The organism is Archangium sp. Cb G35 (assembly GCF_001896145.1).
Classification (GTDB): Bacteria; Myxococcota; Myxococcia; order Myxococcales; family Myxococcaceae; genus Archangium; species Archangium violaceum.
The window spans coordinates 519,044-749,729 of the sequence record NZ_MPOI01000001.1 but is presented as its reverse complement, the minus strand read 5'-3'; the positions used below and the strand labels follow the sequence as shown (position 1 = coordinate 749,729).

At 69.2% G+C, this 230,686-nt stretch carries 189 protein-coding genes, 1 tRNA gene and 1 pseudogene (2 of these 191 cut by a window edge); 102 read left to right on the top strand and 89 right to left on the bottom strand.

Features of this window, described 5'->3' with window-relative positions; genetic code table 11:
* A protein-coding gene (locus BO221_RS03095) for an ISAs1 family transposase (protein ID WP_083680695.1) crosses the window boundary here: on the top strand, window positions 1-196 show its 3' portion. The gene continues 983 nt to the left of window position 1, outside the view; the window shows 196 of its 1,179 coding nt (coding positions 984-1,179); its start codon lies off the left edge, out of view; the stop codon is at window positions 194-196.
* Window positions 197-304: 108 nt separating this feature from the next.
* Here BO221_RS03095 and BO221_RS03090 read toward each other — a convergent pair whose 3' ends face one another.
* From BO221_RS03090 to fabI, 8 genes are all read right to left on the bottom strand, one after another.
* The gene (locus BO221_RS03090; protein WP_073558798.1) at window positions 305-1,903 is read right to left on the bottom strand and encodes a methyl-accepting chemotaxis protein; all 1,599 of its coding nucleotides are present in this window, start codon (window positions 1,901-1,903) and stop codon (window positions 305-307) included.
* A gap of 58 nt (window positions 1,904-1,961) precedes the next feature.
* A complete protein-coding gene (locus BO221_RS03085; protein ID WP_073558797.1) occupies window positions 1,962-3,029 on the bottom strand; it encodes a chemotaxis protein CheB in 1,068 nt (355 codons plus the stop codon).
* On the bottom strand, window positions 3,026-5,212 hold the full coding sequence (locus tag BO221_RS03080) for a hybrid sensor histidine kinase/response regulator (protein WP_073558796.1): 2,187 nt from the start codon (window positions 5,210-5,212) through the stop codon (window positions 3,026-3,028). The genes BO221_RS03085 and BO221_RS03080 overlap by 4 nt, the downstream gene beginning before the upstream one ends.
* Window positions 5,202-5,756 (bottom strand): chemotaxis protein CheW, encoded by a 555-nt coding sequence (locus BO221_RS03075; protein WP_073558795.1) that lies wholly within the window; start codon window positions 5,754-5,756, stop codon window positions 5,202-5,204. The genes BO221_RS03080 and BO221_RS03075 overlap by 11 nt, the downstream gene beginning before the upstream one ends.
* Window positions 5,753-6,988 carry a protein-glutamate O-methyltransferase CheR gene (locus tag BO221_RS03070; RefSeq protein ID WP_073558794.1) on the bottom strand — a complete coding sequence of 412 codons (1,236 nt, stop codon included), beginning with the start codon at window positions 6,986-6,988 and terminating at the stop codon, window positions 5,753-5,755. The genes BO221_RS03075 and BO221_RS03070 overlap by 4 nt, the downstream gene beginning before the upstream one ends.
* Complete coding sequence (locus tag BO221_RS03065; RefSeq protein ID WP_073558793.1) at window positions 6,985-7,851, bottom strand: response regulator; 867 nt, start codon at window positions 7,849-7,851, stop codon at window positions 6,985-6,987. Before BO221_RS03065 ends, BO221_RS03070 begins: the two co-directional genes overlap by 4 nt.
* A gap of 10 nt (window positions 7,852-7,861) precedes the next feature.
* Window positions 7,862-8,239, bottom strand: coding sequence for a response regulator (locus tag BO221_RS03060; RefSeq protein WP_043405934.1), 378 nt, complete (start codon window positions 8,237-8,239; stop codon window positions 7,862-7,864).
* A 147-nt stretch (window positions 8,240-8,386) separates the two neighbouring features.
* Window positions 8,387-9,220, bottom strand: coding sequence for an enoyl-ACP reductase FabI (gene fabI / locus BO221_RS03055; RefSeq protein ID WP_073558792.1), 834 nt, complete (start codon window positions 9,218-9,220; stop codon window positions 8,387-8,389).
* Window positions 9,221-9,471: 251 nt separating this feature from the next.
* On the opposite strand from fabI, the gene BO221_RS03050 reads away from it, so the two are divergent.
* The 3 genes from BO221_RS03050 (at window position 9,472) to BO221_RS03040 (ending at window position 13,917) form a co-directional block, all read left to right on the top strand.
* Window positions 9,472-12,372: a 2-oxoglutarate dehydrogenase E1 component gene (locus BO221_RS03050; RefSeq protein WP_073558791.1), complete on the top strand. Its 2,901-nt coding sequence runs from the start codon at window positions 9,472-9,474 to the stop codon at window positions 12,370-12,372.
* Entirely contained in the window at window positions 12,362-13,567 is a 1,206-nt protein-coding gene (gene odhB / locus BO221_RS03045) for a 2-oxoglutarate dehydrogenase complex dihydrolipoyllysine-residue succinyltransferase (protein ID WP_073558790.1), read from the top strand. The genes BO221_RS03050 and odhB overlap by 11 nt, the downstream gene beginning before the upstream one ends.
* A 146-nt stretch (window positions 13,568-13,713) precedes the next feature.
* The gene (locus tag BO221_RS03040; protein ID WP_073558789.1) at window positions 13,714-13,917 is read left to right on the top strand and encodes a cold-shock protein; all 204 of its coding nucleotides are present in this window, start codon (window positions 13,714-13,716) and stop codon (window positions 13,915-13,917) included.
* A gap of 98 nt (window positions 13,918-14,015) precedes the next feature.
* On the opposite strand, the gene BO221_RS03035 is transcribed toward BO221_RS03040, so the two are convergent.
* On the bottom strand, window positions 14,016-16,229 hold the full coding sequence (locus BO221_RS03035) for a S9 family peptidase (protein ID WP_073558788.1): 2,214 nt from the start codon (window positions 16,227-16,229) through the stop codon (window positions 14,016-14,018).
* 118 nt (window positions 16,230-16,347) lie between these two features.
* Between BO221_RS03035 and BO221_RS03030 the strand changes: the two genes are divergently transcribed.
* From BO221_RS03030 to BO221_RS03020, 3 genes are all read left to right on the top strand, one after another.
* Window positions 16,348-17,115, top strand: a complete 768-nt coding sequence (locus BO221_RS03030; protein WP_073558787.1) for a UPF0489 family protein — start codon at window positions 16,348-16,350, stop codon at window positions 17,113-17,115.
* Window positions 17,116-17,268: 153 nt separating this feature from the next.
* Window positions 17,269-19,086, top strand: a complete 1,818-nt coding sequence (locus tag BO221_RS03025) for a methyl-accepting chemotaxis protein (RefSeq protein WP_073558786.1) — start codon at window positions 17,269-17,271, stop codon at window positions 19,084-19,086.
* 8 nt (window positions 19,087-19,094) lie between these two features.
* Complete coding sequence (locus tag BO221_RS03020; protein WP_073558785.1) at window positions 19,095-19,469, top strand: hypothetical protein; 375 nt, start codon at window positions 19,095-19,097, stop codon at window positions 19,467-19,469.
* A 42-nt stretch (window positions 19,470-19,511) separates the two neighbouring features.
* Here the strand turns inward: BO221_RS03020 and BO221_RS03015 are convergent, their stop codons facing one another.
* On the bottom strand, window positions 19,512-19,880 hold the full coding sequence (locus BO221_RS03015; protein WP_073558784.1) for a DUF6184 family natural product biosynthesis lipoprotein: 369 nt from the start codon (window positions 19,878-19,880) through the stop codon (window positions 19,512-19,514).
* 318 nt (window positions 19,881-20,198) lie between these two features.
* On the opposite strand from BO221_RS03015, the gene BO221_RS03010 reads away from it, so the two are divergent.
* Together BO221_RS03010 and BO221_RS03005 are read left to right on the top strand one after the other, a co-directional pair.
* Window positions 20,199-20,648 carry a DUF2147 domain-containing protein gene (locus tag BO221_RS03010; protein WP_073558783.1) on the top strand — a complete coding sequence of 150 codons (450 nt, stop codon included), beginning with the start codon at window positions 20,199-20,201 and terminating at the stop codon, window positions 20,646-20,648.
* Between the two features lie 75 nt (window positions 20,649-20,723).
* Window positions 20,724-21,539 carry an alpha/beta hydrolase gene (locus BO221_RS03005; RefSeq protein WP_073558782.1) on the top strand — a complete coding sequence of 272 codons (816 nt, stop codon included), beginning with the start codon at window positions 20,724-20,726 and terminating at the stop codon, window positions 21,537-21,539.
* 85 nt (window positions 21,540-21,624) lie between these two features.
* Here BO221_RS03005 and BO221_RS03000 read toward each other — a convergent pair whose 3' ends face one another.
* Entirely contained in the window at window positions 21,625-22,344 is a 720-nt protein-coding gene (locus tag BO221_RS03000; RefSeq protein WP_073558781.1) for a siderophore-interacting protein, read from the bottom strand.
* A gap of 230 nt (window positions 22,345-22,574) precedes the next feature.
* Here BO221_RS03000 and BO221_RS02995 point away from each other — a divergent pair, with 230 nt between their 5' ends.
* Entirely contained in the window at window positions 22,575-23,645 is a 1,071-nt protein-coding gene (locus BO221_RS02995) for an SMP-30/gluconolactonase/LRE family protein (RefSeq protein WP_073558780.1), read from the top strand.
* A 374-nt stretch (window positions 23,646-24,019) separates the two neighbouring features.
* The gene (locus BO221_RS02990) at window positions 24,020-25,288 is read left to right on the top strand and encodes a family 16 glycosylhydrolase (protein ID WP_073558779.1); all 1,269 of its coding nucleotides are present in this window, start codon (window positions 24,020-24,022) and stop codon (window positions 25,286-25,288) included.
* A gap of 45 nt (window positions 25,289-25,333) precedes the next feature.
* Here BO221_RS02990 and BO221_RS02985 read toward each other — a convergent pair whose 3' ends face one another.
* Both BO221_RS02985 and BO221_RS02980 read right to left on the bottom strand, forming a co-directional pair.
* A complete protein-coding gene (locus tag BO221_RS02985) occupies window positions 25,334-26,320 on the bottom strand; it encodes an alpha/beta hydrolase (RefSeq protein ID WP_073558778.1) in 987 nt (328 codons plus the stop codon).
* 68 nt (window positions 26,321-26,388) lie between these two features.
* The gene (locus BO221_RS02980; protein ID WP_073558777.1) at window positions 26,389-28,131 is read right to left on the bottom strand and encodes a BamA/TamA family outer membrane protein; all 1,743 of its coding nucleotides are present in this window, start codon (window positions 28,129-28,131) and stop codon (window positions 26,389-26,391) included.
* Window positions 28,132-28,278: 147 nt separating this feature from the next.
* Between BO221_RS02980 and BO221_RS02975 the strand changes: the two genes are divergently transcribed.
* Window positions 28,279-28,641: a response regulator gene (locus BO221_RS02975; protein WP_233165597.1), complete on the top strand. Its 363-nt coding sequence runs from the start codon at window positions 28,279-28,281 to the stop codon at window positions 28,639-28,641.
* On the opposite strand, the gene BO221_RS02970 is transcribed toward BO221_RS02975, so the two are convergent.
* A complete protein-coding gene (locus BO221_RS02970) occupies window positions 28,621-29,505 on the bottom strand; it encodes a cobalamin-binding protein (protein WP_073558776.1) in 885 nt (294 codons plus the stop codon). The two genes, BO221_RS02975 and BO221_RS02970, sit on opposite strands and share 21 nt — an antisense overlap.
* 121 nt (window positions 29,506-29,626) lie before the next feature.
* Here BO221_RS02970 and BO221_RS02965 point away from each other — a divergent pair, with 121 nt between their 5' ends.
* From BO221_RS02965 to BO221_RS02945, 5 genes are all read left to right on the top strand, one after another.
* Window positions 29,627-30,664, top strand: a complete 1,038-nt coding sequence (locus BO221_RS02965; RefSeq protein ID WP_143195232.1) for a hypothetical protein — start codon at window positions 29,627-29,629, stop codon at window positions 30,662-30,664.
* 286 nt (window positions 30,665-30,950) lie between these two features.
* On the top strand, window positions 30,951-32,603 hold the full coding sequence (locus BO221_RS02960) for a serine/threonine-protein kinase (protein ID WP_073558774.1): 1,653 nt from the start codon (window positions 30,951-30,953) through the stop codon (window positions 32,601-32,603).
* A 7-nt stretch (window positions 32,604-32,610) separates the two neighbouring features.
* Complete coding sequence (locus BO221_RS02955) at window positions 32,611-35,148, top strand: TonB-dependent receptor domain-containing protein (protein WP_073558773.1); 2,538 nt, start codon at window positions 32,611-32,613, stop codon at window positions 35,146-35,148.
* A complete protein-coding gene (locus BO221_RS02950) occupies window positions 35,145-36,371 on the top strand; it encodes a hypothetical protein (RefSeq protein WP_073558772.1) in 1,227 nt (408 codons plus the stop codon). The genes BO221_RS02955 and BO221_RS02950 overlap by 4 nt, the downstream gene beginning before the upstream one ends.
* 259 nt (window positions 36,372-36,630) lie before the next feature.
* Window positions 36,631-37,137 (top strand): response regulator, encoded by a 507-nt coding sequence (locus BO221_RS02945; RefSeq protein ID WP_233165595.1) that lies wholly within the window; start codon window positions 36,631-36,633, stop codon window positions 37,135-37,137.
* A gap of 4 nt (window positions 37,138-37,141) precedes the next feature.
* On the opposite strand, the gene BO221_RS02940 is transcribed toward BO221_RS02945, so the two are convergent.
* The 7 genes from BO221_RS02940 to BO221_RS02905 all read right to left on the bottom strand — a co-directional run bounded on the left by BO221_RS02940 (window position 37,142) and on the right by BO221_RS02905 (window position 47,381).
* The gene (locus tag BO221_RS02940) at window positions 37,142-37,771 is read right to left on the bottom strand and encodes a sulfite oxidase heme-binding subunit YedZ (protein WP_073558771.1); all 630 of its coding nucleotides are present in this window, start codon (window positions 37,769-37,771) and stop codon (window positions 37,142-37,144) included.
* A 5-nt stretch (window positions 37,772-37,776) separates the two neighbouring features.
* Window positions 37,777-38,763 (bottom strand): protein-methionine-sulfoxide reductase catalytic subunit MsrP, encoded by a 987-nt coding sequence (gene msrP / locus BO221_RS02935; RefSeq protein ID WP_073558770.1) that lies wholly within the window; start codon window positions 38,761-38,763, stop codon window positions 37,777-37,779.
* Window positions 38,764-38,796: 33 nt separating this feature from the next.
* Complete coding sequence (locus tag BO221_RS02930; protein WP_083680690.1) at window positions 38,797-39,510, bottom strand: fatty acid desaturase; 714 nt, start codon at window positions 39,508-39,510, stop codon at window positions 38,797-38,799.
* Between the two features lie 74 nt (window positions 39,511-39,584).
* Window positions 39,585-41,297 carry a hypothetical protein gene (locus tag BO221_RS02925; RefSeq protein ID WP_073558768.1) on the bottom strand — a complete coding sequence of 571 codons (1,713 nt, stop codon included), beginning with the start codon at window positions 41,295-41,297 and terminating at the stop codon, window positions 39,585-39,587.
* A 341-nt stretch (window positions 41,298-41,638) separates the two neighbouring features.
* Window positions 41,639-45,343 carry an NACHT domain-containing protein gene (locus tag BO221_RS52225; protein WP_143195231.1) on the bottom strand — a complete coding sequence of 1,235 codons (3,705 nt, stop codon included), beginning with the start codon at window positions 45,341-45,343 and terminating at the stop codon, window positions 41,639-41,641.
* A gap of 129 nt (window positions 45,344-45,472) precedes the next feature.
* On the bottom strand, window positions 45,473-46,066 hold the full coding sequence (locus BO221_RS02910; protein WP_233165593.1) for a CPBP family intramembrane glutamic endopeptidase: 594 nt from the start codon (window positions 46,064-46,066) through the stop codon (window positions 45,473-45,475).
* A 64-nt stretch (window positions 46,067-46,130) separates the two neighbouring features.
* Window positions 46,131-47,381 (bottom strand): NAD(P)/FAD-dependent oxidoreductase, encoded by a 1,251-nt coding sequence (locus BO221_RS02905; RefSeq protein ID WP_073558767.1) that lies wholly within the window; start codon window positions 47,379-47,381, stop codon window positions 46,131-46,133.
* A gap of 179 nt (window positions 47,382-47,560) precedes the next feature.
* On the opposite strand from BO221_RS02905, the gene trpD reads away from it, so the two are divergent.
* Genes trpD through trpA form a run of 5 tightly spaced genes read left to right on the top strand, consistent with a single transcriptional unit; the run spans window position 47,561 to window position 51,996 of the window.
* Window positions 47,561-48,577, top strand: coding sequence for an anthranilate phosphoribosyltransferase (trpD, locus tag BO221_RS02900; protein ID WP_073558766.1), 1,017 nt, complete (start codon window positions 47,561-47,563; stop codon window positions 48,575-48,577).
* Entirely contained in the window at window positions 48,574-49,362 is a 789-nt protein-coding gene (locus tag BO221_RS02895; RefSeq protein ID WP_073558765.1) for an indole-3-glycerol phosphate synthase TrpC, read from the top strand. Before trpD ends, BO221_RS02895 begins: the two co-directional genes overlap by 4 nt.
* Window positions 49,359-49,994: a phosphoribosylanthranilate isomerase gene (locus BO221_RS02890; RefSeq protein ID WP_073558764.1), complete on the top strand. Its 636-nt coding sequence runs from the start codon at window positions 49,359-49,361 to the stop codon at window positions 49,992-49,994. Before BO221_RS02895 ends, BO221_RS02890 begins: the two co-directional genes overlap by 4 nt.
* Window positions 49,995-50,002: 8 nt before the next feature.
* Window positions 50,003-51,208: a tryptophan synthase subunit beta gene (trpB, locus tag BO221_RS02885; RefSeq protein ID WP_073559438.1), complete on the top strand. Its 1,206-nt coding sequence runs from the start codon at window positions 50,003-50,005 to the stop codon at window positions 51,206-51,208.
* Entirely contained in the window at window positions 51,205-51,996 is a 792-nt protein-coding gene (gene trpA, locus BO221_RS02880; RefSeq protein WP_073558763.1) for a tryptophan synthase subunit alpha, read from the top strand. The genes trpB and trpA overlap by 4 nt, the downstream gene beginning before the upstream one ends.
* 48 nt (window positions 51,997-52,044) lie before the next feature.
* On the opposite strand, the gene BO221_RS02875 is transcribed toward trpA, so the two are convergent.
* Entirely contained in the window at window positions 52,045-52,761 is a 717-nt protein-coding gene (locus BO221_RS02875; protein WP_143195230.1) for a hypothetical protein, read from the bottom strand.
* Between the two features lie 251 nt (window positions 52,762-53,012).
* On the opposite strand from BO221_RS02875, the gene BO221_RS02870 reads away from it, so the two are divergent.
* Both BO221_RS02870 and BO221_RS02865 read left to right on the top strand, forming a co-directional pair.
* Window positions 53,013-53,462: a hypothetical protein gene (locus BO221_RS02870; RefSeq protein WP_073558761.1), complete on the top strand. Its 450-nt coding sequence runs from the start codon at window positions 53,013-53,015 to the stop codon at window positions 53,460-53,462.
* A 190-nt stretch (window positions 53,463-53,652) separates the two neighbouring features.
* Complete coding sequence (locus tag BO221_RS02865; RefSeq protein ID WP_073558760.1) at window positions 53,653-54,252, top strand: carboxymuconolactone decarboxylase family protein; 600 nt, start codon at window positions 53,653-53,655, stop codon at window positions 54,250-54,252.
* Window positions 54,253-54,268: 16 nt separating this feature from the next.
* On the opposite strand, the gene BO221_RS02860 is transcribed toward BO221_RS02865, so the two are convergent.
* Together BO221_RS02860 and BO221_RS02855 are read right to left on the bottom strand one after the other, a co-directional pair.
* Window positions 54,269-54,718 (bottom strand): TPM domain-containing protein, encoded by a 450-nt coding sequence (locus BO221_RS02860; protein ID WP_158079780.1) that lies wholly within the window; start codon window positions 54,716-54,718, stop codon window positions 54,269-54,271.
* 43 nt (window positions 54,719-54,761) lie between these two features.
* The gene (locus BO221_RS02855; RefSeq protein WP_233165591.1) at window positions 54,762-55,625 is read right to left on the bottom strand and encodes an N-acetyltransferase; all 864 of its coding nucleotides are present in this window, start codon (window positions 55,623-55,625) and stop codon (window positions 54,762-54,764) included.
* A gap of 161 nt (window positions 55,626-55,786) precedes the next feature.
* Here BO221_RS02855 and BO221_RS02850 point away from each other — a divergent pair, with 161 nt between their 5' ends.
* Both BO221_RS02850 and BO221_RS02845 read left to right on the top strand, forming a co-directional pair.
* Window positions 55,787-56,383, top strand: a complete 597-nt coding sequence (locus tag BO221_RS02850; RefSeq protein ID WP_073558757.1) for a histidine phosphatase family protein — start codon at window positions 55,787-55,789, stop codon at window positions 56,381-56,383.
* Window positions 56,384-56,406: 23 nt separating this feature from the next.
* Entirely contained in the window at window positions 56,407-57,603 is a 1,197-nt protein-coding gene (locus BO221_RS02845) for a cytochrome P450 (protein ID WP_073558756.1), read from the top strand.
* 33 nt (window positions 57,604-57,636) lie between these two features.
* On the opposite strand, the gene BO221_RS02840 is transcribed toward BO221_RS02845, so the two are convergent.
* On the bottom strand, window positions 57,637-60,027 hold the full coding sequence (locus BO221_RS02840) for a S8 family serine peptidase (RefSeq protein ID WP_158079779.1): 2,391 nt from the start codon (window positions 60,025-60,027) through the stop codon (window positions 57,637-57,639).
* 215 nt (window positions 60,028-60,242) lie between these two features.
* On the opposite strand from BO221_RS02840, the gene BO221_RS02835 reads away from it, so the two are divergent.
* The 4 genes from BO221_RS02835 to BO221_RS02820 are packed head-to-tail and all read left to right on the top strand — an operon-like array spanning window position 60,243 to window position 65,240.
* Window positions 60,243-61,376: an imelysin family protein gene (locus BO221_RS02835; protein WP_073558754.1), complete on the top strand. Its 1,134-nt coding sequence runs from the start codon at window positions 60,243-60,245 to the stop codon at window positions 61,374-61,376.
* A gap of 9 nt (window positions 61,377-61,385) precedes the next feature.
* Window positions 61,386-62,756: a di-heme oxidoredictase family protein gene (locus BO221_RS02830; RefSeq protein ID WP_073558753.1), complete on the top strand. Its 1,371-nt coding sequence runs from the start codon at window positions 61,386-61,388 to the stop codon at window positions 62,754-62,756.
* Window positions 62,753-63,829: an imelysin family protein gene (locus BO221_RS02825; protein ID WP_073558752.1), complete on the top strand. Its 1,077-nt coding sequence runs from the start codon at window positions 62,753-62,755 to the stop codon at window positions 63,827-63,829. The genes BO221_RS02830 and BO221_RS02825 overlap by 4 nt, the downstream gene beginning before the upstream one ends.
* Window positions 63,819-65,240: an HTTM domain-containing protein gene (locus tag BO221_RS02820; RefSeq protein WP_083680686.1), complete on the top strand. Its 1,422-nt coding sequence runs from the start codon at window positions 63,819-63,821 to the stop codon at window positions 65,238-65,240. The genes BO221_RS02825 and BO221_RS02820 overlap by 11 nt, the downstream gene beginning before the upstream one ends.
* 18 nt (window positions 65,241-65,258) lie before the next feature.
* Here the strand turns inward: BO221_RS02820 and BO221_RS02815 are convergent, their stop codons facing one another.
* Entirely contained in the window at window positions 65,259-66,149 is an 891-nt protein-coding gene (locus BO221_RS02815; protein ID WP_233165589.1) for a LysR substrate-binding domain-containing protein, read from the bottom strand.
* A gap of 103 nt (window positions 66,150-66,252) precedes the next feature.
* On the opposite strand from BO221_RS02815, the gene BO221_RS02810 reads away from it, so the two are divergent.
* Window positions 66,253-66,996: a sulfite exporter TauE/SafE family protein gene (locus tag BO221_RS02810; protein WP_073558751.1), complete on the top strand. Its 744-nt coding sequence runs from the start codon at window positions 66,253-66,255 to the stop codon at window positions 66,994-66,996.
* Window positions 66,997-67,127: 131 nt separating this feature from the next.
* Here BO221_RS02810 and BO221_RS02805 read toward each other — a convergent pair whose 3' ends face one another.
* The 5 genes from BO221_RS02805 to BO221_RS02785 form a co-directional block, all read right to left on the bottom strand.
* Window positions 67,128-67,691 carry an aminodeoxychorismate/anthranilate synthase component II gene (locus BO221_RS02805; protein ID WP_073558750.1) on the bottom strand — a complete coding sequence of 188 codons (564 nt, stop codon included), beginning with the start codon at window positions 67,689-67,691 and terminating at the stop codon, window positions 67,128-67,130.
* Entirely contained in the window at window positions 67,688-69,178 is a 1,491-nt protein-coding gene (locus BO221_RS02800) for an anthranilate synthase component I family protein (protein ID WP_073558749.1), read from the bottom strand. The genes BO221_RS02805 and BO221_RS02800 overlap by 4 nt, the downstream gene beginning before the upstream one ends.
* 190 nt (window positions 69,179-69,368) lie before the next feature.
* A complete protein-coding gene (locus BO221_RS02795) occupies window positions 69,369-70,430 on the bottom strand; it encodes an alpha/beta hydrolase-fold protein (RefSeq protein WP_073558748.1) in 1,062 nt (353 codons plus the stop codon).
* Between the two features lie 55 nt (window positions 70,431-70,485).
* Window positions 70,486-71,139, bottom strand: a complete 654-nt coding sequence (locus BO221_RS02790; protein WP_073558747.1) for a type 1 glutamine amidotransferase domain-containing protein — start codon at window positions 71,137-71,139, stop codon at window positions 70,486-70,488.
* A 109-nt stretch (window positions 71,140-71,248) separates the two neighbouring features.
* Window positions 71,249-71,695, bottom strand: coding sequence for an RsbRD N-terminal domain-containing protein (locus BO221_RS02785; protein WP_158079778.1), 447 nt, complete (start codon window positions 71,693-71,695; stop codon window positions 71,249-71,251).
* Window positions 71,696-71,801: 106 nt separating this feature from the next.
* On the opposite strand from BO221_RS02785, the gene BO221_RS02780 reads away from it, so the two are divergent.
* Entirely contained in the window at window positions 71,802-72,284 is a 483-nt protein-coding gene (locus tag BO221_RS02780) for a GreA/GreB family elongation factor (protein ID WP_073558745.1), read from the top strand.
* Window positions 72,285-72,366: 82 nt separating this feature from the next.
* Window positions 72,367-72,867 (top strand): NADAR family protein, encoded by a 501-nt coding sequence (locus BO221_RS02775; protein ID WP_073558744.1) that lies wholly within the window; start codon window positions 72,367-72,369, stop codon window positions 72,865-72,867.
* On the opposite strand, the gene BO221_RS02770 is transcribed toward BO221_RS02775, so the two are convergent.
* Complete coding sequence (locus BO221_RS02770; RefSeq protein WP_073559435.1) at window positions 72,857-73,660, bottom strand: SDR family oxidoreductase; 804 nt, start codon at window positions 73,658-73,660, stop codon at window positions 72,857-72,859. The genes BO221_RS02775 and BO221_RS02770 overlap by 11 nt on opposite strands.
* A 68-nt stretch (window positions 73,661-73,728) precedes the next feature.
* On the opposite strand from BO221_RS02770, the gene BO221_RS02765 reads away from it, so the two are divergent.
* From BO221_RS02765 to BO221_RS02680, 18 genes are all read left to right on the top strand, one after another.
* Window positions 73,729-74,085, top strand: coding sequence for an HNH endonuclease (locus tag BO221_RS02765; protein ID WP_073558743.1), 357 nt, complete (start codon window positions 73,729-73,731; stop codon window positions 74,083-74,085).
* 385 nt (window positions 74,086-74,470) lie between these two features.
* Window positions 74,471-75,133, top strand: coding sequence for a cytochrome c3 family protein (locus BO221_RS02760; protein WP_073558742.1), 663 nt, complete (start codon window positions 74,471-74,473; stop codon window positions 75,131-75,133).
* The gene (locus BO221_RS02755) at window positions 75,130-78,321 is read left to right on the top strand and encodes a TAT-variant-translocated molybdopterin oxidoreductase (RefSeq protein WP_073559434.1); all 3,192 of its coding nucleotides are present in this window, start codon (window positions 75,130-75,132) and stop codon (window positions 78,319-78,321) included. Before BO221_RS02760 ends, BO221_RS02755 begins: the two co-directional genes overlap by 4 nt.
* Window positions 78,322-78,324: 3 nt before the next feature.
* The gene (gene nrfD, locus BO221_RS02750) at window positions 78,325-79,770 is read left to right on the top strand and encodes an NrfD/PsrC family molybdoenzyme membrane anchor subunit (protein ID WP_043407322.1); all 1,446 of its coding nucleotides are present in this window, start codon (window positions 78,325-78,327) and stop codon (window positions 79,768-79,770) included.
* A 3-nt stretch (window positions 79,771-79,773) separates the two neighbouring features.
* On the top strand, window positions 79,774-80,328 hold the full coding sequence (locus BO221_RS02745; protein ID WP_073558741.1) for a DUF3341 domain-containing protein: 555 nt from the start codon (window positions 79,774-79,776) through the stop codon (window positions 80,326-80,328).
* On the top strand, window positions 80,325-80,885 hold the full coding sequence (locus tag BO221_RS02740) for a cytochrome c (RefSeq protein WP_073558740.1): 561 nt from the start codon (window positions 80,325-80,327) through the stop codon (window positions 80,883-80,885). Before BO221_RS02745 ends, BO221_RS02740 begins: the two co-directional genes overlap by 4 nt.
* The gene (locus tag BO221_RS02735) at window positions 80,885-82,099 is read left to right on the top strand and encodes a hypothetical protein (protein WP_083680681.1); all 1,215 of its coding nucleotides are present in this window, start codon (window positions 80,885-80,887) and stop codon (window positions 82,097-82,099) included. The genes BO221_RS02740 and BO221_RS02735 overlap by 1 nt, the downstream gene beginning before the upstream one ends.
* Window positions 82,096-82,569 carry a hypothetical protein gene (locus tag BO221_RS02730; protein ID WP_073558739.1) on the top strand — a complete coding sequence of 158 codons (474 nt, stop codon included), beginning with the start codon at window positions 82,096-82,098 and terminating at the stop codon, window positions 82,567-82,569. The genes BO221_RS02735 and BO221_RS02730 overlap by 4 nt, the downstream gene beginning before the upstream one ends.
* A gap of 24 nt (window positions 82,570-82,593) precedes the next feature.
* Entirely contained in the window at window positions 82,594-83,463 is an 870-nt protein-coding gene (locus BO221_RS02725) for an SCO family protein (RefSeq protein WP_073558738.1), read from the top strand.
* Window positions 83,460-84,506 carry a cytochrome c oxidase subunit II gene (gene coxB, locus BO221_RS02720; protein ID WP_073558737.1) on the top strand — a complete coding sequence of 349 codons (1,047 nt, stop codon included), beginning with the start codon at window positions 83,460-83,462 and terminating at the stop codon, window positions 84,504-84,506. The genes BO221_RS02725 and coxB overlap by 4 nt, the downstream gene beginning before the upstream one ends.
* Window positions 84,490-86,163 carry a cbb3-type cytochrome c oxidase subunit I gene (locus BO221_RS02715; RefSeq protein ID WP_073558736.1) on the top strand — a complete coding sequence of 558 codons (1,674 nt, stop codon included), beginning with the start codon at window positions 84,490-84,492 and terminating at the stop codon, window positions 86,161-86,163. The genes coxB and BO221_RS02715 overlap by 17 nt, the downstream gene beginning before the upstream one ends.
* Window positions 86,153-86,821, top strand: coding sequence for a cytochrome c oxidase subunit 3 family protein (locus BO221_RS02710; RefSeq protein ID WP_073558735.1), 669 nt, complete (start codon window positions 86,153-86,155; stop codon window positions 86,819-86,821). Before BO221_RS02715 ends, BO221_RS02710 begins: the two co-directional genes overlap by 11 nt.
* Before the next feature lie 15 nt (window positions 86,822-86,836).
* Entirely contained in the window at window positions 86,837-87,268 is a 432-nt protein-coding gene (locus BO221_RS02705) for a cytochrome C oxidase subunit IV family protein (RefSeq protein WP_083680679.1), read from the top strand.
* A 126-nt stretch (window positions 87,269-87,394) separates the two neighbouring features.
* On the top strand, window positions 87,395-88,354 hold the full coding sequence (locus BO221_RS02700; RefSeq protein ID WP_073558734.1) for a GNAT family N-acetyltransferase: 960 nt from the start codon (window positions 87,395-87,397) through the stop codon (window positions 88,352-88,354).
* 20 nt (window positions 88,355-88,374) lie between these two features.
* On the top strand, window positions 88,375-89,541 hold the full coding sequence (locus BO221_RS02695) for a hypothetical protein (protein ID WP_073558733.1): 1,167 nt from the start codon (window positions 88,375-88,377) through the stop codon (window positions 89,539-89,541).
* Between the two features lie 15 nt (window positions 89,542-89,556).
* Window positions 89,557-89,847, top strand: a complete 291-nt coding sequence (locus BO221_RS02690; protein WP_073559431.1) for a YkgJ family cysteine cluster protein — start codon at window positions 89,557-89,559, stop codon at window positions 89,845-89,847.
* Window positions 89,848-89,860: 13 nt separating this feature from the next.
* Window positions 89,861-90,847 (top strand): YheT family hydrolase, encoded by a 987-nt coding sequence (locus BO221_RS02685; protein ID WP_073558732.1) that lies wholly within the window; start codon window positions 89,861-89,863, stop codon window positions 90,845-90,847.
* A gap of 342 nt (window positions 90,848-91,189) precedes the next feature.
* Complete coding sequence (locus tag BO221_RS02680; RefSeq protein WP_073558731.1) at window positions 91,190-91,660, top strand: hypothetical protein; 471 nt, start codon at window positions 91,190-91,192, stop codon at window positions 91,658-91,660.
* Window positions 91,661-91,684: 24 nt separating this feature from the next.
* On the opposite strand, the gene BO221_RS02675 is transcribed toward BO221_RS02680, so the two are convergent.
* Window positions 91,685-92,092: a response regulator gene (locus BO221_RS02675; RefSeq protein WP_073558730.1), complete on the bottom strand. Its 408-nt coding sequence runs from the start codon at window positions 92,090-92,092 to the stop codon at window positions 91,685-91,687.
* Between the two features lie 300 nt (window positions 92,093-92,392).
* Here BO221_RS02675 and BO221_RS02670 point away from each other — a divergent pair, with 300 nt between their 5' ends.
* Both BO221_RS02670 and BO221_RS02665 read left to right on the top strand, forming a co-directional pair.
* Window positions 92,393-93,778: a DEAD/DEAH box helicase gene (locus tag BO221_RS02670; protein WP_073559430.1), complete on the top strand. Its 1,386-nt coding sequence runs from the start codon at window positions 92,393-92,395 to the stop codon at window positions 93,776-93,778.
* Window positions 93,772-94,956 (top strand): DUF790 family protein, encoded by a 1,185-nt coding sequence (locus BO221_RS02665; protein WP_073558729.1) that lies wholly within the window; start codon window positions 93,772-93,774, stop codon window positions 94,954-94,956. Before BO221_RS02670 ends, BO221_RS02665 begins: the two co-directional genes overlap by 7 nt.
* A gap of 14 nt (window positions 94,957-94,970) precedes the next feature.
* On the opposite strand, the gene BO221_RS02660 is transcribed toward BO221_RS02665, so the two are convergent.
* A complete protein-coding gene (locus BO221_RS02660) occupies window positions 94,971-95,342 on the bottom strand; it encodes a helix-turn-helix transcriptional regulator (protein ID WP_073558728.1) in 372 nt (123 codons plus the stop codon).
* A gap of 125 nt (window positions 95,343-95,467) precedes the next feature.
* Between BO221_RS02660 and BO221_RS02655 the strand changes: the two genes are divergently transcribed.
* Window positions 95,468-95,836: a two-component system response regulator gene (locus BO221_RS02655; RefSeq protein ID WP_083680678.1), complete on the top strand. Its 369-nt coding sequence runs from the start codon at window positions 95,468-95,470 to the stop codon at window positions 95,834-95,836.
* 15 nt (window positions 95,837-95,851) lie between these two features.
* Here BO221_RS02655 and BO221_RS02650 read toward each other — a convergent pair whose 3' ends face one another.
* Window positions 95,852-96,067 carry an MbtH family protein gene (locus BO221_RS02650; RefSeq protein ID WP_043407274.1) on the bottom strand — a complete coding sequence of 72 codons (216 nt, stop codon included), beginning with the start codon at window positions 96,065-96,067 and terminating at the stop codon, window positions 95,852-95,854.
* Between the two features lie 355 nt (window positions 96,068-96,422).
* On the opposite strand from BO221_RS02650, the gene BO221_RS02645 reads away from it, so the two are divergent.
* Entirely contained in the window at window positions 96,423-97,187 is a 765-nt protein-coding gene (locus BO221_RS02645; protein WP_073558727.1) for a phospholipase D-like domain-containing protein, read from the top strand.
* A gap of 31 nt (window positions 97,188-97,218) precedes the next feature.
* Here the strand turns inward: BO221_RS02645 and BO221_RS02640 are convergent, their stop codons facing one another.
* From BO221_RS02640 to BO221_RS02630, 3 genes and pseudogenes are all read right to left on the bottom strand, one after another.
* Window positions 97,219-97,815: a hypothetical protein gene (locus BO221_RS02640; protein ID WP_073558726.1), complete on the bottom strand. Its 597-nt coding sequence runs from the start codon at window positions 97,813-97,815 to the stop codon at window positions 97,219-97,221.
* 158 nt (window positions 97,816-97,973) lie between these two features.
* Window positions 97,974-98,660 (bottom strand): annotated as a pseudogene (locus BO221_RS02635) (PD-(D/E)XK nuclease family protein); the annotation flags it as partial.
* Window positions 98,661-98,716: 56 nt separating this feature from the next.
* Window positions 98,717-101,932 (bottom strand): AAA domain-containing protein, encoded by a 3,216-nt coding sequence (locus tag BO221_RS02630; protein WP_073558724.1) that lies wholly within the window; start codon window positions 101,930-101,932, stop codon window positions 98,717-98,719.
* Between the two features lie 116 nt (window positions 101,933-102,048).
* On the opposite strand from BO221_RS02630, the gene BO221_RS02625 reads away from it, so the two are divergent.
* Both BO221_RS02625 and BO221_RS02620 read left to right on the top strand, forming a co-directional pair.
* Window positions 102,049-102,876, top strand: a complete 828-nt coding sequence (locus BO221_RS02625; protein ID WP_073558723.1) for a metallophosphoesterase — start codon at window positions 102,049-102,051, stop codon at window positions 102,874-102,876.
* Window positions 102,873-103,256 (top strand): hypothetical protein, encoded by a 384-nt coding sequence (locus BO221_RS02620; RefSeq protein WP_073558722.1) that lies wholly within the window; start codon window positions 102,873-102,875, stop codon window positions 103,254-103,256. Before BO221_RS02625 ends, BO221_RS02620 begins: the two co-directional genes overlap by 4 nt.
* Window positions 103,257-103,327: 71 nt before the next feature.
* Here the strand turns inward: BO221_RS02620 and BO221_RS02615 are convergent, their stop codons facing one another.
* Both BO221_RS02615 and BO221_RS02610 read right to left on the bottom strand, forming a co-directional pair.
* Complete coding sequence (locus BO221_RS02615; protein ID WP_073558721.1) at window positions 103,328-108,649, bottom strand: Ig-like domain-containing protein; 5,322 nt, start codon at window positions 108,647-108,649, stop codon at window positions 103,328-103,330.
* Between the two features lie 67 nt (window positions 108,650-108,716).
* Entirely contained in the window at window positions 108,717-110,096 is a 1,380-nt protein-coding gene (locus BO221_RS02610) for a hypothetical protein (protein WP_073558720.1), read from the bottom strand.
* A gap of 153 nt (window positions 110,097-110,249) precedes the next feature.
* Here BO221_RS02610 and BO221_RS02605 point away from each other — a divergent pair, with 153 nt between their 5' ends.
* From BO221_RS02605 to BO221_RS02590, 4 genes are all read left to right on the top strand, one after another.
* Window positions 110,250-111,188: a TraB/GumN family protein gene (locus BO221_RS02605; RefSeq protein WP_073558719.1), complete on the top strand. Its 939-nt coding sequence runs from the start codon at window positions 110,250-110,252 to the stop codon at window positions 111,186-111,188.
* Window positions 111,189-111,254: 66 nt separating this feature from the next.
* Complete coding sequence (locus tag BO221_RS02600; protein ID WP_073558718.1) at window positions 111,255-112,961, top strand: serine/threonine-protein kinase; 1,707 nt, start codon at window positions 111,255-111,257, stop codon at window positions 112,959-112,961.
* Between the two features lie 78 nt (window positions 112,962-113,039).
* Entirely contained in the window at window positions 113,040-114,152 is a 1,113-nt protein-coding gene (locus BO221_RS02595) for a sensor histidine kinase (protein ID WP_073558717.1), read from the top strand.
* Between the two features lie 89 nt (window positions 114,153-114,241).
* Entirely contained in the window at window positions 114,242-115,252 is a 1,011-nt protein-coding gene (locus tag BO221_RS02590) for an NAD(P)-dependent alcohol dehydrogenase (protein WP_073558716.1), read from the top strand.
* A gap of 64 nt (window positions 115,253-115,316) precedes the next feature.
* Here BO221_RS02590 and BO221_RS02585 read toward each other — a convergent pair whose 3' ends face one another.
* Together BO221_RS02585 and BO221_RS02580 are read right to left on the bottom strand one after the other, a co-directional pair.
* Window positions 115,317-115,751 (bottom strand): organic hydroperoxide resistance protein, encoded by a 435-nt coding sequence (locus BO221_RS02585; protein ID WP_073558715.1) that lies wholly within the window; start codon window positions 115,749-115,751, stop codon window positions 115,317-115,319.
* 138 nt (window positions 115,752-115,889) lie between these two features.
* Window positions 115,890-116,900 (bottom strand): LLM class flavin-dependent oxidoreductase, encoded by a 1,011-nt coding sequence (locus BO221_RS02580; RefSeq protein WP_073558714.1) that lies wholly within the window; start codon window positions 116,898-116,900, stop codon window positions 115,890-115,892.
* 109 nt (window positions 116,901-117,009) lie between these two features.
* Here BO221_RS02580 and BO221_RS02575 point away from each other — a divergent pair, with 109 nt between their 5' ends.
* The 4 genes from BO221_RS02575 to BO221_RS02560 all read left to right on the top strand — a co-directional run bounded on the left by BO221_RS02575 (window position 117,010) and on the right by BO221_RS02560 (window position 120,474).
* Window positions 117,010-117,501, top strand: a complete 492-nt coding sequence (locus tag BO221_RS02575) for a MarR family winged helix-turn-helix transcriptional regulator (RefSeq protein ID WP_073558713.1) — start codon at window positions 117,010-117,012, stop codon at window positions 117,499-117,501.
* Window positions 117,498-118,682: a metallophosphoesterase gene (locus BO221_RS02570; protein ID WP_073558712.1), complete on the top strand. Its 1,185-nt coding sequence runs from the start codon at window positions 117,498-117,500 to the stop codon at window positions 118,680-118,682. Before BO221_RS02575 ends, BO221_RS02570 begins: the two co-directional genes overlap by 4 nt.
* A 28-nt stretch (window positions 118,683-118,710) precedes the next feature.
* Complete coding sequence (locus BO221_RS02565) at window positions 118,711-119,733, top strand: pirin family protein (RefSeq protein ID WP_073558711.1); 1,023 nt, start codon at window positions 118,711-118,713, stop codon at window positions 119,731-119,733.
* A gap of 81 nt (window positions 119,734-119,814) precedes the next feature.
* The gene (locus tag BO221_RS02560) at window positions 119,815-120,474 is read left to right on the top strand and encodes a hypothetical protein (RefSeq protein WP_073558710.1); all 660 of its coding nucleotides are present in this window, start codon (window positions 119,815-119,817) and stop codon (window positions 120,472-120,474) included.
* A 6-nt stretch (window positions 120,475-120,480) separates the two neighbouring features.
* On the opposite strand, the gene BO221_RS02555 is transcribed toward BO221_RS02560, so the two are convergent.
* The 3 genes from BO221_RS02555 to BO221_RS02545 form a co-directional block, all read right to left on the bottom strand.
* Window positions 120,481-122,592 (bottom strand): prolyl oligopeptidase family protein, encoded by a 2,112-nt coding sequence (locus BO221_RS02555; RefSeq protein WP_073558709.1) that lies wholly within the window; start codon window positions 122,590-122,592, stop codon window positions 120,481-120,483.
* Between the two features lie 98 nt (window positions 122,593-122,690).
* On the bottom strand, window positions 122,691-126,419 hold the full coding sequence (locus tag BO221_RS02550; protein WP_083680676.1) for a right-handed parallel beta-helix repeat-containing protein: 3,729 nt from the start codon (window positions 126,417-126,419) through the stop codon (window positions 122,691-122,693).
* 91 nt (window positions 126,420-126,510) lie between these two features.
* Entirely contained in the window at window positions 126,511-127,107 is a 597-nt protein-coding gene (locus BO221_RS02545; protein ID WP_073558707.1) for a hypothetical protein, read from the bottom strand.
* A gap of 100 nt (window positions 127,108-127,207) precedes the next feature.
* On the opposite strand from BO221_RS02545, the gene BO221_RS02540 reads away from it, so the two are divergent.
* Together BO221_RS02540 and BO221_RS02535 are read left to right on the top strand one after the other, a co-directional pair.
* Window positions 127,208-127,675 (top strand): M48 family metallopeptidase, encoded by a 468-nt coding sequence (locus tag BO221_RS02540; protein ID WP_198956049.1) that lies wholly within the window; start codon window positions 127,208-127,210, stop codon window positions 127,673-127,675.
* 62 nt (window positions 127,676-127,737) lie between these two features.
* Complete coding sequence (locus BO221_RS02535; RefSeq protein WP_073558706.1) at window positions 127,738-128,970, top strand: cytochrome P450; 1,233 nt, start codon at window positions 127,738-127,740, stop codon at window positions 128,968-128,970.
* Here the strand turns inward: BO221_RS02535 and BO221_RS02530 are convergent.
* On the bottom strand, window positions 128,947-129,930 hold the full coding sequence (locus tag BO221_RS02530) for a GlxA family transcriptional regulator (RefSeq protein ID WP_073558705.1): 984 nt from the start codon (window positions 129,928-129,930) through the stop codon (window positions 128,947-128,949). The two genes, BO221_RS02535 and BO221_RS02530, sit on opposite strands and share 24 nt — an antisense overlap.
* Before the next feature lie 86 nt (window positions 129,931-130,016).
* Here BO221_RS02530 and BO221_RS02525 point away from each other — a divergent pair, with 86 nt between their 5' ends.
* Window positions 130,017-130,721: a DJ-1/PfpI family protein gene (locus BO221_RS02525; RefSeq protein ID WP_073558704.1), complete on the top strand. Its 705-nt coding sequence runs from the start codon at window positions 130,017-130,019 to the stop codon at window positions 130,719-130,721.
* A gap of 81 nt (window positions 130,722-130,802) precedes the next feature.
* Here BO221_RS02525 and BO221_RS02520 read toward each other — a convergent pair whose 3' ends face one another.
* Together BO221_RS02520 and BO221_RS02515 are read right to left on the bottom strand one after the other, a co-directional pair.
* Entirely contained in the window at window positions 130,803-131,348 is a 546-nt protein-coding gene (locus BO221_RS02520) for a hypothetical protein (protein WP_073558703.1), read from the bottom strand.
* Between the two features lie 369 nt (window positions 131,349-131,717).
* Window positions 131,718-131,794 (bottom strand) — tRNA-Pro (locus BO221_RS02515).
* A gap of 251 nt (window positions 131,795-132,045) precedes the next feature.
* Between BO221_RS02515 and BO221_RS02510 the strand changes: the two genes are divergently transcribed.
* The gene (locus BO221_RS02510; protein WP_073558702.1) at window positions 132,046-132,426 is read left to right on the top strand and encodes a two-component system response regulator; all 381 of its coding nucleotides are present in this window, start codon (window positions 132,046-132,048) and stop codon (window positions 132,424-132,426) included.
* A gap of 15 nt (window positions 132,427-132,441) precedes the next feature.
* On the opposite strand, the gene rpe is transcribed toward BO221_RS02510, so the two are convergent.
* Window positions 132,442-133,095 carry a ribulose-phosphate 3-epimerase gene (gene rpe / locus BO221_RS02505; RefSeq protein ID WP_073558701.1) on the bottom strand — a complete coding sequence of 218 codons (654 nt, stop codon included), beginning with the start codon at window positions 133,093-133,095 and terminating at the stop codon, window positions 132,442-132,444.
* Window positions 133,096-133,238: 143 nt separating this feature from the next.
* Between rpe and BO221_RS02500 the strand changes: the two genes are divergently transcribed.
* A complete protein-coding gene (locus BO221_RS02500; RefSeq protein ID WP_073559427.1) occupies window positions 133,239-134,753 on the top strand; it encodes an HD family phosphohydrolase in 1,515 nt (504 codons plus the stop codon).
* Between the two features lie 59 nt (window positions 134,754-134,812).
* Here BO221_RS02500 and pyk read toward each other — a convergent pair whose 3' ends face one another.
* From pyk to dusB, 6 genes are all read right to left on the bottom strand, one after another.
* A complete protein-coding gene (gene pyk, locus BO221_RS02495) occupies window positions 134,813-136,243 on the bottom strand; it encodes a pyruvate kinase (RefSeq protein WP_073558700.1) in 1,431 nt (476 codons plus the stop codon).
* A gap of 101 nt (window positions 136,244-136,344) precedes the next feature.
* Entirely contained in the window at window positions 136,345-137,238 is an 894-nt protein-coding gene (locus BO221_RS02490; RefSeq protein ID WP_143195228.1) for a SprT family zinc-dependent metalloprotease, read from the bottom strand.
* A gap of 75 nt (window positions 137,239-137,313) precedes the next feature.
* The gene (locus BO221_RS02485; protein ID WP_073558699.1) at window positions 137,314-137,877 is read right to left on the bottom strand and encodes a YkgJ family cysteine cluster protein; all 564 of its coding nucleotides are present in this window, start codon (window positions 137,875-137,877) and stop codon (window positions 137,314-137,316) included.
* Window positions 137,874-139,334 carry an NFACT RNA binding domain-containing protein gene (locus tag BO221_RS02480; protein ID WP_073558698.1) on the bottom strand — a complete coding sequence of 487 codons (1,461 nt, stop codon included), beginning with the start codon at window positions 139,332-139,334 and terminating at the stop codon, window positions 137,874-137,876. The genes BO221_RS02485 and BO221_RS02480 overlap by 4 nt, the downstream gene beginning before the upstream one ends.
* A gap of 85 nt (window positions 139,335-139,419) precedes the next feature.
* Entirely contained in the window at window positions 139,420-139,620 is a 201-nt protein-coding gene (locus tag BO221_RS02475; RefSeq protein ID WP_198956048.1) for a hypothetical protein, read from the bottom strand.
* A 438-nt stretch (window positions 139,621-140,058) separates the two neighbouring features.
* Window positions 140,059-141,072, bottom strand: a complete 1,014-nt coding sequence (gene dusB / locus BO221_RS02470; RefSeq protein WP_073558697.1) for a tRNA dihydrouridine synthase DusB — start codon at window positions 141,070-141,072, stop codon at window positions 140,059-140,061.
* Window positions 141,073-141,163: 91 nt separating this feature from the next.
* Here dusB and BO221_RS02465 point away from each other — a divergent pair, with 91 nt between their 5' ends.
* From BO221_RS02465 to BO221_RS02445, 5 genes are all read left to right on the top strand, one after another.
* Entirely contained in the window at window positions 141,164-142,621 is a 1,458-nt protein-coding gene (locus BO221_RS02465) for a metalloprotease (protein WP_073558696.1), read from the top strand.
* 81 nt (window positions 142,622-142,702) lie between these two features.
* Entirely contained in the window at window positions 142,703-143,728 is a 1,026-nt protein-coding gene (locus BO221_RS02460) for a fatty acid desaturase (RefSeq protein ID WP_073559425.1), read from the top strand.
* A gap of 160 nt (window positions 143,729-143,888) precedes the next feature.
* On the top strand, window positions 143,889-144,413 hold the full coding sequence (locus BO221_RS02455; RefSeq protein WP_043407191.1) for an RNA polymerase sigma factor: 525 nt from the start codon (window positions 143,889-143,891) through the stop codon (window positions 144,411-144,413).
* Window positions 144,410-145,165 (top strand): DUF1109 family protein, encoded by a 756-nt coding sequence (locus BO221_RS02450; protein WP_073558695.1) that lies wholly within the window; start codon window positions 144,410-144,412, stop codon window positions 145,163-145,165. The genes BO221_RS02455 and BO221_RS02450 overlap by 4 nt, the downstream gene beginning before the upstream one ends.
* Window positions 145,166-145,259: 94 nt before the next feature.
* Window positions 145,260-147,353 (top strand): chloride channel protein, encoded by a 2,094-nt coding sequence (locus BO221_RS02445; RefSeq protein ID WP_073558694.1) that lies wholly within the window; start codon window positions 145,260-145,262, stop codon window positions 147,351-147,353.
* A gap of 24 nt (window positions 147,354-147,377) precedes the next feature.
* On the opposite strand, the gene BO221_RS53365 is transcribed toward BO221_RS02445, so the two are convergent.
* The 4 genes from BO221_RS53365 to BO221_RS55810 all read right to left on the bottom strand — a co-directional run bounded on the left by BO221_RS53365 (window position 147,378) and on the right by BO221_RS55810 (window position 153,028).
* Window positions 147,378-149,567 (bottom strand): ATP-binding protein, encoded by a 2,190-nt coding sequence (locus BO221_RS53365; RefSeq protein WP_143195227.1) that lies wholly within the window; start codon window positions 149,565-149,567, stop codon window positions 147,378-147,380.
* A gap of 121 nt (window positions 149,568-149,688) precedes the next feature.
* A complete protein-coding gene (locus BO221_RS02430; protein WP_073558693.1) occupies window positions 149,689-150,774 on the bottom strand; it encodes a glycosyltransferase in 1,086 nt (361 codons plus the stop codon).
* 66 nt (window positions 150,775-150,840) lie between these two features.
* Window positions 150,841-152,019, bottom strand: a complete 1,179-nt coding sequence (locus BO221_RS02425) for a glycosyltransferase family 4 protein (protein WP_233165584.1) — start codon at window positions 152,017-152,019, stop codon at window positions 150,841-150,843.
* Window positions 152,020-152,218: 199 nt separating this feature from the next.
* Window positions 152,219-153,028 carry a peptidoglycan-binding protein gene (locus BO221_RS55810; RefSeq protein WP_158079777.1) on the bottom strand — a complete coding sequence of 270 codons (810 nt, stop codon included), beginning with the start codon at window positions 153,026-153,028 and terminating at the stop codon, window positions 152,219-152,221.
* A 557-nt stretch (window positions 153,029-153,585) separates the two neighbouring features.
* Between BO221_RS55810 and BO221_RS02410 the strand changes: the two genes are divergently transcribed.
* The 3 genes from BO221_RS02410 (at window position 153,586) to BO221_RS02400 (ending at window position 156,835) form a co-directional block, all read left to right on the top strand.
* A complete protein-coding gene (locus tag BO221_RS02410) occupies window positions 153,586-154,083 on the top strand; it encodes a hypothetical protein (protein WP_233165583.1) in 498 nt (165 codons plus the stop codon).
* 92 nt (window positions 154,084-154,175) lie between these two features.
* Window positions 154,176-154,919, top strand: coding sequence for a DUF2381 family protein (locus tag BO221_RS02405; protein ID WP_073558691.1), 744 nt, complete (start codon window positions 154,176-154,178; stop codon window positions 154,917-154,919).
* Between the two features lie 17 nt (window positions 154,920-154,936).
* The gene (locus BO221_RS02400) at window positions 154,937-156,835 is read left to right on the top strand and encodes a serine/threonine-protein kinase (RefSeq protein WP_073558690.1); all 1,899 of its coding nucleotides are present in this window, start codon (window positions 154,937-154,939) and stop codon (window positions 156,833-156,835) included.
* Window positions 156,836-156,850: 15 nt separating this feature from the next.
* Here the strand turns inward: BO221_RS02400 and BO221_RS02395 are convergent, their stop codons facing one another.
* Entirely contained in the window at window positions 156,851-158,041 is a 1,191-nt protein-coding gene (locus BO221_RS02395; protein WP_073558689.1) for a hypothetical protein, read from the bottom strand.
* Window positions 158,042-158,192: 151 nt separating this feature from the next.
* On the opposite strand from BO221_RS02395, the gene BO221_RS02390 reads away from it, so the two are divergent.
* The gene (locus BO221_RS02390; RefSeq protein WP_073558688.1) at window positions 158,193-158,444 is read left to right on the top strand and encodes a hypothetical protein; all 252 of its coding nucleotides are present in this window, start codon (window positions 158,193-158,195) and stop codon (window positions 158,442-158,444) included.
* Between the two features lie 990 nt (window positions 158,445-159,434).
* Here the strand turns inward: BO221_RS02390 and BO221_RS02380 are convergent.
* The 4 genes from BO221_RS02380 to BO221_RS02365 all read right to left on the bottom strand — a co-directional run bounded on the left by BO221_RS02380 (window position 159,435) and on the right by BO221_RS02365 (window position 163,264).
* Window positions 159,435-160,001 (bottom strand): peroxiredoxin, encoded by a 567-nt coding sequence (locus BO221_RS02380; RefSeq protein ID WP_083680668.1) that lies wholly within the window; start codon window positions 159,999-160,001, stop codon window positions 159,435-159,437.
* Between the two features lie 46 nt (window positions 160,002-160,047).
* Window positions 160,048-161,328, bottom strand: a complete 1,281-nt coding sequence (locus BO221_RS02375) for an amidohydrolase family protein (protein ID WP_073558687.1) — start codon at window positions 161,326-161,328, stop codon at window positions 160,048-160,050.
* Between the two features lie 317 nt (window positions 161,329-161,645).
* Window positions 161,646-162,449 (bottom strand): hypothetical protein, encoded by an 804-nt coding sequence (locus tag BO221_RS02370; RefSeq protein WP_073558686.1) that lies wholly within the window; start codon window positions 162,447-162,449, stop codon window positions 161,646-161,648.
* A gap of 26 nt (window positions 162,450-162,475) precedes the next feature.
* Window positions 162,476-163,264, bottom strand: coding sequence for a hypothetical protein (locus tag BO221_RS02365; protein WP_073558685.1), 789 nt, complete (start codon window positions 163,262-163,264; stop codon window positions 162,476-162,478).
* A gap of 490 nt (window positions 163,265-163,754) precedes the next feature.
* Here BO221_RS02365 and BO221_RS02360 point away from each other — a divergent pair, with 490 nt between their 5' ends.
* The 3 genes from BO221_RS02360 (at window position 163,755) to BO221_RS02350 (ending at window position 166,893) form a co-directional block, all read left to right on the top strand.
* Window positions 163,755-164,819, top strand: coding sequence for a PHB depolymerase family esterase (locus BO221_RS02360; RefSeq protein WP_073558684.1), 1,065 nt, complete (start codon window positions 163,755-163,757; stop codon window positions 164,817-164,819).
* A 125-nt stretch (window positions 164,820-164,944) separates the two neighbouring features.
* Entirely contained in the window at window positions 164,945-166,111 is a 1,167-nt protein-coding gene (locus BO221_RS02355) for a polymer-forming cytoskeletal protein (protein ID WP_143195226.1), read from the top strand.
* Window positions 166,108-166,893 (top strand): carbohydrate deacetylase, encoded by a 786-nt coding sequence (locus tag BO221_RS02350; RefSeq protein ID WP_073558682.1) that lies wholly within the window; start codon window positions 166,108-166,110, stop codon window positions 166,891-166,893. Before BO221_RS02355 ends, BO221_RS02350 begins: the two co-directional genes overlap by 4 nt.
* On the opposite strand, the gene BO221_RS02345 is transcribed toward BO221_RS02350, so the two are convergent.
* Both BO221_RS02345 and BO221_RS02340 read right to left on the bottom strand, forming a co-directional pair.
* On the bottom strand, window positions 166,882-170,859 hold the full coding sequence (locus tag BO221_RS02345) for a DEAD/DEAH box helicase (RefSeq protein ID WP_073558681.1): 3,978 nt from the start codon (window positions 170,857-170,859) through the stop codon (window positions 166,882-166,884). The two genes, BO221_RS02350 and BO221_RS02345, sit on opposite strands and share 12 nt — an antisense overlap.
* Before the next feature lie 223 nt (window positions 170,860-171,082).
* Window positions 171,083-171,703, bottom strand: coding sequence for a glutathione S-transferase family protein (locus tag BO221_RS02340; RefSeq protein WP_073558680.1), 621 nt, complete (start codon window positions 171,701-171,703; stop codon window positions 171,083-171,085).
* A gap of 74 nt (window positions 171,704-171,777) precedes the next feature.
* Here BO221_RS02340 and BO221_RS02335 point away from each other — a divergent pair, with 74 nt between their 5' ends.
* From BO221_RS02335 to BO221_RS02320, 4 genes are all read left to right on the top strand, one after another.
* Window positions 171,778-173,733 (top strand): carboxypeptidase regulatory-like domain-containing protein, encoded by a 1,956-nt coding sequence (locus BO221_RS02335; protein WP_073558679.1) that lies wholly within the window; start codon window positions 171,778-171,780, stop codon window positions 173,731-173,733.
* 24 nt (window positions 173,734-173,757) lie between these two features.
* The gene (locus BO221_RS02330; protein ID WP_073558678.1) at window positions 173,758-175,842 is read left to right on the top strand and encodes a neutral/alkaline non-lysosomal ceramidase N-terminal domain-containing protein; all 2,085 of its coding nucleotides are present in this window, start codon (window positions 173,758-173,760) and stop codon (window positions 175,840-175,842) included.
* 2 nt (window positions 175,843-175,844) lie between these two features.
* The gene (locus tag BO221_RS02325) at window positions 175,845-177,401 is read left to right on the top strand and encodes an McrB family protein (RefSeq protein WP_073558677.1); all 1,557 of its coding nucleotides are present in this window, start codon (window positions 175,845-175,847) and stop codon (window positions 177,399-177,401) included.
* Window positions 177,402-177,526: 125 nt separating this feature from the next.
* Window positions 177,527-178,591: an McrC family protein gene (locus BO221_RS02320; protein ID WP_073558676.1), complete on the top strand. Its 1,065-nt coding sequence runs from the start codon at window positions 177,527-177,529 to the stop codon at window positions 178,589-178,591.
* A gap of 44 nt (window positions 178,592-178,635) precedes the next feature.
* On the opposite strand, the gene BO221_RS02315 is transcribed toward BO221_RS02320, so the two are convergent.
* The 3 genes from BO221_RS02315 to BO221_RS02305 form a co-directional block, all read right to left on the bottom strand.
* A complete protein-coding gene (locus BO221_RS02315; protein ID WP_073558675.1) occupies window positions 178,636-180,099 on the bottom strand; it encodes a glutamate synthase subunit beta in 1,464 nt (487 codons plus the stop codon).
* Between the two features lie 3 nt (window positions 180,100-180,102).
* Window positions 180,103-184,659: a glutamate synthase large subunit gene (gene gltB / locus BO221_RS02310; protein ID WP_073558674.1), complete on the bottom strand. Its 4,557-nt coding sequence runs from the start codon at window positions 184,657-184,659 to the stop codon at window positions 180,103-180,105.
* Between the two features lie 141 nt (window positions 184,660-184,800).
* On the bottom strand, window positions 184,801-186,708 hold the full coding sequence (locus BO221_RS02305; RefSeq protein WP_073558673.1) for an ATP-binding protein: 1,908 nt from the start codon (window positions 186,706-186,708) through the stop codon (window positions 184,801-184,803).
* Between the two features lie 182 nt (window positions 186,709-186,890).
* On the opposite strand from BO221_RS02305, the gene queF reads away from it, so the two are divergent.
* Window positions 186,891-187,298 carry a preQ(1) synthase gene (gene queF / locus BO221_RS02300; protein WP_073558672.1) on the top strand — a complete coding sequence of 136 codons (408 nt, stop codon included), beginning with the start codon at window positions 186,891-186,893 and terminating at the stop codon, window positions 187,296-187,298.
* A gap of 110 nt (window positions 187,299-187,408) precedes the next feature.
* Window positions 187,409-189,058, top strand: a complete 1,650-nt coding sequence (locus BO221_RS02295) for an endo alpha-1,4 polygalactosaminidase (RefSeq protein WP_073558671.1) — start codon at window positions 187,409-187,411, stop codon at window positions 189,056-189,058.
* 27 nt (window positions 189,059-189,085) lie between these two features.
* On the opposite strand, the gene BO221_RS02290 is transcribed toward BO221_RS02295, so the two are convergent.
* Window positions 189,086-189,301: a hypothetical protein gene (locus BO221_RS02290; protein ID WP_073558670.1), complete on the bottom strand. Its 216-nt coding sequence runs from the start codon at window positions 189,299-189,301 to the stop codon at window positions 189,086-189,088.
* Window positions 189,302-189,327: 26 nt separating this feature from the next.
* The gene (locus BO221_RS02285) at window positions 189,328-190,344 is read right to left on the bottom strand and encodes a serine/threonine-protein kinase (RefSeq protein WP_369864390.1); all 1,017 of its coding nucleotides are present in this window, start codon (window positions 190,342-190,344) and stop codon (window positions 189,328-189,330) included.
* Window positions 190,345-190,554: 210 nt separating this feature from the next.
* On the opposite strand from BO221_RS02285, the gene BO221_RS02280 reads away from it, so the two are divergent.
* Both BO221_RS02280 and BO221_RS02275 read left to right on the top strand, forming a co-directional pair.
* Window positions 190,555-190,755, top strand: a complete 201-nt coding sequence (locus BO221_RS02280; RefSeq protein WP_073558668.1) for a hypothetical protein — start codon at window positions 190,555-190,557, stop codon at window positions 190,753-190,755.
* A 105-nt stretch (window positions 190,756-190,860) separates the two neighbouring features.
* Window positions 190,861-191,955 (top strand): phosphatidylserine/phosphatidylglycerophosphate/cardiolipin synthase family protein, encoded by a 1,095-nt coding sequence (locus tag BO221_RS02275; protein ID WP_073558667.1) that lies wholly within the window; start codon window positions 190,861-190,863, stop codon window positions 191,953-191,955.
* A gap of 3 nt (window positions 191,956-191,958) precedes the next feature.
* Here the strand turns inward: BO221_RS02275 and BO221_RS02270 are convergent, their stop codons facing one another.
* From BO221_RS02270 to BO221_RS02250, 5 genes are all read right to left on the bottom strand, one after another.
* Window positions 191,959-192,324, bottom strand: a complete 366-nt coding sequence (locus BO221_RS02270; RefSeq protein WP_073558666.1) for a response regulator — start codon at window positions 192,322-192,324, stop codon at window positions 191,959-191,961.
* Window positions 192,321-193,898, bottom strand: coding sequence for an ATPase domain-containing protein (locus BO221_RS02265; protein WP_073558665.1), 1,578 nt, complete (start codon window positions 193,896-193,898; stop codon window positions 192,321-192,323). Before BO221_RS02265 ends, BO221_RS02270 begins: the two co-directional genes overlap by 4 nt.
* Window positions 193,891-194,970: a sensor histidine kinase KdpD gene (locus BO221_RS02260; RefSeq protein ID WP_158079776.1), complete on the bottom strand. Its 1,080-nt coding sequence runs from the start codon at window positions 194,968-194,970 to the stop codon at window positions 193,891-193,893. The genes BO221_RS02265 and BO221_RS02260 overlap by 8 nt, the downstream gene beginning before the upstream one ends.
* Before the next feature lie 176 nt (window positions 194,971-195,146).
* Window positions 195,147-195,872 (bottom strand): immunity 52 family protein, encoded by a 726-nt coding sequence (locus BO221_RS02255; RefSeq protein ID WP_073558663.1) that lies wholly within the window; start codon window positions 195,870-195,872, stop codon window positions 195,147-195,149.
* A 12-nt stretch (window positions 195,873-195,884) separates the two neighbouring features.
* A complete protein-coding gene (locus tag BO221_RS02250) occupies window positions 195,885-197,651 on the bottom strand; it encodes a Tox-REase-5 domain-containing protein (RefSeq protein WP_143195225.1) in 1,767 nt (588 codons plus the stop codon).
* Between the two features lie 379 nt (window positions 197,652-198,030).
* Between BO221_RS02250 and BO221_RS02245 the strand changes: the two genes are divergently transcribed.
* Window positions 198,031-200,205: a serine/threonine-protein kinase gene (locus BO221_RS02245; protein ID WP_073558661.1), complete on the top strand. Its 2,175-nt coding sequence runs from the start codon at window positions 198,031-198,033 to the stop codon at window positions 200,203-200,205.
* A 67-nt stretch (window positions 200,206-200,272) separates the two neighbouring features.
* Window positions 200,273-201,205: a DUF2381 family protein gene (locus tag BO221_RS02240; RefSeq protein ID WP_073558660.1), complete on the top strand. Its 933-nt coding sequence runs from the start codon at window positions 200,273-200,275 to the stop codon at window positions 201,203-201,205.
* Between the two features lie 128 nt (window positions 201,206-201,333).
* On the opposite strand, the gene BO221_RS02235 is transcribed toward BO221_RS02240, so the two are convergent.
* The 4 genes from BO221_RS02235 to ppk1 all read right to left on the bottom strand — a co-directional run bounded on the left by BO221_RS02235 (window position 201,334) and on the right by ppk1 (window position 206,466).
* Window positions 201,334-201,804 (bottom strand): NUDIX hydrolase, encoded by a 471-nt coding sequence (locus BO221_RS02235; RefSeq protein WP_073558659.1) that lies wholly within the window; start codon window positions 201,802-201,804, stop codon window positions 201,334-201,336.
* The gene (locus BO221_RS02230) at window positions 201,801-203,237 is read right to left on the bottom strand and encodes a DUF2380 domain-containing protein (RefSeq protein WP_233165582.1); all 1,437 of its coding nucleotides are present in this window, start codon (window positions 203,235-203,237) and stop codon (window positions 201,801-201,803) included. Before BO221_RS02230 ends, BO221_RS02235 begins: the two co-directional genes overlap by 4 nt.
* Before the next feature lie 275 nt (window positions 203,238-203,512).
* The gene (locus BO221_RS02225; protein ID WP_073558657.1) at window positions 203,513-204,223 is read right to left on the bottom strand and encodes an Imm52 family immunity protein; all 711 of its coding nucleotides are present in this window, start codon (window positions 204,221-204,223) and stop codon (window positions 203,513-203,515) included.
* Between the two features lie 77 nt (window positions 204,224-204,300).
* Window positions 204,301-206,466: a polyphosphate kinase 1 gene (gene ppk1, locus BO221_RS02220; RefSeq protein WP_073558656.1), complete on the bottom strand. Its 2,166-nt coding sequence runs from the start codon at window positions 206,464-206,466 to the stop codon at window positions 204,301-204,303.
* A 149-nt stretch (window positions 206,467-206,615) separates the two neighbouring features.
* Between ppk1 and BO221_RS02215 the strand changes: the two genes are divergently transcribed.
* Together BO221_RS02215 and BO221_RS02210 are read left to right on the top strand one after the other, a co-directional pair.
* Window positions 206,616-208,118 (top strand): Ppx/GppA phosphatase family protein, encoded by a 1,503-nt coding sequence (locus BO221_RS02215; protein ID WP_073558655.1) that lies wholly within the window; start codon window positions 206,616-206,618, stop codon window positions 208,116-208,118.
* Window positions 208,119-208,250: 132 nt separating this feature from the next.
* Window positions 208,251-209,471 (top strand): zinc-dependent alcohol dehydrogenase, encoded by a 1,221-nt coding sequence (locus BO221_RS02210; protein WP_073558654.1) that lies wholly within the window; start codon window positions 208,251-208,253, stop codon window positions 209,469-209,471.
* A gap of 12 nt (window positions 209,472-209,483) precedes the next feature.
* Here the strand turns inward: BO221_RS02210 and BO221_RS02205 are convergent, their stop codons facing one another.
* The 4 genes from BO221_RS02205 to BO221_RS02190 all read right to left on the bottom strand — a co-directional run bounded on the left by BO221_RS02205 (window position 209,484) and on the right by BO221_RS02190 (window position 214,936).
* Window positions 209,484-210,824 carry a hypothetical protein gene (locus BO221_RS02205; RefSeq protein WP_073558653.1) on the bottom strand — a complete coding sequence of 447 codons (1,341 nt, stop codon included), beginning with the start codon at window positions 210,822-210,824 and terminating at the stop codon, window positions 209,484-209,486.
* A complete protein-coding gene (locus BO221_RS02200) occupies window positions 210,821-212,860 on the bottom strand; it encodes a hypothetical protein (protein WP_198956047.1) in 2,040 nt (679 codons plus the stop codon). Before BO221_RS02200 ends, BO221_RS02205 begins: the two co-directional genes overlap by 4 nt.
* Before the next feature lie 313 nt (window positions 212,861-213,173).
* A complete protein-coding gene (locus tag BO221_RS02195; protein ID WP_083680659.1) occupies window positions 213,174-214,199 on the bottom strand; it encodes an S-adenosylmethionine:tRNA ribosyltransferase-isomerase in 1,026 nt (341 codons plus the stop codon).
* Complete coding sequence (locus tag BO221_RS02190) at window positions 214,196-214,936, bottom strand: SDR family oxidoreductase (RefSeq protein WP_073558651.1); 741 nt, start codon at window positions 214,934-214,936, stop codon at window positions 214,196-214,198. Before BO221_RS02190 ends, BO221_RS02195 begins: the two co-directional genes overlap by 4 nt.
* Before the next feature lie 84 nt (window positions 214,937-215,020).
* Here BO221_RS02190 and BO221_RS02185 point away from each other — a divergent pair, with 84 nt between their 5' ends.
* The 7 genes from BO221_RS02185 (at window position 215,021) to BO221_RS02155 (ending at window position 226,412) form a co-directional block, all read left to right on the top strand.
* Window positions 215,021-215,581 carry a helix-turn-helix domain-containing protein gene (locus BO221_RS02185; protein ID WP_073558650.1) on the top strand — a complete coding sequence of 187 codons (561 nt, stop codon included), beginning with the start codon at window positions 215,021-215,023 and terminating at the stop codon, window positions 215,579-215,581.
* A gap of 90 nt (window positions 215,582-215,671) precedes the next feature.
* Window positions 215,672-217,273: a hypothetical protein gene (locus BO221_RS02180; protein ID WP_143195224.1), complete on the top strand. Its 1,602-nt coding sequence runs from the start codon at window positions 215,672-215,674 to the stop codon at window positions 217,271-217,273.
* Between the two features lie 12 nt (window positions 217,274-217,285).
* Window positions 217,286-218,317, top strand: coding sequence for a DUF1175 domain-containing protein (locus BO221_RS02175; RefSeq protein WP_083680658.1), 1,032 nt, complete (start codon window positions 217,286-217,288; stop codon window positions 218,315-218,317).
* The gene (locus BO221_RS02170) at window positions 218,299-223,005 is read left to right on the top strand and encodes an alpha-2-macroglobulin (protein ID WP_143195223.1); all 4,707 of its coding nucleotides are present in this window, start codon (window positions 218,299-218,301) and stop codon (window positions 223,003-223,005) included. Before BO221_RS02175 ends, BO221_RS02170 begins: the two co-directional genes overlap by 19 nt.
* Entirely contained in the window at window positions 223,002-223,709 is a 708-nt protein-coding gene (locus tag BO221_RS02165; RefSeq protein ID WP_073558647.1) for a hypothetical protein, read from the top strand. The genes BO221_RS02170 and BO221_RS02165 overlap by 4 nt, the downstream gene beginning before the upstream one ends.
* Before the next feature lie 5 nt (window positions 223,710-223,714).
* Window positions 223,715-225,715, top strand: a complete 2,001-nt coding sequence (locus BO221_RS02160; protein WP_073558646.1) for a SpoIID/LytB domain-containing protein — start codon at window positions 223,715-223,717, stop codon at window positions 225,713-225,715.
* Window positions 225,696-226,412 (top strand): hypothetical protein, encoded by a 717-nt coding sequence (locus BO221_RS02155; RefSeq protein WP_143195222.1) that lies wholly within the window; start codon window positions 225,696-225,698, stop codon window positions 226,410-226,412. Before BO221_RS02160 ends, BO221_RS02155 begins: the two co-directional genes overlap by 20 nt.
* Before the next feature lie 18 nt (window positions 226,413-226,430).
* On the opposite strand, the gene BO221_RS02150 is transcribed toward BO221_RS02155, so the two are convergent.
* Window positions 226,431-227,042: a 2OG-Fe(II) oxygenase gene (locus BO221_RS02150; RefSeq protein ID WP_198956046.1), complete on the bottom strand. Its 612-nt coding sequence runs from the start codon at window positions 227,040-227,042 to the stop codon at window positions 226,431-226,433.
* 41 nt (window positions 227,043-227,083) lie between these two features.
* Between BO221_RS02150 and BO221_RS02145 the strand changes: the two genes are divergently transcribed.
* The gene (locus BO221_RS02145; protein ID WP_083680656.1) at window positions 227,084-227,704 is read left to right on the top strand and encodes a DUF4230 domain-containing protein; all 621 of its coding nucleotides are present in this window, start codon (window positions 227,084-227,086) and stop codon (window positions 227,702-227,704) included.
* Between the two features lie 5 nt (window positions 227,705-227,709).
* Here BO221_RS02145 and BO221_RS02140 read toward each other — a convergent pair whose 3' ends face one another.
* The 4 genes in view from BO221_RS02140 to BO221_RS02125 are tightly spaced (at most 33 nt apart) and all read right to left on the bottom strand, a layout consistent with a single transcriptional unit that may run on beyond the window.
* Entirely contained in the window at window positions 227,710-228,957 is a 1,248-nt protein-coding gene (locus BO221_RS02140; RefSeq protein ID WP_233165581.1) for a tetratricopeptide repeat protein, read from the bottom strand.
* Between the two features lie 33 nt (window positions 228,958-228,990).
* A complete protein-coding gene (locus BO221_RS02135) occupies window positions 228,991-229,668 on the bottom strand; it encodes a DUF2378 family protein (protein ID WP_143195221.1) in 678 nt (225 codons plus the stop codon).
* 13 nt (window positions 229,669-229,681) lie between these two features.
* On the bottom strand, window positions 229,682-230,296 hold the full coding sequence (locus BO221_RS02130) for a TIGR02265 family protein (RefSeq protein ID WP_083680653.1): 615 nt from the start codon (window positions 230,294-230,296) through the stop codon (window positions 229,682-229,684).
* Between the two features lie 19 nt (window positions 230,297-230,315).
* A protein-coding gene (locus BO221_RS02125; protein ID WP_158079774.1) for a TIGR02265 family protein crosses the window boundary here: on the bottom strand, window positions 230,316-230,686 show its 3' portion. 181 nt of this gene lie beyond the right edge of the window; 371 of the gene's 552 nt are visible here — the last part of the coding sequence; its start codon lies beyond the right edge, outside the window — the gene reads right to left on this strand; the stop codon is at window positions 230,316-230,318.

The following is a 230,686-nucleotide window of genomic DNA, read 5'->3' as shown; positions in this document are numbered from 1 at the left end:
GTGCTTGGGCGAGGACTCGCGCCGCATCCGCGACCACAACGGTGCTCAGAACTTCGCGCTGCTCAGCCGCATGGCTCTGACCGCGCTGCGGCGCGAGTCGACGGAAAAACCGGGCGTGCCCAGCCGACGCAAGCTCGCCGGCTGGGACAACGATTATCTGCTACGCGTCTTGATGGCCGTATTTACTGGCCTTTAGATGCGTTCGCCCTGCCCAAAGGGAGAGGGAGCCGGGAAACGACAAGGGCCAGGTCGGAGGGTCTCCCCCTCCCCTGGCCCTTGGCCTTTTCAACCCACCCGGGCGGGACTACTGAACCCGGTAGGTCTTCACCGCGCTGCTGAGCTGGTCGGCGATGATCTGCAGGGTGGTGGCGGCCTCACCGGTGGCGCCGATACGCGACACGGTCTCGTCCATCATCTTGGACAGGTCGCTCACGGCGGTGGTGATCTGGTTGATGCCCACGTTCTGCTGACCCACGGCGGCGGCGATCTGCCGGACGGCGGCGGCGTTGTCCTGGATGATGGAGGACAGCTCGCGCAGGTTCTTGCCGTAGGTGCGCACCTGCTCGAGGCCCGCCTCCATGCGCTGCGAGCCGCGCTCGGTGATGCGCACGGCCATGGCCACCGAGTTGCCGATATCGTCCAGCAGCTCGCGCACGCGGTCCGTGGACTCGATGGACTGGTCGGCCAGGGCGCGGATTTCGCGGGCCACCACGCCGAAGCCCTTGCCGTGCTCGCCGGAGCGGACGGCCTCGATGGCGGCGTTGAGCGCCAGCATGTTGGACTGGTCGGCCAGGTCCTTCACCGTCTGGGTGATGCTGCCGATCTGCACCGTGCGCTCGCCCAGCTCCAGAATCTTCTGGGCGATCTCCTGCACCTGGGTGCGGATGTCGTTGAGGCCCACGAGCGTCTGCTCCAGGGCGGCCTCGCCCGCGCGGCTCAGCTCGTCGGCGCGCTCGGCCACGGAGAGCACCGAGTCGGCCTTCTGGGCGGCCAGGAGACTCGTCTGGCGGATTTCCTGGGCGGTGACCTGCGTCTCCTGGAGGGCGGAGGCCTGACGGGAGACCGTCTGCGACTGCTCGGAGGCGGAGGTGTTGAGCTGCTCGGTGGAGGCCTTGAGGGCCTCGGCGGCCTGCTGGAGGTTCTGCGTCACCGTGCGCAGGCGGTCCACCATCTGCGCGAAGGAGCGGGCGAGCACGCCCACCTCGCTCGAGGCGGCCACCGGGATGGGCCGGGTGAGGTCCCCGGACTCGACGATGTGGGAGGCCACATCGGCCAGCTCACGCAGCGGGGCCACGATGGAGCGGCTCAGCATGGACACCGCCGCGATGCCACCCAGGACGATGAGCAGGCCCAGCCCCATCATGGTGAACCACAGCCGGCCCACCTGCTTGCCGACGTTGTCGTGCTTCATGCCCACGTGCACCACGCCGCGCATGCCGCCGGCCAGCGGGGCGGCCACGTCGGCGATGGCCACGGTCCTGCCGTCGATGGGCACCTCCACCAGCTCCTTCACCTTCACGCGCTGGCCGTTGGTGAGCTCGCCGAGCTGCAGGCTGTTGGCGCCCAGCAGCGTCTGGGGGAACTCGCTGGAGAAGGTGCTGGCCAGGACGTTGTTGGCGCTGTCCACCACGTAGAGGTAGCCCACGCCCTCGACATCACGGAACGTGTCCAGCAGGGGCTGCAGCGAGGTGGCGCCGTCGGCCGACGCCCGCTCGGCGGCGGCGGACAGGCCGATGGCGATCGCCTTGCCCTCGCTGACGGTGCTGTCCACGAGGTTGCCGCGCAGCCGGGTGGCGGCGACCACGGTGAGCAGGATGGCGATGGCGGCACCGACCCCCGCTGTGATGAAGACGATCTTGGGGCCAATGCCGAGCGATTTATTGGAGGTGGCGTGGGGGCTCACGGAAGCTCCTCAGCGGAGAAGGACGGGGCCGGACGGAGGGACCGGCACGAATAGGGACTCAAGCCACACCTTCCGGACCGGAAGGGCGGCTGTTGGGCATGGGGCTGCGGCGGCAGCTCATGCGGATGATGTCGGGAATGGCGGACAGGGGCACGCCCCGGTCCGTCGCCCTCAGCTCGATGGCCACCCGGGGCATGCCGAAAACGACCGACGAGGTCTCGTCCTGGGCGAACGTGACGCCGCCGACCTTCTTGATGTCCAGCAGGCCGCGCGCCCCGTCCTCGCCCATGCCGGTGAGGACACCACCGCCCGCGCGGCTGCCATAGGTGCGCGCCAGCGAGGACAGCAGCAGGTCTCCCGAGGGGCACGGTCCGCCGCGCGTGCGCGTCAGCCGCACCACTCCGTTGCCCTCCACCGTCAGGTCGTGCCCGTCGAGCGGGAAGTACACCCGGCCCGGCTCCAGCCGCTCCCCCTCCTTGCCGATGACGACCTTGAGGGACGTCACCTGGGAGAGCCAGCGCACCATGCCGGGGGTGAAGCCCTCGGTGATGTGCTGGGCGATGACGATGGGCACGGGAAGATCCGCCGGCAGGCGCGAGAGCACCTCCGACAGCGCGGGAGGACCACCGGTGGAAGCCGCCAGGCCGAAGATGTCCACGCGCGCCCCGGTGACGGGAGGCGGAGGCGAGGGCGGGCGCAGGCGCCGGGAGATGACCGGCACCTCCGCCATGAGGCACACCGACTCGGCCAGCTGCCGGCCCCAGCGGCGCAGCTCCTCGCCACTGGTGACGGCCGGCTTGCCGATGAGCTCCAGCGCGCCCGCGCTCATCGCCTGGAAGCACACGTCCAGGTTGCGCTGGTCCGCCACGGCGCTCACCACCAGGATGCGCGCCGGCGCCTCGGCCATGATGGCCGCGATGGCCGCCGGTCCATCCAGGTCCGGCATCAACAGGTCCATGGTGATGACGTCCGGGCGCAGCAGCCGCGCCAGCGTCACCGCCCGGCTTCCCGTATTGGCCCGCCCCACCACCTCGATGCGCGGATCGTCCGTCAGCAGCGCGCTGACGGCGTCGGCCATCGTGGGAGAATCATCCACTACCAATACGCGAATGGGCTCCTTGCTCATGCGCGTGCCCCCCTGCGGCTCATCACGTCCAGCACCTCTGTCAACAGGCGGCCCGCGGCGCACTCACGCTTGCTGAGATAGCCATCCGCGCCCGCCGCCAGCCCGCGCGAACGTGCGGCCCCGCTGTCGTTGGCGGAGACGAGGATGACGGGAATCTCCTTGGTGTCCGGCTGCGAGCGCAGCTTGGCGATCACCTCGGTCCCGTTCATCTCCTCCATCTCGAGATCGCAAATGATCACGTCGTAGGTCTCCGTCTGCAGCCGCTCCATGGCGCGGGCGCCGCTGGCGGCCAGGTGCACGGTGAAACCACCGGCCTCCAGCATGGCCCGGTGCAGGGCGCGTGCGGTGAGCGAGTCGTCCACCACGAGGGCCCGGCGGCTCTGCGGCATGGACACCGTCTGCGGGGTGGAATCGGTCACCACCCAGCCGGGGCGCAGGATGAGCAGCAGCTCGCCGCGGCTGAGGATGGCCGCGCCCTGGTAGGCGGGCACATCGCGCACCTCGGCGGGCAGCGGGCGGATGACGAGGTCGCGGTCACCCACCACCGCGTCCACCGCGAGCGCCATGCGCTTGCCGCCGCTCTGGACGATGATGAGCGGCTGGCCCTCGGACGGGGGCGCCGAGGCGCGCAGGCCCATGCGGGCGCCCAGGTCCATCACCGGCACCAGCTGGCCGTTGTAGTCCAGCTGCGTCTTCATGCGGCCGATGCGCAGGTTCTCCGGGCTGGCCAGCTGGGTGGACTCCACCGCCAGCATGGGCAGGCCCACCTGCGAGTCGATGGTCCGCACCGTGAGCACCGGCGAGCTGCCCAGCTCCATGGGCAGGGTGAGCATGAAGCGCGTGCCGGAGCCCTTGGTGCTCACCACCTCGATGCGGCCCTGCATGGCCTCCACCGCGGAGCGCACCGCGTCCAGGCCCACGCCGCGGCCCGAGGTGTCGGTGACGTCCACGCGGGTGCTGAAACCCGGGCGGAAGATGAGGTCGCGGATCTGCGCCTCGTGCATCCGCGCGCCTTCCTCCGCGGTGATGAGCCCCTTGCGCTCGGCCGACGCGCGCACGTGCAGCACGTCGATGCCGCGCCCGTCGTCGCTCAGCTCCAGCACGAGGATGTTGCCCTGCTGCTCCACGCGCAGGGTGAGGGCGCCCTCGTGGTGCTTGCCCACGCGCTCGCGCTCGTCCGGCATCTCGATGCCGTGGTCCACCGCGTTGCGCAGCAGGTGCACCATGGCGCCCTTGAGCTTCTCCAGCAGCCGGCGGTCCAGCGACACCTCGGCGCCCACCACCGAGAGCCGGGCCTGCTTGCCCAGCTGGCGCGACAGGTCGCGCACCATGCGCTGCAGCGGCTCGAGGATGGTGCGCACCGGACGCGTGGTGATGGACTTGAGGCCCTCCTCCAGGCTGTCCACGATGTCCGTGGCCTCGTGGCCGTCCGAGCGCACGCCGGCCGTCACGGCCGAGAGCATCGCGCGGGCGCGGGCCGTGGGCGCCAGCAGCTCGCGCGCCGACAGCAGATCCACCGCCTTGGAGATGTCGCGCAGACGATCCTCCAGGCGCATGCGGAACTCACGCAGCCGCTCCACCTCGCGCATCAGCGCCGTCACCTGGTGCGAGGCCACGCGCCAGCTGGCGTCCACCGCCGAGTCGTCGTCCGCCGCGGACAGGGCGGCGGCCGGCTGGGACGGAGCGGCCTGCACCGGAGCGGGCATGGCGGGCGCGGCATGGGCCGGAGCGGCGGCGGCCATGGCCATCATCGCCATGGCCTCGTCGGCATCCTCCGGGGGCGGCGCGTCCGACACGAGCTGCGCCAGGGCCGCCGTGGGATCCGGCAGCGCGTCCCCACGGCCTTCCGCGTGGGCCTGCGCACGGAGCAGGAACAGATCCAACCCGTGCAGCAGCATGTCCACCATCGGCCGCGGCATGGGCTTGATGTCCTTGCGCAGCGGCGCGAGGGCATCCTCCAGCTTGTGGGCGATGGCGCTCAGGTCCTGCAGTCCGAGGCTGGCGGCACTGCCCTTGAGGGTGTGCAGGTGCCGCGCCAGGCGCGTGTACACCTTGGCCAGCGCCTCGTTGTCGATGCCCTCCCGCTCCAGATCGAGCAGGTCCAGGGTGACCTTCTGACAGACTTCCTGCGCCTCGGTGGAGAAGCCCGCCACCAGGCTCTGCAGCATGGGATCAACTGCCATTGCGAGCCCCCCCGCTGCCGGTGCCACGCGCGAAGAGGCGCGGCAGGTCGATGAGGTGGATGATCTGTCGGTTGCTGGCCAAGAGGACCTCGGTCACGGGACCTTCGGAGTGCGTGCGCGCCGCCTCCACCGCGGCGGTGGGCATGCTGAGGGGGCGCGGAATGGCCTCGCAGTCCAGGGCGCACAGCTCGCCGTCACCGCGATCCACCACGAGAAGCACGGCCGGGTCCTGCCGCCAACCATGGCCGCCCAGCATCGCGGCGAGGCTGAGCGCGGCGAGCACCGAGCCCTGGTAGCGCAGCACGCCGATGACGTGCGGCGAGGACAGGGGCACCGGCGTCACCAGGCGCAGCGGCAGGGCCGCGCGCAGCGACTCCAGGGGAATGGCGTAGCGCTCCTCGCCCAGGGGGAACTCGGCCACCATGAGCACGGTCTCGTCGGCGTTGCCATCGGCGCGGCCGCGCAGGCGCGAGGCACGCTCGTCCAGCAGCGTGCGGACCTCTCCGTCCTGGACCTCCTCGGGGCCTCGGTTGCTGGTTGTCATTCGATGGCTCCCAACGTGAGGAAGGCGTCAGCGGACGCCCTGTAGAAGCGGGCCGGAAGAGGCTCGGGCCCCTCGATGATCAGATCCGGCGGAAGCCGGGCGGCGTTGTCGCGCACGGTGTGCATGAGGGCGAAGGCAGCCTCGCGGGACCCCGCGCGCTCGCGCAGCAGGGCCAGCTCCAGCATGCCGGGAAGGTAGTCACGGAACTGTTGCAACAGTTTCTCCAGAAGGGTGGCCGCGCCGCTCTCGTCCCCGCTCTCGATGCGCTGGAGCGCCTCGGTGTGCAGACCCACGGCGGTGGGCGCGGGAGGAGGAGGCGGCGGCGGGGGCGTCGTGGCGCGCAGGGAGGCCGCGGCCCTGTAGGGCTCGGGCTCGCGGGCCACGGAAACGGGTTTGGGCGCGGGCGTCGGCGTCTGCTCCCGGGGCAGCGGGCGGCGGAAGGCCTGCAGCTCCGGAGCACCCACGCGCACCAGCCCCGCGGGCGGATGATCCACCTCCACGGTGCCCAGCAGCAGGAAGCCACCCGGGACGAGCGCCTTGGCCAGGTGGCCCAGGGCCACCTGCACCGCGTCCTGGGAGAAGTACGTCAGCACGTTGCGGCAGAAGATGACGTCGAAGAGGCCGTACATCTCGTGCAGCGGCTCCAGGAGGTTGCCCTGGACGAAGCGGACCACGGCGCGCACCGGGTCGAGGATGCTCACCCGGCCCTCGCCGACCTCCTGGTAGAGGGGATGGAGCAGCGGCCCGGCCTCGCGGCGGGACCAGTTGCCGTACACGCCCCGGCGCGCCGCTTCCAGGCGGCCCTCGTGCAGGTCGGAGCCGAGCACCTCCACGCGCACGCCCGGCGGCGCCATGTTCAACAAGCACGCGGCGATGGAGTACGTCTCCTCGCCCGAGGCGCACCCGGCGCTCCACCCGCGCAGGGTGAGATTGCCGCGGGCCAACGCCGCGGGCACCGCCTCGTAGGCCAGGAAGCGGAACTGCTCCGGGTGGCGGAAGAAGTAGGTCTCCCCCACCAGCACGGCATCGAGCAGCGCCCGCGCCAGCGGCGCACCAGGACGCTGCAACTCCGCCAGCAGCTCCGACGGAGAGCGTCCCCGCGCCAGCTCCGCGCGCACCACACGGTCCACCGCCGTGGGCGAGATGGCCGTGTCACGGAAACCCGTGCACGACGCGACGACCTCTCGCGCCCGCGCGAGTACCTGCTGAGACTCCACCACCCCCGAGCTCATGCGCTGCGCTCCACCCCCGCCGGCCGCAGCACTCCCACGGCCTCGCGCAACAACTCCTGGGTGGCGAAGGCCTTCGGATCGAAGATGGGCACCGGGCGATCACCCGCCCGCAGCATGCCCACCAGCGTATCGCGCAGCTGACCATGCTCGGAGCCGCCCACGCGCTCGCGCCGATCGATGTCCGAGGACTGGTACTCCTCGGGGTCCTGCACCGAGTCCACGCTCAGCGCCAGCAGCACGCCGTCGATCTCGAGGATGACCAGCTTGCGCTCCTCGATCGCCTCCCGGTGCTGCACCTCCAGCCGGCGTGCCAGGTCCAGCACGCACACGGGCTGGCCACGCAGCTCGAAGAACTCGGAGATGTAGCCCGGCCCCATCGGCAACGGGCGCGTGGAGGGCTGGAGGATGACCTGGCGCACGCAGTCCAGGGGGATGGCGAACTCCAGGCCCCCCACCGTCAGCCGCAACAGGGCCAGGGAGCCCTGCCGGGCCCGGCGCCGTGCGTTGGCCAGCGCGTTCTCCACCGCGCTCAGCAGCTCGTCCGCCCGGAAGGGCTTGGCCAGGAACAGCTCCGCGCCCAGCGACAGGCACGCCTCGGCGCGCGCCACCTCCGAGGAAATGATGATGACGGGGATGGGCTCGGTGGTGGGATCCGCCTTGAGCCGCTTGAGCACCTCGTCGCCGTCCATCTCCGGCATGGAGAGGTCCAGCAGGATGGCGGCGGGCTGCACACGGGCCACCTTCTCGAGCGCCTCCTTGCCATTGCTCGCCGTGTTCAGCGCGTAATGGCCCGAGAGGATCGCGCGCTCGAGCGCGAGGATGGCATCACTGTCATCAACGAGGAGCAGGGACGGAAGGCTCACGGCTCGGCTCTCAATTCTGCGCGAGGAACTTGCGAACGGTCTCTGTCAGATCGTGATGCGAGACCGGCTTGTTGATGAAGGCATTGGCACCGGCTTCGACGCCCCGCTGACGCAGGTCGCCGCCCCGCTCACCCGTCAGCAGGATGACCGGAACGTCGCGCACCTGAGCCAAGGGGCTCTGGCGCACCTGCTTGACGAAGGTGATGCCGTCCATACCAGGCATGTTGATGTCCGCGATGACCAGCTTCACCGGCACCAGCCGGAGCAGCTGCAATGCCCGCGTCGCATCCTCTGCCTCGACGAACCCCATCTTCAGGTTCATGAGATAGATCTTGAGGATGTTGCGTACGGTCGGGCTGTCATCCACGAGGAGGATGTTGGCGCTCAAACCCAGGCTCCTGCCGGAGGCCCGAAGATCGGGACCCGGCTGAAGGAAACGGTGAGACTGTAGCGTGACCTCGCCCTCCTGCAAAAGCGGGGGCGAGAGAATCTCGGACTTCAGAGGGACGGGCGAGCCCGTCCCGCCGTACAGCGATCAGCCAGCCGAGGGGGGAATCCCGCCCTCACCGCCCCCCTGCTCGCCCTCCTCGGGCGGCACCGGAGGGGCTCCAATGGCGTGGTAGCCACCGTCCACGTGCACCATTTCGCCCGTGGTGGAAGGCAGCCAGTCCGAGAGGAGCGCACAGGCCGTGCGAGCCACCATGTCGTGGCTGTTCCGGGCATCCCACCCCAGGGGGGCCTGAGAGCCCCAGGCCTTCTCCAGGGTCTTGAAACCGGGGATGCCCTTGGCGGCCACGGTGGCCAGCGGGCCGGCGGCCAGGGAGTTGACCCGGATCTTCTTGGGGCCCAGGTCCCGGGCGAGGTAGCGCACGGTGGCCTCCAGGGCGGCCTTGCACACCCCCATCCAGTCATAGATGGGCCAGGCCACCCGGTTGTCGAAGTCCAGGGTGACGATGGAGCCGCCCTCCGTCATCAGCGGCATCACCGCCACGGACAGCTCCTTGAGGGAGAAGGCGGAGATCCGGAACGCGGTCTGGACACTCTCCCAGGGGGTGTTGAGGAAGTTGCCACCCAGCGCGTCCTCGGGGGCGTAGGCGATGGAGTGCAGCACCCCGTCCACCCGGCCCCACCGCTGGCGCAGCGCCTCGGTGAGGGCGGGGAAGTGGGCGGGGTTGGTGACGTCCAGCTCCAGCACGTCGATACCCGCCTTGAGGCGCTTCGCACTGCGCTCCGTGAGCGACTTCGCCCGGCCGAAACCGGTGAGGACGATGTCCGCCCCCTGCTCCAGCGCGTGCTCGGCCACGCCGTAGGCGAGCGACTGGGGGGTGAGCACTCCGGTGATGAGGAGCTTCTTGCCCTGCAGCAGCATGCACAGGCCTTTCTGGCTAAAGAGAAGGAAGTCCGGGGGGTTTATCACTCCCGGCGGCCCGGGTAAGCCAGGAAGAAGCCCGGGGGCCCCACCCTACCCGGTAGGAAACAGCGGATGAAGTTGCGCTCACGTGGCGCATGAATCCTGCTGCTCCCCCGGGACGGAAGGACTGGGAGACGGGGCACAGCTGCTCAACAAATCGTGCCGAAAACCCCCCAACGGGGCGGCCTTCCAGTAAAAGACAGCACGCCATGGCGAATTTCCAGGACTCGTACCTCTCCGGCGGAAACATCGACTTCATCGAGGGGCTCTACGCGCGCTACCTCGAGGATCCGTCCAGCGTGGACCCGAGCTGGCGCGAGTTGTTCGAGCGCAACGACGGCGCCGGCCGGCCCATCTTCAACAAGACCCTGATCGAGCCGCCCGCTCCGGTGGTCCCGGGCAAGGAAGGCAAGGAAGGCAAGGAGGGCAAGGGCGAGAAGGGAAACAAGGCCGCCGCCGCGGTGGCCCTGGCCTCGCAGACGGCCCCCACGGTCGCCTTCGAGCAGGACATGAAGCTGCAGGCCCGGGTGGACCAGGCCATCTCGGCCTTCCGCCTGCGCGGCCACCTGCGCGCCCAGTTGGATCCGCTCCGCCGGCCCCGCCCGAGCCTGGACCACGTGGCGGACGTGGGCATGGTGGACGACAAGCACTTCTCCGCCACCGAGCAGGAGCAGCTGGTGGAGAGCTTCAGCGTCTTCCCCGAGGCCCGGGTGAAGCTCAAGGAGCTGCTGGGCCGGCTGCGCCGCACGTACACCGGCGCCATCGGCGTCGAGTTCATGCAGATGCTCGACAGCGAGCGGCGGCGCTGGCTGATGAAGCGCATGGAGTTCACCGAGAACCGCACGGCCTTCTCGGTGGACGAGCAGCGCCACATCCTCACCCGGCTGTCCTACGCCGAGGGCTTCGAGAACTTCCTGCACACCAAGTTCATCGGCGCCAAGCGCTTCGCGCTGGATGGCGGTGAGGCCCTGGTGCCCATGCTGGACGCCATGCTCGAGGTGGGCGGCGGCCTGGGCCTCAAGGAGGTCGTCATCGGCATGGCCCACCGCGGCCGCCTCAACGTGCTGACGAACATCCTGGGCAAGAAGCCGGATCAGATCTTCAGCGAGTTCGAGGGCCCGCAGGACCCCAAGCAGCACATGGGCCGCGGCGACGTGAAGTACCACATGGGCTTCAGCTCGGACCACGCCACGCGCGGCGGCAAGAGCATCCACCTGTCGCTGGCCTTCAACCCCAGCCACCTGGAGGCGGTGGACCCGGTGGTGGAGGGCCGCGTGCGCGCCAAGCAGGACCGCAGCGGGGACACCGAGCGCACCAAGGTGATGCCGCTGCTCATCCACGGCGACGCGGCCTTCATCGGCCAGGGCGTGATAGCCGAGACGCTCAACATGGCGGGGCTCGAGGGCTACAAGACGGGCGGCACCCTGCACGTCGTCATCAACAACCAGGTGGGCTTCACCACCGACCCGTCCGACTCGCGCAGCTCCATCTACTCCACGGCCCTGGCGCAGATGCTGGACGTGCCCGTCTTCCACGTGAACGGCGACGACCCCGAGGCGTGCGTCCACGTGGCCCGGCTGGCGGCCGAGTACCGACAGACATTCAAGAGCGACGTCGTCATCGACCTCGTCTGCTACCGCCGCTACGGCCACAACGAGGGCGATGACCCCTCGTTCACCCAGCCGGCGATGTACGAGATCATCCGCAAGCACCCGACCGTGCGCACGCTCTACGCGCAGCAGCTGGCGCAGCAGGCGCGCATCTCCGCGGAGGACTCCGAGGCCATCAAGCAGCACTGCATGCAGGAGTTCGACGCGGCGCTGCTCCGTGCCCGCGCGGAGAGCCAGTTCAAGGAGCCCAACGCGCTGGAAGGCCTGTGGCAGCCGTACAAGGGCGGCGCGCACAAGAGCGCTCCGCCGACCACCACGGCGGTGGACAAGGAGACGCTGCGCTCGGCCCTGAAGAAGCTGGCCGAGGTGCCCGAGGGCTTCAACGTCCACCGCGACGTGGAGCGCACGGTGCTCAAGAAGCGCCAGGGCATGCTGCAGAGCGAGGAGCTGCAGTGGAGCGAGGGTGAGTCGCTCGCCTACGCCACGCTGCTCTCCGAGGGCTACGGCATCCGCATCAGCGGCCAGGACAGCGAGCGCGGCACCTTCAGCCACCGCCACGCCGTGCTGCACGACGTGAAGACGGGTGACAACTTCGTCCCCCTGCGCCAGTTCCCCACCGGCAAGGCCCGCTTCGACGTCTTCAACAGCCCCCTGTCCGAGATGGGCGTGCTGGGCTTCGAGTACGGCTACAGCCTCGACGTGCCGGACGGCCTCACCATCTGGGAGGCCCAGTTCGGTGACTTCGCCAACGGCGCGCAAATCATCATCGACCAGTTCATCGCGGCCGGTGAGAGCAAGTGGCGGCGCCTGAGCGGCCTCACCCTGCTGCTGCCCCACGGCTACGAGGGCCAGGGCCCCGAACACTCCAGCGCCCGTCTGGAGCGCTTCCTGAGCCTGAGCGCCGAGGACAACATCCAGGTGGCCTACCCCACCACGCCCGCGCAGATCTTCCACCTGCTGCGCCGCCAGGTGCTGCGCCCGCTGCGCAAGCCGCTCGTCATCATGTCGCCCAAGAGCCTGCTGCGCCGCCCCGAGGCGACGAGCAAGCTGGACGAGCTGGCCACCGGCACCTTCCAGGAAATCATCCTGGACAAGGTGAACCCGGCCGGCGTCACGCGCCTGCTCCTGTGCTCCGGCAAGGTCTACTACGACCTGGTCAAGGCCAGGGACGAGCGCAAGGACGAGTCCATCGCCATCGTCCGCGTGGAGCAGCTCTACCCCTTCCCCTTCGACGAGCTGGCAGGCCTCGTCGCGAAGATGCCGAAGCTCACCGAGCTCCTCTGGGTGCAGGAAGAGCCCCGGAACTCGGGTGGCTGGCACTTCATGTTCCCCCGTCTGCACGACCTGGCCTCCGCCCGGGGCCAGAACCCGCTGAAGGTGGGCTACATCGGGCGCGCGGAAGCCGCCAGCCCCGCCACCGGCTTCCCCCAGACGCACAACCTGGAGCAGCAGCTCATCGTCGAGGAAGCCATCCTCCGAGGAACCAAGAATGGCCGTTGAACTGAAAGTCCCGCCCCTGGGCGAGTCCATCACTGAAGCCGTCGTCGGGAAGTGGAACAAGAAGAAGGGCGAGGCGGTCTCCGCCGACGAGCCCCTCGTCGTCCTGGAGACCGACAAGGTCACCATCGACGTGCCCGCTCCCGCCACCGGCGCCATCGCCACCATCGCCTTCAACGAGGGTGACAAGGTGCGCGTGGGCGACGTGCTGGGCACCATCGAGGCCGGCGCTGGCGCCTCCGCTCCCGCGCCCCAGGCCGCCGCTCCGGCCGCCGCGCCCGCTCCCGCGGCCGCCGCCGCTTCCGCCGGTACCGACGTCCGCATGACGCCCACCGCCCGGAAGATCGTCGAGGAGAACAAGCTCGACGTGGCCCAGCTCAAGGGCAGCGGCACCGGTGGCCGCATCACCAAGGAGGACGCGCTCGGCCAGCTCAACCGCCCCGCCGAGGCTCCCGCCCAGCGCGCCCCGGCCGCCCCCTCCGGCCCGCGCCCGCGCGCCGACCGCGAGGAGCGCGTGAAGATGACGCCGCTGCGCCGCCGCGTCGCCGAGCGCCTCGTCCAGGCCCAGTCCACCGCCGCCATCCTCACCACCTTCAACGAGGTGGACATGGGCGCGGTGATGGAGCTGCGCAAGCAGCACCAGGAGAAGTTCCTCGCCCGCCACGGCGTGAAGCTCGGCTTCATGAGCTTCTTCATCCGCGCCGCCGTCGAGGCCCTCAAGGCCTTCCCCCAGGTGAACGCGGAGATCGACGGCGACGACGTCGTCTTCAAGCACTACTACGACATCGGCGTGGCCGTGAGCGGCAGCCGCGGCCTCGTCGTCCCCGTGGTGCGTGACGCCGACACCCAGTCCATGGCCGAGCTGGAGAAGAAGGTCGGCGACTACGGCACCCGCGCGCGCAACGACAAGCTCACGCTCGCCGAGCTGCAGGGTGGCACCTTCACCATCACCAACGGCGGCATCTTCGGCTCGATGCTCTCCACCCCCATCATCAACCCGCCCCAGACGGGCATCCTGGGGATGCACAACATCGTGGAGCGCCCGGTGGCCCGCAACGGCCAGGTCGTCATCCGGCCCATCATGTACCTGGCCCTCTCCTACGATCACCGCCTCATCGACGGCCGCGAGGCCGTGCAGTTCCTCGTCCGCATCAAGGACTGCATCGAGGACCCCACTCGGTTGCTGCTGGAAATTTGAAAACCCGCTAAACGGCACCAAGCAGGAAAACAGGGCAGCCGACTAGACAGGCGCTCGGCTGCCCGCCTAGCCTTCACTTGTCACCCGACGGACGGGGGACGGGAGAACGAGTCGGCCTTGGAGTCGGCTCCTGACAAGGAAGCACAATGGCAACTGGTACCGTGAAGTGGTTCAACGACGCGAAGGGCTTCGGATTCATCGTGCAGGACGGCGGCGGCGAGGACGTGTTCTGCCACCACACCGCCATCAACATGGATGGGTTCCGCACCCTCGCCGAGGGGCAGAAGGTGGAGTTCGAGCTGGCCAAGGGCCCCAAGGGCCTGCAGGCGCAGAACGTTCGCGCGGTCTGATTCCGCCCCGAGCCACTGAGTACCGATAGTGGCCTCGGAAAAAGGCCCGGTCCCCCAAGAGGAGCCGGGCCTTTCTCTTTGCGGGCTCTCCCCCGCGGCTACTTCGCCAGGTGCCGCTTGAAGTGGTTCATCACCCACTCGTGCTGGCGCTGGGTGACGAGCGGATCCGGCACCATGTGCGTGAGGCCGCTCAGGGGCAGCAGCTCATGGTGCTTGCCGGCGCGGAAGAGCGCGTCGGACAGCTTGAGCGTGTGGAAGAAGTACACGTTGTCGTCCGCGGTGCCGTGGATGAGCAGCAGCGGGGAGATGGGCTTGCTGGTGTCACGCGCGTAGGTGAGCAGCGAGCTCTTCTCGTAGGCCTCGGGGTGCTGCTGGGGCAGGCCGAGGTAACGCTCGGTGTAGTGGGTGTCGTAGTCGAGCCAGTCCACCACCGGAGCACCGGCCACGGCGGCCTTGAAGACGTCCGGACGCTTGAGGGCGGCGAGCGCGCCCATGTAGCCACCGAAGCTCCAGCCCTCGATTCCCACGCGCTGCAGGTCCACCTCGGGCACCACGGCGCCGAGCGCCTGGACGGCGGCGGCCTGGTCCTCCAACGTCACGCCGGAGAAGTCCAGGTGCACGGCGCGCTGCCACTTGGAGCCGCGCATCGGGGTGCCCCGGCCATCGAAGCGGGCGATGAGGAAGCCCTGGTCCGCCATCCACTGCGACAGCAGGTGCGCGGCCATGGACTTGTGGACGACGGTGACGGTGGGGCCGGCGTACACCTCGACGATGGTGGGCAGCTTCTGGCCGGGCTTCGCGTTGCGCGGGCGCACCAGCGAGGAGTGGAACTTCAGCGGACCCACCTCGCGGTATTCCACGACGGGGACGAAGCCGGGTTCCACGGCCACCGAGGGCAGCTCGCCCACGCGGGTGCCATCGCCCCGCACCACGTAGGTGCGCGGCATGGACGTGGGGCTCGAGTGGGTGATGACGGCCAGGTTGCCGGAGCGGGCCACGCTGCCACCCTCGACGGCCTCACCCTTGGTGCCGGGACGCACCTGCTCCGGAGCGCCGCCGTCCTTCACGCGCCACAGGTAGCTCTCCGTGGGGTTGGGGCCGCCCACGAAGTACAGGGTGCGCTCCTTCTCGATGTAGCGCGCGAGGTTGCGGAAGCCCGCCTCCGGCTTCACCAGCGAGCGCTCGAGGCTCCCGTCCGCCTTGCGCAGCTCCACCTCGGGGCCGCCGTTGCGCTCGGTGTACCAGAGGAAGCCGCTGCCATCCTCGAGCCACAGCGGGAAGGTCTGCTCCAGCTCGAGCCACGCGTCATCCTTCTCGGTGAGCAGCTCCTTCGTCTTGCCGCTGGCAGCGTCCACCGCGAGCAGCTTCTCCTCCGTCTGCGTGCGGTTCTGCACCAGCACCGTCAGGGGGCCCTTCTTCGGCCACACCACGGTGGCCAGGTACGGGTACTTCTCCGCGTCCCACTGCACCCACACCGTCTTGCCGCCCGTGACGGGAGTGATGCCCAGGCGCACCTTCGCGTTGTTCTTGCCCGGCCGCGGATAGGAGTAGTCCTCCGAGCCCTTCTCCGGGTGCATCACGTCGATGATGGAGAGCTTCTCCACCTGCGCCGTGTCCGACTCGGTGTAGGCGATGAACTTCGCGTCCGGGCTCCACCACCAGCCGGAGAAGCGGCTCATCTCCTCCTGCGCCACGAACTCGGCCAGGCCGTGCGTCTTCGCCGGAGTGCCTCCCGTGGTGACCCGGTGCTCCTTGTTGCTGGCCACCTCGAGGCGGAACACGTCGTTGTCCCGCACGTACGCCACCTGCTGGCCGTCCGCGGAGAAGCGTGGGTCGATGACGCCCGGGCCCGTCTTCAGCTCGGTGGACTTCCCGGTGGCGCGCTCGACCAGGTAGAGCTTGCCGGAGAGCGGCACGAGAATCCGCGTGCCGTCCTCGGACAGCTGGTACGAGGTGAAGCCCCTGGCGCTCACGCGCATGCGCTCGCGGCGGGCCTTCTCCTCGGGGGTGAGTGTCTCCTCGGAGCCCTTGAGGATGGCCTCGGGGGTGAGCACCTCCTTCGCCTCGCCGGTGGCCACGTCGAAGGCGAAGAGGGTCTGGATGGGCGCTCGGGGCTGACCCCGCAGGAAGAGGACGGTCTTCTCGTCGGGGGTGATGCGGGGATTGACGGGACGCCCGCTCATGAAGCGGCGCGTCTCCGAGAAGTCCCGCAGGAAGGCGTCTTGGGCGGCGGTCATGGTCTTGGCGGGGGGCTGCTGGGCAACGACGGGGGCGCTCGTCAAAAGGAGCGCTGCTGCGAGCAGGATGCGCATGCGGGGCTGGCGCCCGGGAAGCGGGCGTTCCCTCCTTTGAGGTAGGAAGCGCGCGCAGCCTACACTCCCGGCGGCGCGCGGCCCGCCAAATGCCCTGCATGGACGGTTATTCCCAGTGATGGACGAATCCCACAAGCACCTGCGTCTGGCGGGCGTCATCCGGCTGTCACTCGGCGGCGGGCGGGGGCCCTCGGACGCGTACGTGTTCGACCCCCACCGGCTCGCGCTCCCCTCCTGGGCCTGCGCGCTCGGGGACGACGGGCCGCCGGCGCTGCTGGTGACGCTGGACCGGCACCTGGACCTGGTGGTGCCCCAGGCGCCCGCGGCGGTACCGGACCGCTCGGCGGGGCTGCGCGCCCTGGACGAGCACGCGCGGTGGGCACTGGACGTGCGCAACTACGACCACGTGCTCGCGGCCATGGAGGCGGGGCTGGTGGGCGACGCGCTGGTGATCGCCCGGGGACGGCCCCGGGGGACGTTCTCCGGAGACGTGTACGTGGACACGCGGGGACGCCCGCACCGGCTGGTGGTGGTGCCCACCGTGGACCGGGCCGCCGAGGCCTTCCACTCCCCCGCCCCGGGCGACGCGGTGCGCGAGGTGCTCCAGGCCGCCGGGCGCGTCCTGCTGGACGTGGACCTGGACTGCTTCACCAGCCTCAGCGACGCGGACCCCACGACCGTGCTCCCCTGGCCCCGAGGTGTCATCCGGGACTACCTCCTGCCACCGGACTCGGAGTCATTCTGGGACGCAGTGCTGGAGAAGTGCGTGGCGCTGACGCTCGCCCGCGAGCCCCACCACTGCGGGGGCCTGCTGGCCTCGGGGGAACTCTTCCGCGACGTGGCCGAGGTGCTCTTCCGGGAGCTGCTGCGCACCCAGCCCCCCTGATTTTCCTTTTCCCCGGTTTTCCTCTATTTGAAGACGTACCGGGTGGCACCGGATTACCATCCGGCCGATAGGGAAGCATCCAGGCAGGCGCCGGGATTTCTTCTCGCGCCTCTCCTTCCGCCCCCCCTCCCTCTGGGAGAATGGCCACGCCTCATGAACGGCTCGCCCCCGCAGACGGTCATTCCTCCGCAGCTCGCCCGACGGATCCATCTCGTCGTGTTGGCGTGGCTCACGCCCTCCGCGCCCATCGCGGGCTACCTCCTCGCGTTGTCGTTGGGGCTGTCCTCCCAGGACCACGTCTGGGCGCTGCTGCATGTGCTCCCCGTCGTCTTCGGGGTGGCGGCGCTGCTGATGCCCTGGGCGGGCATCTCCTGGCTGCTGCGGAACAACCTCCCCGCCCGGCCCGACGAGCCCCCCCATGAGCGGCTCGCCCGGCTGCAGATGCTGCCCTGGAAGCTCGCCATCTCGGGCACCCAGGTCCCCGCGCTCGTGGGCGGCCTCATCTACGTCGTCCCGCTGGTGATCCGCACCGGCAAGCACCCCTTGATGACCGGGCTCGGGTTCCTGGTTGCCGCCACCATCGGCCAGGTGCTGGCGCTCCCCGTGGGCATCAAGCTCGAGCAGATGTTGATGCCGCTCATCGTCGAGGAGCGCAACCGCCTGCGGACGCACGCCACCGGCCGGGGAATCTTCTGGCCGAGGCAGAGCTGGTTCCTGCCCTACGTGTTCGCCGCCACCCTGACGAGCACCCTGGTGCTCTCGGCGCTGGTGTTCATCCTGCAGACGCTCGAGCTGCGCGATGCGCAGATGAAGGCCGTGCTCGAGGATCCGTCCATCCCCCAGGCCCAGGGCGAGCTGATCGCCGCGAGGCTGCACGGCTTCAGCGACAGTCTGCTGTCGACGATGGGCCCGCCCCTGCTGGCGCTGGCGGCGTTCGTGCTCATCGTCCTGTCGCTCGCCGCCTGGATGCTGGCGCGCCGGCAGGTGCGCGCGACGGCGGCCGTGCTGGAGGCCATCGAGGCCCTGGCCCAGGGCGCCCCCTTCGCACCCCGCTGGGCCTCCACCGACGAGATGGGAGACCTCGCGGCGGGCATGGTCACGGTGCTCGAGCGGCTTCAGGAGATTCCCACCCGCCTGCAGGCCTCGGCCACCATGCTGCTGTCGGCGAGCACGGCCCTGGGCTCCGCGAGCAACCAGCAGCGCCAGCGTCTGACCGAGCAGGCCGCCATGCTCCAGCAGGCCCAGCTCACCTCCGAGGAGATCCGCACCACCTCCGAGCTGGCCTCCCACAAGGCCGAGACGGTGCTGAGCGTGGCCGGCCACGCGGGGCAGCTCGGCCAGTACGGCGAGGAGTCGCTGGAGCGGACCCTCACGGGCCTCAACACCATCCGGGACTTCGTGGACGGCATCCGCGGCAAGGTGCTGCGGCTGCAGGAGAGCGCCACGCAGATCGCCCACATCGCCGTCACGGTGAAGGACCTGGCGGACCAGTCCCACCTGCTGGCGCTCAACGCCTCCATCGAGGCCGCGCGCGCGGGAGACCAGGGCGCCGGCTTCGCCGTGGTGGCCAGTGAGATTCGCAAGCTGGCGGATCAGACCATCCGGGAGAACGCCCTCATCCGCAAGAGCCTGCTGGACATCGGCACCGCCATCCGCGACGTGGTCTCCATGAGCGAGCAGGGCGCGCTGCAGGTGGAGGGCGGCCTGGAGATGGTGAAGTCCTCGGGCAACAACCTGCGCGAGATGTCCTTCATCATCCAGGAGAACGCCGCGGCCGTGCGGCAGATCGCCGTCGCGGTGAACCAGCAGAACACGGGCATTTCCCACATCTTCAACGCCATCGCCCACATCTCCGCCGGCATGGACGAGACGATGAAGCGGCTGGACACCACGCTGCAGGCCACCGAGACGCTCCAGGCCGTCACGCGCGAGGTGACGGAGATCGCCCGCCGCTACCAGCTCAACCGCTGAGGCACGGGATGAAACGGCGAGCCCTGCACCGCGCGGTGTTCACCCTGGCGGCCGTGTACAACCTGATGTGGGGCCTCTACGCGGCGGTGGATCCGCAGTGGCTCTTCCGCTTCGCGGGCATGCCGCCGATGAACCAGCCCGCCCTCTTCGCCTGCCTGGGCATGGTCATCGGCGTCTACGGCCTGCTCTACGCGGAGGTGGCGCGGCGGCCCGAGCACGGCTTCGCGCTGGCGGCGGTGGGGCTGCTGGGAAAGGTGCTGGGACCCATCGGGCTCGCGCTCCTCATCCTCCGGGGCGAGTGGCCCGCGGCGACGCTGGTGCTCTGCCTCACCAATGACTTCATCTGGTGGGTGCCCTTCGGCCTGTACCTGTGGGACGCGTAGCCCCACTACCGCCGCACCTTCAGCCCCGCGTGAGGGCCGCGCTCAGTCCTCGGTCTCTTCCTGGCAGACCGAGCCCGAGCCACACACGAGGAACGCGGTGTTGAGGAAGTCCGTCGTGCTCGAGCAGGAGGTGGAGCGGATGCGCTCCAGGCACGTGTCGAGCCCCTTCTCGTTGATGGCGGGGCAGTTGTTCGCCGTCCACGCGCCCTGGAAGAAGTCGCGCATATCCACCTCACACTCCTTCCGGTCCTCGAACTCCTTGCCGTCGCCAGAGCCGATTTTCTCGCATCCGGCGTAGTAGTCGCAGGCAGCCCAGGTGGCCTGGCCTTGCGCATCCTCGCGGGAAGTCGGGCCACACGCGGGGAGAAGGGCGATCAGGGACAGCAGGGAGAGGGAGGAAGAAATACGCATACGGATGACTCGCGATACCAGGTGAGAGGTGGACACGACGACGTGTGCCCCATGAGCAAGGGGCGGACCAACGCCAACCCCGCGAAACGACGAGGCGGCGGCGTGGCGGTTGTAGGCCCGAGACGACAAGGGAGCAACGGACTTGTAGGCCGCGGCCAACACCCCCCGGCCAGCGGCACTCGCTGACAGAACTGGACTTTGGGTGCATCTGCTCTGGGGGTAGGCTCGGACGCTGAGTGCGGACGGAACGCAGAGGGGACGTTACCGCGGCGCGCGGCCCCTCGCGGCATGTGACTCCCAGCGCCCGAGGATCTCCGAATGACTGCAACCCGTTGGTTGGGACTGGCCACGCTGACCGTGCTGTTCGCCACGAGCGCCCTCGCCCAGGAGGCGAGCGTGTTGGGGCGCTGGACCACCATTGATGACGAGACGAAGAAGCCGAAGTCCATCGTCGTCCTCTACGAAGAGGGCGGCAAGGTGTACGGGAAGATCGAGAAGCTCTTCCGCGCGCCCACCGAGGAGCAGAATCCGCTCTGCGACAAGTGCGAGGGGGCGCTGAAGAACCAGCCCATCATCGGCATGGTCATCCTGCGCGACCTCAAGAAGGACGGCAATGAGTGGACGGGTGGCACCATCCTCGACCCGGCCAATGGCAAGACCTACAAGAGCAAGATCGCCGTCGAGGACGGTGGCAAGAAGCTGAAGGTCCGCGGCTTCATCGGCATCGCACTCATCGGGCGCACCCAGTACTGGATGCGCGCCGAGTAGCTGGAGCCCGAGCATCAGGGCCGCCCTCCCGGGAGTTCCCCGGGGGGCACGCCCGCCACGAGGAGGACACGACAGATGGCGAAGTCACGCGAGTGGGAGTACCCCGGACTGCGCGGCAAGCTCGTGGCGCGGACGTGGAGCGGGTCCCAGGCACCGACGCACCTGGTGGTGATCGCGCACGGCTACGGCGAGCACATCGGCCGGTACGAGACGGTGGCCGGCGCGCTCGTCCGCAACGGCGCCGCGGTGTACGCGGTCGACCACCTCGGCCACGGCAAGAGCGAGGGGGAGCGGGTCCTCGTCGAGGACTTCGAGGACATCGTCACCGACCTGCACACCCTGGACGAGGCCGCACGCAAGGAGCACCCGAACCTGCCGGTGGTGCTGCTGGGCCACTCCATGGGCGGGCTCATCGCCTCGCGATACGCGCAGCGTTACGGCGGCACCCTCGCCATGCTGGTGCTCTCGAGCCCGGTGATCGGCAGATGGGGCGCGGGCAGCGTCCTGCTGGCGATGGAGGAGATTCCGAACGTGCCGCTGGACGTGACCACGTTGTCCCGTGACCCCTCCGTGGGCGAGCGGTACGCGGCGGATCCGCTGGTCTGGCACGGGCCGTTCAAGCGGACCACGATCGCGTCGATGCAGCGCGCGATCGAGGAGATCAACAAGGGGCCGGGTCTCGGCGGCATGCCGCTGCTGTGGATCCACGGCGAGGACGACCAGTTGGTGCCCATCGAGGGCACCCGGCCCGGCATCGAGCACCTTCGCGGCCACCGCTACATGGAGCGCATCTATCCGGGCGGCCGGCACGAGCTCTTCAATGAAACGAACGCCGGCCAGGTGATCGCCGACGTCACGGAGTTCATCCGGACACAGCTCACCGCCCGCTGAGGGGCCGGGTGGGTCTGACACCTGCGAGGCATGAGCGGCACAGCTCGCCGCCATGCGCGCCGGCATCGGACCTCCCTGCTCTTCCTCAGTCGAGCCCGCGCTTTCCCACGGACCAGTACGCCTTCACCTTCTGCGGCGCGCCCACGCCGTCCGCCCGGAGCCGCGCGCGCAGCGCCTGGATGGCCTGCGCCCGGCCCGTCATGACGAGGTGCGCGCCCGGCCGCCGCTTCAGTGCGTCGCCCAGACGCTCCGCCACGGCGGGCAGGTGTCCATCGCCAGGCGCGCGCTCCACCAAGGCGCCATCCGGCAGGTGGAACTCCCGCAGCACCGTCTCGGACTCTTCCCGGGAGGAGACCTCGAACACCTGCTCGACGCCCTCCGCGCCGGCCCGCAGGTTCCGCAGCGTGTGGGCCACGGCGAAGGACGTCTCGTCTCCGAACAGCACCACGGGTCCCTGAAGGGACGTGAGCGCCAGGGAGCCGCGTGGCCCCATGAACTGGCAGCCGTCCCCCACCCGCATGTTTCGGCCCCACTCCGCGCCGGGGCTGTTGCCATGGAGGTAGACGAGCAACTGCGTCGCCCCGCGAGCCGCGTCCCACGCCAGGGGCGTGTACGTCCGCATCCCCATGCCCGGAAGGAACACCTGCACCTTGTCCCCCGCGCTCCAGGAGACGCCGCGCAGCGCCTCGCCTTCCAACTCCACCCAGCGGAAGTGAGGCGAGACGTCCCGCACTCGCGCCACCCGCGCGTCGCGGAACAGGAACCGCCCCAGCATGCTTCCGAGAATCGCTTTCCCTGATGCCATTGCGTGTCACTCCCGGGGCCACCTGCCCCTTCTGCGCACCATCCTCGCACCGGCCTGTCAGAGCGGGAATGAACTCGTGTCACGGGAAAATGAAGAAGCGTGAAGTAACGGCCCCACCTCTTTCCTATGCTTCATACGAGAAGGAGATTCCGGTGACAGACATGCCGACATCTGGCGGGGATACGACACGGGCACCCGCCGCCCCCCGTCCCTTTTTCACCAGGAGGGGCGTGCGCATCACGGCATTCGGCCTCCTCGCTTTTCTGGTGTTCGCCGCCGCATCCGCCCTCTACTGGAAGCTCTGGCCAGCCGGGCGAGGAACAGGCAGGGAGTGCGAGCTCACCAGCGGCGTCCACGCCGTGTGTGGACTCAACAAGCCAGAGGACCTGCTGCGCCTCGGGGACAGTGACTGGGTCCTCACGGGGAACATGGGCAACGGCGACTGGGCCGAGGGCGGCATGTATGCCCTCAAGATCGGCGACGAAACCTTCCGCGCCATCACCCCCGATCTCTCGCGCCCGGCCGCGCCGGCCTACCGCGACTGCCCCGGTGCACCCGACCCGAAGCTCCTCTCCGCGCACGGGCTCGCGCTCCGTCCCCGCGCTTCGGATGAGTACACGCTCTACGCCATCAATCACGGCGGCCGCGAGTCAGTCGAGGTGTTCGACGTCCGGGTTTCCGCCGAGGGGCCAGCGCTGACCTGGACCGGCTGTATCGTGCTACCCGAGAAGCATCAAGCCAACTCCGTCGCGCCCCTCCCGGACGACGGCATCGTCGTCACCATTCCGCACCTTCCCTCCTCGTCTCAAGGTGCGGTGCTGCGGTGGGTCCCCGGCGACGGTTGGACCGAGGTTCCGGGTACCCGCTTCCAAGGAGACAACGGCATCCTCGTGTCGCCGGACGGCTCGCGCCTGTACGTGAACGAGTACTTCAAAAGCAGGGTGCACGAGGTCCCCCTCGTTGCCACCACCACGAGCCCCCGGTCCGTCGACCTCGGCTTCCATCCAGACAACCTCCGGTTCGCCCCCGACGGCTCCATTCTCGCGACAGGGCACCCGAACGCCCTCGCCATCGTGGGCCTGTGTGGGTTCCTCCTCGGGTGCGGAATCGATACGGAGGTGGCCCGCATCGATCCGGCCACCTTTCAGGCGGCCACGCTCTTCGCGCGAGGCGCGAACGAGACCTTCAGTGCGGGCACGAGCGCCATCGTCGTCGGTGACGAGCTGTGGATCGGTTCCTTCATCTCTCGCGCGCTCCTGGTCGTGCCGCTCAGCGAGTTGAGACAGCCGCACGGGTCATAGCCGCCTCCAAGCCTTCGTGAAGGAGTGCCCCTGGGAACAAGCGCTGACAACGCGGCCATATCCCCTCGCCCTCCGGGAGAGGGAATGTTCGGTCACTTCCCTGAAAAGGATTAGCGCCAGTCCAAGGCAGCGCGGCTCAACACGCCCCCACCCGAGACACTTTTGGGACCTTCGAGCAGTTGGCGAAGGAAGCCGAGGTCCGCGCCGTCCCAAGAGAGATGTCCACCTACGGACGGCCGCGCCACTGCCCCGAGGACTTCCTCCAGAAAAAGAACAAAGTCTTCCCAATCCGGACTTTCCCTGTGTTAACGGAGTTCCATGCTCACGCGCCCGGCCAGCAGCTGACCTGCGCCGCGGGCGCACGGGAGGAACACATGGCCTGGAAATTGGGGAGTGCGGCGACGAGCGGCTGGATGATGGCGCTCGCCGTTGGAAGCCTGCTGGCGGGTGTGGACGCGGACGCGGCGCCTGTCGGTCAGACCATCTGGCTGAAGGCGTGCGCGACGCAGCAGTACGTGTCGGCGGACCAGAACCTGGGAGCCACCGCGCCCCTGGTGGCGAACCGCACGACGGTGCAGGGCTGGGAGCAGTACCAGGTCATCGACGCGGGCGGCGGCCTCATCGCCCTGCGCGCCAGTGAATCCGGCCTGTTCGTGTCCGCGGACACCAACCTGGGCGGGCAGCTCGTCGCCAACCGGACCACGTTCCAGGACTGGGAGAAGTTCGAGTGGGTGGAGCTCGGCAACGGCTCCATCGCATTGAAGGCCCGGAGCAACGGCCTGTTCGTGACCACGGACCTGAACCAGGGAGCGGCCGCGCCGCTGTACGCCACCCGCGCGTCCGTGGGCGGGTGCTGGGAGTCTTTCACCTGGGGTGCCCTCGGCGGTGGGAGCGGCGGCTGGGTGCAGATCTGGAGTGACGAGTTCGACGGCACCAGCGTCAACCCGTCCAACTGGTTCGCCAATACCGGCGTGCACGTGAACAGCGAGCAGCAGCAGTACACGAACTCGCCCAACAACATCCAGGTGAGCAACGGCACGCTGAAGCTCATCGCGCGGCGGGAGTGGAACAACAACTATCCGTTCACCTCGGGGCGGCTGGAGAGCGCGGGCCTGCGGGAGTTCGGCCATGGCCGCGTCGAGGCGCGCATCAAGATGCCCGTGGGCCCGGGGCTGTGGCCCGCGTTCTGGATGCTCGGCAACAACATCAACCAGGCCGGTTGGCCCGCCTGCGGCGAGCTCGACATCCTGGAGAACGTCGGCTACTCGAACTGGACGTCCGGCGCGCTGCATGGCCCGGGCTACTCGGGCAACACGCCCATCTTCCAGCAGTTCTACCCGAGCTCCCCCGTCAGCGACTGGCACGTGTACCGCACCGAGTTCTCCAGCTCGGACATCAAGTGGTTCATCGACGGCGTCCTGATGAAGACGGTGACGCGCGCGGAGGTCGAGCGGTACGGTCCTTGGGTGTACGACAGGCCCTTCTTCATCATCCTGAACCTGGCCGTCGGCGGCGTGATGCCGCACGGATACAACGGCGCGACGACGCCCCACTACGGCGTGCCGCAGTCCACGGCCGATCTCATCGGCAGGACGCCGCAGCAGATGGAAGTGGACTGGGTGCGCGTCTACCAGTGGCGGTGACGGCGTCCGGGGGAACCGCTCGATTCCTGGAGCGGCTCCCCCCTCTCAGCCCGCCTTCGCGTGCTCCGCGTCGCCAGGCGCAGGGAACAGGGCCCGGCGGAGCGCGGCCGTGTAGACCCCACGGAACTCGCGCGCCACCCCGGTATCCCGGGTGATGACGTCGAAGCCGTGGAAGGCGCCTGGCACCACGGTGACGTCGCACGGCACGCCAGCGGCCTCCAGGCGCCCGGCGTACGCGAGGTCCTCGTCGTGGAAGAGGTCGCAGGTGCCCACGCCCACCCACGCCGGAGGGAGTCCCGAGAGGTCCTCGCGCCGCGCGGGCACGGCATGCGCCGGCACCTCCGCGCCACCCGGCTCGCGTCCCAGGTAGGACCTCCAGCCGAACACGTTGCTGCCCTGGCTCCAGACGCGCAGGCGCGTGCTGTCGATGTCCGTGCGCGTCGTCGTGCGGTCATCCAGCATCGGGTAGACGAGCAGCTGGAAGGCAGGCCGGACCTCCTTGCGATCGTGCGCCAGTTGAGCCAGCGCCGCCGTGAGCCCACCGCCAGCGCTCGCCCCACCGATGGCGATGCGCTCGGGGAGGACGCCGAGCGCCCCTGCCTGGGCGAAGAGCCACCGCAGCCCCGCGTAGCAGTCCTCCAGCGGTGCCGGGAAGGGGTGCTCGGGTGCCAGCCGGTAGTCCACGGAGACGACGACAATCCCCAGCTCGCGCGCGAAGTCGAGGCAAAGCGCATCGTCCTGCTCCGGCTGGCCGATGATGTATCCGCCACCGTGAATCCACAGGAGCGCCGGTGCCGGTCCCTGGGCCTTCCGAGGCCGATAGGTCCGCACGCGCACCGGCGGCGCCCCCGCGGGCCCGGGCACCTTCACGTCTTCCACGGCCACGGCCACGTCCTGGGGAACGCGGGGTGCCGAACGGAAGCGGGTGAGGAACCGCACCACGGCGAGCAGCTGCCGGTTCGCCGTGAAGTTCGGGAAGAAGCGCGCGGCGCGTTGCAGGTCGGGGTGGAACGGGTTCGCGGTCTGCGTCATGTCTCTGCTCCTTGCACTCCCGCCAGCGTAGCACCGCGAGCGCGACGGCGAGGTGCTCGCCCCAGAGCTCAGAGCGGCGCGTCCAGGAAGCCGGGCCGGAACTCCGTCACCTGCCCGCCGCTGAAGGAGAAGCGGCCGCCGAACTCGGGGCGCTCGTCGTTGATGACGTACCCGAAGTCGAGGCGGAACGGGTACGTGTTGAACTGGGGGAAGAGCAGCCGCAGCCCCACGCCCACCGAGTGCACGATGCCAGGGCGCTCATCGAACGCCGAGCCCCCGTCGTAGAAGAGCACGCCCCCCAGGTGCACCGTGTAGAGGATGAGCGGCCGGGTACGGTACTCCACGTTGAGCAACGCCATGCGCTTGCCCGAGTAGGCCTCCGGCCGCGCGCCCCGCAGTCCGTTGCCGCCACCGAGCAACAGCACGCGCTCGTTCAGGTCGTCGATGTTCACGTCCAGCAGGCCCCGCACCACGAAGCGCCCGCCGAGTACCTTCGGGGAGACCTGCTGTAGCTCCACGGCCCAGCGGCGGTTGCTCCACGTCCCCACCCCCTGCCCGCCAAGAATCCTGCGCACGGAGGCGGCGGTGGCCAGCGAGGAGAGCGCGTCTCCCAGCCGTACCCGGTAGCGCCCCGTGAGGCCCACCTCCGCGAAGTTCCCCGCCCCGGCCAGCAGCGGGGGGGCGTAGCGCGCCGTGGCGGTGAGGTAGGGCCCCACCTGGAAGTCCTCGGAGAGGGCGTAGGAGTCCACGTCACGCATGACCTCGTAACGCGTCTCCCAGAAGCGCGCGTAGCCGAGCACGTACGTGGCGTCCTCGGCGCGAGGCAGATAGGTGTCCCGCAGCCAGGCGCGCTGGGCCTCGTCCAACCCGGAGTCCGCGGGAGCCCCATAGCGCCGGTGGTACACGCCCACGCCTCCGCCCGCGTCCACCTTGTAGCGCGAGCCCCAGGAGCGCAGGTACAGCATGCTCCCGCTGAGCTCGCGCGCATCGTAGATGTAGGGCACCGTGCCGCCCTCGGGGTACGGAAGCGCCCATACGTCGGCCCCGCGGAAGACGCGGACGGGTTGCACGCGCCACACCGCCTGCACCTGGTAGCTCCACGGCGTGTCCAGCGCGTAGAAGGGCCGCGTCACCAGCACGCTGCCGCGGGAGCCCTCGAGCTGGCCGTTCTCCCGCCCGAAGATGAGCGAGGCCGTCTCACTGAGGTACCAGCGGCTGCCGCCCAGGCGCGGATCCACGTACGTCTGCCCGAGGCTCACCGAGTCCCGGCGCAGCAGGAAGTCCAGCGCCACCTTCTTGTTCAGCCCGAGGAAGTTCTGCTCCGTGCCTTGCAGCCGCAGCGACTGGATCAGCGTGCCCACCACCTGGAAGTCCTGGTTGAGCCGCAGCGACCACAGATCCTTGGTGATGACGAGCAGCGACACCGTGTCCGGCGTGGAGCCGCGCACCGGCACCACCCGCACCACCGCGAAGATGCCCAGCTTGCGCAGGTTGCGCGCCGTCTCGTACGCCAGCGCCGCCGAGTAGGGCTTCCCGGGCTCCAGCAGCACCTCGCGCCGGATGACCGCCTCGCGGGTGCGTGCGTGGAACACGTTGAGCAGCAGCGGATAGGGGTCACTCGGGGCGACGACGTCCTCGGAGGCCACGAGCACGGCCTCCAGGCGCTTGCCCTCGGGCTCCGGCTCGAGGCTCCGGCCTTCCTCGAGGGACAGGCCCCACTTCACGAGCGCGTCCTCGTAGCCCTCGGCGGGTGGAGGAGGGTCCGCCGCCAGCAGGGGCGCGAGCAGGAGGGGCAGCCAGGCGAGCGACACGCTCACATCCTGACACGCCGCCAGGGCCCGGGAATACGCTAGTGAACAGCTTCTGCCCCCGCCGGGCTGGAGGGGATTCCCGGTCATGGCCGGAAGCGCGAGACTTCAGCCTATCAAGAGATGCACCCCGTAAGGTCCGGACGCAACGTGAAGATTCTCCTGGTAGAGGACAACGAGGACATCCGCGAAGGGCTGACCGATCTCCTCGAGAGCGAGGGCTATTCGGTCTGCGGCAGCGGCACCGCGGAGGAAGGGCTGGCCCGTTTGAGGTCGGATTCGTTCCATCTGGTCATCACCGACTACATGCTGCCGGGACAGAACGGCGATTGGATGCTGGAGCAGGCGGAGCGGGAGCACCGGCTGCGCGGCACGGGTGCGCTGATGATCACCGCCCACCCCCGGGTCCAGCCTCCCGCGGGCGTGCGCCTGATGCACAAGCCGCTCGACATCGACGACTTCCTGCGCGTGGTCTACGAGTCCATCACCCCATTACGGGCGGTCGGCGGGTAGCGGCGCGGCACGCAGATCTCCCGGACGGGGCGAGGGCAGCTTCTCGCCCCGGGCGATGGCCGCCACGATGGCCGCGAGCTGCTCCACCCCATCCGACAGCGCCGCCGGGCCCGGCTGGAGGATGAACGAGCTCTTCACCTCGTAGAGCTGATCCTCCACCACCGCCGTCACCCGCTCCCAGCCCGGCCGCGAGGCGATCTTCTCGCGCTTCGCCTTGCGGCCACACCAACTGGCGATGACGCCTTCCGGGTCTCTCCGGGCCACCTCCGCCGGCTCGAAGATGCGGCCCTTCGCGGCCTGGGACTCGCGCGACTCGCGGCACACGTCCTCGCCGCCCACCAGCTCCACCAGCTCCGAGCACCAGCGGATGCCGGAGATGAGCGGCTCGTGCCACTCCTCGAAGAAGATGCGGGGCCGGCGGGGGAGACGCTCCGCCGCCTCCGCGTGCCGCACGAGGTTGGCCTCCAGCTCGTCCGCCAGCTTCTCCGCGGCCTCGGCCCGTCCCACCAGCGCCCCCACCACGCGCACCGTCTGGAGGATCTCCGCGAGCGAGCGCTGGTTGAAGAGGTACACGGGCACCCCGCGCTTGCACAGCTCGCGGCCGATGTCCGCCTGCAGGTCCGAGAAGCCCAGCACCAGGTCCGGCTTCAGCTCGAGGATCCGCTCGAAGTTGGCGTCCAGGAAGGAGCTGACGCGCGGCTTCTTGCGTGCCTCGGGCGGACGCACGGTGAAACCGGAGACACCCACCACGAGGTCTCCAGCACCAATGCGGTACAGCGTCTCGGTCGTCTCCTCGGTCATGCAGACGATGCGCTGGGGGTAGCGCGGCGCGGAGGAGAGCAGGGCCTTCAGCCGGTCGGTCATGGGACCCACTGTAAGGCTTCAACGGCTCTGGATCAGCGTCCCGTGTGGCCCCCCGGGCTTCCTCCCACCCACCCTTCCGGACCATGCTCTGCCCTACCCCGAGCCGGGGATGGCGATCGACATGACACCCGTACGCACGACCTCCCGCACCTGGCTGCTCCTCGTCCTCCTGGCGGTGGCCTCGAGCGCCTGTGGCCCCAAAACCAAGCAGCAGCGCCAGGCCTACGGCGAGAAGCGGACCGACGAGGCCACCCTGCTGCTCAACGAGGCGTCGAACCACCTGCGGGAGCTGAACGCGGACCGGGCCGAGCCCCTGCTCACCAAGGCGCAGGAGGTGCTGGCCCACCCGGACGTGAACCTATCGCCCGAGGGGGAGATGCTGCGCTCGGAGCTGGCGGAGCTCCAGGCGCGAGTCCCCCGGGTGCGTGAGGAGAAGGTCCGGCGGGAGAAGCAGGCCGTCGTGGAGCGCGAGCGCAAGGAGCTCGAGGCCGCGGTGGAGAAGCAGCGGGACGCGGTGATGGAGGCGCTGTTCGCGGCCAACGAGGCGCTGGATGCACTGGAGAGCAAGGACGCGGGAAGCGCGCAGGTGACGGCGGCGAGCGACGCCCTCCAGCGCACCCGCGAGCGGATGAAGGCGGGCAAGGAGCTGGAGGCGAAGAGCGCGGACTACGCGGCCTCGGCACGGAGCACCGAGCGGAAGCTGGAGCAGGCGGAGGCCCGGCTGAAGCAGGGGCGGAGGGTGATCGACTTCGTGTCCGGGCCACTCGGGGGCAGCCAGGAGGCGCCGGAGCTGGAGAAGAAGGCGAGGAAGGAGAAGGACATCGCGGCGAGGCTCTCGCTCTACACGGAGGTGCGGGACCGCTACCGCACGTGTGGAAGCGAGGCGGAGAAGCTGCTGTCCGAGATGCCCGAGCTCGCGCGCAGCCCGCTGCCGGTGAAGGGCCGCCCGATGGTGCTCAAGGCCGTGGCCACGGGGTGCAAGAAGAAGGCGGGCCTCACCCAGCGCGCGGTGGTGAAGCTGGAGAAGGCCAAGGTGAAGTGGGAGAAGGCCCAGGCGAAGCGCGAGAAGGCCCGGGAGAAGATGGAGAAGCTCAAGGCCGCCAAGCAGAAGGCCCGGGAAGCCGCGAAGCAGAAGGCGCTCGCGCGCAAGCGCAAGTAGGCCTCACACCCAGGGAGCAATCACCCTGGACGGGCAGACCGTGTTGACGCGGTGCGCAAGTCCAACGCATCCTCCAGGGGTGCCCGCTTGAACGCAGCGCGTCAGGGAAGGACTCCCCAGGTGAACCGTCCGGGACGTGACGGATGGGCGCCGGAGCCGTATTCTCGGCCCTCCATAAACGCGGGAATCCAGCCGCTCCCGGCTTTTCGGTATCAGCGTGTCTGGTGGTAGCATACGGGACAGGTCACATTTCGCCCCACCCACTTGGCGGGCGGCGGGGGAGCTCATGGTACAAAGCGGCGCGCAACCCCAGAGCGCACCGGCCGACGTCGGAGATCCCCTCATCGGCAGGGTCCTCAACGACAAGTTCCGCATCGTCGAGGCGCTCGGCTCGGGTGGCATGGGCCGCGTGTACAAGGCCATGCAGTCCCCCTTGGAGCGCCTGGTGGCGCTCAAGGTGCTCAACCCCCAGTACAGCGAGGGCAAGGACCCCGGCTTCCAGAAGCGCTTCTTCATGGAGGCGGCCGTCACCGCCAGGCTGCGCCACCCCAACACCGTCACCGTCATCGACTACGGCCGCACGGACGATGGCGTGCTGTACATCGCCATGGAGTACCTGGAGGGGCAGACGCTGGCACAGCTCCTCACCCAGCACGGGCCGCTGCCGTGGATGCGGGTGATGAACATCGCCCAGCAGGTGGCGCGTTCGCTGCGCGAGGCGCACCGGGTGGGCCTCATCCACCGCGACCTCAAGCCCGCCAACATCATGGTCCTCAACCAGGAGGACGACCATGACGTGGTGAAGGTGCTGGACTTCGGGCTGGTGAAGTCCTTCCTGCCGGACCGGGGCGGCGCCAACGAGACGGAAATCACCCAGGCCGGTGTCATCCTCGGCTCGCCGCAGTACATGGCGCCCGAGCAGGCGCGCAACGTGTCCGACCCGCGCAGCGACGTGTACTCGCTGGGCGTGGTGATGTTCCAGATGCTGATCGGGCGCCCGCCCTTCATGGCGGCGCAGAGCATCGACGTCATCTTCAAGCACCTCAACGAGGCCCCGCCCGTCTTCGCCGCCATCTGGCCCGGTCACACCGTGCCGCAGGAGGTGGAGGCGCTGGTGATGCGGTGCCTCTACAAGCGCCCCGAGGAGCGCTTCCAGTCCATGGACGAGGTGCTGGAGGCCATCCGCCGCGCCGCCTCGTCCGCGGGCTTCAGCGGGGCGTTCTCCAGCCCGCGCAACGCCATCACCAGCGGCTTCACGCCCCTGCCCGGTCACGGCAGCGGAGCGCATTCGGGCGCGCAGACCGGCCCCCTGCCCTCCCCGGGCTCCACCGGCGCGAGCACCGTGGCGCTCGACATCGCCGTGGAGGAGGCACCCGCGAAGCCGTCCGTCCGGCGCACGCTGCCCCTGGCCCTCTTCGCGGGCTCGCTGATGCTCGGGCTCATCGTGGCCGGGGTGGTGGCCATGCGCCCCCCCACGTCTCCGCCCGCTCCGCGGCCCGAGCCCATCCAGGCGGTGGCTCCGGCGGCGAAGACACCCGCCCCCGAGCAGCCCGCCGCCGAGCCGCCCGCCACGGCGGAGGCCGCGCCCGAGGCCACGGCGCAGCAGCCCGCCATCGAGCCCGACGTGCTGGCCGCGCCACTCGTCCCGGCCGAGCCCGTGGCCATCCGCTTCGTGATCGACAGCGAGCCCGGTGGGGCGAGGGTGATGTACGAGGGGCGCGTGCTGGGAGAGACGCCCCTGGAGTTGCCGGTGTCCCCGGACGCCGATGGCCGCGCGAGCGCCCGCATCACCTTCGCGCTGGACGGCTACCAGCGCGTCACCGCCATCGCCACGGGCGAGGGGCCGGTGGTGCGCCACACGCAGAAGCTGAAGAAGAAGTCCGGCTCCCGATCCTCCTCGGACAGGGGCTCCGCCGGCTACAAGGACGACCCCTACTGAGATTGTGATGAACCCGACCGCCTTGAAGCGAGCGGGCGCCCTCGCGTTGGTGCTGTACGCGGGGAGTGCCTTCGGCGACGCGCGCCTGGAGGCCCGCCGTCATTTCCGCACCGGGATGAGCCTCATCGGCCAGGGTCAGTACGACCAGGGCATCGCCGAGCTGCTGATCGCGTATTCCATCAAGCCGCACCCCAACGTCCTCTACAACATCGCCCGGGCCTACCAGGACGCGGGCCAGTTGACCGAGGCGGCTGACTACCTGCGGCGTTACATCGCCGCCAACCCGCCGGACGTGACCACGGCGCAGAGCACGCTGACGAAGCTCGAGGAGTCGCTGCGGGCCGCCGAGGCGGCGAAGCAGACCGAGCCGGCGGTGCCGGGGAAGAAGCCCGGAATGCCGCCCATGCCCCCGGCGCCCGGAGGTGCCGAGGCGGCCCGCTCGCTCGCGGTGCTGGTGGAGCGGTTGGAGAAGGCCATCGCCCGCGCCGAGTCCCTGCCCGCGGCGCCGGAATCCACCCCCACCGCGAAGTCCGCGCCGGCCGATGCCAACGCGCCCGGAACCGGGGACGTGGCCAGCTCCGTCGAGGACGAGGGGGAGGTGCCCTACGAGGAGCGCGTGGTGACGGCCAGCCGCCGGGCCCAGTCCTCGCTGGAGGCGCCCAACGCCACCACCGTCATCACCTCCGAGGACATCCGCCTGTCGGGTGCCACCAGCCTGCCGGAGCTGCTGCGCCGCGTGCCGGGCGCCGAGGTGATGATGCTGGGGCCGGGCAGCGCCAACCTGTCGCTGCGCGGCTTCAACCAGCGCATCGCCAACAAGGTGCTGGTGCTGGTGGACGGCCGCACCGAGTACCAGGACTTCCTGGGCATGACGCTCTGGTCGTCCATCCCCGTGGAGCTGGAGGACATCGAGCGGATTGAAGTCATCCGCGGTCCGGGCAGCGCGCTCTACGGCGCCAACGCGATGCTGGGCGTGGTCAACATCATCACCCGCGCACCGGGCACCGGCCCCGCCGCGCGCTTCCAGGCCCATGCCGGCAATGGCAACACCGCGGGTGGCAGCTTCGTGAGCCATGGCGGCACGGGCGGGCTGCGCTACCGCGCCTCGGCGGCGTACTCGCAGGCGGACAAGTGGAGCCGGGACTTCGCGGGAGACCGGCCGGACATGGCGGTGATGGACCCGCAGCCGAACCTCGGCCTGCGCAGCGCGCGCGGCAACATGGCCACCAGCTACCGGTTCGACTCGGGGGCCTCGCTGGGCCTGTCCGGCGGCGTCAACCGCTTCTACACGGAGGCCTACCCGCTCGGGGTACTGCGCAACTTCTACATGGACGGGGTGAGCGCCTTCGCCAAGGCGGACGCGGAACTGGGTCCGCTGCGGGTGAAGGCCTTCTGGAACCACCTCTCCGCGAACGCGGGGCCTCAGTACGAGGCCGTGGGCCAGCGCTCGCTGGCCACGAGCGTCGAGTCCAACCTCTTCAACGGCGAGGTGCTCTTCAGCAAGAGCTTCGAGTTGCTGGGTGAGCACCAGGTGAACGTGGGCGTGGAGGGCCGCCTCAAGCGCGTGGCGTGGAGCTACCTGGGCCCCCTGCGCGAGGAGTTCCACGCCGCGGCCTTCGTGCAGGACGAGTGGCGCCTGGCGGAGCCCTTCCGCGTGGTGGCCTCGTACCGCGTGGACCGGCACCCGCTGCTGGACAATGGCCAGCCGGGCCTGGCCCACTCGCCGCGCGTGTCCGCCCTCTTCATGCCCTTCGAGGGCCATGCCTTCCGCGCCAGCGCGGCCTCGGCCTTCCGCGTGCCCACGTTCCTGGAGAGCTACATGGGCGTGCACGTCCCCATCCCGGGCGTCAACGGTGCCAGCGCGCTGTCCAGCGGCAACCGGGCGCTCCAGGCGGAGCAGATGCTGGCGCTCGAGCTGGGCTACCGCGGTGAAGCCCCCAGCCTGGGCATGGACTGGGACGTGGCCCTGTACCAGAACCGGGTGAGCAACCTCATCCACCTGTCCGCCGTGAAGCCCCTGCCGGCGGGCGAGTCCTGGGACGCGGAGACGGGCACGTACCTGCTGGGCCGCTCCCTCTTCGAGAACGAGGCGGCCGTCTACACCGCGCGCGGCGCCGAGGCCGGCGTGACACTGGCCCCGGTGGACGGCCTCGGCATCAAGGCCAACGCCGCCTATCAGCTGGTGTCTTCCGAGGGCGAGCAGGGCCTGTGCGGCCCCTGCAGCCAGGCGCCCCAGTTCAAGCTCTTCGGCGGCGTCACCTACCGCACGCGCCAGGCGTTGGAGCTGGGCGTGGACGTGGCCTGGACGTCCGCCACCTCCTGGGTGGAGCGGGAGCCATCCTCCAAGGACCCCACCCTCATCGAGCCGCTGGCCAATGCCCTGCCCGCCTACGCCGTCATCAACGCCCGCGTGGGTTACACGCCGGTGAAGGACCGGGTGTCGGTGGCACTGGTGGGCTCCAACCTGGGCCCCACGCACGCCCAGCACCCCTTCGGCAACCGCATCGAGCGCCGCGTGCTCGCCCTCCTGACGGTGACCCCATGAGCTCCTCCTTCCCCAAGACGCTGGCGGGCGTGGCCCTCGCGTCCGTGCTCGCCACGGGCTGCGAGCCCCCGCCCGTGAAGCCCACCTCGGACCAGCGCCAGAACCAGGAGTTGTCCCGCATCGAGGGCCAGGTGGTGGTGCAGAGCCAGGCGCGCGGCAACGCCATCGTCCTGCTCTACGACGCCACCCATCCGCCTCCGCCCCAGGGCGCGGGCCGCCCGGTGAGCTTCACCGTCATCCCCGCGCAGAAGCTCTTCGGACCGGCGCAGCCGGGCTCCTCCGGCCCCTTCACCGCGTCCTTCTCCTTCAGCCTCGTGGCCCCGGGACGCTACCTGCTGCGCGGCTTCATCGACGCGGACACGTGCCTCACGGGTGCCTCGCCCTGCCACGGCCCGGACTTCATCCCCTGGTACGGCGTCACCGGCGAGCCCAACGCCGGAGACGTGGGCGGCGCCGCGGTGGACCCCGTTACCCGCGTGCCACGCGTGGTGGAGGTGGGCGAGGGCCCGGACGGAACCCTCCAGGCCACCACCGGCGTCATCGTGAGCTTCAGCGACACGAGCGCCATCCCCCTCGAGCGGCCCGCCTTCCGCGTGGAGGGCACCTCCCGGTTCGACCTCGTGATGGGCACCAAGCGGCTCGACCTCTGGCCCATTCAGGTGCGCGAGGGCGGGGTGACGGCGGGTGCTCCCGCCCTGGTCGTGCGCTACGTGGACGACAACGGCGACGGCGTGCCCGACGACGCCGACGCTGACGGCCAGCCGGACCTGTGGCCGCGCGTGCTGGTGCGCAAGCTGGCCGGCGCGGAGGGCTCGCTCGCCGACGAGAACGACCTGGACCGGGACGGCATCCTCGATGACACGGGCGCTGACTACCTCCGGAACGATGGCACCCTCGACGGGATGCCGGATCAGGTGGTGCTCGCCGCGGGGCTGGTGACGGATCCGGTGTATGCCGCGCTGCGCAAGCCCGATGGCACTCCGCGCATGGAAGCCGTGGCCGTCCCTTCACTGGGAGTCTTCATACAACCCTATGCGTATGACGTGAGCGACCCGACCAAACGGGTGCTGCTGAAGTCCGTGCCTTCCGGCCGCTACGCCCTCACGCTCGTCCAGTTCACCGGCCAGACGTGGCGCGTGCCCAACGAGCTCTCTCCTCCTCTCGCCAAAGAGGACGGACTGCCCGCGGTGGAGAGCCAGTCGTTCGTGCTCGAAGTGCCGTGAAAAACGCTCATCCCAGCGGCGCGAAAAACTCCGGCGCTGGACCACGGGCCACTTTGACTTCGCGTTGCCTGTCGGACAACATACAGTTAGGAATTCCCGGACAGGGATGTGTGGAGGGGGGACAGTGCAGGGAGACTCTCCAATGAAGCCGGCAACAGTTGTGCCCGAAGCAGCGGCGACCTCATCGCCACGTCCGACGTCGGCTCCCACCGAGCCGCCGCGGCCCGCTGCTGTTTCCACCGGGCCGGCGCTGACCCCAGTGCCCCACTCCGAGCCGTCGCGCCCCTTCGGTGTGCTCAACGCCGAGACGGCGAAGGCCTTCGCCGCCGCGGCTTCCACCGAGACGCGCGCCTTCGCCCGTCCGGAGCCCGGCGTTCAGCCGCAGCGCGTGTTGCTGGTGGATGACAGCCGCTCCATCCGGACGCTGCTGAAGATCTACCTGATGGCGCGCTCCTTCGAGTACATCGAGGCCGAGTCGGCCGAGGCGGGCCTGAAGGTGCTGGAGACGCAGCCGGTGGACCTCATCCTCACCGACTTCCACATGGACGGGATGAACGGCGCGGACTTCGCGGCGACGGTGCGGGCCAGCAAGGACGCGAAGATCGCCAAGATTCCCATCCTGATGATGACGGGAGACGCGAACGCCGCCGAGGTGCGCAACAAGGGCCAGAAGGCGGGCATCAACGCCTTCGTGCGCAAGCCGGTGAGCTGCGCCCAGCTGATGACGCTGGTGGACACCATCCTGCCGCCGGCCAAGAAGGCCTGAGCCGCTACACCGGGCGGGCCGGAACCTGGACCGAGGAGCGCGCCCGCCGTTTGCGCAGCGCCTCGGCCACGCGGATGGCGAAGAGCAGCGCCAGCACGCCCCCGTAGACGAGCGGCTCGGTGAGGTCCTTCTTCACACGCCAGACGAAGTGCACCACGCCCAGCGAGGCCGCCACGTAGGCCAGCCGGTGCAGCCGCTGCCATGCGGGAAATCCCATACGGCGCACCATGCGGTTCGTGCTGGTGACGGCCAGCGGCACCAACAGCACCAGGGCCAGGAAGCCCACGGTGATGAAGGGCCGCTTCGCGATGTCCTCGAGGATGACGTCGAAGGCCAGCCCCTGGTCCAGCACGGCGTAGGTGAGGAAGTGCGCCGAGGCGTAGGTGAAGCCCAGCAGGCCCAGCAGCTTGCGCAGGCGGATGGGCCACGTCCACCCGGACACCACCTTGAGCGGCGTGCACGCGAGCGACGCCACCAGGAGGATGAGGGCGAGCAGCCCCGTCTGGTTGAGCACGCGCTCGATGGGATTGGCGCCCAGCGCCCCCTGGGCGAACGCGAGCGCCATGGAGGCCAACGGATAGAGGCCACCCACGAGGACGGCCGGCTTGAGCCAGGGGTGCGGAGGGGAGGCCATGGGCGTCAGAAGTTACCGCGCAGGTCCATGCCCTTGTAGAGGCTGGCCACCTGCTCGGCGTAGCCGTTGAAGGGCAGCGTGGGGCGGCGGCGCAGCTCTCCGATGCGGCGCTCGGAGGCCTGGCTCCAGCGCGGGTGCGCCACCTCGGGATTCACGTTGGCGTAGAAGCCGTACTCGCGGGAGTTGGCCTTGTTCCAGGTGGTGGGCGGCTGCTTCTCGGTGAGCGAGATGCGGACGATGGATTTGATGCCCTTGAAGCCGTACTTCCACGGCACCACGAGCCGCAGCGGCGCGCCGTTCTGGTTGGGCAGGACGCGGCCGTACATACCCACCGCCATCATCGTGAGCGGATGCAGGGCCTCGTCCAGACGCAGGCCCTCGACATAGGGCCAGTCGAGCACGGGGTACTTCAGGCCGGGCATCTGCGCGGGGTCCTCGAGGGTGGTGAAGGCCACGTACTTCGCCTTGCTGGTGGGCTCCACGCGGCGCAGCAGGCCCGCCAGCGGGAAGCCGAGCCACGGAATCACCATGGACCAGGCCTCCACGCAGCGCATGCGGTAGACGCGCTCCTCGAGGGGGAACCAGGACTGGAGCGTGTCCATGTCCACGCGCTGCGGATTGTGCACCTCGCCGTCGATGACGACCGTCCAGGGACGGGGCTTGAGGGTGTGCGCTTTCTCGGCGGGCTCGCCCTTGTCGAGGCCGAACTCGTAGAAGTTGTTGTAGGTGGTGGCGTCCTCGTAGGACGTGGCGCGCTCGTCGGTGTCGTACGGGCCGCGGGGCCGCACCACCTTGGGGGCCTCGCCCGGCGTGGCGAGCAGCGAGGGACCATCACCCCCGGTGGGCCGGTTGCTGAGGAGCTGGAGACCGGTGCCCACGGCCGCGGCGGTGCCGGTGAAGAGGGCGGCGCTCTTGATGAATTCGCGCCGGCGCAGGTACAGCGACTCGGAGGTGATTTCGGACCCCTGGGGCTCGGGCAGCTTCAGGCGCATGGTTCCCTTGAGTACGCCCGAAGCGGAATCCGGTTACAACCGGGCCACGTCCCTCGACTTCCACAGGCGCCACCAGGGAGTGGAGGGCGACTGGTGGTGCTCCCAGTGGTAGCCGAAGAAGTAGCAGGAGAGCATGGCCCACAGGTGGTTGCGCGGCAGGGAGCGGGCGTGGTGGGGCGCCATGTCCGGGGTGTCCGGCCTCCGGTGGGGCAGATAGGTGCCGAAGTAGAAGAGCTGCACCGTGCCGAGCAGCGCGGGCACCACCCAGAAGGCGACGATCCGCCACTCCGCCACTCCGAGGTACAGCAGCAGGTTGAACTTGGCGGCCATGACGACGATTTGAAGCCAGGTGGTGTAGCGCACCATGAAGGTGGCGAACCACGGCCAGAAGGACTGGGTGCGGGTGGAGAAGTCCGGGTCGTCGGGGCCGGTGGGGTCGGCGTGGTGGGCGCGGTGATTGACCACCAGACGCCGGTAGGAGAGCCCGGCGAAGAGGAAGCAGGCAACCGTGCCCACGGCCTGATTCACCCACCGGAAGCGGCTCACCGTGCCGTGCATCGCGTCATGGCCGGTGATGAAGAGACCGGTGGACAGGTAGGCCTGCAGGGCGATGTGCAGCCAGGTGAGCGGCGAGGCGAGGGCCAGCCCGTCCGCCACCAGCAGCCAGACGAGATGGACCAGCCACGCGCCGAGCACGGTCAGCGCGATGAGCACACCCCAGGGATCTGAAGGACCGTGGTTCCGCATCCGGCTCATCTCTGCGAGCCACCCGGCCCGCCGCGCACGGGAAAACGCACGCGGCGGGCGAGCGGATGGGGGGATTACTTCCCGGCCGGGGCGGAGAAGCCCCCGAGCTCGGCGGCGAGCTTCTCGGCGGTGACGTAGCGCGGCTCGACGTCCACGGGCACGTTGCTCAGCTTGTCCAGGACGCGCTTCACCTCGGGACGCACCACGCCCATCTTCTCGAGCAGCGACTCGGCGTTGGCACGGTTGCCGCCGGCCTGCAGCTCCATGAGCTGCTTCGTCAGGGCGGTGACGGACTCCTTGATCTTCCCGGGGACCACCGTGAAGGTGCCGTCCTTGTTCACCACCACCGCGCCGTTATCGAGGAGGTAGTTGAGCTGCAGGGCGACGCCCTTGCCGTGCGCCTCGTTGATGCCGAAGCGGATGGAGCGGAACGCGGACGCCAGGAAGGTGGTGTACATGGTGCGCTCCAGGTCCTTGGAGAGCACGCCCTTGTCCACCAGTTGCTGCAGGGCCCACAGGCCGGAGATGTCCGCCTTGGCCTCCTCGATGGCGCTGGAGGACGCCTGGAGCGCCTGACGCACCGTGGTCTGCTTGCCCTCCACGGTGATGTTGTGGGGCCCCAGACCGTGCATCAGCTCGTGCATGAGGATGTGGGTGAAGAAGGCGTCGAAGGAGACGTCCTTGCGGTCCTTCGCGGGCAGCGCCACCTGGGCGATGGGCAGCAGCACGCGCTGGAACTTGGCCTCCTGGATGTTCTTGAGCATCACGCGCTTGGTGCCCTTCTCGGCCGCCACGCGCTCGTCATTGGGCAGGTTGTAGGCCGCGGTCTGCACGCCGCGGTTACCATCGCCGGAGGAGAAGATGCTGTTGACCACGCGGATGGGGGCGAGCGCACCCAGCTTCGGGTTGCGCAGCTTCGGGTCGATGGGGAGGTTGTTCTCCAGCCCCTGCAGCTCGCCGCTGAACTTCGCGAGCTTCTGCGTCTCCGCGTCGTCGCGCAGGGTGATGAAGGCCTCGAAGGCGGCCTTGTAGTTGAACCACTCGTCCTCGTAGACCTCGTAGGGCCCGATGGTGGGCTCGATGCTGGCGTCGAGCTCCATCCAGGCGACCTCGCTGGGGTAGTAGTCGTTGCTGAGGAAGGCGTCGGCGCGCTTCACGAGGAAGGCCTTGAGCGTGGGCTGGGTGGTGAGCTCGGCGGCCTCGCGCAGCAACTGCGCGGCCTGGGCGAGCTCGCCCTGGTACTCGACGCTGTAGGGGACGGTGACGAACTTGCCGTTCGTGTCACGGCGGATGGTGGTGAAGAAGCCGGTGGCCTCGCGCTGCTGGGCCTCGGGGAGGGACTTCACCCAGGCCTCGATGTCGGCCTTGGAGGCACCGGCCGGGTAGAAGTTGCCCTCGACGGGCTTGGCGGGGACGCCGGAGAGGAAGGGCGCGCTGTGGTCGAGCCGGGACCAGGGGCCCTTGTTGAGGAGGAAGGAGTGCAGCCGCTCGCGGCCGAGCGGGGAGGTGTCCTTGAGGAGATCGAGCAAGAGCGTCTCGTTGCCGGCCCAGACCTGGCGCAGGAAGAGCGAGTCCATGAGCTTCGCGGCCTGGATGGTCTTCGCGAGGGCACGGCGCTCGTTCTCGGGGAGCTTGGAGAGGTCGGCCTGGATGTCGACGGGGGCGAAGCGGGACGTCATGCGCTTGAGCTCGGCGGCGTTGGGCAGACGGGAGGGAGCCTCGGCGGCGGCGGCGGAGCCCGAGAAGAGCAGCGCGGCGGCGGCCAGGGAGAGGAGTCGTCGGGTCATGGCGGCCCTTTTAACCGGAGGACACCGGGCAGGACAGCACGCACCACTCCCCTCGCCCTCCGGGAGAGGGACGGGGTGAGGGTATCGAACATCCCGGGTTGAGCCACTACGCGCCACTGCGGTCGTCGTCCTCAATACGGAGTAGCGCGCGAGTTGCACGGGGACACCAATGACTGCTGCCTCGCGATAACCATTCCCTCGAAATGACGAGCCCTCCAGATAACCCTCCACAAGCGCAACGCACTCTGCAGATGAAGGTCAATGTCCCGCACATGGATTCGCCACGCGACATCAGCAGGAGTTCCTGCCAAGCCCAATACTCAACTTCATCGCCCCAAGCATCAATCAGGCCGGGAGCGGAATCCAATATCACACCAAAGCTGAAGAATTCTCTCCGCCCGGGGCATCATTTGACTCTTCTGCAAAACAGGCATCACAACCTGCTCCGCCAATTCCTTCGTCATGCGATTGGGAATATCCCTCAACAAAGCGCCCGCCATAAACAAATGATCCCGATCTTCAAGATCCGCTTTCGCCACAGCACTCGCCAGCGCCCTCAACAATTCGGCAGCATGAAATCCCCAAAAATTATCAATCACCACATCAAGCTTGGAACCAACAGCCATCCAGGCCAATCCAACTGGAAGCAAATCGCAGAAGACCTCCATTCGCCGAGGCGTCGATCCCAGTCCGGAGATAATTGCCAACAGGGCCGCACGTCTCAACTCATCCTTGGTTGCCGTGAGTTGCTGATCGATATCAGCATCATCCAACCGTCGAACCAATGAGCGGACTGTAGACATCTCGTCTTTGGACACAAAGGAGAGATCGAAGTTAAGAATGGACCGAATCAAGTCCGCAGAAAGCAACTCCACAACCAGGGGCATGACAGGAAGCACCCACAAGAGCCACCGCTCAATTTCATATTTAACATGCTCTGCTGGCAATTCCATCCAGGGAAGCACTACAGGCTCGCCGCGATCTATCTTGGCCTGAGCATCAGAGAGCACATTTAGGCGCCTAGCGAAGAGAGCAGCAACCATCTCCTTTTCGCCGTGCAAAGCCAAATACTCTCCAACTCTACTGAAGCACCAAGCATCGTCAAGCAAAGAAGCGTCGACCGCCAAGCGTTGCCTCAAAGAAGAAACAAACGCCTCTTCAGTAGACCTGCTCCATGCTCTTGCCTTAGCAAAACCTACAACAAACCCCAATTCTCCAACAGGCGAACTAGCACAAACACGTAGAGCCAATTCGTCGAAAGATTCGAACTGCTGAGCACCCGCCAAGCGCCACAAAAACGTCCGTTGCTCAGGATACCCGTCATAAGCCCCTCGAATTCGGCTCCTGTCAGGTTCCTCCAATGTTATCTTTTTTAAGACTTCCAGGGCGGTCTCCTGAATCCGTCTTTTCTCAGCAGGAGTGATTTGAACGAGAGACGGATAATCATCAAGAAGGAACGCGAGTAACTCACCAACATCAAGCGGCTCACCTGCGATCAACAAAGCCTTCAGGAACAACACATTGACTTCTGGATGAGATATGCGCCTTTTTGCATGAATCAATGAAGCAGCAAGCACAGCGTCATATCGATGCAAACTCAAGAATGCATCAATCACCCAACTCAATGACGCACACTCCTCAACCACCTTCGCAAGCAAGGGAGCATCACTGAAATCTCCGTGTCGAGCTATTGTCCGAAGAGCCAGTCGAATAGGATGGTTAACAGACCGTGAGATACGCTCTCGAGCCAACTCAAGCGTTACCTGAGGCGCCGCCTCCTCCCAAATCGAGATTGCCCCACTAGCGACTCGTGTCCACGGACCACTCGCAAGCGGTTCCGAATCCTCTAACAATACTTTCAGAACCTCGCGATCACCACATCGAGCCAGTGCCCGAAGGACCATAGTCACTTGAGGATCTTCACTTTGGAGATCTTCATCGACACGCCTTTTCTGCTCTTCGGCCAAATACAGCCTCAACCAAGAAACGGACTCCGGCGTACGGAGTTCGCTCATCGCAAGGGTCGCCTCGCCAAATGCCACATGCCGGTTAGTCGATGCAATCTCCTTCGCCTTTGCGAATACTACACCCTGCTCAGCTTCCCCCATGACCACAGCACATTGTGCCGCGAGCACAAGATCCACAAGAGAAATAGCCTCAACGTAAGCAACTCGCTCGCCCTCAGGAACACCCATGCTCGCAAAATACCAAGCATCATCGGAGATGGAGGAACGCTTGAGCACATCCAGCTTTTCCCTCCATTGGCGTGACAAAACAGATGCAGCAAGATAGTCTGAAATCAACTCATGCCTGAAACCCACCCATCTACCGTCGGCTGAAAAAACAAGCAACTCCGTAAGCCGCATCCAAGCCAACACATGAACATCCGAGAGCACCTCTGCACCAAAAACACCAGAATTCCTAAAGCCTCTAAGTAAGCGGACAATCTCGCTTCGCGCCTCAACACTCGTCATCGAAGACTGATTGAGTTCCAACCTCAAATGGAACGCCACCTCCGCCCCCAGTGCTCGCAACGTATCTTCTGGAATATCACGAACAAGCTCCAGCTCGTTTGGGAGTTCCCGGTCACGAGCAAAGCGCCCATTTACGAATTGCTCTATGAGTTCAGCATCCGTTACCGGCAGGGCCCCATTTGAAGTAAAAGCAGCCAGCGCAGTCGCGAACCCAAAGGGCAGAGCAGCTATTCGGAACCGTCGTGAAGTGAGTCGCTCTCTCAACTGGCGGAGAAAGATTGTGGCAGCATCAACGCCGAGCACCTTGGTAGCCATTGCCTTCATCTGAGCATTCTTGAGGGGCGCAAGATGAAGCACACGCTTGATGGAGCTAATACGCGCGGAACTCCTCAACCCACCACTGCGAACAGTCACAACTTGGCAAGTCCTCTGCCTGAGTGAAGCCACAGAGAGTTCGTCACCGAGCCGTGCCAAATCAGTCAAAGGCACTTCATTCAGACCATCACATAGCAACAAGAAGTCTCCAGGCAATGACCTCCAGTTTCCATGTAGAACACCGAGACTCTCATGGATCAATGCATCAAGGCTTCCCCGGTAATGACCCAGCATCAACAGGACAGGCAAAGGAGCGTGTTTGTCGGCTATACGCCGCTCAGCAGCCGCCATCAACACCATCTGGAGGGTTGTCGTTTTCCCACTTCCACCTTGGCCTACCAGCAAAACCCCCTCACCAGGTTGAATCCTAGCCAGTTCCTGCACAACAGTGGGTTGAGCCTCAGCCGCCGCAAGAGCATCCTGCCGCACAGAGAGTTTGGGCAAGATTACACTCTCAAGCGGATCCGCTTTTGAGCGGGTCGTGACGTTCATCGGCATTTCGCCTAGCCGCGCATCCAAAGCAACAAATCGATCTTCCGGCAACACCAGAGACTTCAGGTACCGCTCCTCGTCAAAATTGGGACGGGGATGCTCTACCAGCACGCGCTCTACCGTGAAATACCGACCAAGCGCGTCGGCCAATGCACTCCAACTCGCAGTGCATTCGATATCGAGTTGCTCTGCCGACCACGCAATTATCGAAGTTTCACGCACATACCGAGCCACGACTTCCTTTACGTCCAATCCTTTCTTCTCAACCTCTTCTCGCTTGATTTTTAGATCAGACGCCGACACAGCACATTTAACAGCATCGGAACAGAGGGTTCTTCTGGCATCCTCACGAAGCGCGGACTCCAACTTTTTGCTCACCTTGCCAGATGTGATGAGCAGATGCACCCGTATCGTGGACTCCTCGCTCGCACTCTGAAGCGCCACTTTTGCAAGCTCAAAGGCAACATGGGCGACACCTAGCGCTTCTTGATACCGCTTGCACTGGATACAGACGACCCCTGTTCCTGTTATCGGTTTAGCTTCCGCATCGAATCCATTTTCAGTTGGACCGCTAGTCTTTTTAACTTCATGAAAACCATGGCGGGAGCCAACCACGTTGAGAACACTCGTAACAAACCGCTCGAAATCATCAGGGGCTAACTGCTCAAATGGAATCGAACGACCCGCATAAAGCACCGGCTTCATCACGCCTCCAAATACCGAACAACCATCTCTGCGCCTAACGCGACATGACTAGAATCTTGCACCCAAGCGGCCTAGTAATACAGGCGGAAGAGTCCAGTAAGCCATTCAAGCAGCGGTTGAACCAACCGCTCATGCTGCAGGCAGCAGGATGACGATGAGCAGATCCCACAGGGAGTGACTCACCGTCGAGGCCACGAAGCTGCGTCTCCACTCGGCGAGCAGTCCCCACGCGAGGGACGTGGGGAACGCCGCCAGTGCCAACAGTGGCTCACGGAAGACGAGCAGCACGAGGCTCGACAGCACCGCGGCCACCAGCGCGCCACCGACACGCCCGAGCCTCGGCCGCAGTGCCTGTTGCACCGCTCCGCGCCAGAAGAGTTCCTCGGCCGGAGCAATCACCAGCGCCAGCGCCAACGCCGCTCCGAATGAGCCCTGCCCGAACGTCGCGTAGATGGCCGTCAAGGGATCGCAGAGGACATCCGTGAAGCCGCCGCACGTCGCCCACAGCACTGCTCGCGAGCCCACGTACAGCACTCCCGCCAGCGCCACGCCCCACAGCACGTCCGCGCGCCTCGGCAGGAGAAGTGCTCGGCCCTGCTCGCCCAGCGCCTTCCACGAGAGCGCGTTCCACACCGCGCAGTAGAGCGCCGCCCACAGGAAGAAGCGCGGCGGGTGCACGTGCACCAGCGCGGTCCACGGAAGCACGGCCACTGACGCGGCCACGAACCAACCCGGGTGACGGATACCCTCACCCCGTCCCTCTCCCGGAGGGCGAGGGGAAATGGGCTCAGTCGAGGCCACGGTCCCTCAGGAGGGCTTCGGCGGCCCGGCGTCCGGAGACCATGGCTCCCTCGATGGAGCCGTTCTCCCGGTAGTCCCCACAGACGTACAGCCCCGGTGACAGCCTCACCTTCCGGTGGGGCTCCTCGAAGGACTCGGGCGGCTGGGCGGGCAACGCGTTGGGAATCGCGTACGTGCGCAGGTACCTCCACTGCCCCACCCCTCCGCCGAACCACTCCGTGAGCTGCTCGCGCACCCGCGCCTCCAGCGTCTCCGAGTCCTCCGCCTGCTCCACCACCGATACCGAGACCAGCGCCTGCCCCTCCGGCGCGTAACCGCGCGCCACCTCGCTCATCACCGCGAGGTTGTTCACCGGCCCCCTCCCCTCCCCGTTCAACACCAGGTAGGGCCCTCGCACCGGTGGCTCCGGCGCCGCGAAGTACAGGCACGTCACCGCGTTCATCCGCCTCGGCGGCATGCCCGGCAACAGCTCCTCCGCCGCGGGTGCGTCCGTGGCCACCACCACCGCGTCGGCCTCCTCCCTCGCCCCCGTCGTCAACCGCACCCGGTGGCCCCACACCTCCTCCACCGGCGTGTTCAGTTGCACCACCCCGAAGGGCAGCTTCGACGCCAGTTGCTCCGGAATCGCCCCCATCCCCCGCGCTGGCACCGCCGTGGCCCCCGTGGCGAACATCCGGAAGACGAACTCCAGCACCCGGCTCGAGGTGCTCAGCGCCTTCTCCAGGAAGATGCCCCCGAAGAAGGGCCGGAAGAACGTCTCCACCATCTCATCGGAGAAGCCCACGTCGCGCAGGTACACCCGCGACGGCCACTGCCTGCGCAGGAGCACGTCCTCCACCGAGCCCGCCAGCGCCTGTTGACGCAAGTCGAGAACGTGCAACTTGTCGGCGAACGAGCCCACCGGATTGAAGGCGTGTGCCGCGGCCTGCAGCGGCCGGCGGAACGGATCCGCTACCTTGTGCAGCCTCCCCGCGCGCCACACCAGCGCCCCCGGGAAGAAGCGCTGGAAGTCGAGCGCCTTGTAGTCCAGCCACCGTTGCGGCTCCGGGTAGGCGGTGAGGAACACCTGGAAGCCCCGGTCCAGCAGGAAGCCGTCCACCGGGTCCGTGCGGACGCGGCCTCCCACGCCGTCGCTCGCCTCCAGCACCCGCACCTTCACCTTGGCCTCGTGCAGCAGCCGGGCACACGTCAACCCCGCCAACCCGGCCCCCACCACGATGACGCTCGGCCTCGCCAAGACGCACCCTCCGTAAAAATGAAAATTCCCCGTCCTACATTGATTCCCACATATCGCCCAGCGAGACTCTTCGGGAATTTTCAGAAGAAGTGGACACCTTTTCTTCCTGCAAGGCCCCCCTCTTCAACCTGGCCGCCAGCCCTCCGGCGGTGGAACACTTCGGAGATCCGAGTAGGCACATGACGCTCAAGGAAGCGCTGGGCAGAGTGGTGGGCCGGCGCGATCTGTCGCGCGAGGAAATGGCCCGCGTCATGGGACAGATGCTCGCGGGCGAGGCGACGCCAGCCCAGGTGGGCGCCTTCGCGGTCGCGCTGCGGATGAAGGGAGAGACCGAGGAGGAAATCCTCGGGGCTGCGGAGGCCATGCGCGCCTGCGCCACGCGCATCCACCCCAGGGCCGAGGTGGTGTTGGACACCTGCGGCACGGGCGGAGACGGAGCGCACACCTTCAACATCTCCACCGCGGTGGCCTTCGTGGCCGCGGGCGCGGGGGTGACGGTGGCCAAGCACGGCAACCGGGCGGTGTCCTCGCGTTGCGGCAGCTCGGACGTGCTGGCCGCGTTGGGCGTGCCCATGGACCGCTCGCACGAGCAGGTGACGCGGGACGTGGACGAGCACGGCGTGGGCTTCCTCTTCGCGCCCTCGCACCACAGCGCCCTGCGGCACGTGGCGCCCGCCCGGCGTGAAATCGGCCTGCATACCCTCTTCAACCTGCTGGGCCCCCTGACCAACCCGGCGGGCGCACGCTACCAGTTGCTCGGCACCTTCGCGGGCGAGCGCCTGGAGCAGACGGCCCGCGTGTTGTCCAAGCTCGGCAGCAAGCGGGCGTGGGTGGTGCACGGCCGGGATGGGCTGGATGAGATTTCCCCCTGCACGGTCTCGGACGTGGCGGAGCTGCGCGAGGACGGAACGGTGCGGACCTTCTCCATCTCCCCGGAGGACGCGGGGCTGGAGCGCGTGCCGCCCGAGGCCATCGCCGGCGGGGACGTGGAGGACAACGCCCGGCGCCTCAAGGCGCTGCTGGCCGGTGAGCGCTCCGGCGTGCGCACGGCGGTGCTGCTCAACGCGGCCGCGGCGCTCGTGGTGGTGGGCAAGGCGGCGGACCTCAAGGAAGGCGTGCTGCGCGCGGTGGAGTCCATCGACTCCGGCACCGCGGCGGCCAAGCTGCAGGCCCTGGTGAACGGAGGCGCGTCATGAGCGCGCCCGAGACGGACAAGCTCGCCCTCATCTTCGAGCGCAAGCGCCGGGAGCTCGCCGCGCGCAAGCCGCTGGTGGCCCGCGCGCCCCGCCCGCACTCCCGGGACTTCGCCGCCGCGCTCACGCAACACCGCGCCGGACTGCCGGTGAACGTCATCGCCGAGGTGAAGCGCCGCAGCCCCTCGGGCGGCGACTTCCCGCACCAGGACCTGGTCGCCGTGGCACGAGCGTACGAGGCCGCCGGGGCGAGCGCGGTGAGCGTGCTCACGGATGACGTGGACTTCGGGGGCAGCCTCGAGGATCTGCTCCAGGTGCGCGCGGCCATCTCGCTGCCGGTGCTGCGCAAGGACTTCCTGGTGGCGCCGCAGGAGGTGGAGGAGAGCGCGGCGCTCGGAGCGGACGCGATTCTGCTCATCGCGGATGCACTCGAGGACGGGCCGCTCGCGGAGATGGTGGCGGCGGCGAAGGCCTGCCGTGTGGCCGCGCTCGTCGAGGCCCACACGCAGGAGCACGCCGAGCGGGCGCTGAAGGCGGGCGCGGAGCTGGTGGGCATCAACAACCGGAACCTCGCCACGCTGCGCACCGACATCTCCACGGCCCTGAAGGTCATCCCCACGCTGCGCAGCCGGGCCAAGGCGCTGGTGGCGGAAAGCGGCCTCAAGACGCGCGAGGACTTCGCGGCGGCGCGGGCCTCGGGAGCCGATGCCGTGCTGGTGGGCGAGTCCCTGCTGCGCGACGCGGAGCCGGGCCGTGCGTTGGCGCGGCTGCTCGCGGGGGCGCCGTGAGCACCCGGGTGAAGATCTGCGGTGTCACCCGCGTGGAGGACGCACGGGTGGCCTGGGCCGCGGGCACGGACGCGCTCGGGCTCAACTTCTACCCGCGTTCGCCCCGGTACGTGACACCGGAGGTGGCGGCGGCCCTTGCGCGCACGCGGCCGGCACTGGGCGCGGTGGTGGGCGTGTTCGTCAACGAGTCGCCGGACATCATCCGCGCGCGGGTACGGGACTGCGGGCTGACGTCGGTGCAGTTGCACGGCGACGAGCCACCCGAGGCCTGCGCGGGCTACGGCGTGCCGGTCATCAAGGCCCTGCGGGTGCGCGGGCCCGAGGACGTGGAGAAGGCGCGCACCTACGTGGGCGCGGGCGACGTGGCCACGCTGCTGCTGGACGGGGCGGCGCCGGGCTACGGGGGCGGCGGCGTGGGGTTCGACTGGTCGCTGGTGGCGCGGCTCGCGGACGCGGGCGTGCCGGTGCTGGTGGCCGGTGGCCTCAATCCGGACAATGTGCGGGAAGCCGTGCGGGCCACGCGGCCCTACGGCGTGGATGTGGCGAGCGGGGTGGAAGTCAGCCCCGGCGTCAAGGATGCGGACGCGGTGCGCGCCTTCGTGCGCGCCGTGAAGACCCTGGCTTGGGAGTGATGGAGAACATGGACACGCAAACCGCCCCGGGCCGCTTCGGGCGTTATGGCGGCCGTTATGTGCCAGAGACGCTCGTGCCGGCGCTGCTGGAGCTGGAACAGGCCTATGCCGAGGCTCGCAAGGACCCGGCCTTCGATGAGCAGGTGACGCAGGTGCTGCGCGAGTTCGTCGGGCGAGAGACGCCCCTGACGCCCGCGCGCCGGCTCACCGAGCAGTGGGGAGGCGCCGAGGTGTGGCTCAAGCGCGAGGACCTCGCGCACACGGGCGCCCACAAAATCAACAACACCATCGGACAGGTGCTGCTGGCCAAGAGGATGGGCAAGAAGCGCGTCATCGCGGAGACGGGCGCGGGCCAGCACGGCGTGGCCACCGCCACCGCATGCGCCCTGTTCGGCCTCACCTGCGAGGTGTACATGGGCGCGCTGGACGTGGAGCGCCAGTCGCTCAACGTCTTCCGCATGAAGGCGCTCGGGGCCACGGTGCACGCGGTGGAGTCGGGCTCGCGCACGCTCAAGGACGCGATGAACGAGGCCATGCGCATCTGGGTGGCCCAGGTCGAGGACACCTACTACGTCATCGGCAGCGCGGCCGGTCCGCACCCCTACCCCACCATCGTCCGGGACTTCCAGTCCGTCATCGGCCGCGAAATCCGCACGCAGTCGCTGGTGGCCTTCGGCAAGCTGCCGGACGCCATCATCGCGTGCATCGGCGGCGGCTCGAACGCCATTGGCGCGCTCCACCCCTTCGTCGAGGACAAGGGCGTGCGGCTGGTGGGCGTGGAGGCCGGTGGCCACGGCCTGGACTCGGGACAGCACGGCGCGTCCCTGACGCTGGGGACGGAGGGCGTGCTGCACGGCTCGCGCTCGCTGGTGCTGCAGGACGAGAACGGGCAGATCATCGAGGCGCACTCCATCTCCGCGGGCCTGGACTACCCGGGCGTGGGGCCGGAGCTGGCGCACCTGGCGAAGACGGGACGGGTGGAGGTGCGTACCGCCACGGACGACGAGGCACTGGCGGCCTTCTACATGGTGTCCCGCACCGAGGGCATTCTGCCCGCCCTGGAGTCCTCGCACGCCTTCGCGCGCGCGGGCGAGCTGGCGCGGGAGCTGGGCAAGGGCAAGCACCTGGTCATCAACTGCTCGGGCCGCGGAGACAAGGACGTGGCCACCATCGCGGCGCGGGGTATTCCCGCCGCCACCCAGGAGAAAGCATGAGCGGCGAGATCGCGGAAGCGTTCGCCCGGGCGAAGGCCCGCGGTGAGGGCGCGCTGGTGGCGTACGCCATGGCGGGAGATCCGGACCTGGCCCGCTCGGTGGACGTGTTCGCCGCGTGCGTGGAAGGCGGCGCGGACATCCTCGAGATTGGCGTGGCGTTCAGTGATCCGATCGCGGACGGCCCGGTCATCCAGGCCGCGTCCGAGCGGGCGCTGAAGGCGGGCGCCACGCTCAAGCGGGTGCTGGACGAGGTGGTGCCGGCGGTGCGCGCGCGCTGCCCCCAGACGCCGCTGGTGGTGATGACGTACGTCAACGTGGTGATGGCCCTGGGCGAGGAGCGCTACGCGAAGCTGGCGCGGGAGCGCGGGGTATCGGGCACCATCCTGCCGGACCTGCCGCCCGAGGAGAGCGAGGGCATCCGCGCGGCCTTCGACAAGGAGGGACTGGACCTCATCCCCCTGTGCGCGCCCACCACGTCACCGGCGCGGGCGGAGAGCATCGTGAAGGATGCGCGGGGCTTCGTGTACTGCGTGTCGGTGGCGGGCGTGACGGGCATGCGCTCGGAGCTGCCGGCCAACCTGTCCGAGCGGCTGGAGATGGTGCGGCGCGCGTCACCGGTCCCGGTGGTGGCGGGTTTCGGCATCTCCAACGCCGAGCATGCGCGGGTGGTGGGTGCTCACGCGGATGGCGTGGTGGTGGGCAGTGCCATCGTCCGCGCGGCGCAGGCGGATGGGCCGGCGGCGGCCCGGCAGGTGTGCGCTGAAATCAAACGTGGCCTGAAGCGCTGAACCCCCTCTCCCTCTGGGAGAGGGCTGGGGTGAGGGTCTTCCGAATCATCAGTCCGATGAACTTCCCGTGATGACCACACACCGCCGTCGCATCCGGTCGTGGAGCACATAAGCGAAGAACCAGTACACGCTGTAGCCCGGCAGACCCGTCTCATCGGGGTAGTCATGGAGCTCCGCCTCCTCGTAGGGGATGAGCTCCGCCAGGGCACGCCAGAACGCCGGGAGCAGTTCCCGCTCCAACTTCTCCCGGCGCGCGGCGGTGAACCGCGGACCTGAAGACTCGTCACCCTCGTAGCGCAGGCAGGCGTCGACGTCGGTCTTCAACTCTTCCAGCGAGACCCGCCTGACCTTCGACAGGTGCGGCCGGCTCTCCGGGTAACACGTCCGCATGACCTCAATCAGGGGCAACTCCTCCCCCGGCAGGTCGAGCGCCTTCACATCGAGCGTGACGCTGTAATTGTAGCCAGCCACGAGTTGCTCCAGCCGACGGAGGACCTCGGACACAGGCCGGACATTCGCATGGCCGACTCCGTGGAGCTGGCCCATGAGGGTGGAGTCCACGAAGAGCCGTGGTGGCGGTGCGTCGAGGCGGCGGAAGTGCTCGGCATGCGCTTGCCGCAAGTGCACCAGCCGAGCTTCCACGAAGTCCTTCGCCCGGCCCAGCTCCCAGCCCGTGTGGCCACGGACGATGGTGATGGCCGCGATCAAGTTGCCCGTGAGTAACATCGCGTCGACCTCGTCCATCTGCTGTTCGGTCAGGGCCATGCGTGGGGTCACACGATACAACCGCCAGTCGAAGTCTCCCTCCATGCACTCAAGGCGGAGGCGCAAGCTCCGCGTTTCGCGGATGGGACCCCCATCCATCATTGTGGATGGCTGAGCGAGACATGGACTCCGTCCTTCCGAGGCACACGCCTCTCGCCCGGCATTGGCAAGGAGCCTGCAATAGGAGCGCATACACAACCGCCGCGCGTCTACCTCTTCAGGCGCACCGGCAATCCTCACGAGGAATCACCATGAAGCGCTCCTACCCCATCGTCTCTCTCCTGCTCGTGCTCCTGACCATCGGCTGTGGCCCCGCCGGTCAGTCCTTCCACGGCACCTACAGCGCTTCGGGAACCACCACCTTGAGCATCACGGGATACACGAGTGAGACCGCACAGGTCACGGGCGTTCGGCACATCTCGGAGGGGGCGGCCTCGGACCTCATCATCTCCGACTCGAGCGGGCAGTGCTTCCTGCCCGCGAATCTCGAAGGCGACGTGGCCGCCCTCTCTCCCGGTGCCTCCTGCACCCAGACCACCAACGGTGTCACCCTCACCATGAGCATCACCACCGGGACAGCCTCGCTCTCCGGCAAGGTCGTCGAACTCCGCCTCGCCGGCAACGTGACGGTGACCTACCAGGGGAAGTCATACTCGGGCACATTCTCCGAGAACAGCACCCTCACGCGCGTCGCGAAGTAACGGCGCGAGGCCACGAGGCATGAAAGCACCGAGGCCGGAAGCTCCTGATCGTCGAGGGGGTTTCCGGTCTCGGCGTTTTCAGCGCCGAACCTGCTTGCAACTGAAGCGGCAGCCGCAGCTCCTCGACGCACGCCCCCCCCTTCACGCGGTACACTCCGCTCCCTCCCGAGTCCCCCTTGGAGCGCTGACCATGCCGCACATTCCACTTCCCGAAGGACTGCCCGGAATCACCGGCGGCTTTGCCTTCCGCCCGGAGACCGCGAAGCCACTGCGCGAGCTCGCCCACGTACTGCTGCACAGCGCTGGCAACACCTCGTTCAGCGCCCGGGACCGGGAGCTGATCGCCACCTTCGTGTCGTCCCGCAACACCTGTTATTTCTGCCAGACGAGCCATGGCGCGGTGGCGGCCCACCTGAGCGGCAACGCCGATCTGGTCGAAGCGGTGTGCCGCGACTACACAACGGCCCCCATCCCCGAGAAGCTCAAGGCCCTGCTCGCCATCGCGGCCGAGGTGCAGGTGGACGGCAAGCGCGTCACAAAGGAACTCGTCGACGAAGCACGGCGCCATGGCGCCACCGACACCGAGCTCCACGACACCATCCTGATCGCGGCGGCCTTCTGCATGTACAACCGCTACGTGGATGGACTGGGCACCTGGCAGCCCAGGGACGCCGAGATGTATCGCGTCATGGGACAGCAGATGGCCGAAGCGGGCTACTGCCGGCCCGCTCCTCAGCCGCCTCACGACGGAAGTGGCTCCGAAGCCCTTCCCGTCCGCCCGGCGAAATAGCTCCTTGTCGAGCCGCTCACCCCTGGCTCACCCGGTCCGGCAGCTCGTTGCCCGCTACGTCCTCACCCGGAATGACGGTGCGCAGCAGTCCACCAATGCGCTCCACCGCCACCTCCAGTCCGGACACGAGCTCGCCGCGCTCGAGGCCCTCGGTCACCGCCTCCACCACGGACTCCCAGAAGCCGGGCATGGCCGCGCCGCGCACGCCCCGGCCCGCGAACACGGCCACCTTGCGCTCTTCCACCGCCACATAGAGGATCACCCCGGTGTCCGCGGCCGTCTGGCGCACGAGCTTCTCGAAGAGCGACATGGCCCGAGCCAGCGCATTGCCACCCACGCACCGGCGCTCCACGTGCACGAGTACCTCGCCCCGGTTGCCCTGCTCCGCCCGGCGGATGGCCTCGACGAGACGCGCCTCCTCCTGGGGCGTCAGCACCCGCTTCATCCACTGCCACGGCCATCGCATGCCCGGAGGATAGACCATCCCACGGCCACGGGCCCAATGCCCCTTATGGGGGCGGGCGGACGAAGCCGACGTTGCGGTCGAACTCACGAAAGCCCAACGAGGCATACAGCGTGACCGAGGCTTCATTGCCGGGCAGCGCGTAGATGACCGCCGAGCGCGCACCAGCCCCCCGTAGAAGGCGCAGGGCCTCATGCGAGACCGCACGCGCGAGCCCAAGTCCACGGTACGCGGGGGCCGTTCCCACCGGCTCCAGTTCGCCCACGCGGTTGTCCGGATCGAGCCAGCCCAGGGCCATCGCCGCGAACTCCCCTTGCGGCGCAACCGCCACCACGTCGAACGCGGGACGGTAGTGCCGCGCGCCGTGCATCAGGCGTGCGTAGACCTCGGTGGACACCCGCTCCGAGCCAAACGCGGCCCGGTGTACCGCGGCGCGGGCAGCGGCCTCGGACGGACCGGCCACGGCTCGCACGTGGAAGCCCCGGGGTAGTGGCGGCGCGTCGAGTGGCACATCGAGTTCACGGAGCAAATGCAGGTAGCACGCGGAAGTGGGGTGCAGCCCGGCGGCCCGTAGCGCACGGGAGAGCGGCTCGTTGCTCGCGAGCGCCCACACGTGGAGCGGGCGGCCGGGGACCTCGGTGTCACCGGACGCACGCAACCGCTCCTCGCCCCACGCCACCATCTCGGAGACCACCGAGGCACAGTACTCGCGTGGGTGCACGAGGATGTCGAGGTCACCATTCGGCAGGAACCACGCGAAGCCCACCAGGGTCTCGCCGGCCTCCCAGAGCCGGATGTTGGCGCCGGGCTCAACCGTTGCCCTGCGATACAGCCGCCAGTCGAGGTCCCCCACCGTGCACTCGACCCGTGGACCGTATTGCCGCCACGCGTCGCGGACGAGGGCGTGCATTCGGGAGAGAGCCGCCTCGCCGGAGTAGCCGCGAGACGTCGGAGCGGGAAGCGTCATGGCACCGACCTTACTCTTGCCGTGGGTGAGTACCGGGCTCCACGGGGGGTGTTCCTCCGAGCCCCCAAGGGGTGGCAGAGTTCACCCGCCCCGAGAGGAACACCATGAAGCCAGCGTCCCCCGTGCTCGTCCTCGTCCGCCATGGAGACACCGCCTGGAGCCGCAGCGGCCAGCACACCGGCCGCACGGACATCCCGCTGCTGGAGGAGGGCCGCCGCCTGGCCACGAAGCTGCGCGAGCCGCTGCGCGCCTGGAACTTCGCCGCGGTGTGGACCAGCCCCCTGAGCCGCGCCAGCGAGACCTGCGCGCTCGCCGGCTATGGGGACGTGGCGCAGCTGCGCTCGGACCTGATGGAGTGGGACTACGGCACCTTCGAGGGCAAGACCAAGGCGGAGATCCGCGCCACCAGCCCGAACTGGATGCTGTGGACGGATGGCGTGCCCTGCGGCGAGTCCGCGCGGGACGTGGGTGCACGCGCGGACCGCATCATCGCCGAGGCCCGCTCCGTGGACGGCAACGTGCTCCTCTTCGCCCATGGCCACCTGCTGCGCGTGCTCGCCGCGCGCTGGCTCGGGCTTCCTCCCACCGAGGGCCGCCTGTTCACGCTGAACACCGCCTCCATCAGCGTGCTCGGCCTGGACAGCGATGGGGACCAGCAGGTCCTCCAACTCTGGAACGACACCACCCACCTGCGCGGTTGAGCGCCAGCATTTCGAGACCATTCATGAGCGACAAACCCAACGTCTACTCACCTGAAATCTGGAACGACCCACACCCCTTCTATGCGGCGCTGCGGCGTGAAGCACCCGTCAGCCAGGTAGAGCCGAGTGGCATGTGGGCGGTGACGCGCTACGAGGACGTGCTCTACGTCCTCAAGAATCCGCAGCTCTTCTCGTCCGAGGGCTTCCGCCCCGCCGTCCAGCCGGCCTGGCTCCAGCAGCGCAACCCGGTGGCCGACTCCATCCTGATGATGGACCCTCCGACGCACACCCGCTTGCGCGCGCTCATCACCCGGACGTTCTCGGCCGCGGGCGTGGCCCGCCTGGAGCCATTCATCCGCGACTCGGCTCGGTCGATCGTCGACGACATGCTGGCGCGCCGCCGGGTGGACTTCATGGAGTCGATGGCCCTGGTGCTGCCCTCGCGCGCCATGAGCGCGCTGCTGGGGTTGGATCCCTCGTTGGCGCCGCGCTTCAAGACCTGGGCGGATGCGGTGACGGGCGTTGGCATCGTTCCCGCGGAGGACATGAAGCGGCGCACCGAGCTGACCGGCTACCTGGACGAGCTCACGCATCACCTGACGAGCGTCCTGGAGGCGCGCCAGCGCGAGCCCGGCAACGACGTGGTGACGGACCTGCTCCAGGCCCGCGCGCAGGGCGGCTCCATGTCGGATGACGAGCTGCTGGGCTACTGCGTCCTGCTGCTCGTCGCGGGGCTGGAGACGACGTATGACCTGCTGGGCATGAGCGCGCTGACGCTGACGGACAACCCGGACATCTGGGCGCGGCTGAAGAAGGACCGGACGCTCGTTCCCAAGTTCGTCGAGGAGGTGCTGCGCTTCCACGCCCCCTCTCAGTCCACCATCCGCACCACCACCCAGGAGACGGAGCTGGGCGGAGTGCGGCTGCCCAAGGGCGCGACGTTGCTGGTGCAGTTCGTCTCGGCCAACCGCGACGAGTCCGTCTTCCCCAACGCCCACCGCTTCGACCTGGAGCGCACGGGCTCGCCGCACCTCACCTTCGGCCAGGGCATCCACTTCTGCGTGGGTGCGCCCCTGGCGCGCATGGAGGCCCGCCTGGCCCTGGAGGCGCTGCTCGAGAAGTGTGAGCGGCTGGTGCGCGAGCCCGGGCCGGTGACGTGGAACGTGGCCATCACCACCCGCGGGCCCGCGGTGCTGCCCCTGGAGCTCATCCCCGCCTGAGCGCGACGGAGCGGCATCGGCCCGGGCTTGCCTTCAAAGGCTCGGGCTCACCGTGAACGTGGGCATGGAGCTGCTGGCACAGTTTCCAGCGGGGTCACAGGCACTGATGCTCCAGGTGTGGGGCCCATCCGCCAGGTCCACCGCCGGGGTGTGCTGCGTGGAGGACGTCGTGAACGTGTACGCTCCCGAGTCGATGCTCACGCGATAGCTCACCCCGTACAGATCTCCCGAGGCGGACCACTCGAGCAGGGGACGCCGCGAGCCGACCACCGCCCCGTGCGCCGGGCTCACGGGCGTTGGCTGCGTGGGTGCCACGGTGTCCACGGTGAACCGGGTGATGGGGGACGTGGTGCAGTTCTGGTGCGTGTCACAGGCCATCACCCTCCAGTAATGGCTTCCCTGGGTCAGGTCCGTGGGCCAGTCGTACCCGCCAACGGTGCCCACGTTACCGATGTTCCGGCCATCCATGATGATCTGATAGCCAGAGATGCCATTGGCGTCGGAGGCGTGCATCCAGCGCAGCGCCGGGCGGACCGTGCGCACGTACTGGTAGGACGAGGGCGAGGTGAGCACGGCCGCGGTGGGGTACACACCGTCCATCACGAAGTAGTACACATGGGTGGAGTTGCGCCAGTTGCCATACGCATCCACCGCTCGCACGGACCACTGGTGGGTGCCATCACTCACGTTGGGGAGGTAGTACGAGGTGCCGCTCGTGCGGCCAACGAACTGCCCATCCAGGAACACGTCGTAGTTCACGTAGAAGTCGGGGGCTGCCTGCCAGCTCAAGGACGCGCTGCGCCCCCCGAGGCGGGCGTAGTGCGCCGGGCTCGTCACGTTGAAGACGGGCGGCGGCACCTGTTCCCCGAAGGAGAGCGCGCAGTCGGCCGCGCTCTTCGCGTTGATGACGCCGGGGTAGCGCACGAGCCCGTTGAGCTGGGGCGCGATCGTGTAGCCGAAGCACGACATGTACACGTACGGCGTGGCCTGGGGGCGCAAGCTCTTGATGAGCCCCGCCACGCCGCTGACGAGCGGAGCCGCGGCGGAAGTGCCCCTGAAGGGAGCGAACTGATTCCCCGGGTAGAGTGAGACGAGATCGGTGTCACCGCCCCCATAGGCGTCACTGCCAAAGGCCGCCGAGTCCACGGAGGTGGCACCGTAGTTGGATGCGTACACGGTGCCATCCGCTGCCGTGTAGAAGTAGGAGCGATCGAAGCGGTCATCCACGGCGGCAACCGTCCACACGTTGTAGAGGTCCATGCCCGCCGGCGCGACCTGGCAGGTGCTGTTGCCGCAATCCAGGTTGAGGTTGTCGTTGCCAGCCGATGTGACGAACAGGATGTCGCGCTCACCCGCACGGCGGATGGCCGCGTAGAGCGGATCGTTGTCGTTGTTCTGGAAGGCGTAGCGCGATCCGCCCGAGTAGTTGATGACATGGGCGCCGTTGCGCGTGGCGTAGTCGATGGCGTTGATGACCTGGTAGTAGCCGAAGGAGCGCTCGGGATTGGACGGGTGGGAGACGTTCAGGGCGAGGATGCGGGAGCCCCAGTTCACCCCCGACATGCCGTAGCCGTTGCCCGCGCGGCCCGCGATGAGTCCCGCCACCGCGGTGCCGTGGGTGCGTGCCGTCTCGGGAGGCAGGCAGCGGGAGTCCTGCCAGGAATCCGTAAAGGTGCAAGCGCCCACGAACTCAGGGCCATCCGCGTGCGAGAGATCGATCTGCGAGTCCACCACCGCAACGGTCGAATAGTAGAACTGCCCACGGCCATGGGCCGCCAGCGTCACGTCCCAGGCCTCGTCGGCATCGATGTCGTAGTCATACGGACTGCCGGTGATGCCCGTGCGCTGCCCCACGTTGTAGAGGTACCACTGGTTCTGCGGCCACCAGGCCCCCGTGGAGAGAAGCGGATCGTTCCAGGTGACGTGGGCCTCCATCGGGCTGTCCGGCACATAGACGACGTCCTGAGGCAACCCCTGGAGCAGCCGGCGCACCTGGCCTGGAGGAAGCTCCTCGGGCAGCTCGAAGAAGTACCAGCCATGGAAGAGCTCCCGTGTGCCGCGTGCATTCAGCAGACGCTCCACCTGGGGATGGAGCCGCTGCCGCTCTCCCTCCGGCAGACGGAGGAGGACGCGGCGCGAGGGCCTCTCGCCGGGCTCCGGACGGGCCTCGCGTGCGAGCTTGGAGGGCTGTTGCACTTCGCCCTGAAAGGGTTCCACGCGCGGGAACGCCACGGGAGCCTCCGGACCCGTGGCGACGGTCCGAGGCAGCACCGGGCCCTGCACGTACGCAGGCACCTGGGGCAGAGCCCGCACCCAGTCCGCGCTGGAGGCTCCGGGCGCATGCTGGAGCTGGTCCGCCGGCAGTTGCTGCGCATGCGCGGCCCATCCCGCGAGCCCCGCCACCAGCCCCGTGAACAACTTCAAGGGGGGCATCAAGAAGAGAGCGCTTCTTCGCGTTGCGTTCACATGGACCTCCGGGAGCGGGCGTTGGCGGATCCTGTGCCCCATATCCATGGATTTTCAATAATTCCAGCATTCAGTGTTGTTCATGATTAACCCCACTAGACCAATTTTGACTTTGATTTTCAATTTCGCTATCGAGCCACCCCATTCGTAGGAAGCACTCGAAAGGGCCACACATGAAGAAGCTGGGTTGGATGGCATTGGCTGCGGGAGCGCTGGTCTCCGCGGGTTGTGCAACGGATCCGCTGGAGGAGTCGCGGGCCCGGCCGGTGGTGGAGCGCTACGCGGCGCTGGTGAATGAGAACTACACGGACGTGGTGACGAAGGCGCGGGAGCTGCAGACGGCGGTGAATGTCTTCGTGGCGGACCCCACCGAGGCGAAGCTGGCGGCGGCGCGCAACGCGTGGCTGGCGGCGCGTCCCGCCTACGGCCAGAGCGAGGCCTTCCGCTTCTACGGCGGCCCCATCGACGACGAGGACACGGGCCCCGAGGGTCTCATCAACGCCTGGCCGCTGGACGAGGCGTATATCGACTCGGTGACGGGCGCGCCGGAGGCCGGCATCATCAACGCCACCCTCGAGTTCCCCACGCTCACCGAGGAACTGCTCACCTCCCTCAACGAGCGCGATGGTGAGACGAACATCGCCACCGGCTACCACGCCATCGAGTTCCTGCTGTGGGGCCAGGACGAGAGCAAGACGGGCCCGGGCAACCGGCCGGCCTCGGACTTCGAGACGGCGCCCAACGCCGAGCGCCGCCGCCAGTACCTGAAGCTCGCGACGGACCTGCTGGTGAAGGACCTGGAGTCGGTGCAGGCGGCGTGGGCACCGGGCGCGAACAACTACGGGAAGACGTTCAGCGCGCAGGAGCCGAAGGAGGCGGTGCTGCGGATCCTCACCGGCCTGGGCAGCCTGAGCGGCGCCGAGCTGTCCGGCGAGCGGATGACGGTGGCCTACGACAACAGGGACCAGGAGGACGAGCACTCCTGCTTCAGCGACAACACGAAGGCGGACCTGTACGCCAACGCGGTCGGCATCCAGAACGTGTACCTGGGGCGCTACGGCACCCAGGACGGCAAGGGCCTGGACGAGCTGGTGGCGGCGGTGGACCCGAAGCTGGACGAGGAGATGAAGCAGCGCCTGCAGGCCAGCCTCGACGCCATCCAGGCAATCCCCGGCTCGTTCGACCAGGCGATCGACAATACTGAGGGCCGGCAGAAGGTGAAGGCGGCCATCGAGGCGCTGGAGGCGCAGACGGAGACGCTCGTCGACGTGGCCACCGCGCTGGGCATCACGCTCAACCTGGAGTGAGAACGAATCATGCGGCGCACGATCAGTCTGTTGCTCCTCCTCGCCTGCGCATGCGGTGAGGAAGGGCCAGAGCCGGGCGAGGAGCTGTCCGGCGGTGCCACCACCGTCCACGACACCACGCGCAACGCCTTCACGCTGGCGGCGCGCAACCTCCAGGGCGATCGGCGCGATGCCTTCTTCACCGGCAACGCGCTCTTCAATCGCAACTGGGTGACGGCCCCCGCTTCCACCACGGGCCTGGACGGACTGGGTCCCACCTTCAACGCACCCTCGTGCGCCGCATGTCACTTCAAGGACGGGCGCGGCAAGCCCCCGACCGAACCGGACGAGAAGCCGATGTCGCTGCTCTTCCGGTTGAGCATCCCCGGGCAGGACGCCCATGGCGAGCCGCTCGGGGACCCCACCTACGGTGGACAGCTCCAGCCGCAGTCCATCCTCGGCGTGCCCGAGGAGGGCGAGGTGACCCTCACGCACTCGTTGCGCGAGGGCCGGTACGCGGACGGAACGGCGTACTCATTGGAGGAGCCCCACTACACGCTCACGAACCTGGCCTTCGGCCCCGTGCACCCGGAGCTGATGATGAGCCCGCGGGTGGCGCCGGTGATGGTGGGGCTCGGCCTGCTGGAGGCCATTCCGGACGCGGCGCTGGAGGCGCTCGCGGATCCGGAGGACAAGGACGGCGATGGCATCTCCGGCCGCATCAACCACGTCTGGGACGTGGAGCACGGCGAGCCGCGTGTGGGCCGCTTCGGATGGAAGGCCAACCAGCCCTCCCTGCGCCAGCAGAACGCGGGCGCCTTCCAGGGAGACATCGGTATCACCTCGGACCTGTTCCCATCGGAGAACTGCCCTCCCCCGCAGACGGGGTGTCATGACTCGCTCTCGGGGGGAGCGCCCGAGCTGGAGGCCGAGAAGCTGGAGCAGGTGACGTTCTACACGCGGATGCTGGCCGTGCCCGCGCGCCGGGACGTGAACGAGCCCGAGGTGCTGCGCGGGCGGCGGCTCTTCCGGGAGCTCGACTGCGCGAAGTGCCACGTGCCGCGCCATGAGACGGGCACGGTGGAGGACGCGCCGGAGCTGTCGAAGCAGGTCATCTTCCCGTACACGGACCTGCTGCTGCACGACATGGGACCGGAGCTGGCCGATGGCCGCCCGGACTTCGAGGCCACGGGGAGCGAGTGGCGCACGCCGCCGCTGTGGGGAATCGGGCTGGTGGAGACGGTCAACCGCCACACGCGCTTCCTGCACGATGGCCGGGCCCGCTCGCTGGAGGAGGCCATTCTCTGGCACGGTGGCGAGGCCGAGCGCTCGAGGGAGCGCTTCCGCGACCTGACCGTGAACGATCGTACCGCGCTGCTGCGCTTCCTGGAGTCGCTGTGAGCCCCATCCTGCGCCGATTGATTGCCCCCACCCTGCTGCTATCGCTCGCCATGGCGAGCTGCGGCGATTCCCAGGGCACTGCCCTGCGCTTGGCCTTCCTGAAGGAGCTGGCCGGGGACGTGGCCCTCCCCGCGTACCGGGACTTCGACACGCGCGCCGAGACGCTGGCCGGAGCCCTCGCGGCGCTGGAGGCCACGCCCACGGAGACCACGCTCACGCAGGCGAAATCCGCCTGGAGGGAGGCGCGTGCGGCATGGCTGCGGCAGGAGGCATTCCGCTTCGGTCCCGCGGAGGAGCAGCACACGTCGGCCGCGGTGAACCAGGTGCCGTCCACCACGGGCATCGACAACCTGCTCGCGGGGAACGTGGAGTTCACGGAGAGCTTCCTCGCGGAGCAGGGAGCGAACCGCAAGGGACTGCTCGCCATCGAGTACCTGCTCTTCGACGCGGCGGCCACGGAGGATGGGAGCGCGGGGGCTCGGCGCCGGGCGTACTTGAAGGCGCTTGGGGCCGAGGTGCACAAGCTCGCCACGGCGGCGCGCACCGCCTGGGAGCCGGAGCAGGGCAACTACGTCGATCAGTTGAGCAAGGCGGGCAACGAGGGAAGCCCCTACACCACGCAGAAGGATGCGGTGGACACGGCGGTCAACCGGCTCATCGCCTGCGTGGAGGTGATGGAGTTGAAGCTGTCGAAGCCGCTCGGCTTCGAGACGGGAGGCACGGTGCGCCCCGAGCTGGAGGAGGCACGGCGCAGCGACAACTCGCTGGCGGACCTGGGGAACGCGGTGCTCGGGATGGAGCGCGTCTGGCTGGGGGCGAATGGGAACGGAGGGCTCTCGAAGGTGATGGCCGCGAGCAACAAGCAAGCGGACGCGACGGTGCGTGGAGACCTGGCGGCGGTGCGCTCGGCGCTGGAGGCGATTCCGCCCCCGCTGCGCACGGCGCTGACCAACGACCGCGAGTCGGTGGAAGCGGCCCGGGCGGCCCTGTCGACGCTGCGAGCCACCCTGGCCTCCGAGGTCGTGTCCAACCTGGGCGTGACGCTCAAGTTCACCGACAACGATGGAGACTGAGCACACTCCCCTCGCCCCAGTCACTCCCCTCGCCCTCCGGGAGAGGGGCGGGGGTGAGGGTGCCACGGGCCCCGGGTTCTCCCTCCGCGCCTTCCACCAGCGTCTCACCGCCACCCTCTTCGCCCCCGTGGACCCCTCCTCGCTGGTGGCGTACCGGGTCATCTTCGGGCTGCTGATGATGGCCGCCGTCGCGAGGTTCTTCGCGTACGGGTGGATCCACGAGCACTACCTCGCCCCCAAGGTGCTGTTTCCGTACGCGGGGCTGGAGTGGATCCGCCCGTGGCCGGGCGTGGGCATGTACATCCACTTCGCGCTGATGGGGCTGGGAGCGCTGGGCATCACGCTGGGAATCGCGTACCGGGCGAGCGCACTCACGTTCCTGCTCACGTTCACGTACGCGCACCTGATCGACAAGACGTACTATCTCAACCATTACTACTTCATCTCCCTGGCGGGGCTGTTGCTGGTCGCGCTCCCGTTGGACATGAAGGGGCGGAGCCACGTGCCCGCGTGGTGGCTGTGGCTGATGCGAGCGCAGGTGGGGCTCGTGTACTTCTTCGGCGGGGTGGCGAAGCTGAAGAGTGACTGGCTCATCCACGCGCAGCCGATGAAGATCTGGCTCTCGGCGAGCACGGACCTGCCGGTGCTCGGCCGGCTCTTCGAGCAACCGTGGGCGCCCCAGGCCTTCAGCATCGCCGGAGCGGTTTTCGACCTGTGCGTGGTGCCCGCGCTGCTGTGGAAGCGGACGCGGTGGCTCGCGTACGCGGCGGTGGTGGGCTTCCACGTCATCACGCGGATGCTCTTCCCCATCGGCATGTTCCCGTGGCTGATGATGGCGGGAGCCCTGCTCTTCTTCCCGCCGGACTGGCCCCGGCGGCTCGCGAGCTGGCTGCGGCGCGAGCCGGTGAAGGACCGAGAGCCCGAGTCCCCCACGTTGCCCTCGAGGAACTCCTGGCTCGGACCCGCGCTGGCGGTGGCCTTCCTGGGAGTGCAGTTCCTCCTGCCGTTGCGGCATCTGCTCTACCCGGGCGACGTGATGTGGACGGAGGAGGGCTACCGCTTCTCGTGGAACGTGATGCTGATGGAGAAGGACGGGATGGCCGAGTTCCGCGTGAACGAGCCCGCCACGGGGAAACGGTGGGTGGTGTCCCCGAGCCAGCACCTCTCGCCCTACCAGGTGAAGATGATGGCCACACAGCCGGACATGCTGCTGACGTTCGCGCACTACCTGGCGCGCCACTTCGCCGAGCAGGGACACCCGGGAGTGGAAGTGCGCGTGGACGCCTTCGCGAGCCTCAATGGACGGCCCCGCCAGCGGCTCGTGGATCCCACGGTGAACCTGGCCACGGTGGGACCGTGGGACAGCGTGCACGGCTGGGTGCTGCCCTTCCGCGAGGTGGCGCCCCCTTGAGAGGGCCACACCTGGGCCTCAGGCGGACGCGCTCAGGTGTTGGAGCAGTTGCCGCGCATGGAGCGGCAACTCGGCGAACCGGCGCACACAGAGGGTGAGCTGGCGCCGGGCCCAGGCATCCGTCAACCGGAGTCCGCGGATCGCCATGGACTTCTGACATCTGCGGGCGGCGGTCGCGGGCACCACGCCGATGCCGATGCCGCGCTCGACCATCCGGCAGATCGCATCGAAGCCACGCAGACGGACCCGGAGCTTCAACCGGCGCCCGGCGCGTGCCGCGTGCTCGGACAGGTAGTCCTGGAGCGCGCTCCCCGAGGCCAGCCCGACGAAGTCATGCTCCAGCACCTCGGCGAAGCGCAGCTCCCGGCGGGCCGCCAGGGGATGCGCTCGCGCCGTGACGACCACGAGCTGATCCACGCGGAACGGAAAGGTCTCGAGACCCGTGAGGCCGACGGAATCGGAGACGATGCCCATATCCACCCGTCCCTCGGCCACGGCCTGGACGATCTCGTAGCTGAGCCGCTCCTCCAGGTCGATGTTGACGTTCGGGTGCTCCGCCAGGAAGGAGCTCAGCGCCTCCGGGAGGAACTCGGTCAACGCGGAGGTGTTGGACATGAGGCGGACGTGGCCCTTCAAGCCGTGGGCATACTCGCCGAGCTCCCCCCGCATCCGCTCGAGCTGCTCCAGCACGGTGCGCGCATGATGGACCAGCGCGCGTCCCGCCGGAGTCGGGCGGACCCCGCGCCGCTCCCGCTCCAGCAGCGGGACACCGAGTTCCTCTTCCATGCCGCGGATGCGAGCGCTCGCGGAGGCCAGGGCGAGATGGCTCCGCTGGGCTCCTCCCGTGATGCTCCCGGCTTCGGCCACGTGGAGGAACAATCGCAAGTCGGTCAGATCGAAACGCATCATCGGTTCCTCGGAGCATGCCAGTGCGCCAGCCTTCGTCTGGGACGAAGGCAGCCTCAGCCAATCCCAGATTGTCCGGCCTCGCCAGCACCCTCAATCTGGGCGCATGGGATCTCCTTTGCTGTTGGCTACCGCCAGCTTCCTGGCCGGCGCGATGAACGCGGTCGCCGGTGGCGGCTCGTTCGTCACCTTCCCCGCGCTCGTCTGGAGCGGCGTGCCCCCGGTCGCCGCCAACGCGTCGAGCACCGTCGCGCTGTTCCCGGGCAGCTTCGCCAGTGCCTGGGCCTACCGTGACGACTTCAGGAGCTTCGAGGGAGTCTCGGTGAAGGCGCTGCTCCCGGTGAGCCTCGCCGGCGGGCTCACGGGAGCCCTGCTGCTCCTCCTGACGCCTCAGAGCACCTTCAACGCGGTGATTCCCTGGCTGCTGCTGCTCGGCACGCTGGCCTTCGCCTTCGGCCGGCAGGCGGGCGCGGTGCTCCGGCGGTTCATCCGGATCGGGCCGGCATTGCTGCTCGGGGGACAGTTCGTTCTCGCCATCTACGGCGGCTATTTCGGAGGTGCCGTCGGACTCATGATGATGGCGGCCTGGAGTCTCTTCGGCGTCAACGATCTCCAGGCGATGAACGCGGCCAAGACACTGCTCGTCGGGGCGACGAACACGGTGGCCGTTGCGTGTTTCGTCATCGCGGGAAAGGTCTGGTGGGCCGAGACGCTGCTGATGGCGCTGGCGGCGGTGGCGGGTGGTTATGCGGGTGCGCGCGTGGGCCGAGGCATCCCACCGGCTCGGCTCCGCCTCGGCATCACGGCCTTCAACGTGGCGATGACTACCGCGTTCTTCCTGCGCGCGTGAACCCGCGAAACCGGCTGCACGGAGCCAACCCGGGACCTCCGGCACCCTCACCCCGACCCTCTCCCGGAGGGCGAGGGAGAGGGGGCGTGGGTCTGTCTATTGCCTGTCTATTGTCTACAGAGGGCCTTCGACTACAGCTTCCCATCGAGGAAGTTGCGCACCAGCCGGGGGCCCTCGGGCGTGAGGACGCTCTCCGGATGGAACTGCACGCCCACCACCGGCAGCTCCCGGTGCCGCAGGCCCATGATGAGCCCGTCCGGCGTCCACGCCGTCGCCTCCAGCTCCGCCGGCAGCGTTCCCGCGTCCACCACCAACGAGTGGTAGCGCGCCGCCTGGAAGCCCGCCGGCATGCCCTCGAAGATGCTCCGGCCCTCGTGGCGGATGGACGCCGTCTTGCCGTGCACCGGCTCGGGCGCCCGCACCACGTTGCCGCCGAACACGGCCCCGATGGACTGGTGGCCCAGGCACACGCCCAGCACCGGCACCTTCGCGCCACGGATGGCCGCCATGCTCACCCCGGCCTCGTGCGGCGTGCACGGCCCCGGCGACACCACCAGGTGCGAGGCGCCCGATGCCGCCACGCCCGCGGCGTCGATCTCATCGTTGCGCACCACCTTCACCTCGGCACCCAGCGTGTACAGCAGTTGCACGAGGTTGAAGGTGAACGAGTCGTAGTTGTCGATGACGAGGATCACCGCACACCTCCCTCACGCGCCTGCTTCAGGGCCGTGGCGAGCACCCGTGCCTTGGCCTCCGTCTCGTCCGCTTCCTTCGAGGGCACCGAGTCCGCCACGAGTCCCGCGCCCGCCTCCCACAGCGTGCGGTCCCCGTCGATGTAGAAGGTGCGCAGGGCGATGGCCAGGTCCAGCGCGCCGCAGAAGGACAGGTAGCCCACCGCGCCCGCGTAGGGGCCACGGCGCGTGGGCTCCAGCTCGTCGATGATCTGCATCGCGCGAATCTTCGGAGCCCCGGACACCGTGCCCGCCGGGAAGGTGTACGCCAGCGCGTCGAGCGCGTCGTACTTCGCGTCGAGCTTGCCGCGCACCTGCGAGACGATGTGCATCACGTGGCTGTAGCGCTCGATGATCATCAGGTCCTCGACGCGCACCGAGCCTGGAGCCGCCACGCGGCCCACATCGTTGCGGCCCAGGTCCACCAGCATCATGTGCTCGGCGCGCTCCTTCTCGTCGGCGAGCAGCTCCTTCTCCAGGGCCTGGTCCTCGGCATCGGAGGCACCGCGGCGCCGAGTGCCGGCGATGGGGCGCACCACGACATCCCCATCACGCACCTGCACCAGCAGCTCCGGGGAGGCGCCCACCAGCGCGCGCGCCTCGCCCAGCTCGATGTGGAAGAGGTACGGCGAGGGGTTGATACGGCGCAGCGCCCGGTACAACGAGAGAGGCGGCGGCGCCCCCCGGGCCTCGAAGCGGCGGGCGAGCACCACCTGCATGCAGTCACCCGCGCGGATGTACTCCTTCACGCGCTCGACGGCGGCCTCGTAGCCGGCGCGGTCCCAGTTGACGGAGATCTCCGCCTCGCCGCGCATGGGCGGATGGGGGACATAGGCATCCACGGGCAGCGGGCGCAGCAGCCGCGCGGCGAGGGCCTCGGCGCGGGCCTCGGCGTCGGCGAGCGCCTGGGCGGCACTGCCATGACGGTTGGGCCGGGCGATGGCGGTGGCATGCAGCGTCTGGGTGCGCGAGTCGTGGGTGACGAACTCATCGCACAGCAGCCACTCGGAGTCGGGGAAGGAAGTGTCGCTGGAGTGCCGGTCGGGCACATGGCGCTCGAACCAGGACATGCAGTTGTAGCCGAGGTAGCCCACGAGGCCGCCGACGAACGGAGGCTCACCGGGGAGCTTGGCCACGGCGTGGTCGCGCCAGACGGAGCGGAGGACGTCGAGCGGAGCACCCTCGAAACGCTGCTGCTGGTCGCCGCGCCAGAGGGTGCCGCCGGTGCGGTCGAGCCGGAGCCGGCCGGAGGGTGCGGTGCCGATGTGGCTGTAGCGGCCGAAGCGCTCGCCACCGTGGCAGGACTCGAGGATGAAACCTCGCGCGCCACCGAGCTTGAGGTAGGCGGACAGCGGGGTGTCGAGGTCGGCGGGGAGCACGACCGAGACGGGGACCGCCTCGCCCTTCTCCGCGCGTTGGCGGTAGGCCGCCTTGCGCTCCTGAGCGTTCATCACGTTCCTCTGTGTAGGCCCCCTCTCCCTCTGGGAGAGGGCTGGGGTGAGGGTGTTCCAGACGGTCACCCCATCACCGATGGATTGTCCCCGTTATTCCCGGGCGGGGAAAGGGCCACGGGAGCCCGATGCCGTCCCACCGGCCCGGCTTGACAAGACCGTCGCCTCGGCCCCTGTCCGAGCGAGCGTCTCACTCCTCGCGACGGCCCTGCTTCCCGGTGCCGAACAACCACTCCAGGCCACGCCACACGTTGTCACGCCAGGCCGAGTAGTTGTGCCCCCCATGATACTCGCGGTACTCGGCGCGGTGCCCGGAGGAACGGAGCACGGGGAGCATGCGCTCATTGCCCTCGACGAGCGCCTCGAAGTGGCCGCAGTCCATCCACACATCGAGCGGCCGGGACGAAGCATTGCGAGCCAGGTCGAACACCACGAAGTCACGGTTCCACACGCTGAAAGCGCCCGACTGCGAGAGCACACGGCCAAAGACGTGCGGGGCACGCAGTCCCGTGTACAGGGAGATCAACCCTCCCAGCGACGAGCCGAGGACACCATGGACACCGGGCTCGCGCGTCTCATCCAGGAGGTTCAGCTCACAGCGGGCGAGCGGCAGGACCTTGTCGAGCAGGAAGACCACGGTGGCCTCGCTGCACGTGTACTCGACGGTGCGAGCGGGGCCACCGTTGGCCACCATGGCCAGCGCGATGGGACGGATGCGGCCCTGGGCGACGAGGTTGTCCACGATGGAGGGAAGCTTCGAGCGGCGCAGGTAGTCCGGCCCGTCGAACACCACGACCAGCGGGCAGGGCTCGGAGGTGGGAGGCGCATAGAGGTGGACGGCGCGCTGGGAGCCCACGCAGAACTCATGCGTCTCCACCAGGTGGCGGGTGACGGTGCCGCGCGGCACGCCACGCTGCCGCAGCGCGAGGGGCGTGGGCCGCGACTCGGGCATGTGGAAGTAGTGGTTGAAGTCCCCGAAGCCGTTGGAGGTGAGGCGCTCGTTGAGCGGATCCCTCACCCGCCGGCCCTTCGCGTCCAGGAACGCGTACTCCACATACGAGTCGCGCGGCAGCGTCAGCGTGTGCGTCCACAGCCCCGGAGCCACCTCCTTCAGGGGGATGGGCTCACCCGACCAATCCAGGAAGTCCCCCGCCACGGACACGGGCTTGCGCCCGCGCCACACGAACGTGGCCGTCTCTCCGTCGATGACGGGCGTGCCCTCCTCGCGGGCTCTCTGCTCGAGTGTCGTCATCTTCCACATGGGAGCGGACGGTAGCCGCCCCCGATGAGCCCTGCCAGCCTTGCCGCTAGCGCGCGAGGGCAGCACGGGCCGGGCGGATGGCCACCAGCCCCAGCAGGCCGGCGAACAGCCAGCGGCCCCAGTGCGAGCGCTTCTCCACGGGGTGGTTGCGCGGGGCATACTCATCGAAGAGCGACACCATGCCCTTGATGAAGTGGCGCATGTCGAGGGGACTGCGGCTGGAGAACCAGCGGTCGTCGCGGACGCCGGGCTCATCCATCCACTGGGCGCCCGCGTTGCGCAGGTCGTCCTTGATACCGGGCCACGAGGCCAGCTTGCGTCCACTGGCCAGGCCCGCGGACACGAGCACCGAGGGGCCATGACACAACGTCGCGATGGGCCGGCCGTGGCGGTCGAACTCGCGGACGAAGTCGAGCACCTCCTCGCTCTGGCGGAGCTTGTCCGGGTTGACGAAGCCACCGGGGATGAGCAGCGCGTCGAAGTCCCTGGGGCGGACCTTGTCCACCGTCTCGTCCACGCGGACCTTCTTGCCCGGCCACATCAGATTCATGCCCCGGATGTGTCCCTTGTGCAGGGAGATGATGTCCACCTGGGCACCGCGCTTGCGCAGCGCCTTCACGGGGATGGTGAGCTCCACCTGTTCGAAACCATCCGCGGCCAGCACGCCCACCCGGATGCCCCTCAACGTCTTCCTCGCCATGTGCCTGCGCCTCCCGGTTTTCTTCCCGGGCAATCGTCGGCATCCCTCGCACACGCGGCATTCCCCGCTCCCTGGACTGGAGGGCGGCCAGGAGAGCGGCCGGAAGGACTCACGGCCCCATGGCCTGCGTGGCCTCCCGAGGGGCTCCGTATTTGGCGAGGATCTGCCGGGCGAACTCCGTCGTGCAGACGGCCACGACGTCATCCAGGTCGCGGTTGAGTTGGATGACCTCGGCGGGCGAGGCCTCGCCTGGTTGCTCCGCCCAGACGCCCAGCAGCACGTCCCGGAGCACGGCGAGCTCCGCGAGCACCTCCACGAGGTCGAAGTCATCTCCGACGCGCTGGAAGGCATGCACCCGGGAAAGCATCTGGCTGCCGTAGACATCGGCCGCATCGCGATCGCGCAGCCGCACGACAAGCCAGTCGAGCAGGTCCGGAACGTGGTTCTCGAGGCTCTCCTCGGAGAGGTGCCGCGCGTCACTGAGCGTGCGCACCATTTCCTTCCAGCGGACGATGACCTCCTGCCGATGACGTTCGATGAGTTGAGAGAGTCCCATGGTTGTCTGAATGTCGGTGTGCCCGAGCATGCCCACAAGGGCCCCTGTCCCATGGGACAAGCCATGAGTCCCCAGGCAGGATGCCGAGCATCCGGAAGGGAGCAACATGTCGAAGGCCTTCACGAAGGAAGATACGGGCGGAGAGGACGTACTGCTGCCCCCGAGGCCCCGCTCGACGACCGGCGAGAAGCGGTACATCACGCCCGAGGGCTACCGGGCCCTGCAGGAGGAGCTCACGGCGCTGACGGCGCTCCACAGTAGTGCGCGCCCTCCTGACTGGGCACGCCGGACGCGGCAACTGGCCACCACCCTGGAGGAGATCAAGGTGGTGGACTCGGAGCACCCCGACGAGGAGCACGTCTACTTCGGCGCGTGGGTGACGCTCGAGGGCGAGGAGGGAGAAGAGACGGCGTACCGCATCGTCGGCCCGGACGAGGCGGACGTGAAGGCGGGCCGCCTCAGTGTCGAGTCGCCCCTGGCGCGGGCCCTCCTCGGCAAGGAGCCGGGCGAGTCCGTCCGGGTGGAGCGTCCCCGAGGCGCCATGGAGTACACCATCACCAGCGTGTCCTACCGGCCGCCCACCTCTTGAAGCCCCAGGTGCGCTGTCAGGGACGAGAGCTTGCCCCGTCAGACTTGGTGTTCATATAACACCAACCATGCGAGGGTCCCTCATGAGCGACGCACAGCGCAGGTTCACCTTCTTCTGGCGGAACCAGTCCCCCTTCTCGCAGTGGCACCCGTCGGAGTTCGTGGTGGAGGGTGTGCGCTTCACGTGTGCCGAGCAGTACATGATGCACGGCAAGGCGGTGCTCTTCGGGGACGAGGAGATGGCGGCGCGCATCCTGGAGGCGAAGACGCCCAAGCAGCACAAGGCACTGGGGCGCAAGGTGCGCGGTTTCGACGGCGCGGTGTGGGAGCGCGAGCGCGAGCGCATCGTCTATGAGGGCAGCCACGCCAAGTTCACGCAGAACGCGGAGCTGCTCGCGGCGCTGCTGGCCACGAAGGGCACCGAGCTGGTGGAGGCCAGCCCGATGGACCGCATCTGGGGCGTGGGTCTCTCGGAGGAGGACCCGCGCATCCAGGACCCCGCGACGTGGCGGGGTCAGAACCTGCTCGGAAAGGTGCTCACGCGTCTGCGCGAGGACCTGCTCGCCACTGGCGTCAGGGCTTGACCTGTTTCAGCATCCGCGAGGCGATCCGATCGATGACGCCCGGCGCAATCGCCTTGATGGCCAGCATCAGCTTCGCGGCGGGCACCATCACCAGGTCGCGCTCGCGGCGCTCCATGGCGCGCAGGATGAGCTCCGCGCAGGTGCGCGTGTCCATCACCCGGTTGCCCTTCTCCTCGGCGATGTCCGTGTGGCCCGCCGAGCCATCCGGGCCGAGTGCCCGCGAGCGGATGTTGGAGGTGACGAACCCCGGTGACACGACGAGCACGTCCACGCCGGTGCCGCTCAGCTCGATGCGCAGCGAGTCGAAGAACCCCTGCATGGCGTGCTTGGTCGCGGCATAGCCGCTGCGGGTGGGCGCGCCGTTCTTGCCCGTCAGCGAGGAGATGGCGACGAGCAGGCCCTTGCGCGTCTTCAGGTGCGGGAGCGCCGCGTGCGTGCAGTAGACCGCCCCCAGGTAGTTCACCCGCATGAGGCGCTCGAAGATGGAGAGGTCCGTCACATCCTCGAAACGGCCCCGCATCGCCATCCCGGCGTTGTTCACGAAGCAGTCGATGCCGCCGAACGCCTCCACGGCGCGCGCCACCAGGCTCCGGCAGGCCTCCGGGTCACCCACGTCCGTGGGGACCACCACCGCCCGGCCTCCCGCCTGCTCGCAGCGCTGCTTCACCCGCTCCAGCTCCGCTTCGCTCCGGGCCGCGAGCACCAGCTGCGCCCCGCGCTCCGCGAGCGCCACCGCCAGCTCCTCACCGATTCCCGAGGACGCCCCGGTGATGACCACCGTCTTTCCTTGCATGGGCGGAATGCTCGCTCCACCCCCACCCCCCATGGCACCCGGCGCCCCTTCCATCTATTAGAAGAGGTGTGAGCACCTCCAAGCGCCGCCGCATCCTCGAGATCGTGGCCACCGACGCCACCTTCGAGCGCACCGACCACCGCGGGCGCGAGGTGTGGCTCGGAAAGTGCTTGCACTGCAACACGTTCCTGGCCATCAGCCTGGACGGCGAGCCCATCAGCCGCGCCACCATCGAGCACATCATCCCCCGGGTGCACGGCGGCACCGACGCGTTGGAGAACCTCGGCCTGGCGTGTGCCCGCTGCAACCAGGGCAAGGGCAGCCGGCATGATCGCCACTTTGATCGCGATCCCCGGGTCCGGCAGTTGGTGGACCGACTTCTGGAGCGCCGCCGCGAGCGCTGGCGTGATCCGAACGACGCGTGAGCGGCCTCGAGTTCAAGCCCCCTTCCATCTCGTAGAAGAGAACATCATCCGGGCAAGTTTCCACCCGCGCCACAACGCGGCGGGTCCGTGGTATCCCGCCGCTCGCGGACAGAGAAAGGTTGACACCCGGATAATGATGCTCGATGGTCGCGCGCCGCGTTGGGAGGGGACAAGGAGGAGGGACCCCACCCACCGCACATCTTCAGTCGGATGGGGTCGGGCGTGTCCGCATGTCTCCTGTCAGGGCAGGAGCCGTCGCAGCCACAGCAACGCCGTGCATGAGCTTCTTGTTCCAGTCTTCCCGTGCCACCTCCGGTCCGGCCGCACCGTCCTCCCGGTCGCGTCCTCTGGAGCTGCCCCAATTGACTAGCCCCCGGTCCTGGATATGAGCGGTCCTCTCTTCCCACGCTGGACGAACACGGTGTCGCGAGCCTCGGCCGCGGCGCTTCTTGCAATCCCCGCGATCGCGCTGGGCGGTCTGATGGCGTACGTGCGTTCCCCGTTCGTCACCAACCAGAACCGGCCCATCGAGCAGCCGATCGAGTTCGATCACCGGCACCACGCCGGTGACGAGCAGATCGACTGCCGCTACTGCCACTTCTCCGTGGAGAAGTCGCCGTCGGCGGGCATCCCCTCCACCACCGTGTGCATGTCGTGTCACGCGCAGGTGTGGAACAAGAGCCCGTACCTGACGCTGGTGCGGCAGGCGTACTTCACGGACCAGCCCATCCCCTGGGTGCGCGTCCACAACCTGCCCGACTTCGTCTACTTCAACCACGCCATCCACGTGGCCAAGGGTGTCGGCTGCGTCACCTGCCACGGCCGCGTGGACCAGATGGCCGCCATCGAGCAGTACCAGCCGCTCACCATGCAGTGGTGCCTGGACTGCCACCGCAACCCGAAGCCCAACCTGCGTCCGCAGGAGTTCATCACCAGCATGACCTGGCAGCCGCCCGAGAAGCACGAGGAGGCCGCCCAGCTCGCCGACGCGCTGGCTGAACAGTACGACGTTCACTCGCGCACGAGCTGCACCACATGCCACCGCTGAAGTCCAAGCTCGACGGAGCCCCCATGAAGGACACCCCTACTTCCTTCGCCCTGCCGGTCGTCTCCGACAAGGCCGAGGCCGCTCACGACCACGACCACAACGACGTCGTGGGTGAGGCGCTCGATCACGCCGCCGCGCACTCCGTGCAGTCCGAGGGCGCCTACGGAAAGACGTACTGGCGCAGCCTCGAGGAGAGGCTCGGCCAGCCCGAGTACCTCGAGGAGACCCGCCCCGAGTTCCCCGTGGGCGCGGACCTGGCGCCCACCGGCGTGGCCCGCCGCGAGTTCATGCAGCTGCTGGGCGCCTCGCTGGCCCTGGCCGGCGCCACCGCCTGCTCCACCCGTCCGGTGGACGAGCGCATGGTGCCCTACACCCGCACGCCTCCCGAGATGGTGCCGGGCAATCCCCTGCACTACGCCTCGGGCATGACGTTCGGGGGCCACACCTCCGGTCTGCTCATCACCGCGCGTGAGGGCCGCCCCATCAAGGTGGAGGGCAACCCGCAGCACCCCGTCAACCTGGGCGCCGCCGGTACCTTCGAGCAGGCCTTCCTGCTCTCCCTGTACGATCCCCAGCGCGCCCGCGTGCTGCGCTACCGCAAGGAGCCGCGCTCGCTGCGCACCTTCGGTGAGGACATCGGCACGTTCATCGCCAAGGCGGCGCAGGAGAACGGTGGAGCGCGCGTGCGCTTCCTCACCGAGCCCAACGCCTCCCCGGTGCACGGCGATCTGCGCGCGCGCATCCAGTCGCGCCTGCCCAACGCGAAGTTCGTCACCTACACGTCCGTCACCCAGGATCCGGCCAACGAGGGCACCAACGCGGTGTTCGGCACGCCGGCCACCCCGGTGTACGACTTCACGAAGGCGAACATCGTCGTCTCGCTCGACGCCGACTTCCTGGAGAGCCGTCCGGCCAACCTCGCCTACGCCCGTGCCTTCGCCCGCCGGCGTGACCCGGCCGAGGGCAGCCTCAACCGCCTCTACGTCGCCGAGCCGCGCTACAGCCTCACCGGCGGCATGGCGGACCACCGTCTGCGCGCGAAGTCCCAGGAAGTGCTCGCCATCGCCGCCGCCATCGCCTCGCGCGTGGGTGGAACGGCCGCGGGTCTGGGTGCCGCCGCCTCCGCGAAGGCCCAGCTGAACGCCGCCCACCAGAAGTGGGTGGACGCCGTCGCCGCCGACCTGCGCGGCTCCGCTGGCCGCAGCCTGGTGGTGGCCGGTGAGCGTCAGCCCGCCGCGGTGCACGCCCTGGCCGCCGCCATCAACGCGGCGCTCGACAACGTGGGCCAGACGGTCCGCTACGTGGCCCCGGTGGTCACCGAGAACACCCAGGCCTCCGGCCTCCGCCCGCTGGTGGAGGAGCTGAACAACGGTGGCGTGGACGTGCTCGTCATCACCTCCTGGAACCCCGTCTACAGCACCCCGGCGGACCTGGGGCTGCGCAAGGCGCTGAGCCCGGAGAACCCCAACCGCAACAAGGTCACCGTCGTCTACACCTCGCTCTTCGAGGACGAGACGAGCGCGTACGCCGACTGGTTCATCCCGGCCGCGCACGAGCTGGAGGCCTGGAGCGATGGCCGCTCCGCCGATGGCACGGTCACCGTCGTGCAGCCGCTCATCCAGCCGCTCTACAACGGCGTGCCCACCTCGGAGCTGCTCGCCCTCTTCCTGGGTGAGCCGTACCGCAGCAGCTACCAGATCATCCGCGACTTCTGGCGCGGCCGCTCCGCCGCCATCGCGGACTTCGAGACGGCCTGGGAGACGTGGGTGTCCGTGGGCATCGTGCCGGACACGGCCTCGCCCGCCGTCACCGCCGCGCCCAACCCGGACGCCGCCCGCGCCGTGGTGGAGGGCTACACCCCGCCCGCTTCCGGCGGCCTCGAGGTGAACTTCGTCACGGACTACAAGGTCTTCGACGGCCAGTTCGCCAACATGTCCTGGCTGCAGGAGCTGCCGGACCCCATCTCGAAGATCACCTGGGACAACGCGGCCTACGTCAGCCCGGCCACCGCCGAGGCGGAGAAGTTGCAGCCCGGTGACAAGGTCAAGCTCACCACGCGCACCGGCTCGCTCGAGGTTCCGGTGTGGATCATCCCCGGCATCGCCGATGGGGTGGTCGTCCTCCCGCTGGGCTACGGCCGCACGGGTCTGTTCGAGACGGTGGCCAAGGAGGTGGGCTTCAACGCCAACCTCGTGCGCAGCGTGGACGCGCCCTGGTTCGAGGGTGGTGCCAAGCTGGAGAAGGTGAAGGCCACGCACAAGTTCGCCCTCACCCAGAGCCACTGGCGCACCGAGGGCCGCCCCATCGCCCTGGACATGCCGGTGGAGCAGTTCCGGCACGAGCAGGAGCAGGAGAAGAAGAACGCGAGCCCCTTGCTGTTCCGCGTTCGCGGCGACGTCGAGAAGGCCAACCTCATGCCGGATTTCAAGTATGAGGACTACAAGTGGGCGATGGCCATTGACCTCGCCCGCTGCACCGGCTGCGCCGCGTGCGTGGTGGCCTGCCAGTCGGAGAACAACATCCCCGTCGTGGGCAAGGAGCAGGTCTCCCGCAGCCGCGAGATGCAGTGGCTGCGCATCGACCGGTACTTCTCCGGCCAGGAGCTGCACGACCCGGAGATGGTCATGCAGCCGGTCGCCTGCGTGCACTGCGAGAAGGCGCCCTGCGAGTACGTGTGCCCGGTGAACGCCACCGTCCACTCGGACGAGGGCCTCAACGACATGGTGTACAACCGCTGCGTCGGCACGCGGTACTGCTCCAACAACTGCCCGTACAAGGTGCGCCGCTTCAACTACCTGCACTACACGGCGGACAAGACGCCCACGCAGAAGATGCAGATGAACCCGGACGTCACGGTGCGCAACCGCGGCGTCATGGAGAAGTGCACCTACTGCGTGCAGCGCATCGAGCGCGTCCGCATCAAGGCGCGCGTGGAGAAGCGGCCCATCTTCGAGAAGGAGCTGCAGACCGCCTGCCAGCAGACGTGCCCCACCGAGGCCATCGTGTTCGGCACCCTGAGCGATCCCAACGCCCAGGTGACGAAGCACCACAACGACGAGCGCGCCTACAAGCTGCTGAACGAGCTGGGCACCAAGCCTCGCACCGCCCACCTCATCCGTCTGCGCAATCCCAATCCCGCCCTCGCTGCCGCCAAGCCCACCGGCGGCTCGCACGAAGGAGGCCACTGAGCCATGGCCGAGACCGCTGCTCATACCGCCGCTTCGCTCGATCCGCTCGAGCCGCGGCCCCTCGTCGCGCCGCACCACGACGACAAATCCCTCAACGACACGTTGCTCGATCACGTGTGGGCCAAGCCCGGTAAGGGCTGGTTCATGCTGTTCGGCCTGGCGCTCGCCGCGCTCGGTCTGCTCGTCCTGGGTGTGACCGTCACCCTGGCCCGCGGCATCGGCATGTGGGGCAACAACCAGCCCAACGGCTGGGCCTTCGACATCGTCAACTTCGTCTGGTGGGTCGGTATCGGCCACGCCGGTACGCTCATCTCCGCCATCCTCCTGCTCTTCCAGCAGAAGTGGCGCACGAGCATCAACCGCTTCGCCGAGGCCATGACGCTCTTCGCCGTGTGCTGCGCGGGTCTCTTCCCGCTGCTGCACACGGGCCGTCCCTGGTTCGCCTTCTGGCTCTTCCCCTACCCCTCCACCCTCGGCGCCTGGCCGCAGTTCCGCTCGCCGCTGGTGTGGGACGTGTTCGCCATCTCCACGTACCTCACCGTGTCCGCCCTCTTCTGGTACGTGGGTCTCATCCCCGACCTGGCGGCCCTGCGTGACTCGTCCAAGGGCAAGCTGCAGCGCACCATCTACGGCCTGTTCGCCCTCGGCTGGCGCGGCTCCGGCCGTCACTGGCACAACTACAAGATCGGCTACCTGCTGCTGGCCGGTATCTCCACCCCGCTCGTGGTCAGCGTGCACACGATCGTGTCCTTCGACTTCGCCACCTCGCTCATCCCCGGCTGGCACGCCACCATTTTCCCGCCCTACTTCGTGGCCGGCGCCGTGTTCAGCGGCTTCGCGATGGTGATCACCCTCATGGTGCCCGCCCGCAAGTACCTCAAGCTCCGGGACGTCATCACCGACCGCCACCTTGAGAACATGAACAAGGTGATTCTGGCGACGGGCCTCATCGTCTCCTACGGCTACCTGATGGAGCACTTCATCGCCTGGTACTCCGGCAGCGAGTTCGAGATCTGGACCTTCTACGTGAACCGCGCCCGCGGTCCGTACGCCGGGGTGTACTGGCTGATGATCGCCTGCAACGTCATCACCCCGAACATCTTCTGGTTCAAGAAGTGCCGGACCAGCATCCCCATCATGTGGGTGGCGTCCATCCTGGTGAACATCGGCATGTGGTGCGAGCGCTTCATCATCATCGTGACGTCGCTGACGCAGGACTTCCTGCCGTCCTCGTGGGACCTGTACAGCCCGACCTGGGTGGACTGGTCCATCTACGTGGGCACCCTGGGCCTCTTCAGCACGCTGTTCCTCCTGTTCCTCAAGTTCGTCCCCGCGGTCGCGGTGAGCGAGGTGAAGGAGCTCCAGCTGGAGCTCAAGCACGCCGCCCACCACGCCGCTCATGGCGCGGAGACTGGCGCCGCCGGGACCCTCACCCACGGAGCGCACTGAACCATGTCCGCCGAAACCAAGGTTCTGGATAGCTGGGTGCTGGCCGAGTTCGCCACTCCCGACGCCCTGGTGGATGCCACCCGGCAGATGCGGGAGAAGGGCTACCAAGGCATGGACACCTACTCGCCCTACCCGCTGCACGGTGGGTCAGAGGCGCTGGGCCTGCCGCCCTCGCGCGTCCCCTTCATCGCCCTGGGTGGCGCACTGACGGGCATCGTCACCGCGCTCGCCTTCCAGACGTACATGAACACCATCGACTACCCGCTCAACATCGGTGGTCGTCCGACGTTCAGCCTCCCGGCCTGGGTGCCCATCACCTTCGAGCTGTCGGTGCTGCTGACCGCGTTCGGTATCTTCTTCGGTCTGCTGGGGCTCAGCCGCCTGCCCCAGCCGTACCACCCGGTCTTCGAGAGCGAGGAGTTCCGCAGCGCGTCCACGCACGGCTACTGGCTGAGCGTGCCCACCGCGGAAACCACCGTGAAGCCCGACGACATCAAGAACCAGCTCACGTCCCTGGGTGCCACCCATGTGACCGTGGTCACGGGAGAGAAGGAATGAAGTGGCTCATCCCCGCGGCCGGGCTCGCCCTGGCCGGCTGCAACGTCCCGTCCGAGTTCCTCCAGCGCATGGAGGCTCAGGCCAAGTACGAGTACTACGAGACGAGTGAGTTCTGGGCGGATGGCAGGGCCATGCGCGTCCCGCCCGAGGGCACCATCCCGCGCGAGCGCCCGGTGGGTAACCCCGGCATGAGCACCGGCCGTGTCAACGGCGCGCTCGTCTCCGGCATCCCGCTCGAGCTCAACCGCGAGGTGCTCGAGCTGGGCCAGAAGAAGTACAACATCGTCTGCTCGCAGTGCCACGGCCGGCTCGGTGACGGCAACAGCGTGGTGGCCGAGAACATGGCCCTGCGCCTGCCTCCGTCCCTGCTCGAGCTCGCCAACAAGCCGGACGGTCACTTCTATGTCGCCATCAACGAGGGCTACGGCGTGATGCCGTCCTTCTCGGGCGAGCTCGACACCAAGGAGCGCTGGGCCGTCGTGGCCTATGTCCGTGCGCTCCAGCGCGCCCGCAACAGCCAGGTGGGCGGCCAGCCCCTTCCGCAGGAGAACCGGTGATGATTGCCGTGGATCGTTTCAACGGCGGCTCCAAGACGATGACCCTGGCGGGTGCCGTGGGTGTCGTCGGCCTGGTGCTGACCGCCGTGGGGTTCTTCACCGCCCCCCAACCGACGATGTTCAGCTACCTGTTCGGCTTCACCTACTGGCTGGGCATCTCCGTGGCCGCCATCATCATGGTGGCCATCTTCCACACCGCCAAGGCCAAGTGGATCACCATCCTGCGCCGCACGATGGAGACCATGGGCTCCAGCGTGTTCGTGTTCGCGCTGCTGGTCATCCCCCTGTTGCTCGGAGCGAAGTACATCTTCCCCTGGGTGAACCACGGCGAGGGCTGGGTGTTCCCCGGCACCGACGGCGTGACGTTCACCCCGGTGGAGTTGCACCACCTGCACCACAAGGCGCCCTACCTCAACCTGCCCTTCCTGTACGTGCGGCAGGCCATCTACTTCGCGGTGTGGATCTTCGTGTCCTGGCGGCTGCGCAGCTGGAGCATGGAGCAGGACACCACGGGCGCCCTGGAGCTCACCGTCAAGCAGCGCCGCTTCTCCCCCGGCTCGCTCCCGTTCCTTGCGCTGACCATTACTTTTGCTGGTTTCGACTGGCTGATGACGCTCACGCCGCTCTGGCAGTCCACCATCTTCGGCGTCTATTACTTCGCCGGAAGCTTCCTGGCCGCCTTCTGCGTGCTGACGATCGCCACGGTGAACGCCCAGGGCAAGGACGAGTACGGGACCTTGGTGACGACGGCGCACTACCACAACCTGGGTAAGCTCCTGCTGGCCTTCACGGCCTTCTGGGCCTACATCGCCTTCTCCCAGTTCCTCCTCATCTGGGTCGCCAACATCCCGGAGGAGGCCGGCTGGTTCAAGCTGCGCATCGAGGGTGCGTGGAAGCCGCTGTCCATCTCGCTCTTCGTGATGGGCTTCGCGGTGCCCTTCTTCACCCTGCTGTCGCGCAACCTGAAGCTCAAGCCGCGGCTGCTCGCCGTGGTGGCCGTCTACCTGCTCATCATGCACGCGGTGGACCTGTACTGGCTCATCTGGCCGGCGTACTCGCCGCAGGGCCCGTCGTTCCACTGGACGCTCATCACCTCCTTCATCGGTGTGGGTGGACTGGCGGTGGCCGCGGCCATGTGGCAGGCCCGGGGCCGGTACACGCTGCCCGTGAAGGATCCCTACATCTCGGAGTCCCTGAGGTACGTGCAGCCATGAAGAAGACCGAGTCGGAGCTCGAGTCGCGCGTCATCCGTGGCGCGCATGGCGTGGCCGCCGAGGAAGACCACATCGGCACCGCGAAGGTCATCCAGGTGGGCGTGGTGTCCCTCGTCATCTTCATCGTCGGTGGGATCTGGGCCTGGCGCCTCCAGGTGGCGACGACGCAGGAGTTCGTCCCCGAGGGCCCGGCGCCCATCCCCGCCCTCATCACGCCGGACAAGGACGGCAGGACGGCGTACGAGGTTGGCATCGTGAACCAGCGCCTGTTCCAGCAGGACACGCACGCCGAGGAGAAGATCGCCTCCCAGCAGAAGGCGCTGGAGAGCGGCTGGGCGGACGAGCCCGGCGTGGTGGCCCGTCCCACCATCTCCGCGGCGATGGACCAGGTCATCTCCGAGCAGGCCGCCACCCGGCAGCAACAGCAGGCCCCCACCCCCACGCCGCAGCCGGCGCCCCAGCAGCCGTAGTTTCGCGGTAGAAGAAGAAGCGCGATGTACACCCCCACTTCTCCCCTCTCTGTCCGCGCCACGATGGCGGCCCTGCTCCTGGCGCTCTGCGCCGGGCAGCCGGCGTACGCCCTCCCGGGCGGTGGCAAGGTCCCCAAGAGCATCGTCGACGCCCAGTCGGATGCCCCGCCGCAGGTGCGCGGGGTGGACGTCGAGGAGCACCTCGGGGACCTGGCTCCGCTGGAGGCCCAGTTCACCGACGCCACCGGCAAGGCGGTGCGCCTGCGGGACGTGCTGCCGCGGACGCGGCCGGTGCTGCTCACGCTCGTGTATTACAACTGCCCCCTGCTCTGTAACCTCGTCATCAACGAGCAGATCCGCACCATGCGGGAGCTGGGGCTCGAGCTGGGCAAGGACTACGAAGCGGTCACGGTCAGCATCGACCCGAAGGACACCCCGGCGCAGAGCCACGAGCGGCGCCGGAAGCACCTTCAGTCCATGGGCCTGCCGGAGACGGCGCCCTGGCACTTCCTCACCGGCACCGAGGAGAACATCCACCAGCTCGCGAACACGGTGGGCTTCAAATACACCTACGACACGAGCACCCAGCAGTACGTACACCCGGCTGTGTTGATGGTACTTACCCCCGAGGGGTCCATCTCGCGCTACCTGTACGGCACGTCCTTCCCCGCGAAGGACATGAAGCTGGCCCTGCTGGAGGCGGCCGGTGGCCGCGTGGGCACCAGCTTCGACCGCATCGTCCTCACCTGCTTCAAGTATGACACCGCCACCCGGCGGTACGGCTTCTACATCTTTGGATTCCTCCGGATAGGCGCGCTCATGGTCTTTGGCGCGCTCGCTACCATGCTCGCCTACTACTGGAGGCGTGAGCTGAAGAAAGGCGCAGCAGCATGAACGAGTTGCTGAACAACATCCTGTTCCTCCCGGAGCAGGCGTCGACCTTCGCGGAGCGGGTAGACAACCTGCACTACTTCGTCGTCTCCGTGACGATGCTGAGCTCACTCGTGGTGGGCACGGCGGCGATCTTCTTCTTCTTCCGCTACCGCAAGCGCAAGCCGAACCAGACGACGGAGTACGTCGTCCCGTCGGTGAAGACGGAGTTCCTCTTCGTCTCGCTGCCGCTGTTCTTCTTCCTCACCTGGTTCGTCATCGGCTTCCGGGACTTCGTCTTCGTCTCCACTCCGCCCAAGGACGCCATGGACGTCTACGTCATGGGCAAGCAGTGGATGTGGAAGTTCTCCTACCCGGAGGGCCCCAACGGCGTGAACGTGCTGCACGTGCCGGCCAACCGCCCGGTGCGTCTGCTCATCACCTCGCGTGACGTGCTCCACTCCTTCTTCGTGCCGGCCTTCCGCATCAAGATGGATGCGGTTCCGGGCCGCTACACGCAGACCTGGTTCGAGGCCACCAAGCCCGGCACGTACCAGATTCTGTGCACCGAGTACTGCGGCCTGTCTCACTCCAAGATGCTGGGAGAGGTGGTTGTCCTCTCGGCCGAGGAGTGGGACGCGTGGGTGAAGGAGCAGCGCAAGGGCGCGCTGCAGAACCGCCAGGACGCGCTGGCGGACCTGAGCCTCGAGCCGCACCCGGCCCGCATGGCGGAGCAGGGCCAGAAGGTGGCCGCCGAGGTGGGCTGCTTCAAGTGCCACACCGTCAACGGCGAGCCGCACATCGGGCCCACCTTCCTGGGCATGTACGGCCGCGCCGAGACGCTGGACAACGGCCGCGACATCCGCGTGGACGAGGCGTGGATCACCCAGTCGATGATGGACCCGGGTGCCCACCTCGTGGCCGGCTACCCCAACGTCATGCCCACCTTCCAGGGCAAGCTGACGGGGCCCCAGACGGCGGCCATCGTCGAGTACATCAAGACCCTGCGCACCCCGGACATCCGCACCGGCGCTTCTCAAGGACCGACCTATGAGCCCATCCAGTAGCATCGCAGCCGAGCCGGGCGCCGTGCCCGCGCCGGATGAGCATCACGAGCATCACCCGAGCTACCTGGTCGACGGCACCACGGTGAAGTCGTGGCTGCTGACCCTCGACCACAAGCGCATCGGGGTCATGTACCTCATCTGGGTCCTGCTCTTCTTCCTCATCGGCGGCATCTACGCGCTGGTGGTCCGTCTGGAGCTGCTGACTCCGGGCCCGACCCTTATCGACGCGATGACGTACAACCGCGCCTTCACCATGCACGGCGTGGTGATGATCTTCCTGTTCATGATTCCGGCCATCCCGGGCGCCTTCGGCAACTTCATGCTGCCGCTGATGCTGGGCGCCAAGGACGTGGCCTTCCCGAAGCTGAACCTGCTGTCGCTCTACCTGCTGCTGACGGGCGCGGTCATCGCCATCTGGGGAATGATCAACGGCGGCATGGACACGGGCTGGACGTTCTACACCCCGTACAGCACGCACACGACGACGACGGTGGCGCCCATCCTGTTCGGCGCGTTCATCATCGGCTTCAGCTCCATCGCCACGGGCCTCAACTTCATCGTCACCACGCACACCATGCGGGCGCCGGGCATCACCTGGTGGAAGATGCCCCTGTTCGTGTGGGCCATGTACGCCACGGCGTGCATCCAGGTGCTGGCCACGCCGGTGCTCGGCCTGGTGCTCCTGCTGGTGGTGGGTGAGCACATCTTCCACTTCGGCATCTTCGACCCGGCGCAGGGCGGAGACCCGGTGCTCTTCCAGCACCTGTTCTGGTTCTACTCGCACCCCGCCGTGTACATCATGGTGCTGCCGGCCTTCGGCGTGATGTCCGAGGTGGTGGCCGCCTTCAGCCGCAAGAACATCTTCGGCTACCGCGCGGTGGCGTTCTCGTCGCTGGGCATCGCCTTCGTGGGATTCTTCGCGTGGGGCCACCACATGTTCGTGTCCGGCCAGTCCACGTTCAACGCGGGCGTGTTCGCGGTGCTGACCATGCTGGTGGGCGTGTTCACCGCCATCAAGGTCTTCAACTGGGTGGGCACCGTCTACAAGGGCGCGGTCGACTTCAAGACGCCCTTCGCCTACTTCTGCGGCTTCCTGTACTTCACCGTGTTCGGCGGCATGACGGGCGTGGCGTTCGCCACGGCGTCGCTGGACGTGCCCTGGCACGACACCTACTTCGTGGTGGCGCACTTCCACTTCATCATGGTGGGCGCGACCATCATGGCCTTCATGGCGGCCATCCACTACTGGTTCCCGAAGATGTTCGGGAAGATGTACCACGAGGGGTGGGGCCTGGTGTCCGCGGCGCTCATCATCCTGGGCTTCAACGCCACGTTCATCCCGCAGTTCCTCCTGGGCAACGCGGGCATGCCGCGGCGCTACTACGAGTACCCGGAGCGCTTCCAGACGCTGAACGTGGCCTCCACGGCCGGCGCCTCGCTGCTGGCGTTCGGCTTCCTCATCAGCGCCATCTACCTGACGTACGCGCTGGTGTACGGCCGCCGCGCCGCCTCCAACCCGTGGCGCAGCCGCGGCTACGAGTGGATGACCGAGTCTCCGCCTCCGACGCACAACTTCGTGGGTCCGCAGCCCACGTACTCCGAGGAGCCCCACTTCTACGTGGAGCCCAAGAAGGCCGAGGTGCCCGATGCAGTCTAGTTCCGCCACTGCCGGCGCGGCCGGCGTGACCTACCGGCCCCAGGTGGCCGCGCACTTCGCCTCGCTCGAGGTGCAGAACCACGCGGCCCGGCTCGGCATGTGGCTGTTCCTGGCCACGGAAATCCTGCTGTTCGCCGGCCTGTTCGTCATCTACGCGAACTACCGCTTCCTCTTCCCGGAGGCGTTCGCGCTGGCCAGCCGTGAGCTGAACCTGCCGATGGGCACCTTCAACACCCTGCTGCTCATCACCTCGTCGTTCACCGCCGCCATGGCGGTGCACTACGCCAAGGAGGGGGAGAACAAGAAGGTGGTGTGGATGTTCGTGCTCACCATCCTCATGGCCATCGGCTTCCTCGTGGTGAAGTACTTCGAGTACGAGCACAAGTTCCACGAGCACCAGCTCCCCGGCCCCTACTACGCCTTCCCGGGCCTCACCCTGCCGGGCGCCTCCGCCTACTTCACCATCTACTTCCTCTCCACGGGCCTGCATGCCTTCCACGTCATCATCGGCATGATCGTGCTGGGGTGGGTGACCCTCAAGGCGATGAGGAACGAGTTCAGCCACCACAACTACACGGCGGTCGAGCTGGGCAGCATGTACTGGCACCTGGTGGACCTGGTGTGGATCTTCCTCTTCCCCATGCTGTACCTCATCTAAGGGAGCGCTCCTCTCATGTCCGCCATGGCCAATGAGTCGTTCAAGGAAGACCGGGAGATGCGCCAGGAGCACCACTCCGGACCCGGCAAGTACGTCGTGATCTGGCTCGCCCTGCTGGCGCTCACCGGCCTCACGGTGTACACGGGCAAGATGCACATCGAGACGGGTGCACTGGCGCTCGCGCTGGTGATCGCCTCGGTGAAGGGCGCCCTCGTGGCGCTGTACTTCATGCACCTGGCCGAGCACCAGGGCGCCAGCCGGGTGGTGTTCGTCACCTCCATGCTGTTCGTGGTGCTGCTGCTGCTCTTCACCCTCTTCGACATCGGCACCCGCTTCCGCCCCACCCTGCCGTCCGCATCCACGCCGGAGGAGTGGCCCGTGTCCACGCCCGGCCAGTCCGGCCGCTACGGTGGGGGGCTGAAGGCCCCGGGCACCAACCCGAAGTAGGTTCGTCTCCGGGATGTACCCCACGCGGCGCCGCGGCTCATCGCCCGGCGCCGCGTTCCATTTGCGGGCGCCGTGTGCGACACCCTCACCCCGACCCTCTCCCAGAGGGAGAGGGGGAGTTGACGCATGCACCTGGTTGCCGCCACCGAAGAACAGATGGTCCAACGCGACGCCCTCACCTACTCCGAGTGGGGCAAGCTCCTTTCCCCCGAGGAGTACGCCACCCGGGAGAACCGGCTGCGCGCCCACCCCTGGTCCCGCTCGGGCATGCGCACCTGGTTGTTGTGCGCCGAGGACGGCGGCGTGCTCGCCTCCTGCGAGACGTTCCGCACCGGCAGCTTCCTGCGCACCGATGGGGGCTCACTCGCCCCGGGCGACAGCTTCGCCATCGCCAGCGTCTTCACCGAGGAGCGGCTGCGCGGCCACGGGTACGCCACCCGCCTGATGGACCTGCTCGCCGCCGAGCTGGAGCGCCAGCCTCGCGCCCACGCCGCCCTCCTCTTCTCCGACGTGGGCCCCCGCATCTACGCGCGCTCGGGCTACCAGGCACTGCCCGCCTGGGACTGGCACCTGTCCCCCACTCCCGGAGACCCCGCCGGGCCCGTGGACTCGCTCCTGCGCGAGGACAAGCTCGCCACGGCCCTCGGCCGCCTGCGCCACCCCGACGTGCCCTTCTTCTTCTGGCCCACGCCCGCCCAGCTCGACTGGCACCTGGAGCGCGGCCGCATCTACGCCAGGCACCTCGGCTGCTCCCTCCCCGCCTCCGCCGGCGCCACCGCGGGCGCTTCCACCATCCTCTGGGGACTCGTGGGCCGGAGCGCCGAGCTGACGGTGCTGATGCTCGATGCGCGCTCCACTTCCGAGGCCTGGGCCCTCCTGCAGGCCGCCCGGCGCGAGGCCTCCCGCTCCGGCCTCTCCCGCGTGGTCCTCTGGGAGGAGCCCTCCCATGCCCCCCTCCTTCCCCTCCTCAAGGGCGGGGGCACCACCCGCTTGGCCCGTGACGGCTCGCTGCCCATGGTGCGGCCCCTCCGCCCCGGGGTGCCCGTCACCCCCCTCCTCCCGGCCCCCCGTGGGCTCTGGGTGTGAGGAACCGCTAGGATGCGCCCATGGCCGAGCGCACCCGCATCATCGAGGGCAATTGGAACTGCACCTCCTGCGATACCCGGAACATCCTCGCGCGGCACCGCAGTTGCCCCAACTGCAACAACCCGCGCGAGGAGACGGGCCAGGAGTCCGAGTTCGACTTCGGTGAGGTGGATGACGCCACCGGCAAGTCTCTGCGCGAGGACGTCACCGACGAGAAGGCCCTCTCCGCCGCCCACGCCGGGGCCGACTGGTTCTGCGACTACTGCTCCGCCTCCAACCGCGGCGACTCCCCCATCTGCCGCAACTGCCGCGCCGAGCGCTCCTCCACCTCGCGCGCCCTCTCCGAGGGAGACGAGGAGCCCATCGAGGCACCCCGCTCCCGCCGCCCGCCCTCCGTGCCTCCCCCTCCGGCGGCGGCCCCGGGCTCCGGACGCAAGTGGCTCTACGTGGGGGTCGGCCTCCTCACCGTCATCGGCTCCTGCATGTTCTGGGGCTCGCGCACCCACGGCGTCACCGGCCAGGTCACCACCACCGAGTGGACGCGCACCGTGCACCGCGAAACCTTCCAGCGCGTGTCCCGCGAGGGCTGGCGCAGCGACCTGAGCACCCGCGCCTCCCGCATGCCGGTGAATGGCTCGGGCGAGGTGGCCGGCGTGGAGAACATCCGCAGTTGCTTCCCCCGCCAGCGCGGCACCCGCCAGGTGGCCGATGGCACCGAGCGCGTGTGCACCACCAAGACGCGCCGGGAGCAGTGCGGCACCACGGAGAAGTGCACCCGCAAGAAGATGGGCAACGGCTACATGAAGGAGACCTGCAAGGACGAGCCCAAGTACTGCAGCAAGTCCTACCAGGACTGCGACATGCGCACGCGCTACCGCTCCGAGCCCGTCTTCGACGTGAGCTGCACCTACGACACCTACGTCTGGCAGCCGATGGACAAGAAGGTGGAGTCCGACCGCGACTGCGTCCCCCGCTGGCCCACGCTCGCGCAGGGCGCCCTGGACCGGCTGCGCCGCGAGGAGAAGTACGCCGTGCGCATCGGCTACGAGGACGGCGACTCCAAGGAGCACGTGCACGAGCCCAAGAGCGAGGCCGAGTTCCTCACCTGGAAGAAGGGCCAGTCCGTCCCCCTCGAGGTGAACAACTTCGGCTCGGCCAACATCCTGGCCGGCGATGCCGTGCACTGAGCACCTCCCATGTCCATGGAATGCACCCGTTGTGGCGCCTGCTGCGTGGCGCCGGACATCGCCGCCCTCGACAAGCCCCTGGGCGTGCGCTGCCCCCACCTCACCGCCGGCAACCTCTGCTCCGTGTATGACCGGCGCCCCGACGTCTGCCGCTCCTACCAGGCCGACGACGTCTGCCGCCTCATCGACGCCCCCACCCTCGAGGAGCGCGTGGGCAAGTACCTCGCCCTCTTCCAGCTGACGGACGAGGCCCGGGTCATCCGCGAACACGGCTGTTCCTCCATGCGCAAGGCCCGCCACGGGTGATATCCCCCCGCCCGTGTCCTTCCTGCCCACCGAGCCCTTCGCCCCCGCGCGCGGCCTCGCCTCGCCCCACGCGCAGACCATCTTCGCCTCGCTCGTGCGTCCCACGCACACCCCGCCCCTGAAGCGCGAGCGCTGGGAGCTGCCCGACGGAGACTTCGTCGATCTCGACTCCTTCGACGGCCCCCAGGGCGCCCCCCATGTGGTGACGCTTCACGGCCTGGAGGGCTCCTCGCGCTCCGGCTACATCACCGCCATCCTCCGCGGCGCCGCCGAGCGTGGCTGGGGCGCCACCGCCATCAACTTCCGCTCCTGCAGCGGCGAGCCCAACCGCCTCGCCCGCTCCTACCACTCGGGCGACATCGGCGACGCGCTCTCCGTCATCAAACACCTGCGCGCGCGCGTCACCGGCCCGCTCTTCGCCGCGGGCTTCTCCCTGGGCGCCAACGTGCTGCTGCGGCTCATGGAGGAGACGGGAGACAACTCGCTCGTGGACGCCGCCGCCGCGGTGAGCGCTCCCTTCGACCTGGGCGTCTGCGCCGACACGCTCGACGGGCCCGGCCCCTTCCAGCTCCTCTACCGCGAGCGCTTCCTCCGCACCCTCAAGAGCAAGGCGCGCGAGAAGCTCCGCCGCTTCCCCGGTGTCTTCGACGGCGCCGCCATGGAGCGCGCCCGCACCATCCGCGGCTTCGACGACGCCGTCACCGCCCCGCTCCACGGCTTCCGCGACGCCGTCCACTACTACGCCGAGGCCTCCTCGGGTCCGCGCCTCCACGCCATCCGCCGCCCCACCCTGCTGCTGAGCGCCAAGGATGACCCGATGATTCCCCCCTCCACCCACCCCCGGGACGTGGAGAGCAACCCCGCGCTGCACGCCGTCGTCACCGAGCGCGGCGGCCACGTGGGCTTCGTCGCCGGCAGCCCCTTCTCCCCGTCCTACTGGGGCGAGGCCCAGGTGCTGGCCTTCTTCTCCTCCCGCAATGCGAACACCCGGCCGGTGTGACCCGGCCGGGCTTCCACACAGGGCGACCCCTCGCCCTCCCCACCCCACCTACCCCGCGACGGGCGGTCCATCCGCCCCCAACCCCAGCACCACCGCCCCGTCGCGAGGCCCCCCACGGTACCGCCCACCCCACCCCGTCCAACCCCGTCCTGCAGCACCGCCCCGTCCTGCGCATGGAGGCATGAGCACACGCCGTGCCGACGCCTCCGCACGGACTCGCTCCTCGTGATTCCAGGGGGTTGGGAAACCGTCCCGCGCATGGGACGACGAAGGGGGACTCGGGGGCCGGAAAAAACTCCGTGGAGAGGGAAAATCCTTTCCCAACCGCACTACAACCCCGCCATGAGCCTTCCCCCCTGCGGCCTGTACCGCACCCGCCAAGCGCTCGGCACGCACATCCCCGCCGGCCGGCTCGTCTACTTCCACAACCATGGCGACCCGGGCCCCGGCCTCTACCTGCCCAGCGGCTGGGCAGCCAACCGGGCTCGCTGGCACTCGCGCGGCACGACGCTGCCGGATGCCTCCTGGGCCGAGCACCTCGAGCCCCTGCCTCCCGAGGGCCTCTATCGCGTCCTCGTGACCTTCCCCTGCTGCGCCCAGCGCTGCCGCACCTTCGAGCCGGAGCAGCTCGTCCAGCTCGGCTACAACGGCGAGGCACAGCCCCTGCTCTTCCTCCCCGAGTGGTCCGAGCAGGGCCTCGGCCTCCCCACCTCCGGCACCCGCGTGGAGCGCGAGTACCTGGAGCGGCTCGCCCCACTGAAGGTCGCCCACGGTGAGTCCGCTCCGCCCGCGGGAGACGGTCTGCTGCACTGACACCGGCGCCCGGCGGCGCGCGGCTCAGGCCTCGCCGGTAGGCGGCCGCAGCATCCGCAACAGGTGCTGGGCGAGCAGATCTTGCGTGGCCCGCTGCAACTCACTGAGCAGCAGGTGGAGGCCCTCGGCCGAGCCGTCCCGCACGTCGCGCACCCGCTCCTCGCTGCCGTCGAAGACGCGCAGGCGTCCGGGCACCAGGGTGATGAGCGGCTGACGCGGGTAGCGCCGCTTGAGCAGCCCCAGCATCAGGGGGTGGTCCTCGTCCGGCCGCCGCGCGTCCACCACCACCAGAGCCGGCTCCTCGTCGGCGATGGAGTCCAGCGCCTCGTCCGCATCCGACATGGCGGCGACGGACAGGCCCGGCTCCGACAGGAGACGCGAGAGCAGCTCTCGGGAGGGACGGTGCGGGCTGAGGATGACGATGCGGCGCATGGAGATGGATGAAGGGTAGCGCCCTGGAAGGCCCGACGCAGGTGGGAGGAGATTCGAGCCCTCGTTCCCTCGCCAGCACCCCACCTCGGACGGTGGGAACCCACGAGCGCTCCGAGACATATCCAGCAATACCGGGAATGTAAGATTTCTGGCATTGTTGTCGACCGTCAGCCTGTGAAGCCCCTGTAAGATTCCTCTCCGAGCATCCTGCGGACCATGAGTGAGCCAACCTCGAAAGTCATGCTCTGGCGTTGGCTCGGAGATCGGGTTACTCCCGGCTCACTCCCCGTTCCCGACCTGATGGCCACCGAGCTCCACTTCGACTGCGGCACCCTGGTCGCGCCCGCGCTGCCGGAAGACGACACCCTGCGTGCCGTCTTCCAGCGGGACACGCGCACCGGGGTGTACCGGGCGGCGGCGCGGCACTACCGGGACGTGGTGCTGAGGCTGCGAGAGCTGGGCCTGCCCTACGAGGACCGGGCGAAGCGTTTCGAGCCCCTGGAGGTGGGGCTGGCCACGCCCATCGAGCCCTTCCCCCACCAGAAGGCGGCGCTGGAGGCCTGGAGCGGTGCGGGCGGGCGAGGGCTGGTGGAGCTGCCCACGGGCGCGGGCAAGACGTTGCTGGCGGTGCTGGCCATCGCCCGGGTGAAGCGTCCGACCCTGGTGGTCGTCCCCACGTTGGACTTGATGACGCAGTGGCAGGGCGTGCTGTCCAAGCACCTGGGCATGCCGGTGGGGATGCTGGGGGGCGGGGTGAGTGACCGGCAGCCGCTGACGGTGACGACGTACGACTCGGCGGCGATGCAGACGGAGTTCCACGGCAACCGCTTCGGCTTCCTCATCTGCGACGAGTGCCACCACCTGCCGGCGCCCAGCTACCGCTTCATCGCCGAGGGCTCGCTGGCGCCGTACCGGCTGGGCCTCACCGCCACGCTGGAGCGCACCGACGGCGGCGAGCGCGTGTGCGCGGAGCTGCTGGGGCCGCTGGTGCACCGCACGGACATCCGCGAGCTGCAGGGGCGCTACCTGGCCCCCTACGAGGTGCGCCGGGTGGAGGTGCCCCTCACGCCCGAGGAGCAGGCGCGGCATGACGAGGCACGTGCGCGCTACCTCGGCTTCATCCGCCAGCGGGGCATCCGCTTCGACGTGCCGGAGGGCTGGGCGCGCTTCCTCGCGGAGAGCCAGCGCACGGAGGAAGGGCGCGCGGCCTACCGGGGCTACCGCGAGCAGCGCCGCATCGCCCTCACCTCGAGCGCCAAGCAGGACGTGCTGTGGCACATCCTCCTGGAGCACCGCGAGGACCGCGTCATCGTCTTCACCGACGACAACGAGACGGTGTACACGCTGGCGCGGCGGCTGCTCCTGCCCGCGCTGACGCACCACACGCCGGTGCCCGAACGCAAGGCGCTGCTGGCCGCCTTCGCCAGTGGAGAGCTGCCGGTGCTGCTGACCTCGAGGGTCCTCAACGAGGGCGTGGACGTACCGGAGGCGCGGGTGGGCGTGGTCCTCAGCGGCAGTGGCAGCGTGCGCGAGCACGTGCAGCGGCTGGGAAGAATCCTGCGCCAGCGCCCGGGCAAGCGCGCACTGCTGTACGAGGTGTGCTCGGCACAGACGGCCGAGGCCTCCATCAGCGAGCGGCGGCGCCAGCACCGGGCCTACCAGGAAGAGGAGGGCGAGGCGTGCTGACGCGCGAGCTGCACCTCTTCCGCGTGCGCGACGGGAAGCTGCGCCCCTCCTTCGTGAAGCGGGAGGACCTGGCGCTGCGGACCCTGGCCACGGAGCTCATCGCCGAGGTGGCGGCGGGAGCCGGACGCTCGCGCGACGACATCGAGGAGACGCTCGCGCTGCGGGCCGGCGCGCACACACGGCCCAAGGTGGCGCGGGGGCTGGTGAAGCTGCTGGTGGACCGGATGCTCTTCGACGAGCCCTCGGAGGGCATCGCCGAGGCGCGCGCCACGGCCTTCCGCGAAGCGGCCCGGGTGCTGCGCTCACTGCCCTCGGACGCGACGGTGGAGGCCTACGAGGCCCGGCTGTCGGAGGCCTTCCCGCGCCCGCTGCCCGAGCTGCGCGAAGCCCTCTACGCCGACCTTCCAGGTCATCGCAGGTTGCAGGGCTGGGAGGCACTGACGTCCGCGGAGCTGCTGGATCGCTACAACCTGGCGCTGGCACAGGGCCCCCTCTTCGACGCGCGGCGGCTGACGCTGCGGGCGAAGGCACCGGAGCTGCTGCGGGTGCGCAAGGTGCTGCGCTGGCTGAAGTTCTGCCGGCTGGTGGCCGAGGTGCGGCGCGAGGGCGAGGACTGGGTGCTGGAGGTGGAGGGCCCCGGGGCCATGCTCGCGCTCCAGAAGAAGTACGGGCTGCAGCTGGCGAACTTCCTGTCCGTGGTGCCCGTGCTGGAGCGCTGGCAGCTCACCGCCTCCCTGGAGAGCCCCCGGAGGCGGGTGACGCTGGTGCTGGACGACAAGGATCCGCTGGTGTCCCCCCACGGCTCCGCGCTGGGCCACATCCCACCCGAGGTGGCCACGCTGGCCGAGGGCTTCGACGACGCGGACTGGGAGCTGGACCTGCTACCCCTGCCCCGCCACACCGGAGCAGCCGGGTTGTGCGTGCCGGATCTCACGTTCCGTCACAAACAGACGGGACGCGAGGTGGCACTGGAACTCTTCCACGCATGGCATGCGGGCCCGTTGTCGAGGAGAATGGAGGAGCTGCGCTCGCGTCCAGATGCGGGACTGCTGCTGGGGGTGGATCGGGCGCTGGCGAAGGATGTCCAGGAACGCGCGCTGTTGGAGGCACATCCACAAGTGGTGCTCTTCCATGGATTCCCATCGGCGAAGCGGCTGCGCGCGAGGCTCTCACCGTGAGACAGGCTCCCTCCCTACCCGGTCTTCTGCCCCAGATGCGCGGCCACGAGGCTCAGCACCCGGAGCGAGTTGCGATCCAACTGGCGGGCGCGCCGCAGCAGACGGCGCAGCTCCGCGGGCTCACTCGCCTCGGGAGAGGGAGCCGGAGGCGTCCAGGGCAGGGGATTCTCGTTGGTGAGACCCAGGGCCTCGTCCGCGGACAGGCCGAGCACGGCGCACAGCTTGCGAAAAGTGGGAACGCTCGGAAGCATGTTGCCTCGCTCCAGCCGCCCGTACACCTCCGTGGCGATACCTATGCGCTCCGCCACGTCTTCCTGTGTGAGGTTGAGGCGCTGCCGGGCTGCGCGCGCGCTCTCTCCCAACCTGGTTGCGAGCTTTTTTGCCATTGTCCCGGGACCCGAGTGGTTCACCGGTGGCAATATGACTCGGGAGGTTGGTTTCCCAGGACGACTGGGGTAGTATCTACGTCCGAGGACCCGTCACGTTACATACCGGGTCCTGGAGGTCCCGGATGACCGTGGACACCCTGCCCTCCTACCTCTTCGTCGACGAGGATCCCCTGCAGCTCTCCGCGCTGCGACGGCTCCTGCGGGACATGCCGGGCACCAAGCGCCTGGCGACCAGCGGTGAAGAGGCGCTGCGGATGGCGGAAGAAGAACCGCCCTCGGTCGTCATCGCCGCGTACATCCTCCCGGGCATTGACGGGCTGTCCTTGCTGGCCGCCTTGAGGGCCCGCACGCCCCACCTGCTCTGCGGCCTGCATACCACCCAGCTGCCCTCGCGGGACATCATCCCGCCCCACGTCACGGTGCTGCTCAAGCCCTGCCCTCCGGAGCGGCTGCGCGCCTTCCTGATGTCCGGCACCGCCACTCCGAAGTGAGCCCGGGCGGGCGCGTCAGGAGCCCTTCTGCGCGTCCATCTTCTTGCGCAGGCTCAGCGGACGCATGTCCGTCCACACCTGCTTGATGTGCTCGAGGCACTCGGCCTTGGTGCCCGACTTGCCGGCATCCTTCCAGCCGGGGGCGTTCTCCCGGTCGGCCGGCCAGATGGAGTACTGCTCCTCGTGGTTGACCACGACCTTGTACTGCTGGGTGTCCTCGGTATCGCTCATGGCCTCAATTTCACCCGGCGGCCCCCAGGGGGTCAATGTGCGTCTGAGCGACCGGGACGGGGTACCCCCCACCAACCTCCAAGGTTGGGCCGGAAGCGCGGAGGGCCGCGAAACCCTGGGACCTACCAGGTCGGAAACGGGCGGAAAACCAAGATGCACCTGGCAGGTCTTGTCGTGGGCTCACCGGGCACCGCGCGCGCGCGCTCGCGTCCGCACCAGCTCTTCGCTCCGCCGTTGCGTGAACACGCGGGGCCAGGGGGCAAGGGCTGCCCACGACGGAGCAGGGCCACCCCACCCGGGCGAGCCGGGTATAAAAGCGCGCCAAACAGCCCCACGCGAAAGCGAGGAGGTACCGATGAGCAAGGTCGCCGAAAAACCCGTGCCCTCAGAGGGAGTCGAGGTCGTGGGAAAAACGCATACGATTCTTCGGCTCCACGACCTCCTGGACGAGGCACAGAAGTGGGTCACCTTGGTTAGTCCCTACCTCGCTATCGAGAAGCTCCGGGACGTCGAACGGAAGATCCGGAACGCGCTGAGCAGGAAGGTGACCGTCACCCTCGTCATCCGAGCGCGCGATGCACACCAGAACAGCGGGCCTTCAACCAAGGGGCTCGACATGATCAGGCGACTCGTCGAGCAGGGACTCAAGGTGTACGAGGTGCCGGACCTTCACGCCAAGGTGTACGTCTCCGAGCGCCATGCGCTGGTCACCTCGCTCAATCTCCTGGAGTCGTCCTTCAACAACAGCATCGAGATTGGCATATGGGTGCCAGCGGGAAGGACAGAGTACGGGAAGATCCTCGAATTCGTCCGGAAAGAGGTGGCGCCACACGGGCGCCCCCTATCGATGCCCGCGCCCGAGGAAGAGGACGACGACAACCCCTTCTTCGAGGATGAGGAACTCGGCGAGACCGGTCACTGCATCCGCTGCGGAGAGACCCTGGAGTTGAACCCCTCCAAGCCTTATTGCGCTGAGCACTACGCTGTCTGGGCCCGGTACTCCAACCCTGACTACAGGGACAGTTTTTGTCACGGGTGCGGTGACGAATACCCGGCCACGAAGAACAAACCGTTCTGCCGCGATTGCTTCGACGAATACGATGGAGGCATCCCGTTCTGATGCGCCCGTAGCGCACTCCGAGGACCAAACCTCACAGCGCGGCAACGTCCAGCACCTCTTGCCAGTGCGACAGCAACTTCTCGGAAACCGCACGCCTGATGAACTCCTGACAGTCTTCGAGCGTGGTTTCACTCCTCAGCGGCAGCGTTCCGAACATCACGAGCTCTGGCTTGGGAAAAACGGGAGGTTCACCCAGGGTGATATCGGTCGCGCCCGCTCCACGCAAACGCTCCGACAACACCTGCGCGCGCATCCTGCGCTCCGAGCGATAGCCCAGCCAGACCTTGAGGGAACCACCCTCGGTCGAAACAATCGTGGTACCGGCCCACCCGAACGGCTTGCGCTTGCCACTCGCGAATAGATGACCTTGCGAGTACCACTGCGTGCGAGCCGTCGTGTCTCGCGTGCTCGGCTCCAACCTCGCATGGGTCTTCAGTGTGCGCACCATAGCATCCAAAGATGCGCTCACCACGCGCCGCCCTTGTTCCAGAGCATGCTCCTTGACCTTCTGGAACGCATCCCAATCCTTCTGGAGCACTTCGTCGGGCTTCGAGCCCAGCCGGTAGAAGAACTCCATGTCCTCATAGCGAGAGAGGTAGAAGGCAAGGCTGTGTCCAATCGTTGGCATTACCGGTTCTCCAAGGAGGTACGCAGGTAATGGACGAGATCTCCACGACGTACAGCCGAGGGATTGTCCGTCCACTTCAGCCCGTAGAGCTTTTGAAAGAGGGTAGCCAAATAGAGGCGCAACATCTCGCGACCCGGTGAACGCTCTCCAGACAGAACCGGCATGAGGAGATGACCCAGAACCAGATAGCTCGTGAGGAACCACTGTTTCTCGCCGGAATTCTGCGGCGGAGGCTCTCCCTCAAGTGTCAGATAGACCCGGAAGACAAGTGGCTGGATGCTCTTCCGACCCAGTTGCTCGAGCCGCTTCTCGATGGCCTGCTCGTATTGCTTGAGCTGATTGAGCCGTGCTTGATCGCCGATTTTGTTCTCAATGACGATGAGGACCTTGGGCACGCTGGCCGGAATCTCAATCCAGAGATCCGTCCTGGGATTCTCATTTCCGACACCACTTTGAATACGAACCGTGCGCTCCGCCTCAACCCGCGCGCTATCAACCCCCTCCAGCGTCTTGAGCACTGCGGCCTCGGACGCATGTTCCTCTTTCAAGATGTTATATAGACAATCGAGCAAGGCATGTAATGGCTCAGCACCGAGCTGATGAGCGGCCCGGGGATTGAAGAAATGAGCCAGCAATTGTGTGTGGGTGATTTCACGAAACTCCTGCCCCAAAGGCGAGAGCAGGTCCGTCGGTAGGGAGATGGGATCGAGCTGCCGCCACTCTCCCCATTTCTTGACGAGCTGCCGGAACTCGTCCTCGCTCGCTTTATGCGCCGTTGAACATAGCCGCTCCCAGCAAGCTTCCAGCGCGCGTACGTCTTCAAGGTCGTTGGCATCTCCTGGCATGCGCCCCCCTTACCTTCTCCAAGCTCAAATGAATCGGGGCATTCTACGCCAAACCGTCAGCGGGCGCCGCGCGCGAGCGCTCGCGCGTACTCCCATGACGCCCGGGTAAAGCGCGCCCCGGCGAGCCCGCTCACGTACTGGCGCACCATGGCCCGCGTGGCGCCCACGTAGAAGAGCGCGCGGCGCGTGCGCTCCAACTCACGCTCCGTGCGCCCTGGCTTCGTCTCCATCCACGACATGTCGTCCAGCGCGTCCACACCGCAGAAGAACACCACCGGGCTCTCGTGCCCCTTGCACGAGAAGGCCGTCGTCACCCGGATGTAGTCCACCTTCCCCACGCTGAAGCCGGACACGTCCTGGCCGCTCCGCCCGCCGAAGGCCACCGCCTTCAACCCCTCGCGCTCCAGTGCCTCGGCCAGCCGGGCGGGCCGCACCGGCGCCACCACCAGCACGTCCGAGGGCTGCACGCCCTCCTCCTGGCTCAGCCGCTTCACCTCGCGCACCAGCCAGACCTCCTCCGCCTGCGCCGAATCGAAGGCCTTCACCACCGGCAGCACGCCCTCGCGCTCGGTGGCTTGCAGCCGGTACAACCCATCCACTCCCGGTACCGGCTCCTCTAGCAGGCCCTGCTCGCGCAGCTCGTGGGCGCGCATGAACTCGCGCATGCCCGGGTTGGCCACCCGGTGCAGGCCGAGTGGATCCAACACCACGTTGAAGGCCAGCTCGGACACCTGGCGCGTGGAGCGGAAGGCCTCGTGCAGCACGCGCACCCGGCCGGTGAAGTCGAGAGCCGGCAGCTCCTTGCGCAAGGCCTCCACGGAGCTGTTGCCGTACACGTTCTGCGAGTCGTCCGCGAAGAGCAGGAAGGCCTTGAGCGGAGGCCCCTCGCCGCGCGAGAGCGGACGGGCCAGCGAGTACAGGTGCGCGAGCTCCGGGGCGCTCAGGTCCTGCGCCTCGTCCACGAAGACGGCGTCGAAGCTCTCCGGCGCGAAGGAGCCCGTGCCCGTCATGTGCATGAGCGTCACCCGCTGTGTCATCAGCTGCGCCCGCTTGCCGAGCCGCTGCCGCATCGCCGCCACCAACAGCCGCGAGAGCAACGGCGTCAGCGCCTTGTTGAAGAAGGACACCAACACCCGCGCGTCCGGGTGCTCGGCGAGGTAGCGCGCCACCCACTGCGCCAGCACGTACGTCTTCCCGCTGCCCGCAACCCCGCGCACCAGGTGGTGCCCCTCGTCGAAGCGGCGCTCGAAGAGGGCCACCTGCTCCTGGGTGAAGAGCGGCCCCATGCCCCGCAGGGAGTCGATCTCCTGCCCCAGCCCCTCGGGCCGCTTCGCCACCTGCGCGCGCACGCCCGGCATCACCAGCAGGGGTTGCAGCGAGAGACGCGGCTCCAGGCTGGGAGCCACCGGCGTCAGCAGCTCCAGCAACTGCGAGGGGATGGCCGCCTCGGACTCGGCGCGCGAGGAGAGGACGAAGAGGTACTCACGGGCGCGGCTGGCCGCCACGTTGAGCATGGGGGTGAGCTCGCTCGGCGGGAAGGGGCGCCCGGCGGCCACGGTGTCCACCACGACGACGTCGTACTCGGTGCCCTGCTGCCGGTGGATGGTGGAAGCCTGGAAGCGCGACTCGCTCCACCCCTTCTGCTGCGCCAGCGCCCGCAGCAACGCCGCCTGCGCCCGGTACGGCGTCACCGCCAGCACCTTGAGCCCCGCCTTCAGCGCGGGCGCGGCCAGGGCCACCAGCAGCTCCGCCGAGAAGGGCCTCCGGTAGCCCCGGCCCGACTCGCCCCGCTCGTGGCAGACGCGGCGCGCGTCCCGTGTGGCCTCGTCCAGCACCACCCAGCACGCACGCGCCGCCGGGTACACGTCCACCGTCTTCGGCTGCCGGGTGCGCGGGCCCTCGCCGTCCTCCAGCATCCCCGCGTAGCTGAAGTGGCTCACCACGGAGCCGATTTGAGGGTGCATGCGGTGCTGCGTCCGCAACAGCAGCACGTGCGAGGCCTCCACCGCCGCCTTCGCATCCTCCAGGTGCGACAGCGGCGAGCCGCGCATCCACGTCTGCACCGGCCGCTCCACGCCCTCCAGCGCGCGGCTCACCGGGCCGATCTGCTTCGGGTCCCCGCCCAGCAACACCTTGCGCGCCATCGGCGCCAGCAGCCCCACCGCGGCGCGCGACACCATGCCCGCCTCGTCCACCACCAGCCGGTCGAAACGCTCGGCGCCCTCCAGCTCGGACACGAGCCGCAGCGCCCGGTGCACGGTGAGCACCATGAGGGTGGCGTGCCCCTCGCGGGCGACGAAGAGCGTCTCGTCCGTGAGGCCGTCACGCACCTTGCGCAGCTCCGCCTTCACGGTGGCCAGCCGCGAGGGAGGCGCCCCCTCGAGGTACTCGCGGCGCACGCGCTCCTCCATGTACTCGATGCGCGCCGCCTGCTTCTGGTAACGCGAGTCCTGGAGGACGGCGGGAAAGGCGTTCGTCAGCTCCGGGCCCACGCCAATGCCACCCCGGAAGATGCGGCACGTGGTGTCCGGCGCGTGCAGGGCCCCGGCCTTGGACAGCATGCGCGCCACCCGCAGCGCGAGCGTGTCCGCTGCCCGGTTGGTGGGCGCCACCGCGAGGATGCGCTCCTTGGGGTTGCGTTGAATGGCTTGCGCGAGCAGCCGCGCCACCGTCTCCGTCTTGCCCGTGCCCGGTGGCCCCCAGAGGAGCGACCACGGCTTCTCCCAGAGGTCCTCGGGCCCGGGCGAGGGGCCGGCGCCATCGTCGGGGATGATTCCACGGACCCGGTCCAGCGCCTCGCGCACCCGGGGCCCGCGCGAGTCGTAGGCCCGCGAGGCCGCCAGGAGCGCCTCGGAGAAGTCATAGGGCTGGAAGGCCCAGCGCTCGGCGGAGAGCACCTCGGGCGGGATGTGGCTCAGCGAGCGTGTGGAGAGGAAGACGCGCCCGTTCGTGGGGTCCACGTGGACGATCTCCCCCACGAACTTGCGCTCGTCCGGGAGGAAGCCGATGAGCTGTCCCCCACCCCAGCTCGCGTCCGCGGCGGGCTGGGGGGTGAGGCCGAGCATCGACTCGTCCTCCAGCCGCACGTCCTCGGCGCCCTTGAGCATCACCCAGCGGTACAGGGAGCGCTCGCTCTCCAACGCCACCAACAGGTCCTCCGGCAGCACCGAGCGCACGATGAGATCGGCGGGCTCGGGGGTGGGAGCCGGGGACTGCGGAGCCTGGGAAGCAGGCTTCCGGGCATGACGTGCCTGGGGTGACTCGTTCGTCATTCGGAAGGCCGAAGCGCGAGTCCCATGGTGCCCTGAGGAGGCCCGAAGGAAAAGCGCACGCGAAACGACCACGCCGCTCGGGAGTCCAGTAATGTGGACGGTTCACGCCCCCCACCATGAAGCTCTACGCCCTCAGTGATCTCCATGTGCGCTACGAGCACAACCGCAAGGCGCTCGAATCGCTCGCCCCCCATCCCGAGGATTGGATCATCGTCGCCGGAGACGTAGGCGAGACGCTGGAGCACATGGATTTCGCCTGGCGCACGCTGACGGCACGCTTCCAGAAGGTGGTGTGGGTGCCCGGCAACCATGAGTTGTGGACGATGGCACGCGAGCAGCCGGCCCTCCGAGGCGAGGCCCGCTACCAGCAGCTCGTGGAGCACTGCCGCTCGCACGGCGTGCTGACGCCCGAGGACCCGTATCCCCGCTGGCCGGGCGAGGGACCGCACCGGGTGCTGGTGCCGATGTTCCTGCTCTACGACTACTCGTTCCGCCCGGACCACGTGGCCGAGAAGGACGCCGTGGCCTGGGCGATGGAGCACCACATCCTGTGCACCGACGAGGCCATGCTGCACCCGGACCCGTATCCGACCCGGTCCGCCTGGTGCGCGGCGCGCGTGGAGCAGACACTCGCCCGGCTGGAGCAACTGCCGGCGGACTGCTCCACCATCCTCATCAACCACTTCCCGTTGCGCTACGAGCACGTGCGGCTGCCGCGCATCCCCCGCTTCTCCATCTGGTGCGGCACGAAGAAGACGGAGGACTGGCACCTGCGCTTCCGCGCCGAGGTCGTCGTCTCCGGCCACCTGCACATGCCCGCCACGCTGTGGCGCGACGGGGTGCGCTTCGAGGAGGCCTCGCTCGGCTATCCCCAGCAGTGGACCTGGCGCGGGGACATCTCGCGATGCCTGCGGGAGGTATTGCCCGGCCGCACGAGCCCATGACGCCTCCAGACATGTCGGACCCGGAACTGCTCCAATCCGTCACCGAAGCGCTGGCCACCGTTGGCGGCCACCCCTGGGTTCCCTTCGAGGTCACGCACGTCGAACTCGAAGGGCAGCGAATACGAATCTGGCTCACCCTCCACTACCTCCGCGCCAAACCTGTCTGCTGCGGTGAATGCGGCTGCTACATCCCTTTCCTGGGGATGCATCGAGAGAACGTTCCAGGCGTGCTCGCGGGCATGCTGGGCCTCGCCGAAGAGCCACGCGTCTCCATGTCCGTCCGCAAGCACCACGAGGCGGGATACAAGTACAAGGAGCGCAACCTCGGAACCCCGGTTGATACGACGATCGAGTACGAGGAGTCTCATTTCATCGAGTAATCCAAGCTCGAATTCCAGGAGGGCACGGAAGCGACGTCTGGCCCACGCCCGTGCCCTCCATGTCTCACGCGCTACTGCGCGTTGAAGACGAGATCATCCACGTCCGAGTAGGCAGCCCCACCGCACGAGGAGAGGCTGCCGGCGTAGCGGAACACGCCGCGCACCACCGCACGGGCACTCCCCGAGGACGGCGTGTACGTCGTGGAGAGCACGTGCGAGCCCGCGGCGGTGGCCGTCATCGTACCGATGTACATCCAGCTCGGCGCGCTGGCATCCGGCGCGTAGTAGAGGTCCAGGTAGTCGGAGCTGAAGGCGGAGTACCCCCACACCGTGGCCTCGATGCGGAGCGTCTTCCCCGCCGCGAGAGGGGAACCATCCACCGTGGACACCTTCAGCCGGTCCAGCGACTCGTCGGAATGGTAGCCACCGCTGGTGCCGTCGGTGCACGTGTCCACGGTGTTCGGCGCGTTGAGTTCGGGCCCCAGCTGGGCCCGGCCATTGAGCAGGGTGCCCGAGTCACAGGACACATCCGCGGAGGCACACCGGGGCGCACCCAGCGTGCCGTCATAGGCCGCCATCCCCGGTGACGGAGCGACATTGCTGACCGTCACCTGCATCTGGGCGCTCGTGCCCACGTTTCCCCCGGCGTCGTAGGCCTTCGCCTGCAACGTGTGGCTGCCGTTGGCGACTCCCGTCGTGTTCCACGAGACCGAGTACGGCGCGGTCGTGTCGGTGCCCAGCAGGGCCGTCCCGTCGTAGAACTCGACCCGGGTGACCCCGATGTTGTCGCTCGCCGTCGCGGAGAGCGTGGCGGTGCCGCTCACCGTGGCGCCCGCGGTGGGCGCCGTGAGAGACACCGTGGGCGCCGTCATGTCACTGCCTCCGTTGACGGTGACAGGGCTGCTCGTACCCACGTTGCCCGCGGCGTCGTAGGCCTTCGCCACCAGCGTCATGCCGACACTCGACGTGACCCACGAGACCGAGTACGGCGCGGTCGTGTCACTGCCCACCAGCGTCGCACCCTCGTAGAGGTCGACCCGGATGACGCCGACGTTGTCACTCGCCAAGACGGACACCGTGTGGGAGCCAGGCCCCGCAGCGCCCGAGGTAATCCCGGTGATCGACACCGTGGGAGCCGTCAGGTCATTGAACACGGTGACGGAGACGGAGGCGCTCGTGCCCACGTTGCCCGCGGCATCGTAGGCCTTCGCCTTCAACGTGTGGCTGCCATTGACGGCGGACGCCGTGTTCCACGAGACCGAGTACGGCGCGGCCGTGTCGGTGCCCACCAGCGTCGTCCCGTCGTAGAACTCGACCCGCGTGACCCCGATGTTGTCGCTCGCCGAAGCGGAGAGCGTGGCGGTGCCGCTCACCGTGGCGCCCGCGGTGGGCGCCGTGAGCGACACCGTGGGGGCCGTCACGTCATTGAACACGGTGACGGAGACGGAGGCGCTCGTGCCCACGTTGCCCGCGGCGTCGTAGGCCTTCGCCTGCAACGTGTGGCTGCCATTGACGGCGGACGCCGCGTTCCACGAGATCGAGTACGGCGCGGCTGTGTCGGTGCCCAGCAGGGCCGTCCCGTCGTAGAACTCGACCCGCGTGACGCCGACGTTGTCGCTTGCCGTGGCGGACACCGTGGTGGCACCGCCCACCGTGGCGCCCGCGCCAGGCGCGGTGATGGACACCGTGGGCGCCGTCACGTCGTTGGCGACGGTGACCACGAGGGCGGTGCTCGTGCCCACGTTGCCCGTCACGTCGTAGGCCTTCGCCTGCAGCGTGTGGCTGCCGTTGGGGCCCCCCTTCGTGTTCCACGAGACCGAGTACGGCGCGGCCGTGTCGGTGCCCAGCAGCGTCGTCCCGTCGTAGAACTCGACCTGCGTGACGCCGACGTCGTCGCTCGCCGTGGCGGACACCGTGATGGAGCCGCTCACCGTGGCGTTCTCGGCCGGCGCGGTGAGCGACACCGTGGGGGCCGTCACGTCGTTGGCCACCCTGACGGTGACGGAGACGAACGCGCTGATATTGTTGGCCGCGTCGTAGGCCCTCGCCCTCAGCGTGTGGCTGCCGCCCAGGACGGGCGTCGTGTCCCACGAGATCGAGTACGGCGCGGTCGTGTCGGTCCCCAGCAGCGTCGTCCCATCGTAGAACTGGACACCGGCGACACCGATGTCGTCGCTCGCCGTGGCGGACACCGCGATGATGCCGCGCACCGTGACTCCCTCGCCAGGCTCGGTGAGGGACACGGCCGGGGCCGTCACGTCGTTGAACACGGTGAAGGTAAGGGAGGCGCTCGTGCCCACGTTGCCCTGGGCGTCATAGGCCTTCGCCTGCAACGTGTGGCTGCCGTTGGCTGCCCCCCTCGAGTTCCACGCGAGGGAGTACGGCGCGGCCGCGGTGCCCAGCAGCGTCGTCCCATCGTAGAACTGGACCCAGGTGACGCCGACGTCGTCGCTCGCCGTGGCGGCCAGCTCGATGGTGCCGCCCACCGTGCTGCCCTCGGCGGGCCCGGAGAGTGACACCGTGGGGGCCGTCACATCCGCGGCCACCGTGAAGACCAGATCGTCGTGGTCATCCAAGGAGTTGAAACCAAAGACGCCCGTCGTGCCACACGCTCCCGTGGGGGTCCCGGAGAGGTAGCGCCCACGCACCGCCTGCGCCGCCCCCATGGGCAGCACGAAGGAGGCGCGCATCGTCCAGGGACCCGGCGAAGACGGCGCGAACTGCGCGCGGGACGTCCACACCGGCTGGGTGGCATCGGTCGCGGAGTAGAGCTCCAGCCGCTCCCACGAGTAGTGGAACGAGGCCTGCCCGGTCACCTCGACATCCACCAGCCTGCCCGCGATGAACGGACCCCCATCCCGGGTGAAGACGCGGATGCGGTCGAGCATCGAGCTGGAGGTGGAGTGCTCTTCGAGGGTGCCGTCCGCGCACGAGCGCCAGAGGGTATTCGGCGGGTTGAACTCCCGCCCGCCCCTCCCGGCAAAGTACGAGCCCGAGTCGCAGAGCGAGCCCACGGTGGCACACCGGGGCACCTGCATGTCGCTATCGTAGGAGGCCGTCCCCGGCTGGCTCACGGTGATGAGGATGTAGCTCCAACCCTGATTGCTGGCCGCGTCGTAGGCCCTGAACCTGAGGCGATGCGGGCCACCGGGCACGGAGGCGAGATTCCAGCTCATCTCGTAGGGCGCGGTGGTGTCGGTGCCCAGCAACGTATCGCCGTCCCAAAACTCCACCCTCGTCACGCCCCGGTCATCCGAGGCCTCCATCGACAAGGTGATCACCCCTTGTTGGGTGCTGTTCTCCGCGGGAGAGATGACGGTCACGGTGGGAGGCACCATGTCGTTGTCCACCACGACGGAGATGGGGACACTCGTCGCCAGGTTGCCCACGGTGTCATGGGCCCGGGCGGTCAGCACGTGGGGTCCATTGGCCAGGTACCGGACGTTCCAGGTGACGGAGTACGGCGCGGCCGCATCGGTGCCGATGAGCGTCTCGCCGTCGTAGAACTCCACCCGCTGCACCCCGTGGTCGTCCGAGGCGTTCGCGGTCACGGAGATCTCCCCCGCCACCGAGGCGCCCTCCGAGGGCGAGGTGAGAGAGACCTCGGGTGCCGTCACGTCGTCATCGTGCACCACGAGGACCTCCGCGCTCGTGAGGCAGGCGTAGGTCTGGATATTGACACCGCCCGCCAGGAGCACCCGGCCGTCCCGAAGCACCGTGGCGGAGTGCAGGGACCGCCCGGTCAACAGCGGGGCGCTGAGGCTCCAGGTGTTCGTGACGGGGTCATACAGGTCCGAGCTGAAGGAGCCCTGCGTGCTCAGGCCGCCCGCCAACAGCACCCGGCCATCCCGCAGGAGGCTGAGCGTCCCATCACCCCGCGGGTAGACAGGCCTGTTCCCGGGTGCCCAGGTGTTCGTGACGGGGTCATACAGCTCTACCGAGAGTACTGAGGAGGAGGAGCCATCCACCGCCAGGACGCGGCCATCGGGGAGCAGCACGCCCAGGGGGTTGTACTGTCCGTTGTACATCCAGCCCGCGGGCGTCCAGGTACCCGTGGCCGGGTCGTAGAGCTCGGAGGAAACCATCGCTCCGGTGTAGCTCCCGCCGAACGCGAGCACCTTCCCGTCGGAGAGCACCACCGCGGCGTGCCGGCTCCGCATCATCGAGAGCGAGCCGGTGAGCGTCCAGGTGTTGCTCACCGGCTCGTACAGCTCCGCGCTCGGAGTCACGGCATAGGAAGCATCCTCGCCGCCCATGACGAGCACACGGCCATCCCGCAGGAGGACGGCCTGGTGAGACATGCGGCTGACGTTCGAGGGTGCCGCGCTGCTCCAGCTCCCCGTGGCGGGGTCGAACAGCTCGACGACGTTGATCCCCCCATAGCCGGGGCGATCCCCACCCACCACCAGCACCTTGCCGGAGCCGAGCAGGTTGGCGGAGTGGAACTGCCGCGCCCGGGCCATGGAGCCCAACGTGGCCCAGGTGCCCGTGACCGGGTCATACAGCTCCACGCGCGAGGACGGGTACCACGTGTCATCCGTGCCGCCCGCCGCCAGCACGCGGCCGTCCGAGAGGACGGTGGTGGTGAACGCCCTGCGCGCCGTGGCGAGCGAGCCCGTGGTGCTCCACACCGGATCCAGCACCGCCGGGTAGCGCACCTCCTCGGCGTTCCACCCCACGCGCACCCTGCACTCGCGAGCGCCCGGCGCCGTCACGGGCCGCTCCCAGGGCGCCTGCGCGCGGGTGTCCACCTCGCACCCCTCGACGGAGACGTGCGCCCGGGTGACGTGGCCGTCCGCCCCCACCAGGTAGGGCGGCGCCATCCGCAGGCGCGGGGCTCCGCTGCCATCCAGCAACTCCAGGGTGTCCTCCACCAGGCGCAGACCCGCCACGCCCGCTCCCAGCGACAGGCCGTAGTGCACCTCCGGCACCGTCGGCGCCCGCTCGAAGGCGAGGTAGTCCTCGGTGCCCTCGGCCGTGAAGCGGTGCACCACGTCCGCGCCGCCCGCGTGCGCGTCCGGGTAGACGACGTAACCATCCACCACCTCGGCCTTCGCCGCGCTGGCCCCCTCGAGCGCCACGTCCAGCGACAGTCCAGAGGCGAGGTCCTTCACCTGGAAGGGCCGCCGGGCCTCCTCGGGCAACACCACGCGCGCCCCACGCCGCATGCCCTCACGCGAGGGCTTCACCGTGAGACCGGCCTCCCCGCGCTCCACGTGCGCCCCACCCGAGGGCGGAAGCACGGCACGAGGCCCGGCGCCCGCCTCCTTCACCTTCATGCGGTGCGTGCGGAGCCGTTCCACTACCGCGGCCGCGTCATGCTGCTCATCAGGCCTGGCGGACGTCTGGCATCCCATTCCCACCAGGACGCACAGCGCCGAATACAAGCCCATCCCCCCACGTCGATTCCAAACTGTCATGAGGGTCCACGTACTATGGCCCCCCGACATCCTGACAAGCTCACCGCATGTCCCCCGGCTCCACGGACGGATGGTGCGAGTCGTCACGCGACCCGGGGCGGCCCAGTCCCCGGTGCACCGCGGGCAGCGAGGCCGTAACGGGTCCTACGTAGAAGAAGCCGTGGTAGCCCGCCTTGTTCCGTTGCTCGAACCGGTGCACGAAGAAGCGATTCCCGTTGTCCTTGCCACGCGCGGGCCGCACCCCGCACTCCACCTGCGCCCCGCCCTCCACCGCGCAGATCCACGCCGAGCCGCTGTTGTAGGCCATGTCCAGCGACAGCAGCTCGACCTTGCCGGACAGCAGCACCCCCATGGGCCGGTAGATGTTGTTCCACGGCACCCCGATGGTGGCGCGTGCGTGGATGTTGCCGGTCAGCACCAGGAAGAAGCGTCCCGGCGTCTGGCGCACCCGCGAGAGCACCGTGGCGGCCCTGGCGTCCTCGTGCTCCTGGCCCTTCAGCCCCGGGTGGTCGAACACGAAGGCGTCCACGTCCAGCCCCCGGGCGCGCAGCTGGCGCAGCTGCTCCAGCAGGTTCGCCATCGCCTCGCTGCCCCGCCCATCCTGATGGGGATTGCGCCAGAAGGGTGCCTCCATCAGCTTCAGCCAGTCGCCCTCCGAGCCAGCACCGCGGAGGAAGGTGGCCACGAGCTGCTGGTGCTCCACCGGCAGCTCCAACCCGACCGTCACGGGAATCCCATTCGAGGCCGTCTGGCAGGCCGCCTGCGCGACGAAGCGCGGTACCTCCCGCGTGCCGTGCAGCTCGCCCAGCAGCATCACGCCCCCGCGCTTGACCTCGGGAGGCAACCCGACGATGGGCAGCCCGCACTCCACCGCCAGCACGGGCGCCGCTTTCACCTCCGGGGCCTCCGCCTTCGCGGCCTCCGTCTCCTTTCCGTCCGGCGCCTTCCTGGCCAGCCTGGGCGCCAGCGCATGGAACACCTTCCACTCCATCACCAGATCGCGCACACCCTGCGCCGAGCCGGCCACGATGGCGTTCTCCGCGATCGGACGGGACTGGAGCGCCTCCTGGTCTCCCGCGGGGGCAAGTGTCCCGTTGGCACTCCGGGTGTCGCGAATGATCCACAGCTTGCCGCGCGTGGGCGTCTCGCGCTTGCCCAGCACGAGATAGCGGTGCCAGAAGCCCGCCACCTTCGAGCCCCCGAACTCCTCGCGCCATTCCGTCTCCAACACGAAGTTGCCCTTGTCCTCACGGAAGGGCAGCTCGTTGTCCGTGAAGAACTGCCGGACGGAGGGCCAGAGCTCCTCGAGGGGGACATCGTAGATGGCCTCCCCATCAGGAATCCCCAACCCATTCAGCCCCGTGGCGCAGCCAGCCAGCAGGAGCATGAGCCCCACCGAAAAAAGCCTCACCGAGCGCATCCGAGCTCCCTCCTGGGAAAACCCCGACCACGAGCCTAGAACGTCCAGGGTGGAGGGATATCCCGGCGGGACTTCGGGTGCACGTTCCTCGGAGACTCGCGTACCGGCACACCGCCCGGCCATGATGGGCCCCTCCCCCTCAACGGACCGAACATGCGCCCGACCCGATTGCTCCTCGCGTTCCTCGCCCTCCTCGGCACCGCCTGTGCCACCACCTCCGCGGAGCGCCCCGCCTCCACACCGCAATCCGCCGCCGCCACGGAGCAGCGTGCCTTCCTCTGGGAGGTGACGCGCCCGGGCGCTCCGGACAAGCGGCTCTACCTCACCGGCTCGGTCCACCTGGGCCGGCCCGGCCAGTTCGTCTTCCCGCCTTCGATGGAGGCCGCGCTCGCGCGCTCCCAGGCGCTGGTGGTGGAGCTGGACCCGGACAAGGCCGACCCGGGGAAGACCCAGCAGCTGATGCTGAGCCTGGGCACCTTCGCTCCTCCCGATGCGCTGAGCGCGCACCTGAGCGCCGAGACGAAGGCACTCCTGCCCGAGACGCTCCAGAAGGCGGGACTCCCCCCGGTCGCCGCCGAGCGCATGCGGCCCTGGCTGCTGTCCCTCACGCTCTCCCTCCTGGAGATGCAGAAGGCCGGTTACTCGGAGGCGGGCGGTATCGACCGGATGCTGCTGACGAAGGCGCGCGGCACCCAGCGCATCGTGGAACTGGAGACGATCGAGGAGCAGCTGCGCATGCTCGCCGGGCTCCCGGAATCCGTGCAGGAGCTCATGCTGCGCGAGCAGCTCCAGCAGTCCTCGCAGACGTCGGTGTACATGGCGAGCATCGCCACCGCCTGGGAAGGCGGCAACCCCGACGCCCTCGCTCAGGTCCTCTTCGAGCGGGTGGACGACCCCACCATGAGGCCCTTCTACGAGGCCCTCTTCTTCACCCGCAACCGGCGGATGGCGGACCAGCTCGCCACGATGCTCGACCAGCCGGAGACGCACTTCGCGGTGGTAGGCGCGGGACACCTCGTGGGAGAGGAAGGCATCCTCGCCCTGCTCACCCGGAAGGGCTTCCACGTCCGTCAACTGTCCCGCGAGCCCTGAACCCCCCAAACACGGGAAGGTCTGGATTCGCCTTGCCGCCCCGGCTGCAAGAGAATGAGGCCTCCCATGCCTCACTCCGACCCTCCAGGCAACGCGGCGCCGCTCGGCACACAGCTGCTCGCGGAACACTTCCGGGCGGACGTCGCCGCCCGCGAAGCGGCGGTGACCCGGTTCATCACCCTGGTCGCCAGTCTCTTCATCGTCTCCACGCTCTCGCTGGGCGACCGCATCGGCTGGCCCCGGGCCCTGTCCGTCGCGGGCCTGTGTGCCTTCTTCGCCCTCTACTACGGGTGGCAGACCTGGAGGCTGCGGCGCGGCTGGTTCCATCCCGCGCTCCACTGGATCAACGTCGGCCTGGAGACCTCCACCGGCGCGTACCTCTTCGTCTGCGACATCGCCTTCGGCACTGTCGAACAGGCGCTGACCAATCCCATGGCCGTCCTCTGGAGCGCGACCATCGTGCTCGCGGCCCTGCGAGGCAACCGCCACCTGGCCCTCTTCGCCGGTGGCCTGGTGGCCGCCGAGACGGTGCTCCTCTACGCCCTGCTGGCCTGGCCCCGGCTGGCCGAGCCCATTCCCCTGATGTTCACGCCGCCGCTCGTCATCCTGCGGGCCGCCTACTACTTCATCATCGGTTGGCTGGCGGCGATGGTGGCCAGCTACCTCACGCACCGCGCCGAGGAGGCGCTCCAAGCCATCCGTGAGAAGGATCTGCTGGGCAAGTACTTCCTCCACGAGCGGCTGGGAGTGGGAGGCATGGCCGAGGTGTTCCGCGCCACCTACAGCCCGGAGGGAGGCTTCGAGAAGGTGGTGGCCGTCAAACGCATCCTCCCGGCCTATGCCGAGGACGAGGACTTCGTCACCCTCTTCCGCCGGGAGGCGGAGCTGGGCTCGCTGCTGTGCCACCCCAACATCGTCCAGGTGCTCGACGTGGGCCGGTTCGGGGACACCTACTTCATGGCCATGGAGTACATCGAGGGCCTGTCCCTGCGCGAGCTGCTCAAGAGCCACGGGCCGCTGCCTCCCGAGGTGGTGGCGTACATCGGGGCCGAGCTGGGCGAGGCGCTCGACTACGTGCACCGGCGCACCTCGAGCGAGGGCATCCCGCTGAATCTGGTCCACCGGGACGTGAATCCGCCCAACATCCTCCTGTCGCGAATCGGCGAGGTGAAGCTGGGAGACTTCGGGGTGGCCCGTGCGGCCATCCACGTCCGGCTCACCCAGGCGGACCGGGTGCGCGGCAAGCTGGGGTACCTCTCCCCCGAGCAGGCCCGGGGCCAGCCCTTCGACGGCAGAGCGGACCTCTTCGCGCTCGGCCTCACGCTGCATGAGGCACTCACGGGACGGCGCGTCTTCCAGGGGGAAGATGCCTCCGACATGGTGCGCGGCGAGCCACCGCTCTTCCTCGTGCCGCCCTCGGTCCCCCGCCCGGACGTCCCCGCCGAGCTGGATGCCGCCATCATGGGCCTGCTCCAGTGGCGGATGATGGAGCGCACGGCCCGAGGCCAGCAGCTGCGCGAGCAGCTCTGTGCCATGACGGGAGCGCTCGCCCCCCATCCTCACGGGCAGCGGGAGCTGGCCCGCATCGTCCAGGAAGCCCTCGCGAACAAGGGAGGCCGCGCACCGGCGCGGAGCTCGGAGCAGGTGACGCGGCTGGAGCCCACCCCGCTCCACGCTCGCGGCGAGGAGCCCACGGCGGTCCTGCCGGGTGGAAGCGTGCTCGCCAACGAGCCCATGGCGGCCGTGGCCAGGGAGAAAACCCGGGGGGATTGAGCCGGGGCACATGGCTCTGGGGGGTCTGGTCCTGGTACGCTCGGGGCGAGATGCGCGCCTTCGCGCCCCGGTGACGCGGTGCCCCAGTCCAAGGAATCCATCGAGGAGTTGCTGTATGTGGTGCTCGACCTCACCGACGGCCTCGTCTTCGAGTTCGACGCGGGTGGCCACTTCCTCTCGGTGTGGACCAAGAACGACGCGCTGCTGGTGCTTCCCCGGGAGGCCATCAAGGGACGCCACATCTCCGAGGCGATGGATCCCCAGACCGCCGCGCTGACCCTGGAGAGCATCCAGCGTGTGCTGGCCCGGGGGGAGCCCGAGCGCTTCGAGTACTCGGTGGAGGTGGCGAGCGGACGCCGGTGGTTCTGCGCCGATGCGATGCTGGTGCCAGGCCGTCCGGGCGTGGCCTTCCTGGTCCGCGACATCACCCGGCACAAGACGCTCGAGCTGAGCCTGCTCCAGGCGGACCGGCTGGCGGCCCTGGGGACGTTGGCCGCGGGCGTGGCGCACGAGGTGAACAACCCCCTGGGCTACATCTCCTCCAACCTCCACTTCATCGAGGAAGGGCTGGCCGAGGTGCGGCAGGCGTTGGCCAGCAAACCCGAGCTCGCTCCCCTGGCGGCCAGGCTGGAGGAGTGCGCGGAGGCCATCGAGGAGGCGAGGCAGGGCACCACGCGCATCCGCAATGTGGTGGGCGACCTGAAGCTGTTCGCGCGGGGCGAGGACTCGGGCCCGGAGAAGGAACAGGCGGATGTCCGGCGGGCGCTGGAGATGTCCATCAACATGGCCAGGCCGGAGATCAAGCACCGGGCCCGCATGGTGTGGCACGTGGAGGACGTGCCACCGGTGCGCGGCAGCGAGTCGCGCCTGGGGCAGGTGTTCCTCAACCTGCTGCTCAACGCGGCCCAGGCCATCCCCGAGGGCAACCCCAAGGAGAACACCGTGGAGGCGCTCGTGCGCGCCGAGGCGGGCAAGGTGCTCATCGAGATCCGCGACACCGGCCACGGCATCACGCCCGAGAACCTGAAGCGCATCTTCGAGCCCTTCTTCACCACCCGGCCCGCGGGCGTGGGAACGGGCCTGGGGCTGGCCATCTGCCACAGCATCGTCATCGCGATGGGGGGCGAGCTCACCGTGGAAAGCACCGTGGGCAAGGGCACGTGCTTCCGCGTGCTGCTGCCCACCATCTGACTCCCGCCCGAAGGATGGGGTGGAGATGGCCAACGGCCCTCGTTAGGACGTGCGGCACATCATCCACGTCACAGGAGGAGTCATTCCCCATGAAGGCGTATGAGTTGCACAAGACGGGCGGCCCCGAGGCCTGGGTCCAGGTGGAACGGCCCGAGCCCAAGCCCGGCCCCGGCCAGGCGCTGGTGCGCATCCGGGCGGTGTCGCTGAACTACCGGGACCTGATGGTCGCCAAGGGCGGCTACATGCAGCCCTCCCCGCGTCCCATCCTCCCCGTGTCGGACGGAGCTGGCGAGGTGGTGGCGGTGGGCACGGGCGTCACCCGCGTGAAGCCCGGCGACCGCGTGGCCCCCACCTTCTTCCAGAACTGGACGGACGGCGAGGCGAACCGGGGCCAGCTCCGGGCGCTCGGCGCGGGGGAGAACGACGGCGTGCTGGCCGAGTACGTCACCGTGGACGCGGAGGCGCTCGTGCACCTGCCGGAGGGCTACAGCTTCGAGGAGGGCTCCACCCTGCCCTGCGCGGCCGTCACGGTGTGGAACGCGCTGGTGGCCCAGGGCAAGCTCCAGGCGGGCCAGACGGTGCTGGCCCAGGGCACGGGCGGCGTCTCCATCTTCGCGCTCCAGTTCGCCCGCATACTGGGCGCTCGCGCCATCATCACCTCCAGCCAGGACGAAAAGCTGGAGCGCGCGCGGGCGCTCGGCGCGGACAGCCTCATCAACTACAAGAAGACGCCGGACTGGGAGGCGAAGGTCCTCGAGTTGACCGGCGGCAAGGGCGTGGAGCACGTCATCGAGGTGGGCGGCGAGCAGACGCTCCCGAAGTCCGTCCGCGCCGTGGCGTCCGGCGGGCACATCCACCTCATCGGCCTGCTCAGCGGAGCCTTCGGCAAGCCCGACCCGGCCCTCACCGGCTCCAAGCAGGTCCACTTCCATCAAATCTACGTGGGCAGCCGCGCCATGTTCGAGGACATGAACCGGGCCATCACCCAGCACGAGCTGAAGCCCGTCATCGACCGGACATTCCCCTTCGAGCAGGCGCGCGAGGCCCTGCGCTACCTCCAGGACGGCGCCCACTTCGGCAAGGTCGTCATCAAGGTCTGAACCGGCCGCGTGGCCGCGGGGAAGACGCGGGCCCGTGTGACAGGCCCACGTCACCCGGCCCCGCTCAGGCGAGGCGCAGGTCCACGACGATGTTGCCGCGCGTGGCGTTGGAGTACGGGCACACCTCGTGGGCGGCGCGCAGCAGCGCCTCGGCCTGATCGCGCGGCAGCTCGGGGATGGACGCGATGAGCTCCACGGCCAGGCCGAAGCCCTTGCCCACGGGCCCGATGGTCACGTTCGCCGTGATGGAGACCGGCCCCGTGGTGATCTTCTGCGCGCGGGCCACGTGCCCGAGGGCGCTGCCGAAGCACGCCGCGTAGCCACCCGCGAAGAGCTGCTCGGGGTTGGTTCCGGCACCGCTGCCACCGAGCGCGCGCGGCGGAACAACAGCGACATCCAGGTGGCCATCGTCGCTCTTCACCCGGCCGTCACGCCCCGCCGTAGCGGTGGCCGTCGCGGTGTAGAGGCGCTTCTCGAGAATCGTGGGGCTGGTGCTCATGTGCATCTCCTTGAGGTGCCGACGTCGTTGGGTCGCGGGGAATTAGATAGGTCACAATCAAATTGCGCGCAATATAATTTGGCCCAAGAAAGAGGCCGGGGGCGGGCCCGGCCTCGTCGCATCCGTTGGGAAAGAGCTTCAGCTCGCGCGGGCGAGCAGGTCGCGGGCCTCGGCGGTGATCTCGTACGAGCGCAGGCGCGCGGCGTGGTCGAAGATCTGGGACGTCACCATGAGCTCGTCGGCGCCGGTGCGGGAGATGAAGTCCGCCAGTCCCCGGCGCACGCTCTCGGGAGAGCCCACGACGGAGCAGGACAGCGCCTGTTCGAGGCCCGCCCGCTCCATGGGGTGCAGCCCCTCCTCGAAGTGGCCGACTGGAGGCTGCAGGGGACCCGGCTGGCCGCGGCGCAGGTTGAGGAAGGCCTGCTGGATGGAGGACATCAACCGGCGGCCCTCCTCGTCGGTATCGGCCGCGAAGACGTTGAGGCCCAGCATGACGTAGGGACGCTCGAGCTGCTCCGAGGGACGGAAGCGGCTGCGGTAGACGTCGATGGCCTGCATCATGTGGCCCGGCGCGAAGTGCGAGGCGAAGGCGTATGGGAGACCCAACGCCGCGGCGAGCTGCGCGCCGAAGAGGCTGGAGCCGAGGATCCAGAGGGGGACGTTCAAGCCCGCGCCGGGCACGGCCCGGACCCGCTGGCCGGGCTCGGCGGGACGGAAGTAGTTCATCAGCTCGACGACATCCTGGGGGAAGGAGTCGACGTCGCCGGCCAGGGTCCGCCGGAGCGCGTGGGAGGTGACGGTGTCGGTGCCCGGAGCGCGCCCCAGCCCCAGCTCGATGCGTCCGGGATAGAGCGACTCCAGCGTGCCGAACTGCTCGGCGATCACCAGCGGCGCATGGTTCGGCAACATGATGCCTCCGGCGCCGACGCGGATCGTCGAAGTGCCACCGGCCACGTAGCCGATGACGACCGAGGTGGCGGCGCTCGCCACGCCGGCCATGTTGTGGTGCTCGGCCAGCCAGTAGCGTCGATAGCCCAGCCGCTCGGCGTGCCGGGCGAGATCGAGCGTGTTGCGCAGCGCCCGGCCGGCGTCGCCCCCTTCGACGATGGGCGAGAGATCAAGGACGGAGAGAGGGACGGTTACCGGCATGGGAGTGTCCCTCGCATGGAGACCAGGGGGGCGGGTAGAAAGACGCGCGATTCCATTGCACCCCATATAATGGCGCACTACGAGAAGCGCATCAGGTCCGAGAGGCAGCATGGCTGAGAAGAAAAAGGTCGGGGCCGTACGCGCGGAGGAACTGGCGGAGCTCTGCCGGCTGGACAATCAGCTCTGCTTCGCCGTGTATTCGGCGAGCAATCTGATCACCCGTCTGTACCGGCCGCTGCTCGAGCCGTTGGGAATCACCTACCCTCAGTACCTGGTGCTGCTGGCACTCTGGGAGCGCTCGCCGCGCACGGTGGGTGAGTTGGGCGAGGCATTGGGGCTCGACTCCGGCACGCTCACGCCGCTGCTCAAGCGGCTGGAGGCCAACGGCATCGTGGCCCGCCGGCGTGCCCCCGAGGACGAGCGCCGGGTGCTGGTCGAGCTCACGCCCGCCGGGCAGAAGCTGCGCACCCGCGCGGCGTCCGTTCCCGTCGAGATGATCTGCAAGCTCCGGCTTCCGCCCGAGCAGGCGGTGGAGCTGCGGGACGCCCTCAAGCGTCTCACCCGGGACCTGCAGGCGCTGCCGGAAGGAAACGAAGAATGAACAGGGCGTTGGGTCTGGTGTTCCTCTCCGGGCTGCTCACGGCGCTCGCGTTCCTCGTGCTGCGCGGTCTGTGGCCCGCCCTGCGCACCCGCCGCGGGACCGTGGTGTTCTGGGCCGTCACCGCACTCGTGCACCTGGCCTTCCTGGGCGCGCAGGCCGCACGGGCTGGCCCTGGAGTGCTGGGTACGGTGACACGAGGGGCGCTCACGGCGTGGTCCGTGGCGGCGCTGGTGTCCCTGGTGGTGGGAGGCCTGCTGCGGCTGGCCGGTGTGGCACACGCGCGGCTGCGCCCCACTCCCGCTCCAGCACTGGCCGATCCCGGCCGGCGCGAGTTCATGCATGGCCTCGCGTTGCCGGCGGTGGCGGCCACCCTGGGCACCAGCGGCACCGTGGCGGGGATGAGCGGCTTCGAGGTGCGGCACGAGGAGGTGCGGCTGCCCGGGTTGCCCCCGGCGCTCGACGGTTTCCGCATCGGCCAGCTCACCGACGTGCACGTGGGCGAGTTCATCGACGTGGAGCACGTGCGCGGCGCGGTCCAGGCCCTGGACGCGGCCGGGGTGGACCTGCAGGTGATGACAGGCGACCTCATCGACGACCTCACCCAGCTGGACGCGACCCTGGAGGCCCTGCAAGCATGCAAGGCGCCCCACGGGATGCTCGCCATCCTGGGCAACCACGAGAAGTGGCGCGGGTTGCACGAGGTGCTCGCGGGCTACGAGCGTGCCGCGCCCCGGGGCCGCCTGCGGCTGCTGGTGGACCAGAATGAAGTCCTCGTGCACCGCGGGCAGCCCCTGCGCGTGGTGGGCGTGGACTACCCCATGGGCGAGCGAGGCCGGCACCGGCTGCCCCGCGAGCAACGGCTGGAGAAGATGCGCGCCTCGGCCGAGAAGGCCTGGGCGGGCGTGGGCCCGGACGAGACGGTGCTCTGCCTCACCCACCATCCGGACTTCTTCCCGCTGGCCGCCGAGCGCGGCGCGCGGCTGACGCTGGCCGGCCACACCCACGGAGGACAGGTGGGCTTCTGGCGCATCCCGCTCTTCAGCTTCGCCTTCGAGCACATGCTCGGCCGCTACCGCCGGGGCGGCTCACACCTGTACGTCTCCAGCGGGACGGGGCACTGGTTCCCCTTCCGCATGGGCATCCCCGCAGAGGTGACGGTGCTCACCCTGCGTGCGGCATAGCGGCGAGCGCGTTACCTCTGGAGCCATCATGAAGAGCCCCCTCATCGAGACCCGTCCGCTGGGCTTCCCCTGGGTGACCGCGGATCCCTTCCTGTTCTGCGTGCACCACAACGACGCGTACCCCGCCGGCAACGAGCACCTCGGGCCCCAGGCCTCGCTCACGGGCCGCAACATCGGCCAGGACTTCGACGGCAAGGACGGCTGGAACATGTACCACGGTGAGGCCGTCCCCGGCTTCCCGGGGCACCCCCACCGGGGCTTCGAGACGGTGACGCTGGTGCGCAAGGGCCTCATCGACCACTCGGACTCGCTGGGCGCCGCGGCGCGCTTCGGCCACGGCGACGTGCAGTGGCTGACCGCGGGCGCGGGCGTCGTGCACTCGGAGATGTTCCCGCTCGTGGACGCGAGCCGCCCCAACCCGACCGAGCTGTTCCAGATCTGGCTCAACCTGCCCGCCGAGGACAAGCTCGCGCCGCCGCACTTCGCGATGCTCTGGGGCCAGGACATCCCCCACGTGTCCTTCACGGACGAGGCCGGCCGCCGCACCGAGGTCACCGTGGCCGCGGGGCAGCTGGAGGGCCGTCGCGCGCCACCGCCTCCGCCCCGCTCGTGGGCCTCGCGCCCCGACACGGACGTGGCCATCTGGACCATCCGCCTGGAGGCGGGTGCGGTGTGGACGCTGCCGCCCGCGGCGAATCCGCGTGCCGTCCGCACGCTCTACTTCTTCGAGGGCGACGCGCTCAAGGTGGCGGACCACGACATCCGCGCACACCAGGCCCTCGTGGTCCACAGCGACGCGGCGGTGCGCCTCGAGGCCGTGGGCAGCGCGTGCGAGGTGCTGATGCTGCAGGGGCGCCCCATCGGGCAGCCGGTGGTGCAGTACGGCCCGTTCGTGATGAACAGCCGCGCGGAAATTCAGCAGGCCTTCAACGACTACCAGCGCACGGGCTTCGGTGGCTGGCCCTGGAAGTCCAACGACCCGGTCCACCCGCGTGAAGAGGGGCGCTTCGCCCGCCACGCGGACGGCCGCATCGAGCGGCCCTCGCGCTGAATCCACGAAGGGCACCCGGGGATTGAATAAACGGACCCCGCTGACGTCGGGGTTTCGTCTCTTGCATCCCGGGTGCCCTCCATGCTCCTCACGCTTCTCGGCATCACCCTGCTCGCCAGCACGCCGGCGATTCCTCCCGTCACGTGCCAGTACGTCAACGACAAGACGGCCTGTGGCTACTCCTGTCAGAGGAGCACCGACGACGTGCGCTGCGCCAGCACCCCCTATGGGACGTGCGGCATGTTCAATGGCGAGGTGTACTGCTTCGACCCGACGCTCGCGGCCATCCACCACCCGCCCGACGAGGGCCTGCGCCCCGAGTGCAAGGCGCTCGGCAACGAGGTGGCCTGTGGCTTCAACTGCCTCGTGGCGCAGGGGAAGATCGCCTGTGCGCGGACACCCTATGGCGTATGCCGGGAGCACTTCGGCGAGCTGAAATGCTGGGACCCGCTGGAGACCACCATCCACGAGCTGGGCGCGGAGACGCCACCGCCTGCCTGCCTCACGGCCTCGACGGCCATCGCGTGCGGCTATGACTGCAAGAGCAACCGCACGGAGGTGAAGTGCGCGGCGACTCCTCGCGGCCGGTGCGAGAAGAACGACTTCCGGATCGACTGCTTCGATCCGCCCTCCCTCCTGGAGTGCGCGCACACCCAGCCGCCCGACCCCGCCGAGGTGCGCAAGCCGAAGTACAAGCGTCGCGATGAGAAGGCGAAGGAGAGCGGGCAGACCTCACGCTGAAGGTCATCACCTGGACGCATGCGCGGTGCCTCGAGCAGCGCGAGCGGGTGTGACGTCGAGCGCCTGGCAGTAGAAGCACAGCTCGTCGACGTCCTGTTCGATGAGCGCCGGCAGCGTGGTGCCGCCGCCGTGTCCCGAGTCCCGGAGCGGCAGCAGGAAATAGGGACCGCCTCCCGTGCCTTCCGCCTGGAGCCTGGCAACCATCTTGAGCGGATCATGCGGTGGCGCGGTCCGGTCGTTCAACGCCGGGACGAAGGTCATCACGGGGTAACGGCGATCGGCTCGGACGTTGTGATAGGGCGAGTACCCGGCGAGATACGGGCCCTCCAGCGGATCCTCGGGCGAGCCGTATTCGACGGTCGCCGAGCTCAGGAAGCCGAACCTCGGAAAGCGCAGCATGTCGAGGGTGGGCGCGCGGCAGAAGACGGCGCCGAAGGCTTCGGGCGCTTGCAGGGCGGTGACGGCGACGAGCAGCCCCCCGTTGCTGTTGCCGCGCGAGGCGAGCCGGGAGGGCGTCGTGTAGCCCGCCGAGACGAGCCAGCGCGCCGCCGCGATGTAGTCGTCGAAGGCGTTCTGCCGCCGCGTCTTGATGGCCGCCTCGTGCCAGGCGCGGCCGTATTCGCCGCCACCGCGCACGTTGGCGAAGGCGAGCACCCCACCCAGCTTCAGCCACGCGGCATGGAGCGCCGTGAAGCGCGGCTCCACCGGGATGTTGAAGCCCCCGTAGCCGCTCAGACGCACGGGCTGGCGACCGTCGCGCTGCAGGTCCTTACGGTGGATGATGAACATCGACACCCGCGTCCCGTCGAGCGACTCGTACCAGACCTGGTCCGTCACATACTCGGACGCATCGAGCCCGACGTCGGGGACGTGGTACGGCACCAGGCGGTCCGCCGCGTAGTCGTACCGATAGACCGAGGGTGCCTGCACGTACGACATGAAGTTCACCCACACCTCGTCGCCACTCCAGGCACCGCTGATGCCGCTGACGATGCCGTCCCCCTCGTTGCGATTCACGGAGCCGAGGGCTGGCAGCACGAGGTCACGGAGCCAAGTGCCGTCCTCGGAGTGGATGCGCACGTGATGCGACGCCGCCCGCGAGTAGACGGCGTAGAGCCGGCCGCCGGCGCCAGCGACCGTCTGCAGTGTGTCCGGGCCCTCGGGGATGAGCGTCCGCCACTCCGCCGGTGCCGACAGCGGTGCGACGCAGAGACGGCCGCGTGGCGCATCGAGGTCGGTGTGGACGAGCAACGAGTCGCCGATCACCTGCACCTGGTTGAGCGAGCGCATGGAGGGAGCCACCGGCACGAGCGCATCATCGGCGAGGCGCAGGAGGTAGACGGCGTTGGCGTGCACGTAGTCCCACTTGGAGAGCACGGCGAAGCGGCGGCACTCGCTGACCTTGACGGAGCACCAGTACTCCTTCACCTGGTCGTCGCCGAAGACGCGGCGGGCCGGCGTGCCCGATCCGAGCCGGTGCTCGTAGATGGCGTTCCAATGCGCCTCGTCGCCCGGGGGCACCTCGCCCGGTTCGGGACACGCCGCATAGAAGAACCCGGAGGAGTCGGGCCGCCAGGCCAGGGACGAGTGGCTCGTCCCGCGAGGCCGGTCGGGAAGCAGCCGCCCCGTCTCGACGTCGAGCACGTGGATGACCGCGTCATGGGTGCTGCCCACGGCCTTGCCGAACGCGACCAGGGCCCCGTCGGGTGATGGCGCGGCGAACACCAGGGCCTCGTTGCTCGCCCACGTGTTGGGGTCGAGCACCGTCTCGAGCGGCGCGCCCTCACGGCGCCGGAGCATGAGCTTGAGCTTGTCGTCGCTGGCGTCCGCCCGCCAGAGGAACTCGCGTCCGTGCGGCCCGGCGGGAATCGGCGGCGAGAGCCGGGCATGACGCGCGGAGCGAGCGACCGATGCACGCAGCGCATCGCGTTCCGGTACCGCTCGCAGCACGGAGTGTGTGACGGCTTCCTGCGCGGCGATCCACGCCTGGGTCTCCGGAGCGTCGAGCCGCTCCAGCCAGGCGTAGGGATCGTCGAACCGGCTGCCATGCAGCGTGTAGCCACTCTCCGGATCGCGTCGCGTCGCGGGGAAGTCCAGGGCCCGGTCCAGATTCCTCATCCGGAGATCCTCCAACGGCACGCGGGGGAGGCTCCAGGGGAAAACCAAGGCCCTGGAGTTTCAACGGAGGTCCGTGAAACTCCAGGGCCTCGTGGACTTCAGGCTCGCGCGCTCCGGCGCCGGGGGGCGGCCAGCGCCAGCAGCAGCAGGACCATCATCGGCGCCGAGGCATCGCCCAGGCCCGAGCAGCCACAGCCCTGGGCGGAGGGCTCCTGAGGCTGGGGATTCACACCCGCGTCCGGCCCGTTACCCGTGCCCGCGTCCGGTCCGTCCGGAGAGAGGATCGTCACCGACGTGGCGGCGCCCACTCCGCCCTCGATCCTGACGGACACCGCATCACCGAAGACCCCCGTCGAGCTTCCGGCGGTGAACAGGCCCGTGGGCGTGATGGTTCCGGCCCAGGGCGCGGCCGACCAGGTGGGCTCGGAGGCCGCCCACTGATTGCCGAAGGCATCCCAGGCCCTCGCGGAGAACTGCTGCGTGCCGAGTGGACGCAGCGTGGGGTTCGTTGGAGTGAGGCTCACGCCCACCACGGGGCCCGGCCTCACCACCACGCTGGCCGAGGCACTCATGCCCTCGGCACTCACCCGGACGGTGTCGTTGTACGTGCCGGCGGTGGTGCCCGCGGTGAAGGTGCCATGGACGTCGATCGTTCCGCCGCCACCGGAGACCTCCCAGCTCGGAGTGAGCGGCACCTCGTTGTCGTACGCATCCAGGCCCCGCGCGGTGAAGGCCACCGACTCGCGCACCTGGAGCGAGGCGGAGGTGGGGCTCAGCAGCAGCCGGGCCAACGCTCCGGGCTGGATGACAACGGAGGCCGAGGCGCTGAGTCCGCCCGACTCGGCGACGATGGCGGCCGGGTAGCTCCCCGCCCGGGTGCTCGCGGTGAAGTCACCCGGCGAGGCGCCGAGCGTCCCGGCGAGCGAGGACCCCAGGCGCCAGGAGACCGTGTCCGTCCGGACGTTGCCATGGGCATCCACCACCCGTGCGCTGAAACGCACCGTACCTCCCGGGGCGAGCCTGACGGTGGAGGGGCTCAGTTCGATCCGCTCCGCGGGCCCGGGCTCGACGATGACGGTGGCGGTAGCCGAGACGCCGTCCGCGATGGCGCGCACGGTGTTCGCATAGGTCCCGGCCACGGTGCCCGCGGTGAAGACGCCCGAGGCGTCGATGGTGCCACCCCCTTCGAGGATCTCCCACGAGGTGCTGGCGGGAACCGGGTAGCCGGACGCATCCCGCGCGGTGGCGGTGAAGGTCACCTTCCCCGAGGGCCCCACCGTGGCGGGGTTCGGGGAGAGTTCCAGCGAGACGATCGGACCGCCCAGCACCGTCACGCTCGTCTGGGCCACCGTGGAGCCCACGGAGGCCTCGATGGTGTTGGCGTAGAAGCCCGGCACCGTCCCGGCGGTGAAGACGCCGGTCGTGGAGTCGAGCGTTCCGCCCCCGTTGGCGAGCCGCCAGGAGATGGAGTCCGTCCGGGTGTTGCCGCAGCTGTCCGTGGGCACGGCGGTGAAGGCCTGCTCTGCCCCCTGCTCGAGGCGGGGAGACTCGGGCAAGAGGACGAGCCGGGAGAGCGGGCCCGTGGAGACGGACACGTCCGCGGTGCCCATCACGGAGCCCGCGCGCGCCGTGACCGCCCGGGGGTAGCTGCCCGGCGTGCAGGGAGCGGTGTACTGGCCCGTGGAGGAGATGGTTCCGGAGCCGGGAGCGGCACTCCAGTCGGGGGAGAGATTGCTGGGGTTGCCGCAGGAGTCCACCACGTCCGCCGTGAAGCGCTGGGAGGCACCGGCCTCGAGGCCCGGGGCCGCGGGCGTCACGGTCACCTGGGCCGCTGGTCCGGGAATGATGATGACGGTCGCACTGCCGCTCACGCCATGGGCGCTCGTGGCCGTCACACCCGAGCTCACCGTCCCGGTAGTGCAGGAGACGGTCAGCAGGCCGGTGTCATCAATGGTGCCGGCCTCGGCCCTGGCGCTCCAGGTGAAGGGCACATCGTGGACGGGAGTGCCCGCCGCGTCGTAGGCGCGAGCGATGAAGGTCGTGGTCGCGGCGGCCCTCACACGGACGCTGTCCGGAACGACCTCCACGGAGGCCACGGCCCGCTCTTCGTAGGGCAGCGCGCCAATGTCCGTCTTGTCCGAGCTCACGCCGCGGCAGGGCGAGATGGAGCGCAGGAGGTAGTGACTGGGGGAGACGAAAAGGGGGTCGGCGGAGAGGCTATTGGGACCCGCGCTGGTGTTGTAGTAGTTGCCCGAGGAGTTGTCCCACACGTCGTTGTGCGAGAGCGTCAGCGTGCCGCCGCTCCGGTAGACGCCATAAGAGCCGTTGCCGGTGATGATGCTGTTGCGCAGCGTGACGCCAGGGCTGGTGCCGCTGGAGACTTCGACCCCGTAGTGGCCGTTATCGACGATGGTGTTGTAGTCGAGGATGACGGAGCCGCTGGTGCTCAGACTGACGCCCGAGTAGTAGCTGGAATGGACGACGGTGCGGGTCATGGAGAAAGACTTGGAGCTGCTGACGTAGACCCCCTCGGAGTTGCCGCTCAGGGTGCTGGAGGACAGGTCGACGGCATCTCCGCTCCTCACGTCCAGGCCTATGTAAGCATCGCGGATGAGAGCACCGGTGATGGTGGCCGTCCCCGACGACTCCACGCGCAGGCCTCGCCACTTGTACAGGCCCGGGGACGGGGCCGGGATCTCGGTCCGGAAGGTGACGGGCTCGGAGCGGGTGCCCAGCACGCGCAGGGTTCCCCGGGAGAAGAGCTCCACCTGGGAAGCATCTTCTCCGCCCTTCATGAAGTCGCTGTTGGCGACGGTGACGGTGGTGCCCGGGGCGAACGTGAGGGTCGCACCGGTGGCCACCCTGAGGTCACCCGCGAGCGTCAAGGCGCCGGAGAGGGTGGTGTCCTCATGGATGGTGCCAGCGAGGACGGGGGACGGATCTCCCGTATAGGGCAGGGCTCCTATGTCCGAGGTTCCACCCAGGGCGGCCTTCCGCGCGGGCGAGTACCGGGTGAGGCGGAAGTTGGAGGAGGAGACGAAGAGGGGGGGAAACGAACGGCTGGAGGCATCCGGGGGGATTTCGGAGTAGTTGCCCAGCGTGTTGTTCCACAGGTTGTTGTACGCGAGCGTCATCGTCCCGCCGGAGCGAGCGGAGAGCCCATGACCGGTGTGGTCGGTGATGATGCTGTTGTACAGCGTGACACGGCAGAAGGAGCCGAAGACGTAGACTCCGGAGGGGCCGTTGGCGACGATCGTGTTGTAGTGGAGGTTGGCGGTGCTGCTGTCACGAACGTCGATGCCGCCGGCCCCGTTGTCGTGGACGACGGTGTGGTCCATGGAGAGCGTGCCCTCGTCCTCGACCGAGGCGCCGTTGATATTGCCGTGAAGGGTGCTGGAGGAGATGGTGGCGGAGGCGGTGCTCCCCTTCACCCGCAGGCCCGTGAAGGCATCGCGGATGACGGCACTGGTGAGGGTGGCGGTCCCCGACTCCACGCGCACGCCACTCCACTGGCTCGAGCCCGAGGTGGAGGCCTGGAAGGTGACGGGGCTGGCCTCGGTCCCCCGCACCCGCAGGGTGCCCCGGGAGATGAGCTCCACCCTGGTGGAATCCGAGCCGGAGCTCGTGGCATCCGTCGTGGCGGCGATGACCTGCACGCCAGATTCGATCGTCAGCGTCACCCCGGCGGGCACGATGACGTCACCCGTCAGCGTGTAGGGACTGTTCGCCACCGTCCACGTCGTGTCACCGCCGAGCGGCCCTTGAACCGTGCCCGCCGAAGCAGCGCCCGCTACCAACAACACCGCGACCCCGACAACCCGATGCATCGACCCTCCTGGAAAATGGGGGCCGTGCTCTAGCAGTCCGAGGTGGCAAGTCCAGAGCTCTCAAGAGCCCGGAGGGTTTACCCGCGGTGCGTCACGGAGGGCCGTGGTTCTGGACGCGCGAGTTCAGCTCCACCGCGGTGGCGTAGATCTGCGCCCAGGCCTTGAACTTGATGCGGTTGCCCAGACCCTTCTGGTCGTTGGCGTAGTGGAAGAGATCCTCGCGGAAGAGGGCATCGGCGGCCTTGCGCGCCTCGGGCCCGAGCGGCGTGCCCTTCTTCGCGTAGTAGCGGAGCAGGTCGTAGCCATAGTCGTGCGTCTTGGCCGCGGGGTCGAACTCCTTGTCCGGGCCAATCTTCCCCGGGGCGGAGGCCGAGCCGTGCGGGTCCTGCATCCGCTGGCCGTGCTTCGTCTGGATGGCGTAGGGCTTGTAGCCCATGACCTGCTCGAAATCGGCGGGGGGCGGGCGGGCACCGGTGAGGTACTCGCGCATCAGCGTGCCGTGGTTGCCCGCGGGGGCGGCTCCCACCTTCGCCGTGCGCTGCAGCGCGCTGGCCGCGCCGGTGAACGTGTCCTGCGAAACGGGACGCGTCTGCGCCTGGGCCACGGCGGAGGACGGTGCCTCGGCGGACGTCTCCGGAGTGGAGTTGACCGGGCGGCGGGGCGAGACTGGGGAATTGCGGACGAGCATGGGAACCTTCGGGGGAACGCTTCCTCTCGAATTATCGAAGTTTGCCGTCCGGAAGTTGCGGACCCGTGATTGACGCGCCGCGTGGTGCGAGGAGAGCTCGGTGGGAACGGACCTGTATCGCGACGGAATGGCCCGGCTGGAAGCGGGAGACGTGGAAGAGGGGCGCCGGCTGCTGGAGGAGGCGCTGAACAAGGCTCCCGGAGACGTGAAGGTGATGCACGGGCTGGCGCTCGCGTTGGATCTGGCCGGAGAGCGAACCCGGGCGGTGGAGCTGCTGGAGTTCGCGCATGCCCGGGCGCCGTCCGAGCCGGAACCGGCCTGCGAGCTGGCCATGTCACTGCTGGAGCGGGGCGAGGACGCACGGGCGGAGCAGGTGCTGGCCCCCGTGCTGGCCGCGCATCCCGGCCACCCCCGCGCGAACCTCTACCAGGCCATGGCCCTGGCGAAGACGGACCCGGCCCGCGCGCGCGCCCACGTGGCGAAGGTGCTGGGGGACGCGGACCCGGAGCTGCGCCGGGAGGCGGAGGCGCTGGACCGCGTGCTGGCGGAGCACGCGCCCTCCACCTGACCGGACCGGATTGGCCCCATTCGGCGTCGGACGCATACCACCCGTGAACCTGGAGAAGAACGATGAGTCGCCGAGCCACCCACGAGGTCCCGCGCCTCTCCGTGAATGTGACGTCGCGGCAGTTCATCGAAGACAAGTTCCGCTACTACCGTTGGATGCACGAAGAGGCGCCCGTCTGTCAGGGGCGGCTCAGCGTCCTGCGCGTGTTCTTCCTGGCCGGTTACGACGACTGCGTCAGTGCGCTCAGGGACCCTCGCCTCGTGCGCAACCGGACGACCGCGACAGGAGGCGGGCGGCTCCCACTCCCTCTGCCCAAGGGGCTCACGCCGATGATCTCGAGCATGATCACGAATGACGACCCGGTGCACCGCCGGCAACGGACCCTGGTCGCCAAGGCGTTCACCCCCAGGGCCCTGGGCAAGCTGTCCGAGCGCATCGAGGCCTTGACCCACGAGCTGCTCGACGAGGCCGAGCGGCGGAACACCGTGGATCTCATTCAGGCCTACAGCCTCCCGATTCCGGTGACCGTGATCCGCGAGATGCTGGGCGTCGACGAGGCGGACATGCCGAAATTCAGGTCGGGGCTGCGCGCGCTTTCGGAGGGGTTCAATGGATGGGCGATCCTTCGCACGCTGCTCTTCGACATGCCCCGGACGGTCGCCCTCGTCGAGGAGCTCATCGAGCGCAAGCGCTCGGACCCGCGAGACGACATCCTCACCGGGCTGATTCAAGCGGAGACGGATGGCGAGAAGCTCTCCCGTGAAGAGCTGGTCAGCATGGCCATCCTGCTGATCGTCGCGGGTTATGAGACCACGGTGCATCTCATCACCAACGCCGTGCTGACCCTGTTGCAGCACCCCGAGCAGCTCGAGGCGCTGAAGGGCGACACGACGCTCCTCGACCCGGCTGTAGAGGAGATCCTGCGGTACGCGGGGCCGGTTCATGGCACGAAGCCCAACTACGCGGTGGAGGACATCGAGATACGCGGGGTCCGCATCCCGAAGGGCGCACCCGTGATTCCGATTCTGGGCGCCGCGAACCGGGACCCCGCGGTGTTCGCCAACCCCGAGGTCTTCGACATCCGGCGGCCGCCCAAGAAGCAACTGGGGTTCGGACATGGGCCCCATCACTGCCTGGGTGCCGCACTCGCCCGGATGGAGACACGGGTCGCGCTCAAGACCCTGTTCGAGCGATTTCCCAACATGCGCCTGGCTGTCCCCGCCGGGGAACTCAAGCTCCAGAGCCTCCCCCTGTGGCACCGGTACGAACGTCTACCTGTCGTTCTGCGGCCCTGAGGACGGCGCCCCATCCAGAGTGCGCGCCGCGCGCCGGAGCGCCTGGGGAGGCTGGCCGAACACACGCAAGAAGGCCCGGCGCATGCGCTCGGGGTCCGAGAAGCCCACGGCCCGCGCCACCTGCTCGATGGGCTCGGCGCTGGTCTCGATGCGCAACCGGGCCGCCTCGGCGCGCAGCTGCTCGATCGCCTTGGCCGGTGTCTGTCCCGTCTCCGCGAGGAACGCCCGCCCGAATTGACGGGGACTCAGACACGCCACCCGGGCGAGCCGCTCGACATTCAAGGGCTCATGCAGGTGCTCGCGGGCGAAGCTCAGCGCCAGGCGGATGCGGTCCGAGGGCGGCTCCAGGTCGAGCAGCGTGGAGAACTGGGACTGGCCCCCGGGCCGGCGATGGTAGACGACGAGGTCCCTCGCCGCGGTGCGCGACACCTCCAGGCCCAGGTCCTCCTCGAGCAGCGCGAGCGAGAGATCGATGCCCGAGCTGACCCCCGCCGCCGTCCAGATGGGACCGTCCTGGATGAAGATGCGTTCGGCGTCGACGTGGACGCGGGGAAAGCGCCGCTGCAGCCCGGCGGAGAGACGCCAGTGCGTGGTCGCGCGCCGGCCATCGAGCAGGCCCGCGGCGGCCAGCAGGAAGGCGCCCGTGCAGATGCTCGCGACGCGCCGGCAGGAGGACCGCGAGGCCCTCAGGAAGTCCAGCAGCGCGGAGGAGCCCATGGCCTCCTGGGTCCCGGGTCCGCCCGCGACCACGAGCGTGTCCAACGGCGGCGCCTCGTCCATCCGCCGCGCCAGCATCTGGACGCCCGCGGAACTCTCGACGAGGCCGCCGTGCTCGGACAGCAGCCACATCCGATAGGGCGCCGGTCCGTGGATGGACGGCACCTCGAAGACGGACATGGGACCGGTCAGGTCCAGCAGTTGGAACGCGGGGAAGATGAGGAACCCGATGTCGCGGACCATGGCGGGAAACGAGGGAACTACGTCCTTTCCGCCACGAGTCTGAAGGCGGAGAGTGCCACCGTCAAACCCAGACACGGAGCCAAACCATGGCCTCATCTCTCGTCATTGTCTTTCCGCTGTACCCGGGCGTGTCGTACCTCGACTTCATGGGACCGCAGGCGGTGTTCTCGCTGCTCCCCGGTGTGAAGCAGGTCTTCGCCACGGTGGGAGGGCAGCCCGTCACCGAGGGCGCGTTGCGGCTCGACCCCCTGGCCCGGCTGGAGGATCTGGAGCGGTGTGACGTGCTGTGTGTACCGGGAGGACCCGCGTCGCGCCCGATGCAGGACCCGGTCTTCATGGCGGCGATCCAGCGTCTGGCGGCCACGGCCCGCTTCGTCACGTCGGTGTGCACGGGCTCGCTGATCCTTGGAGCGGCCGGACTGCTGGAGGGAAAACGCGCGGCGTGCCACTGGGGCTTCCGCGACCAGTTGTCGCTCTTCGGCGCCATTCCGGACGCGGGCCGCGTGGTGCGCGACGGCCGGCTGGTGACGGGCGGAGGCGTCACGGCGGGCATCGACTTCGGACTGACGCTCGCGGCGGAGCTGGCGGGCCCCGTCGTCGCCCAGGCCATCCAGCTCGTGCTCGAGTACGCGCCGGAGCCCCCCTTCAACGCCGGGCGGCCCGAGGCGGTCTCGAAGGCCGTCCTGGCGCAGGTCTCCACCCTCACGACGGCCGGGGGACTGGACCTGACCGAGGAGGAGACCACGGTCCGGCGCCTGGGTGCGGACTACCGCACACGCGGCGCCGCTTGAGCGGGGGCAAGCGCCCCGCGGCGGGTCCTGGCCCCAGGAGCTTGCCGGCGAGTCAACCAGGAGTCCGGCTCACCTGCCCCATCACCCGATCGGAATCGGAGAGGGCGGGCCGCCAATGAACCCCGCCGGCGCCGCCAGGAAGTACAAGGAGAGCGCGGACAGCACTCCGAACAGGAGGAGCGCAATGGCCAGCCCGGCTCGCCTTCGCGCGGGCGAGGTCAGGCGCGAGTACAGGAGTGCTTCCGGTCCGACCGCCCCCAACGCCAGCGAGACGACGAGCCAGAGCAATGAGGCCCCGAGCCAGACGGTCGCCAGGAGACCCAGCCGCTCGGACTGGGTCATCAAGGTGAATCTCGACAACACCCAGAGGCTCGAGAGCAGGACCCCCACGGAAATCATCGCTCCAATCCGCCGGAGCCGCTCGAAGCCATGGAGACGCGCGAATGCTTCCAGCCCGAGATCGAGTGTCGCCACGAGCAGCAGGGGCGTCACCACCGCGGCGAAGGGCGACGGAAACGAGAAGAGCGCGTTGAACAACGTTGCATAGACCCAGGGCACGGCCAGCAGGCCCAGCAGCAGTGCGCCAAGCCCGGCCGCAACCGGGTCCCTTCTTCGCCCGGCGGTCATCGGCGCGCTCCCCCAGCGGGAGGAACGGGAACCCGGAACTCCCTCTCGAAGGCGATGTGGATGAGGAGCGGCACATCGCCGTGATGGAACTGAAGGGCGAAGGGAGGGCCAGGCCGGCGGCACGACCGCCCCCGCGGGCGATGGATGAGGGCCATGTTGACTCTGAGCCTGCCCCAGTTACGTGGCTCTGTGTGGTTCAGCGGTAGCGAACAGGCGGGCCTCGTTCTTGGGGCCATTCGTATGCGCCCAGGATTCACACAAACCGCGGGAGAGCCACAAAGCCGGGGCAGGCGCATGCTGGCCTCCTGGCCCCGGAAAGACGAAGGGCGCGGACCCGAGGATTTCTCCTAGGATTCCGCGCCCTTCTGATGGTCGGGGAGACAGGATTTGAACCTGCGACCCCTTGGTCCCGAACCAAGTGCTCTACCAGGCTGAGCCACTCCCCGATACCGCTATGCCCCTCGACGGAACTGCTCTCGGGCCGTCGAAGTGGGCGGGGATGTACAAGACCCGCCCGGCCTAGTCAACGTCCTTGGATCAGCTTTTCATTCCTGAAACCCTCCAGGGGTTCTCCAGGACTCGTGGGGCCCCCGGGACCCGGCCTCCCCTCTCGTAACCGGCCCATTTTCCTGGGGACGGCCTCGGGAACACCGCTTGCTTGACCCTCCTCCGTACAGCGAAGGCACCCCGGGGTCCCATGCTTCCTCCAGTCGTCCTGATCTCCGATGACGAGCCGCTCGTTGTATCCGCCCTCACCCGCGAGGCTCGCCGCTCCGGCCTCGCCTCGGTGGCGGATACCACATCCCACCATGTCCTCTCGTTGGCCCGGCGGCACCGGCCCGCGGTCATCATCCTGGACATCCATCAGCACCAGGACGGCCGCGACCTGCTCGCCCAGCTCAAGCAGGACCCCGAGACGCGCGACTGCAAGGTCGTCATCCTCAGTGGCGTGGAGGACCAGTTCACCCGCCACGTCTGCTTCGAGCTCGGCGCCGAGGCCTACGAGGTGAAGCCCTTCGACCACACCTTCATGACCCGGGTGGCACGGATGGCCGGCCTCGACACAACGGCCCACTGAGCTCGAGGCGTTCCCTCAGGGCCGCAGCGATCGGATGGCCGCGGCGTAGTCCTTCGAGCCGAACACGTACGAGCCCGCCACCAGCACCGTGGCCCCGGCGTCCACCACCCGCCGGGCCGTCTCGGCGTTGATGCCCCCATCCACCTCGATGTCCGTGGACAACCCTCGCTCATCCATCATCGCGCGCAGCCGGCGCACCTTGTCCACCGTGGGCGCGATGAAACTCTGCCCCCCGAAGCCTGGGTTCACGCTCATCAGCAGCACCATGTCCACGTCTCCCAGCACCTCCTCCACCGCCGACAGCGGCGTGGCCGGGTTGAGCACCACCGCCGGCTTCGCTCCCGCGTGGCGGATCTGCTGAATCACCCGGTGCAGGTGCGTGCACGCCTCCACGTGCACCGTGAGGATGTCCGCCCCCGCCTTCGCGAAGGCGTCGACGTACTTCTCGGGCTCGACGATCATCAGGTGCACGTCGAGCGGCCGGGTGGCCGCCTTCTTGATGGCCTCCACCACCACCGGGCCCATGGTGATGTTGGGCACGAAACGCCCATCCATCACGTCCACGTGGACCCAATCCGCCCCGGCGGCTTCCACCGCGCGCACCTCCTCCGCGAGGCGGCCGAAGTCGGAGGACAGGAGCGAGGGGGACACGAGGACGCGGCGGGTCATGGGCGCTACATAGCCACTTCCGCTCCCGGGTGGTACCCGCTTGGAGAGCGAGCGAGCAGGGGGGGAGGGGCGATCCACGTATTTCCCGTGCTAAGAAGATGACTCCCAGGCCGTGCGCCGCCGCCCTTTTGGAGTCCTATCCGGTGCTTCCACAGACCCCGCCCGATCCTCCAGACCTCACCCGGCGCCTCAAGAAGCTCACGTCCATCCTGGACGTCACCAAGGCCATGAGCGCCGAGCGCGACCTGGACCTGCTGCTGCCCCTCATCCTCTACGAGGCCAGCAAGGTGGTGGAGGCGGACCGGTGCTCGCTCTTCGTGCTCGACCGCGAGCGCAACGAGCTGTGGAGCAAGGTGGCCCAGGGCTCCAAGAATGAAATCCGTCTGCCCGTGGGCAGCGGCATCGCCGGCCAGGTGGCCCAGACGGGAGAAATCATCAACCTCCCGGATGCCTACGCCGACGAGCGCTTCAACCGCACCTTCGACACCCTCAGCGGCTACCGCACCCAGAGCGTCCTCTGCGTGCCCATGCGCGACGCCAATGGCGAGGTCACCGGCGTCATCCAGTCGCTCAACAAGCTCAGTGGGCGCCCCTTCGACTCCGAGGACGAGGAGCTGCTGCTCGCCCTGGGCGCCCAGGCCGCCGGCGCCATCGAGAACGCCCTGCTTCACGAGGAGATCAACCGCCTCTTCGAGGGCTTCGTCTCCGCCTCCGTGGTGGCCATCGAATCGCGGGATCCCACCACCGCCGGTCACTCGGGCCGCGTGGCCGATCTCACCGTCACCATGGCCCGCGCGCTCGAGCACGTGCACGCCGGGCCCTATGCCCACACGCGCTTCACCGCCACCGAGCTCCAGGAGGTCCGCTACGCCTCGCTGCTGCACGACTTCGGCAAGGTGGGCGTGCGCGAGCCCGTGCTCGTCAAGGCCGAGAAGCTCTACCCCCATGAGATGGAGGGGCTGCGCTCCCGCTTCCAGCTGGCCCGTAAGGACCTGCAGCTGCAGAGCTACCGCCGCCGGCTCGCCGCCGTGAAGCTGCGCGGCGTGCACCACATGGCGGAGATCGACGCCGAGGAGGATGAGCGGCTCCTCAAGGACCTCAAGCACCTGGACGAGGTGCTCGAGTTCGTCCTCACCTGCAACCGGCCCACGGTGCTCGCCCAGGGCAACTTCGAGCGGCTCCACGAGCTGCGCCACCTGCACTTCGAGGACTCCTTCGGAAAGGAGCAGCCCCTGCTGCTCGACCGGGAGATCCACTCGCTCTCCATCGCCAAGGGCACCCTCTCCGAGGAGGAGCGCCGGGAAATCGAGAGCCACGTCGAGCACACCTACCGCTTCCTGTCGCAGATTCCCTGGACGCGCACCCTGCGCCGCGTGCCGGAGATCGCCTACGCGCACCACGAGAAGCTCGATGGCACCGGTTACCCGCGCGCCATCCCCGAGCCCACCATCCCCGTGCAGTCCCGGATGATGTCCATCGCGGACATCTACGACGCCCTCACCGCCAGCGACCGGCCCTACAAGAAGGCCGTTCCTCATCAGCTCGCGCTCGACATCCTCAAGCGCGAGGTCCAGGGCGGTCAGCTCGACAACGAGCTGTTCCGCATCTTCGTCGAGGCCGAGGTCCCCAAGCGCGCCCTCAAGGACTTCCGCGGGTAGGCGCGCGGTAGACCCTCACCCCGACCCTCTCCCGGAGGGAGAGGGAGGGGGACTTCCGCTCAGCTGCCGATGGTGTGCAGCCGCAGGCTGTTGATCTTGCCCGGCTGGCCCACCGGCGCGCCGTACACGATCACCACGCGGTCACCCTTCTGCGCCAGGCCCCGCGCCACCAACTCCTCCTCCACGCGGCGCACCATCGCCTCCGTCTCCTGGATGGGCTCCAGCACCCGCGGCACCACGCCCCACAGGAGCGCCAGCCGGCGCCGCACTTCCTGGTTCGGGCTGAACGCCACGATCGGCACCGGCGGCCGGTAGTGCGCCAGCAACCGCGCCGTCACGCCCGACAGCGTGAACGCCGCGATCAGCGACGCCCCGGCCTGCCTCGCCGCGTAACACGCGCTCGCGGCAATCACGTCCGGGAAGTGCGACGGCAACCCCACCGGCGACTCCGTCGGCGCGTTCAGCCCCTGCGCCCGCATCGTCGACTCGGCCGCCAGCACGATGCGGTCCATCATCTCCACCGACTCGCGCGGGAACTTGCCGCTCGCCGTCTCGCCCGACAGCATCACCGCGTCCGCCCCGTCGAACACCGCGTTGGCCACGTCGCTGGCCTCCGCTCGCGTGGGCCGCGGGTTGTCGATCATCGAGTTGAGCATCTGCGTCGCCACGATGACCGGCAGGCCCCTCATGTTGCACCGGCGCACGATGTCCTTCTGCACCGAGGGCACCTCCTCGGGCGGAATCTCCACGCCGAGGTCACCACGCGCCACCATCACGCCGTCCGTCTTGTCCAGGATGGCGTCCAGCCGCGCAATCGCCTCCGGCTTCTCCAGCTTCGCGATGATGGGCACCGACCGCCCCACCTCCGCCATCGCCGAGCGCGCCATGTCGATGTCCGCCGGATGCCGCACGAACGACAGCGCCAGGAAGTCCACTCCCGCCTTGATGCCGAACACCAGGTCCTCCCGGTCCTTCGGCGTCAGCGCGTCCGCGCGCACCGCCACTCCCGGCAGGTTGATGCCCTTGTTGTTCTTCAGGATGCCGCCATGAATCACCTTCGTGCGGATCAACTGCTTCTTGTCCGTCTCGATGACCCGCAGCTCCAGCAGGCCGTCATCCAGCAGGATGCGGTCTCCCGGATTCACGTCCGCCGCCAGGAACGGATACGTCGTGGACACGATCTCATCCGTGCCCTTCACCGTCTCGTCCGTGGTGATGTGGAACTCGCCACCTTCCTTCAGCTCGGTGCTGCCGGTGATGAAGCGGCCGGTGCGGATCTTGGGGCCCTGGAGATCTCCCAGGATACCCACCGCCTTGCGGACCTTCAGCGAGGCCGCCCGGAGTTTGGCGATGTTCTCGGCGTGGTTCTCGTGGCTGCCGTGAGAGAAGTTGAGCCGGGCCACGTCCATTCCAGCTTCAATCAGGGCCTCGAGCATTTCCTGACTCTGGGAGGCCGGACCAAGGGTGCAGACAATCTTCGCGCGTCGCATGGGCAAAAGAGGATTGGGTCGGGCGACGCGCAGGGTCAAGCAGCGTCCGCACGCGCCCTCCGATTGGTAAATTGGTAAAGCGGCGAGCAGGGAACCGCGTCTCAGCCTCGCAGCAGCAGGTTGAGGTTCTCCCGCTCCCAACGCAGTGCGGCGGAGTAGAGCGGGAAGGCTTTCTCCCGCTCACGGAAGGCCCGCGGGTGATGCACCCGGCGGCCCGTCCCGTTCGAGCTGGGGAAGAGTTGGTGGAGCATCTCGTGGAAGATGATGAATTCCACGAAGTACGAGGGGACTTCGGGGCGATCCAACCCGGGGTGGATGCGGATCTCCCGCGTCTGATGGTCGTAGACCCCCAGACGGATGGACTTGCGCCGCCGCCGGGGAGGCATGCGGCCCCAGCCAATGCGCGCCTGGATGTTCCCGTGGAAGTAGACGCGGTTGAGCTGATCGAAGAGCACCTGCAAGTCGAAGCAGCGGCCCTGGGGATCCAGGTCGGCCTCGGCCGCGTGGCGCTCCTGACGGATGCGCGGCTGCTGGCCCCGGATGTAGTCGTCCAGCACGCCGCCCGCCAGGCGGTTGCCCCGGCCCGCGTAGTCCGCCACCGCGCGCACCACCGGCTCCGGTGCGTCCAGGAACATGTGGTGCAGCCGCAGCTGCAGCGCGTTGGCGCTGCGCCGGAAGGACACCATGGTGGAGCGGTTGTCCGTCACCGCCAGCCGCACCGGCATCCTCAAGTCCGCGGACAGCCGGAAGGCCAGCGCCTCGGCCCGGGCCCACAGTTCCTCACGGGTGGCCGCGCCGAGGGAGGGCTGTGGGCCGCGTAGCGCGTTCTCCCGGTGGAAGTTCTCCGCGACCGGCACCTCCTCCTCGTGGAGGGCGGTGGCCAGACGGTTCGAGGACTCCACCGCGCGGGTGCGCGTGGGCAGGGATGTGCCCCCCTCACGAACGGGAGCGCGCGGGAAGAGGTGCATCTGATGTTGGGGCGGAAGCGACGACACGCGGACGGCATCGTACCCAGTGGCCTCCCGGACTCAAGGCCGGCGCAAGCCGCTCGCCTGCCCAGCGTCGCCCCGTCAACCCCGCCCGTGTGCCCTCGTCTCCTCCGCCAGTTGCTCTCCGAGCGACTCCACCGACTCCCGTGTGGTACCGAAGGCCGCCAGCACGTCCTCCATCCGCTCGGCCTCCTCCACTCCCAGGCAGGCTCCTCCGCCCGCTCGTGCCTCGGCCAGGTCACCGTAGCGGCTCATCTGCACGCTCCAGCTTCCGTCCGGCCAGCGCTCGAAGGGATAGAGCCGGCAGGCCACCGGCCGCACGTCCGCGGGCAGGCCACAGCCCCGCTCCTTCTCGTGGAAGACGCAGGCGCCGGCGCGCGTGGCCAGCATCAGCCGCACCGGGCCCTTGCGGAAATAGCCCCGGTAGAGCGGACGGCGCGCCTCGTACTCCGCTGCCTCCTCGCCGGTGAGGTACTCCTCGGCCACGAAACGCCGGGGTGACAGCCCCGTGTGCGCCGTCATCCGCTCGATGTCCGCCCGCGTGAGCGTGGCCAGGTGCTCGTCCTCCTTCACCTCGCAGCACGAGGTACCCAGCACCACCGGACAGCGGGCGCAGACCGGGCCCATGGGGGACTTCGCGCTCATGGGACGGGCGGCACCTCGCCTCCACGAGTCTTCAACAACCGATCCAGGCGATCCTGCTCCAGGCGCACCACCAGCGTCTTCTCCCGCGTGTACTGCACCCGGCCCGGCGCTCCACCCTTCACCTTCTTCACGAACTTCACCGGCACCCAGCTCACCTCGCCCCGAGGCTCGCCCTTCGCCCCCGAGTGGTGCAGCGCCAGGTGCGCCGCGTCCAGTAGCACCTCCTGCGCCACCTCCACCCCCTTCTCCAACGGCACCACCACGTGGCTGCCCGGCAGCCCCCTCGCGTGCAGCCACAGGTGGTACGGCCTCGCCACCTTGAAGGTGAGCGTGTCGTTGTCCTCGCCTCCCTTGCCCACCCAGATGCGCTGGCCCCCGTGTCCCACGTACTCCTTGAAGGGCCTCGCCTCCGGTGGGCCCGCCTCGGCCGCCGTCAGCTGCAGCACCTCCGCCTGCGCCAGCAACGAGGCCTCGTCCAGCGCCTCGAGCTGCTTCAGCGCCGCCTCCGCGTGCGCCACCTCGCGCGCCATCTCCGCCTCGCGCTGCCGCGCGTGCTCCACGCCCCTCAGCAACCGCCGGTACTGGTGGAAGTTCCAGTCCACCTCCTCCTTCGGCGTCCGCTTCGGGTCCAGCTTCACCTTCACCTCCTCCATCCCCGACTCGGTGTACGCCGTGAGCGTCACCTCGGTGGCGCCCCGCTTCAGGCGGTAGAGGTTCTGGGTGAGCAGCTCGCCCAACTGCCGGTGCTTCTCGGCCTCGGGCCCCCGCGCCGCCTCCGCGCGCACCTTCTCCAGCGTGCGTCCGGAGCGCTTGAGCCTCGCCCGGTACGGCAACGCCAGCCTCCGGCGGATGGACTCGGCCCGGCTCGTCTTGTCCTTCGGGCCGATCAGCCGCTCGGCCGCTTCCGCGTACACCAGGAAGTCCCCCGGGAAGGGCACCAGGCGCGACGTGGCCGCCCGGGCCTTGGCGAGGGCGTCCGCGGGCAGCGGCTCCGGCGGCGTCCACTGCGCCCCCGGGTGCAGCGAGCGCCGCTGCGCCAGGCCCTCGCCGGAGAGCATCAGCACCCGGCCCGGCTCCGTCAGCAGCATCAGCCCTCCCGGCGAGCCCAGCTCCAGCACCAGCCGGCGCCGGGTGTCCTCGCTCTGGAAGTCGAGCGTCACCACCCGCTCCGACTCCCGCCACGCGGCCCCCGTCAGCTTGAAGCCCACCAGTTCCTGCCGCAGCCAGCGCTGGAAGGGCGCCGGCTCTCCCGGCGTGGGGAAGCGATCCTCCGCCACCGAGAGGCGCGAGAGCTCGCCTTCCGCGCACAGGCACAAGAGGACGGAGCGCCCGGGCACGCGCAGCTCCAGGTAGGCCAGGCGCGGCAGCGGACACCACGCCTTCTGCACCACCGCGCCCGCCAACTGCGCGGACACCTCCGCCACCACCTGCTCCAACTCCGAGGATCGCAGTGACACCCCAGTCCTCCTGACGGAAAAAACAAGAACGGCCCGGCGGAAATCCGCCGAGCCGTTCAAACTGCGCGAAGTTACTGGCCTACGTCTAGCCCTCGGACGGGGCGGCCTCGGGGGCCTTCGCCGCGGTCTTGCGGCGGGTGCTCTTGCGGGCCGGGGCCTTCTTCGCCGCGCCCTTCTTCGCCGCCGCCTTCTTCGCGGTGCGCGGAGCAGCGGTCTTGCGGGTGGTCTTCTTCGCAGCGGCCTTCTTCGCCGGCGCCTTCTTCGCGGTCTTCTTCTTCGCGGCCATCTAAACCCTCCGTTGGTTCAACTCCACCTCCACTCGTTCCGAGTGGGGCCTGCACTCGCAGAAGGAGTGCTTGTGATGAATGGTAGAGATGCCTTGCCAGTGTGTCAACGCATGGTGATGTAGTGCAACGCGTGGCGCGCCGATTTTTCGGCATCGCGCGCGTTCGAAACCCCCGAATCGGCCTCTACCCCCACCTGCTCCGGCCTCGCGCGAGCCGATTTCTCGGCCTCCGCCGCGTTTCGCTCCGCTCCGAGGGAAAACGGCCATTTTCTCGAGCCCGCGCGAGCGCGCACCGACGCACGCAACGCGGGCCTCGAGCGCACCCGCACCGGTGCCAGCGCGCACGCTCGCACGGAGTGCTCACGAGATGACCTTCTTCGCCGCACACGCGCGAAAACGCGGGCGCTACAGGGGTGTCGCGGGGAGCTCGGGGGGCATTCAGCCGAGCGCGGCCCGGTAATCGACGTCCTGCTCGCCCTCGGAGGCATTCGGGTCGGCGTGGGCGGAGACGAAGAAGCGCCTCACCGCGTCCCGCACCTCCTCGGCCGTGTCGAGCTGGTTCACCTCGGAGCGGAAGAGCGCGGCGCCGTGCAGGCCGTGGCCGTACCAGGCCAGGTGCTTGCGGAAGGAGCGCACCGCGGCGAGCTCCTCGCCCACGAACTCGAGGTGGGCGGCCAGATGGCGCAGCACCAGCTCGCAGCGCTCCTGCGGCGTGGGCGGCGGGCCCCCGAGCAGCTCGCGGAAGATCCACGGGTTGCCCAGCGCACCTCGGCCAATCATCACGAAGTCGCAGCCCGTCGTCTCCAGCATCCGGCGGGCGTCCTCCGGCGTCTTCACGTCCCCGTTGCCGATGATGGGCCTGTCCGGGAAGTGACGCTTGAGGTCCGCGATGACGCTCCAGTCCGCCTTGCCCGAGTAGCCCTGGGCGCGCGTGCGCGGGTGGATGGCGAGCGCGGCGCACCCGGCCTCGAAGAGCTTGCCGGCCACCTGGAGGTAGTTGCGGGTGTGCTCGTCCCAGCCCGAGCGGATTTTGCAGGTGACGGGCAGGCCGGTGGCCGCGTGGATTTCGCGCACCAGGGCGGCGCCCCGGTCCGGCTCGCACAGCAGGGCGCTGCCGGCGCCGTTCTTCGTCACCTTCTTCACCGGGCAGCCCATGTTGATGTCGATCATCTGCGCCCCGTACTGCTTGCCGATGACGGCGGCGCGGGCCATGGACTCCGGCTCGCCCCCGAAAATCTGGAGGCTGTAGGGCCGCTCCACCTCGGCGTCATACCGGAGGTACTTCAGGGTGCGCTGGTTGGTGCGCATGAGGCCCTGGGAGCTCACCAGCTCGGTGGGGCAGAGAGCGGCCCCCATCCCGAAGGCGATGACGCGGAAGGGCTTCTCGCTCACCCCCGCCATGGGCGCGAGGATGAAGGGGTTGGGGAGCGTGTAGGGACCAATCCGCAGCATGCGGCGGGGGAACCTAGCGAATCAGGGAGATTGTTCCAGGGTCCAGGCGTTGGCCTGCACGCCCGGCCTCCTTTGGTTAAGGTCTGGCCCCATGTTGCGCTTCCGGCTCGGGGCCATCCCCGTCGAGGTCCACCTCTCACACCTGCTCTTCTCGTCCCTGCTGGGCGTCCTCATGGTGCTGACGGTGCGGGAGAGTCCGACAGCGCTGCACCTGCACTTCTGGCCTTATGAGCAGCTCGTCCAGGAGCCCGGAAGCCCCGAGGCCCTCCAGGCGGGCATGCTCGTCGTCCTCGCGTGGATGCTCATCGTCTTCGTGTCGGCGCTCGGCCACGAGGCGGGTCACGCGCTCATGCTCCGGGCCTTCGGCTACCGGCCGAGCATCTCGTTGCTCTGGCTGGGGGGTACCACCCGGCCCAACTCCCCCACCCCCATCCCCTGGCACCAGCGGACGATGATCGCCGCCGCGGGGCCCCTCTCCGGGTTGATGCTGGCCCTGGCGGCCCTGGGGCTCCAACACTTCGGCCTGCCGGAAGACGCGCTGTCCGCGCGCGCGCTCATCACCTGGTTCTGCGTGGCCAACATCTTCTGGGCCCTCTTCAACCTCCTCCCCGTCCCCACCTTGGATGGGGGCACCATCGTGAGCGCCCTGGCCACCCGTTTCTTCGGACAGGCGGGCTTCCTCGGCGCGCAGTTGCTGGCGCTCGTGCTGTGCCTCGCCGTGATGGCCTTCGCCTTCGCGATGGAGCGGCCCATCCCCCTGCTCGCCGTGCTCTTCGGCATGTACGGGCTGCACGCGCTGCGGCTGGTGATGGCCGTGCTCCGCGGCGACATGAAGGTGTCCTCGGGCGTGGTGCCCCCGCCGCTCCAATTGGAGTTGCAGCAGGCCCAGGCGGCCCTCGCCCAGGGACGGCTGGACGAGGTGCGCCAGCACGGCCTCGCCATCCTCGACTCGGAGGAGTGCACCCCGGACCTCGCCTCGCGCGCCCACCACCTGCTCGGCTGGGCCGCCCTCAAGAATGGCCAGGGCCGCGCGGCGCTCGACCACTTCTCCCAGGTGCGGCGCCGGCCCGTGGAGACCCAGGCCCTCGCCGCGGCCTTCTCCCTCATCGGCGACGAGCTCCGGGCGCTCGCCCTGTGGGAGATGGCCTGGCACGAGACGCACGACCGCACCGTGATGCACGAGTACGCCGGCTCCCTCATCCGCTCGGAGCGCGTGCCCAAGGCGCTGCGTCTCCCCGGGGTGGACCTCGAGGCCGCCTTCCTGTGCGCCCAGCGCCCCCTCTTCATCCGCGGCGCCTACTCGGAGGCGGCGGCCATCTGCGAGGCGGGACTCGCCCACGTCCGCTCCTCACGGCTCGCCTATGACGCGGCGTGCGCCCATGCCCGCGCGCGTCACCTGAATGACGCAATGCGCATGCTGCGACGCGCCACGGAGCTGGGCTTCCACGATGGCCCCTACGCGGACTCCGACGAGGACCTCGCTCCGCTGCATGGCCAGCCGGACTTCGAGCACTGGCTGGCGGACCTGCGGAAATCTGCTTCCGCCTGACAGACCCATGACACGGGGGGGTGTTGATGCGGGATGAGACTGAGCACCTTGCCGCTCGGTCTGATTCCAGCCGAGGCACCCTTGACTGCTCAAGCCGCCACTCCCGCACAGCAAGAGAAGATCAACTGGCTCTCGTCCATTCCCTTCGTGGGCGTGCACCTGATGTGCCTCTTCGTGTTCTACACGGGGGCGAAGCCGGTGGATGTCGCGGTGTGCGTGGGCCTCTACATCTTCCGGATGTGGGGCATCACCGCCGGCTACCACCGCTACTTCAGCCACCGCGCCTACAAGGCCGGCCGCGGCTTCCAGTTCTTCCTCGCGCTGGCGGGTACCCTCGCGACGCAGAAGGGTGTTCTCTGGTGGGCGGCCCACCACCGGCACCACCACCGGCACTCGGACCAGGAGCAGGACATCCACTCGCCCCTGCAGAAGGGCTTCTGGTGGAGCCACGCCGGGTGGATCCTCTGCGACAAGTACAACGAGACGCGTTACGACAGCATCAAGGACTTCGCGCGCTTCCCGGAGCTGGTGTGGCTCAACCGCCTCTTCGTGGTGCCGCCCGTCCTGCTGGCCGTGGCCCTCTACTTCATCGGCGGCTTCTCCATGCTGGTGTGGGGCTTCTTCGTGAGCACCACCCTGCTCTACCACGGCACCTTCACCATCAACTCGCTCAGCCACGTGTTCGGCAAGCGCCGCTACAAGACGACGGACACCAGCAAGAACAACTGGCTGCTGGCCCTCATCACCCTGGGCGAGGGGTGGCACAACAACCACCACTTCCACCAGAACACCGCCAACCAGGGCTGGTTCTGGTGGGAGGTGGACCTCAGCTACTACTCCCTCAAGGCGCTCTCCTGGGTGGGCCTCGTCAGTGACCTGCGGCTCCCGTCCGAGCAGACGAAGTACTCGTACCTGAAGTACTCGGCCGAGGACCAGGCGGCGCTCAACCCGCCGAGCCGCTGGTTCGCCCCCCTGGCCGCCCAGCGCAAGGCCGCCGAGGAGAAGATGAAGGCCGCCGAGGAGAAGGTGCGCGAGGCCCTGGCCAACGCGGCCGACAGCCTGCCCACCTCCGCGCCCACACCCCAGGCGATGCTCAAGCGCCAGTAGAGCGAGCAGGGAAGCACCCCCGGAAGGCTCCGGGCTGGGGTAGGGTTTCCATCCCGCCCCGCCCGTGACGCCTCCTTCGTTGAAACCAGGAACCGCCCCCGCGCGTACCGCTGACGCACCGACGCCCTCCCCGGCCGCCGGTGACTCGGACGAGGTACTCATGACGCGCTTCTGTCAGGGCGATTCCCGGGCCTTCGATGCCCTCTTCCAGCGCTACGCGAGGCCGATCCACGGCTACCTGGCGCGGTTGACGGGCAGCCCCGCCGCGGCGGAGGACCTGTCCCAGCAGACCTTCCTGTCCATGGTCCGGGGGCGCGGCCGCTTCCAGGAGGGCGCGCGGGTGAAGCCGTGGCTGTACGCCATCGCCACCAACGCGGCGCGCGACTGGCAGCGGCGCAAACGCCCCGAGGACCTGACGGACGAGGGCGAGCTGCCCACCAGCGTGGCCGTGGAGGAGCCGGGCCCCCGGGACGCGGGGCTCGAGCGCGCGGTGCAGCGGGCCCTGGAGCAACTTCCCGAGGGCCAGCGCATCCCCATCGTCCTGCACCGCTTCGAGGGCATGGGCTTCGCGGAGATCGCCGAGTCGATGGGGCTGACGGAGTCGGCCGTGAAGGTGCGGGCACACCGGGGCTACGCGCGGCTGCGCGAGCTGCTGGCCACCCTGCGAGAGGAAACGAACGGATGAGTCCCGAGTGCTCGCGCGTGCTGGACGCCCTGGGCCAGCCCCTTCCGCCGGAGCTGGCCGCGCATGTGGCCTCGTGCGCGGAGTGCCTCGCGCTGGTGGAGGGCTTCGACGCGCTGGAGCCCGTGGAGGCCCCGGCCGTGAAGATGGCGGTGCCGGCCCAGGCCCTGGAGGAACTGGCCGCCCACCCGGCGCCCACGCCCTGGTGGCGCGAGGTGCTGATGCTGGTGGGCGCGTACGTGGGCCTGACGGCGCTCGGCGCGCTGGCGCTCACGCCGCTGGGGCTGTTCCTGAACTCGGCGCCGCCCGCGGTGGTGGTGGTGCTGGCCCTGCTCGTCCTGCTGACCATGGTGGGCGGAGCGGTGGTGGCGTTGGCCCCCGTGCGGCGGGTGGCCTGGGGCCTCGTGGGCACGTGCACGGCCGTGGTGGCGCTGTCCGTGGTGCTGGGAGGCTCGGGGCTGGCGGTGAAGGGCTTCCTCGCGGGCGCCATCGGCTGCATGCGGACGCACATGCTCCTGTCCGCGCTGCCCCTGCTGTCCGCGCTGGTGATGCTGCGGCGCTCGGCGTACCACCCGGCGCGCGCCGTGGCCGCGGGGCTCTCCGCGGGCGCAGTGGGCCTGCTGCTGCTCCACGTGCACTGCCCGGATGGGAGCGCCGCGCACCTCGCGGCCTCGCACGTGGGCCCCTGGTTGCTGCTCGGCGGACTCGCCCTCCTGGTGCGCTCCCGCCTGCCCACCGGCAATCACGCTCCGTGAAAACCACTTCGTTCCAGCCGCACCTTCAGTCTCATCATTGAATCATCAAGCGCCTTGAATTTTCCGGCGCGGCGGTGGGTACTATGGGCTCCAAATGAAGGACGAGCCTCCGCCCATCACCCGCACCTCGCTTCGCGAGGCCGCGCAGCGCTTCATCCATGCCTGCCTGCAAGCCTCCAATCGGATCCACCTGCCGGGTCCGTCGGTGCTGCCCGTGGCGGGGGCCATCGTGGGCCTCTACAGCGGCCTGGCCGCGGGCATCTTCGTCAACCTGATCGGCCTGGTGAGTGGCATCACCTTCAGCAGCGCGTGGCTCGGCGAGGCCCTGCGCCGGCCCGGCTCGCGCACGTTGGTGTCGGTATGGGAGACGTTGCGCACCACGAACTGGCACCTGGAGCTCGCCATCATCGGCCTGCCCCTGGCATTCGGGGCGCTGCTGCTGGTGCGGATCATCCAGCCCGGTGGGCCCCGTGACGAGGTGAAGCGCCGGCTGCGCCTGCTGGCCCTGCTGGTGCTGGGCGCGCTCGCCCTCTACTACCCGCTGGTGGCGCTCACCGCGCTCAACCGCGTCTTCGGCCAGGCCCACGAGGTGACGGAGATCCTCCCGCACCTGCCCTGGTGGGTCTTCCTGCTGGCGCCGCCGCTGGGTGGACTCGTGGTGGGGCGGCTGCTGCGCGACTACCCCAACACCCACGGCCACGGCGTGCCCGAGGTGGTGCGCGCGGTGAAGGGCAACCAGGAGCTGCCCGGACAGTTCGGCCTGCTCAAGCTGGTGGCCAGCGCCATCACCATCGGCAGCGGAGGCTCGGCCGGGCGCGAGGGTCCCATCGTCTACGGAGGCGCCGCCTTCGCTTCCACCGTGGGCCGCACGCTGGGCTTCTCCCGCCGCGAGCTGGCCATCCTGCTGGCCTGCGGCGCCGGGGCCGGCATCTCCGCCTCCTTCAACGCCCCCATCGCCGGCGCCGTCTTCGCGATGGAGATCATCCTGCGCGAGTTCGAGCTGCGCGTCTTCTCGCCCATCATCCTCGCCAGCGTGGCGGGCTCGCTGGTCAGCCGCGGCACCATGGACGCGGCACCGATGCTCCACCGGCTCGACTACCAGCTGGTGAGCAGCTTCGAGGTCGTCTTCTACGGGATGCTGGGGCTCATCTGCGGACTGCTCGCGTACGCCTTCGTGCGGCTGATGCACCACTCGGAGGACTTCTTCGCCGGGCGGATGAAGAGCGAGCGGATGTCGGTGTGGTTCGGCCAGCGCTCCCTGCCGCTGCGCGCGGCGTGCGGCGGGTTGTGCGCGGGCGTGCTCGCCCTCCTCACCCCCACCGTGTGGGGCAGCGGACATGCGTACATCAACCTGGCGGCCATCGGGCAGCTCAGCTTCGTCTTCCTCGTCACCGCGTGCGTGGCGAAGCTGGTGGCCACCGCCCTCACGCTGGGCTCGGGAGGCTCGGGAGGCACGTTCTTCCCCTCGGCGGTGATGGGAGCCATGGCCGGCGGCGCCTTCGGCACGCTGGTGCACTACTTCTTCCCCGCCAGCACCGGGCCCAGCGGCGCCTACGCGATTGTCGGCATGGGCGGCGCCGTGGCCGCGCTCACCCGCGGGCCCCTCATGGGCATGATGATGCTCTACGAGCTGAGCGGGAACCACGCCATCATCCTGCCCCTCATGGTGACGTGCACCATCTCCTCCGCGCTCTGCCACTACCTCACCGAGCGCAAGGCGCCCAAGCCGCAGACGGACGCGGAGCTGCTGTCCAGCACCCCCGTGAGCGCGCTCATGCGCGAGCTGGCCCCCGTGCCCGCCGACATGCACCTGCGCCCCCTCATGGACCAGGTGCTCACCACCGAGAGCGGCACCCTGCCCGTGCTCGATGGGAACGGGCAGCTCTACGGCATCGTCCAGGTGGACCAGTTCCGCGACATCTGGCGCGACGAGGAGCTGCATCCCATGCTCGTCGCCAGCGACCTCGCCCGCAAGGTGCCCCTGCTCACCCCCGACACGAACCTGGCCCACGCGCTCGTGTTGATGGACCAGGAGGACGTGGATGCCCTGCCCGTCCAGGCGACGGAGGAGGGCCAGCGGTGCGGACTGCTGACGCGCTCACTGGTGCGCCGCTTCCTCTCCTCGCACCACGCCCGCGAGCACGCCCGGGGTGAGCACCTGGTGGCGCCCACCGAGGCGCATAACTGACGGGCGGTCCTGGACGCCCCCGCCTCAGGGGGCATCGGGTGCCGGCACTCGCGGCAGCTCCACCGTGAAGGTGGCGCCCTGGCCGGGAGTGCTCTCGGCGGAGATGGTGCCCCCCATGGCCTGGAGCACCTGCTGCGTCACGTACAGCCCCAGCCCCAATCCGCCGTAGTGCCGCTCCGACACGCCCCGCTCGAACTTGTGGAAGATGCGGGGCAGCACGTCCGGCTCGATGCCGATGCCCTCGTCCCTCACCACCAGCCGGGCCCTCTCGCCGGTGTCCTCGACACGGATGGACACGGGATGGCCTCCCCCGTACTTGAGGGCGTTGGAAAGCAGGTTGGACACCACCTGTTCCAGCCGCAGCCGGTCCCACTGCCCCACCACCGGCCCGTCCGTCACCAACCGCAGGGGGCTCGCGCTCCGCTCCGACTCCTCCTGGAAGCGCGCCGACACCTCCCGCGCCAGCTCGGACAGGTCCACGGCCTCCCGCTCGAGGCGCAGCCGCCCCGCGCTCAGGTGCGACACGTCCAGCAGGCCGTCCACCAGCTCCGACAACCGCTTCACCTGGCGGCGGCTCACCGCCAGGTGCCCGAGCAGGCTCTGGGCCAGGGATGGCTCGCACCGGGCCTCTATCTCCCGCCAGAGCACCCGCAGCTTGAGCACCAGGGGCGTCAGCGGCGTCTTCAGCTCGTGGCTGGCGATGGAGAGGAACTCGTCGCGCAGCCGGACCGCGCGCTGCGCGTCCCGGTAGAGCCGGGCGTTGTCCACCGAGAGCGCGGCGCGCCGGGCCAGGTCCTCCGCGGCCTCCAGCTCCACCGTCCCGTAGTGCCGGCCGGAGCGCGCGGTGGTGATGAAGGTGAGCGCCCCCAGGGTGCGCCCGCGGGCCAGCAGCGGTACGGACATGAGGGAGATGGGACCGGTGGCGGCCATCGTCCGGGCGTGCGCCTCGTCGTGCCCATGGGAGGAGAATCGCTCGGGAGGCATCTCCGGCAGCAGCACTGGCCGGCCCTCGAGGATCGCCTTCGTGGGCGGGTGCTCGGGGTTTCCGTTCGGCCGGGCCGGAAAGCGGCGCAGTTGCTCGGCCAGGGCCCCATCGGCCGGGTCCGCCGATGACACCTCCACCCGGCGCACCGAGCCGTCCTCCTCCAACAGGTCCACCAGGCACCAGTCCGCCAGCGTGGGCACGGCCAGCCGCGCCAGGGTGGAGAGCGTCGCGCCGTAGTCCAGCGTGGAGGCCAGCGCCGTGCCCGCCTCCGCCAGGAAACGCTGGAGCTCCTCGCGCCGACGCCGCTCGGTGATGTCGATGACCGAGCCGATATAGCCGAGGAACTCCCCGCCCGGCCCGAAGCGGGGAGCCGCCGAGTCGATGGCCCAGCGGTACTCCCCGTCCTCGCGGCGCAGCCGGTAATCCAGCCGGAAGGGCGCGCGCCGCGCATTGGCATCCACGAAGATGGCTCTACTCGGCGCGGAGTCCTCGGGATGGACGGCGTCCAGCCACCCGAAGCCCAGCCCCGTCTCCTCCGTCTGGCCGGTGAACGCGTACCACTGCCGGTTGAGGTAGGTGCACCTGCCATCCGGATCCGTCACCCACATCATCACCGGCGCGTGGTCCGCCATGTTGCGGAAGCGCGCCTCGCTCTCCTGGAGCGCCCGCTCGGCGGCCTTGCGCTCGCCAAGGTCCATGAGCGTCACCAGCACCCGGTCCGCCCGCCCCACCACCGCGTCCCAGCTGAAGGTGAAGAGCACCTCCATGCGCCGCCCGTCCAGCGTCAGCACCACCGTCTCCGACTGAAGGAAGGGACGGCCCTCGGCCAGCGTCTCCATCTGCTCGACGAACACCTTCAGCGTGTCCGGCAGGAAGATGCGCTCCAGCGAGCCGAGCATCTCCTCCTGGCTGGAGGCGCCGAACATCCGCAGCGTGGCGTCGTTGACGCCCACCACGCGCACCCGCCTCACCGCCTCGTGGACGAAGTCCGGGTGGGCCGCGCACCAGGCGCGCACGTCCCGCACTCCCTGGCGCCGCAGCTCGAGCAGCAGCTCCTGCACCCCCGAGAAGTCCTCCTCCCAGATGGAGACGCCTACCCGCTGGACGATGTGGCGGGCATGCGCCTCGCGCTCCTCCAGCTCGGCGAGCCGGCGCAGGAGGGCCGCCCGGTCGTCATCGGAGCGAGCGCCCCGGCGTCCCTCGGGGGTCTTCCTGGGTGCCTTGGGCATGGGTCTCCGGCTCGTCCCGCCGCGTGGTTCCAAACGCGCGGGCGCATGCTAGGCGCAACCCTTGAGGGGGCGAGGGAATTCACCTGGAACCGTGACGGCAGGAACAGTCCCGGGACGTGGCTCAGCCCAGGCCGAGAGCCTGCTCCACCTGCACCGCCCGGTGCGCGTACGTGTGCTCGGCGAGGACCCGGCGGCGCGCGGCCTGGCCCAGGTCCCTCACACCGTCGTCCGTGAGACACAGCACCGCCTCGGCGACCTCCAGGCCGTCCTGCGCCACCAGGCACTCGCGCCCCGGCTCCAGGAAGAGCTCGATGCCCTCCCAGGCGTCCGTAATCAAACAGGCGCCCACGCCCGCGGCCTCGAAGAGACGCGGCGCTGGCGAGAAGCCGAAGCGCGCCATGCCATCCCGGCTGATGTCGAGCACCGAGCGCGCCGAGCAGCGCAACGCGTTGTGCTCCCGGAGCGGCACGGGGCCCACGTACCGCACGTTGACGGGCCGCGGCCGCTCGCCCCACCCCTCACCGCCCAGCAGGAAACGCTTGTCGGGCAGGAGGTCCGCGGCACGCAGGAAGAAGGACTCCACGCGCCGTTCCAGGTCCAGCTGCCGGTCGTCCAGCAGCGCCAGGTCACAGTCGAAGCGGTGCTCGGCCCCCACCGGCGGGTGCGCGTCCGGATCCACCGCGCTGTAGATGGGAACACACTCGCGCGCGCCGAGGTCGCGGTAGGCCAGCACCACCGGGTCTCCCCCGCCCAGCGTGAAGACGCGGTCATAGCGCGGCACCAGCGCCCGGAAGGGGTCCTCCGGGTTTCCCGCCATGCGCTCCAGGGAGACGGGAGCGTCCAGATCCCAATACACCACCTGGGTGCGGCCGGACCGGAGCTCCAGCACGCGGGCGTCCAGCCACTCGTCGAGGAAGCCCACGTGGCTGGCCTTCACCACCACGTCCGCGTCCCGGGCCTCCTCCAGACAGCGCTCGAGCCCGGCGGTGCCCTCCACGGAGTACACCACCACCGTCGCCCAGTCCGGAGCCACCTTCAGGTCCCGGTGGCGCTGACGCTCGGGGAGCGCCGACTCGTAGAACGTAATCTGGTGGCCCCGGGCGTGGAGCGCCTTGAGCAGGCCGCGGTAGTACATGACGGCCCCGTTCCACCGGGCGGAGACGAGACTCGCGCCGAAGAAGGCGATCCGAAGTCCGTGGCTGCGCATGCGACATCCTTTCCCGCTCGAACCGGCCCCCCAGCCCGGTATCGACGCCCATCCAACAGTCGCCGCTCAGGTGGCACGCGCCAGCTGGGGCTGGACCGTGGGCACCCCCCCGGACGCACGGTCCAGGTCGGCATAGACCTCAAGGTAGGCATCGGCCATGCGATCCGGGGAGAACTCCAGTGCACGCGTCCGTGCAAGGGTGGACATCCGGCTGCACAGCACGGGCTCCGACACCAGCCGGCGCAGGGCGCGCGCGAGCGTGTCCGTGTCCTCCGGTGGAACGAAGACGGCCGCGTCCTCCCACATCTCGCGAAGGGAGGGGATGTCTCCCAACACCAGCGCACACCCGGCGAGCGCGGCCTCCAGCACCGGCAGGCCCGAGGGCTCGTAGCGCGCGGGGAGCACGTAGATGGAGGCCCGGCCCATGTAGCCGGCGAGCTCCGCCTGCGGCAGCCGCCCCAACGCGCGCACATAGCGGGCACGCACCTCGCCGCCGTCGGGGTGCTGGCAGTCGCCAGCCACGAGCACCGGCCAGTCCAGCCGGGGCGCCACCGTCTCCAGCACCTCCAGGTTGCGCGCCTCGTCCCACAGCCGGCCCGTGGCGAGGATGAAGGGCTCGCGCACGGGCCCCGGCGGGAAGTCCTCGTGGCTGCGCGCATGGGGGATGACGCCGGAGGAGCGCAACGGCCCGTAGTGCCGCGACAGAGAGTCCAACAGCTCGGAGGTGGGCGCCACCACATGGCCCGCGGCGCGCAGGCCCCGCGTCACCTCCCAGCGGTAGCGCACGTCCCGCTCCAGTGCCGGCTCGCTCTTCACCGCCTCCCACCACGACAGGGGACACGCGTGGGCCACCACCAGCGGACGGTGCTTCCAAGGCAGCGCGGCGTGGCAGTAGCCGTTGAGGTGCACCGCATCCGGCTGGAAGCGGGACTCCAGCTCCATCAGCCACTCCCCCGCCGCCGCCACGTCGTCCCAGGCGTCCTCGGGGCCCTCCAGCCGCCAGGTGCTCTGCTCGACGGTGAGCCCCGGCACGCTCCGCACCTGGGCCCACTGGAGCGCGGTGAGCGGCATGCCCTGCACGGCCAGCGTCACCTCCACACCCCGGCGGCCCAGCGCCCGGCTCAGCTCCAGCGCATACGTCCACACGCGGCCCCCGGTGCTCGCCGTCATGAGCACACGGCGCACCTTCCCGGACGCGCTCGGGCGTGCGGAAACGGTGGCGGGCAGCGAGGAAAGTTCGCGCATGGTTATAAGCGGTAACACACCCGGGACCCCGTGCCAGACGGGGGGGCCCCCTGGAGCCCCGGCTGCTGAACGGATCAACGCCCCGGATGCTCGTGGGTCAACGTCTCCGCCGTACGAAACCGGACAGGGAGCTCCAGCGGTCCGAAAACGTTCTTGTCACACCCCGGTACAACTCGGGGGCCCGAGCACGGAACCTGGCTCAGTGGGTGAGGACCTCCAGGGCGCGCCGGTAGTAGATCTCGCGCTGCGCGAGCCCGTTGAAGCCGCCATTGATGCGGCGGGTGATTTCCCGGAAGTCACCCACGTCCGCGAGCGCGTTGAGTCCCCGGCTCCTCCAGAACCAGGCCGCGACGCGGAAGCCCACGTCGACATCGGCGGCCCGCTGGGGGTTGCCCTCCAGATCGATGCCCAGGGCACGGCCCGCGGCCCGGTAGTTGTCCCGGCCCGTGAGCTGGATGGGGCCGCGGCCCTTGTAGCGCATGCCATCGCCCGGCCTCGTGTTGCCCAGGTCCCGGCGTCCTTCGTACGCCTCACCGGTGGCGAGCTCCTCGAAGAAGCGCAGCTCGGCGCTCTCGTGGGCGAGCTGGGCGAGGAAGGCCGCCTGGCGCTGGGGGGTGAGGATGTCGGCCTCGACCATGGCCGCGTCGAGGTAGGGCAGACACTCGTCGGCACGGCCGGCGAGCAGCCGGGGCATGATCTCCCGGAGTTGCTTCTCGTTGAGCCGCACGGAGATGGGGACCTCGGGGGGCTCGCCCTCGACGTGGACACCGAGCGCGGTCCAGGTCCGCGTCCCGACGATGCCATCCGCGGCCAGGCCCCTGGACTGCTGGAAGGCCTTCACGGCGGCCTCGGTCCTCCGGCCGAAGATGCCGTCCGCTACTCCCGCGTCGAAGCCGGCCTGCAGGAGCTTGCGTTGTAAATCGGCGACCTCCGGGCCACGCGACTCCAGCCGCAATTCGCGAGGCGTGGTGGAAGAGTGAAGGGACGAGATGTCGAGCGAGGGGGGCATCGGAAAACCTCCGCGTGGAATGTCACTTTCACGGTGGAGGGGGGCCGGCGGATTCGTGAGCAGCCCTCCAGTCGGAGCGCGCCACGCATCACCCGCTCTACCAGCGAGCAACAGAGGAAACGGTTGGACGGCCCGCTGTGCGGTACGGATAGTCGCCACGTGAAAACGACCTTCGCCTGGAGGCTCATGGCCGTAGGCCTCGGCTCCCAACTCGCGCAGGTGAAGCCATGACATACCGGCCCCTTCCATACGAGCTGTACGACACACAAGAAGCGGTTGGGAAACAATGGATCGCACATCCATCTCCGGAGCACAGGCGGCTCCTCGGATTGGCACGAGATGCGCTCCTCTTTGTCTACGCGACTGGCCAACCGTATCGCTTCGAGGACTTCCGCAGGGGGCTCGAAGCTAGCGGTCACCCTCCCCCCGGCACATTCGAAACACCTGGAAATGACTTCGCGAGTCTCGAGGATCAGCTGAACAGCACGAGGGAGTTTCTCACGAGCCGCCGCGACGAGGCCGATTCCACCCGAGACAAGGAGGTGCTCCAATCCATTGTGGACACACTCCACTTCATCTCCGCGACCGGGCAGCACCGCACATTCAATGAATATCTCGAGCATCTGGAAGCGGATGCACCTCCGTATGTCATTGCCTCGTTCAACACGAAGGCGGAGGCGGAAGCATGGCTCAAGAATCAGCCCATTCCTCCCGATTCCGCCAGTGTGCTGATCTCAGACGCCTATCACTGGGTCGTCCATGACGAGCGGGTGGGCATCTTCCGCCTACCGCGCGTCCACGACCTCGGGTACCACCTCGCCGATCTCAAGAAGAGACATCCACCCGCCGCCGTCGCATCCTTCGCCACGCGAGAGGAAGCAGAGGCTTGGTGGAAGGCCCAACCCACGCCCGCCAGATGGGCCTGGGTGTCCATCGCGGGTGAGCCCTATCTCGCGGTGTATCACCCCAACATCCAACACCGCGCCCTCTACCCGCTCTCCATGGCCGATGGGTACGAGGTGGAGGATGACGAGGAAGGACCCAGCGAGCCGTAGGGACACGGCTCCAGGTCTCTCGCCTTCGGGGCGAACATCTCCGCGCATTCCGGCTTGACCTCGCAGGTTCGGCGGCAGGAAGTTCCCAGCCCATGCTGCCCACCCTCTGCGGTCACCTCGCCCTGCTCGCCGCCCTGTCCGCGGACCCTCCGGACATCCCGCTTCCCCAGGTCACCTCCCCGAGACCCCGCCCTACACAGGAGGTGATTCCAGAGGTCACCTCCCCACCGGCCCCGCCGGGCCATGCCGCCCCGGGCACTCCCCCCACGTTCCGCTTCGTCCCCCCGCTCGACCCGGCGGCCCTCTCGCGGCGCAACAGCGAGCCGGGCACGCCCACCGTGACGGTCGAGCCCGGGAGCGCACGGCCCGAAGCCGTGAACACCGGGTCGCCTCCGCTCCGGCCCGAGGACGCCCAGGCCTACGAGGAGCCGGGGCTGCTCGCGCGGCTGGTGCTCTCGGGACAACTGCTCCGCGGCGGCGTCACCGTCGCATGGTGGATGGGCCCCAACGCGCCCTCCCCCGAGGATCCGATCTTCATCAAGGAGAGAACCCTCTACCTCGCCAAGACACTGGCCGTGGTGGCCATGACGCTGGAGCTGTCAGCGGCGGCCACGACGCCCTGGGTGCCGGGCGAGGCCTGGCTGTTGGATGCACGCGGTGGCGTGGTGGGCCGCTTCCCGGTGTGGATGGAGGGGAGACAGCTCGGCCCAGGGGAGGAGCGCACCGTGGTCTTCGAGGTGGAGCGTGTTCCCGGCGCACCGCCCCAGACGCTCCGGCTGGAGCTGCGGGAGCGGAACGGTGGGCCCACCGTGCGGGCCGGGGACGTGAATCTATGAACGGGGAGCGATTGGACATGAACGAGCCCATCTTGAACGTGGCATGGCTCGAGCCCGGCACCGTGGTGGCCGGCTGGCGCCTCGGAGAGAAGCTGGGGGTGGGAGGTTATGGGGCCGTCTACCGGGCGGAGTCGGTGGAGCGGCCGGGCACCTTCTGCGCCATCAAGGTGTTCCTCAACCCCGCGGACGTGCGGGCCGGACGCGAGGCGGCCCTGCTCATGGACAAGGCGGTGCACCCCAACGTGGTGCGCTGCCTGGGCGCCGGCCGCTGGCCCCACCCGGTCCGGGGGCACCTGTTCCTCGTGCTGGAGCTCGTGCCCGGTCTGCCCCTCCACTTGTGGGTGGAGGAGCACAACCCCGACTTCTCGCGCGTGGCGTATGTGGGCGCGGAGGCCGCCCTGGCGCTGGGTACGCTGCACAAGCGGGGCGTCCTGCACCGCGACCTCAAGCCCGAGCACCTGCTCGTCCGGGAGACGGACACGCGCCCCGTGCTGGTGGACTTCGGCTCGGGCGACTACGAAGGGGCGGGCACGCTCACCGAGACGCCGCTGCCTCCGGGCACCACCCACCTGCGCAGCCCCGAGGCCGCGTGCTTCTGGCTGGCCCGAGAGGACAACCCCCGGGCGCGCTACGCCTACAGTCCGGCGGACGAGCTGTACGCGCTGGGAGTGTGCCTGTACCGGGCGCTCACGGGGCACTACCCCTTCCCTCCGGGGGACATGAAGTTCATGCAGTACCTGGACATCGCGCACCGGGAACCGGTGGCGCCCATCGACGTCAACTCGCGGGTGCCACGCGCCTTCAGCGACGCCGTCATGAGGCTGATGGCCCGGCACCCCGAGGCGCGCTACCGCGATGGCGAAGAGACGCACGCGGCCCTGCTGGCGGCCGTCACCTTCGGAGGACGCGAGCCCTGGGAGGCCAGCGTCTTCGAGTGGGACGAGTCACCCACGGCGGAAGGGCCAGCGGGAGCGGTCACCTCCAAGCGGAGCATCCGTCGGCCGCCCCCTCCTCCCATGCGGGAGCAGCCCCCGCCATCCCCGCCTCCGCCATCCCCGGAGCGGCCACCGCGCAGGCGATTGGCCCCGCTCGCGGGGCTCGCGGCCCTGGTGGCACTTACGGCGGTGCTCCTCTTCACTCAGCTCGTGACGAGGTGGGGCGTGCCACCAGCAGCCCCTCCTTCGTCTCCTCACCCCACCGCCAAGGTAGCCAGAAACCACCCGCCCGCAGCGGTTCAGGAAGTGGCGCCCGAAACGGACGCACCGGACACTGCGCCCACCGCGGCCCCGCCCTCCCCGGCGGACGTCGCCCCCGCGGCCACTCCCCCGGTGCGACAAAAGGATGAAGCGTCGATGAAGAAGAAGAACGGACCTGAAAGCCCCCAGCCCGAGGAGCGTCCCACCCCTCCCCAGACGGCCTCTTCCGATGCCTGGAAGCGAGCGCTGCTGATCTGCCTGGTCCAGGGCGGAACCGCCTGCGCGGGCGCCCAGCTCAAACCCCAGCGGGGCCCCTGCCCTCCCGAGGCCCTCGCAGCCATGAAGGCCCTGCGCATCGACATCGATGACGGCCGGGAGGCCTGGCTCGATGTCACCAAGCCCCTCGTGGTCGGCGGGGACAACTACGGGGACGGCCCCATCATCAGCACCTTCATGGACGATTTCGGTGACCTGCCGGCGGGCTCGATGCTCTACGGCCGGCTGTGGGTGACCGGCAACGGGACGGATAACGAAGGGCGCAAGCAGATCTTCGGCCGCTGGGACAAGGCGAAGCTGCCGGATGGGCGGGAGGTGCCCGTGTGCTTCAACCTCTTGAACCGGGATGGCGCCTATGAGCCCACGGTGGGCCCCCCCGGCTATGCGCGGCTGCCGCGCACCGTTCCGCTGGTGGCCGTCGACCGCTTCGTCTTCGAGGATTGAAGCCCCGCGCTTCTTCTAGGGCCCGGCGGGCTCCGCCACCTCGGAGCCGCCGTCCCGGCCCTCACGCGCGCGCTGCCGCTCGAGCCACGCCTTGTACTCCGCCGACTCCAGGAAGGCCCTGGCCTGTGGCCCCTCCTGGATGCGCACCCGCATCTGACGCCCTCCCGCCCCTCGCTCCATCTCCTCGAGAATGTGCACCGCGCCCGCGTGGTCCGCCTCCTCGATGGCCACACTCAGCAACTCCACCCGGGGCTCCCACAATCCCGGGTCCTCCTCGAGCGCCTTCTGCAACAAGCGCTTCGCCCCCTCCAGCTCGTCCTGCCCGTGCATCATCCGGCCCCGCAGGTAATCCAGGTAGGGGTCCGCCACCTGCCTGTCGAGCCGGTCGATCGCCGCCATCATCACCGCGCGCTCTCCGCGCAGCATCGGGTTGTCCAACGTGAACAGGTCCAGCAACGGCTCCTGGGGGAAGGCCTTCTCGAAGGCCAGCAGCCCCAGCGCGTACTCCGCCTCGTCCAGCGACGCGAGCACCTCCAGGCGCTTGAGTTGCACGAACTTCTCCCCGCGCAACCGCGGCGGAAGCCGGTCCATCTCCTCCACCGCCTCGCGGCCCTGGCCCGCTCCGAGCAGACGCTCGATGCTCCGCCACCGCGGCAACTGCTCCACCCATTGCCGCTCCACGCCGAGCAGCTTCCGCGTGAGGCACTGCCCGCGTTCGGCCGCGGCCAGCAGGTACACCCGCCACATGGACTCGCTGATGCGCTCTCCCTCCAGGTAGGGGTAGAGGTCGACGATGACGGCCTCGTTCCGGGCGTTACGTCCCAATTCGAGCTCGAGGTAGTTCAACCCCGCGCCGGACAGGATACGGAAGAGCGCGAAGGGCGTGCGCCCCCGCATGCGCACCTGGAGCAGCCGGGCATGAAGGCCCTGCCCTTTCGAGCCCAACAACCGGCGGCCCAGGGGCCATCCGTCCGCGCGCACCTCGCCGGTCAGCGCCTCGAGGAAGGTGCTCGAGACCGGCAGGCCCCGCGTCACACGCTGGAGGAACTGCTCCCCATCGAGCCGCGCATCCAGGGTGGCCTCGTCTCCGGCGAGAAGCGCGGCCTCCACCTCCCGGGCCAGTGACAGGAAGGCCGGGTCCACGGGGGAGGACACGGCGGGGGGAGACGCGGGAGCCGCGAGCAACAGCCAGAGCAGGGGGAGCATGCGCCCCTGTCTATCATGGATGATGACTCGCGAGGTAGCCCGGCCGACTTGACTCCCGCAGTCACGGTACCGCGGGCGAAGCAGGTCCTCCACCGCGCGCGTCACTCCTGATATTCGAGGAGTTCCGATGCCACCCGGGCGCAGGGAGGGGATGATGCCGCGAAGGCTGCTGATGCTGGTTCCGCTGCTCGTGCTGGAGACGGGTTGTCCGCATGCCTGGGGGCGAGGGGGAAACATCGATCAAGCCCTGGCCAAGGACATGCGAGAGTATCTGTCGAATCGGAACTGCACGCTCGAGGAAGAGGAGTGGTGGGAGCAGTGCGGCGCGGATTTCTGGGACAGACCGCCCATCGAGCAGAACGTATGTCCGCTGGAGTGCCATCCCCCCAGGCCAAAGCAATGAGGGTGGGCAGATGAAATGGCGCACGGTTCTCCCGGGCCTGCTCGGCATCCTCCTGCTGCCGCTGCCCTTGCTGGGACTTGTCTACCTTGCCATGTCCCACCACGGCGCACGGCCCTCCCCGCCCGCGGGACACCACCTCGTGCCCATGCTCGCGCCACAGGTACGTCAGGGCCTTCATACCTACGAGCAGGATTGCCACACGGATGCGGACTGCGAGTCGCAGCTCCGCTGCTTCTACAACCTGCGGACGGGACGCCAGTACTGCACGGACAGCACGTGCGAGACCGACGAGGATTGTCCGCAGGACTTCGCCTGCCGGACGCTGCGAGCCAGAAACAAGGAGGACTTCATCCGTGCCTGTTCGCTGCAGGGCGGCCGCAAGGAGGGCGAGCTGTGCGAGGAGCTTCCCGCCCTTCTCGTGGACGGTTGTGAGAAGGGCCTCATCTGCTCGGGCTTCTGTGGCCGACCCTGCAGTCTAGAGGATCCCTCCAGTTGTCCCGAGGGGTACACCTGCAAGGAGGGTGACCACGCCCCCTCCTGCGTGCCTACCTGCGAGGGCCGCGCCTGCCCCGCGGGCCAACGGTGCGTTTCCTTGATGGGAGGGCATGGATCTGTCTGCATGACGGTATACGGCCAGGACTGCGAGCTGAATCCTTGTCCCCAGGGGCTGCATTGCACCCGGAATACCTCTCCGACCACCCCGGGACGCATCTGGATGCAGTGTCTGCGCCGATGTGGCCGAAGTACGCCTCCCTGCCCTGAAGACTCGGTCTGCTCCTTGTTCCAGTGCCGCAAGGCGTGCTCGCCAGAGGGACCTCCAGTCTGTGAGCCGGGCTTCGCTTGTGGGCGCAACCAACCTGACCAGCCATGGGTGTGCCTACCGGGCACGCGCTCCGAGTAGCTGGAACACGGAGGGGCCGGAACCCGGGAGCTCCGGCACCCTCACCCCGTCCCTCTCCCGAGGGGAGAGGGGTTGGGACTTCCCCGGCACTACTTCTTGGTGTCCGGGCTCTTGCCCGCGTCCGTGCCCTTGCCGGCTTCCTTCACCGCCGCGCCGGCATCCGCCTTCGGCTTGCGGATGGGACAGGACACGATCGCCCCGTTCGGATCGATGGCGTCCTTGCCGGACTCCACCTTGAGCACCTTGCGCTCCTCGCCAATCACGAACGTGTAGCGGTTCGCCAGCTTCAACACCGGCGTCTTCACGTCGTAGAGGTTCGTCAGCTTCGCGTCCGGATCCGGGATGAACGGGAACTGCGCCTTCAACGACTCCTTGAACTTCGCCAACGTTTCCTTGTCATCGGTACTGACGGCCAGGACCTGGCCGTGGAGCTTCTCGACTTCCGCGTAACGGTCGCGGTACGCCGAGAGCTCGCGGGTTCAACCACCTGTGAAGGCCTTGGGGAAGAAGGCCAGGATGACCGGGCCCTGCTTCACCATCTCCGACAACGTGTACGACTTGCCGGCGGTGTCCTCCACCGTGAAGTCCGGCGCGACGTCCCCTACCTGGGGGGAGGCTCCCGCGAGGAAGCCCGCTACGAGCGTGGGAATGAGCATGCCCCCGAGTTAACGGCTTCGCCGTTTCCGGCGCAACCCGGGGGGCCTACTTCTCGCTCATGCGAGCCCACACCGCCGCGGCCGCCTCGCGCGCCTGCTCCGCCACCACCGAGGGGTTCACCGACAGGGGCCGGCGCGCCCACACCCGCCACACGCCGTCCACCATCACCGACTCGACATGGCGCGAGCCCAGGCCGAACACCACGTGCCAGGCCAGGTTCTCCGCCGTCAGCGGGGTGGCCGGCAGGTAGTCCATGATGAGCAGGTCCGCCACCGCGCCCTCGCGCATCTGCCCCACCTGCAGCCCGAAGGCCTGCGAGGCCAGGCGCTGCCCGTTGGCCAGGTAGCGCAGCACGTCGATGGGCTGCCCCGCGTCGCGCGAGCGCAGCCACGCCGCCTGGGCCTCGGCGAACATGTCCGCGCTCACCCCGTCGGCACCCAGCGTCGCCCGGTGGCCGAACTTCAGCGCCGGCGCATAGCCCACCTCGGCCTCCATGTTGGAGCGCGGCGTGTGCGCCAGCCACGCGCCCGTGGGCAGCAACTGCGCCAGCTCGGGCCACGCCAGGTGTCCCACGTGCGCCAGCAGCGCCTGCGGAGACAGCAGCCCGCCATCCACCAGCCGCATCACCGGCGAGGAGCCATAACGCTCCACCGAGAGCTTCTCGTCCAGCGGGTCCTCGGCCAGCGGCACGTGCAGCCCGGCGCCGGTGCTCTTCACGGCCTCGGCGATGCCCTCCAGGGCCTCCTTGCTCACGGTGAAGAGGGGGGCCGAGCCCACCTGTCCCCGGAGCCGCCCGCGCGCCTTGCGCGTGAAGGCCACCGTCTCCTCCAGGCCCTCCTCGCGCCCCAGCGCGCCGCGCCGGTCCGTCACCGCGTAGGCAAGCACCCCGCGCAGGCCCACCTCGTGCAACCCGCGCCCCACCCGCAGCAGCGAGCCCTGGACGGCCCGGGGCGAGGAGTGCAGATCGAACACAGAGGTGGTGCCGCACTGGAGGGCCTCGAGGCCCCCGGCGGTCGCGGCCACCTGCACCGCGTCCAGGTCCAGCGCGTCCTCGTAGCGCCAGCGCACCTTCTCGAGCAGCTCCTCGTAGCCGTCCAGCTTGGGCCGGGGCATGCCGCGCCCGAGGCTGGCGTAGAGGCGCTGGTGTGCGCTCACCAGGCCCGGGAAGACGAGCTTGCCCGAGAGCGTGAGGACCTCGTCATCCGGAGCGGCCTGCAGATCGGGCCCACGGGCCACGATGCGCTCGCCCTCGACGCGCAGGTCCACCCGCTCGACACACGCGGGTTCGAGCTCGACGACGATGCCACCTTTCAGGAGCGTGCCCACCCGTCCCTCCGGTTGTCCGAGACCGTGTTACGTCAGCGCGCCCCGCCCCCGGGCGCCGACCGGACGGTAGGTTAGCACTCCGCACGCGTCATGGGGCGCTACAGCGGGAAAAGAACCATCCACCCACGGAGGGCCCCCAACGCGCTGCGCAACAGGAAGGTCACGACGGGCCGCCGCCAGGCGTCCGGTGGGAAGCCCGGACCCACCGGGGGCACCAGGGGATTCACCCCGGGTAGGGGGTACACCGCCAGCCAGGCACCACAGAGGGGGGTCACGGCCTGGGTGGAGTTACCGGGCACGGCCCTCCACGTCACCTTCTAGTGCAGGCCGAGCTCGTGCTCCCAATCGTACAGTTTCTCGAGCAGGTCCGCCGTGCACGCGCCGGACACGCGCTCGAACGCGGAGGGTTCGAGTGCGGCGAGACGCTCGCGCTGGAAGGAGGGGTCGGACACGACAGCGCGGTGCTTCAGGTCGCGCACATACGAAAGGGCACGAGGCATCTGCCGGAGGATGGCCTCGAGGCTGTCCTCCCGCGTCGCTCGCGCCATGCGCTCCGCACCCGTCTTCAGGCGTGCGTACACCGAGGTTTCGCCCACCGGACACCACGCATCCATGGCCCAACCACACGAGGCCACCATCAGTTCATCCAGGGTCAGCGCGGGCCCCAGGGTCTTGAAGAGGTAACGCACGGACTGGAGCGGCTCCCAGAAACGCAGCACCGCTTGGAGGCGCAGCGCCGTGCGCTCCGCGCTCCTCGGCGCATCCTGTGACGTCGCGAAGTACAACGCCCCCCAGGCGGACTCTCGGCAGAACGTCTCATAGAGGTCATCCACCGGGAGCGTGTTCCGCCAGTTGAGGGCCTCATACATCCCGCTCATGACATTCGACACCATGTACAACCGCCAGACCGGTTGCTCGTGCCGGAAGTCGGCAACTCCATGTGTCAGAACCACTTCGCCGGGAGCTACTTCCAACATCTGAGGCGGGACGGGAAAGGAACCATCCTTCCCGTACTGCTCGCCGCACCTCAGACCTTCCTTGTGGGTCTTCTGGTTGACCGAAGGGTAGAGGCCATACAGGAAGGACGGCAGTTGCAGCGAAGGATGCTGTCCAGGCGCCATGGCAGACCTCCTACCAGAGCGCGTCATCAACGAGGAAGGGACATGCCCGCGGCAGCGGGCACCTGGTTCGGAGGCACGGTGGGTCCAGGCCGCGCTGGAAAAGGGATGACCTGTCCACCACCCTGCGCAGGAGGCCGCTGGATTCCCGGACCTGAGCTCATCCGGCCGAAGATCGCTCCCGAGAAGAAACCGGTCGCGGCGTCGCCCATGACCTCGATAACGACGCCAACGACCCCACTAAAAGTAGCGAGCCGTTCGCGCCGGTTGACCATGCCCTCCACGGCCTGCCCCACCCACCCTCCGTATTGCCGCATCTCCTGCTCGGTGATGTCCACCCACTGCCCGGCCTCATATGCCGCTGCCTCGGACTCGAATCGTTGCTGGCTTCGAGTCCACCGGTACTGGACAACTCCTGGCTCGGTGGTCTGCCACTCCAGACGCCAGATGTATTCTCCCCGAGCGAAGCGAATCAGGACCTCGCCACGAAACTCCGTTCCTCCTACGAAGGATCTACCGACCAGAACGGCCCGGTTCAGAGCATCCAGATAGAACCTCACCTCCAGACGGCCATCCTGGAGGCCCTGCTCATTCCAGGGTTTGATCTCGAAAAGGTGTCGCCTGCGAACATCGGCGATATCAGGGCGTAGCTCGCGCTCGCCCTCGAGAAGACGTGACGGATCTCCGAGTTTTCCTCGCTGCACGATGTCGAAGAGAGTCTTGGTGTTGTAGTGGACCTCGCTCTGCGGATGATTCACGCCGTACATATAGGCAATGAGCCGGTGCGCGGCGTTACCGAGGAAGAACTCCCAGGGCATCTGCGAATCCGGATTCCGGCCAGGAACGTTGTAACCCCGAACAGCTGGACCCGAGGGCGGCTCAACCGGCGCCGGACCATCGCTCATCGCCAGCAGGCACCGTGGTACCTCCGCATTCCATGCAGGTGGCGCACTCTGGCCAGAAGTCGTGGCGCAACCGATGAGCATCCACGAAACCAGCAATGCCACCCCACACCGCACGGCCTGAGGGCTGGACAGACTCCAGATGACGGTACTCACGGGCATCTCCCGCTCCGCTCATACGGACCAGCACGGAGTCAGAAGGCAGTAGAAGACGGGGAGTGTGGGAAGGCCATGTCTTCCCAGGTGAGGTCACCCCCTCTCCGACCTGGGGGCAGTCCTCTTCCGGCGGGACAACATCTCCGGCACTCCGTACACCTGCCAGAGCGTTCACTGTCAGCCCGATACTTGGAGAAGGCGAAGCCGCGTGCTGCCGGCCGCGCACCGGCGCCTTAGTGCTGAAGGCGCCATGAATACTCGCCCTTCCCTGCTGAACATCCTCGGCGCCGCCGCGCTGCTGTTCACGGCGGCCTGTCCCGGCCGCACCGCGGGCCCCGAGCCCGAGCCCGAGCCCCAGGTCCCCGACTACGGCCCAGCCGCGGCCCCCGCCCCCGCACCGCTTCCCGAGCGCACCTCCTGCACCGGTCTCACCGTGGGCCCCGGTACCTACAACTGGACCATCACCCACGAGGGACGCACCCGCTTCTTCCACGTCCACATCCCCCTGAATTACGACGCGACCCGGCCCACACCCGCCGTGCTCTCCTTCCATGGCTACGGCTCCAACGAGCAGGAGCAGGAAGACCTGAGCCAGATGTCCGTGCAGGCCGAGCTCCGGGGCTTCATCGCGGTGTACCCCCGCGGGCTGAACCAGGAAGAAGTCACCAACACCGACACCGAGGACCCCCAGGCCGAGGACACGCGCAGCTGGAACGCGGGCGTCTGCTGCGGCCCGGCTCAAATGGCCACCCCACGCGTGGACGACGTGGCCTTCGTGGACGCGATGCTCGCGGACCTCGACACGCGCGTCTGTCTGGACACCAAACGCATCTACGCCACCGGCCTGTCCAATGGCGGCTTCTTCTCCTACCGGCTCGCCTGCGAGCGCGCGGGACAGATCGCCGCCATCGCCCCCGTGGCCGGCATGGCGGGCTTCGAGCCCTGCGAGCCCGTGCGCCCGGTCTCCGTGATGCACTTCCATGGCACGGACGACCAGGCCATCCGCTACGAGGGCGGCACCATCCCCTTCCTCGGCGGACCCTACATCTCCGCGCAGGCCTCGGTGGCGAGCTGGGCCGCCCGCAACGCCTGTCTCACCAGCGCCATCACCACGTACGACCAGGGCGACAGCACCTGCAGCACCGTCACCAACTGTGGCCAGGGCACCGCCGTCACGCTCTGCACCGTACAGGGCGGTGGCCATACCTGGCCCGGGGGCCTCATTCCGCCCGAGGCCGGCCTCGGCTACACCACGCAGGACCTCGACGCCACCGAGCAGATGTGGCTCTTCTTCCAGGCCCACCCGCGCCCCTGACGGAAGGCCCGCGCTCCGGGCGATGGTGCCTGCGGCGGAAGGCATGGCCGCTCCCGGTGCCTTGCCCGGTCGAGGAGGAACCTCCAGCGTTGAACATGGACCGTCACCCGCGGGAGGGCTGCATCATGTCCACCAAGGCCGAGTGGTACCGGGGCCCCTGGCTCCCCTGGCTCCCCTCCCTGCTGGTGCTCTGGGCCCTGGCGCCCGGCCTGTCGGGAGCCGCCGAGCTCCGCAGCGGCGACGTGGTGCGGGTGGGCCCCCAGGAGGTCATCGAAGAGGACCTCTATGCCTTCGGCCGTGCCGTGGACATCCAAGGCACCGTCCGGGGCGACGTCATCGCCATGGGACGGCAGGTGGACATCTCCGGCACCGTCGAGGGGGACGTGATGTCCGCCGCCTCGAACACCCAGATCTCCAGCCCGGTGCGCGGCAGCCTCCGGGCCGCGGGCGGCGATCTCTCCGTGAGCGGGCCCGTGGGCGAGGACGCCATGCTCGCCGCCGGCAACCTGCGGCTCACCCCCGAGGCCCGGGTGGGGAAGGATCTCTATCTCGCCTCGGGCGATGCGCGGCTCTACGCCCCCGTCCAGGGCGAGCTGCGGGCCGCGGCGGGGACGCTCACGCTGGCGGCCCCTGTGGGCCAGGACGCGCACGCCGAGGTGGGCACGCTGCGGCTCACCGAGGAGGCCCGCGTCGGCGGGAACCTGAGCTACCGCAGTGACCAGGACGCACAACTCGCCTCGGGCGCCGTCGTGTCGGGCACGGTGGAGCATCTCGCCGCCCGGCACGGCCAGGGGAGGAGCCCCGCCATGGGCCTCTACTTCTGGGTGCGCTCGCTCGTGGGGCTGTTCGCGCTGGGGCTGTTGTTCTCCCTGCTCGCGCCCCGGTTCGCGCGCCGGGTGACGGCCATGCTGCGCCAGCGGCCCCTGCCGAGCCTGGGCTGGGGGGCCGCGCTCCTCGTGAGCGTCCCCTTCCTCGCCGCCCTCGTCTTCCTCGTGGGCATGCTGCTCGGCGGCTGGTGGATCGGCCTCTTCATCCTGGCCCTCTACGCCTTCGCCATCGCCCTGTCCTTCCCGGTGGTGGGCCTGTTCCTCGGCCGGTGGCTGCTCGAGCGCTTCCACAAGACGGGGGCCCACCTCGCCGTGGCGCTGCTGCTGGGGCTGGTGCTGCTGACGCTGGTGGGGCTCGTGCCCATCCTGGGCGGGCTCGTCGCCCTGGCCACCATCCTCTTCGGCCTGGGGGCGATGATGCTCAGCCTGCTGAGGGGCCGCGAGCCCGCCGGGGCCACGGTGTGAGCGAGCCAGAGCGAGCCCTCATCATCAACGCCGACGAGCTGGGGTACGACCCGGCCGTCACCCGGGGCATCCTCCGCGCCATGCACGAGGGCATCGTCTCCTCGGCCACGTTGATGGTGAACACGCCCTACTCCGAGGCCGCCGCCCACGAGGCCCGGGGCCTGCCCATCGGCCTGCACTTCAACCTCGCCCGGGGCTTCCCGGTGTGGGCGGCCTTCCCCGGCGAGCTCCTCCAGGGAGGCCTGCTCTCGGAGCCGCTCGCCCCGCACCTGACGCCGGACGTGGTGGAGGCGGAGGCGCTCGCCCAGTTGGAGCGGCTGGACGTGCTGCTCGGCCAGCCGGCCACGCACGTGGACGTGCACGAGCACCTGCACCAGTACCCCGGTGTCTTCGCGGGCCTGGTGCGTGCCGCGCGAGTGCTCCGGCTGCCGGTGCGCTCCACGAGCCCGCCCATGCGCCACGCGCTGCGGGCCCACGGCGTGCGCACCAATGACCATTTCCTCGGGGAGGCGGGGGCGGAGGCGTACTGGACGCTGGAGCGCCTGGAACGGCACCTCGCCACGCTTCCCGGGGAAGGCGTCACCGAGCTGATGTGCCACCCGGGATACAAGCCCGAGGCCGTGAGGAGCCGCTACGCCCGGCAGCGAGAGGTGGAGCTGGCCACCTTCCTCCACCCGAGGGCGCACATGGCGCTCACGCGGCTGGGCGTGAGGCCCACCGACTTCCGCGTCCTCACGCGGCCCGGCCTCGCCCCCAGCCCCTCGCCGGACTCACCCCGGTGACAGGCCCCGCTCCGCCGGGACACCGCGTGCCCTGGCCGGACGCGCGGGGAGCATGTGCGCGGCGGCGTCCTCTCCCTCGGCCCCGTAGCGCAGCAGCCCGAGCAACTGCTCGGTGGACAGCGCCGCCGCCCCATCCGCCTCGGACAGCAGGCTGTTGGCCAGGTCCCGCTTCTCCTCGTGCAGCGCGAGGATGGCTTCCTCGATGGTGCCCTCGGAGATGAGGCGCGTCACCGTGACGGGCTTCGTCTGGCCGATGCGGTGCGCCCGGTCCGTGGCCTGATCCTCCACCGCCGGGTTCCACCACGGGTCCAGGTGCAGCACATGGTCCGCCGCGGTGAGGTTGAGGCCCGTGCCTCCCGCCTTGAGCGAGATGAGGAAGACATCCCCCTCGCCCCGCTGGAAGGCCGCCACCCGCGTCTCCCGCTCGGCCGCGGGCGTCTGGCCGTCCAGGTACTGCATCGGTACACCCCGCGCCTCCAGCACCTCGCGCACCAGCGCCAGGTGCTTGACGAACTGGCTGAAGACGAGCGCCCGCCCTCCCCCGGCGCGCACCGCCTCCACCACCTCCACCAGCCGTTCCAGCTTCGAGGACGGCAGCGGCGAGTCCCCATCCACCAGCCTCGGGTGACAGGCCGCCAGCCGCAACCGGGTGAGCGCCGCCAGCACCTCGAAACGCTTCTTCGGGCCCTTCGCGTCCGCCAGCCGCGCCAGCGCCGCCAGCCGCGTGTCCTCGTACAGCCGCCGCTCGCCCTCGGAGAGGGTGATGGGCACCACCGTCTCCACGCGGGCGGGCAGCTCGCGCGCCACCTCCGCCTTGGTGCGCCGCAACAGGAAGGGCCGCACCACCCGAGCCAGCGCCGCGCGTGCCTCCGGGTCCTTCGTCCGCTCGATGGGCCCGGCGAAGCGCGTCCGGAAGGACTCGCGGCTGCCCAGCAGCCCCGGGAAGACGAGCCGGTACAGGCTCCACAGCTCCGACAGCCGGTTCTCCACCGGCGTGCCCGAGAGGGCGATGCGCGCCTCGGCCTTCAGCGCCCGCACCGCCTTCGCCCGCGCCGTGTCCGGGTTCTTCACCGCCTGCGCCTCGTCCAGCACCAGCGTGGCGAAGGACACCTCGGAGAAGCGCTCGGCATCGCGCATCAGCAGCGTGTAGCTCACCACCACCACGTCACCCGCCCCCAGGCCGGAGAGCAGCGCCTCGCGCTCCGCCTCGCGGTAGCCGTGCACCTTCAGCGAGGGAGCGAAACGCGCCGCCTCGCGCATCCAGTTGAAGCACACCGAGGTGGGCGCCACCACCAGCGCCGGACCAGCCTCCGCGCGGTGCAACAGCAGCGCGAGCGTCTGCAGTGTCTTGCCCAGCCCCATGTCGTCCGCGAGGCACCCGCCCCCGCCCCAGGCCGCCAGCCGCGCCATCCAGACGAAGCCCTCGCGCTGGTAGTCGCGCAGCCGGGCCTTCAGGGACGAGGGCACCGGCACCTTCATCTTCTGGGCGTCGCGGATGCGTCCGGCCAGGTGGCGCCAGTCCGGTGGAGCCTCCACCTTCGCGCCCGCTTCGGCGAGCCCGTCCAGCGTGGACGCCGCCGCCGCGCTCACCTCCCACTTGCCATGCGAGGGGTGCGCGAGGTCCGCCAGGGGCGCGAGCTGCGCGCGCAAGGCCTCGGTGAGCCGCATCCAGCGTCCCGGCGCCAGCGGCACGTAGTGGTGCCCGCGCCGCAGCGCATCCAGCAGCAGGGCCAGCTCCACGCGCTCCCCTTCCAGCTCCACGCCCCCTCGCACGCCGAACCAGTCGTGCTCCCGGTGCACCTCCACCTTCAACCCTTGCGCATCCGGCGAGCGCACCACGCTCCACGGCCGCTCCTCCCACTCCACGCGCAGCGAGGGGCCCGTCAGGGGCTCCAGCCGCTCCAGGAAGCCGAGCGCCGCCTCCGGGCCCTCCAGGGTGAAGTGGCCATGCGCCTCCACCGGCAACCCCAGCCGCTCCAGCAGCGCGCCCGCCTCGGTGCGCTCGGACTCCAGGTTCCTCCGCGCCCGCACCCGCTCCGTACCCCGCAGTCCCCGGACGACGTCCGCGCCCTCGCCCGGCACCAGCGGTGGCGCTTCGGGCAGGGGCCGGACGAGCAACGAGCCCTCCAACGTCTCCCCTCCCGAGGGCCGCAGGCGCAGCAACAACCCGGGCACGGCGGGGACCTCGCGCGCCTCCAGCGCCGGGGGCAGGGACACGGGCACGGCCGACTCCACCCCACCGAGCCGGTGCAGCAACTCCGCGCGCGACGAGGCGGGCAGATGTCCTCCGTAGTCCACCAACGGCGCCAGCACCGCCAGGGCCTCGGGCGAGGCGGACACCAACGTCACCCGCGGAAGCTCCCGCTCCACGTACAGCCAGGGCAGCGGCGCCCGCCCCGCCATCAACCCCTGGAGGATGCGCATGGACACCGGCTCGCCACCGAAGGTGGGGCGCACCCGGAGCCCCTCCTGCGCGTCCTCGCCCTCCTCGATGGAGAAGCCGAGCGACGCGGAGCGCACCCGCAGCGGTGTCTCCGGACTCGCCTCGAACACCAGCCGGGGGTGGTGCTCGAGCAGCTTCAGCGCCTGGACGAGCAACCGCCGGCGATCCGCGGGCTCAGTTACCCGCGCCGTGAGGCGGCACAGCTCGAAGGCCTCCACCTCCTCGGGGGAAACGAGCGCGGCCCGGGCCTCGGCCTCGTCGCGCAGGGCCACCTGCGTCCCCTTGGACAACCCGCCCCGCTTCAACGGCCGATGGAGATAGGGCCGCAGACGGGGCTCGCCCTCGGCGAAGCCCTCCAGGCGGAAGCTGACCTGGGCGGGGGTGGAAGCGGACTCCTGACGGGCCCGGAGCCCAAGTCCCACCTTGTCCATGGCGGCCAGCAACTCCCGGCCGGGCGCCACGAAGAGCCGCTCGGCGAGCAGTGCGTTCTCCTTCGCCCGCCGCGAGTCCCCGAGCGCGGCGAGCACCACGTCGATCGCGGTGAGGGCGTGAATGCAGCGCGCGCGCGCCCGGGGAGCACACGTCGAGCACGTGAGGGCGTCCTCGTCCCCTTCGAGGAGCAGGGGCAGATCCACCCGCGCGCACTGATGATGGGAGTGCTCCGAGAAATAATGCGTCCCGGAGCGCCCATACCCGGACTCGTGCACGTGCGCGACCGGGCGATTCTCCGGAAAGCGGAGCACGCGCTCGTTGTCGGGCAGGAGGCGAGGAGCGGCGTGCTCGCGGACCCGGGCCCGCTCCCGCTGGAGCAGTGGCACGAGGGGCTCGAGCCGAGCATCCGTGGGCGGCGGAAACCCGCGACGGGTGCGCTCCAGCTCCAACCCCAGGCTCACCCGGTGGGCCTCGACGCGGGCCCGGAGCCACGCGGCGTGCCTGTAGGAATCCCGCGCCTTCTCGGACCAATCCTCGGGGAGCGGCCACGAACCGTCCAGGACGGATGCGACCGAATAATCCCCCGGGAAGTAGAACCGGTGGGAAAGGGAAAACCCCCGCGGCAGGAGCGAGTCCAGCTCCGAGACGGAGACGGCGCGCAGATGGGAGACGTGGTGCGCCTCCAGCCAGGCCGTCACCTCCTCGGGAGTACCGGGCGGGGACTCCTCCTGCCCGGCGGGAGCGGCCGCCCCCTGTTCGGGACGGAGGGCCTCGAGGACGGCCACCCCGAGCGCCACGACGTGCTGACAGATGACGGTGGACCGGAACCGGGAGCACGAGCAGTTGCCGAGCAGCCCTTGCTCGTTGGCGGACACCGACACCGGAAGATGACCGCCGCCCCGGCTGCGAACCTCTCCGTGCAGCACATCCGGAACGGCGAACCAGGAGCGCACCCGCCCCTTGGCGGCCAGGGCCGCTCCCTGGGAGTAGATGTCCTCGCCCGCGAGCAACTGGAGCTGTTCCCGGGTGAGCCAGTGACGCAGCCACTTGCCGGGCAGCGTGGTGGACTTTTGCGGTAATGCCTTCGGCATGACTTCCAAGATAACGTCGGAAGGCGGACTTGTCCGCGTCCACGTTCGCGGACTGGCGGCCGCCGGGCGGCCAACCAGAAGAGCGGAGCCGCTCCTGGCGCGAGGCGTCTGCGAAAGCCGAAGAGAGGAGGTGCTGCATCCTGGCCAGGAACCAGGACCGGGCGGGTCCGGGGCACCGGGAGGCGCGCTTCCGGACCCGCGCGGGGACTGAGGGGACTGCGGACTAGCCGTTCACCTTCTTCCACGAGGGACGGGTGCTGAGGCGCTGCCACCACGACTTCACGTGCGGACGCTCGGTGATGAGGGTGCCGTGGGGCGTGGCCGAGAGGTACTGCAGGTAGGGCATCCAGGAGATGTCCGCGAGGGAGAACCGGTCGCCCGCGAGGTACGCCTGCGACATGAGCGCGCGGTCGACGACGTCGAGCGTCTTCGCCGTCCCGTCACGGCCCTTGTTCACCTTGTCCATGTCGGGCTTCCCACCGCCCATCATGGGCTTGAAGAACGTCTCCATGATGATGGCCATGCTGCTCGGGGAGAAATAGGACTGCTCGACGCTGAGCCACTGCTCCATGCGGCCCAGCGAGGGCAGATCGCTCGGGGTGAGCTTCTCGCCCGGCAGCTTCGCGTCGAGGTAGCGGATGATGGCGCGCGACTCGTACATGGTGAAGCCGTCATCCTCGAAGAAGGGGATGACGCCGAAGGGGTGCTTCGCCACGTACTGGGGCGCCTTGTGCTCGCCCTTCGTCAAATCCACCATCACGAACTGGGCCTCGTGGCCCTTCTCCGCGAGCGTGGTGAGGACCTTGCGGGTACAGGTGCTGAACGGATGACCGTAGACCTTCATGAAAGTGCCTCCTGGGGAATGAAGCGGCGCGAAGCTATAAGAAGGACCCGGGGGTTGCGCTAGCCTTCCGCGCCATGGATCGGAAGCGCACAGTCAGGTTGCTCGCCATCGTGCTGGTGCTCTTGGGAGGCCTGCTGCTCGTCCTCGGGGGACGGGACGGAGAGGCGGAACCCCAGGCCACGCGGCCTCCAGGCGCCACGGCCCCGAAGCCCGCTCCCGCCACGGCGGCAACGGAGACGGCACCGGAGCCGAAACCCACCCACACCACGGCGGCCCCGCCCACGCGCCTGGTGCCGGCCACGTACGCCGAGCGCTCGACGGAGGCGCACGGGGCCTTCGAGGGCCGTGTCATCTCGGCCACCACGGGAGATGGCGTGGAGGGCGCGGAGCTGACCTTCGCGGGCTCGGGAGGCGCCACGTCCACGCGCACGGATGCGAATGGACGGTTCCGCTTCGTGCCGTACTCGGCGGGCACGTGGCAGCTCGCGGTGGTGACGGCGCGGGGCTACCTGCCCTTCGGCCCCGAGTGGGGGCAGAGCCCCATCCGCTTCACGGCCGTGCCGGGCCAGCGCCTCTCGGACATCGTGCTCGCCCTGACGCCCGAGGTGGAGCTGCTGGGGCGGGTGGAGGGCGCGGACGGGAAGCCGGTGGCGGGAGCGCAGGTGCGGGTGCTCACCGGCCGGAGCGGGGAGTCGGTGCTCTTCCCAACGCCGGACCGTTACACGTCGGATGCGAGCGGGGAGTTCCGCTTCCACGGTCCCGAGGGCGCCATCGTGGAGGCCCGCCACCCGGCCCACGCCTCCGCCCAGGCCGAGGTGACAGCCGGGACCCTGCTGGCGCGCCGGCTGGTGTTGAAACTGGGCAGGCACGAGGGCTCCGGGGACGCCCCCCTGGACGAGTCGCTGGCGGGGCGGGTGGTGGACGCGAGTGGAACGGCCGTGGCGGGGGCGCTGGTGTCGGTGGAATCCGCGGAGAGCGCATGGCCCAAGCAGTACGGAGACGCGCACGGCTACGAACAGGTGACGGACGACGAGGGACGCTTCACGATCGAAGGCGTGGCACCGGGGCTCTATGACGTCACCGCGAGGTTGATGGGGCTGGCGCCGGGAGAGCTCCTGGACGTGACGGCGGGGAGGAAGGATCTGGTGCTGACGCTCGCGCGGGGAGCGAAGCTGGCGGGCACGGTGCGAGACGCGGCCACCCGCAAGCCCATGCCCTCCTTCACGCTGGCCGTGTTCACGAAGCGGGGACCCCTCCAGCGAGTCCCCTTCGCGCAGCTCTCGTTCATCGACGCGCAGGGGCACTACGAGCTGGCCGGAGTGCCCGCCGGGGGCTACGTGGTGCAGGTGGCCGCGTACGGCTACGCCCCATCCGAGACCCACGTCGAGGTGCCACGAGGAGCCTCGGGGACGGTGACGGCGGACGTCTCGCTCGGGCGAGGGGCGAAGATGACGGGGCGGGTGGTGGAGGAGGGCACGAACCTGCCCCTGGAGCGCGCGCGCGTCTCCGTCGAGGGGATGGGCGCGGAGAGCGCGCTGTCGGTGCGTTACGACGCCCTCACGGACGCGGAGGGCCACTTCACGCTGGATGGACTGCCCTCGGGGCAGATGTCCCTGCACGTCTCCGCCGACGGGCACCACAGCCGCATCATCTCGGGGATTCGCGTGGGCCCGGAGACCACGGCACCGCGGATCCTCGAGTTGAGGAGGACGGAGGAAGGCGAGGAGCCGCAGGTGGACATGGTGGGCATCGGCGCGGTGCTGGCGCCGCGAGAGGACGCGCTGATGGTGGGCCAGGTGTTCGCGGGAGGAGGCGCGTGGGAGGCGGGGCTCACCACGGGGGACGCCATCGTGCGCATCAACGGACGCCCGGTGGTGGAGCTCGGCTTCCCGGACGCCATCCAGAGCATCCGAGGCGTCGAGGACAGCCTGCTGGTGCTCGGGGTGCGCAAGGCCCCGGCGCCGGGCACGGAGGGGAGCCCCGCGACCATCGTGGACATCACCGTGAAGCGGCGACGCATCCGCAAGTAGGCCACACGAAAGGAGCGACATGCCATGACCAGCCTTCCGTCGATCGTGCTGGGTCTGGAGGAGCCACCCGAGGATCTCACGGTCACCCGTGTCCCGCCCGGGAGGACGCTCACCGACGGAGTCCCGCGGGCCGGAGCCGCCCGGGTGGACATCACGCCCGGCTTCCTCACGCCCACGGCGGGCTGGTCCCTGTCCGGGCACAGGATGCGAGCGATGTGGGGACGGCTCCACGCGCGCGTGCTCGTGCTGGATGATGGGCACGGCGAGCGGGTGGCGCTCATCGCGGCGGACCTGCACGCCGGCTCGCGCTACCTGGCGGAGCGGCTCGCGGAACGAACCGCGCCCCTGGGCCTGCACATTGACCGGCTCTTCCTCGCGGGCACGCACACGCATGGCGGGCCGGGCAACTTCTACGGCAGTCCGTTCTACGACTCCTTCGCGCAACCCAAGCCAGGGCTGGACGCGCAAGGGGTCGCGTACCTCGTGGAGCGGCTGGAGCGAGGCGTGCGCGAGGCCTGCGAGCGCCTGCGCCCGGCACGCGTCGGGCACGGCGTGGCCCGGCTCTGGGGGTACTCGCGCAACCGGAGCCTGAGGGCGGCCCGCGACAACGCCCCCGGGATGGAGGACGCCGCGTTCCGCCGTGAAGCGGAGTCCCTGGGCTTCCCTGGGGGCACGCCGTCCGCCATCCCCTCGGGGCTGTCACTCGAGCAGGTGAGCGTGGATCCGCGCGTGCAGGTGCTCTGGGCGGACGAGGCGCAGCCGCCCCACCGGCCCATTGGAGCCTTCGGCACGTTCGGAGTGCACGCGGCGATGCTGGCCCTGAACCACGCCCTGGGAAGCGCGGACCTCTTCGGGGTGGCCACCCACCATGCCGAGCACCTGATGCGAAGCGCGGAGCCGGGCACCGAGCCGATCCTCGGGCTCGCCGCGGGCACCGTGGGGGACTCGGACCCGACGCTGCCCGGCCTGTCGGTGGACGAGCTGAAACGGCAGCGCCACGGCCGGACGCGAAACCTGGAGCTGGCGGAGAAGGTGGGGCAGGAGCTGGGCCAGCGCCTCTTCGAGGCCTGTGGCGACGCACGAGCGCGGGCGGAGACATCGGTGCGCCTCTCGGTGCACTTCGACGAGCCCTCGATTCGCGACGCCACCTTGCCGGATGGCACGCGGCTGCCACATGAGGCCCAGGTGGGAGGCCCCACGCTCGGTGGCTCGGAGCTGGGTGGAGGGGTTCCCCTGCTCTTCCGCGAGGGGATGCGGAACACGCTGGGCGACACGGATCCACAGTGGCCCAAGGAGCCACCGCTCCTGCTGGAGAGCATCCTCTCCGATCTCTTCAAGTACCAGCCCCCGGCCCTGCCGCTGCGGCTGCTGAAGGTGGGGAGCGTGTGGCTGATGGGACTTCCGGGCGAGCCCACGTCCTGGCTGGGCCATCGCCTGAGCCGGGAGATGCGGCAGCTGGGGGCACGGGAGGTGATGGTGGCGGGCGTGTGTGGCGACTACGTGGGCTACCTCACCACGGGGGCCGAGTACGAGCGCCAGCACTACGAGGGCTCCAGCACCATCTGGGGAAGGAACACGGAGCGCTGGCTCGTCGAGCACAGCCGGGCCCTGGCGGGGAGCGCACCGGGCCGAGTCCCCTCGAACGAGGCACGATTCCCGGTGAGATGGGGCAAGCACGAGGAGCTCTCGATCCCGAGGCCGCCCATGAAGGACGCCCTCCCCTTCTGGCCCCGGCGGCCCCGATTCGACGAGCCACGGCTGTTCCGGGGGCGCCTGCTGCTACGGGGGAGCTGGTTCGCCTGGGCGCCGCAGGAGAACCGGGAGTTGGGGCGAGGGCCCTGGGTGCAACTGGAGGACGCGGCCACGGGCGAGGTGCTGCACAGCCGAGGGCTGCCGGTGGATGACCAGCATCAGCGGTTCCTGCTGGAGTTCACCGACGACGAGGACCACATCGATTGGCGCTGGTCGGTGATGCTCGAGGACTGGAGGCACCTGGTGGGGCGGAGGGTGCGCTTCCGGCCCCTGGGTCCGCGAGGCGTCCGCGTGCAGCCGCCGCCAGGGGCCCAGTGGCCCGAACGTCAGCTGGTGTCGGACCCCTCGGAGGACTGAATATGAGCGCATCCAGCAATCTCTCCCCTGATGTGAGCAAGAGAATCGCGGAGTGGATCCGTGACGCCGAGCAGGACAGACAGGTCCGCGAGAAGGCCGAGGCATCCGCGAGAAGCCTCATCGCGGAGAATCTTGGCCGTCTGACCGAAGCCCAGCTGCGTCAGGTGATGAAGCACCTCAATACCTGTGTGGGTGCGAATGGCGTCGTGTACACCCGCTTCGTGCCCGCCTTCATGGGGCACAACGCGAACTTGGTTGCCAGCTCGCTCGATCGGCTCAACCCCCTCATTGAGGAACTGTGGAGAGCGGACGACGACGCGTCCGTCTCACAAATCCTGGATGGCTTCTGGGCCGCCAACATCCCTGGAGCGGGGCGCAGCTTTCCCACTGCCATCCTCTATCTTCGGAATCCCAAGCGCTACGCGGTGTGGACCCGAAATCTCGACCAGTCACTGCACGGCCTTCTCGGTACACGCACGACGCACCGGGTCCGCAGCGGCAAGGACTATCTGAGATATTGCGAGAACATCCGGCAATTTCTCGCCGACCACGACATTCCGCCAGCCCTCCACGACAATGTCCTCTGGCTGCTCTCCTCGCCACCTGACGAGCCGGAAGCCACTCCCGCTCCAGACGAGACCAGCGCCACCCCGGCCACGGGAGGAAAACCCGCGGAGACCGGCCGCATCACCCTTCGTGCGCTCTCGGCGGAGACATTGATGGAACCCGGCTTCTTCCAGAAGCTCGACCGCCTCCTGCTCGACAAGAAGCAGCTCGTCCTCTACGGCCCACCCGGTACGGGCAAGACCTTCGTGGCGCTGAAGTACGCAGAGTACCTCACGCGGGGGGAGGGCGATGTCACCACGGTGCAGTTCCACCCCTCTTATGGGTACGAGGACTTCGTGGAGGGCCTGCGTCCCGTGGTGGAGCAGGGACAACTGCAGTACCGGGTCGAGCCAGGCGTGTTCCGGCAGGTTTGCGAGCGTGCACGCGCCAGACCGGAATCCCGGTTCGTCCTGCTCATCGACGAATTCAACCGAGGCAACCTCCCGCGCATCCTCGGTGAGCTGCTCTTCCTCCTCGAGCGCCGCGGCCACAACGTGGTGCTCCCCTACTCGAAACAGCCGTTCTCCGTCCCCGAGAACGTCATTGTGCTTGGCACGATGAATAGCGCCGATCGGTCCATCGCACTGCTCGACCTAGCGCTCCGAAGGCGGTTCCACTTCGTGGAGGTGCAGCCCAACGAGGAGGTGCTGCGCGCGTACCTCGTGCAACACGGCCGGGAGGAGTGGTTCGCGGATCTGCTCGGTGCACTCAACACCGAGTTGGAGAAGGCGGGCATCGAGCGAGACAGGCTCGTCGGGCACTCCCACTTCATGGTGAGAGACCTGGATGAGGATCGGCTCGAGCTCATCTGGGGAGCCACCATCGAGCCCCTTCTCCGGGAGCTGTTCTTCTCCGAGCCAGAGAAGCTGGACGCATTCTCCTTCGAGCAACTCCGGAAGCAGGCGGAGGAACGCGCCGAAGTGAGTCCGAGCGGAGGCGAACGCCCATTGTGAGCACACCTGCGGCCCCGGCCCCCACGTCTCGACAACTCATCCTTCGCGAGTGGACAGCCCGTGTAGAACAACTCACTCCCGAGGATGCGGCGGCCCTCGTTCGTGCTGCCACCGGGATTCTGCGCGTGGAGTTCGACCGGACTGGCGCCACGCGCATCATCCCCGGCCCTTACGTGGGGAGATTCCACGCCGCCGGATTCGATCTCAGGATCGAGCCCAAGGTCCCCATACAAACTCTCCTCTCCATGCTGGTCGAGGTCAGCGGGCTCGTGGAATGGAGGCCAGACGTAGGCGTCGCCGAAGGAGAGCGGCTTGAGGACTTCATCGCACGGGCCTACCTGCACGAGGTTGGTGAAGTACTGAGACAAGGGCTGCATCGGCTCTACGTCCGGCACGACGACCAGGTCATCGCGGTCCGAGGACGGCTGGACGTGAGGAGGACTGCGAACCTGCACTCCCGAGCCCGCCCCCAGGTCCACTGTGAGTTCGACGAGTTCACCAACGACACCCCAGAGAACCGGGTGCTGTTGGCGGCGCTCCGCGCACTCGTCATGAACGAAGCCGTGTCCCAGAACTGGAGGGCTCGTGCACGCATACTACGGCCCGAGTTCCTTGGCGTCACAGAGGTGATTCCGGAGTTGGGCGGCATCGACAGGCTCGGCTCCGACCCACGCACGCGACATTACCGGTTAGCGCTGCGTCTCGCCGCTCTCATTCTGCGAGCCACGGGGTTCCATGAGCGTCACGGCGCACTGCGCTCGCCGGGATTCCTCGTCAACATGAATGCCCTCTTCGAAACGCTGCTCACGAAACGGTTGTCCGCCAGCCTCAAACCTCTTGGTATGGAGGTTCGCAGCCAAGTGCGCGACACGCTGGACGTCGAAGGAAGGGTCAACATCCGGCCAGACCTGCTGGTGTGCGGCCCCAACGGTCGGAGGGTGGTCGTCGACGCCAAATACAAGGTGGCACAAGAGCCCGCTCAGGCCGACCTCTACCAATTGGTCACGTACTGCAGGGTACTCGGCGCGTCGAACGCCGTACTCGTCGGGGCCGGGGAGCAGCCATACCCGATGGTGACGGTACGCGACGGGACGAAGGTCTACCTGGAAAGCATGAGCCTCACCACTCCCACCGCCCTCGCCAGGTCAATCCAGCACCTGGCCTCGTTGCTCGAACAACTCCTCACGTAACGCGAACATCCAACAGATCGCCGAAAGCAATCTCACGCCCAAGGTCAGCCGAAGGCGCAGTCCTTACCCTTGGTCGGCAGCGCGGAGTCCTCGCGGGTCAGGTACGTGTCGACGGCCTTCGCCGTCTCGCGTCCATCCGCGAGGGCCCAGACGATGAGGCTCGCCCCGCGGCTCGCGTCACCCGCGCAGAACACGCCGTCCACCGACGTGGCGAAGTGCGAGTCCACCTGCACGTTGCCGCGCGGCGTGAGCTTCGTGCCGAGCTGCTCGGCCAGCAGCCCTGTGTCCGGCCCCGTGAAGCCCATGGCCAGCACCAACAGGTCCACTTCGTAGACCGTCTCGGAGCCGGGCACCTCCACCAGCCGAGGAACGCCATTCGCCTCCCGCTGCACCTCCACCCGCACCGCGTGCAGTGCCCGCAGCTGCCCATTCTCACCCACGAGTTGCTTCGTCATCAGCCCGAACTCGCGCGCCCCACCCTCCTCCTGACTCGACGAGGTGCGGAAGATGAGCGGCCAGCGCGGCCACGGGTTGCCCTCGGCGCGCACCTTCGGCGGAGCCGGCATCAGCTCCACCTGCGTCACGCTCGCCGCGCCCTGGCGCAGCGCCGTGCCCAGGCAGTCCGAGCCCGTGTCGCCACCACCGAGAATCAGCACCCGCCTGCCCGCCGCGTTCAACCGGGGCTCGAGCGTGGCCAGCCCCGACACCACCCGGTTCTGGTGCTCCAGGTAGTCCATGGCCTGCACCACGCCGGACAGCTCGCGCCCGGGAACCTCGAGCTCCCGCGCCTTCCTCGCGCCCATGGCCAGCACGACGGCGTCGTACTGCTCACGCAGCGCGGCGAAGCCCGGCTCGCGGCCCACGTCCACGCCACAGCGGAACTCCACGCCCTCGGCCTCCATCAACTTCAGCCGCCGGTCCAGCACGGACTTCTCCAGCTTGAAGTCGGGAATCCCATAACGCAGCAGACCCCCGAGCCGATCATCCCGCTCGAACACGGTGACGCTGTGCCCCGCCAGGTTGAGCTGTGCCGCCGCCGCCAGCCCCGCCGGCCCCGAGCCCACCACCGCTACGCGCTTGCCCGTGCGACTCGCCGGAGGCCGCGCACGCACCCAGCCCTCGGCGAAGGCCCGCTCGATGATCTCCTTCTCCATCTGCTCGATGGTGACGGGATCCTGGTTGATGCCCAGGACGCACGCCGCCTCGCAAGGAGCCGGGCACAGCCGTCCGGTGAACTCGGGGAAGTTGTTGGTGGCGCTCAGGGCGAGGAAGGCCTCCTTCCACTTGCCCCGGTACACCGCGTCGTTGAAGTCCGGGATGGGATTGCCCAGCGGACAGCCCTGCTGACAGAAGGGCACGCCACAGTCCATGCACCGCCCCGCCTGCCGCTTCGCATCCTCGGCGGACAGCGGAAGGACGAACTCACGCGAGTCCCCCACGCGCTCGGACTTCTCGCGCTTGGGGGCGTGCACGCGCTGCCACTCCATGAAGCCGGTCGTCTTTCCCATGGCTCAGCCCTCCCCTCCCACGACCTGGAGCCGTGGCAACGTGGCGGGAGGCGGCTTGCGGGCCGCCCGGCGTGCCTGGAGCACGCGCTTGTAGTCGGTGGGCATCACCTTCACGAACTGCGGCACCATGCGCTCCCAGTTGTCGAGCACCCGCTGCGCCAGCTTGCTGCCCGTGTGGTGCAGGTGCCGTTCGATCATCCCGTGCACGAGCCAGATTTCGGACTCGTCCACGAGCGACTCCAGCTCCACCATCTCCAGGTTGCAGCGCTCGCGGAAGGAGCGCTCGCGGTCGAGCACGAAGGCCATGCCGCCGCTCATGCCCGCGGCGAAGTTGCGCCCGGTGGGCCCTAGCACCACCACCGCGCCGCCCGTCATGTACTCGCAGCCGTGGTCACCCACGCCCTCGACGACGGCCTGGGCGCCGCTGTTGCGCACCGCGAAGCGCTCACCGGCGAGCCCGCGCAGGTACACCTCGCCGGCCGTGGCGCCGTAGAGGACGGTGTTGCCCACCAGCACGTTCTCCTCGGGGGCGAAGCGGCTGTCCGAGGGCGGGTAGACGATGACGCGCCCGCCGGAGAGCCCCTTGCCGAGGTAGTCATTGGCATCGCCCTCCAGCTCCAGCGTCACGCCGCTGGCGAGGAAGGCCCCGAAGCTCTGTCCCGCCGAGCCCTTCAGCCGGATGCGCAGCTGCCCGTCCGGGAGCCCGCGAGCCCCATGGCGCCGGGCCACCTCACCCGAGAGCATGGCGCCCACGGCACGGTGCGTGTTGCTCACCGGCCGTACCAGCAACGTGGGAGCCCCGCCCTCCAGCGCCGCCTTGGCGTCCTTCAGGAGGTCATGGTCCAGGTGGTCGGACACGTCCTTGCTCCACGCCGAGTCGCACCGCCGGGGCTCCTCGGAGGGAGCGTGGGGGAGCGTGAGCAACCCGGAGAGGTCCACCCGCTTCACCTTCCAGTGGTCCGAGGCGGGCCGCTGGCGCAGCAGGTCCACGCGGCCCACCAGCTCGTCCAGCCGGCGCGCCCCGAGGGCCGCCATCTGCCGCCGCAGGTCCTCGGCCACGAGGTAGAAGAAGTTCACCACGTGCTCGGGCTTGCCGTGGAAGCGCTCGCGCAGGCCCGCCTCCTGGGTGGCGATGCCCACCGAGCAGGTGTTGAGGTGGCACTTGCGCAGCATGATGCACCCGAGCGCGATGAGGCTCGCGGTGGCCATGCCGAACTCCTCGGCGCCGAGCAGCGTGGCGACGAGCACGTCCCGGGCGGTACGCAGGCCGCCATCCACCTGGACGCGGATGCGCCCACGCAGACCGTTGTGCACCAGCACCTGCTGCGTCTCCGCGAGCCCCAGCTCCCACGGAAGGCCCGCGTGCTTGATGCTGGAGAGCGGCGAGGCGCCCGTCCCGCCCTCGTAGCCGGAGATGACCACGCCACCGGCGCCGGCCTTGGCCACGCCCGCGGCGATGGTGCCCACCCCCACCTCGCTCACCAGCTTCACGCTCACCCGCGCCGACGGGTTCACCGACTGGAGGTCGTAGATGAGCTGTGCCAGGTCCTCGATGGAGTAGATGTCGTGGTGCGGCGGCGGGGAGATGAGCGTCACACCCGGCGTGGACCAACGGACCCGGGCGATCCGATCGTCCACCTTGTGGCCCGGGAGCTGTCCGCCCTCGCCGGGCTTGGCGCCCTGGGCCATCTTGATTTGGAGCTCGGCCGCGTTGACGAGGTACTCGGTGGTGACGCCGAAGCGGGCGCTGGCCACCTGCTTGATGGCGCTGCGCCGCAGGTCTCCATTCTCATCCCGGGTGTAGCGGCGAGCCTCTTCACCGCCCTCGCCGCTGTTGGAGCGCCCGCCCATCCGGTTCATCGCGATGGCCAGCGTCTCGTGGGCCTCGGCGCTGATGGAGCCGAAGGACATGGCGCCGGTGACGAAGCGCTTGACGATCTCCGACGCCGGCTCCACCTCCTCCAGGGGCACGGGGGTCTGCCTCCCGGCCGTCACCTCCACGAGCCCGCGCAGATTGCAGAAGGCACGCGACTCGTCGTCCGCCAGCTTCGAGTACTCGGCGAAGGCGGCGGCGTCATTGGTGCGAGCCGCCTGCTGCAGCTTCGCGATGGTGGCGGGGTTCCACTTGTGCGTCTCGCCCCGGCGGCGCCACTGGTAATGGCCGCCCACGGGGAGCAGCTCCGCCTCGTGCTCGGCCGCCGGACCGAAACCGAGCCCATGCCGCTCGCTCACCTCGCGTCCCAGCTCGGGCAGGCCCACGCCCTCCACGCGCGAGGGCGTCCCGGTGAAGTGCCGCTCCACCAGGCTCCGCTGCAGGCCCACGGCCTCGAAGAGCTGCGCGCCACGGTAGGACTGGAGCGTGGAGATGCCCATCTTGGACATCACCTTGAGCAGCCCCTCTTCAATGGCGTGGATGAAGTTCTCCTGGGCCTTCTCCTGGTCCACGGGCAGCTCGCCGGCGTCGGCCAGGGCGCGCAGCGTGTCCAGCGCGAGGTACGGATTCACCGCCGAGACGCCGTAGCCGAAGAGGCACGCGAAGTGGTGCACCTCGCGGGCCTCGGCCGTCTCCAGCACGAGGCCCGTGTACATGCGGATGCCGTCGCGCACGAGCCGCTGGTGCACGGCGGACACGGCCAGCAGCGCGGGGATGGCGGCATGAGCCGCGTCCAGGTCCCGGTCGCTCAGCACGAGGATGTTGGCGCCCGCGTCCACCGCATCCACGGCCGAGCTGCACAGCCGCTCCACGGCCGCTTCCAGCGCGTCCTCGCCCCCGTTCACCGGGTACAGGAGGCTGAGCGGCTGCGTCTCGAAAATGCCCTCGTTGCGGATGGCGGCCAGCTTCGCCAGTTGCCCGTTGGTGAGGATGGGGCCCGGCAGCGACAGGCGGTGGCAGTGCTCCGGCGTCTCCTCGAAGGTGTTGCCCTCGGGGCCCAGCCCGGTGGCGAGCGTCATCACCAGCGACTCGCGGATGGGGTCGATGGGCGGGTTGGTCACCTGCGCGAAGAGCTGGTGGAAGTAGTTGAAGAGCGAGGGGGCCTGGTCACTGAGCACGGCCAGGGGCGTGTCGGTGCCCATGGAACCCACGGGCTCCTTGCCCGTCTCGGCCATGGGCCGCAGCAGCAGCCGCATGTCCTCGTCCGTGTAGCCGAAGGCACGCTGGAGCCGCCACAGCTCCTCGCCGCCCAGCCGCCGCGGCGCGGGCACGGTGGGCAGGTCATCGAAGGTGAAGACGTTGTGCTTCAACCACCGCCGGTAGGGCCAGCGGGTGGTGATGTCGCGCTTGACCTCCTCGTCCTCGAGGATGCGGCCCTCGAGCAGGTCCACCAGCAGCATGCGGCCGGGGGTGAGGCGGCCCTTGCGGCGCACCTGGGAGGCGGGCACGTCGAGCACGCCCGTCTCCGAGGCGAGGATGATGCGATCGTCCTCGGTGACGAGGTAGCGCGCGGGGCGCAGGCCGTTGCGGTCCAGCGTGGCGCCGATGAGCTGTCCGTCGGTGAAGGCGATGGCGGCCGGCCCGTCCCACGGTTCCAGCAGGGAGCTGGAGTACTCGTAGAAGGCGCGCCGCTCGTCGCTCATGAGCGTGTGGCCCTCCCACGCCTCGGGAATCATCATCATCATGGCGTGGGGCAGCGGGCGGCCGCCCAGGTACAGCAGCTCCACCATGTTGTCGAACTGGGCCGAGTCACTCTTCCCGGGGACGATGATGGGGAAGAGCGGCTCCAGGCTGCCGCCGAACTTGGCGGACTGCAGCAGGCCGCGCCGGGCGTTCATCCAGTTGCGGTTGCCGTGGAGCGTGTTGATTTCGCCGTTGTGCGCGATGTAGCGGAACGGCTGCGCCAGCTCCCAGGTGGGGAAGGTGTTGGTGGAGAAGCGCGAGTGCACGAGGCCCAGGGCGCTCACGCACTCGGGGTGCTGCAGGTCCACGTAGAAGCGCGGGAGCTGCCGGGGCAGGAGCAGGCCCTTGTAGATGAGCGTCTCGGCCGAGAAGCTGGCCACGTGGAACTGGCCGTCCGGGTCCAGGGCGCGCTCGCGGATGCGGCGCTCGGCCAGCTTGCGGATGCGGAACAGCTTGCGCTCGAAGGCGCTGGGCACCACGCGGCGCCGGGCGACGAAGAGCTGGCGGAGGACGGGGGCGCTGTCGCGGGCCAGCTTCCCCAGGTGGGAGGAGTCCACGGGCACGTCGCGCCAGCCGAGCACGCGCTGGCCCTCGTCGGCGGTCACCTGCTCCAGGGCGGCCTCGCAGGCGATGCGCGCCTCGGCGTCCGAGGGGAGGAACACCATGGCCACGCCGTACTGGTGGCGCGGCGGCAACGCGAAGCCCAGCCGTTCACGCTCGAAGAGGCGATGGGGGAGCTGGATGAGGATGCCGGCGCCATCACCGGTTTCAGGGTCCCTGCCGGCCGCGGCCCGGTGGCTCAGCCGGTTGAGCAGCTCCAGCGCGTCCTCGACGATGCCGCGGGATTTCTCTCCCTGGATATGGGCCACGAAGCCGACTCCACAGGCATCGTGCTCGGTGTCCGGTTCGTACAACCCATAGCGGCCCGGGCCTCGCTGCGACATCAGCACTCCCTCTCGGCGGGTGAATTCTTCGACGCGGAGAGTCTAGTGCACTGCGTCAGCCCGTGTAAGCAGGCAAGAAAGATTCAGTGACGTTCGCAAGCGCCCGGAGCGCGCAGGGGAGCGGGGGCCCGGTGGGGGCCCTCACGGGAGCATGAGGGCTTCCAGGGGGACGCGCTCCGAGGGGTCCTCGGCGCGCCCCCGCTCGCCGGCCAGCCCGAGCGTGGTGCGGACGGCGGTGAGCAGCTCCTGCTCCCGGTAGGGCCGCGAGCACTGGGAGTGCTCCGGGTGGGCCCAGGCGGGCCGCGAGGCCCCGGCCAGGACGATGGGAATGGGCCGGGCGCGCGGCAGCTCGGCGAAGGCGGACAGGAAGAGGCCCAGCTGCGTGGGCGGGGCCCCCTCGGACAGCAGCACCAGGTCCACCGGCAGCGAGGCGGCGCGGCGCAGCGACTCCACGCCCCCGTGTGCGGTGAGCACCTCGAAGCCCTCGGCGCGCAGCAGGCGCTCGGCGGTGAGCTCCTGCACCGGATCCTCGTCCAGCAGCAGCACCCGGCGAGGCAGACGGCGCACCTCGTTGGCGGACATGCGCGGCAGGCCCAGGGTGAAGGTGGAGCCGTGGCCCTCGGCGCTGGACATGGACAGCGCGCCGTGGTGCAGCTGGGCGATGGAGTGGCTGATGAAGAGCCCCAGCCCCAGCCCGCCGAAGTGACGGTGCGAGGAGTTGCCCGCCCGGTAGAAGCGTTGGAAGAGGCGCGACTGGTCCTGCGTGGGGATGCCGATACCCCGGTCCCTCACGTGCAGACGGGCCTCACCGTGCAGCGCCTCCACCTCCACGCAGATGGGCTCGCCCTTGGGGCTGTACTTGTCCGCGTTCTCCAGCAGGTTGATGAGCACCTGCTCCAGCCGCTCCCGGTCCGCCTGCACCCAGAGGTGCTCTCGCGGCACCACCAGGCTGAAGGGGCGCTCCAGGCTGTGGCGGAACTGATCCACCACTTCCGCCACCAAATGGCCCAACTCCAGCGGCGCGAGCTGCAGGGACAATTGGCGCTCCTCCAGTCTCGAGACATCCAACAATTCGTTCACCAGACGCTCCAGCCGCTCCACCTGCCGCTTGGACTTGGTGACGGCGGCGGGGTCCACGCGCTGGCCCTGGGCGAGGCAGCGCTCCAGGAAGCGCAGGTTGAGCTTGAGGGGCGTGAGGGGCGTCTTCAGCTCGTGCGAGGCGATGGACATGAACTCCTCGCGCACGCGCAGGGCCGCCTGGGCCTCACGCAGCAGACGGGCGTTCTCCACCGTCACCGCCACCTGCCCGGCGGCGGCACTCCACAAATCCAGCTCCCGCAGGGAGAAGGAGGTGCCCTGCTCCTTGTAGAGGACGAGCAGCCCCAGCGCGCGCTTCTGGGACAGCAGCGGCACCGCGGCGAAGATGGAGCCCACCGCGTCCCCGTAGCCGCGCTGGACGCCAATCTGGGGCTGGCGGGTGATGAGGGCCGCCTCGAAGGAGTCGGCATGATCCTCGAGGGCGTCCTCGGGGGAGTCGGCGCTGGCCAGGTCGGACACGGCCACCCGGCGCAGGGGCTGGCCCTCCTCGGACAGGTACACCTCGGCGCGGCGCACCTGGGCGCAGCGCACCACGGCCAGCACGGCGGCCTTGCACACGCTGTCCACGTCCAGCGTCTCGCCCACCTCGCGGGCGATCTCCTGGAGGGCCTGGGCGAAGGCCACGTCGTCATCGGCGCCGGAGGGCTCGAAGAGCAGCCAGGCCCCGGGGTTGGCGTCCGGGCCCGAGGGCCGGGTCCGGATGCGCATCTGCTTGAGGCTGGAGGTGATGGCATGGCCCGAGTGGGAGCGGCCCTCGCGCAGGGCGCGCTCGAGGGCATCCCGGCCCCAGCCGCCCTCGAGGGCCGAGAGCACCGGGTCTCCCACCTGGAGGACCATGCCCGTCTTGGCGCCGAAGTCCGGCTCCAACCATTCCACTCGCAGATCCGGCCCGAGCCGCACCACGGCCTGGGGGACGCACGCGAGGATGTCCTGGAAATCGGAGGGCAGCATTCGGGGCGAGGATCTGAGTTACGCCCGTGCCACCGGAGACACAAGATGGGCTGGCCCCGGCTGCTCCCCCCTGGACAGAGGGGACGTTGGGGGGCGGACAGGAGGGGGGACCCGGCAGGCAGGGGGGCGTTCGCCATACAGGGGCTGAAATCGGCCGGGTGTGTGTTAGACGACACCCCGCCATGCCTTCCCAGCCGACCAAGGAACTGAAGACCTTTCCCAACCCCGCCCAGGATCGCGACTACGAGATCGCGTTCGACGTGCCGGAGTTCACGTGCCTCTGCCCGCTGACCGGGCAGCCGGACTTCGCGAAGTTCAAGATCCGCTACGTGCCGGACGAGCTGTGCGTGGAGCTGAAGAGCCTGAAGCTCTACATGTGGTCGTACCGGGACGAGGGGGCCTTCCACGAGAAGGTGACCAACACGATCGCCGACGACATCGTGCGCGCCATCAAGCCGCGGAAGCTGACGGTGGAGGGAGACTTCTTCGTGCGCGGCGGCATCGGGACGCTGGTGACGGTGACGCACGAGAAGAAGGGCCGGGGCGCGAAGCCGGCGGCGAAGAAGAGCGCCCCCGCGCGCCGCAAGTAGGCCCGCTCCATTTCCTGGAAAACGGGACAAACCGCCTACATGTGAAATCCAGTATTGCTCGGAGGCCGTGCCCATGAGATGGGCGGCCCACGAACAACGCTGGAGGCGAGATGTCGAGATGGAGTGCTTGGCTCATCCCGTGGATCGCGGTGCTGACGTACGGGTGCACGCCCTTGGAGGCGGAGGACCCGAGGGAGGGGCCGGGTGAGCAGCAGCGGGCCCTGAGCGGCACGGAGATCATCGACTTCTCCACGGCGAGCACGCAGACGAACACGGATGCCTCCGGGAAGAGCGGAGGCATGACCGTGCTCAAGGCGAACAGCGCGACGTGCACGGTGGGCACATACGCGGACTGCTACGCGAACTACATCGAGTTCAGCGCGGCCTACACGGGCCATCTGTCCTTCAAGCTCTCGAGCCTCACCCAGGGAGCGCCGGCCCCGTCGCACATCACGAATCTCCAGTTGCTGACGAAGTACCAGGGACCGGGGGTCGCGACGTCCTACTACCGGTGGCAGCTCTACCGGTTCACGACGGCGAGCTGGGTCAACGTCGCCACCTCACAGGGGCGGGGTGACTGGGTGTGGACGCCGGCCCTGACGCTCAACCTCCCGAGCACCGAGACGGCATCGAGCTTCGTGTCGGGTGACGGCGAGATTCGCGCGCGCCTCGTCAAGGGAGCGGGGACGGATGCGGCGCAACTGGACAGCCTGCGCCTGCAGGTGTCGTGGGACAGCCCCACCACGTGCACCGCCGAGACGGACGCGGCCTTCTGCACGCGGCTGGGCCGAAGCTGTGGCCAGGTGACGGGCACCGACAACTGTGGCCAGACGCGCACGGTGCCGAGCTGTGGTGCCTGCCAGAGCCCCGAGACGTGTGGCGGTGGCGGCACGCCGAACGTCTGTGGCCAGGGGTCTGCCTGCACCGTCCCGAGCTTCCCCCGGGGAACCACCTGGATGTGGGATCTGGAGAACAGCGCGATTCCCACGACCCTCGGCGCCCAGGTCTACGTGGTCGACCTCTTCGACACCTCGAGCGCGAAGATCCAGGAGTACAAGAGCGCGGGCAAGAAGGTGGTCTGCTACTTCAGCGCTGGCAGCTACGAGAACTGGAGGAGCGATGCCAGCCAGTTCCCCCAGGACACCTATTGCAGCCCTGGCGAGAACTGCGCCCAATCCGTCCACGTCATGGGCGACTGGTGCACGAGCGGCGGGAGCTGCGAGTGGTGGCTGGACCACCGCAAGCCGGCGGTGCGGACCGTGATGGAGTCCCGCCTGCAACTGGCGCGAGACAAGGGCTGCGACGCGGTCGAGCCGGACAACATCGACGGCTACTCGCACGATGACAGCATCAACTGCACCGATCAGGCCTGCTGGGGCCTCACGGCGGCCGACCAGCTCGCCTACAACCGCTGGCTGGCCGATGCCGCCCATGCCCGGTGCCTGGGCATCGCGCTCAAGAACGACGTGGATCAGGTCGCGCAGCTCGCCTCGTCCTTCGACTTCGCCATCAACGAGGAGTGCCAGCGGTACAACGAGTGCGGGGTCTACAAGACGTACTTCACGAGCCAGAACAAGGCGGTCTTCAACGCCGAGTACCTGAAGGACTCGGGCGGCGAGACCACGAGCTGGACCTCGTGCACGGGAACGCAAGCGGCCTGCGCCTGTGGCGAGAGCGGCTTCGCCCAGGGAGACCTGAGCACCCTGGTCTACAGGACGTCAGCGGTCCGCTACGACAACGTCGGTATCACCTGCGGGTAGCCAGGAAGGGCGAACGGGGGGCTCGCTCTACTGCGAGTCCCCCATCTTCTGCTCCAGCTCCCGCGCCCGCTGGTCCGCGTCGGACTCGATGCGGCCGGCGGCGCCGCGGACGTTGTCGAGCTGCCGCTTGGCCTGACTGGTCTCCCCTTCCGGATCGGAATCACGCGGGGCGTTGCTGAGCGCGTAGTACGCGACGCCCGCGGTGACGGCGATGGCGAGGATGAAGGTGATCAGCTTGCCCATGACGAAAAGCTCCCGGGTGCGTGCGCTCAGCGGATGGTGAGCTGCCGCACGAGCCCCATCCAATACGAGTGGGAGAGGGCCAGTCCAGTGCCCAGGGCTCCCGCGGCGGCCACGAAGGCGAGCAGCCAGCGGGCCCACGGCTTGGAGAGCAGCTTCGAGGCCGGGTCCTCGAAGATGTCGGCGACGTCCAGCTCCTTCTGGGTGAGGTGGGCGAGCGCCTCGGTCTCGGTGAGCTTCTTGCGGTGGCGGAGGAAGCCGACGAGGAGGGCCTCGTAGGACATGCCCACGCGCTGGGCGAGGAACAGCTCCAGCTCGCGGCGCATGGCGGCGGCGTTGACGAAGCGATCATCCGGCCGCACCTCGAGGGCGCGCTTCACGATGTCCGCCAGCGGCTTGGGGACGTGGGGCGCCACCTTGCTCAGCGGGGTGTACTCGCCGTCGCGGATGCGGGCGAAGACCTCGCCGGTGTTGCGGCCCAGGAAGGGGCGGGCGCCGGAGAGCGCCTCGTAGAGCAGCACCCCGAGTGCGAACAGGTCCGTGCGCCCGTCCACCGGCGCGCCCGTCACCTGCTCGGGGGACATGTAGGAGGGGGTGCCCACCGCCATGCCCTGCGCGGTGAGGGCCTCCAGGCCCACGTCCTTGGCCACGCCGAAGTCCATCAGCTTCACGTCGCCGGACTTGGAGAGCATCACGTTGGCCGGCTTGAGATCGCGGTGGATGATGCGGCGGAAGTGGGCATGCTCCAGCGCCCCGGCGATGCGCGCGCCAATGGCGGCACCCACCTCGGGAGGCAGCGGCCCCTCCTTGATGAGCTCGTGCAGGGTGGGCCCGTCCACGAACTCCATCACCATGAAGAGGACGTCGTTCTTCTCCACCAGGTCATACAGGGTGACGATGTTCTGGTGGCGGAAGGCGGCGAGCGCGAGCGCCTCGCGGCGGAAGCGTGACACGGCCTCCTTGTCACGTATCGGGTCCGCGAGCATCTCCTTGATGGCGACCTCGCGCTGCAACATCTCGTGAAGCCCCCGGTACACCTGGGCCATGCCTCCGCGCCCCAGCTCTCCGAGCACGCGGTAGGCGCCTATCTTCCGATGTCTGACGACGGGCTTCTCACTGGCTGGCACGCACGCGAGGCTACCGATTTGCCCGCGAGGCGTCGACACGCCCGGAGTGCAGACAGCCAGACGGTAGAAATCCCTGTTCACGAGAGAGCAGACCCACCCACATCACTCGCCCGCTACGCTGCGCGCGCCATGAAGAAGACCCTCTTCCTCCTTCCCGCCGTATTCATGTTGCTGCCCGGCTGCATCGTCGTCCGAGACATCCATCACGGGCACCGGACCAAGAAGTCCGAGATGAAGTCCCGCCCCGACTGCCACCCCAGCCAGTACTGGGATGGCGAGAAGTGCCGCCACAAGGGCAAGGGCAAGGGCGCGCGCAAGCACGACGACTGACGCATGGCCACACGGATGGACTCCCCGGTACGAGATACCCTCACCCCGGCCCTCTCCCGGAGGGAGAGGGAGGGATCATCCGGGGAGGAGCAGTCTGAACAGGGGTTGTCGGCGGAGACGCACGGGCAGCGCATCACGCTGCTCGACGGGGGCGCCGAGGCCTACCCGCGCATGCTCGCGGCCATCGCCTCGGCCACCCGGCGCGTCCACCTGGAGGTCTATGCCTTCGAGCACGAGGGCGTGGGCGCCCGGTTCGTCGAGGCCCTCATCGCCGCCGCCCGCCGGGGCGTGGAGGTGAAGGTCATCGTCGATGGCTGGGGCTCCATCGGCGGGAGCCGCGCGCTGGCGGACAGTCTGCGTCCGGCCGGCATCAAGGTGCGCGTCCACAACCCCCTCACCTCCGTGCTCCTGATGGGCCGCCTCTGGCGCAACCACCGCAAAATCCTGCTCGTGGATGACACGGTGGCCTTCCTCGGTGGCATCAACATCGGGGACCACTACGCCACGGAGGAAGGCAGGCCGGGGTGGGCGGACCTGGCCCTGGAGCTGCGGGGCAGCATCTGCGCGCAGTTGGGCGCACGGCTCACCGCGGGAGCATCCGCGCTGGAGGCGGGCCCGGTGCGCATCCTCCTGTCCGGCTTCGGCGGCGGTGGACGCCTGCGCGCGCGCTACCTGGAGGCGTTGAAGCAGGCCCGGCGCGAGGTGGTGCTGGCCCACGCGTACTTCCTGCCGGACCGGGGCTTCGTGCGCGCCCTCACCCGCGCGGCGAAACGAGGGGTGGAGGTCCACCTGCTGCTGGCCGGCCGCAGCGACGTCCCCTTCGCCCGCGCGGCCACCATGCGCCTGTACCGCACCCTGCTGCGCGGAGGCGTACACATCCACGAGTGGACGGAAACCACCCTGCACGCCAAGGCCGCGGTGGTGGATGACCGGCACCTGCTGGTGGGCAGCTTCAACCTGGATCCGCTCTCCCTGGTGAACCTGGAGACGCTGGTGGAGGTGAAGGAGGCGGGCGCGGCCGGGCAGGCCACCCGCTGGGTGCGGCAGCACATGGGCCGGGCGAAGCCGGTGGCCCTGGAGGACTGCGCGCGCTCGGGCCTCCAGCGCTGGCTGCTGGACGTGGTGGGGCTGGCGGTGGCGCGCTTCGCCGAGCGCGTCGCCAGCTTCATCGGCTCGCGGCGCATGCGCCGCCGGGGCTGACGCTCAGGCCCTGCCCGCCACACCGGAGACCCGGGCCACCGCGTCCAGCAATTGCTCCAGCCGGAAGGGCTTCTTCAGGAAGGCCTGCCAGTGACGAGGCGTCCCCGCTCTCGGTGCGGTCTCGCTCATGAGGATGACGGGCACCCCGTCCAGGCCGGGCGTCCTGCGCATCTCCTCGAGCGCCTGCATGCCGGAGAGGATGGGCATCATCACGTCCATGACCACGACGTCCGGGCGGTGCGCGCGCAGGCTCTGCAGGGCATCCCGGCCATTGCCACAGACGGACACCTCGTAGCCCTCGTCCCGCAGCACGTCCGCCACGACCTGCTGCACGTCGAACTCGTCCTCGACGACCAGGATGGTCCTCATCGTCCCCTCCCGCCGCCCCGGCTGCCCCGCCCGAGCACCTTCTTGAGCATCCCCGGCTTCTTCTTCTTGGGCTTCTCCGCCTTCTTCTTCTTCTCCCCGTTGCGGATGCGCCCGTGGCCGCTGAGGATGGCCTCCGCGCTCGCGAAGGAGTCGGCCACGTCGATGCCCTCGCGGGAGATGCGGAACTCGCGCAGCGAGGTGTCGTAGCGGCTCTCGCGCATCTTCATGATGGAGAGCAGCCGGTAGATTTGCGAGCGCAGCTCCACGTAGCGCAGCAGCAGGACGGACTCCACCACGTTGGCGAGCTCCGGGGTGGGCAGGTTCAGCTCGGGCTGGAAGAGCTCCAGCTCGTCCGTCATGACGGTGGTCACGTCCTGCATGCGCAGCTGGTTGGTGAGCGCCGAGAGGAAGCGGGGAACGCGGTCCGGGTACACCGCCGCCGCCCGGAAGCCCTCGGCCCCGTCGATGAACAGGCGCCGGCGCTCCTTCTTGTCCTCGGCTCGCAGCTTCTCCAGCAGCTGCTCGGCCAGCGCGTCCATGAAGTGCTCCAGCGGGGGCTGCCAGACCAGCTCGATGCTGCCGTCCTTCACGTACCGCTCCAGCGGCAGGCCCACGTCCTCGGCCTTCTCGATGAGGCGGGGGGGCGGCTCGTAGAACCCGAAGTAGGTGCCATGCTGGCCCTGGCGGGCCCCCTCCACCAGGAAGGAGAGCCCCAACAGCGTCTTGCCCGTGCCCGGCGCGCCGATCAACGCGGTGGTGGAGCCCGAGGGCAGCCCCCCGTCGAGCATCTCGTCCAGCCGCTTCAGGCCGAAGCCCATGCGGACGCGCTGCTCGTGCGCCTGCTCGGGCGGCCTGGCGAACTGGATCTCCGTGCGCGGGTGGATGACCAGGCCTTCGCCGGTGATTTCCACCTCGTGGCGGCCCCGGAGGTAGTCGCTGCCACGGAACTTGTGCACCGTCAGCTCGCGCACCGCCCGCGGGCCCACGAGCTTGTCGGACAGCTCGATGACGCCGTCCACCACGGCGTTCTCCACGTGGGTGCGCTCGCGCACGTTGGAGACCAGCAGCGTGGTGCAGCCCAGCAGGTTGGTGAAGGCCTGCAGGCCGTGCACGAACTCCCGGTAGGACTGGGGCGAGGTGGAGAACTGCTCCGCGCTCTCCATGCCGTCGATGACGAAGAAGGTCGCCTGGCGGTCGCGCAGCGTGCGGCGGATGAGCTCCATCAGCCCGCTGAAGCCCCCCTCGCGCACCTGCTGGTAGCCGCTGATGTAGTAGAGGCGCTCGGGGATGAACTCCGGCTTGAAGAAGTTCAGCGTGGAGAGGTGCGAGAGCATCTTCGCGTGCGACTCGATGAGCAGCGTCATGTAGACGCAGCGCCCCTCCTGCTTCTGGATGTGGTTGCAGCACAGCTGGTTGGCGAGGATGGTCTTCCCGCCGCCCGGAGGCCCCATCAAGGCATAGATGCCGCCCTGCTTGAGCCCTCCCTTGAGGATGAAGTCCAACCTTGGGATGCCGCTCTGGATGCGGGGGTCCCGCGCCGTGTTGCCCGTGCCCTCTGTCTCGGACTCACTCATACCCCTCCTGTGCCGCCTCCGTGGGCAGGCGCAGCGTGAAGCAGGAGCCTCCGCCGTCGCGCGCCGTCAATTCCACCGAGCCCCCATGGGCACGGGTAATCTCCCGGACGATGTACAGGCCGAGCCCCAGGCTCACCCCCCGGTGGCCCGAGGAGGCCCGCTCGAACGGGTTGAAGATGCGCTCGCGGTCCTCCGGGGCCACGCCGGCGCCCCGGTCCATCACCTGGAGCGACACCATGCCGCCGCGCAGCTCGGCCCGGACCGCGATGGGCCCGCCCGCGCCATACTTGATGGCGTTGGTGACGAGGTTGGTGAGCGCCTGCTCCACCCGCATCCGGTCCCAATGGACCTGCACCTGGAGACAGTCCTCCAGGGTCAACACCGAGCCCGCCTGCCGCGCCTGCTCGGTGAAGTGCTCGCACACCTCGCGGAGCAGCGAGCCCAGCTCGAAGCGCTCACGCTCCAGGTCGAAGCGGTTGTTGCGGGCCCGGCTCACGTCGAGCAGGTTCTGCATCAGCACGCCCAGCCGGCGCACCTGACGCAAGGCGGGCTCGAGCCGCTCGGCCAGCTGGGCACCGGAAAAACCCACGTCGCGGCGGGCGCCCCGCTGCAGCCGCTCCAGGACGAGCTGGAGCGCGGTGAGGGGGGACTTGAGCTCGTGCGAGGCGACGGACAGGAAGGTGTCGCGCGCGCCGAGCGCCCGGAGGAGATCCTCCTCGGTCCGGCGCCACTGCGTCACGTCCTGGAAGGACACGGTCGCCACGGCCGGTGAGCGCGAACGATCCATGCGCGAGTGCACGACGAGGAACCTGTCACCCTGGGGCGTCTTCCAGCGGAAGAGCGCGCCCTCCAGGGGCTCGCCCCGAGCGGCACGCCGTACCGGGAACCGCTCGGGAGGCAGGGGCGCGCCCGTCTCGTCCAGGACGGAGCCAGGGGCAGGAGCCTCGAGGGAAAAGGGGAGTGCCCGTGCCGCCGCGTTGGCGGACAACACCTGGCCCGTCCCCTCCTCCACCCGCAGCACGGGCACGGCGAGGAAGTCGAGGATGCCCTCCTGTGCCGACTGCTCGGACACACCCGTCTCCATTTCATCCACCCGCACAGCATGAACGGATGGAGCCTGCGGCACCCGGTGTCGCATGATGTGACCGCAGTCCCGCAAGATGGGCACGGGGTCAAGGATGGCAACCGAGCCGGGGAATCCCGCTCGTCCTCCACCGTTGGCTGATGGACGGATGCGAGGCATCCGCCTCAGGTGGCCGGGCGTCTGGAAACAACCGGCTCGAGCAATCCCTTCGCGCTCAGTTCCTCCTGGACACGCCGGCCCAGGGCGAGGTGATCGGGATTGGAGGCGGTGAGGCGCTCGGGTGTGAGCAGAACGAGCGAGCCCTTGTCCTCCACCGGTTGCACCCGCACCGGCTCCGGCAGGGGTGGCACCTCCCCCCGGTGACGAGAAAAGTAGGTCCACCAACCCACGAAGGTTTCCACATTGCCTTGCGGCGACAGGTTGTCCCGGAAATCACCGGAGGTGATGACCCCCCAGTCCGGCTCCCACGCCAGCACCATGGCGCGCAGCACCTGGGCGAGCACGTCCACCTTGAGCATGCGCTCCTTTTCCGGCTCCTCCTTCGGAAGGTTGAGGAGGCATCTGTTTGGAACGAATTCGGCCGCGGAACCACAGCGCAAGGTGACCCGCCCCCCGTGTCCCGGCTCGTGCCCCGTCCAGAACCCGAGCATGAAGCCATCCCGTCCCTCCTGGTACGTCCTCTTCTTGAAGAAGCGCAGGAAGGTTTCAGCAGTGGGCTCGAACTGGAGTTGGAGCGCCTTCTTGCGTGAATCGGCCTTTTCGAACCAGCGGGTGTAGATGGGATCGCATTGGGACAGCAGGTGGAAGAACGCTTCCGCACGCCGGGCACACTCCTCGGCGGGCTCCTTGCGGCGCCCCCAGTAGATGCCTGCGTAATAGGTCTCTCTCATGAGTGCTGCGCCTCAGGGAGGTGGAGTAAACACCACATCAATACCCTTGATGTCGTTCTCCCAGAACAGCTTCTGGAGAATGGGCACCATGCGGGGCTCCGCCACAAGCCAGCGGATGGGAGTTCCATTGGCCACCCGTAGTTGCCGTTCAGCCTGCCTGACGAGCCTGTCCGCTCCCTTGAAATACTCCTTGGGCTCAAGGTCCGCGTCGAAGTGCTTGTCGTAACCCAGGCCTTTCGTCTCCTGCAGAAGCCTCTGCTCCAAGTCAAACCCGTCGAAGTCGGCCTTCTCACCATTGAGCCACACCCGGTACACCCAGCCCGCTGGAGCCTTCGTCACCTTGTGCTGGAAGGCACGCGAGCGCGGTGACATCCGCTCGTTCTTGGGCACCCACTGGCCTAGCCCGCCCACCGGCGGCACCCAACCGCCACCTGGGCCCGGGCCCACCTTGGCCAGGTGCAGTCCCCAGGCGACGCCCAGCCCCTGGCCCGCCACCACCACGGCCCGCCCGGGCACCGCCACCAGCCGCAGCACCAGCTCACCTCGCTTCGTCAGCGTCAGCAGAGGCACCGACAGCCGGCCGAGCTTCTCTCCCCACGTCACAGCCTTCACCGCCCCCGCCCCCGAGGTGCCCACCGTCAGCAGCGCGTTCGCCATCAGCCGCGACACCGCGCGCACCTGCTCGCCGCGTGGCTTCTGGCGGAAGGCCTCCCAATACTCGGGAGCATTCTGGAAGAGCACGCGCACCGCTCCCGGAAGCCGCGTCAGGCCCTCCAGGCTCTCACCCGGATGGAAGACGAGCTGGCTCAAGCCCTCCAGCGTGTCCCCCAGCGCCAACCCCGCCCCCTCCAGCGCTGGCAGCACCACGCCGTCATCCGGCACGTAGGGGCCCAGGGGCTTCGCGCCTCGGGGCACCTCCAGCCCCGTGTCCACCGGCCACAGCTGCCAGTCCTCCACCGCGTAGAAGGGGCCCACCTCGTAACGGCCCGCTCGCAACGTGCCGTCCGGGTCCAGCCTCACCTCGCCGGCCCGCTGCACCGCCTCGCCCGTCACCGCCCGCACCAGGTAGCCGTCCGGCCGCACCACCCTCAGCCGGTGGAAGCGATCCATGCGCGCGTGCAACTGCTCGCGCGTCACTGGCCCCTCGCCCGTGGCCACCTCCAGCAGCAGGTGCGCCGCCATGCGCTGGCGGGGAAACTCCCCCAGCCCCGCCTCCGCCTCCAGCAGGTGCGCCAACAGTTGCACCGCCTGCTGGGGCGACAGGGTGCTCCCGTCTTCCGGCAGCATCTCGGGGGACATGCCCACCTGCGCCAGCAGGCCCTGGAAATGGTCCACGCTGAAGGGCACCGGCCAGGGGCGACCCTCCCCCACTCCATCCCTCCAGCCCACCTGCCCCCCACCCGCGTCCTCCAGCGGCTCGTCCTCCGCTCGCACCGGGTGGCGCATCCGCGAGCCGGACTCGTCCCCGAGTGCATCCGCGATCAGAACCGGGGCATCAAGCCCCTCCTCGACGTCATCCTCCGGATCATCGTCCTCATCCGTCGTGAGGGCGTCCCCGGGCGCAACGACCTTCCGGCCGGCGTCGCCCACGGGCCCGGGCGGGCGCGCCTGGGTGGAAATGGCTGGCGCCGGGCGGTGCGAGCGTGGGCTGACGAGCAGTCCGGCCAGCGGCGCGCCTCTGGCGCACCCGCCCAACACCAGCAGAGCCAACGGCAGCACCACGCGGCTGAAGTGCTTCCCACCACCGTCAGGGTGAGCGCAGCGTGAAAGCAGACGCATGAAAGGCCTCCCAGGAAGAAACGCCTCCCAGGCGTATGCGCCCAGGCGGACCCTCGCGGCGGAGCCGCTGTACGCGACAAACAGCGAGCGAGTGGCAGCGCCTCCGTCGCCCCAGCGCGGTGAAAGGGGTCCGTGCGCTCGGGCTGGTAGACGTCTAACACTGGAACACTGGTAGACGTCTACCAGTCAAGACACACAAACACACACCTCCCCACATCACTGATAGACGTCTACCAGTCAAGCCCATCCCCAGCGGCGTTCACCGGTGGGGCATACCCACCGCGCGAACGATCTTGGGACGGCCGCGGCCAGTGCTCTCCGTGTATACCCACACGCCTTCCGCCGTCCTGTAGGCTGGCCCACCTCGGAGGTGGTGCGCATGAGCGAGGCCAGCACGCGGAGCGGTGGGCATGAGCAGCGGCGGCCAGGGGCGGTGAAGCCCCTTCAGGACGAGTCCGCGTCGTGGCGGCCACAGCCGGGCCTGGAGGTGGCCGGCTACACGCTGGAAGCGAGGCTGGGCACCGGCGGCCAGGGCACCGTGTTCCGAGCCTCGCGCCAGGGCCGCCAGTACGCGGTGAAGTTCCTCTTCCTGCCTCGCTCTGCGCGCTGGGCCTGGCGCGAGCGCGATGTCATGCGGAGGCTCAGCCACGCCGGAGGCCTGCCCCTGGTGGACGAGGGCGTGTGGCCCGCGCACGCGCCCCTCTACCTCTTCCTCGTCATGCCCCTGGTGCGCGGGCTGCCGCTGGACGTGTGGACGCGCCTCAACAATCCCTGTGCCCTCGAGGTGGCGCAGCTCTTCGGCCAGGGCGCGCGCCAGTTATCGGTGGTGCACGCGGCCGGCGTGGTGCACCGCGACGTCAAGGGCGCCAACCTGCTGGTGTACGGCGAGGGCCGCATGGTGCTGGTGGACTTCGGCGTGGCCACCTACGAGAGCGCCCCTCCGGTGACGGGGGCCTTCCCCCCGGGCACCTGGCCCTACCTCAGCCCCCGGGTGTGGCGCGCGTGGCGTGGCCTGGAGGACTCGCGTGCCTGCCCGGGCGACGACGTGTGGGCGCTCGGCGTGGAGCTCTACTTCACGCTCACGGGCAGGCTGCCCTTCCAGGGCCGCGAGGGTGAGCTGGTGCATGCCGTCCTGCACGAGGAGCCGCCGGTGCCGCACGAGCACAATCCCCGGGTGCCGCAGGCGCTGGGCGAGGTGTGCTGGCGCATGTTGCGCAAACATCCGGAGGAGGGATACGCGGATGCGCTCGCGGTGGACGCGGCCATTTCGCAAGCGCTGAAGCAGGTGGACGAGGCGTGGCGGGTGCCTCTGTGCGAGGCGTGGGGGCCACACCACGCCACCACCCTGCTCGAGCGCGGCATGGGGCGGGGAGCGGACGTGATGGCGATCTATGAGCGGCGGGCCGCCTACGCCCGGTTGCCGGTGCGCGGCAGGCCCCGTGCGCCCGACGCGGTGTCCACCCTGCGCTCGCACGCGCCGCCAGAGGCCCGCACCACGCGCGAGGTGTCCTCGGAGCCATTCGTGCCCCCCTGCGCGCCGGAGGTGCAGCCCGAGGTGACACCGGAAGTGGCCGTGACCCAGGTAGCCGAGCAGCAGTCCGTTCCGCTCGCCGGGCCCGAAGCGCCACGAGCGGTGGACGAGGTCCGCGCGGAGGCACCACCAGCGCCACCGGCCCGGCAGACCCCGCGGCCCGCCGCACGTAGGCGCCGGGTGCTGCTGGCCGCCAGCGCAGCGCTCGTATTGGGCCTGGGGCTGTGGCTCGCCATGCGCCCCTCGCTCCATGCCTCCATGCACTCCACCCCACCGGTGGGGACACCTCGCGCCAGACTACCACCGGAGTTCTTTCCTATCGCCCAGAAGTGGGAAGGCAAGGAAATGGCGCCCCCGTGGAAGCAGCCAGAAGGTGACGGCGGCGCGGCGCCCCATGGGGCGGCAACCCCCGCGCCCGTCGCCCGTGCGACGCTCCCTCAAGAGACGCGCGTGAAGACTTCAACGAAAGCCAAAGCCTCCACTCCCCCCAAGCAGACGGGCTCCACGGCCACGAAGGTGGGCGCGGCCATGCTCGGCTGCGCCCTGGCCAGCGGGTGTCCCAGCCCCGCCACCACGGCCCACGTGCTGCCCCCGCCCCCGCTGCCGCCTCCCGCCGAGTGCCCCCCCGGTGCCGCCCAGGCCATGAAGGAGCTGGCGCTTTCTCGCGAGTCCGAGGGGATCGAGATTCACCCGTGGCAAGGGGGGGAGAGCACCGTGAGGCCGGGACTGGTGACGGTGCGTCTCAATGGCCAGGACCACTGGGGCAAGCTGCCGCGCAACACCCTGTTCACCGGCCAGTTGCTCTTCGGCGAGCGGGTGCAAGCCCGCTTCACCCAGGCGTACACCCCTGAGGGCAAGTCCTATCCGGTGTGCCTGGAGCTGAGGTCCGGGCCCAACTGGGGCTGGGAAAAGCTGAAGGGCAGTGGCCAGGACACCGCCGTCGTCAACAGCTTTGGGTATCTCGAAATGGTGGAGCGCTTCGGCGAGGCATGGCGGTACGACAAGAAGTGGCGATCCCGGTAACGAGAGGAACAAGAGGAGCCCACTTCCGAGGCCCTGCTAGGGTAGGCCACCCTGGAGGTCACCCCCCATGTGTACGCTGCTCACCACCCCCCTGCTGCTCGCGCTCCTCGTGTCCACCCCCGCACCTGCCCGGCCCCTTCTGGAAGAGTGGGACACGTCGGGTGCACGCCACCTGGAGCTGACGGCGGAGAACGCCGGGGAGCAGCACCTGGTGCGCATCCATCCCCACCAGTCCACGACGCTCGTGTTCGACACACCCCTGCGACCCGGTGGCGTGCAGGTGGCGGGCGGGCAGTGGGTGAAGGTGGCGGTGAACGAGGCCGAAGGCATGGTGATGCTGCTGCCCGCGGAGACGCCGCCACCGGACGGGCCGCTCACGGTGACGGTGCGCTTCGCGGACGGACAGGTGCCCGTCGGCGTCACCTTCCGGCTGGTGGTGGACCCCCTCCGGGCCGAGCACCAGGTGAGGGTGTTCCGTCAGCCCCGCTCGGGAGAGTCGTTGCACCTGGAGTCCCGGCAGCAGCGCGAGCGGGCCGAGCGGTGCGAGGCCACGTTGGCTCGGGAGCGTGCCCGTCCGGAGGGGCCACGTCCCGGAAGCCTCGCGGATCTGCTGAGCACCGGGCTGGTGGAGAAGGGCAAGGCCGTCGTGGCGCAATACATCCAGCCCTTCATCACCCAGCGTCCCGGAGCGCCACTTCTTGTGGGTGAAGCTTGGAGCTACCGCGCCGAGAAACAGAACCAGGTGGCGGTGGAACTGAACGTGAAGAACACGAGCGCCCTGCCCTGGACGACGGAGGGCGCGGAACTGGTGAGCACGGACGGTGTCCGACTGCGGGTGACGCGGGTGTGGCAACCCAAGCCTCTCGGACCGGAAGACCAGGCGCGGCTCGTGGTGGAGGCGGAGGCCCCGGTGGAGCAGTTCCAGGGCACCTTCCTCCTGCATCTGGTCGATGCGGGCGGAGCGCGCACGCTCACCGTGCGTGGCGTGACCTTCCCCTGATCTGGCAACGCGCGTGGGCCGCGTCGCAGGTGGTGGGCCGCATGGAAACAACCGGCGCGAGCAGCGGCGCGCCTTCACATTGCCCTGCCAGGCACATCCGTCGCTCATGGTCCTGTCCAGGGTGACGCTCAAACTTCTTCGTCGGGCAGGAGCGTGAGCAGCAGTTCGTCGTCAGGCCCGAGAGGCCGCCAGCCGGGCGGCGGTGGCGTAGCGAGGAGCGCATCGCCGGCCTTCGTTACGCGCTCCTCATGAGTTTCAGGGGTGTACGCGGACCAGCGGCCGAGTGCCTCGGCAACCTTGAAACGGTTGGCATCGTCCAGTACTACCGGCCAACCCTCGGGGACGCTCTGGCTCCACAGGCGCGTAAATACATCTCGCACAAAGCGTGTGACCTGCTTGCGCCGCTCTGCCTCAGCGAGCAGCCCGCGCAGCACCTGCACTCCGGCGACGTCGTCCTTGCCCAGTTCCTTGGCCAGCAAATGCAGTGGCATGGTAGGGCGCGCATCAGCGAAGGCGGTGAGCGAGTCGTAACCCCGCTCGCGGACCCGCTCATACAGGCGTGCCACCCAGTTGCCCTGAAAAGGATGTCCGTCGCTCATGGCCCTCTCCACGGGATGAAATTCATCGGGATGAAGTAGTCCTCCATAGCCTTCGCGACGATGTTCAGGATCTCATTTCGCGTCAACATCCGGCCTACCCTGGTCTCGGCATCGCGCAGCGTCTTCATGATCATCCGGTTCCATTCACCGGGCCATGTGCGCCCCAGCTTCCAGTCGCCACCACCGTGAATGGCCTCGTGGTGCGCCTGCTCCAGCTTGACGCAGAACTCGTCGATATCCATCTCGCCGGTGAAGCCGCGCTTCTCGAACCACTCGCGGAACTCCTTGGGCATGACGTGGTGCCGCGGAGGCTCGGCCATGCCGGCCCCCGTTTTGCCCGTCACGCGCATGCCCCGCACCTCGGGGCTGTCGCCCAACGCCTCACGCACGCCCCGAGGCAGCTCGCCGTGCCCCCGCGCCATCATCACGTGGCCGGCCTGAATCCGCACCGCGGCGCTGACGGCGGGCAGGGAGAGGACGCCCGCGCGCACCAACTGGCGCATCATCTCCACCCACTCGGAGGACACGACCATCCGCGTCCCCATCATCACCCCGTTGGGGCCCACCATGAGGCCCACGCCGAGCGTGACGGGAGCCGCCGCGCGCAGCGCGGGCAGTGTGAACTTCAGCGCCGACAGGAGGGTGAGCGCCTCCATGGACTCCTTCAACACCAGCGCCGCCTCGAGGACTTTCGCCCCCTTGTTCATGTCCTCGAGGAGCGCGGCGAGATCGCGCGTGAGGTGGCCCACCAGGGCGGGCATGTCCCGCGCCGCTGCCTCCACCTGCTCTGGCTCCTGGGACGAGAGCGCCGTCATGGCGGGCTCCAGCATCTTCCGCCAGCCGTCCATCCTCATGAAGAGCGCCTCCACGCTATTGAGGCGCCGGGAGAGTGCTGCGTCGGTGAGGGTGAGGAAGTCAATCCACACGGCCAGCAGCATGGAGCCCATCATGGCGGCCTCCAGCCGTGGGCCGGCCAGGCGCAGCAGGGCGAGCTGCATGTCCGGCTCCTCCACCTGCGACGCCTCGGAGGCAAGCTCCGTGGCGGCGGCGAGCTCGGCGTCAATCCACCGCAGTTGACGTCCACCGTAGTCGACGTAGCGGACGAAGATGCCATTGCCCACGCCGGCGAGGCCCAGGGAGCTGGCCTCGAGTCTGGAGAGCTCGCCGGAGAGGCGGCGCGAGGAGGCGGACACCTCGCGCAGGGCGCTGAGAGAGGCCAGGTGGGTCGCGAGGGCGCTCTGCCGCACAGCCGCGTCAGAGCCGCCTGGGCCCCCCGCCGTCACCGCCTCCCGGGCGCGGCGGCGGTGCAGCCGCTCCGGTGCCCCGGGTTCAGGAGAGGGCGGCTGGGAGTCGCGGGCGGGTGAAGGCTCCTCGCCCGGCCCTCCGGCTACTGCAAGCCCCGTGGCCTCGCGCGGAGTGTAGTGCAGGCGCATTTGGCCAGGAGATGACCCCAGGCGGCGCTCAGCCCCTGGCCCCGGCGGAGGCGCGCCCGTGGCGCACCCACCCAACATCAGCAGCGCCAGTGTCAGCGCCACGCAGTGAGAGAGCCTCTGCCCGGCGGGGGACGAGGGGGGTGAAGGCGGGCGCATGAGGAGCCTCCGGTGGCAGACCGTTTTCCCCGTCATATCCGTCCGGGCTGACCGCTCCTGAACCTTCGCGGAGCATGGACAGGTGTGACCTTCCCCCGAGCCCCCCTCCCCAACCCGTCTCAGCCCGGGAGCGGGGACAGCAGGCCGGCCTTCTCCAGCCGTTCGCGGACTCGCCCGGCCAGCGAGACATGGACCGGGTTCTCCAGGGAGAAGCGCTCCGGCGTGAGGACGATGAGCGTGCCCTGGTCCTCCATCGGCTCGGCACGCGCGGGCCTCGGCAGGGACGGCACCTTGCCCCGCCGGCCCGAGACATACGTGAGCCACCCGAGGCAGGTGCCTCCGTCCTCCATCGTCTTCTTCGCGCCCCGGTCTCCCTCCGCAATCACCGCGCATCCGTCCGGGTCCCACGCCTGCACCATGGCGCGCACCACCTCCTTCAGCACGGAGACGGTGAGCACCCGGCTGGCGGCCGGCTCCTCCCGGGGCAGATGCAGCATGCACCCGTTGGGGTAGAACGGCTCGTTCGAGCCACAGGTGAAGCTCAGCATGCCGCCCCGTCCCTGCTGCTCCTGTCCCGTCCACGCCTCGAAGGTGAACACCTGCTTCGCCAGCCGGTACTTCCTGCGCTCGAAGAAACGCAGGAACGTCTCGGAGGTGGGCTCGAACGGCAGTTGGAGCGAGTGCCTGCGCGAGTACGCGTACTCGAACCACCGCGCATAGGCTGGATCACACCGTCCCAACTGCCGGAAGAGCACCTCCACGCGCCGGGCACACGCCACGGCGGACTCCCTCCGTCCCGACCAATGTGCCCCCGCCTGGAAAAGTTCCATTGGCCATGACATACGCCATGGGTAACAAAGTGACCATCCCAGAATGAGATGCCCCCCACCTTCCCGATGGGGCCGGCTCAGCTCCCCGTCTGGGGAACCTGGCGCGAGGGCACGGGCGCGTCCGGGGCCGTCGCGTGCCGCAGCGCATGGAGGGGCTTGGTGTCCGGCTGGTTGTTGCGCCGGGCCAGTTCCATCAGCACCCCCTGGCTGCGCACCGCCGTCCCGTCCCGGCCCACCGGGACGTAGGTACCGTCCACCTGCAGCCTCCGCGCCTTCACGTTGTCCCGGAGCGCCACCCCCAGCACCTCGTCCAGCAGCCGCTGGCGGATGGCCGGATCCTCCACGGGGAACATCGTCTCGATGCGGCGCAGGAAGTTGCGCGGCATCCAGTCCGCACTGCTCATCCACACCTCCGGGTTGCTCCCCGCCCCGAAGGCGAACACCCGGCTGTGCTCCAGGAAGCGGTCCACCACGCTCGTCACGCGGATGCGCTCGCTCACTCCGGGCACCCCGGGCCTCAAGCAGCAGATGCCCCGCACCAACAGCTCGATCTCCACCCCCGCCTGACTCGCCGCGTAGAGGGCGCGGATGACGGTGGAGTCCACCAGCGAGTTCATCTTCGCCACGATGCGAGCGGGCTCGCCCCGCCGGGCCTTCTCCGCCTCGCGCTGGATGAGCGCGAGCACCTTCTCCTGCAGGCCCATGGGCGCCACGGCCAGCCGCTTCCACTGCGGGGCCACCGCGTAGCCGGTGAGCATGTTGAAGAGCGCGCTCACGTCGTCTGCGATCTCCTCCCGCGAGGTGAAGAGGGACAGGTCCGTGTACAGGCGCGCGGTGTGGGGGTTGTAGTTGCCCGTGCCCAGGTGCACGTAGCGGCGGATGCCATTGCCCTCGCGGCGCACCACCAGCGCCACCTTGGCGTGCGTCTTCAGGCCGATCAGCCCGTAGACGACGTGCACCCCGCTCTCCTCCATCTTCCGCGCCCAGGCGATGTTGTTGGCCTCGTCCAGCCGGGCCTTGATCTCCACCAGCACCGCCACCTGCTTGCCATTCTCCACCGCGCGCGACAGCGCCCGGGCGATGGGGCTGTCCCCGCTGGTGCGGTACAGCGTCTGCTTGATGGCCAGCACGTCCGGGTCCTCGGCCGCCTCCTCCAGGAAGCGCACCACCGGATCGAAGGACTCGTAGGGGTGGTGCAGGAGGATGTCGCGCCCGGCGATGACGTCCAGGATGGACTCCACGTCGCGCAGCACCGGGGGCACCGTGGGCGTGAAGGACTCCACGCGCAGCTCCGGCCGCGCATCCAGCTCCGTGAGCGCCATCAGGTCCGAGGGCTGCAATGGAAACTGCTGCCGGTACACGTCCATGGGCCCCAGCTTCAGGGCCGCCATCAGCAGGGACTCCATCTGCGGGCTGGCCGAGACATCCAGCTCCAGGCGCACCGCGGCGCCCCGGTCCCTGCGGCGCAGCTCCTCCTGAATGGTGGAGAGCAGATCCTCGCTCTCCTCCTCGTCCACGTTGAGGTCCCAGTTGCGCGTCACGCGGAAGGCGGCGGCGTGTTCGACGACGTAGCCAGGGAAGAGCTCGGCGGCGCACAGGGCGATGACCTCGCCCAGCAGCAGGAAGGCCAGACCCTTCTCGCCAGGCATGGGCACGAGCCGGCGCAGCACGCTCGGCACCTGCACCACGGCCAGCGAGGTGCCTTGCATGTTGCGCCGGCGCTTGGGGCCCTCGCGCCGCAGCAGCACCGCCACGTTGAGGGACTTGTTGCGCAGGTGGGGGAAGGGGTGGCCCGGGTCCACCGCGAGCGGAGTGAGGGCCGGGAAGACGGAGGTGGTGAAGTAGGTGCGCGCGGCCAGCTTCTGCTCGGCCGTCAGCTTGTCCCGTGTGAGAAGGGAGACCCCCACCGCCAGCAGCCCCGGAAGGAGCTCCTCGGCCCAGAGCCGGGAGGCGGAATCCACCAGGGCGTGCACCCGCTCGCTGATGGCGCTCAACTGCTCGGCGGGAAGCAGACCATCCGCCGCCGGCTCCGCCACGCCGCTGGCCAGCTGCTGCTTCAGGCCCGCCACGCGGACCATGAAGAACTCGTCCAGGTTGGAGGCGGCGATGGCGAAGAACTTCAACCGCTCGTAGAGCGGCAGCTCCCGGAAGCGCGCGTCGTCCAGGACCCGCTCGTTGAAGGCGAGCCAGGACAGTTCGCGGTTGATGAAGAGCTGCGGATCATTGAATTCCACGGGACTCACGGGACTAGACTCTGGCAGGGAACGGGTGACGTCACGTCACGGCCCCGTGACGTCACGTCACGGACCTGTCAAGAAGCCCCGGTAAAAGGTGGGCCGCCCGACAGTGGAGCCCTATCCTTCGAGCAGCAACCACCCCGAGCGCCAACCCCATGCCCACCTCTCCCCAACAGCCCGTGCTCGCCGCCATCGACGTGGGCACCAACGCCGTCCGCCTGGAGTTGGCCCGGCCGGACGCGGAAGGCTCGCTGGAGACGCTCCACCAGGAGAGAGATCCCATCCGCCCGGGAGAAGGCGTCTTCACCAGCGGGGAGATGCCCGAGGAGACGGCGGACCGGCTGCTGTCCACGTTGCGGCGCTACGCCGCGCTGTGCCGGCGGCACAAGGCCCGGGTGCGGGCGGTGGCCACCAGCGCCATGCGGGACGCGAAGAACCGCGAGGAGATCGTCCGGCGGGTGCGCGACGAGGCGGGGCTGAACCTGGAGGTGGTGAGCGGCAAGGAGGAGGCGCGCCTCATCTGCCTCGGAGTCCTGCACCGCAAGCCGCCGCACACGCGCTCGCTGCTGGTGGACATCGGCGGAGGCTCCACCGAGGTGGTGCTCGCCACGGGGGAGAAGCCGGATGAGCTGTGGAGCCTGGCGCTGGGCTCGGTGCGGCTGACGGACATGTTCGACGCGGCCGGGAAGGTGACGCCCAAGCAGTTGCGGCTGATGCGCAGCTACGTGGAGGAGCAGCTGCGCAAGGGCATTCCCGAGCGTCTGCCCAACCTGCCCCGGGTGGCCCTGGGCTCCTCGGGCACCATCAACGCGGTGGTGGGCTTCGCGGCGAGCGAGGGCACCGGGCACGTCTCCGTGCGCCAGCTCACGAGCGCCGTGGAAACCCTGGCGGAGATGACGCCCGAGCGGCGGCGCAAGCGCTTCGATCCGCGGCGCGCGGACATCATCGTGGCGGGCGCCACCGTGCTCGAGCGGGTGGCGAAGCACCTGGGCGTGGAGACCGTCACCGGCGTCAACCGGGGCCTGCGCGATGGGCTGCTGGTGGACCTGCTGTACCGGCAGGACGAGACGCGTGAGGACCACTCGCTGGCGGACGCGGCGGTGGCCATGGGACGGCGCCTCCTTTTCGACGAGAAGCACGCGCGGCAGGTGGCGTCGCTCGCCCTCACCCTCTTCGACGACCTGGCCGCGCTGCACCAGTTGCCGCTTTCGTGCCGGCCGTACCTGGAGACGGCCGCGTTGCTGCACGACGTGGGCAACGCCGTCAGCTACGAGCGCCACCACAAACACACCTATTACCTCATCCACAACGGCGACATCCCCGGCCTCGCGGACCAGGAGCGCGAGCTGGTGGCCCGGGTGGCACGCTACCACCAGCGCAGCCCGCCGGAGCTGAACCACTCGGGGATGCAGGGGCTGAGCACCACCGAGGCCCGGCTGGTGCGCAAGCTGGCCACGCTGCTGCGGGTGGCCAACGCCCTGGACAGCAGCCACCACCAACCGGTGAAGGAGCTGCGGGCCGTCAACGGCCGCGACGCCGTGTCCCTGCACTTCAAGTCGCGCCAGCCGGTGGACCTGGAGCTGTGGACGGTGGAGCGCGAGACGGCCCTCTTCCGCCGCGTCTTCGGCAAGCGGCTCGCCCTGCACGTCGGACGCTAGCCCCGCCGCCCGCCCTCCAGGAGGGGAAGCGCCTCTGTCTGGCATCGGACGGGGCGCGTGCTCACCCCTAGCGGGGAGATTCCGACGCCAGCGCGCTCAGCGCCTGGAGCCCCGCGGGGGGAAGGAGCGGCAATGAAGGCAGTCGTCTTTCATGGCATTGGAGACATCCGGCTCGACGACGTCGCGGAGCCCGTCCTCCAGCAGGACACGGACGCCATCGTCAAGCTGACGGCGAGCGCCATCTGCGGCACGGACCTGCACTTCGTACGTGGCACCATGCCGGGCATGAGGCCGGGCACCATCCTCGGGCACGAGGGCGTGGGCATCATCGAGGCGCTCGGTCCGGACGTGCGCAACCTGCGCGTGGGAGACCGGGTGGTGATTCCGTCCACCATCGCCTGCGGCACGTGCTCGTACTGCCGCTCGGGGTACTACGCGCAATGCGACGTGGCCAACCCCAACGGCAAGCGCGCGGGGACGGCCTTCTTCGGCGGGCCGGAGATGAGCGGGCCCTTCCACGGGTTGCAGGCGGAGAAGGCGCGGGTGCCATTCGCCAACGTAGGGCTGGTGAAGATTCCGGACGAGGTGACGGACGAGCAGGCCATCCTCCTGTCGGACATCTTCCCCACGGGGTACTACGGGGCGGACATCGCGGAGATCAGTCCCGGGGACACGGTGGCGGTGTTCGGCTGCGGCTCGGTGGGCCTGTTCGCCATCCTGAGCGCGAAGCTGATGGACGCGGGGCGCATCTTCGCCATCGACTGCCACGCGGACCGGCTGGAAGCGGCGCGCAACCTGGGCGCCGAGGTCATCAACTTCGACGCGGAGAATCCGGTGGAGGCCATCCTCCGGCTGACGGGTGGCATCGGTGTGGACCGGGCCATCGACGCGGTGGGCGTGGACGCCATGCACGCGCACCACGGGCCGGCGGCGAAGGAGGCGCGCAAGGACAAGGCCGAGTTCAAGCGCGAGGTGAAGGAAGTGGCGCCGCACACGAACCCGGCGGGAGAGAACTGGGTGCCGGGTGACGCGCCGGCCCAGGCGGTGATGTGGGCGGTGGAGTCGCTGGCCAAGGCCGGCACGCTGGCCATCATCGGCGTGTACCCGCAGCAGATGCGCACGTTCCCGCTCGGCCTGGCGATGAACAAGAACCTGACCCTGAACATGGGCAACTGCAACCACCGCAAGTACATCCCCCACCTCATGGAGCTGGTGCGCACGGGCGCGGTGGACCCCACCGAAATCCTCTCGCACGTGCAGCCGCTGACGAGCGCCCTGGATGCCTACCGCTCCTTCGACGCTCGCAAGCCGGGGTGGATGAAGGTGGAGCTCGAGCCGTCCATGCTGACGTGAGCCGGTTTGCCTTCACGAGCGGTGGCGCGCGGCCACGCGGTAGAGCCGGGTGAGGGAGTAGTCCAACAGAGCCTGTCGCGAGGCCATGTAGCGACGGGCTCTGACGAAGGGAAACCACACCCGGCTGCCCACCAGTACCTGGGCTTCCTCCAGCTTCTGGCGCGGTATCCACCGCCCGCCCAGGTTGCGCACCAGCACCTCACCCAGGTATGCGCCAATGGCGGGCACCGCGTATGCCTCGATGTTCTCCCGCAGGCGGCTCCTCGGGAAGTTCTCGCGCCAGAAGTAGAAGTCCACGTCCGTGAGGGACTCGGGCGTCTCGTCGAAGACGGAGGACACCTTCGTGTGCAGCAGGGCCACGAGGTGCTCGGCGAGGGTGCCGTAGTGCTCCAGGGCGCGCGCTGGGTCATCCACGTCCGGGGGGAGGGCCGCGTCGGCGGGGCGCCACTCCTCGGGCTCGGGAGGCAACCAGGCGTTGAGCCCGGAGATGGTGCGCTGGCGCTCGTAACTGGCGGTGTCCTCCACCACGAGAGAGAGGAGTGGGGCCACGTCCGGGTGGAAACGGGGCTCCACTGGGGCGAGCATGGCGCTGCGCTCGCGCAGGGTGCGCAGCACCGTCTCGAAGTCCAGGTCTGGCCGCAAGTGGGAGTGGGCGCGGGCCTGCGCCAGGCGAGCCTCGTCGCTGGCGAAGTCCGCGGCGGTGGGCCACGTCACCAGCAGCACGCAGCCATTGGGCAACTCCTCCAGCCGCCAGGCCGGCGTGGACAGCATGCGCTCGCGACCCACCGTTTCCACCAGCCTGGAACCGAAGACGTTGAGCCAGCCCACCTCGTACACCTTGTCGAAGCCATCCCGGTACCAGGTCTCCTTGTTGCGGCCGAAGTCAGGAAAGCCCGTCAACGCCACGTCATCGCCGCTGTGGGCCAGGGCATGGGAGACCGGGTAGCGGCAGGCCCAGGCGCGTACCATCTCCACGAAGTGGCGGCAGCGCTCCGCGTCCGCGAAGAAGGAGAGCGGTTTGGCCTTGAGCCAAACATCCAGCGTGGGCGGCTCAGGGGGCAGCCAGAGTCCGAATGACATATCCAACGCGGGCCACTTCGTCCGGTAGAGACCGAAGCTCGTGCGAGCCCCACTGTGTTTTTCCTCCAACGCCTTCCAGATGGCGGCGCGGGCGTACTTGCGCCGCCACCTGCCTTCAGCGACGTCCGGCATCCACCCGTCGGCATGCGCCTCGAGCGCGCGGAAGAAGGGCTCCAACTCGCTCTGCCTTTCCGCCCATGGCTCAAAGGCGCCTTCGAAAGAAAGCCGGAGGAAGTCCTCGTCCTTCTCGCCGTGAAACTCCAGCACCTTCATTGCAACAGCACCTCCACTCCTGGAACCTGGCGCTCTGCTTCTCGCATGGCTTCCACCCAAAACTCTGGCCTGTTGGGCTTGAGCTCGTTCCCCTCGTAGACGAGGCGGACCCGCTGGACGGACACCTCGCGGCCCTGGTGCAAACGAGATTGGAGAGAGTGCCGACGGATGTCCAGCACCCCTCCATACTTCTGGAGCGCTTCGCGCGCATCCTCCACCATCTGCGCCTTCAAGGCATCGTACTTCAATTCAGAGAGGTCACGGCTCTTGAAGCTGAACGTCTCGACGCGAGGGGGCGCTCCGGCAGGTCCCCCCTCCTCGATGACGAGCACATCCGCATAGCGCAGGCCGCTCTCCGGCTTCCAGACTCCCACGGAGCGCGAGACACGCGGCTGGATGAAGGCACCGAGGAAGTGGCGATCGGCCCGGGGCCGCTTCGCGTCGGCCTCCAGCAACTCCACCATGAGACGCTCGAAGGCCATCCCTCGGGCGAACCTTGCCCACAATTGCTCGTAGTCCACCCAGCGCAGGGGCCCCTTGGCGGCCTTGCCCTGTCGGAGCTCTCCCAGGCGCTTCTCGTAATAGGTGACGTACTCACCCCAACGTGGGTTGCCTTCGACTCCAGGCGGCGGAGCATCGGGCGAGGGACGTTGCCGTTCCAGCGCCGCCACATCCCGGGACAGACGCGGGCCCGGAGCCTCCAACTCCACCAGCGCCAGCCGTGCCTCCACCACCTCCAGGGTGAGCCCCGTCCCGCCGTCCACCAGCGAGGCCAGTCCCCTGGCGCGCTCCGCCGTACCGGCCTTGTTGCTGGCAGGTGTGGCGTCGCTCCCCCCGGTGCCCACCCGCCCAGAGCCCTGCCCCGCTCCGCTTCCCGCCTGAGCGCCACCAGCCCCGGGCAGTGCTCGGGACATCATTGCCTGCGCCCGGGCCACATCTCCCCGGGCGTCGCGCAGCGCCAGCGCGGCGTCCACGCCTCCCACCGCCACGAATTCGCCTGCTTCCCGGCTCGTGCGGATGTCCCGGGCCAGTTCCCGCAGGCCGTTCACCCCCAGCCTGTCCTCCACCTGCCGCGCGAGTTCCCGCAGGCGCGATTCCACCGCCTGGGGCCCCAGCGTTGTCCGAGCCTGGGACAGGGCACGCAGGCCCTTGCCCCCGGCATACAGCGTGCCCAGCAGCACGGCCGGGGCCAGCTCGCGCGTGGCCTGCTCGTAGTGCCCCTGGGACAGCGAGTACGCCCCCTGCCCCGTGCCCGCCACCAGGTAGTAGAAGCCCAGCGGCACTCCGAATGTCATGGAGTCGAAGGTGCCCAGCGCCACACTGCCTGGAGAGAAGTGCCGCAGCGCCAGAGCGCGCTCCACCTCGCGGGCGGCGTGCTGGTAGGGCGGGGGCAGGTGCGCCCACCTCTGCGTCAATTCCAGGTAGCGCCCGCCGTCCACCAGGGAGCTCGTGGAGAGCACATCCCGGGCGGCACGGCCCAGGCCCCGCAGCACGTCCCCGGACTGCTCGCCCCGCTCCGGGTAGCGTGAAAGGGGCAGGCCCCGCGTCTCCAACTCCTGGCGCACGGCGGGCATGAGGGCCAGCGTCTGCCCCAACTGCTTGTCCCGGGCCAGCAGCCGCAGCACCGCGTCCACTTCGTCGTCGTGGGCGGAGTGCAGCACGAAGAGGGCGAACACCTCGGCGTGGAAGGGGCCGTAGCGCTCGGTGGCGCTCACCAGGAAGGCGGCGCGCTTGTGTTGCAGGAGGGCGGCGGCGTCCTCGCGCACCGGCCCCAGGGCTCCCAGACGCACCGCGCTCCACTCGTCCAGGGCCTCCACCAGCCGGGGCATGTCCTCACGCTGTTGCAGTGCGACGAATTCGGCGGGCGAGGCGCACGTGAGAAAGGGGGCCAGCAGTGCTTCGCCACTGGAAGAGAAGTCGGGCCAGCCCAGGGGCAAGGCCTGGCCGCCACAGGTGCCCACCCCATGCACTGCCGCCTCGCCTGCGCCGACGCGGGTGTCCGAGTCCAGCCCCCGGGCGCTGCGGCGCCGATGCAACCGCTCCGGCTCACCTGCCTCATGGGGAGTTAAGGGGGGCGGCACCAGGGGAGAACTCAAGAGGACGCGTGCGCCGCGGGGGCCATCCCCGCCGAGGTGCGGTACCCGCGTGGCGCACCCGGTGGTGAGAAAAATGGCCCCCAGCAGCACCCCCCACCGGGCTGCGCCGGCTGCCAGACACGCAGCCTCACGACAGTTGCACACGTGGCACCTCCCACCGGGCCGAGCGCAGCAGATGGCGCGCACGGCTCGAAGTAGGGGCGCAGTCTACCGACACACCCGAGCGGCCTGAGCGGGTGATGTTCCCATGCGCTCACGGGTCCAGGAGGAGGCACGAGTCACCGAACTCGTGCCCCAGGTAGCCGCGAGCCTCCGCGAACACCGTGGCGGCGCGCAGCAGTTCCACCGGGGCGAATGCCTGGAGCAGCGTGAAGTGGCTGGTGCCGGGCTCGTGCATCCCAGAGAGCAGCCCGTCCACCACGCGCGGCACGAAGCCCGGGCCGAGCAGCAGATCCGTCACCCCCTCCCCTGCTTCCAATCGGCCTCCTGTCTGCGCCGCGCGTCCTTCCAGCGCTCGCACCACCGTGGTGCCCACCGCCACCACGCGTCCACCAGCGGCCCGTGTGGCGTGGACGGCCTCCACGGTGGCGGCGGGAACGTCGAAGCGCTCGGGGCGAGGCAGCGCGGCATCCAGCACGGCGTCCCCCGTGGAGGACAGCCCCGCGGCATGCGTGAGCGAGGCCAGCCGCACGCCCCGGCGCTTCAGGTCCAGCAGCAACGCCCAGGTGAGGGGCAGCCCCGCCGAGGGTGTCTCCACCGCCCACGGCCGCGCGGCATAGGCCGTCTGGATGTGCCAGAGCGCGAGCGGACGCTCCACGTGCGCGTACTGCACGGGCCTTCCAGCGCGGTAGAGCGCGGACCACAGCGCGGCGCCCCGGGCCTCGAAGCTCACCCGCAGCAGACGTGGGGACGGAGGGAGCACCGCCACCACGCGCGCCCCCAGCCCGCCGAGCACGAGCCGCTCGCCCGGGGAGACGGATGGAGGCAGGGGCCGATCCTCGGTGCGCATGCGCCAGTCCCCCGCGCCGAAGAGAACGGCGGTCCAGGTCCCCTCCTCCTCGCGGGCCACGAGCCTCAACTCGATGGGCGCACCCGCTTCCGTGCGGCCATGCAGGGCCGCGGGCAGGGTCGCGGCGTCATTGAGGACGAGCAGGTCCCCCGGACGCAGCATCCGGGGAAGCTCGCTCATGCGGACATCGTCGAGACGCCCCGAGCGGGGCGCCACGTGGAGCAGGCGTCCGGAGTCCGGTTGCTCCCGGGGCCAACGTGCGGCGTTCATGCGGCCTCCGGGCGTCCCACTTCGACGCGAGCGGCATCCACCCGGGCCCCGGATGGATGCGCTTCCACGGACTCCACGAGCGTCACCAGGCGCGCGGCCACGTCCCGGGGACGCGCGAGGGTGGACGGGTCCGCCTCGGGGATGGCGTCCCGGTGCATGACGGTGTCCATCTCCCCGGGGTCGACGTTGAGGAAGCGCACGCCCGTGCCCTCGAGCTCGGCGGCCCAGATGCGGCCCAGGTGCTCCAGCGCCACCTTGGACACGCCGTAAGCACCCCAGCGCGGGTAGGCCGAGACAGCCGCGTCCGAGGTGACGTGCACCACCACGCCCCCGCCCCGCAGCACCATGGCGCCAGCGATGGCCTTGGTGAGGCGGAAGGGCCCCACGAGGTTCACCTCCAGCACCTGCCCCAGGTCCTCACAAGCGGTGTCCAGCAGCAGCGGCAGCGGCGTGGGCCCCAGCGTGCTCGCGTTGTGCACGAGTACGTCGATGGTCCCCACCAGGGCGGAGGCGGCCCCCACCAACGGGTGGATGGCCTCCTTGTCTCCCACGTCGGCGGCGAGCGCATGGGCCTCGTAGCCCCGAGCGCGCAGCCGGGAGGCCACCGCCTCCATCTCGTCCGCGTTGCGCGAGACGCCCACCACCCTCGCCCCCTTCCGGGCGAAGGTCTCCATCAACGCCTCGCCGAGCCCCCGGCTCGCTCCCGTCACCAGTACGGCCTTTCCCTCGAGCTTCATCGTGTCTCCTCCTTGCACAATGAAGTACGCCCCAGGTGCTCATCCGTTGGTGGCCGTGCCAATGCATTGGCAGAATGCCATCGCATGAGCGACGAGGAGCTGGCGGGCTGGCTGGCACGCAACATCAAGACGCTCCGGGAAGCACGGGGGGCCACGCAGGCCCAGCTCGCGAAGCTGGCGGGCGTGCCCCGGGCCACGTGGGCGAACCTGGAGTCGGGGACGAGCAACCCCACGCTGGCCGTGCTGCACCGCGTAGCGTCGGCCCTCCAGGTGTCCCTGGAGGAGCTGGTGGCGAGACCCCGGGCCAATGCCCGGCACTACCCTCGGGAGAGCCTGTCCGTGCGGCAGCGGGGGCCGGGCTTCGTGCGCAAGCTGCTGCCGGATCCGCTGCCGGGGATGGAGTTCGACCGGATGGAGCTGCCACCCGGGGCCCGGCTGACGGGCGTGCCTCACACGCCGGGGACGCGCGAATACCTCGTGTGCGAGTCGGGCCACCTGGCGCTGGTGGCCAGCGGCGAGCGCTTCCTCCTGGAGGTAGGCGACGTCGTGGTCTTCCGCGGGGACCAGAAACACTCGTATGAGAACGTAGGACCGCGGGTGGCGGTGGGCTATTCGGTGGTGCTGCTGGCCCCCCCGCCGCGGTGACGGCCCCCCCCGCCCCTAGGTTTCCGGGGCGTGTGTGTGCTACGAAACAGCGCGTTCCCGAGCCCACACTCGACGGGGGGGATTGAACGAATGCGGAGCCGATCACTCGCGGCAGTTGCGCTCATCTTCGCCATGCTCTCTGGCTGCACCTGCGGCGGAGGAGAGAAGGAAGCGAAGAAGGGCCCGGTGCCCTCCGAGCTGTTGAAGTCCCTGCCCAGGGCCGCCGTCTCCCGGCCCACCGCGCTGGTGCCCAAGGCCGTGCTGAGCTCGCCCCGCTCCATGGTGGTGGCCGCCGCCGATGCCCGGGGCACCTGGGACGCCTTCATGCAGACGGCGCCCGGCAAGGCGCTGGTGGAAGGCCGCGCCATCGAGCACGTGAGCCTCTCCGCGCAGATGGAGCGGGCCCTCTCGCTCAGCCATGACCTGGCCTCCGCCTCCGAGCACCCGCTCGCCGCGGATCGCCTCGCCGAGGCCCTCTCCGGCCCGGCCGCCATCGGCGTGGCGGACAACGACGACGAGGACGCCGGCCTCCTGCTGGTGAAGGAAGTGGATGGCTCCCAGGAGTTCGTGGTCCGGCTCGCCCTGATGGCCTCCACCTTGAAGGGCTTCGGCGTGAGCACCGAGCAGCACGAGGGCCACCCCCTGCACAAGCTGCGGCGCGGAAGCCGCATCCTCCATGTGGCCGCCTTCCAGAACGTGCTCATCGCCTCCACCGACGAGAAGCTGGCCAGGGCGGCCCTCTCGCTCGCGCTCGGCAAGGGCGGCGAGTCCGTCGAGTCCGTCGCCAGCTACAAGAAGGAGGTGGACAAGCTGCAGGGCCACCGCCTCGCCGCGCTGATGACGCTCGAGCCGGACGGCCCGCCGGCGCTGCTGCTGAACCTGTCGCAGCTGGCGCTCGGGCTGGACGTGGACTCGGGACAGATGCAGCTCGGCGGCGAGCTCGACGCCTCCCCCGACACCGTGGCCGCCTTCCGCGCGCTGGCCTACGTGCCGAAGGACGCGGTGCTCTTCTCGAGCCTCGGCGCGGCCAATGCCGAGGCCTTCCTCGAGCGGCTCGGCACCTCGGGCGGCAACAGCGCCGAGGAGATGCGCAAGGCGCTCGTCCTCCCGAAGGAGCTGGAGGACGCCCTCACCGACGAGGCCTTCTATGGGCTGCTCGGCGTGTCGGACACGCGCTTCAACCACCTGGTCGGCCTGGGCCTGAAGGACAGCGCCGCCGCGGCCAAGGCCTTCCCCAAGCTGGCGAAGAACTGGCTGGACGAGCCCGAGAAGCAGGACATCGCCCCGGGCATCTCCAGCTTCTGCAACTCCACCGGGGGGTTGTGCCTGGCGCTGGCGAAGGACTACCTGCTGGCGGCCACGGACCTGGAGTCGCTGACGGCCGCGGTGGAGGCGGGGCTCGGCAAGCGCCCCGCCCTCTCGGACGTGAAGGGCTTCCAGCAGGTGGGCAAGAGCGGTGACACCCGCTTCCTCACCGCCTACGTGGACACGGCCCGCGCGGCCGACGCCATGCTCACCTTCTTCCGCGCCGTGGGTCAGGGCCAGAGCCAGAAATTCGACACCGGCGACGTGGACGCCACCGTGGCGCCGCTGTGCGAGGCGATGAAGAAGCTGCCCCCCTATGGCGGTGGGCTCGCCGTGGACGGAAGCGTGGTGGCCGGCCAGTTCCAGCCGCTGCCGGTGCAGCAGTAAGGGGGCCGACGCGTGAAGTGGGCTCTCGCCATCGCCGCCGTGCTGGCCGCGCCAGCGCTGGGCCTGCGCACCTCCGCGCGGGTCGAGCGCTCCGCGTCCGAGCTGCCCGCCGATGGCAGTGCCTCCATGAGCTTCCACGTCCAGCCGCGCTCGCTGCTGGGCCTCTCCGCGCCACTGCTGCCCTCCACCCAGGCCAGCCTCTCGCTCTCGCCCTCCATCGCCCGTGCCTCCTGCGGCGCGGGCGCCCACGGCCCCGTGTGCACCGTCGTCGCGGGCACCACGCCGGGCGAGATGCGCGGCACCCTGCGAGTGGAGGATGCGCTCGGGTTGGTGACGGAGACGCCAGTGGAGCTGCGCCTGCGGGCGGATGACTCCGACACGGACCGGGACGGATTCCCGGACGCCGTCGAACTGGACTCGGAGGATGACCGCCAGGCGTTCCGCCGCTGGTTCGTGACGCTGGCCGCCGCGCAATACCCCAAGCCAGACCCGCACTGGCCCGAGGTGCACCAGGATTGCGCGGGGCTCCTGCGCTTCGCCTACAAGGAGGCCCTCAAGGCCCACGGGGCGGGCTGGCGCAAGGGGCGCGAGCTCCACACGGCTTCCGCGCCGGACGTGCGCAAGTACCATTACCCCGCCGTGCCCGTGCTCGGAGACAAGCTCTTCCGCGTGGCGCCCGGCGCCTATGACGCGAAGGGGCCGCTCGAGCCGGCCTTCAGCGCGTCCGCCAGCGCGCGCTGGCTCCTGTCCGCCAACGCGGTGCGCATCCCCTCCGGACGCGCCCTGCCGGGGGATCTGCTCTTCTTCGAGGATCCCGAGGCCCGCGGGATGTCCTACCACTCGATGGTGTACCTGGGTGACCTCGACGGGCTCGGGCCCGAGGTCGTCTACCATACCGGCCCCGACAGCCGGCCCGGCGGTTCCAAGGGAATCGTCAAACGGGTGCTGTTCAATGACCTTTTGTCGCATCCGGACGAGAAGTGGCGCCCGCGCGACGACAACCCGCATTTCGTGGGGTTCTACCGATGGAAGATTCTCGACTGAAGTTGCTGCTCGCCGTGCTGTTGGTGCTCGCCGCGCCGGACGCAACCGCTCGCGGGCGCTTCTACCTGTCCACGCAGACGGTGGCCGCTCCGGGCACCCAGCCCACGGTGAGCATCGAGGCCAGCGGTGTGAACGCGCTCTCCATGCGCGTCTACCGCATCCCCGAGCCCGAGGCCTTCATGCTCGGGCAGACGGATCTGCACCGCCCGGTGACGAAGAACACCCTGCGGGACAAGCACCTCTTCACGGTGCTCACCGGCGGCTACCGCGCGGCGGCCACCTCGTTGCGCGAGCAGGTGCGTGACGCCATCTCCCCCCAGGCGCGCGCCTCGGCGCTGACGGTGCTCGAGCCGGCCAACACGGGCCTGAACAAGGCCCAGTCGGCCCCGGCCCGCGAGCAGGTCCGCATCCCGCTGCTCAAGGAGTATCCGCTCGTCAGCTACTGGCGGGAGGACCTGGACGGCTCGGTGTCGGAGTCGGAGCCGTCGGAGGAGAGCGGCGAGGACGGCGAGGGGTACTCGGGCAACAGCGGGAACTGGACGCTGCGCACGCTGGAGCTGGGCGTGAAGGAGAGCGGCGTCTACCTGGTGGAGGGCGTGACGGGCGAGGACGTGGGCTACACGCTGGCGGTGGTGTCGCGCATCGGCCTGATGGTGAAGCAGGGCCCGGAGCAGACGGTGGCGCTGGCGGTGGACCAGACGACGGGCGCGGCGCTCCCGGGCGTGAAGGTGACGCTGTACGACCAGGGCAAGCCGTACGCCGAGGGCGTGACGGACGGTGACGGTCTCTTCAAGGCCAAGGTGAAGGCGCCCACGCAGACGCTGGCGCTGGCGCGCAAGGGCGACGACGTGGCGCTGGCGGATGCCTCCTTCTACTCGGGGGCGGCGAATGACCGGGTGGTGTACCTCTTCACGGACCGGCCGGTGTACCGCCCGGGGCACGAGGTGCACTTCAAGGGCATCATCCGCTCGCGCGCGGGCACGGCCTATGCGCCGCCGAAGGGTGGCAAGGCGGACGTGTCCCTGGTGGATCCGGGCGGCACGGCCATGGACACGATGGAGGTGGACGTCGCCGCGAATGGCAGCTTCACCGGGCGCTTCGAGCTGCCGGACAAGGCGGCGCAGCCGGCGGCGGGCGTCTGGCGCATCCGCGCCGAGGTGGAGGGCGAGTCCTTCGAGGGCGAGTTCAAGCTGAAGGAGTTCACCAAGCCGGAGTACCAGGTGAGCGTGCAGCTGGGCCGGCCCTCCTACGTGGAGGGCGACGAGGTGTCGGGCCGGGTGCTGGCGCGCTTCTTCCACGGTGGCGTGGTGAAGAACGCGGACGTGCAGCTCACCGTGTACCGCAGCCGCTTCTTCGTCCCGGACTTCGTGGACGCGGAGGCGGACTTCTTCGTCTCCGAGGGAGAGCGTGCCTCGGCGGGGCGGGAGATCGTCCAGGAGACGTCCGGCAAGCTGGACGCGAACGGGACGTTCGCCTTCACCTTCCCCACGGCCTCGGACGGCCAGGACTTCACCTACTCCATCGAGGCCAAGGTGGTGGACGGCTCGGGCAAGACGGCCCGGGGCCAGAAGGCGGTGGACGTGACGGTGGGCCGCTTCTTCCTGTCGGCGCGGGCGAACAAGCTCGTCTACGAGCCGGGGGAAGAGGTGTCGCTCCAGGTGGTGGCGCGCGACTACGGCGAGAAGCCGGTGGCCGCTCAGGTGGAGGTGGAGGTGAAGTACCAGAAGCGTACGGGTGACTCGGTGGCCGAGGCGTCGCTGACGGCGCATCAGCTCCAGGTGGCGGCGTCCGCCGCGGGAGGCCTGCACAAGCTGAAGCCCACCGAGCCCGGTGCCTACGTGGCCACCCTCAGCGCGACGGATGATGCCGGCTCGACCATCACCACCACGGTGCCCTTCTTCGTCACGAAGAAGGGCGGGGACATCCCCATGGCCAAGGGCGGGTTCGAGCTGTACTCGGACAAGCCCACCTACAAGGCCGGCGACGAGGCGGTGGTGCTGGTGCGCGCCCCGTTCGACTCGGCCAGCGTGCTGCTGACGCACCAGGGCCTGGAGGTGCTCTCCAGCGAGGCGCTCGAGCTCAAGGGCTACTCGGCGGTGCTGCGCTTCAAGGTAACGAAGGAGATGACGCCCAACATGTACGTGGGCGCCATGGCCATCTCCGCCGGGCGCACCTTCCGCCAGGAGCTGCTGGTGCGCGTGCCGCCCACGGACCGGGTGCTGCGGGTGGAGGTGACGGCGGACAAGGAGAAGTACGCGCCGGGCGACACGGGCACCTTCACGGTGTCGGTGAAGTCGCCGGACGGCAAGCCGGTGGCCAACGCCGACATCGCCCTGTCCGTCGTGGACGAGGCCATCTACGCCGTCTCGCCGGAGATTGCCCCCTCGCTGCCGGAGTTCTTCTTCCACCCGGTGCGCGACAACGTGCGCGGCACCAGCTCCACCACCTTCCGCTTCTACGGCTACGGCCGCAGCGTGCGCGAGCAGATGAGCCAGCTCGTGCAACGCAGCCGCGCGGGCTTCGGTGACCTGAAGACGCTCTCGCGCAAGGTGCGCAAGGACTTCAAGGACACGCTGGTCTTCTCGCCCAACCTGGCCACGGGCCCGGATGGCAAGGCGCAGATGAAGGTGACGTTCCCGGACAACCTCACCACGTGGCGGGCCACCGCGCGCGTCATCACCGCGGACACCTCGGTGGGCTTCGGCGTGGGCAAGGCGCGGGTGCACCAGGACTTCCAGGTGCGGCTGGCCACCCCGCGCTTCTTCCGCGAGCGCGACACGCTGAAGCTCGGCGTGCTGCTGGAGAACTCCACCAGCCAGAAGGGCACGGCCACGGTGACGCTCGAGGCCACCGGCGTCGAGCTGACCGAGAAGCAGAAGACGCTCTCGGTGGATGGCAATGACCAGGCGGTGGCGGTGTTCCCCGTGAAGGTGGTGGGGGGCAACGGCAAGGTGAAGCTGCGCGCCCACGGCAAGCTGGGCAGCCACTCCGACTCCATGGAGCTGGAGGTGCCGCGGCTGGCCCACGGCGCGCTGCTGAGCGAGGCCGTCGTCGCCTCGCTGGGGGCAGACTCCACCGCGCCGGTGGACCTGGCCCTGGAGGTTCCGGCCTCCGCCCACCCCGAGGCCTCGCGGCTGGCCGTCTACGCCAGCACTGGCATCGCGCCGGCCATCGAGAGCGCCCTGGACTACCTGGTGGGCTACCCGTACGGCTGCACCGAGCAGACGATGAGCCGCTTCGTGCCCAACCTCGTGGCGGTGAAGGCGTATGAGCAGCTCAAGCTTCCGCGCAAGCAGCGCCACGACGAGCTGCCGAAGATGGTGATGGCGGGTGTGGCGCGGCTGCGCCAGCTCCAGCACGGCGATGGTGGCTGGGGCTGGTGGGAGGAGGACGCGACCGACGCGGCCATGACGGGCTACGTGGTGCAGGGCCTGGCCATGGCGCGCTCGCTCGGCTACGGCAACGAGGAGCTGGACAACATGCTCACCCGCGGACTCGCGAAGCTCTCCTCGCTCACCAACGGGGAGATGGATGACGGGCTCCGGGCGAAGCTGCTCTACAACCTGGCGGTGGCGGGCAAGTCGTCGGACTCGATGCTCACCGCGCTCTCGCAGAAGGTGCGCGATCAGGCCGAGCTCTCCGCGTACACCAAGTCGCTGGTGGTGCTCGCGCTGGCCGAGTCGGGCAAGCAGGACGATGCCGCCGCGCTGGCCGAGGAGCTCGAGCGCTCGGCCAACCGGGTGGGCGAGCTGGTGGTGTTCGGCGGCAACGGGACGGAGCCCTGGTGGCAGGGCCGCATCCAGCCGGCCATGGCCACGTGGGACAAGGACCCCATCGAGTCCACGGCCTCGGCGCTCCGGGCGCTCGCCCGCGCGCGGCCGTCCAGCCCGTTCATCGACGGCGCGGTGAAGTTCCTCCTGCAGCAGCGGCGCGAGGGCCACTGGCAGAGCACCCGTGACACCGCGGTGGTGGTGTCCGCGCTGGCCGACGTGCTCCCGCGCTTCGCCAGCCAGACGCAGGGCGCCACCGTGGCCGCGGTGCTGGATGGTCAGCCGTTCGGCGAGCGCACCTACGCGGGCGAGGACCTCTATGGTCCCGAGCTGATGGTGGGTGAGACGCTGACGGTGAAGCCGGGCCCGCACATCATCCAGGTCGCGCGCAAGGGCGAGGGCGCAGGGATGATGCTCGAGGCGCGGCTGTCGTACGTGGATGCCGGCGAGGGCCTGAAGGCGAGCAGCAGTGGCCTGACCATCACCCGCCGCTACCACCGCGTGGTGCGCGAGCAGGGCGGCGCGGGCCTCGAGGAGAAGCTCCAGCCGCTCGGCAAGAGCGCGGAGCAGGATGGGCTGCTCTTCGTCGAGCTGGAGCTCAACTCCCCGAACGCCGCGGAGTACGTGATGCTGGAGGATCCGCTGTGCTCCGGCTGCGAGGTGGAGGAGGCCGACGTGGGCCGCACGCCCGGAGGCAGGGAGTTGCACCCGAAGGGCCTGCACCGCGAGGTGCGCGACGAGAAGGTGGTCTTCTTCGTGAGCGACGTGAAGGCGGGCAAGAACGTCTTCGGCTACATGATGGCGCCGGGCCTCGCGGGCACCATGCACGTGATGCCGGCCACCGCCTCGCTCATGTACCACCCGCAGGTGCGGGGTACCTCGAACGAGCAGACGCTGACGGTGGGAGGTGAGCCGTGAACGCCCGGACCCTGTTGTCGGTGCTGACGCTGTTGCTCTGTGGGGCCACCTCCGCCTGGGCCAAGGACGCGCCCAAGGTGACGCTCGCCACTCCGGCCGGGGGATGGACCTCGAACCGCGTGGCACGAATCACCGGCACCGTCTCCGACACCTCGCTGGGTGTCGGCACCCTCTCCATCAACGGCACCGAGCGGCCGCTGCCCCTGCGCGGCGGCTCGTTCGACATCTCGCTCGTGCTGTCGCCGGGGATGAACGTGATTGAAGTGTCGGCGGCCAACGCGTCGGGCGTGGGCCGCGCCAAGGCGTCGGTGTTCGCCAAGGTGCCGAAGCTCGACCTGCGCGTGGTGCTCTCGTGGGACACCGATGGCACCGACCTCGACCTGCACGTGGTGGAGCCCTCGGGTGAGGAGTCCTGGTACGGGCACAAGGAGACCAAGAGCGGCGGCTCGCTCGACGTGGACGTGACGACGGGCTACGGGCCGGAGATCTACACCCAGGCCAACTCGCAGGCGGGCGACTACGCGATCCTGGTGGACTACTTCTCCGACAACGGGAACGCCCAGACCGAGGTGAAGGTGGACGTGCTCCTCCACGAGGGCACGGACCGCGAGGAGCGGCACACCTTCCGTCACATGCTGACCCGCACGGGCGGCAAGTTCGAGGTGGGATCCTTCACGGTGAAGGCCGCCCGGGTCGTGGAGTAACCCTCGTGCCGCTCGGATTGCTGCTGGTGCTCGCCGTGGCCGGAAGCACGCCCGAGCTGCGCACCCGGCTGGCCGAGCGCGCCGAGGCCCTGCTGCCGGGCGAGGATGACGCGGCGGCGGTGATGGACCTGGCCACCGGCGAGCTGGTGCTGGCCCATCACCCCGACATCCTCACGCGCGCCTTTCCGCCCGGCAGCGTGCTGAAGCTGGCCAGTGCCTACGCGGCGCTCGACTCCCACCGGCTGCCCGAGGGGCCGCAGCGCTGTACGGGCCGCGCGGAGATTGGAGGCCGGGAGCGGACGTGCTGGCTCCGCTCGGGCCATGGGCGCCTCGAGATGACGCGGGCGCTGGCGCTCTCCTGCAACCTCTACTTCCACGCGCTGGGAGATGTGCTGGAGGGCGAGGCACTGCTGCGCGCCCTGCGGGACTTCGGGCTCGGGAGGACCACGGGCGCACTGCCGGGCGAAGAGAGCGGCGTGTTGCCCCCGGCCCTCTCGCGCGAGGACCGGATCCGCGTGGCGGCCGGGGACAGCGAGCGCGTGCAGGTGACGCCGCTCCAGCTCCTTCAAATGGCGGCGGTGGTGGCGGGCCGGGGACAGACGCGGAGCCTGGGCGAGGTGGGAGGCCGTCAGGCCCCGCGCCTCGGGAACGTGGCGGCGGTGGAGGTCCTGCGCGAGGCGATGCGGCAGGCGGCGGAGAGTGGCACGTTGGAGGCCACGCGGCTGGGGACACTGGAGGGCGCGGGAAAGACGGGCACCGCGCGATGGGAGAAGGGCTGGCACACGCACGGCTGGTTCATCGGGTTCGCGCCGTTTCGTGCGCCGCGCTTCGCGGTGGTGGCCTTCGCCCGGGAGGGGCGCGGGGCCCACCAGGCCGCGCAGCCGGGGACGGAGCTGTTGGGCCTCGCGCTCGGGGACGATGCGCCGAAGACCACGCCCTGGGAGCGCCCCCCGGGTCACCTGCGCGTGCGTGTCCTGGAGAAGCTGCGCCCCATGCGCGCCACGGTGACGACCCACGGTGGGCGGCTGCGCTGCGATGGGAAGACGTTGGACCTGACGGGCGCCACGGCGGAGATAGACCAGGGGCTGTTGGACCTGGGCCGGCCGGACCGGCGCTGCCACGAGCTCTACGCGCCGGGAGAGGGCGTTGTGGTGCGGCTCGGCGCCACCACACGGCGGTACCGGGGCGCGATGCGGGCCACGGTGCTGGATGGGCAGATCGCCCTGTTCAACGAGCTCTCCGTGGAGGAGTACCTCCGCGGCGTGGTGGGCAGCGAGCTGGCCGGGAAACCGGAGGCGCTCAAGGCCCAGGCCGTCGTCTCGCGCACCTACGCCATCGCCGGGCGCAACCGGCATGAGAAGGCGGGCTATGACGTGTGCGACCTCACCCACTGCCAGCTCTACCGGGGCCGGCAGGACGAGCGCACCAATGTGGACAAGGCGGTGGAGGCCACCCGGGGCAAGGTGCTCCGCGGACGCAAGGCCGGAGAGCCCCTGGCACCGGCCTATTTCCATTCGAGCTGCGGTGGCGCCACGAGCACTGCCGCGAGTGTCTTCGGCTCGTCCGAGTCCTCCAGCGCGGTGGAGGATCGGCTGGGCACGTCCGGGCCGCTGTGCTCCGCCTCCCCGCACCACCGCTGGCACTTCGAGGTGTCGCGGCAGGAGCTCGCCCGGGCGCTGGGGATTCCCGCCGAGGGCCCGGCCTTCGAGGTGCTGCGCAAGGACGGCGGAGGCCGGGCGCTGGAGGTGCGCACCTTCGGCGTGCCCCTGTCGGGCGAGGCCTTTCATGCCCGGGTGGGCCGGGCGCTGGGCTACCAGACGTTGAAGAGCCTCTCGGTGAGCGCGCGCGAAGCCGGCGGCAAGGTGCGCTTCGAGGGGCGGGGACTCGGCCACGGCGTGGGGATGTGCCAGTACGGCGCCACGGAGCTGGAGCGGCGCGGGTACAAGTACGAGAAGATCCTGAAGCACTACTTCCCGGAGCGCGTGCTTGGCGAGCCCCCTCCTTAGCGTGGTGATGAGCGCGGTGCTGGCGGCCGAGGTGCAGGTGGGCGCCACGGTGGTGAGTCACGAGGAGGGCGCGGAGGGCGTGGCCACGCGGGTGGCGCGAGCGCTGGAGCGGGCACGCCAGTCCCTGCCGCCCTTCGTGAGGACGGAGGTGCCGGAGGTGCGGGCGGCGCTGTCCGAGTCGGTGGAGGCCTTCAGCGCGCGCACCGGCCTGCCGCGCACCGCCGCGGCCGGAGTGGTGGAGGGCGAGGTGCTCTTCCCGCCCGCGCGGGTGGTGGACCGGATGGAAGACCTGGGCGCGCTCACGAGGCACGAGGTGGCGCACCTGGCGCTGATCTCCCATGCGGGGCCGGCACTGCCTCGCTGGTTCGTCGAGGGATTCGCCACGGCGCTGGTGGAGCCGGGGCCCACCGCCAGTGGGCCGGAGGACTGCCGGGCCCTCACGGCGGAGCTTCTGGAAGTGCGTCCGGAGGTGCGGGAGCGGGCCTATGCACGGGCGGCGGCGCTCGCGAGGCGGATTGCCCGCGAGGCCGGTGGAGTGGAGGCGCTGTGGAAGCAACTCTCCACGAGACCCGATGCTCGCGCCTTCTGGCGGCTGCCACTGGGAGACAAAACGATCCGGGAGCAAGCCTGCGAAGCCCAGTCCCCGAAGCGCCAGCCCACGCCTACTCCCTCTCCCTCTGGGAGAGGGCCGGGGTGAGGGTCTTCGCCCACTACACTACCCCGCGTTCCGCCCGTAGAACCACGCGGTGAGCGCGAGCCGGGGAGCATGAGCGGGCAGCACCTCGTGCTCGATGCGCTCGCTGAGGAACACCACGAGCCGATCCAGCGTGGGCTCCACGTCCACCGGGCCGCGCTCGGGGTAGATGCGCAGCAGGCCCCCGTGGGCCGGCACCCAGTCCGGGTTGAGGTAGTAGAGGGCCGTGACGCGCCGGTTGGACTGGCCGGGAAAGGCATCGAAGTGGCGCGCGTACCTCGCTCCCTCGCCGGGGTACCAGGCGAGCTGCAGATCGAACCGCCCGAGTCCCAGATACGCCTCGGCCGACAGCGCCTCACCGAGCGCGGCATACGCCTCCCTCAGCCGGCCGATCGCCGAGCCGCGCTCCTCCTCCTTCACCCAGGTGATGAAGTCGCCACGGGTGTCCCGGTCCAGTGTGTGGTCCGCGCCCCGGCGGATGCCCGCGGGACGCAACTGGCCGGCCTCGACGCGCGCCTTCGCCTCGGCGTGGATGGCTCGGGCCTCCGTCTCCCCGAGGAAGGAGGCACGGGTGAACCAGCCCTGCTCACCGAGTGATTGGATTTCTTCATCCCGAAGGGACAGCGGGCTCATGGCTCGGCGAACCCTACCCCACCCTGGCTAGAATGGCGCCCATGCTGCGACTCATCTCGCGGGTGTTGCTCGTCCTCGTCGCCTTGATCGCCGGGGCCGTGGGTTCGTTCCTGTTCCTCCGTCCCAAGCTCCCCGCCCTGCCCGATACGCCAGCGCTCGTCACCCGCGTCCGAGAGGTCGCCCGGCTCGAGACGCTCCAGGTGTCCCTCTACAAGAAGGTCGAGTTCTCTCCCCAGCCCCAGGCCACGGACGCGCTCTGGAAGGACGTCATCAACTGGGCCCGCTACACCATCCGCACGCCCATCGGCCGCGCCATCGTCTTCGCCGACGTGCACCTCGGCTATGACTTCAGCCGGCTCGATGGCTCCGCCATGCGCATCCAGGGCACCCGCGTCGACGTGGTCCTGCCTCCACTGGAGGTCAAGGTCGAGCTCAAGCCCGGTGAGACGGAGATCATCGGCTCCAACCTCGACAGCGCGCAGACGACCCTCCTGCTGGAGAAGGCCCGCGAGGCCTTCGAGCGCGAGGTGAAGGGAGATGTCCGGTTGAAGGAGCGCGCCCGGCGCTCGGCGGAGAACACGCTGCGCGTGCTGTTCTTCTCGGCGGGTTTCCGCGAGGTGAACGTGGTGGACGTGCTGCCTCCTCCGGCGACCGCGGGGTAATGTGCTCACAGTGAGGTGAGAGTGCCGCCCTCGAGCCGGAAGAGGCCGGGGATTCCATCCGGCGCCCCTCCCAACCGGGCCAACGCCTCGCACGCGGGTGCGTCCGACTCGCGGCACACCAGCGCGAACTCCCGCCAGCCCAGGTGCACGCGCAGCGGGACTTCTCCCGCGTGCAGCACCAGCCGTCCGCGCTGCTCCGCCGTGAGGAGCCGCGCCGCGTCGTACCCATCACCCCCCGCCACCGCCCACAGGCCGCTGAACGTCTCCGCGAGCACCACCTGCCCCTCGTCCAGCACCACCGGCCGCACCGGCGCGGGGTGCGCCTCCAGGTTGCGCCAGGCCAGCGCGTCCACCGCCTCCGCGGACAGCCCCGCCGGCCCGAGCGAATCCTCCGGCAGGTAGTGCACGAACTCGGCGTCCTCCAGCACGTAGAACACCTCGAGCCCCGCGGGTCCCGGACGGTGGAGCGCTCCCGCCGCCTGCGTCTCGAAGCCCCCGGGCCGCAGCACCGGACGCAACCGCGCCTCCAGCGTGCCCGCATCCACGGCGAGCCCGGACAGCTCCCGCAGCCGCGCCACCAGGCCCCGCACGTACGTGCCCAGCTCCTGCGAGCCGTCACGGTAGGCCGCGTAGAGCGAGGCCACGTCCACCCGCCCCACCTCGCCCGAGGCCAGCTTCACCAGCAGATCCTTCCCCTGCCGGCGGCACGCCACTCCGGCCCGGTGCAGCGCGGCCACCAGCGCGGCGGTGAATTCCGGGCGCAACGCCTGCACCCGGGGCGCTGGCGGAGGCGAGACGTCCGCGGCATCCAGCTCCGACTCCAACAGCCGCGCTTCCTCGTCGAACGGGTCCCTCCGCAGCACGTCCGCCACGTACGCCCACGCCCGGCCATGCTCCCCCCGCCGCAGGGCCAGCACCGCGAGCACCTTCTGGGCCTCGGGGTCTCCCGGGTTGAGGACGAGCGCCTCGCGCAGCACCGCCTCCGCGTCGCCCGGCCGCTCCAGCCCGAGCAACGCCCGCGCCAGCCCCAGCCGCACCTGCACGTCCTGGGGGAAGTCGCGCCGCAGTGTCTCCAGCAGCCGCAGGGCCTCGCGCTCGGCGCCCGCGTTCACCAACGCATGCGCCACCGCCAGACGCAGCGTGGGCCCCGGCGTGTTCCGTGCCGCGGTGCTCAGCGCCTCCAGCTCCACGTCACTCAGGGGCTCGCCTGCCTCCACCTTGCGGCGGATGCGTTCCAGGGAAGTCGGGTCCACGGCGGCAGTCTAGCCATGCACCGCGCCCGCGGCTCACTCCCAGGAGAGCTCGTATTCGCTATCGAGCGCGCCCGTCTGGCGTCCCACCACCCGCACGTTCCGGGCTCCCGTCCGCTCCACCAGGGCCTGCAACACCCCCTCCATGAAGGGCAGGGGCATGAACTCGCGCTCCATGCGCCAGTGGAAGCTGGCCGGGCCCAGCCACCGCGTCGTGTGCGTGCCGTAGCTCAACCCCATCCGGAAGCCGATGTGGGCCCCTTCCAGCACCCGCTTCCGGTCACTGCCCGCCAGCATCAGCATCAACCTGCCCCCATGGGAGCACAGGAAGGAGCCCGTCGCCTGCCAGCCCAGCAGCCGCAGGGCCTTCGCGCTGCCGCCATGCCGCGCCGCCAGCGCCTCCAGGCTGAGCGCCATCATCTGGAGCCTCCAGCGGACGGGGTAGCGGAAGAACTCCACGGGCTGCTCCCGCCCGCAGACCTCGCGGCAGCGCCGCACCAGGCCCTCGTCCCCGAGCTCGCGGATCGCCTCCAACAGGCTTCGCAGGAACGCGCCCCACGCGGTGTCCGCGGGCGTCGCCAACGCCACACGCTGTGCCAGATCCCTCGCCCAGACATCCCCGGGGGACTCCGCCCCGCTGGACTCCATGCCCATGCCCAGCCCCCTGCCGATGGGATCCACTTCCACCGCGATAGGAACGAGACGTCCGGGCAAGGGTCACCCCTTCTTACTGCCAGGAAATGTCGTACTCACTCTCCAACAGGTCCGTCTGACGCCCCACCACCTTCACCTTGCTGGCATTCAACCGCTCGAGCATCGCCACCAGCATGCCCTCGTGGAACGAGGGGGGCATGAAGTCGCGCTTCATGGTGAACCGGCAGCACTGCGGCCCCGTCCACCGCACCGAGCGCTCGCCCGTCATCGACATCCGGTACGTCAACGGCAGGTTGTTCACCAGGCGCTTGGGCTCGCCGCGCACCAGCACCTTCACCGTCCGGCCAGCCTCGGACTCCAGGAAGTCGATGGCCACGCAGTGCCCCATGCGCCACAACGCCTGGTCCGCGTCCGTGTGACGCGTGGCCAGCTCCGGCATCGCCACCGACAGCATCTGCAGGTGCAACCGGATGGGGTAGTTGAAGAAGTCGAAGAAGCGCGCCTGCCCGCACGCACTGGCGCTGCGCTTCTCCAGCGACTCGTCCCCGAGCGCCCGGATGGACTTCAACACGCTCTGCAGGAACAACCCGCGCGCGATGTCCTCCGAGCTCACCAGCGACATGCGCTGGCCCCAGTACTGTCCACCATCCCGGGGGGACACACTCCACGCCATCGCCGCGCCGCTCATTCCCCGCTCCCCCCTGGTCTCACTGCCAGCAGAAGTCACACTCACTATCGAGCCCCCCCGTGGGCCGCCCGCTCACCTTCACCTCCCGCCCGCCAAACAGACCTAGAGCCATCTCCACCACCCCCTCATGGAAGGGGTGGGGCATGAAGTCACGCTTCAGGATGAACTGGCCACTGCGCGGCCCCGTCCATCTCACCTCGTACTGCCCGAAACTCACCGCCAGGCGGTAGGCCACCGGTAACGAATACCCCAACTGCCTCGGGCTGCCCGGCGTCAGCGACAACATCACCTTGCCCGCCCCCACCCGCAGGAAGCGATTGGCCACCAACCGCCCCAATTGACGCAGCGCCTCCTCCGAGGTGCCGAACTGCTCCGTCAGCACCGGCAGCG

Bases quoted from the DNA above. Each gene is read 5' to 3' on its own strand.
- queF (WP_073558672.1), top strand. From the start codon at position 186,891: ATGCCTTCCCAGCCGACCAAGGAACTGAAGACCTTTCCCAACCCCGCC.
- BO221_RS02365 (WP_073558685.1), bottom strand. From the start codon at position 163,264: ATGCCCTGGGAGTTCTTCCTCGGTAACGCCGCGCACCGGCTCATTGCC.
- BO221_RS02690 (WP_073559431.1), top strand. From the start codon at position 89,557: ATGGAATGCACCCGTTGTGGCGCCTGCTGCGTGGCGCCGGACATCGCC.
- BO221_RS02735 (WP_083680681.1), top strand. From the start codon at position 80,885: ATGATTGCCGTGGATCGTTTCAACGGCGGCTCCAAGACGATGACCCTG.
- BO221_RS02570 (WP_073558712.1), top strand. From the start codon at position 117,498: ATGAACAGGGCGTTGGGTCTGGTGTTCCTCTCCGGGCTGCTCACGGCG.
- BO221_RS02195 (WP_083680659.1), bottom strand. From the start codon at position 214,199: ATGAACGCCGCACGTTGGCCCCGGGAGCAACCGGACTCCGGACGCCTG.
- BO221_RS03070 (WP_073558794.1), bottom strand. From the start codon at position 6,988: ATGAGCTCGGGGGTGGTGGAGTCTCAGCAGGTACTCGCGCGGGCGCGA.
- BO221_RS02205 (WP_073558653.1), bottom strand. From the start codon at position 210,824: ATGAAGGTGCTGGAGTTTCACGGCGAGAAGGACGAGGACTTCCTCCGG.
- BO221_RS02820 (WP_083680686.1), top strand. From the start codon at position 63,819: ATGGAGACTGAGCACACTCCCCTCGCCCCAGTCACTCCCCTCGCCCTC.
- BO221_RS02560 (WP_073558710.1), top strand. From the start codon at position 119,815: ATGCTCCTCACGCTTCTCGGCATCACCCTGCTCGCCAGCACGCCGGCG.
- BO221_RS03040 (WP_073558789.1), top strand. From the start codon at position 13,714: ATGGCAACTGGTACCGTGAAGTGGTTCAACGACGCGAAGGGCTTCGGA.
- trpB (WP_073559438.1), top strand. From the start codon at position 50,003: ATGGACACGCAAACCGCCCCGGGCCGCTTCGGGCGTTATGGCGGCCGT.
- BO221_RS03075 (WP_073558795.1), bottom strand. From the start codon at position 5,756: ATGACAACCAGCAACCGAGGCCCCGAGGAGGTCCAGGACGGAGAGGTC.
- rpe (WP_073558701.1), bottom strand. From the start codon at position 133,095: ATGACCCGCCGCGTCCTCGTGTCCCCCTCGCTCCTGTCCTCCGACTTC.
- BO221_RS02865 (WP_073558760.1), top strand. From the start codon at position 53,653: ATGCCGCACATTCCACTTCCCGAAGGACTGCCCGGAATCACCGGCGGC.
- BO221_RS02710 (WP_073558735.1), top strand. From the start codon at position 86,153: ATGCAGTCTAGTTCCGCCACTGCCGGCGCGGCCGGCGTGACCTACCGG.
- BO221_RS02400 (WP_073558690.1), top strand. From the start codon at position 154,937: ATGAACGAGCCCATCTTGAACGTGGCATGGCTCGAGCCCGGCACCGTG.
- BO221_RS02615 (WP_073558721.1), bottom strand. From the start codon at position 108,649: ATGGGCTTGTATTCGGCGCTGTGCGTCCTGGTGGGAATGGGATGCCAG.
- BO221_RS02955 (WP_073558773.1), top strand. From the start codon at position 32,611: ATGAACCCGACCGCCTTGAAGCGAGCGGGCGCCCTCGCGTTGGTGCTG.
- BO221_RS52225 (WP_143195231.1), bottom strand. From the start codon at position 45,343: ATGAAGCCGGTGCTTTATGCGGGTCGTTCGATTCCATTTGAGCAGTTA.
- BO221_RS02605 (WP_073558719.1), top strand. From the start codon at position 110,250: ATGCGCCCGACCCGATTGCTCCTCGCGTTCCTCGCCCTCCTCGGCACC.
- BO221_RS02395 (WP_073558689.1), bottom strand. From the start codon at position 158,041: ATGCTCCCCCTGCTCTGGCTGTTGCTCGCGGCTCCCGCGTCTCCCCCC.
- BO221_RS02430 (WP_073558693.1), bottom strand. From the start codon at position 150,774: ATGCGCAGCCACGGACTTCGGATCGCCTTCTTCGGCGCGAGTCTCGTC.
- BO221_RS02650 (WP_043407274.1), bottom strand. From the start codon at position 96,067: ATGAGCGATACCGAGGACACCCAGCAGTACAAGGTCGTGGTCAACCAC.
- BO221_RS02815 (WP_233165589.1), bottom strand. From the start codon at position 66,149: ATGATGCGTTTCGATCTGACCGACTTGCGATTGTTCCTCCACGTGGCC.
- BO221_RS02645 (WP_073558727.1), top strand. From the start codon at position 96,423: ATGAGCAAGGTCGCCGAAAAACCCGTGCCCTCAGAGGGAGTCGAGGTC.
- BO221_RS02190 (WP_073558651.1), bottom strand. From the start codon at position 214,936: ATGAAGCTCGAGGGAAAGGCCGTACTGGTGACGGGAGCGAGCCGGGGG.
- BO221_RS02715 (WP_073558736.1), top strand. From the start codon at position 84,490: ATGAGCCCATCCAGTAGCATCGCAGCCGAGCCGGGCGCCGTGCCCGCG.
- BO221_RS02925 (WP_073558768.1), bottom strand. From the start codon at position 41,297: ATGACCCGACGACTCCTCTCCCTGGCCGCCGCCGCGCTGCTCTTCTCG.
- BO221_RS02700 (WP_073558734.1), top strand. From the start codon at position 87,395: ATGCACCTGGTTGCCGCCACCGAAGAACAGATGGTCCAACGCGACGCC.
- BO221_RS02445 (WP_073558694.1), top strand. From the start codon at position 145,260: ATGAAGGACGAGCCTCCGCCCATCACCCGCACCTCGCTTCGCGAGGCC.
- BO221_RS02235 (WP_073558659.1), bottom strand. From the start codon at position 201,804: ATGAGCGACGGACATCCTTTTCAGGGCAACTGGGTGGCACGCCTGTAT.
- BO221_RS02370 (WP_073558686.1), bottom strand. From the start codon at position 162,449: ATGGCGCCTGGACAGCATCCTTCGCTGCAACTGCCGTCCTTCCTGTAT.
- BO221_RS02295 (WP_073558671.1), top strand. From the start codon at position 187,409: ATGTCGAGATGGAGTGCTTGGCTCATCCCGTGGATCGCGGTGCTGACG.
- BO221_RS02550 (WP_083680676.1), bottom strand. From the start codon at position 126,419: ATGCATCGGGTTGTCGGGGTCGCGGTGTTGTTGGTAGCGGGCGCTGCT.
- BO221_RS02760 (WP_073558742.1), top strand. From the start codon at position 74,471: ATGAGCGGTCCTCTCTTCCCACGCTGGACGAACACGGTGTCGCGAGCC.
- BO221_RS03050 (WP_073558791.1), top strand. From the start codon at position 9,472: ATGGCGAATTTCCAGGACTCGTACCTCTCCGGCGGAAACATCGACTTC.
- BO221_RS02960 (WP_073558774.1), top strand. From the start codon at position 30,951: ATGGTACAAAGCGGCGCGCAACCCCAGAGCGCACCGGCCGACGTCGGA.
- BO221_RS02695 (WP_073558733.1), top strand. From the start codon at position 88,375: ATGGCCGAGCGCACCCGCATCATCGAGGGCAATTGGAACTGCACCTCC.
- BO221_RS02590 (WP_073558716.1), top strand. From the start codon at position 114,242: ATGAAGGCGTATGAGTTGCACAAGACGGGCGGCCCCGAGGCCTGGGTC.
- BO221_RS02245 (WP_073558661.1), top strand. From the start codon at position 198,031: ATGAGCGAGGCCAGCACGCGGAGCGGTGGGCATGAGCAGCGGCGGCCA.
- BO221_RS02265 (WP_073558665.1), bottom strand. From the start codon at position 193,898: ATGAGTGAGTCCGAGACAGAGGGCACGGGCAACACGGCGCGGGACCCC.
- BO221_RS02895 (WP_073558765.1), top strand. From the start codon at position 48,574: ATGAGCGCGCCCGAGACGGACAAGCTCGCCCTCATCTTCGAGCGCAAG.
- BO221_RS02150 (WP_198956046.1), bottom strand. From the start codon at position 227,042: ATGAGCCCGCTGTCCCTTCGGGATGAAGAAATCCAATCACTCGGTGAG.
- BO221_RS03035 (WP_073558788.1), bottom strand. From the start codon at position 16,229: ATGCGCATCCTGCTCGCAGCAGCGCTCCTTTTGACGAGCGCCCCCGTC.
- BO221_RS02660 (WP_073558728.1), bottom strand. From the start codon at position 95,342: ATGGCAAAAAAGCTCGCAACCAGGTTGGGAGAGAGCGCGCGCGCAGCC.
- BO221_RS02465 (WP_073558696.1), top strand. From the start codon at position 141,164: ATGTTGCGCTTCCGGCTCGGGGCCATCCCCGTCGAGGTCCACCTCTCA.
- fabI (WP_073558792.1), bottom strand. From the start codon at position 9,220: ATGCTGCTGCAGGGCAAGAAGCTCCTCATCACCGGAGTGCTCACCCCC.
- BO221_RS02580 (WP_073558714.1), bottom strand. From the start codon at position 116,900: ATGCCGGTAACCGTCCCTCTCTCCGTCCTTGATCTCTCGCCCATCGTC.
- BO221_RS02215 (WP_073558655.1), top strand. From the start codon at position 206,616: ATGCCCACCTCTCCCCAACAGCCCGTGCTCGCCGCCATCGACGTGGGC.
- BO221_RS03020 (WP_073558785.1), top strand. From the start codon at position 19,095: ATGAAACGGCGAGCCCTGCACCGCGCGGTGTTCACCCTGGCGGCCGTG.
- BO221_RS02725 (WP_073558738.1), top strand. From the start codon at position 82,594: ATGTACACCCCCACTTCTCCCCTCTCTGTCCGCGCCACGATGGCGGCC.
- BO221_RS02510 (WP_073558702.1), top strand. From the start codon at position 132,046: ATGCTTCCTCCAGTCGTCCTGATCTCCGATGACGAGCCGCTCGTTGTA.
- BO221_RS55810 (WP_158079777.1), bottom strand. From the start codon at position 153,028: ATGCCCCCCTCGCTCGACATCTCGTCCCTTCACTCTTCCACCACGCCT.
- dusB (WP_073558697.1), bottom strand. From the start codon at position 141,072: ATGCTGCGGATTGGTCCCTACACGCTCCCCAACCCCTTCATCCTCGCG.
- BO221_RS02835 (WP_073558754.1), top strand. From the start codon at position 60,243: ATGAAGAAGCTGGGTTGGATGGCATTGGCTGCGGGAGCGCTGGTCTCC.
- BO221_RS02405 (WP_073558691.1), top strand. From the start codon at position 154,176: ATGCTGCCCACCCTCTGCGGTCACCTCGCCCTGCTCGCCGCCCTGTCC.
- BO221_RS02230 (WP_233165582.1), bottom strand. From the start codon at position 203,237: ATGCGCCTGCACTACACTCCGCGCGAGGCCACGGGGCTTGCAGTAGCC.
- BO221_RS02555 (WP_073558709.1), bottom strand. From the start codon at position 122,592: ATGAGGAATCTGGACCGGGCCCTGGACTTCCCCGCGACGCGACGCGAT.
- BO221_RS03005 (WP_073558782.1), top strand. From the start codon at position 20,724: ATGGCGAAGTCACGCGAGTGGGAGTACCCCGGACTGCGCGGCAAGCTC.
- coxB (WP_073558737.1), top strand. From the start codon at position 83,460: ATGAACGAGTTGCTGAACAACATCCTGTTCCTCCCGGAGCAGGCGTCG.
- BO221_RS02315 (WP_073558675.1), bottom strand. From the start codon at position 180,099: ATGGGAAAGACGACCGGCTTCATGGAGTGGCAGCGCGTGCACGCCCCC.
- BO221_RS03085 (WP_073558797.1), bottom strand. From the start codon at position 3,029: ATGAGCAAGGAGCCCATTCGCGTATTGGTAGTGGATGATTCTCCCACG.
- BO221_RS02325 (WP_073558677.1), top strand. From the start codon at position 175,845: ATGAGCGCATCCAGCAATCTCTCCCCTGATGTGAGCAAGAGAATCGCG.
- BO221_RS02535 (WP_073558706.1), top strand. From the start codon at position 127,738: ATGAGTCGCCGAGCCACCCACGAGGTCCCGCGCCTCTCCGTGAATGTG.
- BO221_RS02225 (WP_073558657.1), bottom strand. From the start codon at position 204,223: ATGGAACTTTTCCAGGCGGGGGCACATTGGTCGGGACGGAGGGAGTCC.
- gltB (WP_073558674.1), bottom strand. From the start codon at position 184,659: ATGTCGCAGCGAGGCCCGGGCCGCTATGGGTTGTACGAACCGGACACC.
- BO221_RS02730 (WP_073558739.1), top strand. From the start codon at position 82,096: ATGAAGAAGACCGAGTCGGAGCTCGAGTCGCGCGTCATCCGTGGCGCG.
- BO221_RS03010 (WP_073558783.1), top strand. From the start codon at position 20,199: ATGACTGCAACCCGTTGGTTGGGACTGGCCACGCTGACCGTGCTGTTC.
- trpA (WP_073558763.1), top strand. From the start codon at position 51,205: ATGAGCGGCGAGATCGCGGAAGCGTTCGCCCGGGCGAAGGCCCGCGGT.
- BO221_RS02800 (WP_073558749.1), bottom strand. From the start codon at position 69,178: ATGAACGCTCAGGAGCGCAAGGCGGCCTACCGCCAACGCGCGGAGAAG.
- BO221_RS02740 (WP_073558740.1), top strand. From the start codon at position 80,325: ATGAAGTGGCTCATCCCCGCGGCCGGGCTCGCCCTGGCCGGCTGCAAC.
- BO221_RS02775 (WP_073558744.1), top strand. From the start codon at position 72,367: ATGAGCGACGCACAGCGCAGGTTCACCTTCTTCTGGCGGAACCAGTCC.
- nrfD (WP_043407322.1), top strand. From the start codon at position 78,325: ATGGCCGAGACCGCTGCTCATACCGCCGCTTCGCTCGATCCGCTCGAG.
- BO221_RS02185 (WP_073558650.1), top strand. From the start codon at position 215,021: ATGAGCGACGAGGAGCTGGCGGGCTGGCTGGCACGCAACATCAAGACG.
- BO221_RS02565 (WP_073558711.1), top strand. From the start codon at position 118,711: ATGAAGAGCCCCCTCATCGAGACCCGTCCGCTGGGCTTCCCCTGGGTG.
- BO221_RS02455 (WP_043407191.1), top strand. From the start codon at position 143,889: ATGACGCGCTTCTGTCAGGGCGATTCCCGGGCCTTCGATGCCCTCTTC.
- BO221_RS02450 (WP_073558695.1), top strand. From the start codon at position 144,410: ATGAGTCCCGAGTGCTCGCGCGTGCTGGACGCCCTGGGCCAGCCCCTT.
- BO221_RS02655 (WP_083680678.1), top strand. From the start codon at position 95,468: ATGACCGTGGACACCCTGCCCTCCTACCTCTTCGTCGACGAGGATCCC.
- odhB (WP_073558790.1), top strand. From the start codon at position 12,362: ATGGCCGTTGAACTGAAAGTCCCGCCCCTGGGCGAGTCCATCACTGAA.
- BO221_RS02290 (WP_073558670.1), bottom strand. From the start codon at position 189,301: ATGGGCAAGCTGATCACCTTCATCCTCGCCATCGCCGTCACCGCGGGC.
- BO221_RS02530 (WP_073558705.1), bottom strand. From the start codon at position 129,930: ATGGTCCGCGACATCGGGTTCCTCATCTTCCCCGCGTTCCAACTGCTG.
- BO221_RS02270 (WP_073558666.1), bottom strand. From the start codon at position 192,324: ATGAGGACCATCCTGGTCGTCGAGGACGAGTTCGACGTGCAGCAGGTC.
- BO221_RS53365 (WP_143195227.1), bottom strand. From the start codon at position 149,567: ATGCCCAAGGCACCCAGGAAGACCCCCGAGGGACGCCGGGGCGCTCGC.
- BO221_RS02345 (WP_073558681.1), bottom strand. From the start codon at position 170,859: ATGCCGAAGGCATTACCGCAAAAGTCCACCACGCTGCCCGGCAAGTGG.
- BO221_RS02670 (WP_073559430.1), top strand. From the start codon at position 92,393: ATGGCCACCGAGCTCCACTTCGACTGCGGCACCCTGGTCGCGCCCGCG.
- BO221_RS03000 (WP_073558781.1), bottom strand. From the start codon at position 22,344: ATGGCATCAGGGAAAGCGATTCTCGGAAGCATGCTGGGGCGGTTCCTG.
- BO221_RS02475 (WP_198956048.1), bottom strand. From the start codon at position 139,620: ATGGCCGCGAAGAAGAAGACCGCGAAGAAGGCGCCGGCGAAGAAGGCC.
- BO221_RS03080 (WP_073558796.1), bottom strand. From the start codon at position 5,212: ATGGCAGTTGATCCCATGCTGCAGAGCCTGGTGGCGGGCTTCTCCACC.
- BO221_RS02620 (WP_073558722.1), top strand. From the start codon at position 102,873: ATGACGCCTCCAGACATGTCGGACCCGGAACTGCTCCAATCCGTCACC.
- pyk (WP_073558700.1), bottom strand. From the start codon at position 136,243: ATGCGACGCGCGAAGATTGTCTGCACCCTTGGTCCGGCCTCCCAGAGT.
- BO221_RS02950 (WP_073558772.1), top strand. From the start codon at position 35,145: ATGAGCTCCTCCTTCCCCAAGACGCTGGCGGGCGTGGCCCTCGCGTCC.
- trpD (WP_073558766.1), top strand. From the start codon at position 47,561: ATGACGCTCAAGGAAGCGCTGGGCAGAGTGGTGGGCCGGCGCGATCTG.
- BO221_RS02965 (WP_143195232.1), top strand. From the start codon at position 29,627: ATGACACCCGTACGCACGACCTCCCGCACCTGGCTGCTCCTCGTCCTC.
- BO221_RS02790 (WP_073558747.1), bottom strand. From the start codon at position 71,139: ATGGCGAGGAAGACGTTGAGGGGCATCCGGGTGGGCGTGCTGGCCGCG.
- BO221_RS02985 (WP_073558778.1), bottom strand. From the start codon at position 26,320: ATGACGCAGACCGCGAACCCGTTCCACCCCGACCTGCAACGCGCCGCG.
- BO221_RS02680 (WP_073558731.1), top strand. From the start codon at position 91,190: ATGAGCCTTCCCCCCTGCGGCCTGTACCGCACCCGCCAAGCGCTCGGC.
- BO221_RS02630 (WP_073558724.1), bottom strand. From the start codon at position 101,932: ATGACGAACGAGTCACCCCAGGCACGTCATGCCCGGAAGCCTGCTTCC.
- BO221_RS02810 (WP_073558751.1), top strand. From the start codon at position 66,253: ATGGGATCTCCTTTGCTGTTGGCTACCGCCAGCTTCCTGGCCGGCGCG.
- BO221_RS02625 (WP_073558723.1), top strand. From the start codon at position 102,049: ATGAAGCTCTACGCCCTCAGTGATCTCCATGTGCGCTACGAGCACAAC.
- BO221_RS02240 (WP_073558660.1), top strand. From the start codon at position 200,273: ATGTGTACGCTGCTCACCACCCCCCTGCTGCTCGCGCTCCTCGTGTCC.
- BO221_RS02745 (WP_073558741.1), top strand. From the start codon at position 79,774: ATGTCCGCCGAAACCAAGGTTCTGGATAGCTGGGTGCTGGCCGAGTTC.
- BO221_RS02575 (WP_073558713.1), top strand. From the start codon at position 117,010: ATGGCTGAGAAGAAAAAGGTCGGGGCCGTACGCGCGGAGGAACTGGCG.
- BO221_RS03025 (WP_073558786.1), top strand. From the start codon at position 17,269: ATGAACGGCTCGCCCCCGCAGACGGTCATTCCTCCGCAGCTCGCCCGA.
- BO221_RS02845 (WP_073558756.1), top strand. From the start codon at position 56,407: ATGAGCGACAAACCCAACGTCTACTCACCTGAAATCTGGAACGACCCA.
- BO221_RS02330 (WP_073558678.1), top strand. From the start codon at position 173,758: ATGACCAGCCTTCCGTCGATCGTGCTGGGTCTGGAGGAGCCACCCGAG.
- BO221_RS02520 (WP_073558703.1), bottom strand. From the start codon at position 131,348: ATGACCGCCGGGCGAAGAAGGGACCCGGTTGCGGCCGGGCTTGGCGCA.
- BO221_RS02525 (WP_073558704.1), top strand. From the start codon at position 130,017: ATGGCCTCATCTCTCGTCATTGTCTTTCCGCTGTACCCGGGCGTGTCG.
- BO221_RS02130 (WP_083680653.1), bottom strand. From the start codon at position 230,296: ATGAGCGGCGCGGCGATGGCGTGGAGTGTGTCCCCCCGGGATGGTGGA.
- BO221_RS02170 (WP_143195223.1), top strand. From the start codon at position 218,299: ATGGAAGATTCTCGACTGAAGTTGCTGCTCGCCGTGCTGTTGGTGCTC.
- BO221_RS02355 (WP_143195226.1), top strand. From the start codon at position 164,945: ATGTCCACCAAGGCCGAGTGGTACCGGGGCCCCTGGCTCCCCTGGCTC.
- BO221_RS02280 (WP_073558668.1), top strand. From the start codon at position 190,555: ATGAAGAAGACCCTCTTCCTCCTTCCCGCCGTATTCATGTTGCTGCCC.
- BO221_RS02705 (WP_083680679.1), top strand. From the start codon at position 86,837: ATGTCCGCCATGGCCAATGAGTCGTTCAAGGAAGACCGGGAGATGCGC.
- BO221_RS02940 (WP_073558771.1), bottom strand. From the start codon at position 37,771: ATGGCCTCCCCTCCGCACCCCTGGCTCAAGCCGGCCGTCCTCGTGGGT.
- BO221_RS02785 (WP_158079778.1), bottom strand. From the start codon at position 71,695: ATGGGACTCTCTCAACTCATCGAACGTCATCGGCAGGAGGTCATCGTC.
- BO221_RS03030 (WP_073558787.1), top strand. From the start codon at position 16,348: ATGGACGAATCCCACAAGCACCTGCGTCTGGCGGGCGTCATCCGGCTG.
- BO221_RS02305 (WP_073558673.1), bottom strand. From the start codon at position 186,708: ATGCTGCCCTCCGATTTCCAGGACATCCTCGCGTGCGTCCCCCAGGCC.
- BO221_RS02210 (WP_073558654.1), top strand. From the start codon at position 208,251: ATGAAGGCAGTCGTCTTTCATGGCATTGGAGACATCCGGCTCGACGAC.
- BO221_RS02830 (WP_073558753.1), top strand. From the start codon at position 61,386: ATGCGGCGCACGATCAGTCTGTTGCTCCTCCTCGCCTGCGCATGCGGT.
- BO221_RS02180 (WP_143195224.1), top strand. From the start codon at position 215,672: ATGCGGAGCCGATCACTCGCGGCAGTTGCGCTCATCTTCGCCATGCTC.
- BO221_RS02860 (WP_158079780.1), bottom strand. From the start codon at position 54,718: ATGCGATGGCCGTGGCAGTGGATGAAGCGGGTGCTGACGCCCCAGGAG.
- BO221_RS02780 (WP_073558745.1), top strand. From the start codon at position 71,802: ATGTCGAAGGCCTTCACGAAGGAAGATACGGGCGGAGAGGACGTACTG.
- BO221_RS02795 (WP_073558748.1), bottom strand. From the start codon at position 70,430: ATGACGACACTCGAGCAGAGAGCCCGCGAGGAGGGCACGCCCGTCATC.
- BO221_RS02640 (WP_073558726.1), bottom strand. From the start codon at position 97,815: ATGCCAACGATTGGACACAGCCTTGCCTTCTACCTCTCTCGCTATGAG.
- BO221_RS02850 (WP_073558757.1), top strand. From the start codon at position 55,787: ATGAAGCCAGCGTCCCCCGTGCTCGTCCTCGTCCGCCATGGAGACACC.
- BO221_RS02600 (WP_073558718.1), top strand. From the start codon at position 111,255: ATGCCTCACTCCGACCCTCCAGGCAACGCGGCGCCGCTCGGCACACAG.
- BO221_RS02770 (WP_073559435.1), bottom strand. From the start codon at position 73,660: ATGCAAGGAAAGACGGTGGTCATCACCGGGGCGTCCTCGGGAATCGGT.
- BO221_RS02250 (WP_143195225.1), bottom strand. From the start codon at position 197,651: ATGCGTCTGCTTTCACGCTGCGCTCACCCTGACGGTGGTGGGAAGCAC.
- BO221_RS02425 (WP_233165584.1), bottom strand. From the start codon at position 152,019: ATGCGCGAACTTTCCTCGCTGCCCGCCACCGTTTCCGCACGCCCGAGC.
- BO221_RS02360 (WP_073558684.1), top strand. From the start codon at position 163,755: ATGAATACTCGCCCTTCCCTGCTGAACATCCTCGGCGCCGCCGCGCTG.
- BO221_RS02610 (WP_073558720.1), bottom strand. From the start codon at position 110,096: ATGCGCTCGGTGAGGCTTTTTTCGGTGGGGCTCATGCTCCTGCTGGCT.
- BO221_RS02870 (WP_073558761.1), top strand. From the start codon at position 53,013: ATGAAGCGCTCCTACCCCATCGTCTCTCTCCTGCTCGTGCTCCTGACC.
- BO221_RS02875 (WP_143195230.1), bottom strand. From the start codon at position 52,761: ATGGCCCTGACCGAACAGCAGATGGACGAGGTCGACGCGATGTTACTC.
- BO221_RS02255 (WP_073558663.1), bottom strand. From the start codon at position 195,872: ATGAGAGAGACCTATTACGCAGGCATCTACTGGGGGCGCCGCAAGGAG.
- BO221_RS02990 (WP_073558779.1), top strand. From the start codon at position 24,020: ATGGCCTGGAAATTGGGGAGTGCGGCGACGAGCGGCTGGATGATGGCG.
- BO221_RS03015 (WP_073558784.1), bottom strand. From the start codon at position 19,880: ATGCGTATTTCTTCCTCCCTCTCCCTGCTGTCCCTGATCGCCCTTCTC.
- BO221_RS02970 (WP_073558776.1), bottom strand. From the start codon at position 29,505: ATGACCGACCGGCTGAAGGCCCTGCTCTCCTCCGCGCCGCGCTACCCC.
- BO221_RS02390 (WP_073558688.1), top strand. From the start codon at position 158,193: ATGATGCCGCGAAGGCTGCTGATGCTGGTTCCGCTGCTCGTGCTGGAG.
- BO221_RS02675 (WP_073558730.1), bottom strand. From the start codon at position 92,092: ATGCGCCGCATCGTCATCCTCAGCCCGCACCGTCCCTCCCGAGAGCTG.
- BO221_RS02335 (WP_073558679.1), top strand. From the start codon at position 171,778: ATGGATCGGAAGCGCACAGTCAGGTTGCTCGCCATCGTGCTGGTGCTC.
- BO221_RS02145 (WP_083680656.1), top strand. From the start codon at position 227,084: ATGCTGCGACTCATCTCGCGGGTGTTGCTCGTCCTCGTCGCCTTGATC.
- BO221_RS02855 (WP_233165591.1), bottom strand. From the start codon at position 55,625: ATGCACGCCCTCGTCCGCGACGCGTGGCGGCAATACGGTCCACGGGTC.
- msrP (WP_073558770.1), bottom strand. From the start codon at position 38,763: ATGCGCCTGAAGCTGCCCGAGCCCCAGGGGTCCGAAATCACCTCCGAG.
- BO221_RS02485 (WP_073558699.1), bottom strand. From the start codon at position 137,877: ATGAGCGCGAAGTCCCCCATGGGCCCGGTCTGCGCCCGCTGTCCGGTG.
- BO221_RS02340 (WP_073558680.1), bottom strand. From the start codon at position 171,703: ATGAAGGTCTACGGTCATCCGTTCAGCACCTGTACCCGCAAGGTCCTC.
- BO221_RS02930 (WP_083680690.1), bottom strand. From the start codon at position 39,510: ATGCGGAACCACGGTCCTTCAGATCCCTGGGGTGTGCTCATCGCGCTG.
- BO221_RS02585 (WP_073558715.1), bottom strand. From the start codon at position 115,751: ATGAGCACCAGCCCCACGATTCTCGAGAAGCGCCTCTACACCGCGACG.
- BO221_RS02545 (WP_073558707.1), bottom strand. From the start codon at position 127,107: ATGCTCGTCCGCAATTCCCCAGTCTCGCCCCGCCGCCCGGTCAACTCC.
- BO221_RS02285 (WP_369864390.1), bottom strand. From the start codon at position 190,344: ATGGCCCAGGTGTACCGGGGGCTTCACGAGATGTTGCAGCGCGAGGTC.